General features: G+C 72.3%; 219 protein-coding genes, 3 pseudogenes and 1 riboswitch (1 of these 223 cut by a window edge). Of the genes and pseudogenes, 121 read left to right on the forward strand and 101 right to left on the reverse strand.

The window, feature by feature from the left end:
- Positions 1-165 precede the first annotated feature (165 nt).
- Positions 166-1929 (reverse strand): ABC transporter ATP-binding protein, encoded by a 1764-nt coding sequence (locus ACGFI8_RS15165; RefSeq protein ID WP_392805386.1) that lies wholly within the window; start codon positions 1927-1929, stop codon positions 166-168.
- 104 nt (positions 1930-2033) lie between these two features.
- Here ACGFI8_RS15165 and ACGFI8_RS15170 point away from each other — a divergent pair, with 104 nt between their 5' ends.
- The 4 genes from ACGFI8_RS15170 (at position 2034) to ACGFI8_RS15185 (ending at position 5929) form a co-directional block, all read left to right on the forward strand.
- Entirely contained in the window at positions 2034-2453 is a 420-nt protein-coding gene (locus tag ACGFI8_RS15170; RefSeq protein WP_392804647.1) for a MarR family winged helix-turn-helix transcriptional regulator, read from the forward strand.
- On the forward strand, positions 2450-3739 hold the full coding sequence (locus tag ACGFI8_RS15175) for a right-handed parallel beta-helix repeat-containing protein (protein WP_392804650.1): 1290 nt from the start codon (positions 2450-2452) through the stop codon (positions 3737-3739). The genes ACGFI8_RS15170 and ACGFI8_RS15175 overlap by 4 nt, the downstream gene beginning before the upstream one ends.
- A gap of 71 nt (positions 3740-3810) precedes the next feature.
- The gene (locus tag ACGFI8_RS15180) at positions 3811-4641 is read left to right on the forward strand and encodes a class I SAM-dependent methyltransferase (protein WP_392804652.1); all 831 of its coding nucleotides are present in this window, start codon (positions 3811-3813) and stop codon (positions 4639-4641) included.
- Between the two features lie 10 nt (positions 4642-4651).
- Positions 4652-5929 (forward strand): aldehyde dehydrogenase family protein, encoded by a 1278-nt coding sequence (locus ACGFI8_RS15185; RefSeq protein WP_392804655.1) that lies wholly within the window; start codon positions 4652-4654, stop codon positions 5927-5929.
- A 31-nt stretch (positions 5930-5960) separates the two neighbouring features.
- On the opposite strand, the gene ACGFI8_RS15190 is transcribed toward ACGFI8_RS15185, so the two are convergent.
- The 3 genes from ACGFI8_RS15190 to ACGFI8_RS15200 all read right to left on the reverse strand — a co-directional run bounded on the left by ACGFI8_RS15190 (position 5961) and on the right by ACGFI8_RS15200 (position 8588).
- Positions 5961-7229, reverse strand: coding sequence for an RNA polymerase sigma factor (locus ACGFI8_RS15190; protein WP_392804657.1), 1269 nt, complete (start codon positions 7227-7229; stop codon positions 5961-5963).
- Between the two features lie 39 nt (positions 7230-7268).
- The gene (locus tag ACGFI8_RS15195; RefSeq protein ID WP_392804660.1) at positions 7269-7637 is read right to left on the reverse strand and encodes a YciI family protein; all 369 of its coding nucleotides are present in this window, start codon (positions 7635-7637) and stop codon (positions 7269-7271) included.
- Positions 7638-7733: 96 nt separating this feature from the next.
- Positions 7734-8588, reverse strand: coding sequence for an aldo/keto reductase (locus ACGFI8_RS15200; RefSeq protein ID WP_392804662.1), 855 nt, complete (start codon positions 8586-8588; stop codon positions 7734-7736).
- A gap of 262 nt (positions 8589-8850) precedes the next feature.
- Between ACGFI8_RS15200 and ACGFI8_RS15205 the strand changes: the two genes are divergently transcribed.
- The 7 genes from ACGFI8_RS15205 to ACGFI8_RS15235 all read left to right on the forward strand — a co-directional run bounded on the left by ACGFI8_RS15205 (position 8851) and on the right by ACGFI8_RS15235 (position 14263).
- Complete coding sequence (locus ACGFI8_RS15205) at positions 8851-9054, forward strand: hypothetical protein (protein ID WP_392804664.1); 204 nt, start codon at positions 8851-8853, stop codon at positions 9052-9054.
- 105 nt (positions 9055-9159) lie between these two features.
- The gene (locus tag ACGFI8_RS15210) at positions 9160-9855 is read left to right on the forward strand and encodes a siderophore-interacting protein (protein WP_392804667.1); all 696 of its coding nucleotides are present in this window, start codon (positions 9160-9162) and stop codon (positions 9853-9855) included.
- An 88-nt stretch (positions 9856-9943) separates the two neighbouring features.
- Complete coding sequence (locus tag ACGFI8_RS15215; RefSeq protein ID WP_392804669.1) at positions 9944-10924, forward strand: glycosyltransferase 87 family protein; 981 nt, start codon at positions 9944-9946, stop codon at positions 10922-10924.
- 99 nt (positions 10925-11023) lie between these two features.
- Positions 11024-11788 carry an SDR family NAD(P)-dependent oxidoreductase gene (locus ACGFI8_RS15220; protein ID WP_392804672.1) on the forward strand — a complete coding sequence of 255 codons (765 nt, stop codon included), beginning with the start codon at positions 11024-11026 and terminating at the stop codon, positions 11786-11788.
- Complete coding sequence (locus ACGFI8_RS15225; protein WP_392804674.1) at positions 11785-12729, forward strand: aldo/keto reductase; 945 nt, start codon at positions 11785-11787, stop codon at positions 12727-12729. Before ACGFI8_RS15220 ends, ACGFI8_RS15225 begins: the two co-directional genes overlap by 4 nt.
- The gene (locus tag ACGFI8_RS15230) at positions 12726-13601 is read left to right on the forward strand and encodes an amidohydrolase family protein (protein WP_392804677.1); all 876 of its coding nucleotides are present in this window, start codon (positions 12726-12728) and stop codon (positions 13599-13601) included. The genes ACGFI8_RS15225 and ACGFI8_RS15230 overlap by 4 nt, the downstream gene beginning before the upstream one ends.
- Complete coding sequence (locus ACGFI8_RS15235) at positions 13592-14263, forward strand: FadR/GntR family transcriptional regulator (protein ID WP_392804680.1); 672 nt, start codon at positions 13592-13594, stop codon at positions 14261-14263. The genes ACGFI8_RS15230 and ACGFI8_RS15235 overlap by 10 nt, the downstream gene beginning before the upstream one ends.
- A 133-nt stretch (positions 14264-14396) precedes the next feature.
- Here ACGFI8_RS15235 and ACGFI8_RS15240 read toward each other — a convergent pair whose 3' ends face one another.
- The 3 genes from ACGFI8_RS15240 to ACGFI8_RS15250 all read right to left on the reverse strand — a co-directional run bounded on the left by ACGFI8_RS15240 (position 14397) and on the right by ACGFI8_RS15250 (position 16276).
- Complete coding sequence (locus ACGFI8_RS15240; protein WP_392804681.1) at positions 14397-15200, reverse strand: SDR family oxidoreductase; 804 nt, start codon at positions 15198-15200, stop codon at positions 14397-14399.
- Positions 15201-15327: 127 nt separating this feature from the next.
- On the reverse strand, positions 15328-15978 hold the full coding sequence (locus ACGFI8_RS15245) for a hypothetical protein (RefSeq protein ID WP_392804684.1): 651 nt from the start codon (positions 15976-15978) through the stop codon (positions 15328-15330).
- Positions 15971-16276, reverse strand: a complete 306-nt coding sequence (locus ACGFI8_RS15250; protein WP_392804687.1) for a PadR family transcriptional regulator — start codon at positions 16274-16276, stop codon at positions 15971-15973. The genes ACGFI8_RS15245 and ACGFI8_RS15250 overlap by 8 nt, the downstream gene beginning before the upstream one ends.
- A 97-nt stretch (positions 16277-16373) precedes the next feature.
- Between ACGFI8_RS15250 and ACGFI8_RS15255 the strand changes: the two genes are divergently transcribed.
- The 3 genes from ACGFI8_RS15255 (at position 16374) to ACGFI8_RS15265 (ending at position 18713) form a co-directional block, all read left to right on the forward strand.
- Entirely contained in the window at positions 16374-17396 is a 1023-nt protein-coding gene (locus ACGFI8_RS15255) for an MCP four helix bundle domain-containing protein (RefSeq protein ID WP_392804690.1), read from the forward strand.
- Positions 17363-17554 (forward strand): hypothetical protein, encoded by a 192-nt coding sequence (locus tag ACGFI8_RS15260; RefSeq protein WP_392804693.1) that lies wholly within the window; start codon positions 17363-17365, stop codon positions 17552-17554. The genes ACGFI8_RS15255 and ACGFI8_RS15260 overlap by 34 nt, the downstream gene beginning before the upstream one ends.
- Positions 17555-17642: 88 nt before the next feature.
- Complete coding sequence (locus ACGFI8_RS15265) at positions 17643-18713, forward strand: sugar ABC transporter substrate-binding protein (protein ID WP_392804696.1); 1071 nt, start codon at positions 17643-17645, stop codon at positions 18711-18713.
- Between the two features lie 5 nt (positions 18714-18718).
- Here the strand turns inward: ACGFI8_RS15265 and ACGFI8_RS15270 are convergent, their stop codons facing one another.
- Together ACGFI8_RS15270 and ACGFI8_RS15275 are read right to left on the reverse strand one after the other, a co-directional pair.
- Positions 18719-19303 carry a replication-relaxation family protein gene (locus ACGFI8_RS15270; RefSeq protein WP_392804699.1) on the reverse strand — a complete coding sequence of 195 codons (585 nt, stop codon included), beginning with the start codon at positions 19301-19303 and terminating at the stop codon, positions 18719-18721.
- 230 nt (positions 19304-19533) lie between these two features.
- Positions 19534-20292 (reverse strand): hypothetical protein, encoded by a 759-nt coding sequence (locus ACGFI8_RS15275; protein WP_392804701.1) that lies wholly within the window; start codon positions 20290-20292, stop codon positions 19534-19536.
- A 493-nt stretch (positions 20293-20785) separates the two neighbouring features.
- On the opposite strand from ACGFI8_RS15275, the gene ACGFI8_RS15280 reads away from it, so the two are divergent.
- The 3 genes from ACGFI8_RS15280 to ACGFI8_RS15290 are packed head-to-tail and all read left to right on the forward strand — an operon-like array spanning position 20786 to position 26606.
- Positions 20786-22885: a hypothetical protein gene (locus ACGFI8_RS15280; RefSeq protein ID WP_392804704.1), complete on the forward strand. Its 2100-nt coding sequence runs from the start codon at positions 20786-20788 to the stop codon at positions 22883-22885.
- Entirely contained in the window at positions 22870-23481 is a 612-nt protein-coding gene (locus ACGFI8_RS15285; protein ID WP_392804706.1) for a hypothetical protein, read from the forward strand. The genes ACGFI8_RS15280 and ACGFI8_RS15285 overlap by 16 nt, the downstream gene beginning before the upstream one ends.
- Positions 23478-26606 (forward strand): ATP-binding protein, encoded by a 3129-nt coding sequence (locus ACGFI8_RS15290; RefSeq protein WP_392804709.1) that lies wholly within the window; start codon positions 23478-23480, stop codon positions 26604-26606. The genes ACGFI8_RS15285 and ACGFI8_RS15290 overlap by 4 nt, the downstream gene beginning before the upstream one ends.
- Before the next feature lie 396 nt (positions 26607-27002).
- On the opposite strand, the gene ACGFI8_RS15295 is transcribed toward ACGFI8_RS15290, so the two are convergent.
- Entirely contained in the window at positions 27003-27221 is a 219-nt protein-coding gene (locus ACGFI8_RS15295; protein ID WP_392804711.1) for a type II toxin-antitoxin system HicA family toxin, read from the reverse strand.
- The gene (locus ACGFI8_RS15300; protein ID WP_392804714.1) at positions 27221-27433 is read right to left on the reverse strand and encodes a type II toxin-antitoxin system HicB family antitoxin; all 213 of its coding nucleotides are present in this window, start codon (positions 27431-27433) and stop codon (positions 27221-27223) included. Before ACGFI8_RS15300 ends, ACGFI8_RS15295 begins: the two co-directional genes overlap by 1 nt.
- Positions 27434-27496: 63 nt before the next feature.
- Between ACGFI8_RS15300 and ACGFI8_RS15305 the strand changes: the two are divergent.
- Positions 27497-27652: pseudogene (locus ACGFI8_RS15305) on the forward strand (cellulose-binding protein); the annotation flags it as partial.
- Positions 27653-27800: 148 nt separating this feature from the next.
- Here ACGFI8_RS15305 and ACGFI8_RS15310 read toward each other — a convergent pair.
- The 5 genes from ACGFI8_RS15310 to ACGFI8_RS15330 all read right to left on the reverse strand — a co-directional run bounded on the left by ACGFI8_RS15310 (position 27801) and on the right by ACGFI8_RS15330 (position 29969).
- Positions 27801-28028, reverse strand: a complete 228-nt coding sequence (locus ACGFI8_RS15310) for a DivIVA domain-containing protein (RefSeq protein WP_392804716.1) — start codon at positions 28026-28028, stop codon at positions 27801-27803.
- A gap of 205 nt (positions 28029-28233) precedes the next feature.
- A complete protein-coding gene (gene infA, locus ACGFI8_RS15315; RefSeq protein ID WP_203847703.1) occupies positions 28234-28458 on the reverse strand; it encodes a translation initiation factor IF-1 in 225 nt (74 codons plus the stop codon).
- The gene (locus ACGFI8_RS15320) at positions 28458-29192 is read right to left on the reverse strand and encodes a GNAT family N-acetyltransferase (RefSeq protein WP_392804719.1); all 735 of its coding nucleotides are present in this window, start codon (positions 29190-29192) and stop codon (positions 28458-28460) included. The genes infA and ACGFI8_RS15320 overlap by 1 nt, the downstream gene beginning before the upstream one ends.
- 178 nt (positions 29193-29370) lie before the next feature.
- Entirely contained in the window at positions 29371-29715 is a 345-nt protein-coding gene (locus ACGFI8_RS15325; protein WP_392804721.1) for a type II toxin-antitoxin system PemK/MazF family toxin, read from the reverse strand.
- Positions 29712-29969, reverse strand: coding sequence for a hypothetical protein (locus ACGFI8_RS15330; RefSeq protein ID WP_392804723.1), 258 nt, complete (start codon positions 29967-29969; stop codon positions 29712-29714). Before ACGFI8_RS15330 ends, ACGFI8_RS15325 begins: the two co-directional genes overlap by 4 nt.
- A 322-nt stretch (positions 29970-30291) precedes the next feature.
- Between ACGFI8_RS15330 and ACGFI8_RS15335 the strand changes: the two genes are divergently transcribed.
- Together ACGFI8_RS15335 and ltrA are read left to right on the forward strand one after the other, a co-directional pair.
- The gene (locus ACGFI8_RS15335) at positions 30292-31056 is read left to right on the forward strand and encodes a VanZ family protein (protein ID WP_392804725.1); all 765 of its coding nucleotides are present in this window, start codon (positions 30292-30294) and stop codon (positions 31054-31056) included.
- 822 nt (positions 31057-31878) lie between these two features.
- On the forward strand, positions 31879-33141 hold the full coding sequence (ltrA, locus tag ACGFI8_RS15340) for a group II intron reverse transcriptase/maturase (RefSeq protein ID WP_392804728.1): 1263 nt from the start codon (positions 31879-31881) through the stop codon (positions 33139-33141).
- A 123-nt stretch (positions 33142-33264) separates the two neighbouring features.
- Here the strand turns inward: ltrA and ACGFI8_RS15345 are convergent, their stop codons facing one another.
- The gene (locus ACGFI8_RS15345; RefSeq protein WP_392804731.1) at positions 33265-33543 is read right to left on the reverse strand and encodes a type II toxin-antitoxin system Phd/YefM family antitoxin; all 279 of its coding nucleotides are present in this window, start codon (positions 33541-33543) and stop codon (positions 33265-33267) included.
- Positions 33544-33754: 211 nt separating this feature from the next.
- Between ACGFI8_RS15345 and ACGFI8_RS15350 the strand changes: the two genes are divergently transcribed.
- The gene (locus tag ACGFI8_RS15350; RefSeq protein ID WP_392804734.1) at positions 33755-33958 is read left to right on the forward strand and encodes a hypothetical protein; all 204 of its coding nucleotides are present in this window, start codon (positions 33755-33757) and stop codon (positions 33956-33958) included.
- 395 nt (positions 33959-34353) lie between these two features.
- Here ACGFI8_RS15350 and ACGFI8_RS15355 read toward each other — a convergent pair whose 3' ends face one another.
- The 4 genes from ACGFI8_RS15355 to ACGFI8_RS15370 all read right to left on the reverse strand — a co-directional run bounded on the left by ACGFI8_RS15355 (position 34354) and on the right by ACGFI8_RS15370 (position 36555).
- Positions 34354-34911 (reverse strand): DUF1349 domain-containing protein, encoded by a 558-nt coding sequence (locus tag ACGFI8_RS15355; protein WP_392805389.1) that lies wholly within the window; start codon positions 34909-34911, stop codon positions 34354-34356.
- 129 nt (positions 34912-35040) lie between these two features.
- Positions 35041-35376, reverse strand: a complete 336-nt coding sequence (locus tag ACGFI8_RS15360) for an XRE family transcriptional regulator (protein ID WP_392804737.1) — start codon at positions 35374-35376, stop codon at positions 35041-35043.
- Positions 35373-35750: a type II toxin-antitoxin system RelE/ParE family toxin gene (locus tag ACGFI8_RS15365; RefSeq protein ID WP_392804739.1), complete on the reverse strand. Its 378-nt coding sequence runs from the start codon at positions 35748-35750 to the stop codon at positions 35373-35375. Before ACGFI8_RS15365 ends, ACGFI8_RS15360 begins: the two co-directional genes overlap by 4 nt.
- A gap of 352 nt (positions 35751-36102) precedes the next feature.
- Positions 36103-36555 carry a hypothetical protein gene (locus tag ACGFI8_RS15370; protein WP_392804742.1) on the reverse strand — a complete coding sequence of 151 codons (453 nt, stop codon included), beginning with the start codon at positions 36553-36555 and terminating at the stop codon, positions 36103-36105.
- A gap of 149 nt (positions 36556-36704) precedes the next feature.
- On the opposite strand from ACGFI8_RS15370, the gene ACGFI8_RS15375 reads away from it, so the two are divergent.
- The gene (locus tag ACGFI8_RS15375) at positions 36705-37334 is read left to right on the forward strand and encodes a TetR/AcrR family transcriptional regulator (RefSeq protein WP_392804745.1); all 630 of its coding nucleotides are present in this window, start codon (positions 36705-36707) and stop codon (positions 37332-37334) included.
- A gap of 85 nt (positions 37335-37419) precedes the next feature.
- Here the strand turns inward: ACGFI8_RS15375 and ACGFI8_RS15380 are convergent, their stop codons facing one another.
- Entirely contained in the window at positions 37420-38616 is a 1197-nt protein-coding gene (locus ACGFI8_RS15380) for an NAD(P)/FAD-dependent oxidoreductase (RefSeq protein ID WP_392804747.1), read from the reverse strand.
- A 93-nt stretch (positions 38617-38709) separates the two neighbouring features.
- On the reverse strand, positions 38710-39654 hold the full coding sequence (gene sigJ / locus ACGFI8_RS15385) for an RNA polymerase sigma factor SigJ (protein WP_392804750.1): 945 nt from the start codon (positions 39652-39654) through the stop codon (positions 38710-38712).
- A gap of 148 nt (positions 39655-39802) precedes the next feature.
- On the opposite strand from sigJ, the gene ACGFI8_RS15390 reads away from it, so the two are divergent.
- From ACGFI8_RS15390 to ACGFI8_RS15400, 3 genes are read left to right on the forward strand one after another with little or no spacing between them, the layout of a single operon-like run.
- Positions 39803-40462: a hypothetical protein gene (locus ACGFI8_RS15390; protein WP_392804753.1), complete on the forward strand. Its 660-nt coding sequence runs from the start codon at positions 39803-39805 to the stop codon at positions 40460-40462.
- Positions 40455-41021 (forward strand): hypothetical protein, encoded by a 567-nt coding sequence (locus ACGFI8_RS15395; RefSeq protein WP_392804756.1) that lies wholly within the window; start codon positions 40455-40457, stop codon positions 41019-41021. Before ACGFI8_RS15390 ends, ACGFI8_RS15395 begins: the two co-directional genes overlap by 8 nt.
- 28 nt (positions 41022-41049) lie before the next feature.
- On the forward strand, positions 41050-41523 hold the full coding sequence (locus ACGFI8_RS15400) for a hypothetical protein (protein WP_392804759.1): 474 nt from the start codon (positions 41050-41052) through the stop codon (positions 41521-41523).
- A 15-nt stretch (positions 41524-41538) separates the two neighbouring features.
- Here the strand turns inward: ACGFI8_RS15400 and ACGFI8_RS15405 are convergent, their stop codons facing one another.
- The 3 genes from ACGFI8_RS15405 to ACGFI8_RS15415 form a co-directional block, all read right to left on the reverse strand.
- Complete coding sequence (locus ACGFI8_RS15405) at positions 41539-42342, reverse strand: poly-gamma-glutamate hydrolase family protein (protein ID WP_392804762.1); 804 nt, start codon at positions 42340-42342, stop codon at positions 41539-41541.
- A gap of 177 nt (positions 42343-42519) precedes the next feature.
- On the reverse strand, positions 42520-43557 hold the full coding sequence (locus tag ACGFI8_RS15410) for a hypothetical protein (RefSeq protein WP_392804765.1): 1038 nt from the start codon (positions 43555-43557) through the stop codon (positions 42520-42522).
- Entirely contained in the window at positions 43554-44072 is a 519-nt protein-coding gene (locus ACGFI8_RS15415; protein WP_392804768.1) for a SigE family RNA polymerase sigma factor, read from the reverse strand. Before ACGFI8_RS15415 ends, ACGFI8_RS15410 begins: the two co-directional genes overlap by 4 nt.
- 106 nt (positions 44073-44178) lie before the next feature.
- Here ACGFI8_RS15415 and ACGFI8_RS15420 point away from each other — a divergent pair, with 106 nt between their 5' ends.
- The 4 genes from ACGFI8_RS15420 to ACGFI8_RS15435 all read left to right on the forward strand — a co-directional run bounded on the left by ACGFI8_RS15420 (position 44179) and on the right by ACGFI8_RS15435 (position 46179).
- Positions 44179-44697 carry an RNA polymerase sigma factor gene (locus ACGFI8_RS15420; RefSeq protein WP_392804771.1) on the forward strand — a complete coding sequence of 173 codons (519 nt, stop codon included), beginning with the start codon at positions 44179-44181 and terminating at the stop codon, positions 44695-44697.
- The gene (locus tag ACGFI8_RS15425; RefSeq protein WP_392804774.1) at positions 44694-45149 is read left to right on the forward strand and encodes a hypothetical protein; all 456 of its coding nucleotides are present in this window, start codon (positions 44694-44696) and stop codon (positions 45147-45149) included. The genes ACGFI8_RS15420 and ACGFI8_RS15425 overlap by 4 nt, the downstream gene beginning before the upstream one ends.
- A 136-nt stretch (positions 45150-45285) precedes the next feature.
- On the forward strand, positions 45286-45741 hold the full coding sequence (locus ACGFI8_RS15430; RefSeq protein ID WP_392804776.1) for a pyridoxamine 5'-phosphate oxidase family protein: 456 nt from the start codon (positions 45286-45288) through the stop codon (positions 45739-45741).
- Positions 45742-45867: 126 nt separating this feature from the next.
- Entirely contained in the window at positions 45868-46179 is a 312-nt protein-coding gene (locus ACGFI8_RS15435; RefSeq protein WP_392804777.1) for a hypothetical protein, read from the forward strand.
- 24 nt (positions 46180-46203) lie between these two features.
- Here ACGFI8_RS15435 and ACGFI8_RS15440 read toward each other — a convergent pair whose 3' ends face one another.
- Together ACGFI8_RS15440 and ACGFI8_RS15445 are read right to left on the reverse strand one after the other, a co-directional pair.
- A complete protein-coding gene (locus tag ACGFI8_RS15440; protein ID WP_392804779.1) occupies positions 46204-47178 on the reverse strand; it encodes a zinc-binding alcohol dehydrogenase family protein in 975 nt (324 codons plus the stop codon).
- 91 nt (positions 47179-47269) lie between these two features.
- Positions 47270-47950 carry a GPP34 family phosphoprotein gene (locus tag ACGFI8_RS15445; protein WP_392804781.1) on the reverse strand — a complete coding sequence of 227 codons (681 nt, stop codon included), beginning with the start codon at positions 47948-47950 and terminating at the stop codon, positions 47270-47272.
- A gap of 118 nt (positions 47951-48068) precedes the next feature.
- Here ACGFI8_RS15445 and ACGFI8_RS15450 point away from each other — a divergent pair, with 118 nt between their 5' ends.
- The 5 genes from ACGFI8_RS15450 (at position 48069) to ACGFI8_RS15470 (ending at position 52012) form a co-directional block, all read left to right on the forward strand.
- Complete coding sequence (locus ACGFI8_RS15450; protein ID WP_392804783.1) at positions 48069-48359, forward strand: hypothetical protein; 291 nt, start codon at positions 48069-48071, stop codon at positions 48357-48359.
- On the forward strand, positions 48356-48757 hold the full coding sequence (locus tag ACGFI8_RS15455; RefSeq protein ID WP_392804786.1) for a hypothetical protein: 402 nt from the start codon (positions 48356-48358) through the stop codon (positions 48755-48757). Before ACGFI8_RS15450 ends, ACGFI8_RS15455 begins: the two co-directional genes overlap by 4 nt.
- 523 nt (positions 48758-49280) lie before the next feature.
- Positions 49281-50615, forward strand: a complete 1335-nt coding sequence (locus ACGFI8_RS15460) for a hypothetical protein (protein WP_392804788.1) — start codon at positions 49281-49283, stop codon at positions 50613-50615.
- A gap of 43 nt (positions 50616-50658) precedes the next feature.
- Positions 50659-51453: an alpha/beta fold hydrolase gene (locus ACGFI8_RS15465; RefSeq protein ID WP_392804791.1), complete on the forward strand. Its 795-nt coding sequence runs from the start codon at positions 50659-50661 to the stop codon at positions 51451-51453.
- Complete coding sequence (locus tag ACGFI8_RS15470; RefSeq protein WP_392804793.1) at positions 51446-52012, forward strand: TetR/AcrR family transcriptional regulator; 567 nt, start codon at positions 51446-51448, stop codon at positions 52010-52012. The genes ACGFI8_RS15465 and ACGFI8_RS15470 overlap by 8 nt, the downstream gene beginning before the upstream one ends.
- 68 nt (positions 52013-52080) lie before the next feature.
- On the opposite strand, the gene ACGFI8_RS15475 is transcribed toward ACGFI8_RS15470, so the two are convergent.
- Complete coding sequence (locus tag ACGFI8_RS15475; RefSeq protein ID WP_392804795.1) at positions 52081-52890, reverse strand: helix-turn-helix transcriptional regulator; 810 nt, start codon at positions 52888-52890, stop codon at positions 52081-52083.
- A 197-nt stretch (positions 52891-53087) separates the two neighbouring features.
- Between ACGFI8_RS15475 and ACGFI8_RS15480 the strand changes: the two genes are divergently transcribed.
- Positions 53088-53846, forward strand: a complete 759-nt coding sequence (locus tag ACGFI8_RS15480; protein WP_392804798.1) for a nuclear transport factor 2 family protein — start codon at positions 53088-53090, stop codon at positions 53844-53846.
- 124 nt (positions 53847-53970) lie between these two features.
- Here ACGFI8_RS15480 and ACGFI8_RS15485 read toward each other — a convergent pair whose 3' ends face one another.
- Entirely contained in the window at positions 53971-55710 is a 1740-nt protein-coding gene (locus ACGFI8_RS15485; protein WP_392804801.1) for an IclR family transcriptional regulator C-terminal domain-containing protein, read from the reverse strand.
- 64 nt (positions 55711-55774) lie between these two features.
- Between ACGFI8_RS15485 and ACGFI8_RS15490 the strand changes: the two genes are divergently transcribed.
- Genes ACGFI8_RS15490 through ACGFI8_RS15500 form a run of 3 tightly spaced genes read left to right on the forward strand, consistent with a single transcriptional unit; the run spans position 55775 to position 57563 of the window.
- Positions 55775-56605: a CoA transferase subunit A gene (locus ACGFI8_RS15490; protein ID WP_392804803.1), complete on the forward strand. Its 831-nt coding sequence runs from the start codon at positions 55775-55777 to the stop codon at positions 56603-56605.
- The gene (locus ACGFI8_RS15495; RefSeq protein WP_392804806.1) at positions 56602-57381 is read left to right on the forward strand and encodes a CoA-transferase subunit beta; all 780 of its coding nucleotides are present in this window, start codon (positions 56602-56604) and stop codon (positions 57379-57381) included. The genes ACGFI8_RS15490 and ACGFI8_RS15495 overlap by 4 nt, the downstream gene beginning before the upstream one ends.
- A complete protein-coding gene (locus ACGFI8_RS15500) occupies positions 57378-57563 on the forward strand; it encodes a hypothetical protein (RefSeq protein ID WP_392805422.1) in 186 nt (61 codons plus the stop codon). The genes ACGFI8_RS15495 and ACGFI8_RS15500 overlap by 4 nt, the downstream gene beginning before the upstream one ends.
- Here ACGFI8_RS15500 and ACGFI8_RS15505 read toward each other — a convergent pair.
- On the reverse strand, positions 57532-58302 hold the full coding sequence (locus ACGFI8_RS15505; RefSeq protein ID WP_392804808.1) for a hypothetical protein: 771 nt from the start codon (positions 58300-58302) through the stop codon (positions 57532-57534). The two genes, ACGFI8_RS15500 and ACGFI8_RS15505, sit on opposite strands and share 32 nt — an antisense overlap.
- Before the next feature lie 177 nt (positions 58303-58479).
- Here ACGFI8_RS15505 and ACGFI8_RS15510 point away from each other — a divergent pair, with 177 nt between their 5' ends.
- The 12 genes from ACGFI8_RS15510 (at position 58480) to ACGFI8_RS15565 (ending at position 68367) form a co-directional block, all read left to right on the forward strand.
- The gene (locus ACGFI8_RS15510) at positions 58480-58929 is read left to right on the forward strand and encodes an RrF2 family transcriptional regulator (protein ID WP_392804810.1); all 450 of its coding nucleotides are present in this window, start codon (positions 58480-58482) and stop codon (positions 58927-58929) included.
- A gap of 49 nt (positions 58930-58978) precedes the next feature.
- Complete coding sequence (locus ACGFI8_RS15515; protein WP_392804812.1) at positions 58979-59401, forward strand: cupin domain-containing protein; 423 nt, start codon at positions 58979-58981, stop codon at positions 59399-59401.
- A 34-nt stretch (positions 59402-59435) separates the two neighbouring features.
- Positions 59436-60314: a DsbA family protein gene (locus ACGFI8_RS15520; RefSeq protein WP_392804814.1), complete on the forward strand. Its 879-nt coding sequence runs from the start codon at positions 59436-59438 to the stop codon at positions 60312-60314.
- A 91-nt stretch (positions 60315-60405) separates the two neighbouring features.
- Positions 60406-60480 carry a putative leader peptide gene (locus ACGFI8_RS15525; protein ID WP_350544119.1) on the forward strand — a complete coding sequence of 25 codons (75 nt, stop codon included), beginning with the start codon at positions 60406-60408 and terminating at the stop codon, positions 60478-60480.
- 93 nt (positions 60481-60573) lie between these two features.
- Positions 60574-62115 (forward strand): ABC transporter substrate-binding protein, encoded by a 1542-nt coding sequence (locus ACGFI8_RS15530; protein WP_392804817.1) that lies wholly within the window; start codon positions 60574-60576, stop codon positions 62113-62115.
- Entirely contained in the window at positions 62112-63134 is a 1023-nt protein-coding gene (locus ACGFI8_RS15535; RefSeq protein ID WP_392804820.1) for an ABC transporter permease, read from the forward strand. Before ACGFI8_RS15530 ends, ACGFI8_RS15535 begins: the two co-directional genes overlap by 4 nt.
- Positions 63131-63916: an ABC transporter permease gene (locus ACGFI8_RS15540; RefSeq protein WP_392804822.1), complete on the forward strand. Its 786-nt coding sequence runs from the start codon at positions 63131-63133 to the stop codon at positions 63914-63916. Before ACGFI8_RS15535 ends, ACGFI8_RS15540 begins: the two co-directional genes overlap by 4 nt.
- Complete coding sequence (locus ACGFI8_RS15545; protein ID WP_392804825.1) at positions 63903-64862, forward strand: ABC transporter ATP-binding protein; 960 nt, start codon at positions 63903-63905, stop codon at positions 64860-64862. Before ACGFI8_RS15540 ends, ACGFI8_RS15545 begins: the two co-directional genes overlap by 14 nt.
- A complete protein-coding gene (locus tag ACGFI8_RS15550; RefSeq protein ID WP_392804827.1) occupies positions 64859-65905 on the forward strand; it encodes an ABC transporter ATP-binding protein in 1047 nt (348 codons plus the stop codon). The genes ACGFI8_RS15545 and ACGFI8_RS15550 overlap by 4 nt, the downstream gene beginning before the upstream one ends.
- Complete coding sequence (locus tag ACGFI8_RS15555) at positions 65902-67062, forward strand: LLM class flavin-dependent oxidoreductase (RefSeq protein WP_392804830.1); 1161 nt, start codon at positions 65902-65904, stop codon at positions 67060-67062. Before ACGFI8_RS15550 ends, ACGFI8_RS15555 begins: the two co-directional genes overlap by 4 nt.
- Entirely contained in the window at positions 67059-67868 is an 810-nt protein-coding gene (locus ACGFI8_RS15560; RefSeq protein WP_392804832.1) for an alpha/beta hydrolase, read from the forward strand. The genes ACGFI8_RS15555 and ACGFI8_RS15560 overlap by 4 nt, the downstream gene beginning before the upstream one ends.
- Before the next feature lie 13 nt (positions 67869-67881).
- Positions 67882-68367 (forward strand): flavin reductase family protein, encoded by a 486-nt coding sequence (locus ACGFI8_RS15565; RefSeq protein ID WP_392804835.1) that lies wholly within the window; start codon positions 67882-67884, stop codon positions 68365-68367.
- 188 nt (positions 68368-68555) lie between these two features.
- Here ACGFI8_RS15565 and ACGFI8_RS15570 read toward each other — a convergent pair whose 3' ends face one another.
- Together ACGFI8_RS15570 and ACGFI8_RS15575 are read right to left on the reverse strand one after the other, a co-directional pair.
- Positions 68556-70523, reverse strand: a complete 1968-nt coding sequence (locus tag ACGFI8_RS15570; protein ID WP_392804837.1) for a discoidin domain-containing protein — start codon at positions 70521-70523, stop codon at positions 68556-68558.
- A gap of 599 nt (positions 70524-71122) precedes the next feature.
- Positions 71123-72115: a sigma-70 family RNA polymerase sigma factor gene (locus ACGFI8_RS15575; protein WP_392804840.1), complete on the reverse strand. Its 993-nt coding sequence runs from the start codon at positions 72113-72115 to the stop codon at positions 71123-71125.
- Positions 72116-72164: 49 nt separating this feature from the next.
- On the opposite strand from ACGFI8_RS15575, the gene ACGFI8_RS15580 reads away from it, so the two are divergent.
- On the forward strand, positions 72165-73577 hold the full coding sequence (locus ACGFI8_RS15580; protein ID WP_392804843.1) for a DHA2 family efflux MFS transporter permease subunit: 1413 nt from the start codon (positions 72165-72167) through the stop codon (positions 73575-73577).
- Between the two features lie 9 nt (positions 73578-73586).
- Here the strand turns inward: ACGFI8_RS15580 and ACGFI8_RS15585 are convergent, their stop codons facing one another.
- Complete coding sequence (locus tag ACGFI8_RS15585) at positions 73587-74252, reverse strand: response regulator (protein WP_392804846.1); 666 nt, start codon at positions 74250-74252, stop codon at positions 73587-73589.
- A complete protein-coding gene (locus ACGFI8_RS15590) occupies positions 74240-76231 on the reverse strand; it encodes a sensor histidine kinase (RefSeq protein ID WP_392804849.1) in 1992 nt (663 codons plus the stop codon). Before ACGFI8_RS15590 ends, ACGFI8_RS15585 begins: the two co-directional genes overlap by 13 nt.
- Before the next feature lie 108 nt (positions 76232-76339).
- Between ACGFI8_RS15590 and ACGFI8_RS15595 the strand changes: the two genes are divergently transcribed.
- Positions 76340-76705 carry a hypothetical protein gene (locus tag ACGFI8_RS15595; RefSeq protein ID WP_392804851.1) on the forward strand — a complete coding sequence of 122 codons (366 nt, stop codon included), beginning with the start codon at positions 76340-76342 and terminating at the stop codon, positions 76703-76705.
- 57 nt (positions 76706-76762) lie between these two features.
- Positions 76763-77446 carry a hypothetical protein gene (locus ACGFI8_RS15600; RefSeq protein WP_392804854.1) on the forward strand — a complete coding sequence of 228 codons (684 nt, stop codon included), beginning with the start codon at positions 76763-76765 and terminating at the stop codon, positions 77444-77446.
- Positions 77447-77500: 54 nt separating this feature from the next.
- Here the strand turns inward: ACGFI8_RS15600 and ACGFI8_RS15605 are convergent, their stop codons facing one another.
- Positions 77501-80503: a BTAD domain-containing putative transcriptional regulator gene (locus tag ACGFI8_RS15605; protein WP_392804857.1), complete on the reverse strand. Its 3003-nt coding sequence runs from the start codon at positions 80501-80503 to the stop codon at positions 77501-77503.
- Between the two features lie 93 nt (positions 80504-80596).
- On the opposite strand from ACGFI8_RS15605, the gene ACGFI8_RS15610 reads away from it, so the two are divergent.
- The 4 genes from ACGFI8_RS15610 (at position 80597) to ACGFI8_RS15625 (ending at position 85614) form a co-directional block, all read left to right on the forward strand.
- Positions 80597-81994 carry an NAD(P)/FAD-dependent oxidoreductase gene (locus tag ACGFI8_RS15610; protein WP_392804860.1) on the forward strand — a complete coding sequence of 466 codons (1398 nt, stop codon included), beginning with the start codon at positions 80597-80599 and terminating at the stop codon, positions 81992-81994.
- A 79-nt stretch (positions 81995-82073) separates the two neighbouring features.
- On the forward strand, positions 82074-83243 hold the full coding sequence (locus tag ACGFI8_RS15615; RefSeq protein WP_392804862.1) for an MFS transporter: 1170 nt from the start codon (positions 82074-82076) through the stop codon (positions 83241-83243).
- A 56-nt stretch (positions 83244-83299) separates the two neighbouring features.
- A complete protein-coding gene (locus tag ACGFI8_RS15620; RefSeq protein WP_392804865.1) occupies positions 83300-84439 on the forward strand; it encodes an FAD-dependent monooxygenase in 1140 nt (379 codons plus the stop codon).
- A 92-nt stretch (positions 84440-84531) separates the two neighbouring features.
- On the forward strand, positions 84532-85614 hold the full coding sequence (locus tag ACGFI8_RS15625; protein ID WP_392804868.1) for an epoxide hydrolase family protein: 1083 nt from the start codon (positions 84532-84534) through the stop codon (positions 85612-85614).
- A gap of 3 nt (positions 85615-85617) precedes the next feature.
- Here the strand turns inward: ACGFI8_RS15625 and ACGFI8_RS15630 are convergent, their stop codons facing one another.
- The 4 genes from ACGFI8_RS15630 to ACGFI8_RS15645 all read right to left on the reverse strand — a co-directional run bounded on the left by ACGFI8_RS15630 (position 85618) and on the right by ACGFI8_RS15645 (position 90033).
- Entirely contained in the window at positions 85618-86058 is a 441-nt protein-coding gene (locus tag ACGFI8_RS15630; RefSeq protein WP_392804871.1) for a TIGR03618 family F420-dependent PPOX class oxidoreductase, read from the reverse strand.
- Positions 86059-86100: 42 nt separating this feature from the next.
- Complete coding sequence (locus ACGFI8_RS15635) at positions 86101-86793, reverse strand: alpha/beta fold hydrolase (protein ID WP_392804873.1); 693 nt, start codon at positions 86791-86793, stop codon at positions 86101-86103.
- Positions 86794-86963: 170 nt separating this feature from the next.
- Positions 86964-87194 (reverse strand): hypothetical protein, encoded by a 231-nt coding sequence (locus ACGFI8_RS15640; RefSeq protein WP_392804875.1) that lies wholly within the window; start codon positions 87192-87194, stop codon positions 86964-86966.
- A gap of 85 nt (positions 87195-87279) precedes the next feature.
- Complete coding sequence (locus tag ACGFI8_RS15645) at positions 87280-90033, reverse strand: FtsX-like permease family protein (protein ID WP_392805392.1); 2754 nt, start codon at positions 90031-90033, stop codon at positions 87280-87282.
- Between the two features lie 131 nt (positions 90034-90164).
- Between ACGFI8_RS15645 and ACGFI8_RS15650 the strand changes: the two genes are divergently transcribed.
- Together ACGFI8_RS15650 and ACGFI8_RS15655 are read left to right on the forward strand one after the other, a co-directional pair.
- Entirely contained in the window at positions 90165-90335 is a 171-nt protein-coding gene (locus tag ACGFI8_RS15650; RefSeq protein ID WP_392804876.1) for a hypothetical protein, read from the forward strand.
- 332 nt (positions 90336-90667) lie between these two features.
- A complete protein-coding gene (locus ACGFI8_RS15655) occupies positions 90668-90904 on the forward strand; it encodes a GntR family transcriptional regulator (RefSeq protein WP_392804878.1) in 237 nt (78 codons plus the stop codon).
- A gap of 112 nt (positions 90905-91016) precedes the next feature.
- On the opposite strand, the gene ACGFI8_RS15660 is transcribed toward ACGFI8_RS15655, so the two are convergent.
- The 3 genes from ACGFI8_RS15660 to ACGFI8_RS15670 form a co-directional block, all read right to left on the reverse strand.
- Entirely contained in the window at positions 91017-91724 is a 708-nt protein-coding gene (locus ACGFI8_RS15660) for an HAD family hydrolase (RefSeq protein ID WP_392804880.1), read from the reverse strand.
- A 241-nt stretch (positions 91725-91965) separates the two neighbouring features.
- Positions 91966-93279 (reverse strand): hypothetical protein, encoded by a 1314-nt coding sequence (locus ACGFI8_RS15665; protein WP_392804883.1) that lies wholly within the window; start codon positions 93277-93279, stop codon positions 91966-91968.
- Between the two features lie 35 nt (positions 93280-93314).
- Positions 93315-93725: a DUF2000 family protein gene (locus tag ACGFI8_RS15670; protein ID WP_392804885.1), complete on the reverse strand. Its 411-nt coding sequence runs from the start codon at positions 93723-93725 to the stop codon at positions 93315-93317.
- A 48-nt stretch (positions 93726-93773) separates the two neighbouring features.
- On the opposite strand from ACGFI8_RS15670, the gene ACGFI8_RS15675 reads away from it, so the two are divergent.
- The gene (locus tag ACGFI8_RS15675) at positions 93774-94607 is read left to right on the forward strand and encodes an AraC family transcriptional regulator (protein WP_392804888.1); all 834 of its coding nucleotides are present in this window, start codon (positions 93774-93776) and stop codon (positions 94605-94607) included.
- Here ACGFI8_RS15675 and ACGFI8_RS15680 read toward each other — a convergent pair.
- Positions 94559-94930: a cupin domain-containing protein gene (locus ACGFI8_RS15680; protein ID WP_392804891.1), complete on the reverse strand. Its 372-nt coding sequence runs from the start codon at positions 94928-94930 to the stop codon at positions 94559-94561. The genes ACGFI8_RS15675 and ACGFI8_RS15680 overlap by 49 nt on opposite strands.
- Positions 94931-95003: 73 nt before the next feature.
- On the opposite strand from ACGFI8_RS15680, the gene ACGFI8_RS15685 reads away from it, so the two are divergent.
- A complete protein-coding gene (locus ACGFI8_RS15685) occupies positions 95004-95444 on the forward strand; it encodes a MarR family winged helix-turn-helix transcriptional regulator (RefSeq protein WP_392804893.1) in 441 nt (146 codons plus the stop codon).
- 469 nt (positions 95445-95913) lie between these two features.
- Here ACGFI8_RS15685 and ACGFI8_RS15690 read toward each other — a convergent pair whose 3' ends face one another.
- The gene (locus ACGFI8_RS15690; RefSeq protein WP_392804895.1) at positions 95914-96261 is read right to left on the reverse strand and encodes a PadR family transcriptional regulator; all 348 of its coding nucleotides are present in this window, start codon (positions 96259-96261) and stop codon (positions 95914-95916) included.
- A 268-nt stretch (positions 96262-96529) separates the two neighbouring features.
- Between ACGFI8_RS15690 and ACGFI8_RS15695 the strand changes: the two genes are divergently transcribed.
- Complete coding sequence (locus ACGFI8_RS15695) at positions 96530-97381, forward strand: intradiol ring-cleavage dioxygenase (protein ID WP_392804898.1); 852 nt, start codon at positions 96530-96532, stop codon at positions 97379-97381.
- On the opposite strand, the gene ACGFI8_RS15700 is transcribed toward ACGFI8_RS15695, so the two are convergent.
- Genes ACGFI8_RS15700 through ACGFI8_RS15715 form a run of 4 tightly spaced genes read right to left on the reverse strand, consistent with a single transcriptional unit; the run spans position 97378 to position 100051 of the window.
- The gene (locus tag ACGFI8_RS15700) at positions 97378-98634 is read right to left on the reverse strand and encodes an ArgE/DapE family deacylase (RefSeq protein WP_392804901.1); all 1257 of its coding nucleotides are present in this window, start codon (positions 98632-98634) and stop codon (positions 97378-97380) included. The two genes, ACGFI8_RS15695 and ACGFI8_RS15700, sit on opposite strands and share 4 nt — an antisense overlap.
- Before the next feature lie 56 nt (positions 98635-98690).
- Positions 98691-99125: a hypothetical protein gene (locus tag ACGFI8_RS15705; RefSeq protein ID WP_392804904.1), complete on the reverse strand. Its 435-nt coding sequence runs from the start codon at positions 99123-99125 to the stop codon at positions 98691-98693.
- A complete protein-coding gene (locus ACGFI8_RS15710) occupies positions 99122-99325 on the reverse strand; it encodes a hypothetical protein (protein ID WP_366225157.1) in 204 nt (67 codons plus the stop codon). Before ACGFI8_RS15710 ends, ACGFI8_RS15705 begins: the two co-directional genes overlap by 4 nt.
- A gap of 9 nt (positions 99326-99334) precedes the next feature.
- Complete coding sequence (locus tag ACGFI8_RS15715; RefSeq protein WP_392804906.1) at positions 99335-100051, reverse strand: GGDEF domain-containing protein; 717 nt, start codon at positions 100049-100051, stop codon at positions 99335-99337.
- A 207-nt stretch (positions 100052-100258) separates the two neighbouring features.
- Between ACGFI8_RS15715 and ACGFI8_RS15720 the strand changes: the two genes are divergently transcribed.
- Together ACGFI8_RS15720 and ACGFI8_RS15725 are read left to right on the forward strand one after the other, a co-directional pair.
- On the forward strand, positions 100259-100501 hold the full coding sequence (locus tag ACGFI8_RS15720; RefSeq protein WP_392804909.1) for a DUF397 domain-containing protein: 243 nt from the start codon (positions 100259-100261) through the stop codon (positions 100499-100501).
- A 234-nt stretch (positions 100502-100735) separates the two neighbouring features.
- Positions 100736-101553, forward strand: a pseudogene (locus ACGFI8_RS15725) (helix-turn-helix domain-containing protein).
- 66 nt (positions 101554-101619) lie between these two features.
- Here ACGFI8_RS15725 and ACGFI8_RS15730 read toward each other — a convergent pair.
- The 6 genes from ACGFI8_RS15730 to ACGFI8_RS15755 all read right to left on the reverse strand — a co-directional run bounded on the left by ACGFI8_RS15730 (position 101620) and on the right by ACGFI8_RS15755 (position 109443).
- Entirely contained in the window at positions 101620-104226 is a 2607-nt protein-coding gene (locus ACGFI8_RS15730) for a glycosyl hydrolase (RefSeq protein ID WP_392804912.1), read from the reverse strand.
- A 197-nt stretch (positions 104227-104423) separates the two neighbouring features.
- Positions 104424-105869 (reverse strand): endo-1,4-beta-xylanase, encoded by a 1446-nt coding sequence (locus ACGFI8_RS15735; RefSeq protein ID WP_392804914.1) that lies wholly within the window; start codon positions 105867-105869, stop codon positions 104424-104426.
- Positions 105866-107434, reverse strand: a complete 1569-nt coding sequence (locus ACGFI8_RS15740; protein ID WP_392804917.1) for a cellulose binding domain-containing protein — start codon at positions 107432-107434, stop codon at positions 105866-105868. The genes ACGFI8_RS15735 and ACGFI8_RS15740 overlap by 4 nt, the downstream gene beginning before the upstream one ends.
- 138 nt (positions 107435-107572) lie before the next feature.
- On the reverse strand, positions 107573-108823 hold the full coding sequence (locus tag ACGFI8_RS15745; protein ID WP_392804919.1) for a hypothetical protein: 1251 nt from the start codon (positions 108821-108823) through the stop codon (positions 107573-107575).
- A gap of 73 nt (positions 108824-108896) precedes the next feature.
- Entirely contained in the window at positions 108897-109142 is a 246-nt protein-coding gene (locus ACGFI8_RS15750; protein ID WP_392804922.1) for a hypothetical protein, read from the reverse strand.
- A 148-nt stretch (positions 109143-109290) separates the two neighbouring features.
- A complete protein-coding gene (locus tag ACGFI8_RS15755) occupies positions 109291-109443 on the reverse strand; it encodes a hypothetical protein (RefSeq protein ID WP_392804925.1) in 153 nt (50 codons plus the stop codon).
- Between the two features lie 140 nt (positions 109444-109583).
- Here ACGFI8_RS15755 and ACGFI8_RS15760 point away from each other — a divergent pair, with 140 nt between their 5' ends.
- Positions 109584-110738 (forward strand): MFS transporter, encoded by a 1155-nt coding sequence (locus ACGFI8_RS15760; RefSeq protein ID WP_392804928.1) that lies wholly within the window; start codon positions 109584-109586, stop codon positions 110736-110738.
- Positions 110739-111123: 385 nt separating this feature from the next.
- Positions 111124-112578, forward strand: a complete 1455-nt coding sequence (locus ACGFI8_RS15765; protein WP_392804930.1) for an SDR family NAD(P)-dependent oxidoreductase — start codon at positions 111124-111126, stop codon at positions 112576-112578.
- Positions 112579-112584: 6 nt separating this feature from the next.
- Here the strand turns inward: ACGFI8_RS15765 and ACGFI8_RS15770 are convergent, their stop codons facing one another.
- Positions 112585-113286 (reverse strand): bifunctional nuclease domain-containing protein, encoded by a 702-nt coding sequence (locus ACGFI8_RS15770; RefSeq protein ID WP_392804932.1) that lies wholly within the window; start codon positions 113284-113286, stop codon positions 112585-112587.
- Between the two features lie 96 nt (positions 113287-113382).
- The gene (locus ACGFI8_RS15775) at positions 113383-114051 is read right to left on the reverse strand and encodes a sporulation protein (protein WP_392804935.1); all 669 of its coding nucleotides are present in this window, start codon (positions 114049-114051) and stop codon (positions 113383-113385) included.
- Positions 114052-114089: 38 nt separating this feature from the next.
- Here ACGFI8_RS15775 and ACGFI8_RS15780 point away from each other — a divergent pair, with 38 nt between their 5' ends.
- Positions 114090-114491 (forward strand): MerR family transcriptional regulator, encoded by a 402-nt coding sequence (locus tag ACGFI8_RS15780; protein WP_392804937.1) that lies wholly within the window; start codon positions 114090-114092, stop codon positions 114489-114491.
- Between the two features lie 200 nt (positions 114492-114691).
- Here the strand turns inward: ACGFI8_RS15780 and ACGFI8_RS15785 are convergent, their stop codons facing one another.
- Complete coding sequence (locus ACGFI8_RS15785; protein ID WP_392804940.1) at positions 114692-115333, reverse strand: FMN-dependent NADH-azoreductase; 642 nt, start codon at positions 115331-115333, stop codon at positions 114692-114694.
- A 96-nt stretch (positions 115334-115429) separates the two neighbouring features.
- On the opposite strand from ACGFI8_RS15785, the gene ACGFI8_RS15790 reads away from it, so the two are divergent.
- The gene (locus ACGFI8_RS15790) at positions 115430-115972 is read left to right on the forward strand and encodes a MarR family winged helix-turn-helix transcriptional regulator (RefSeq protein ID WP_392804942.1); all 543 of its coding nucleotides are present in this window, start codon (positions 115430-115432) and stop codon (positions 115970-115972) included.
- Positions 115973-115986: 14 nt separating this feature from the next.
- Here ACGFI8_RS15790 and ACGFI8_RS15795 read toward each other — a convergent pair whose 3' ends face one another.
- Complete coding sequence (locus ACGFI8_RS15795; RefSeq protein WP_392804944.1) at positions 115987-116262, reverse strand: hypothetical protein; 276 nt, start codon at positions 116260-116262, stop codon at positions 115987-115989.
- A 347-nt stretch (positions 116263-116609) separates the two neighbouring features.
- On the opposite strand from ACGFI8_RS15795, the gene ACGFI8_RS15800 reads away from it, so the two are divergent.
- Both ACGFI8_RS15800 and ACGFI8_RS15805 read left to right on the forward strand, forming a co-directional pair.
- Positions 116610-117449 (forward strand): DUF6597 domain-containing transcriptional factor, encoded by an 840-nt coding sequence (locus ACGFI8_RS15800; RefSeq protein ID WP_392804946.1) that lies wholly within the window; start codon positions 116610-116612, stop codon positions 117447-117449.
- Between the two features lie 161 nt (positions 117450-117610).
- A complete protein-coding gene (locus ACGFI8_RS15805; protein ID WP_392804949.1) occupies positions 117611-118336 on the forward strand; it encodes a M23 family metallopeptidase in 726 nt (241 codons plus the stop codon).
- A 73-nt stretch (positions 118337-118409) separates the two neighbouring features.
- Here the strand turns inward: ACGFI8_RS15805 and ACGFI8_RS15810 are convergent, their stop codons facing one another.
- Both ACGFI8_RS15810 and pta read right to left on the reverse strand, forming a co-directional pair.
- Positions 118410-118763: a VOC family protein gene (locus ACGFI8_RS15810; RefSeq protein WP_392804951.1), complete on the reverse strand. Its 354-nt coding sequence runs from the start codon at positions 118761-118763 to the stop codon at positions 118410-118412.
- Positions 118764-118798: 35 nt separating this feature from the next.
- A complete protein-coding gene (gene pta, locus ACGFI8_RS15815) occupies positions 118799-120838 on the reverse strand; it encodes a phosphate acetyltransferase (protein WP_392804954.1) in 2040 nt (679 codons plus the stop codon).
- A gap of 18 nt (positions 120839-120856) precedes the next feature.
- On the opposite strand from pta, the gene ACGFI8_RS15820 reads away from it, so the two are divergent.
- Positions 120857-121963, forward strand: a complete 1107-nt coding sequence (locus tag ACGFI8_RS15820; RefSeq protein WP_392804957.1) for an acetate/propionate family kinase — start codon at positions 120857-120859, stop codon at positions 121961-121963.
- A gap of 144 nt (positions 121964-122107) precedes the next feature.
- Positions 122108-122569, forward strand: a complete 462-nt coding sequence (locus tag ACGFI8_RS15825) for a hypothetical protein (protein ID WP_392804960.1) — start codon at positions 122108-122110, stop codon at positions 122567-122569.
- A 30-nt stretch (positions 122570-122599) separates the two neighbouring features.
- On the opposite strand, the gene ACGFI8_RS15830 is transcribed toward ACGFI8_RS15825, so the two are convergent.
- The 3 genes from ACGFI8_RS15830 to ACGFI8_RS15840 form a co-directional block, all read right to left on the reverse strand.
- Entirely contained in the window at positions 122600-123349 is a 750-nt protein-coding gene (locus ACGFI8_RS15830; RefSeq protein WP_392804962.1) for an SGNH/GDSL hydrolase family protein, read from the reverse strand.
- Positions 123350-123393: 44 nt separating this feature from the next.
- Positions 123394-125931: an aminopeptidase N gene (pepN, locus tag ACGFI8_RS15835; protein ID WP_392805394.1), complete on the reverse strand. Its 2538-nt coding sequence runs from the start codon at positions 125929-125931 to the stop codon at positions 123394-123396.
- Positions 125932-126030: 99 nt separating this feature from the next.
- Complete coding sequence (locus ACGFI8_RS15840) at positions 126031-127419, reverse strand: PLP-dependent aminotransferase family protein (protein ID WP_392804964.1); 1389 nt, start codon at positions 127417-127419, stop codon at positions 126031-126033.
- 153 nt (positions 127420-127572) lie between these two features.
- On the opposite strand from ACGFI8_RS15840, the gene ACGFI8_RS15845 reads away from it, so the two are divergent.
- Genes ACGFI8_RS15845 through ACGFI8_RS15870 form a run of 6 tightly spaced genes read left to right on the forward strand, consistent with a single transcriptional unit; the run spans position 127573 to position 133130 of the window.
- Positions 127573-128409: a nitrilase-related carbon-nitrogen hydrolase gene (locus ACGFI8_RS15845; RefSeq protein ID WP_392804967.1), complete on the forward strand. Its 837-nt coding sequence runs from the start codon at positions 127573-127575 to the stop codon at positions 128407-128409.
- Positions 128410-128411: 2 nt separating this feature from the next.
- Positions 128412-129815, forward strand: a complete 1404-nt coding sequence (hydA, locus tag ACGFI8_RS15850; protein WP_392805397.1) for a dihydropyrimidinase — start codon at positions 128412-128414, stop codon at positions 129813-129815.
- A 19-nt stretch (positions 129816-129834) separates the two neighbouring features.
- The gene (locus ACGFI8_RS15855; protein ID WP_392804969.1) at positions 129835-131319 is read left to right on the forward strand and encodes a CoA-acylating methylmalonate-semialdehyde dehydrogenase; all 1485 of its coding nucleotides are present in this window, start codon (positions 129835-129837) and stop codon (positions 131317-131319) included.
- Positions 131320-131323: 4 nt separating this feature from the next.
- Positions 131324-132319 carry a TIGR03842 family LLM class F420-dependent oxidoreductase gene (locus ACGFI8_RS15860; protein ID WP_392804971.1) on the forward strand — a complete coding sequence of 332 codons (996 nt, stop codon included), beginning with the start codon at positions 131324-131326 and terminating at the stop codon, positions 132317-132319.
- Positions 132316-132759 (forward strand): hypothetical protein, encoded by a 444-nt coding sequence (locus ACGFI8_RS15865; protein WP_392804974.1) that lies wholly within the window; start codon positions 132316-132318, stop codon positions 132757-132759. Before ACGFI8_RS15860 ends, ACGFI8_RS15865 begins: the two co-directional genes overlap by 4 nt.
- Positions 132741-133130 carry a hypothetical protein gene (locus tag ACGFI8_RS15870; protein WP_392804977.1) on the forward strand — a complete coding sequence of 130 codons (390 nt, stop codon included), beginning with the start codon at positions 132741-132743 and terminating at the stop codon, positions 133128-133130. Before ACGFI8_RS15865 ends, ACGFI8_RS15870 begins: the two co-directional genes overlap by 19 nt.
- 73 nt (positions 133131-133203) lie before the next feature.
- On the opposite strand, the gene ACGFI8_RS15875 is transcribed toward ACGFI8_RS15870, so the two are convergent.
- The 10 genes from ACGFI8_RS15875 to ACGFI8_RS15920 all read right to left on the reverse strand — a co-directional run bounded on the left by ACGFI8_RS15875 (position 133204) and on the right by ACGFI8_RS15920 (position 140860).
- Positions 133204-134427, reverse strand: a complete 1224-nt coding sequence (locus ACGFI8_RS15875) for an RNA polymerase sigma factor (RefSeq protein ID WP_392805400.1) — start codon at positions 134425-134427, stop codon at positions 133204-133206.
- Positions 134428-134429: 2 nt separating this feature from the next.
- Positions 134430-134753 carry a YciI family protein gene (locus ACGFI8_RS15880; protein ID WP_392804980.1) on the reverse strand — a complete coding sequence of 108 codons (324 nt, stop codon included), beginning with the start codon at positions 134751-134753 and terminating at the stop codon, positions 134430-134432.
- A gap of 225 nt (positions 134754-134978) precedes the next feature.
- Positions 134979-135479, reverse strand: coding sequence for a YfbM family protein (locus ACGFI8_RS15885; protein ID WP_392805402.1), 501 nt, complete (start codon positions 135477-135479; stop codon positions 134979-134981).
- A 378-nt stretch (positions 135480-135857) separates the two neighbouring features.
- Entirely contained in the window at positions 135858-136568 is a 711-nt protein-coding gene (locus ACGFI8_RS15890) for a hypothetical protein (RefSeq protein WP_392804983.1), read from the reverse strand.
- Positions 136569-136770: 202 nt separating this feature from the next.
- A complete protein-coding gene (locus ACGFI8_RS15895) occupies positions 136771-136947 on the reverse strand; it encodes a hypothetical protein (RefSeq protein ID WP_392804986.1) in 177 nt (58 codons plus the stop codon).
- Positions 136947-137402 carry a transposase gene (locus ACGFI8_RS15900; RefSeq protein ID WP_392804989.1) on the reverse strand — a complete coding sequence of 152 codons (456 nt, stop codon included), beginning with the start codon at positions 137400-137402 and terminating at the stop codon, positions 136947-136949. The genes ACGFI8_RS15895 and ACGFI8_RS15900 overlap by 1 nt, the downstream gene beginning before the upstream one ends.
- A gap of 53 nt (positions 137403-137455) precedes the next feature.
- The gene (locus tag ACGFI8_RS15905) at positions 137456-137770 is read right to left on the reverse strand and encodes an integrase core domain-containing protein (RefSeq protein WP_392804991.1); all 315 of its coding nucleotides are present in this window, start codon (positions 137768-137770) and stop codon (positions 137456-137458) included.
- Positions 137745-138872 carry a hypothetical protein gene (locus ACGFI8_RS15910; protein WP_392804993.1) on the reverse strand — a complete coding sequence of 376 codons (1128 nt, stop codon included), beginning with the start codon at positions 138870-138872 and terminating at the stop codon, positions 137745-137747. The genes ACGFI8_RS15905 and ACGFI8_RS15910 overlap by 26 nt, the downstream gene beginning before the upstream one ends.
- On the reverse strand, positions 138859-139398 hold the full coding sequence (locus ACGFI8_RS15915; protein WP_392804995.1) for a SigE family RNA polymerase sigma factor: 540 nt from the start codon (positions 139396-139398) through the stop codon (positions 138859-138861). The genes ACGFI8_RS15910 and ACGFI8_RS15915 overlap by 14 nt, the downstream gene beginning before the upstream one ends.
- Positions 139399-139984: 586 nt before the next feature.
- Positions 139985-140860: a hypothetical protein gene (locus ACGFI8_RS15920; protein ID WP_392804998.1), complete on the reverse strand. Its 876-nt coding sequence runs from the start codon at positions 140858-140860 to the stop codon at positions 139985-139987.
- A gap of 19 nt (positions 140861-140879) precedes the next feature.
- On the opposite strand from ACGFI8_RS15920, the gene ACGFI8_RS15925 reads away from it, so the two are divergent.
- The 3 genes from ACGFI8_RS15925 (at position 140880) to ACGFI8_RS15935 (ending at position 145580) form a co-directional block, all read left to right on the forward strand.
- Positions 140880-141452 (forward strand): GNAT family N-acetyltransferase, encoded by a 573-nt coding sequence (locus tag ACGFI8_RS15925; protein ID WP_392805001.1) that lies wholly within the window; start codon positions 140880-140882, stop codon positions 141450-141452.
- A 428-nt stretch (positions 141453-141880) separates the two neighbouring features.
- A complete protein-coding gene (locus ACGFI8_RS15930; protein ID WP_392805004.1) occupies positions 141881-144289 on the forward strand; it encodes a family 20 glycosylhydrolase in 2409 nt (802 codons plus the stop codon).
- Positions 144290-144800: 511 nt separating this feature from the next.
- Entirely contained in the window at positions 144801-145580 is a 780-nt protein-coding gene (locus ACGFI8_RS15935; RefSeq protein WP_392805006.1) for a class I SAM-dependent methyltransferase, read from the forward strand.
- A 256-nt stretch (positions 145581-145836) separates the two neighbouring features.
- On the opposite strand, the gene ACGFI8_RS15940 is transcribed toward ACGFI8_RS15935, so the two are convergent.
- The gene (locus ACGFI8_RS15940) at positions 145837-146748 is read right to left on the reverse strand and encodes a hypothetical protein (RefSeq protein ID WP_392805009.1); all 912 of its coding nucleotides are present in this window, start codon (positions 146746-146748) and stop codon (positions 145837-145839) included.
- A gap of 159 nt (positions 146749-146907) precedes the next feature.
- On the opposite strand from ACGFI8_RS15940, the gene ACGFI8_RS15945 reads away from it, so the two are divergent.
- Complete coding sequence (locus ACGFI8_RS15945) at positions 146908-147462, forward strand: DUF4240 domain-containing protein (protein WP_392805012.1); 555 nt, start codon at positions 146908-146910, stop codon at positions 147460-147462.
- Positions 147463-147554: 92 nt separating this feature from the next.
- Here the strand turns inward: ACGFI8_RS15945 and ACGFI8_RS15950 are convergent, their stop codons facing one another.
- From ACGFI8_RS15950 to ACGFI8_RS15970, 5 genes are all read right to left on the reverse strand, one after another.
- The gene (locus tag ACGFI8_RS15950; protein WP_392805014.1) at positions 147555-148973 is read right to left on the reverse strand and encodes a hypothetical protein; all 1419 of its coding nucleotides are present in this window, start codon (positions 148971-148973) and stop codon (positions 147555-147557) included.
- A 183-nt stretch (positions 148974-149156) separates the two neighbouring features.
- Positions 149157-149510, reverse strand: coding sequence for a GntR family transcriptional regulator (locus ACGFI8_RS15955; protein ID WP_392805404.1), 354 nt, complete (start codon positions 149508-149510; stop codon positions 149157-149159).
- Between the two features lie 20 nt (positions 149511-149530).
- Positions 149531-150418, reverse strand: coding sequence for a hypothetical protein (locus tag ACGFI8_RS15960; protein ID WP_392805016.1), 888 nt, complete (start codon positions 150416-150418; stop codon positions 149531-149533).
- Positions 150419-150506: 88 nt separating this feature from the next.
- A complete protein-coding gene (locus ACGFI8_RS15965) occupies positions 150507-151061 on the reverse strand; it encodes a hypothetical protein (protein WP_392805017.1) in 555 nt (184 codons plus the stop codon).
- Positions 151062-151181: 120 nt separating this feature from the next.
- Positions 151182-152525 (reverse strand): aspartate aminotransferase family protein, encoded by a 1344-nt coding sequence (locus ACGFI8_RS15970; RefSeq protein ID WP_392805020.1) that lies wholly within the window; start codon positions 152523-152525, stop codon positions 151182-151184.
- Between the two features lie 78 nt (positions 152526-152603).
- On the opposite strand from ACGFI8_RS15970, the gene ACGFI8_RS15975 reads away from it, so the two are divergent.
- On the forward strand, positions 152604-153218 hold the full coding sequence (locus ACGFI8_RS15975; RefSeq protein ID WP_392805023.1) for a pyridoxamine 5'-phosphate oxidase family protein: 615 nt from the start codon (positions 152604-152606) through the stop codon (positions 153216-153218).
- Here the strand turns inward: ACGFI8_RS15975 and ACGFI8_RS15980 are convergent, their stop codons facing one another.
- The gene (locus ACGFI8_RS15980) at positions 153219-153971 is read right to left on the reverse strand and encodes a hypothetical protein (RefSeq protein ID WP_392805026.1); all 753 of its coding nucleotides are present in this window, start codon (positions 153969-153971) and stop codon (positions 153219-153221) included. It abuts the gene before it with no gap.
- 128 nt (positions 153972-154099) lie between these two features.
- On the opposite strand from ACGFI8_RS15980, the gene ACGFI8_RS15985 reads away from it, so the two are divergent.
- From ACGFI8_RS15985 to ACGFI8_RS15995, 3 genes are read left to right on the forward strand one after another with little or no spacing between them, the layout of a single operon-like run.
- Positions 154100-155389: a sensor histidine kinase gene (locus tag ACGFI8_RS15985; RefSeq protein ID WP_392805027.1), complete on the forward strand. Its 1290-nt coding sequence runs from the start codon at positions 154100-154102 to the stop codon at positions 155387-155389.
- Positions 155341-155982, forward strand: coding sequence for a LuxR C-terminal-related transcriptional regulator (locus ACGFI8_RS15990; protein ID WP_392805030.1), 642 nt, complete (start codon positions 155341-155343; stop codon positions 155980-155982). The genes ACGFI8_RS15985 and ACGFI8_RS15990 overlap by 49 nt, the downstream gene beginning before the upstream one ends.
- A complete protein-coding gene (locus tag ACGFI8_RS15995) occupies positions 155979-156752 on the forward strand; it encodes a putative protein N(5)-glutamine methyltransferase (RefSeq protein WP_392805032.1) in 774 nt (257 codons plus the stop codon). The genes ACGFI8_RS15990 and ACGFI8_RS15995 overlap by 4 nt, the downstream gene beginning before the upstream one ends.
- A gap of 63 nt (positions 156753-156815) precedes the next feature.
- On the opposite strand, the gene ACGFI8_RS16000 is transcribed toward ACGFI8_RS15995, so the two are convergent.
- Entirely contained in the window at positions 156816-157310 is a 495-nt protein-coding gene (locus ACGFI8_RS16000; RefSeq protein WP_392805035.1) for a ferritin-like domain-containing protein, read from the reverse strand.
- A 155-nt stretch (positions 157311-157465) separates the two neighbouring features.
- Here ACGFI8_RS16000 and ACGFI8_RS16005 point away from each other — a divergent pair, with 155 nt between their 5' ends.
- On the forward strand, positions 157466-158923 hold the full coding sequence (locus ACGFI8_RS16005; RefSeq protein WP_392805038.1) for a bifunctional 3-(3-hydroxy-phenyl)propionate/3-hydroxycinnamic acid hydroxylase: 1458 nt from the start codon (positions 157466-157468) through the stop codon (positions 158921-158923).
- Between the two features lie 4 nt (positions 158924-158927).
- Complete coding sequence (locus ACGFI8_RS16010; RefSeq protein WP_392805041.1) at positions 158928-159434, forward strand: RNA 2'-phosphotransferase; 507 nt, start codon at positions 158928-158930, stop codon at positions 159432-159434.
- 5 nt (positions 159435-159439) lie between these two features.
- On the opposite strand, the gene ACGFI8_RS16015 is transcribed toward ACGFI8_RS16010, so the two are convergent.
- On the reverse strand, positions 159440-161158 hold the full coding sequence (locus ACGFI8_RS16015) for a DEAD/DEAH box helicase (RefSeq protein WP_392805044.1): 1719 nt from the start codon (positions 161156-161158) through the stop codon (positions 159440-159442).
- A 108-nt stretch (positions 161159-161266) separates the two neighbouring features.
- Here ACGFI8_RS16015 and ACGFI8_RS16020 point away from each other — a divergent pair, with 108 nt between their 5' ends.
- Positions 161267-161707 (forward strand): hypothetical protein, encoded by a 441-nt coding sequence (locus ACGFI8_RS16020; protein ID WP_392805046.1) that lies wholly within the window; start codon positions 161267-161269, stop codon positions 161705-161707.
- A gap of 112 nt (positions 161708-161819) precedes the next feature.
- Here the strand turns inward: ACGFI8_RS16020 and ACGFI8_RS16025 are convergent, their stop codons facing one another.
- From ACGFI8_RS16025 to ACGFI8_RS16050, 6 genes are all read right to left on the reverse strand, one after another.
- Positions 161820-163001, reverse strand: a complete 1182-nt coding sequence (locus ACGFI8_RS16025; RefSeq protein WP_392805048.1) for an adenylosuccinate synthetase — start codon at positions 162999-163001, stop codon at positions 161820-161822.
- A 75-nt stretch (positions 163002-163076) separates the two neighbouring features.
- Positions 163077-164042, reverse strand: coding sequence for a hypothetical protein (locus ACGFI8_RS16030; protein ID WP_392805051.1), 966 nt, complete (start codon positions 164040-164042; stop codon positions 163077-163079).
- 15 nt (positions 164043-164057) lie between these two features.
- Positions 164058-165011, reverse strand: a complete 954-nt coding sequence (locus ACGFI8_RS16035) for a serine/threonine protein kinase (protein ID WP_392805054.1) — start codon at positions 165009-165011, stop codon at positions 164058-164060.
- Complete coding sequence (locus tag ACGFI8_RS16040; RefSeq protein WP_392805056.1) at positions 165008-165760, reverse strand: NUDIX domain-containing protein; 753 nt, start codon at positions 165758-165760, stop codon at positions 165008-165010. Before ACGFI8_RS16040 ends, ACGFI8_RS16035 begins: the two co-directional genes overlap by 4 nt.
- Positions 165761-166067: 307 nt before the next feature.
- A complete protein-coding gene (locus tag ACGFI8_RS16045) occupies positions 166068-166862 on the reverse strand; it encodes a BTAD domain-containing putative transcriptional regulator (protein WP_392805059.1) in 795 nt (264 codons plus the stop codon).
- Entirely contained in the window at positions 166856-167221 is a 366-nt protein-coding gene (locus ACGFI8_RS16050) for an MmcQ/YjbR family DNA-binding protein (protein ID WP_392805062.1), read from the reverse strand. The genes ACGFI8_RS16045 and ACGFI8_RS16050 overlap by 7 nt, the downstream gene beginning before the upstream one ends.
- Positions 167222-167425: 204 nt before the next feature.
- Here ACGFI8_RS16050 and ACGFI8_RS16055 point away from each other — a divergent pair, with 204 nt between their 5' ends.
- The 6 genes from ACGFI8_RS16055 (at position 167426) to ACGFI8_RS16080 (ending at position 179378) form a co-directional block, all read left to right on the forward strand.
- Complete coding sequence (locus tag ACGFI8_RS16055; protein WP_392805063.1) at positions 167426-168538, forward strand: AAA family ATPase; 1113 nt, start codon at positions 167426-167428, stop codon at positions 168536-168538.
- A 7-nt stretch (positions 168539-168545) separates the two neighbouring features.
- Positions 168546-170825 (forward strand): DUF5682 family protein, encoded by a 2280-nt coding sequence (locus tag ACGFI8_RS16060; RefSeq protein ID WP_392805066.1) that lies wholly within the window; start codon positions 168546-168548, stop codon positions 170823-170825.
- The gene (locus tag ACGFI8_RS16065; RefSeq protein WP_392805068.1) at positions 170822-171961 is read left to right on the forward strand and encodes a VWA domain-containing protein; all 1140 of its coding nucleotides are present in this window, start codon (positions 170822-170824) and stop codon (positions 171959-171961) included. Before ACGFI8_RS16060 ends, ACGFI8_RS16065 begins: the two co-directional genes overlap by 4 nt.
- The gene (locus tag ACGFI8_RS16070) at positions 171958-174228 is read left to right on the forward strand and encodes a hypothetical protein (protein WP_392805069.1); all 2271 of its coding nucleotides are present in this window, start codon (positions 171958-171960) and stop codon (positions 174226-174228) included. The genes ACGFI8_RS16065 and ACGFI8_RS16070 overlap by 4 nt, the downstream gene beginning before the upstream one ends.
- Positions 174229-174438: 210 nt before the next feature.
- Positions 174439-177975: a DNA polymerase III subunit alpha gene (dnaE, locus tag ACGFI8_RS16075; RefSeq protein ID WP_392805072.1), complete on the forward strand. Its 3537-nt coding sequence runs from the start codon at positions 174439-174441 to the stop codon at positions 177973-177975.
- A gap of 35 nt (positions 177976-178010) precedes the next feature.
- The gene (locus ACGFI8_RS16080; RefSeq protein ID WP_392805075.1) at positions 178011-179378 is read left to right on the forward strand and encodes a hypothetical protein; all 1368 of its coding nucleotides are present in this window, start codon (positions 178011-178013) and stop codon (positions 179376-179378) included.
- Positions 179379-179402: 24 nt separating this feature from the next.
- Here ACGFI8_RS16080 and ACGFI8_RS16085 read toward each other — a convergent pair whose 3' ends face one another.
- Positions 179403-179558 (reverse strand): hypothetical protein, encoded by a 156-nt coding sequence (locus ACGFI8_RS16085; RefSeq protein ID WP_392805078.1) that lies wholly within the window; start codon positions 179556-179558, stop codon positions 179403-179405.
- 149 nt (positions 179559-179707) lie between these two features.
- Here ACGFI8_RS16085 and ACGFI8_RS16090 point away from each other — a divergent pair, with 149 nt between their 5' ends.
- Genes ACGFI8_RS16090 through meaB form a run of 3 tightly spaced genes read left to right on the forward strand, consistent with a single transcriptional unit; the run spans position 179708 to position 184556 of the window.
- The gene (locus ACGFI8_RS16090) at positions 179708-181444 is read left to right on the forward strand and encodes a methylmalonyl-CoA mutase subunit beta (RefSeq protein ID WP_392805081.1); all 1737 of its coding nucleotides are present in this window, start codon (positions 179708-179710) and stop codon (positions 181442-181444) included.
- A 56-nt stretch (positions 181445-181500) separates the two neighbouring features.
- A complete protein-coding gene (scpA, locus tag ACGFI8_RS16095) occupies positions 181501-183588 on the forward strand; it encodes a methylmalonyl-CoA mutase (RefSeq protein ID WP_392805407.1) in 2088 nt (695 codons plus the stop codon).
- 17 nt (positions 183589-183605) lie between these two features.
- The gene (gene meaB, locus ACGFI8_RS16100; RefSeq protein WP_392805084.1) at positions 183606-184556 is read left to right on the forward strand and encodes a methylmalonyl Co-A mutase-associated GTPase MeaB; all 951 of its coding nucleotides are present in this window, start codon (positions 183606-183608) and stop codon (positions 184554-184556) included.
- On the opposite strand, the gene ACGFI8_RS16105 is transcribed toward meaB, so the two are convergent.
- Entirely contained in the window at positions 184553-184768 is a 216-nt protein-coding gene (locus ACGFI8_RS16105) for a ferredoxin (protein ID WP_392805087.1), read from the reverse strand. The two genes, meaB and ACGFI8_RS16105, sit on opposite strands and share 4 nt — an antisense overlap.
- 157 nt (positions 184769-184925) lie before the next feature.
- On the opposite strand from ACGFI8_RS16105, the gene ACGFI8_RS16110 reads away from it, so the two are divergent.
- The 5 genes from ACGFI8_RS16110 (at position 184926) to ACGFI8_RS16130 (ending at position 192036) form a co-directional block, all read left to right on the forward strand.
- The gene (locus ACGFI8_RS16110; protein ID WP_392805090.1) at positions 184926-186338 is read left to right on the forward strand and encodes a condensation domain-containing protein; all 1413 of its coding nucleotides are present in this window, start codon (positions 184926-184928) and stop codon (positions 186336-186338) included.
- Positions 186339-186594: 256 nt separating this feature from the next.
- Positions 186595-187305 (forward strand): ABC transporter ATP-binding protein, encoded by a 711-nt coding sequence (locus ACGFI8_RS16115; RefSeq protein WP_392805093.1) that lies wholly within the window; start codon positions 186595-186597, stop codon positions 187303-187305.
- Positions 187306-187310: 5 nt separating this feature from the next.
- Positions 187311-189929 carry an FtsX-like permease family protein gene (locus ACGFI8_RS16120; protein WP_392805410.1) on the forward strand — a complete coding sequence of 873 codons (2619 nt, stop codon included), beginning with the start codon at positions 187311-187313 and terminating at the stop codon, positions 189927-189929.
- A 94-nt stretch (positions 189930-190023) separates the two neighbouring features.
- Positions 190024-191286, forward strand: coding sequence for a sensor histidine kinase (locus ACGFI8_RS16125; protein WP_392805096.1), 1263 nt, complete (start codon positions 190024-190026; stop codon positions 191284-191286).
- Between the two features lie 78 nt (positions 191287-191364).
- The gene (locus ACGFI8_RS16130) at positions 191365-192036 is read left to right on the forward strand and encodes a response regulator (protein ID WP_392805098.1); all 672 of its coding nucleotides are present in this window, start codon (positions 191365-191367) and stop codon (positions 192034-192036) included.
- A gap of 193 nt (positions 192037-192229) precedes the next feature.
- Here ACGFI8_RS16130 and ACGFI8_RS16135 read toward each other — a convergent pair whose 3' ends face one another.
- Both ACGFI8_RS16135 and ACGFI8_RS16140 read right to left on the reverse strand, forming a co-directional pair.
- Positions 192230-192814, reverse strand: a complete 585-nt coding sequence (locus tag ACGFI8_RS16135) for an ATP-dependent Clp protease proteolytic subunit (RefSeq protein WP_392805101.1) — start codon at positions 192812-192814, stop codon at positions 192230-192232.
- A 205-nt stretch (positions 192815-193019) separates the two neighbouring features.
- Positions 193020-193607 carry a TetR/AcrR family transcriptional regulator gene (locus ACGFI8_RS16140; RefSeq protein ID WP_392805104.1) on the reverse strand — a complete coding sequence of 196 codons (588 nt, stop codon included), beginning with the start codon at positions 193605-193607 and terminating at the stop codon, positions 193020-193022.
- A gap of 90 nt (positions 193608-193697) precedes the next feature.
- On the opposite strand from ACGFI8_RS16140, the gene ACGFI8_RS16145 reads away from it, so the two are divergent.
- The 5 genes from ACGFI8_RS16145 (at position 193698) to ACGFI8_RS16165 (ending at position 198585) form a co-directional block, all read left to right on the forward strand.
- Entirely contained in the window at positions 193698-194177 is a 480-nt protein-coding gene (locus ACGFI8_RS16145) for a MarR family winged helix-turn-helix transcriptional regulator (protein WP_392805107.1), read from the forward strand.
- A complete protein-coding gene (locus ACGFI8_RS16150) occupies positions 194174-195751 on the forward strand; it encodes an MDR family MFS transporter (RefSeq protein ID WP_392805110.1) in 1578 nt (525 codons plus the stop codon). Before ACGFI8_RS16145 ends, ACGFI8_RS16150 begins: the two co-directional genes overlap by 4 nt.
- Positions 195752-195897: 146 nt before the next feature.
- Positions 195898-196662, forward strand: coding sequence for a phosphodiesterase (locus ACGFI8_RS16155; protein WP_392805113.1), 765 nt, complete (start codon positions 195898-195900; stop codon positions 196660-196662).
- A gap of 117 nt (positions 196663-196779) precedes the next feature.
- Positions 196780-197226 carry a hypothetical protein gene (locus ACGFI8_RS16160; protein ID WP_392805115.1) on the forward strand — a complete coding sequence of 149 codons (447 nt, stop codon included), beginning with the start codon at positions 196780-196782 and terminating at the stop codon, positions 197224-197226.
- A gap of 234 nt (positions 197227-197460) precedes the next feature.
- Positions 197461-198585, forward strand: a complete 1125-nt coding sequence (locus ACGFI8_RS16165; RefSeq protein ID WP_392805117.1) for a hypothetical protein — start codon at positions 197461-197463, stop codon at positions 198583-198585.
- 223 nt (positions 198586-198808) lie between these two features.
- On the opposite strand, the gene ACGFI8_RS16170 is transcribed toward ACGFI8_RS16165, so the two are convergent.
- Both ACGFI8_RS16170 and ACGFI8_RS16175 read right to left on the reverse strand, forming a co-directional pair.
- Entirely contained in the window at positions 198809-200071 is a 1263-nt protein-coding gene (locus tag ACGFI8_RS16170; protein WP_392805119.1) for a hypothetical protein, read from the reverse strand.
- On the reverse strand, positions 200072-200545 hold the full coding sequence (locus ACGFI8_RS16175) for a hypothetical protein (protein ID WP_392805122.1): 474 nt from the start codon (positions 200543-200545) through the stop codon (positions 200072-200074).
- 86 nt (positions 200546-200631) lie between these two features.
- Between ACGFI8_RS16175 and ACGFI8_RS16180 the strand changes: the two genes are divergently transcribed.
- Complete coding sequence (locus tag ACGFI8_RS16180; RefSeq protein WP_392805124.1) at positions 200632-201369, forward strand: copper resistance protein CopC; 738 nt, start codon at positions 200632-200634, stop codon at positions 201367-201369.
- 50 nt (positions 201370-201419) lie between these two features.
- Here the strand turns inward: ACGFI8_RS16180 and ACGFI8_RS16185 are convergent, their stop codons facing one another.
- Positions 201420-201602 carry a hypothetical protein gene (locus tag ACGFI8_RS16185; RefSeq protein ID WP_392805127.1) on the reverse strand — a complete coding sequence of 61 codons (183 nt, stop codon included), beginning with the start codon at positions 201600-201602 and terminating at the stop codon, positions 201420-201422.
- A gap of 100 nt (positions 201603-201702) precedes the next feature.
- A riboswitch (cobalamin riboswitch) is annotated at positions 201703-201842 on the forward strand.
- A gap of 58 nt (positions 201843-201900) precedes the next feature.
- Between ACGFI8_RS16185 and ACGFI8_RS16190 the strand changes: the two genes are divergently transcribed.
- From ACGFI8_RS16190 to cobM, 6 genes and pseudogenes are all read left to right on the forward strand, one after another.
- Positions 201901-203982: a VWA domain-containing protein gene (locus tag ACGFI8_RS16190; RefSeq protein WP_392805130.1), complete on the forward strand. Its 2082-nt coding sequence runs from the start codon at positions 201901-201903 to the stop codon at positions 203980-203982.
- Between the two features lies 1 nt (position 203983).
- Positions 203984-204586, forward strand: a complete 603-nt coding sequence (gene cobO, locus ACGFI8_RS16195) for a cob(I)yrinic acid a,c-diamide adenosyltransferase (protein ID WP_392805133.1) — start codon at positions 203984-203986, stop codon at positions 204584-204586.
- The gene (locus ACGFI8_RS16200) at positions 204580-205908 is read left to right on the forward strand and encodes a cobyrinate a,c-diamide synthase (RefSeq protein ID WP_392805135.1); all 1329 of its coding nucleotides are present in this window, start codon (positions 204580-204582) and stop codon (positions 205906-205908) included. Before cobO ends, ACGFI8_RS16200 begins: the two co-directional genes overlap by 7 nt.
- Positions 205908-206210 (forward strand): annotated as a pseudogene (locus tag ACGFI8_RS16205) (cobalamin biosynthesis protein); the annotation flags it as partial. The gene ACGFI8_RS16200 and the pseudogene ACGFI8_RS16205, both read left to right, overlap by 1 nt.
- Positions 206211-206294: 84 nt before the next feature.
- Positions 206295-207719: a precorrin-6y C5,15-methyltransferase (decarboxylating) subunit CbiE gene (gene cbiE / locus ACGFI8_RS16210; RefSeq protein ID WP_392805413.1), complete on the forward strand. Its 1425-nt coding sequence runs from the start codon at positions 206295-206297 to the stop codon at positions 207717-207719.
- Entirely contained in the window at positions 207716-208468 is a 753-nt protein-coding gene (gene cobM, locus ACGFI8_RS16215; protein ID WP_392805138.1) for a precorrin-4 C(11)-methyltransferase, read from the forward strand. Before cbiE ends, cobM begins: the two co-directional genes overlap by 4 nt.
- Here the strand turns inward: cobM and ACGFI8_RS16220 are convergent.
- The 3 genes from ACGFI8_RS16220 to ACGFI8_RS16230 all read right to left on the reverse strand — a co-directional run bounded on the left by ACGFI8_RS16220 (position 208465) and on the right by ACGFI8_RS16230 (position 210429).
- Positions 208465-208689 (reverse strand): helix-turn-helix transcriptional regulator, encoded by a 225-nt coding sequence (locus tag ACGFI8_RS16220; RefSeq protein WP_392805141.1) that lies wholly within the window; start codon positions 208687-208689, stop codon positions 208465-208467. The two genes, cobM and ACGFI8_RS16220, sit on opposite strands and share 4 nt — an antisense overlap.
- Positions 208690-208774: 85 nt before the next feature.
- Entirely contained in the window at positions 208775-209575 is an 801-nt protein-coding gene (locus tag ACGFI8_RS16225) for an ABC transporter permease (protein WP_392805144.1), read from the reverse strand.
- Positions 209572-210429, reverse strand: a complete 858-nt coding sequence (locus ACGFI8_RS16230) for an ABC transporter ATP-binding protein (RefSeq protein ID WP_392805147.1) — start codon at positions 210427-210429, stop codon at positions 209572-209574. Before ACGFI8_RS16230 ends, ACGFI8_RS16225 begins: the two co-directional genes overlap by 4 nt.
- A 56-nt stretch (positions 210430-210485) precedes the next feature.
- Between ACGFI8_RS16230 and ACGFI8_RS16235 the strand changes: the two genes are divergently transcribed.
- Positions 210486-211544 (forward strand): hypothetical protein, encoded by a 1059-nt coding sequence (locus ACGFI8_RS16235; RefSeq protein WP_392805149.1) that lies wholly within the window; start codon positions 210486-210488, stop codon positions 211542-211544.
- Between the two features lie 80 nt (positions 211545-211624).
- A complete protein-coding gene (locus ACGFI8_RS16240; protein WP_392805151.1) occupies positions 211625-212818 on the forward strand; it encodes an ROK family protein in 1194 nt (397 codons plus the stop codon).
- 17 nt (positions 212819-212835) lie between these two features.
- On the opposite strand, the gene ACGFI8_RS16245 is transcribed toward ACGFI8_RS16240, so the two are convergent.
- Positions 212836-214308 (reverse strand): catalase, encoded by a 1473-nt coding sequence (locus ACGFI8_RS16245; RefSeq protein ID WP_392805153.1) that lies wholly within the window; start codon positions 214306-214308, stop codon positions 212836-212838.
- A gap of 287 nt (positions 214309-214595) precedes the next feature.
- Between ACGFI8_RS16245 and ACGFI8_RS16250 the strand changes: the two genes are divergently transcribed.
- From ACGFI8_RS16250 to ACGFI8_RS16265, 4 genes are all read left to right on the forward strand, one after another.
- Entirely contained in the window at positions 214596-216008 is a 1413-nt protein-coding gene (locus ACGFI8_RS16250; protein WP_392805155.1) for a ricin-type beta-trefoil lectin domain protein, read from the forward strand.
- 275 nt (positions 216009-216283) lie between these two features.
- Positions 216284-216865 carry a hypothetical protein gene (locus tag ACGFI8_RS16255; RefSeq protein WP_392805158.1) on the forward strand — a complete coding sequence of 194 codons (582 nt, stop codon included), beginning with the start codon at positions 216284-216286 and terminating at the stop codon, positions 216863-216865.
- 166 nt (positions 216866-217031) lie between these two features.
- Positions 217032-219209, forward strand: coding sequence for a ricin-type beta-trefoil lectin domain protein (locus ACGFI8_RS16260; protein WP_392805160.1), 2178 nt, complete (start codon positions 217032-217034; stop codon positions 219207-219209).
- Between the two features lie 135 nt (positions 219210-219344).
- The gene (locus ACGFI8_RS16265) at positions 219345-220091 is read left to right on the forward strand and encodes a cobalt-precorrin-6A reductase (protein ID WP_392805163.1); all 747 of its coding nucleotides are present in this window, start codon (positions 219345-219347) and stop codon (positions 220089-220091) included.
- A gap of 51 nt (positions 220092-220142) precedes the next feature.
- Here the strand turns inward: ACGFI8_RS16265 and ileS are convergent, their stop codons facing one another.
- Positions 220143-222455 carry the 3' portion of an isoleucine--tRNA ligase gene (gene ileS / locus ACGFI8_RS16270; RefSeq protein ID WP_392805165.1) on the reverse strand. The gene runs 819 nt beyond the window's last position, so the window shows 2313 of its 3132 coding nt (coding positions 820-3132); its start codon lies off the right edge, out of view — the gene reads right to left on this strand; it ends in the stop codon at positions 220143-220145.

A 222455-nucleotide genomic window follows, 5' to 3' on the forward strand; every position in this document is an offset into this window, starting at 1 on the left:
CCTCGGCGGCGCGGCGGGGCGGTGGCGGCGATGGGGCGGCCGTCGGGGTCGGTTGGCGGGCGCGCTGGGTCGGTGGTGGGGTGGCCGTCGGGGGCGCGGCGGTGGCGGTGGTGGGGTGGCCGTCGGGGGCGCGGTGGGGGCGGTGGCGGGGACGTGGGGATGGGGTCAGGCGGCCAGGGTGGCGTATGTTCCGGCGGCTGAGAGCAGGGTGGTGTGCGTGCCGCGCTCGACGACGCGGCCGTGGTCGATGACGGCGATCTGGTCGGCGTCGCGGACCGTGGACAGGCGGTGGGCGATGGTGATCGTGGTGCGGCCGCGGGCCAGGTCGTCGAACGCGCGCTGCACGGCGCGCTCGGTCTCGGTATCCAGGGCACTGGTGGCCTCGTCGAGGACCAGGATGCGCGGGTCGCGCAGCAGGGTGCGGGCGATCGCGATGCGTTGCTGCTCGCCGCCGGAGAAGCGGTGGCCGCGCGAGCCGACGACCGTGTCGTAGCCGTCCGGCAGGGATGCGATGAGGTCGTGGATCCGCGCCGCCCGCGCCGCCGCCTCGAGCTCGGCGTCGGTCGCGTCGGGCTTGGCGTAGCGCAGGTTTTCCCGCACCGTCGTGTGCAGCAGGTAGGTCTCCTGGCTCACGACGCCGACGACGGCGGCGAGGTCGGTCAGGCGCAGGTCGCGCAGGTCGACGCCGTCGATGGTGATCCGGCCCGCGGTGGGGTCGTGGAGCCGGGCGATGAGCGAGGCGATCGTGCTCTTGCCCGAGCCGGTCTCGCCGACGAGCGCGAGCGACGTGCCGGCCGGTATGTCGAGCGAGACCCCGGCCACGGCCGCCGAGCCGCTGCCCGGATAGGTGAACGTGACGCCCTCGAAGCGCAGGTGGCCGCGCACGTCGTGCAGCGCGACGGGGTGCTCCGGCTCGGCGACCTCGACGGGCAGGTCGAGGTATTCGAAGATGCGCGCGAACAGCGCGAGCGAGCTGGTCAGCGCGACGCCGACGCCGAGCAGGCCCATGAGCGGCCGGAACAGGCCCGCCTGCAGCGAGGTGAACGCGACCAGGGTGCCGATGCTCAGCGAGCCCGCGGTCATCGGCAGGCCGGCGCTGAGGTAGATGATCGCCGGGATCGCGGCGAAGATGATGCTCATCGACGCCATGCGCCAGCGGCCGGCCAGCTCGGAGCGCAGCTCGAGGTCGATCAGCCGCTCGGAGGAGGCGGTGAAGCGGTCGATCAGCGCGCCGCCCGCGCCCATGGTCTTGCTCAGGCGTACGCCACTGATGGAGAGGCCCTCCTCGATCGTCACGTTGAGGTCGGCCAGCTCGCGCTGGCGCTGGGCGGTGATCTCGCGGCGCATGCTCGCGACCTTGCGGGTCAGGTAGATCGCGGGCGGCAGCACGACGAGGGAGACCAGCGACAGCCGCCAGGACAGCGCCGCCATGGCGACGGCGGTGGCGACCGCGGTGGTCAGATTGGACGCGATGGACGTGGCGGTGTTGGTGACGACCGCCTCCATCCCGCCGATGTCGTTGGTGATGCGCGACTGCACCTCGCCGGTGCGCGTGCGGGTGAAGAAGCCGATCGACTGCCGCTGCAGGTGCGTGAAGACGTCGGTGCGCAGCCGGTGCATGACCAACTGGCCGACCTTGGTCGACAGCCACGTCTGGACCACGCCGAGCGCCGAGGTCACGGCAGCGACGGCGACCATGCCGAGCACCAGCCAGGCGAGCAGCCGGGTGTCGCGGGCGGGCAGCGCGCGGTCGATGACCTCGCGGAGCAGGAACGGCGACGCCATCGACAGCACCGACGACGCCACGATGATGAGCACGACGACCGCCAGCCGGCCGCGGTGCGCGGTGAACAGGCGGCCGATGCGGGTCAGGGAGACCCGCTTGGCCTGCGCCTTCTCGGCGGCGCTGACCTTCCGGGACCCGCGGATGCGGGTGGGGTGATTGGGCTCCAAGGGGAACGCCTCTCTGTCGGAAACATGTTGAGGTTACCTCACTATGAGGGACCAACACCATTCCCTGGTACCGTGTTCCCGTGGAGGACGAGAGCCTCGCGGAGCTCTTCTGGAGCGTGGCGCGCCGGCTGCGGCACCGCTCGCACGAGTCGCTGCAGCCGCTGGGGATCACGCCGGGGCAGGCGCGCGCCCTGAACGTGCTCGCCCGGCACGGCACCATGCGCCCCAGCGAGCTGTCCGAGCACCTGAAGATCGCCCCGCGCTCGACGACCGAGGTGGTCGACGGGCTGGAGGAGCGTGGCCTCGTGGAGCGGCTGCCCGACCCCGCCGACCGCCGGGCCACGCTGGTGGAGCTGACGCCTTCCGGCGGTAGGGTCGCGGAAAGCATCCGTGCCGAGCGCGGCGCCGAGGGCGAGCGCTTCTTCGCCGCCCTGCCGCCGCAGGACCGGGCGGAGCTGGCCCGCATACTCGCCGTACTACGGGTATCAGAACCCCTGTGATCAACGCACGCGAGCACGGCCTGGCCGGTGACGGGATCACCAACGACCAGCCGGCGCTGCAGCGGCTCGTCGATGCCTGCCCGCCCGGCGAGGTGATCTACTGCCCGGCCGGGGTGTACTCGATCTGCGACGTCCCCACGGTCTGGCGCACCGGCGTGTCGCTGATCGGCGACGGCCCGTCTTCGACCCGCTTCGTGCTGTCCAACCCGAGCGCGCCGGGCGCCCCGGTACCACTGGCGTTCTGGACCGCGCTGCAGCACGGCGCCTCGCCGGAGCGCGCGATCGTGGACGTCACCTTCGCCGGGTTCGAGATCGACGGCTCGCAGGTCACGCTGCCGGCGTACGACGTGCTGGCCAAGGGGCTCGGCCTGCAGTACGTGCTGCGCGGCTCCTTCCGCGACCTCTACATCCACGACACGCCCGCGACCGGCTTCGGCTGCGACTTCCTGCAGGACGCGACCGTGGAGCGCGTGGTCGCGGCCGGCTGCGGACGGCTGGACTCCGGCTGGGAGAAGGGCGGCGCCGGCATCGGCATCGGCGTGGGCGGCTGGGGCGCGGTCGAGCGACTGACCGTGAGCGAGTGCGTGACGCTGCACAACGGCACCAACGGCATCTTCGTCGAACTGCAGGACGCCTCGTGGACCCCGCCGCGCGGCATCCGCGTCCTGGGCTGCCACGCCGAGAGCAACAAGTACGGCATCTCCGACTGGGGCGCCGACGGCCTGCTGGTCTCCGGCTGCACGATGATCGGCAACCAGACCGCCGGCTTCGACGTCTCCGGGCAAGGCACCACGCACGTTGCTGGCCGCTATGGCGTGATCACCGGCTGTATCGTCGACGACAACCCCGGCGACGGCGTCAGCATCGGCAACACCCCGGGTGGGTACACCGTCACCGCGACGCGCATCAGCCGCAACGGCGGCCACGGCTACCGCCAGCACAACCTGCCGGGCGCGATCCGGATCCCGGCCGCCGACATGGTCCTCGACGGCAACGACATCTGGGACAACGCGGGCGACGGCATCCGCATCGACGGGGCGTTGATCGACCCGTTTCTCATCAACAACCGCATTCGAGGCAACGGTACGTCCACGAGCCCGTCCGCCGGCATCGCGATCAACGCCAGGGTCATCTCGGCGACGATCCGCAACCAGCGGATCTGGGACCGCCACACCCCGCCGACGCAGCCGGTCCCGCTGGCGGTGACCGCGCACGGCGAACTGGCCGACTCCGTGTTCGTCGACCTGGAGCCGGTCGTCGAACCGGACATGTCCGCCACTTCGTGACGGACGGCGTCGGCGGTGCGGTCCGGTTCGCCGACCGGATATCCGCTTGACCAGCGTGTGACCCTCGTCGGGTGAGCGAATACCTGCGCCTCAACCGCGCCCAGTGGGACGAGCGCGCCCCGGCGCACGCGGCCTCCGCCGGGTACGGGGTCGGACGGTTCGTGGAGGATCCGGCGCACCTCAGCGATGTGATCCGCTTCGACCGCCCACGCCTGGGCGACGTGCGCGGGCTGCGGGCCGTGCACCTGCAGTGCCACATCGGCACGGACACGCTGTCGCTGTACCGCCTCGGTGCCCGCGTCACCGGCCTGGACTTCTCGCCCGCGTCGCTGGCGGAGGCGCGCGCCCTGGCCGGGCGGGCCGGCGCGGACATCGACTACGTCGAGTCTGACGTCTACGCCGCGCCGGACGTGCTCGAGCCGGGCTCGTTCGACCTGGTGTACACCGGCGTCGGCGCACTGTGCTGGCTGCCCGACATCCACCGCTGGGCCGCGGTTGTCGCCGCCCTGCTGCGCCCCGGCGGCCGGTTGTTCATCCGCGAGGGCCACCCGATGCTGTGGAGCGTCGATGAGACCCGCGGCGACGGCGTCCTGGCGGTCCACTTCCCGTACTTCGAGCAAGAGGCCCCGCTCGTGTGGGACGACGGCACCACGTACGTCGAGACGGAGGTCAAGTTCGTCAACAACGTCACGCACCAGTGGAACCACGGCCTCGGCGAGATCGTCACCGCGCTGCTCGGCGAGGGCCTGGAGCTGACCATGCTGCAGGAGCACGACAGCTGCCCGTGGGACCCGCTGCCCGGCTTCACCGTCGGCGACGAGCACGGCGAGTACCGGCTGGCCGCGCGCCCCGAGCGGCTGCCGCTTACATACACTCTTCAGGCACGCAAGCGTTCGCACTGAAGGGGAGCCCGTGGCCGTGGCCGATGAGCAGGACGTGAACGAGGTCGTGGCAGCGGCCGCCCGGGCCGCGCGGGCCGCCACCGGTTCGCTCGCGGCGGCGCCGGCCAAGACCATCGACGAGGCCCTGCGCGGCATGGCCCGCCGCCTCGCCGACGCCCATGGCAGGAGTGGCGGCCCGATCCTCGCCGCCAACGCCGCCGACGTCGCCGCGGCCGAGGCCGGCGGCATGAGCGGCGGCCTGCTCGACCGGCTCCGCCTCGACGAGGCCCGCCTGGCGGCGATGGCCGAGCAGCTGAACATCCTCGCCGACGTCGAGCCCGAGCCGGCCCGGCGCACGGTGCGCGAGCTCGGCGGCGGCCTGGTCCTGCAGGAGTGGCGGCGCCCGGTCGGCGTCATCGGCGCCAACTACGAGGCCCGCCCCAACGTCACCGTCGATGTCGCCTCCCAGCTGGTCAAGTCGCAGAACGGCGGTGTGCTGCGCACCGGCTCCGCCGCCCTCGCCTCCGCGATCGCGCTCATGGACGAGGTCGTCGCGCCCGCCCTCGCCGAGGCCGGCCTCGACCCTGCCGCCGTGCAGCTCATCCGGGCCCGCGGCCGCGGCTCCGCCGAGGCGCTGGTCGCCCAGCCCGGCCTGATCCCGCTCGTCATCCTGCGCGGCAGCGGCGAGAGCACCCGCAGCCTGGCCGAGAAGGCCGCGCTGCAGGGCGTGCGCACGCTCGCCCACGCCGACGGCGGCGGGGTGCTCTACGTCGACGCCGCCGCCGATCTCGACAAGGCGTTCGCGCTCATCACCGCCGGCCTCGACCGCCTCGGCGTGTGCAACCGCCTCAACCTGCTGCTCATCCACCGCGACCGCTACGACGACCTGGTGCCCCGGGTCACCGACGCGGTCGCCCCGAGGGTCGCCGTCTCGCTGCCGCCGCACGACCACCCGCTCGGATACGAGTGGGCCCTCGACTCGGCCCGCGAGGCGACCATCACGATCGCCCCGGCCGGCGGCCCGCTCGACGCCGCCCGCATCGCCAACGACGAGACCTCCGGCCTGGCCGCCGGCATCGTCACCGAGGACGCCGCCGCGGCCCGCGAGTTCCTGTCGGCATACGCCGGCACCGGCGCCTTCTGGAACGCCACGACCCGCCTGCTGGACGGCTTCAAGCTGCTCAACGTCCCGGAGACGGGCATCAACATCGACCGGGTCCCCGGCCCGCGCGGCCCGGTCACGTTCCGCGACCTGTCCCTGCGCCAATACACGGTCGTCCCGGCCGACCGCCTCGCCGACCTCGACTGAGCCACCCGCGCGCCGGACGGCCGGGGCGGCGTCAGCCGGCGGCGCGGCGGGCGAACAGCTCGCGCTCGGTCGCGTTGCGGGTGAGCGCCGCGGCGCGGGCGAACTCGGCCCGCGCCTCCGCGCCGCGGCCCAGCCGCTCCAGCAGCTCGCCGCGGGCCGCCGGCAGGTGCGGGTATCCGGCCAGCTCGCCCCGCGCCACCAGCCCGTCGACGATCTCCAGCCCGGCGGCCGGGCCTTCGGCCATGCCGACGGCCACGGCGCGGTTGAGCTCGACCACGGCCGACGGGGCGACGTGCGACAGCAGGCGGTACAGCGCGGCGATGCGCGCCCAGTCCGTCTCCCCCGGCGTCAGGGCGCGGGCGTGGCAGGCGGCGATCGCGGCCTGCAGCCCGTAGGGCCCGAGCGTGCCCAGCTCCTCGGCGCGGGCCAGGGCGGCCAGCCCGCGGCGGATCAGCAGCCGGTCCCAGCGGCGGCGGTCCTGGTCCAGCAGCAGCACCGGGCGCCCGCCGGCGTCGGTGCGGGCGGCCATCCGTGACGCCTGCAGCTCCATGAGCGCGGTCAGCCCGTGGACCTCGGCCTCGCCGGGCAGCAGCCCGGAGAGGACCCGGCCGAGCCGCACGGCCTCCGCGCACAGTTGCGGCCGCGACCAGTCGTCGCCGGCCGTCGCGGCATAGCCTTCATTGAAGATCAGATATATCGTACCGAGCACAGCCGCCAACCGCGCCGAAACCTCGGACGGCGGGGGCAGTTCGAAGCGCACGCCCTCCTTCGCCAGGGTCTTCTTCGCCCGCAGGATGCGCTGCGAGACGGTCGCCTCGGTGGTGAGGAAGGCGCGCGCGATCTCGTCGGTCCGCAGGCCGCCCAGCATTCGCAGGGTCAGCGCCACCTGCGACTCGGTGGTGAGCGCCGGGTGGCACGCGGTGAAGATGAGCCGCAGCAGGTCGTCGCCGATGTGGTCGTCGAGCGCGTCGACGATCTCCGGCTCGGCCGATGCCTGCTCGGCCAGTTCCACGTCCCGCCCGACGACGGCGAGCTTGCGCCGGTAGTTCTCCTGCCGCCGCAGGTGGTCGATCGCCCGGTGCTTGGCCGTGGCCATCAGCCACGGCCCGGGATCGTCGGGCACGCCCCGGGCCGGCCACTGCTCCAGCGCCGCGACGAGCGCGTCCTGCGCCAGCTCCTCGGCCAGTCCGACGTCACGCACCATCCGCGCGAGCGCGGCGATGATCCGGCCGGACTCGATGCGGTAGACGGCCTCGACCACGCGGTGCACGTCGGGCGGGCGGGGATCGGTGGCCGTCACGACCACGATCCTCGCATCCGCCCCGGCCCCGGCGTGGGCCTACGGCTGCGGGAAGTCCTCGGGGCCCATGACCTTCAACACCCGGCACTCGCCCTCCCAGCCCTCCCAGAGGTCGCGGTGCAGCTTCATGAAGCGCGACGCCCACTCCACCGCCTCCTCCTTGGTGCGGGTCTCGTACAGCGCGTAGCTGATCATCTCCTTGGTCTCCGCGAACGGGCCGTCGGTGACGCTCAGCCCGCCGCCGGTGACGGTGATCCTCGCGCCGGCTCCGCTGGGCGCGAGGCCGGCGTTGTCCAGCAATGCGCCGGCGGCGGTGGCCTCCTCGCCCAGCTTCATGATCGCCGCCATCAGCTCGGCCGGCGGCGGGGTCGCGGGCTGGGTGGCCTCGAGCAGCATCACGTAGCGCATCTTCGTCTCCTCTGTGCGGGGTACTTTCCCGTCCTTCATCCCCTCCTCGAACGGGCAGGACCGGATCCGACACGCGGCCGAAGAGATTTTTCCGCGCTACGCGCTGCGCGTGATGTCCGCGACCTCCGCCGGGGTCAGCTCGATCCCGGCCGCCACGATGTTGTCCTCCAGGTGCCGCACCGAGCCGGTACCCGGGATCGGCAGCATCGCCGGCGAGCGCGCCAGCAGCCAGGCCAGCACGATCTGCCGGGGGGTGGCCTCGTACTTCTTGGCGATCGCCTCGATCGTGGCGTTGTCGTCGAGGTTCTGGATCGGCGCCCACGGCAGGAACACGATCTGCTCCTGCTCGCACAGGTCGACGAGCGACTCGGAGCCGCGGTCGTCGACGTTGTACCGGTTCTGGATCGACACGACCGGGGTGATCCGCTGGGCGACCCGCAGCTGCTCCTCGGTGAAGTTGGAGACGCCGATGTGGCGGATCTTGCCCTGCGCCTTGAGCTCGGCGAGGGCGCCGATCGAGTCCTCGACGGGCACGGCCGGGTCGGGGCGGTGGAACTGGTACAGCGGGATCGAGTCCAGCCGCAGCTTGCGCAGGCTGCCCTCGAGCGCCTCGGTCAGATGCACGGGCCGCCCGTCCGGCTCCCAGCGGTTGGCCCCCGGGCGCACCAGTCCGCCCTTGGTGGCGATGACCAGGTCCTCCGGATAGGGGTGCAGGGCCTCGGCGATCAGCTCCTCGCTGACGTCGGGCCCGTACGAGTCGGCGGTGTCGATGAAGTTCACGCCCAGCTCGACCGCGCGGCGCAGGACCCGGACGGCCTCGTCACGGTCGCGCGGCTCGCCCCAGATCCCCTCGCCGGTGACGCGCATCGCGCCGAAACCGAGCCGGTTGACGGTCATGTCGCCGCCGACGTCGATGGTCCCGGCGTTCCGCGCGCTGCTCTGCTCTGACATGCGTCAGGTCTCCTTCGGGAGTCGAGAATGCTCTCGTCACCGAATCTATCCACGCATCCGGGCGCGCGGCATGGAGATCGATCCGGCGGGCCGGGTGGCGCGCCGGGCGAAGCCGCGCCTCATCCGGAACAATGCCTGCGGTAATCGGCCGGCCCTGTGAGACCCTGCAGGAGTTTGCCTATGGATTACCGCAGATCGGCCTGGGTATGGTGACGCGCGATCGTCCGACCACTGCACCCGCCGAGCACTGGGAGTGAGCAGCATGAATGCGCCTGACCCGACCGGAATCGACCCGAACAGCCCCGAGGCCCGGGACCGCGAGGCGGCGCGCCGCGAGGCGGAGCGGCAGCAGAGCCTGGAGCACCAGCTGGCCCGCGGCGGCCGCGTGGACGAGGGCGCCGTCGACTCGACGGGCCGCAGCATCCGCGACCCGCGCCGGGGCACCCAGCTCGACGAGGACATCTGACGACTGCCCGGACAGACCCCGGATAGGCATGACGCCCGGTGCATTGTGGCAATGCACCGGGCGAAGGTTCCGATATATCGCCGATAGACGGTAGCGTCCCGCGGCATGAGGCTGTGGGAGATGCTGTTCGTCCGCGCGACCGTTGCCGAGGCCGAGACGACCGGGCGGTTCCGCCGCATCCGGCTGCGCGCCGAGGCGCTGCGCGGCGTCGAGTGGCGGCCGGGGCAGCAGGTCCGGGTCGACGTCGGGGCCGCGGGGGCGCTCACGCCGCTGCTGCGCACCTACTCGGTGTGGGACCGCGCCGGCGATGCTGTCGAGCTGCAGGCGCTGCTGCACGGGGACGGGCCCGGGGCACGCTGGATGGCGGCCGTCCAAGCGGGCGACGAGGCGCTCATCAGCCGGCCCAAGGGCGACTTCGTGACCAGGCCGGCCGCGTACCACCTGTTCGTCGGGGAGGAGACCGCCTCCGTCGCGTTCGGGGCGATGCTGCGCGCCCTCCCGGCGCCCGAGCGCGCCGCCAGCCGGGCCGTGGTCGAGATCGCCGGGCCGCAGGACCGGCTGGCGCTGGACGGCGACGTCACCTGGGTGCCGCGCGACGGCGACAGCGCGGCGGACTCGAAGGCGCTCGTGGCCGCGGTACGGCAGATGGAACTGCCGAGCGAACCAGGGCAGGCGTACGTGGCCGGCGAGGCCCGCACCGTGCAGGCCGTGCGCCAGCACCTCGTGCGCGACCGCGGGTGGCCGCGGCGATCCGTGCTGACGAAGCCTTTCTGGACCCCGGGAAAGCGCGGCATGGAGTAGCGTCAACGTCACGGGCGCCGATACGGGGGACACGCGCAAGGCCTGGGCCGGGCTCGCCGCACTGAGCGTCGGCATCGCGGGCTTCGTCATGCTGTCCGCGCACTGGCACGGCTGGTTCGACCTGCACGTGTACCGTGGCGCGATCCGGCACTGGCTCGACGGCGGCGACCTGTACTCCTACCGCCAGCCCGGCCCGATGCGCGACTACGGGTTCACCTACCCGCCGTTCGCCGCGCTGCTGCTCGCCCCGCTCGCGCTGCTGCCGTTTCCGGCGGCCCTGGCGGTGCTCGCCGCCGCGTCGGTGGCCGGCACCGCCGCGCTGCTGTGGGTGCGCTTCCGCCGCGCGCTGCCCGTGCTGACCGGCCTGGTCCTGCTCGCCGCCGTCGAGCCGTGGCGCGACACGCTGAGCTTCGGGCAGATCAACCTGGTGCTGCTCGCGCTCGTCGGGCTCGACCTGCTCGTCCTGCGCAGCGGCGCGCTCGTCGGGGTGGCGGCCGCGGCGAAGCTGACGCCGGCGCTGTTCATCGCCTACCTGATCATCGCCCGCCGCTACCGGGAGGCCGCCGTCGCCGCCGGGGCCGCGCTGGCCGCCACCGGCCTGGCGTGGCTCGTCGCGCCGGGGGCGTCCCGGCGGTACTGGGGCGGCCTGATCTGGCACGTCTCGCGGGTCGGCGAGGTGGGCGAGCCCTCCGACCAGTCCCTCGCCGGCGCCCTGCACCGGCTGCACGCCCCGGAGGCGGTGTGGCCGCTACTCGCGCTCGCCGTCGTGCTGTACTGGACCATCCGCGTCCAGTCGTCCGATGACTGGACCGGCCTGGCGCTCACCGGGGTCGCGATGTGCCTGATCAGCCCGTTCGCCTGGGTGCACCACCTGGTGTGGGAGCTGCCCGCCGTGCTGGTGCTGCTCGACCGGCGCCGCTGGATCGCCGTGGCCGTCCTGGCCGTGCTGGCGCTCCGCCTGGTGTGGCTGGTCCCGGCCCTGAGCCTGTTGACGCTGGTCGGTGTCCTGCTGCTGGCGGCGGTGCCGCGCGAGCCGCACCCGCCCCGCACCGCCGACGAACCCGCGTGACGTCGGACGTCTATCCGCCGCCCCGCTCCTGTCAAGCCCTTGTGCCCGGACGCGCCGGGCTGATAGACAGCAATCCTCCGATGTATTTGGGAGTGCTTCGTGAACGGTGAGTTCGACGGTCTCGCCGCTGTCGTGACCGGCGGCGCCTCCGGGATCGGGCTGGCCACGGCCCGGCACCTCGCCGCCCGCGGCGCCCGGGTGGCCAGCCTGGACCTGCGCGCCGACGACCTGCCCGAGGGCCCCGAGGGCATCGCCGGGTTCGCCGCCGACGTCACCGACGACGCCGCCGTGCGCGCCGGCGTCGCCGCCGCGGCCGAGCATCTCGACGGGATCGACATCCTCGTCAACAATGCCGGGATCGGCGCCATCGGTACCGTCGAAGCCAACCCCGACGACGAGTGGCACCGCGTCTTCGACGTCAACGTCGTCGGCCTGGTCCGGGTCACCCGCGCCGCGCTGCCGCACCTGCGCCGCTCGGCCCATGCCGCGATCGTCAACACCTGCTCGATCGCGGCGCACGCCGGCCTGCCCGACCGGGCCCTCTACAGCGCCACCAAGGGCGCCGTGCAGGCGTTGACGGCGGCGATGGCGGCCGACCACGTGCGGGAGGGCATCCGGGTCTGCTGCGTCAACCCGGGCACCGCCGACACGCCGTGGGTGCGCCGGCTGCTCGACCAGGCCGAGGACCCGGAGGCCGAGCTGGCCGCGCTCAACGCCCGGCAGCCGACCGGGCGGCTGGTCAGCGCCGAGGAGGTCGCGCACGCCATCGCCTACCTGGCCAGCCCCCTGGCCAGCGCGACGACGGGCACCGTGCTGTCCGTCGACGGCGGCATGCACGGCCTGCGGCTGCGGGCGCGGCCGTGAGGCTCGGCAAGCACGGGCTGGGCTGCGCCCAACTCGGCAACCTCTACCGGGAGCGCAGCGACGAGGACGCCCGCGCGATCGTCGACGCCGCCTGGGACGCCGGGATCCGGTATTTCGACACCGCCCCGCACTACGGCATCGGCCTGTCCGAGCGTCGCCTGGGCGCCGCGCTGCGCGACCGGCCACGCTCGCAGTACACCGTCAGCACCAAGGTCGGCCGGCTGCTCGAACCCACCGGTGAGGGCGGCGACGACCTCGCCGACGACCTCGCCGACGGCTTCGCCGTGCCCCGCACCCACCGGCGGGTCTGGGACTTCACCCGCGACGGGGTGCGCCGCTCGATCGAGGACAGCCTGGCCCGGCTCGGCCTCGACCGGGTCGACATCGCGCTGCTGCACGACCCCGAGCACCACCCCGAGGTGGCGCTGCGGCAGGGCTTCCCGGCCCTGGTCGAGCTGCGCGCCGAGGGCGTCGTGCGCGCCATCGGGGCCGGCTCCAAGGACGCGGCCGTGCTCACCCGGGTCGTCGCCGAGTGCACGCCCGACATCGTGATGGTCGCCGGGCGGTTCACGCTGCTCGAACAGCCCGCCGCCGAGCGGCTGCTGCCGGCGTGCGCCGCGGCCGGCGTCGGCGTGCTCGCCGCCGGGGTGTTCAACAGCGGGCTGCTCGCCGAGGACCGGCCGCGGGCAGGGCTGCCGTACGAGTACGGCGCCGCCCCCGCCGACCTCGTGCGCCGGGCCGCCGAGATCGCCGGCGTCTGCGCCGAGCACGGCACCACGCTGCCGGCCGCCGCCATCGCCTTCCCCGCCCGCGACCCGGCCGTCACCACGGTCGTTCTCGGCGCCGACTCGGCCGAGCAGGTGCGCCGCAACGCCGCGCTGTTCGACGCGCCGCCGGCGGACTCCCTGTGGCCGGCGCTGACCGGGCGGGGGCTGCTGTGATCGTCGACGCGCACCACCACCTGTGGCACCTGGGCGGCGGCTACGACTGGCTCGACGCGCCCGAGCTCGCCCCGATCCGCCGTACCTTCGGCCCCGACGACCTGCGGGCGGAGCTCGCCGCCGCCGGCGTGGACCACACCGTGCTCGTCGAGGGCGGGCGCTGCGACGTGGACGAGGCGGCGCTGCTGCTCGGCCACGCCCGCGACACCCCCGAGATCGCCGGCGTCGTGGCCTGGGACGACCCGGCGGCGCCGGTGTTCCCCGCGTATCGGGACCTGCCCGGCGCCGAGCGTCTCGTCGGGCTGCGCGCCCAGGTGCAGGCCGAGGACGCCGGATACCTCGACCGCGACGACGTGCGCGCCGGCCTGCGCCGCATCGGCGCCGCCGGGCTCGTCTTCGACCTCGTCATCCGCGCCGACCAGCTGCCCTCCGCCGCGCGGGTCGCCGCCGCCCTGCCCGACGTCCGGTTCGTCCTGGACCACCTGGGCAAGCCCCGCATCCGCGCCGGCGGCCTCGCACCCTGGCGCGCCGCGATCGCCGGCCTCGCCGCCCGGCCCAACGTCGCGGCGAAGCTGTCCGGCCTCGTCACGGAGGCCGACTGGGAGCATTGGAAACCCCAGGACCTGCGGCCGTACGCCGAGCAGGCCCTCGAACTGTTCGGGCCGGCCCGGCTGATGTTCGGCTCGGACTGGCCGGTCTGCCGCCTGGCCGCGTCCTACGGGCGGGTCCTGGCCGTCGCCGACGAGCTGATCACCCCGCTCACCAGTCCCGCGGAGCGCGCGCAGGTGTTCGGCGGCACCGCCGCCGAGGTGTACCGTCTGGACGTCGGCGCCGCGGGCGTAGCGTCGCCGCGGAGGGACCCATGGCACTGACCGACGAGGCAATCGACAAGATCAAGGGCATGATCACCTCGGGCGAGCTCGGCCCGGGGGACCGGCTGCCCAAGGAGGCCGACCTGGCCGAGCGCCTCGGCCTGTCGCGCAACTCGCTGCGCGAGGCGGTCAAGGCCCTGTCGATGATCCGCGTGCTGGACGTCCGGCAGGGCGACGGCACGTATGTCACCAGCCTCGAGCCCGACCTGCTGCTCGACGCGCTGAGCTTCGTGGTCGACTTCCACCGCGACGACACCGTCCTGCAGTTCCTGGAGGTGCGCCGCATCCTGGAGCCCGCCGCGACGGCACTGGCCGCCGAGCGGATGAGCGACGAGGACGTGGCGAAGATGCAGACGGTGCTCGACGAGCTCGGCGAGGACCCGACGATTGAGGCCCTCGTCGCCAACGACCTGGAGTTCCACCGCCTGATCGCGGCCGGCTCCGGCAACGCGGTGCTGTGCTCGCTCATCGACGGCCTGTCCGGCCCGACCACCCGCGCACGCATCTGGCGCGGCCTGACCCAGGAGGGCGCCGCGGCCCGCACGCGCGAGCAGCATCAGGCGATCGTCGATGCGATCGGCACCCGCCAGCCGGACCTGGCCCGTGCCTGGGCGTCGATCCACGTGGCCGGCGTCGAGGAGTGGCTGCGCCGGGCCCTCTAATTGAGACAGCGTTCCAGTCCAGGGCCCAGAAGCCGCTGCGGCCGGACGAACGTGTCGTCCCAGGTCGCTGGGCACGACGCCGGGGACGGACTCCCGGCGCGCCACCAGCACGGCCGCTCGATGCCGCGCTCCGTTAGCGGCGCAGGTCGTGGCGGCGGTGGGTGGCCCTCTCCACCAAGGTCTGGGGGAGCAGGCGGCGCAGCGGGAAGACGAGCGCGGCGTTGCTGCCGACCGCGTAGAGGGGCTTCGGGCGGGAAGCCTGGATCGCCTTGATGATGGTGGCCGCGACCCGGTCGGCCGATACGCCGGCCTTCTCGTTGCGGTCCAGCGCGGCCAGCATCCGTTCGAAGTCCTCGCGGTGCGGCGAGGTTGCCGAGGTGTACTTCGTGCGGCGCTCGCTGATCCCGGTGCTGATCGACCCGGGCTCGACGGTGGTCAGCCAGACGCCGAACGGCGAGCACTCGTGCCGGGCCCCGTCGCTGAACCCCTTGAGCGCGGCCTTCGTCGCCACGTAGGAGGAGCGGTACGCCAGCGGGAACGAGGCCAGCATCGAGCCGACCATCACGACCCGGCCGTAGCCCCGCGAGCGCATGCCGGGCAGGAGCAGCTGGCTGAGCCGCACCGGGCCGAGCACGTTGACCTGGAACAGCCGTCGCAGCGCGGCGCCGGGCAGCTCCTCGAACGGCCCCGACTGGCTCTCGCCCGCGTTGTTGACCAGCACGTCGACGTTGCCGGCGGCCGCGGCCAAGGCCTCGATGGAGGCGTCGTCGCCGAGGTCCAGCGGCAGGTACTCGACCCCGTCGGCCCGCTGGTCCGGGCCGAGCGCCTCCGGGTGCCGGCTGGTGCCCACGACCCGGTAGCCCCGTGCCGCCAGCGCGGCCGCGGTGGCTTTCCCGATCCCGGACGACGCCCCGGTCACCAGCGCGGTGCGATCCATCGCTGCACCATACCCACGCGGCGCGGGGGCGGGCGTTGTTCTGGGCGGTACGGCGCGGCGGGGATCGACGCCGACGTGCTCGCCCGCACCGCCTGACCTCCGCCGACCGGCGGTGCGCCCGGCTTGGCTAAGGGGTGTAGCCGCGCCTGGCGCTGAGCCCGCCGGCCGTGCTCAGCAGGGCGCCGAGCGCGCCGAACATGGCGGCGAGGAAGAGGCCGGCGCCGATGAGGCTCTGGTTGACGTACGCCCGCATCGACGAGGCCCCGCTGTGCGCAAACCCGTCGATCTTCGCCGGCTGCCGGGCCACGATGTCGAGCCACACGTTGTCGACGACGACGAACGTCGCGACGCTCGCCGCACCGATCACCGCGCCGGCGACGAGCCCGGCGAGCACCTGGCCCTGCCGGCCGGCCCCGCGCCGCGCCGCGATCCGCCCGACCAGGAACAGCGCGGCGAAGATGCCCAGGTAGGACATCAGCACTGCGGGCCCGTCGTCGTCGGTCTTCGACGGAAACACCACGTTCGTCAGCAGGATCTCGGCTGATAGTCCGGCCCAGACGATCCCGGCGATGAGCAGGCCCGACTTCATCGCCTGCCGGTCCGCACGCTGCATCTCCAGCACCTCTCCTACGCGGGCTGCGATCGCGCCGCGGACCAGGTCCGCGGCGAGGTACACCCGGGAAGCCTCCGGTCGGAGGTCCCGGACCAGCTCTTCGAGCTCGTCGCCGTACCGCGCCCGCCACGCGGCCGGGTAGAGGCGGACCAGGCGTTCAAGCATGCGCCGGCCCCAGCCGCCGGAGCCCGACGCGGGCGACCGCGCGCACGTGCTCGAGGTAGGCGCGGGCCACCTCGGCCCCCGCCGCGGTGATCCGGTACGGCCGGCGCCGGTCCTCGGCCGGCAGCGCCTCGACCAGGCCATCGCGCTCGAGCCGGCCGAGCGCCCCGTAGAGCGTTCCCGGCCCGAGCGTGGTGCCGGCGATCTCCTCGATGTCCTTGATCAGCGCATATCCGTGCTTGGGGCCCCCGGCGAGGCTGGCGAGGATGAGCACGCCGGGCTCGGCGAACTTGACCTCCATCGCCACCTCCTATTTCGTCTCACGTTATATCGTGCGACGTAACATAACGCCGGAGGCTTCGAATCCGCAACTCCTCAGGACCGTGCGCACCCAGCCGATGGCTCGCAAGCTCATGCTGCTGGTCCTCGTCGGCTGCGCGGTCGGCGCGGTCGTGCTCGGCGTCGGCGTGTACAGCCTCGAACAGGTCAACAACCGCGCCGCGCAGCTCTACAACTTCAATCTCGTCCCGGCAACGCACCTGGCGAAGCTCGACGAGGCCGCGCTGCGCGTGCGCAGCGACGTCGCCAACCTCGCCCTGTCCAACGGGCCCGTCGCCAGCAAGGCGTTCACCGACGACATCGCCGCGGCCGAGCGGGAGGTCGACGCGCAGGTCGCGGCCTACCGCGCGGCGATCCACGACGTCCGGCAGCGGCAGTTGCTCGACCGGTTCACGATCTGGTGGGGCGCGTACCGCAACATTCGCGACCACCGGCTGCTGCCGCTCATCGCCGCCGGCGACAACGCCGGGTTCCAGCAGGCGTACCTCGGTGACGGCGACACCGTCGGCGGCAACGCGATGGACGCGCTGCAGGCCCTGATGTCGTACGAGGAGACGAACGGCCTGCACGGCGCCGACGAGGCCGCCGCCGCGTATCGGACGGCGCGGGTCGCGATGATCGCCGCCCTGCTGGCCGGGCTCGTCGCCGCGGTGGTGCTCAGCCGGTACCTCACCGAGATGGCCCGCGCGCTCGGCGCCGCCACGGCGAGTACCAGGGAAGCGGTCCGGTCTTTGGGGGACAACTCCGCCACGCTCGCCGCGGCGGCCGAGGAGCTCACCGCGATCAGCCGCCAGATCGACTCCAGCGCGACGGAGGCGAACAACCGGGCCGGCGACGTCGCCCGGACGGCCGGCGCGGTCAGCGAGCACGTCGCCGCGGTTGCCGGCGGCGCGTCCGAGATGGCGAGGCGATCGAGGAGATCTCCCGCAGCACCGCGCACGCGGCGACCGTCACCGCGTCGGCGATCTCGATCGCGGCCACGACGAACGAGACGATCGGCAAGCGGGTCCAGGCCATCCAGGTCGACACCGACGACGCGGTCGCCGCGATGGCCCAGATCGGCGACGTCATCGCGCAGATGAGCCAGTACCAGAACGCGATCGCCGCGGCCGTGGAGCAGCAGGCGGCCACCGCCCGCTCGATGAGCGACAGCGTCGGCGAGGCAGCCGACGGCTCCACCCGCATCGCCGGCACGATCGCTGGCGTGCCGACGCGACCGCCGCGACGAACCAGGGCGTGACCAGCACCGGCGAGGCCGTCGACCGGCTCGCCTCGATGGCCTCCGAGATGCGGGTCCTGGTCTCCCGCTTCAAATACTGAGGGATCCCATGCGCAAGGCTCTGGCCGTACTGTCGACGCTCGCCCTGCTCACCGCCGGCCTCGCCGGCTGCACCGAGACGCTGCGATCCCCGGACAGCGGCGGCCCCTCCGCCCGCGTGGCGCTGCTGCTGCCCGAGCGCAAGGCCAGCCGCTACGAGGCCGGCGACCAGCCGTACTTCGCCCAGAAACTCTCCGAGCTCTGCCCCGGCTGCACGGTGGACTACCGCAACGCCGAGCAGGGCGCCGACACCCAGCTGCAGCAGGCCAAGGACGCCCTCGACCAAGGCGCCAAGGTGCTCGTGCTGGCCCCGGTCGACAGCGTCGCCGCCGGCCGCATCGTGACCGAGGCCAAGAACCGCGGCGTACCCGTCATCTCCTACGACCGCCTCGTGCTCAAGACCCAGGTCGACTACTACATCTCGTTCGACAACGCGAAGGTCGGCGCGCTGCAGGCCGCTGCCCTCCTCACCGCCCTGGGCCCCAAGGCCACCCAGGGCGAGATCCTGTGGATCAACGGCTCCCCGACCGACAACAACGCGACCCTCTTCAAGCAAGGGGCCTACGCCGGCCTCGACGGCAAGGTGCGCATCGCCGCCGAGTCCGACACGGCCGAGTGGAACCCGGACAACGCCAAGGCCTGGACGGCAAGCATCCTGCCCACCCTCAGGGGCCGCACAATCGTCGGCGTGTACGCCGCGAACGACGGCACGGCGGGCGCCGCGATCGCCGCGATGAAGGCCGCGGGCCTGCCGCAGGTCCCGGTGACCGGCCAGGACGCCGAGACGGCCGCGCTGCAACGGATCCTGGTCGGCGACCAGTACATGACGGTGTACAAGGCGATCCGCGCCGAGGCCGAGGCCGCCGCGACCCTGGCGAACGACCTGCTGCGCGGCAACCACCCGCCGGCGAGCACGACGGTCGACAACGGCGCGGCCCAGATCCCGTCGATCCTGCTGGACCCGGTAACGGTTACGAGGGACACCATCGCCACCACGGTCGTGAAGGACGGCTTCGTGACCGCGAGCGCCCTGTGCGCCGGCGCATACGCCGAAGCCTGCCGAACGGCCGGCATCGCGTAGCTGTGTTAGCTGCGCCTTCGGCGCGGCGGGGGGTTCCCACCCCGCACCCCCCATGCCTCGCTTCGCTTCGGCACCGGCCGCGCTTCGCCGGCCGGCTCACCCGCTCGTTCGGCGGGCATCGCTGCACTCCGCACCTTCGCTGGACGGGCCACCACCCCGGCCGCCGTCCGGGCCCGCGTCACGTCCAACGCACCTCGCCCCACGCCGCGGAATCGGCGTCGCGCGCGGGGGTTCGAGTCTGACTCCTTGGTCGGTGAGTTGGACTTCGGCGATGAGGGCTTCGATCGCGGCTTTGCGTTCGAGTGGTGTGCCGCACCTCTGTCACGCCGGGTTGTCGGGTGGTTCGGCGTCTGTCCACGCGGGCGCCGGGCCGCCGGCACCGGCCAGACCTGCCCGGTGGTGCGGGCCAGGTCGGTGTACTCGGCGACTTTGCCGGTCAGCACGTGCAGCGGCTCGGTGCCGGTGTCGAACTCGAGGAAGAACGGCATCGTCGTGCCGTCCTCAGACCAGATCCCGTGGCCGTCCGGTCGGACTTTCGGGGTGTAGGTCATGGCGTGGACGTCGTCCCCGGGTTGGGTGAAGGCGCCCATCTGCTGGCAGCGTGCGGCGGGCCGTCAGCGGTGCAGCGCGGCGGTGGGGTGGGTGCGGGCGTAGCTGGCGATGCTGCCGGACGACTTCAACACGGGTCTTGGGATAGTGGGACGGACGGCCGAAAGCGTGCACGCCGACTTCCGTGGGTCGAAGCCCGGCCATACCTGTCGGCGTACCGCGGACGTCTCGCAGGAAATCGAGACGCCCGCGAGCCCTCCGGATGAACCGATCAACCAAGATCGGGTGCACCCACATCAACATGCTCTTCACCACGCCCGGTCAGGACCAGGCCGTGCACGTCCGCGCCGGGCAGCCATAGCCAGGCGTCGGCCGCGTACTCCTTCTCGACGACGGCGATGCGTCGGCACCATCCGGGCCGGACGGCCGACCGGCCGCTGCGGACCCAGTCGCGGTGGACGCCGTCGGACAGGATGACCGCGAGATCGGCTGTGCCGGCCAGATCGAGGGCCTGCCGCGGCGGCGCCGCGTTGACCAGCCGTCCGGCGCCGACGACCGCCTGCCCGGCGAAGCCGTTGCGGGCCACGTCGGCCGGACCGTCGTCGAGCGCCAGGCGCAGCCGCATCCGGGCGACCGGGTCACGCATCCGGTTGTACCGCCACAACGCGGCTGCAAGCTCCAGGCAGAAGTCCCCGACTACCCGTGACGGTGCCTCGGCGGAGGGGATCAGCGCCAGTTCCGCGTCGCCAGCCGGCTGCCGGATCCAGCGCCGGCGATCCAGGCCGGCCCGCGCCCCGGCCCGGTCCAGCAGATCGATGAGGTCGTGCTGGATCTCCGCCTGCCGGATGTCGTCGTTGCGGGCGTATCCCTGGACGTCGACCGACAGGCAGAGAAACCGTCGCGGCGCACCGGGGGATCCGAGCCGCGGCGGCGGGCCCGACGACCGCCACAACGTGATCAGGTTGAAGACGGTCACCGCAAAGATCGGAAGAATGCCACCGCCCTGGACGATGATGTGCCATAGCTGCATCGGGACTCCTTGACGCGATTGGGCGGGTCCCGGCCGGGTTCCCGAAGTTGACGAGATGCAGTCCAGCAACCGGCAGACCCGTCCGGCCACAGTTCCGGAGCGAACCGGCGGCACACGGCCCGGCCGCCCTCGCACTGAGCTGCGATTCCGCCGGGACAACGCCCAGACGTCCGGTGGATCCACCGGACACGGCCGGACACCCGGAGGCCCGCGCCGGACGGCGCCGGCATGATCGTTTTCATTCGCAGTCGACGATGCTCGGAACATGCGGTCCGAACGGAGGATCGGCCGATGAAGAGCACCGATGGCATTCCGGAAGGGCCGTCAGTAGCCTGACCGAAGTCCGTCGGTGCACACCGCGAGCACCCACGGGTTGGGGGTGAGCACGCTGACGCCCGGAACCGCCGCCGATCCCTCCCGAGTGCGCACGAAAGGCGAATTCGGGGCGGCGCTCAGAGCCCTCAGTCAGGACAAGGGATTGTCGCTGGCTGAGATGGAAAAGCGCACCAGATCATGGACGGGTCCTCGCCTGGCGCTGAAAAGGGCCACACTGAGCGACGCGTTCAACGGTCGGACCCTGCTCGGCGAGCAGGCCCTCCTGAGCCTGCTCGCCCTGTACGAGGAACCGGAGAGCGTGCGGCAGTTGTGGCTCGCCGCGCACCGGCGCATCAAGGCCGGGGAGCGTGGCGCCGCTCGGCGCGCGGCCGGCACCGACCGCTTCGACATGGCGTCCCCGCGCGAGCTCGGCATCCACAGCGCGATCGTGGCGCCCGACGCGACCGATGAGCTGCCGGCGTACGTCGAGCGAGAGTTCGACTTCCGGCTGCGCGCCGCGCTGACCGGCGTGGTCGAGCGCGGGAGCTTCGTGATCCTGGTCGGCGGCTCGTCGACGGGCAAGACCCGCTCGCTCTACGAGGCGATCCACGACGTGGCACCGAACTGGTACCTTGTGCAGCCGACGGAGACCGAGGAACTGCTGGAACTCAAGCATGATCCGCCCGGCCGGACGATCTTCTGGCTCGACGAGCTCCAGCGCTACCTTGGCGGCCATCCGCCGCTGTCGGCGGAATGCGTCCGCGCGCTGACCCGCAAGCCGAACATCGTCGTCGGCACGCTGTGGCCCGATCATTACGACGCGCGGATCATGGGTGGGCAGTCCGAACCGGCCGGCGCCGACGACATCCGCCGCCTGCTACGGAGCGCGATCGTGATCAGCGTTGCGGAGGACTTCACCACGGCGGAGCGCGAGCGCGCCTACGAAAAGGCCGAGGAGGACGCCCGGATCCGGATCGCGCTGGAAACGCGCGACGCGGGCCTGACCCAGGTGTTGGCCGGCGGGCCCGCCCTGGTGCTGCACTGGGAACAGGCGCGCCCCTATGCCAAGGCGATGATCAACGCGGCCGCCGACGCGCACCGCCTCGGCGTCCAGTCACCGCTGAGTGAGGACCTGTTGGTCGAGGCCATGGCCGGGTACCTCACGGGACAACGGCGGGTGAAGCCACCGGGGGAATGGCTGTCCGAGGCCGTTCCCTACGCGATCCAGCCGCTGCATGGAGACGTGTCGGCGTTGTCGGCGTCCGACGGTGGCCGGCCAGGCACCTTCGCGGGGTACACCGTCGCCGACTACCTGGCTCAGCACCTGCGGCGGCACCGCCGGGCCGAACGCATCCCGGACGAGGCCTGGCAGGCGTTCGTCACCCGGACCGACCGCCCGGCGGACCTCCGCCGGATCGCCGACAGTGCCACCGCCCGGCTGCGGTACGTGTACACCGAACAGGCCCTCGAACGGCTCGCCGGCGGGTTCGGCGACGGCACCGCCGCGGTGGAGCTCGCCCGCCTGCTGGCCCGTCAGGACCGGTTCGAGCGGGCGATCGAAGTGCTGCACCGGAGGCTGGCGACCGCCCCGGGGGACGGCGACGCCGCAGACTGTCTCGCAGGCGTCGAGGCACTCCGGCGGCGGGTGGCCCAGCTCCGGCCTGCCGCCGCGGCCGGAGATCCGGCCGCGTGCCGGCGACTTGTCGAGATCCTCGACGACGGTGGTCGCCGCGACGCCCTGCGGGCACGGGCGGATGCCGGCGAGGCCCTCGCCGCCGAGGAACTGGTCGAGGAGCTCGCCAAGCACGGCTGCCTGCGTGAGCTGCGGGAACGAGCCGACGGTGGGCACGCGTACGCGGCCGAGGCGCTCGCCGACCTGCACGTCGCCTGGGGCGACGTGGACGAGTTGCTGGCCCGTGCGCACCAGGGCGACGAAGCCGCGGAGAGGCGCCTGCCGAAGGCCCGCGAGGCATCGGCGCGAGCCGGAGGCGCGGCCTCGGAACTGGCCGCGCTGCGTGCTACCGCCGGCGCGGATCGCGAGGCGGCCTGGCAGTTGTGCGGCCTGCTCTTCGAACTTCGCGACGTGGAAGGCCTGCACACCGAGCTGGATGCGGGCACCTACGGAGCGGCTGACCGGCTCATGGCCCTGCACACCGCCAGCGAGACGATGCCGATGGAGCAGCTGGCCAAGCTGCGCGCCTTCGGACTGACCGCCGACGGCGTACCAATCACCCCACCCGACGACCTCCGGAAGGACCCCACATGGCCGGCGAGCTGACCCGCACGGACTACGCGTTTCTCATCTTGCTGAACATCGAGGGCCGGGAGGTCTCCAACGCCGAGCTCGACAGGGCCTACGGCGTGAGGCTCGTCGGCGAGAGCTACGCGCGGCTCAACGGACTGGGCTACGTGGACACGAGAAAGTCAGGCAGCACGTACCATCACACGCTGTCGTCAAGTGGCTCGAAGCTGCTCGGCAGCCCGATCATGGTCACCGATGACGGGGCCGAGCCCAAGAAGGGTAGGGGCAACGGCCGGGAGCAGCAGCTCTGGGCCGCGCTGTGGGCCTTGCACAACAGTCGGCCGCGCATGGCCGAGCTCAACGGACACCGCGGGCTGGACCAGCGGATCCGGGCGGTCTACGCCGAGCTGGCCACCGAACCGGGGGCGTGGGTCAGCCTGAGCCGGTTGCGCCCCAGGTTCGGCGACGTGTCGAGGTCCGAACTCGACAAGGCACTGGAGCGGCTGCTCGATGCCTCCGACGTCGAGCTCGAGCCCGAGGAGAACCAGAAGACGTTGTCGGTCGAGGAACGACGGGCGGCCGTGCGGATCGGCGGCGAGCATCGGCATCTGTTGTCGATCGGCATGCGATGACCGCACAGAACCTCGCCGCGCTCGCCGCGCTCCGGCTCACCTGGGCACCGGTGCCGGACGACGCCTGGCGTCCGTCCCCGTTCCACGTCGACGGCCTGCACACCGATGTCGTGCGGGAGCTTCAGGGTGGCATCGCCGACGCGGCGGCCTGCACCGACTCCAACCCGATCGGCCTGGCGCTGCTGGGCCGGCGGGGCTCGGGCAAAACCCACCTGCTCGGCGGGGTCCGGCAACGCGTGCAGGACCAGGGGGGATACTTCTTCCTCGTCAGCCTGCTCGACGAACAGACCTTCTGGCCCAGCGTGCTGGCCCACATGCGGGAGAGCCTGGCCCGGCCGGTGGCCGATGGCGGGACCCAGCTGCGGCTGCTGCTGCGCCGCCTGTGCTCGCGCATCGGCGCGCCCCGCACGGCCCGCCGAGCCGTGATGGGCGAGATCGAACTGACCCCGCAGGCGCTGAACGCCTTCCTCGACGGGCTGGCGGAGTTCGATCCGTTCGTGGGCGAGGTGAGCCGGGACACCGCGCGGGCGCTGGTCCTCAGTGCATCCCTCCGATCCGAGCACCACGACGTGTCCGACAGCTACTTCATCTCAGACGACGAGTCGGTCCCTGGGGAACGCCGGGAGTGGGGAATCCGCCGCAAGCCGCACACCGCCGAGGACATCGTCCGCGACCTGTCGCTGTTGCTGGCGCTGACCGGCCCGTCGGTGATCGCGGTGGATCAGATCGACACGCTCGTGGCCCAGGCCTCGCTCAGCGCCGACCTGGCGCTCAACACGGACGAGCAGGCTGGCCAGCGGCAGGCGCTGGCCCTGGAGGAGGTGGCCAGCGGGTTGCTGCGGCTGCGGGAGCGCACGCGTCGCACCCTGGTCGTGGTCGCCTGCCTGCCTGCGACCTGGACGCTCATCAAGACGCGGGCGACCAACACCACCGCCGACCGTTTCCGCCTGTGCTCGTCGCTGAAGGGCATCCTGGACGCCCGCATCGCCCAGGAGATCGTCGCAAGCCGGTTCACCGCCCGCTACCGCGATATCGGCTTCACGCCCGAGTACACCACCTGGCCGGTACAGGACTCGGCCTTCGCGGGGGTCGGCAACTACACGCCGCGCCAGCTGCTCAAGGAGATCGACCGGCACGTCCGGGACTGCCTGAAGACCGGTGTGGTCCGGGAGCTGACGCGCCTGTCCGGAGCGCCGGAAGAGAACGACGAGCCGGGCCCACCCGTCCCGGTCGTACCCGAGATCGCCGACGAGGTCACGGCCAGGATCGACGCCCGGTTCGAAGCGCTCAAACGCGATGCGGACGTCACGTCCCCGCTCGAACCCGACACCGAGGACACGACGTTTCCGGCCCTGCTCACCGCCGGGCTGACCGCGTGGATCCTGGAGCACGGCGTAAGCGCCGAGGTGTTCACGCTGGACCCGCCGCCCAGCGAGAAGCCGGACCTGCACGCCCGGCTGCGCCGGACCCTGAACGAGGCGACCGAGGACCAGGTGCACTGGTGCTTCCGGGCGGTCAGCGACGCCCACCACGCGATCGCCGCGCTCAACCGGCTCCGCCGGGCCCGCACCGCCGCCGGGCTGACCTCCACGGTCGCCAAACGCAAGCTGATCCTCATCCGCAACGGGCACTGGTCCTCCGGGGCCAAGACGCGGCAGGCGATCGAGGAGTTCCACCGCGACGGCGGCCTGACCCTGGGCGTCGACGACATGGACCTGCGGGTGCTCGCCGCGCTGCACGGCCTGCGCGACGAGAACCCGGTGGAGTTGCAGGCGTGGCTGGTCAAACACCGGCCGACGGCGCAGATCACGCTGTTCAAGGAGGCACTGGCGGACGCCGACGACTGGGCCGGGCCGGTCCCGTCGCCGTCGGCAAGGAAGCCCGACACCGACGACGCGACCCACGAGCTCGTGCTCGGCCGCGAGGGCAGGGACGGCGAGCCCGTACGCGTGCCTCTGGAGGCCCTGCGGAAACATGTCGCGATCTTCGCCGGCTCGGGCTCGGGCAAGACGGTGCTCATCCGCCGTCTCATCGAGGAGTGCGCGCTCCAGGGCGTGTCCGCCATCGTCCTGGATCCCAACAACGACCTCGCCCGGCTCGGCGATCCGTGGCCGGAGCCGCCGGAGTGGTGGTGGTCCGGGGACCGGAAACGAGCCGAGGAGTACCTGGCCGGCACCGAGGTCGTGATCTGGACCCCGCGCCGCGAGTCGGGCCGACCGTTGAGCTTCCAGCCACTTCCCGACTTCGGTGAGGTGCGTGACGACCCGGACGAGTTCGCGGAGGCTGTCGAGGCCGCGGTTGCCGCCCTGGCCCCGCGCGCCCAGCTCGGCGGCCGGGCCGCTAAGGCCCATCTGGGCCTCGCTGTCCTGCGCCGTGCGGTGGAGCACTACGCCCGGCACGGCGGCCGGGACGTCCCCGGCCTCATCCACCTTCTGGCCGATCTGCCCGCCGGTGTCAGCGGCCTCGACGGTGCCGACCGGATCGCCGCCGGCCTGGCGCAGACGCTCACCGCCTCCATGGACAACGACTCGCTCTTCGCCGGCAGCGGCGCACCGGCTGATCCCGGCGTGCTCCTCACGCCCGCAGCGGGCAAGCGCGCCCGGATCTCGGTGATCAGCCTGATCGGCCTGCCGGCCGAGGAAGCGCGCCAGGGCTTCGTCAATCAGCTGCAGATGGCACTGTTCGCCTGGATCAAGAAGCATCCCGCCGCCCATCGACCGTTGCTTGGCCTGTTCGTGATGGACGAGGCCCAGACCCTGGCACCGTCGGGCGCGATGACGGCCTGCACCCAGAGCACGCTGGCGCTCGCCTCCCAGGCCCGCAAATACGGGCTCGGCCTGATCTTCGCGACCCAGGCACCGAAAGGGCTGCACAACCGGATCGCAGGCAACGCCACGACCCAGTTCTTCGGCCTGCTCAACGCGCCGGTGCAGATCGACGCGGCCCGGGAGATGGCCCGAATGAAAGGCGGAGACATCCCGGACCTGGGCCTGCTCACGTCGGGCGAGTTCTACGTCGCAGTGGAGGGTGAACCACCGCAACTGGTGCGGACGCCACTCTGCCTCAGCCACCATCCGCGGGCTCCGCTCACCGACGACGAGGTCTTGACCCGGGCCCGGCGGTGACCCTGCCGCAGTGCGGCCGTTCATCGTCGCCACGAGGCGCGACTTCGGCCTTGTGCGCGGATCCTCGGTTGCCCGGGCGAACGCGTCGGGTCGACGGCGTTCCCACTCGCGCGGTTACCCGCCGAGGGGTAACCTCCGGTCTCGCCCTGGCGGGGCCGTTGCCGTTCCCGCCGGGCCGGCATCGTCAACCCCATCCAGAGCGTCGCTGAACGGATCAGATCCAGCAATTGTGTGTCGGGTCGCTGGTGGCGATGCTGTTTCGTGCGGCACGACTTACGGCGACGTGACCCGCCTGTTGGCTCGCAGGTTCGTCATCGCGGTGCCGACGACCATGATCGTGCGGTTCGCATCGTGCAACGTCCGCCTCGCCGACCGCGCGTGCCCGCGTCATCGAAGTTACGGAGCGAGCTGCTCGATCGTCATGCCGACATCGCTGAAGATGCCGCGCAGCGTTCCCTTGGCCACGTCCCTGTTGCCGTGCATTGGTACCGTCGTGCCGCGTCCGTCGGGGTGCCGCATGATGTGGTGGCTGCCGGTGACCCGTGTCCACCTTGAAGCCGTGGCGCTCCAGGCCCGGACCAGCCGAGAGCCGGCGACCGAGGGGAGTGGCGGCATCAGGCTGCCAGGGTGATGGACAACTCGCGCGGAACTCCGAACTCCTCGATCAGGCCGATGAGTGCTTCACGGAGATCCTCCAGCGCCTCTTCCTCGGTGTTCCCTTCGCCATGGGCGCCGACACCCGGGCGCAGCTGAGCGTGCGCGCACCAAACCCCGTCCTCGTCGCGCTCTACGACGACCGGAAGGGTGACGGTGCGAGGCTGTGCCATCGCGCAACCATAACCCGGGCACCATGAGAGCCGCGAGGGTGATGGCTTGCGTTCAGCCAGAACGGGGCGACGGCGAGCATCGCCAACGCGAGCTGGAACGGCGTGCTCGCCGGCGGAGCGACGCTGACGGGGGTGAGTTTCAACGGCACCTGGGACAATGTCACAGGTGCGCTGCCGGTGAACTTCACGATCAACGGCAAGCGCTGCGCGCTCGGCTAGTACGTCGGTGCCGGCGGGACGCCCGCCGGCCCGCCGGTACAGCGCGGACCCCGGAGATGCCCCGGCCGTGAGGCTGGGCATCCTGACACGTAGCACCGATAGCGGCGAAGGTGAGTGCTTCCGTCGCCCTCTCAGCGTCGTCGGGATCTCAGGTCCGGTCGTCGGGGCGGCCCTTGGCGATACGGCGCAGGTAGTGGTCGACCTCCCGGCGGTTGTACCCGCGCAGGGCCACATGGAAGCTGACCGCCTGGGCGTCAGCCTGAGCCCTGGCCCGTCGGCCCGGCTCGTTGGACGCGATGGCGTCATTGGCCGCCTGGACGAACTTGTCGACCTCGGTCCGATCGTAGCCATGGAACTCGGTCGTGAACTGTGTCATACCTGCGAGTGTGCGCCTTTCTGGGCATGATGCACTCGTGCTGCTCGACCGGCGCTGACGACCTGGGTGTGCGGGCCGGCAAACTATGGTCGGCTGTCGTGTGAACTGTCGCGGCTGGTCTGCGGGCAAGATCGGCGCCTTGCCGTTCCCAGAGGACTGACGAGGACGGCGCCGGGAGAGCGGCGCCGTCCTTCGTTTCCGAGAACTAGTTGCGGTACCGGAAGAGGATCCGGCCCCTCGTCAGGTCGTACTGGCTGAGCTCGACCAGCACGCGGTCGAACGGCAGGATCTTGATGTAGTTCTTGCGGATCTTGCCGCTGATGTGGGCCAGGACGATGTGGCCGTTGGGGAGCTCGACGCGGAACTTGGCGTCGCGCAGGCACTCCAGCACGGTGCCCTCGAGCTGGATGCCGTCGGTTGCCTTGGGCATCAGCGGATCACCAGCTCGAGGTTGCTGCCGGTGCGGCGCGCGCCGGCGGCCTCGAAGAGGGCGATAGCCGCGGTGTTGGCCTCGTGCACGTCTGCGGAGACCGTCGCGACGCCGCGGGCATGGGTGGCGGCCAGTATCTCCGCGAGCAGGGCGCGGGCGATGCCGCGGCGTCGGTGGCCGGACCGGACCGCGATGAGGCCGATCCTCGTGTGCCTCGGCAGCAGCGCCAATCGGGCCAGGCCCACGTAGGCGTCGAGCTCGGCGGCGACCGCGTAATGGGTGGGGTCGAGCGGTCGGGACAGTACCGCCGCGGGCATCTGATCCCAACCGATCGTGGCCTCGATCTCGGCGCGGATCGTCCGGTCCAGGTGGCGCAGCGGGTCCAGCTCGGCGGTGCCGATGGGTAAGAGCGTCAGACCCGGCGGTGGTACTGCACCATCGCCGCCGCTCGACATGACGTACTCCCACTCGCGGCGGCGGGTGGTCAGGCCGGCCCGCACCCACCGGGTTCGCAGGTCGAGGTCGGCCTCGTCCACGACGGTGTACAGCGGCCGCGGCAGGGCGGCCAGCATGGCCTCGGCGAGGCGAGTGAAGACATCGTCGTGCCAGGCGTCGATGCTCAGGAAGAGGCGGCCGTCCGGGCGGGGCGAGGCGTCGCCGCGGCCGACCACGAGGTCGTCGTCGAGGGCATGCCACTGCCGCTCGGCGACGCGTGTGATGACGAGTGTGTTCATCGGTGTCACCTTTCGGGAGATCCCAACGGGACGCTCCCGGGCGGCACCTACTGCAGTCGCCCGACCGTGACGGGAATGGGGAGCACCCACATCGCTACAACGTTCACGGTGCTCACCCCCTCAGGCCGGACCACGGTCGCCGGAACGCTACCGCCGCCGCCCGCCGTCCGTCCAGCGATTAAGCATCGATCATTTGCCGTAGCACCGTCTTCACTGCTGATGCCTCGTCGTCGGTGAGCACCCACGCTGGCCGCTGCCCCTGCAGACGCGACCGAGCGATCGTCCGCACCTGTTCGGTGATGACGAACCCGGTCGGACGGTTGGCGGGGTGTATCGCAGTGCGGTGCAGCCAGCCGGAACGTTCCCGCGTCGTCACCGGGAGTACGGTGACGAGGGTTTCCCCGGTCAGCCGGAGGTGGAACACGCTGGAGACCACGAGCACCGGACGGCGCCCGGCCTGCTCGCGGCCCTCGGTCGGGTCGAGGTCGGCCCACCAGACTTGCCACGGCCGGATGACCGTCACGCGGCCTCGTCCCATGGGTCGACTGCCGGTGCGGTGGCTCGGTCGTCCCGGTCGGCCTCGGCGACGTATTCAGCCCAGCCCTCGGGGTCGTTCGCCCGGTATACGTCCACAGCGGCGATGGCCTTCATCTGCCAGTGTTCGGCCAGCAGCCGACGAATTGCCTCGTCTGCCGACGCGCCACCGAGATCTTCGGTGGCGACGCGGGTCAGGTCGTCGCGGGTGGACTCGTCCACCCGAATCATCACGCTACCCATACTCTGATGGTATCCAGTCGAAGACGGAAACGTCTACGTCGCCGTATACATTCCGGTATCGCCGCTCAAGGCGGCTTCCAAGTCATAATCGACATGGCTGCTTAGGTTCTCCACCGGGACTAGCCAGGCAGATGGCCGGCGTCGGCCCTGCAATCAAGATTGCGGGGTTCGTAGCGACTGGCGGGCATGGGCCCGACCCTGAAGAGCCCGACATCTGTGGGAAGTGCTTCCAGATGATCGGCTAGGTCGCCCAACGCCCGCCGACAGACGCTGCGGACCTGGTCGCGGTCGAGGTGCCGGACGACGACGCCGGGGCACTCGTATGGCGGGCGAAAGGAAAACGCATACGCCAACGCAACAGCCCTCCGTCTTCAATGGTGGCGTGAACCGCAACGCATTCCTGTCAGCACCGCCCCGCCACACGCGCAGGATCGTGCTCCTGAGCCTGGCGATCCTCGGCATCGCGTGCGCCGCGTTCGCCGTGCGGCGGCCGCTCATGATGTCCGCTCCGAGGTGCATGGCCGGGCGGTGGCACGGCTGCTTCGATACGGAGAACGGTGTGGTGCTCATGATGCTGGTCGGTCTTCCGTTGGCCGCGCTGGTGGTGTGGGCTTTGGCGAGCCTTCGGCGTGCCGTCGGCGTCACATCGGCGTGGCGGATGTCGCTGGCCGAGGTGGGCATGGTCTACGGGACGGTGCCGTTCGTATGGATGACCATGATGCCGGGCCCGGGGGCCGGCATCGTTCCCGGCCGGGTGAGCCTGATACCGCTGCGGGACCTCCTCACGATGGCGCCGGTCGGTATCGGCGGCAACCTCCTGGTCTTCGCGGCGCTGGGGGTCTTCGCTCCGATGCGGTTCGCGGCGCTGGCGTCCGTGCCGCGGATTCTGGCGCTCGGGGCGGGCTGCTCGGTCCTGGTCGAAACCGCACAGTACGTCCTGCGGCTGGACCGGGTGTCCTCCGTGGACGATGTCCTGGTCAACGCGGCCGGCGCCGTGCTGGCCGCGCTGGCGTCGCGCCGCTGGTGGCGTACTACAACCGAAGCGTCGTCGGACCAGCCTCGCCCCGTGTCAGCGTCGGCAGGCTGAGCCGCACGTCCAGTGCGCACGAGCTGGATGAGAGGTCGGCGGACGAGACGTCGGCCTTCTTCGCGCTTGGCGCGCAGAAGTTGAGAGTCAAGTCGAGCGTACGAGCGCTGTGCCACCGCTGGCGACGACGCCGAGGTGGCGCGGGCCGGCGTGCCGCGGCCGGCCGCGCGTTCACCCTCTGCGGCTCCGTGAGCTGGTGATACCTCTCGGCAGTAGCTCGCCCGAAACCTTGATCCACGTGTGTCACGAACGCGGAGAGGAGTTCGATGTAGGTAGAGCTTCTTGATGCGGTGCTGCGTAAGAGATGAGGGTTCGGCCCCTCGGAGTCGGCCTGCGGGGGCGGGCTCCAAACCACCCACTGCCGCGTTAGCTGAAGACTGTCGTGGTGAGCGATGTGGGAGAAGGCGCACGTGATGCGTCAGGTGGGGATCAGGAAGACGAGTGTCGTAGCCGTTGAGGTGTCGAAAGAGGTTGGTTGGCATCAAAACCGAAGCATGTGGATAGCTTCGGGAAAAGTCTGGAGGATACCCGCTTACTGTCCAGGCGGTGCCCGGCATAGAGGCGACGTGAGCCTGATCTGCGGCTCTTACGCGGAACGTGAGAAGGCGGACCCCGATACCGCCGTCCGGCGACGGGCGCGAGAGGGAGTGTCCCAAGCGGCGGAAACCGCAAGGGATCGAGTACCGAAGCGGGGTGCGCTGGCGGACTGACTCGTAGTAGCGGTGAAGCTCCTGCTTGACACGGTGGGGGTGGAGCGAAGGGGTCAGGTCATCCGTGGTTTGTTCGTTCGATCAACCGGGCCGGTGGTCTGGGAGGAGTCGCGTGAGCGAACTGAAGTCGGCAGGCAAGTCGTTTGAGATCTCCAAGCGGGAAGTCTGGGAGGCGTGGGAGAAGGTTAAGGCGAACAAGGGCGCGCCGGGTGTGGACGGGTGCTCCATTGACGACTTCGAAGCCGACCTGAAGAACAACCTGTACAAGGTCTGGAACCGGATGTCGTCGGGGAGCTACTTTCCGCCGCCGGTGCTCGCGGTGGAGATACCCAAGCCGCATGGGGCAGGGACCAGGATGCTCGGCGTGCCCACCGTCGCCGATCGTGTGGCCCAGACGGTGGTGGCCCGCAGGCTGGAGGCGAAGGTCGATCCGACCTTCCATCCGGACTCGTACGGCTACCGGCCGGGCCGATCGGCGCTGGACGCGGTGGCCGCATGCCGGCAGCGTTGCTGGAGCTACGACTGGGTGATCGATCTGGACATCCAGAAGTTCTTCGACAGCGTGCCTTGGGACCTCATCGTCAAGGCGGTGCGGGCCAACACCGACCAACCGTGGGTCATCCTGTACGTGCAACGGTGGCTGGAGGCCCCGGTACAGATGCCCGACGGGACCTTGCAGCAGCGGGACCGCGGCACCCCGCAGGGTTCTGCGGCCTCGCCCGTGCTGGCGAATCTGTTTCTGCACTATGGGTTCGACGCGTGGATGGCCCGGCGGTTTCCGGGGGTCCCGTTCGAGCGCTATGTCGATGACGCGGTGGTGCACTGCGTCAGCAAGGCTCAGGCCGAGTTTGTGGCCCGGGCGATCGGCGAGCGGATGCAGCAGGTCGGGCTGCGGCTGCACCCCGACAAGACCCGAATCGTGTACTGCCAGGACGGCAACCGGCGTGGCTCGCACGAGCACACGTCGTTTACGTTCCTGGGGTTCACGTTCTGCCAGCGCAAGGCGCGGAACAGGAAGGGGCAGCACTTCAACGCCTTCCTTCCCGCGATCAGCAGGGACGCCTTGAAACGACTGGGCGCGGAAGTACGGTCCTGGCGGCTGCACAACCGCACCGGTCACACCTTCGGCGACCTCGCGCGGCGGATCAACCCGATCGTGCGGGGCTGGATGCAGTACTACGGGGCGTTCCACCGCTCCGCGATGTATCCGCTCCTGGCGCGCATCAACGCCTACCTGGTGCGTTGGATCCGCAACAAGTACAAACGGCTGCGGCCCGTGAAGAAGGCCATCGGGTGCTGGCAAGGGATCACCGCACGGTATCCCCGGATGCTGGCCCACTGGGCCTGGACGCCCTGGGTGCCGCGAGTCTGGTGAACAGGATGACAAGAGCCCGGTGAGCCGAGAGGTTCACGCCGGGATCTGCGGGAGCCGGAGGGTGCGACTCCCTCCGGCCACCCGACCGGTTCCCATGGTGCATCGTCCGCTCCACCGGTGCGCTCACCTGCGCGTCGGTCGTCCGCTCCGACTCCCTGCCAGCTCATGCTCCTCGACCTGGCCCTTACGGTGCCGCTCGATGGCGGCCTCCAGTCGTCGTGCGTTCGCCGGGCTGGCCTGCAAGTATGCCGCCTCGCGCAGTGATTCGTACTCGCGTAGAGAAATGACGACCATCGGGTCGTGGCCGACGCGAGTGATCACAGCTGGTTCGGCGTCTTCCTCGACGCGGTTGAGGGTAGCTGCGAAGTTCTGGCGCGCTTCGCTGAACGTAACGTGACGCATGACATTTCCTCTCCGCATGTACAACCCACTGGTCATCGAGTGCGTCACGTTCGGCAGGGGGCGCGAACGTCACCATGGCTGAGGCGCTCTCACGGATCGGGCCGACCGCCGCGGCGCCCCGAACTTCACGTGGCAGCCCCCGTGCCGAAAACTGAGGGTGGCGAGCGGATTAGCCCTCCGTGCCTGACGACACGCCGATAGTGTCACCGGCATGACCATGAGTATCTCTATCACGCTCGACGACGAGCTCGGCGCAGCGCTGAACGCCGTGGTGGCTGGCGGGAGCCGGTCGGTGGTGGCTGAGGCTATTCGTGAGTACCTCGACCGCAAGGCTGTGGCTACCGCGGCAGCCTGGCATGCGTCCCTCGAGGGCGAGGACGCCGCCGCGTTTGCTGAGTTCAACGCCGCGTGGTAGCCCGGACCGCGCCACTGTCGCGAGGCGACGTTGTCGACAATGCCCTCAGCAGCAGGCGTATCCGGTTGTGGTGCTGATCCCACGACCGAGCCGATGGTGATATGCCTGGCATCCTGCTGCCCTTGCCGGCGAACCTGGCCGGAGGTGGCACCATCGACCTGTCGCGCATCCGTTTCGGGGACCCCGCGGCGTTCGGCCACCGTCACGGTCGCATCTCAGCCACCCTGGCGAGCCAGGTCGACCGAGGCCTTCGCCGTCTGCCTGCGCTTTAGCAGTCCAGCTTTAGCAGCCCACCACACGTTGAGCGCCCGCTGACTGCACCGACGACATCGCCGGGCATTGATTCAAGGGCAACAAGCACGAGCGCGTCTCGCTGATCGGCGTCGTCCTCTGCGTTACTCGAGGCCGTCCCGGGGGATCGGCGGCCCGATCCGGAAGTCCCGGAATGTGGCTTCCAACCCGGCGCGCTCCGGCGAGCAGCACATGACGCCGACGTCCACAGTGGAGGGTAGGTCGAGATGGCTGAGGCGCAGTAACTGCCACGGGCCGTCGGCGCTGCGGTAATGCACTGTCAGCGCCGCACCGAATCGGGTGACGCGCATCGAAACCTCGCCAGGAGACCCTGTGATCGGCGTCATCGATACGTCCGAGAACTCCCGTGTAACGACCGTGCTGATCTGAACGGCGCCCGACGTAACCTCCAGGCCGCTCTTCAACCAGTTGCGCTCGTCGGCCCGGACCATCATGCCGGCCTGGTCGAACCGTGTTGTGTGCGCGGCGGACACGACAACCTCGGCACTGAAGTCACCGGTTGCCGGTCGGTGGAAGAAGTGCCCGTTATCGGTGGTCCAGCCGTAGAACGTCTCGCGCCAGAAGTCGGTCCTCAACTCCGTGACCGCGCGAAGGACGCCGCCCTCCAGTGACCAGTCGCTCGGCTCGTTCAACCAGGCCATGGTCTCAAGCACAGCGAAGAGTGTAACTGCCCCCCCGGCATGCGCGCAGACCCGTACCTCCCCAAGCCGGCCGTCGTGCGGGGTTGACCGGTGGAGGCTACCTGCGACGTGCGGAACGAGTAGGCGATGTCAGGCCACGAGGTAACTGGAGTCGTCGAACTCGGCGGTGACCTTGAGCCTGCCGCCGAGGGCTTCAACGTAGGCGCGCAGAACGGACACGGAAACGGTGTCGAGCTTGCCGCGTTCGACGTCGGAGACGCGCGGACTGGACACGCCCATGGCTTCGGCGACTTCTCGCTGGGTCAGAGACCGATTACGCCGCACCTCGGCGAGCCGGAACGCATGGATCTCGTCGTCAAGCCGACGCTGAGCTGCGGCACGTTCGGCGTCGCTGCGCACGGGGTGCCCGGCGGCGCGGCGGGCCTCCTCCGCGCGGCGCTTGGCCTCATCCCAGGTGACAGTCATTCGTACTCCCTTGTTTCCAGCTCGGCCAGGTGGACGTCGTAGCGGTCGTCTGCCAACGGGATGGCGGTGTCGTACCAGCCGCGCCAGTTGCCGGACTTGTCACCTGCGACCAGCAGGACTGCTCGTCGCACCGGATCGAAGACGAACAGGATTCTGACTTCGCTTGAGCCAGTGGAGCCGGGCCTGAGCTCTTTCATGTTGTGATGGCGAGACCCATGGATCCGGTCGACCAGTGGGCGTCCGACCGTCGGACCGTCAGTGCTGAGTCGGTCGACAGCGTCCTCCACGAGGTCGGCCGTGCCAGGATCGTTCTTGGTCAGGTCGACGAACCATTCAGCGACCTCCTCGACCAACAGGATCTGCCAGGTTGCCACGACCCATGTTAACGCAGAGGTTAAGCTGTCGGCGACCCTATGCGGCGCCGCCACCGAGAGGCCGTTCAGGGTCCGAGCTGCCAGGTCCGGCCCCGCTCCCGCCGCACGACCGCGACGAGCCCGACCGCGCCAAAGGCGATCGTCGTCCTCAGCTTCCCGCAAGCCGCGGCGAGTTGCCCGTCTCGGCCGGATAGCGGGCCTGGGTTTCCGGGTGGGCGGGAGTCTGCAGTGCCACGATCCGGCCGCGGGAGCCGGTGTAGATCTCGTCGGGTTGATCGGTGACACCGTCCGAGCATCGAGGCCCCGCGCATGCCCGCGTGGCCGATGTTCCGAGGCGCCACACGTTTGGCGGTCAGCTCGCCCTTCTCCACAGCAGTGCGACTGCTGCGAGGCCGGGGATGCAAGGAAGGACCTGAAGCCAGCCCAGTAGCGGCGCAAGACCGACCTCACCGGAGGTGTCCTTGACGGTCACGGCCATGAGCGCGAGGCAGGCCGCAATCGCGAATACGCCGGTTGCCAGCCAGGGGGCCCAGCCTTTGCCGACGCGGACCGCCCGGGCGGTGCCGAGCCAGCTGAGGAGTCCCAGTACCCCTACCGCGGACAGGATCACCGTGTACGCGGTGACGGCGGCGTTGATCTCGCCCGGGCCGTAAGCCGGGTAACCCTTCCGGACGTGGTCTGCCAAGACAGTCGTAGTGGCCTGGTCGACGAATGGGGAGAGGGCAGCGATCACCGTGAGCCCGGCACCGACGTACATCGTGGCGAGGGCTACCTGGTTGGCCGGTTTCCTTGCCAGCTCTGTCACGGCATGAGTCCTTCCATGGGGGGCGGGTTGGCACCCTTAGAGACAGTCACTTTCAGATTGCGAGTGACTCTAGATCGCCTCTTACGGAGAGTCAATGCCAAACTGAGAGTCACTATCTGGAGCGTGTGACTTCCTGGTACCCTCGTCGCATGACCGGGCTTCGTGAGCGCTGGCGGCGCAAAGCCATGCGCACCATCCAGGAACGCGCTCTCGACCTGTTCGACGAGCGAGGGTTCGGCGCCGTCACGATCGAGGAGATCGCAGCCGCGGCCGAGGTCTCGCCGTCATCGGTGTACCGCTACTTCGGCACCAAGGAAGGACTCATCGTCGCTGATGAGTTCGACACCATGAGCCAGGAGATGCTCGAACAGATCCTGGATCCCGGGGATCCGGTCGGCAGCCTGCTTCGGGCCGTCCGTGCGTACGAATCCGCACCGGAACCAGCCCTTCACTCCGAGGACGTGGAACGAGACTCGCGGGCCGCGAGAAGCCCGTGGCGCAGGGTTCGGTACTTCTTCACCGAACCATCGGTGCGTATGGCCGCCTACGCGACGCTCGACCGGGCAGGCCAACGGATCGCTCCGCTGATCGCGGCCTCCGGAGAGCTGAGCGAGACGCAGGCGCGCGTGATCGCGAACGCCCTCGTTTTCGGCTACTTCGCCGCACTCGAGCGGTGGTACCTCGACGGGGGCGACCGTCCCATCGCCGACTACGTCGAGGAAGGCATGCGGCCGTTGCGCAGCATATGGTCGCCGTCGGACCCCGCACATCTCGCATGACAACTGTACGCACTACGCGTCACGCCCGTCGACCACGTTCGAAGCGGGCGCCCTCGATGCGAGGGCGCCCGCTTCGTTTCGTGCTCTACGCCAGCGCCTTGACGACCGAGCCCGCCACAGCCTGCTCCCGCGTGACGCGGCGGCGCCGGGTCGGCAGCCCGAACGTCGGGTTGGCGACGCCCCAGGCGGCGCCCTTGCAGACCAGCTCCTTGTAGACGGCGGCGAGCCGTCCGGTCAGGATCGCCCGCACGGCGCGGTCGTCGGCGGTGACGTACTGGATCAAGCCCTCCTTGCGGCCCAGCGAGATGCACTGGTTGAAGTAGCGGATCGGCGCGTTCGGGAGCTTCCCGTCGCTCAGGCGGGCCGCGATCGCGTCGGCGGCCTGCCACGCGGCCAGAGTTCCCGAGGCGCACGACATCCGCAGCGGCTTGTCCCCGGGACCCATCGCCATGGCCGCGTCGCCGACGGCGTACACGTCCGGGTGCGAGACCGAACGCATGGTCCCGTCGACCACGATCTGGCCGGTGCTCGTGACCTCCAGGGTGGTCGCCTTCGCGATCGGGTGTACCGCGAAGCCGGTGGTCCACACGGTGACCGCAGCCGGGATGGCGTTGCCGTCGGCGGTGGCGACGCGGTCGGCCTCGACACCGGTGACGGCCTCGTGCTCGTACACGGTGATACCGAGCTTGCCGAAGACCTTCCGCAGGTGCTCGCGGCCCTGAGGTGAGAGCCAGTCGCCGAGGCCGCCGCGGGCGACGAGGGCGACCTCGAGGTCCGGGCGGGCCTCGGCGATCTCGGTCGCGGCCTCCACGCCGGTGAGGCCGCCGCCGACAACGACCACGGTCTGACCGGCGTCGAGGCGGGCCAGGCGCTCGCGCAGCCGGAGTGCTCCGGGGCGGCTGGCGATCTCATAGGCGTGCTCGGCGGTCCCGGGGACGCCTTGGTCGTTCCAGCCGCTGCCGAGGGCGTAGACGAGCGTGTCGTAGGCCAGTTCCTCGGCGCCGTTCGCGTCGATGACGGCGACGGTCTTGCGGTCGACGTCGATGCCGGTGACCGTCGCGAGCCTCAGTTCGACGCCGGTGCCCGCGAACATCTCGCTGAATGGCCGGGGCTTGAGGTCCTGGCCGGTCGCCAGCTGGTGCATGCGGACGCGTTCGACGAAGTCGGGCTCGGCGTTGACGAGAGTGATGGCGACGTCCTCTCGGCGCAGTCGCTTGGCGATGCGGCCGGCGGCGATGGCTCCGGTGTATCCGGCTCCGAGAACGATGATGCGGTGCTGCATTTCCCTGCTCCTGTCTTGCGCGGGCTTGCCACTCGAACCGGGCGGCCCGCCGTTTCCTGACAGGAACGCGATGTGAAGCACCTCACATGGCGGCTAGAAGGCGTTGAACAGCGGCTCCCCGTGGTCGGTTGACGCCCAGTGCGCGGTCGCGCGTTCGAGCTTGTCGGGGTTGACCTGGTTGCGGAACGCGGCGATGCCCTCGGCGGTGACCTCCAGGCACATGACGCCGACGACCCGGCCGTCCACGACGGCCACGACGGCGGGGTCGCCGTTGGCGGTCCAGGCGTAGACCTCGGGCGAGCCGCCGACCAGGGCACGCTTGGCCTCGCCGGGTTTGAGCAGGCCCCACAGGAACTTCGCGACCGCGACGGCGCCCTCGAACGCCTTGGCGCGGGCCGGGACCTTCCCGCCGCCGTCGCCGATCGAGATGGCGTCCTCGGTGAGCAGGCGCACGAGCGGCTCGGTCTGGCCGCTGGCGGCGGCCGCCAGAAACTCCTTGACGATCCGCCGGGCGGCGGCCTCGTCGATCTCGGTGCGGACCTTACCGTCCGCGACATGCTGCTTGGCGCGGTGGAAGATCTGCTGGCTGGCGGCCTCGGTGATGTCGAGGATCTCGGCGATCTCCCGGTGTGGGTAGTCGAAGGCCTCCCGCAGTACGTACACCGCCCGCTCGTTGGGGGAGAGGCGCTCCATGAGGGTGAGGACCGCGTACGAGACCGATTCGCGCTGCTCGACGGTGTCGGCCGGACCGAGCATCGGGTCGCCGGCGAGCAGCGGCTCGGGAAGCCATTGACCCACATAGGTCTCGCGACGCGCCCGTGCAGAGGTGAGCTGGTTGAGGCAAAGGTTGGTCAGGACTTTCGTCAGCCAGGCCTCGGGAACCTCGATGCGGTCGATGTCGGCGGCCTGCCAGCGCAGGAACGTCTCCTGCACGGCGTCCTCGGCCTCCCCGGCGGAGCCGAGGAGGCGGTAGGCCATGGCCTCCAGGCGCGCCCTGGATGCCTCGAACCGCTCGACGTCGTCCGCGGTCAAGGGCATGGCCCGATGGTAGCCCGCGCGCCGCGATGGAGCCCTTCACGCCCTACGCAGCACTGGCGAAGAACGCGTCCAGCGGTCGGCAGTGAATCGGGACCAGTGCACCTTGCGCGGTACTGTCACCATTGTGGTCATCCACAGGGGTGACTGCATGAACGAGTTCCGGCACCGGCTGGAGGCGGCCGTCCGCGCCACCGATGCCGTGCGGCAGCGACTCCCGGCCGCCGTTGCCGGCATCGACCATCCCCGCGTCCGCGAAGCGAAGTCCTTCCTGAATCAGGCCTGGGGGCTGCTGGTCACCGCGGCTGGGATCGGCCGCAACCCGCTGCGGCGCCCCGACGGCTCGACCAGCGTCCTCGGCCTCGTCGCGCAGGTCCTCGCCATGGGGGCGGTCATGGCGGGCATCGCCGCAATGGTCCAGGCCTGGCACCCGCTGACCTACGGCTGGCAGATCACGGTGGGCATGACCGTCTACGCGGCGTCCGTTCCGCTGTACTGGATCATGATGGGTCTCGACCGGCGGCTCGGCGGTCGGGTCCGTCGGATCGCCGACCCATCGGCCACCCCGGCGACGTTGGCCGGGCTGCGCGACGCCATCGGCCTCGCCCGGCGCGAGCTCGGTGCCGCCGTACTCGCGTACCTGTCGAGCACCGCCCCGGTCCCGCCGGATGCCGCGTACCTGCGTTGGGCCACTGAGCGCGATCGGACCCTGGCGGCGCTCGCGTACGCCGATCTCGCGCTGTGCACCGCCGCCGACGGCATCGGCGAATGGCTCGCCACCAGCGCGGCGGCCGAGGTGGACGATGTCTGAGGAGTTCAGCAACGCACGGCTCGCCCGGGCGTGCCGCCGCCTCGGCGCCGACCTGATCGGTGCGATGGGGCTGCTGCAGCACCAGCAGTGGACCGGCGACCCGACCGGCAACCCTTCGATCGCGGCGCTGTACCGGGCCTACAGCTTCATCGAGGAAGCCGCCCGGCTGGCCGACGGCCCGCCGCCACCGGCGAGCCGGCGCACGTTCCTGACGTCGCTCGGCGGGCTCGTGGTGCTCGTCGCCGTGTTCGTCGGCACGCTACAGCCGGTGGGCGCGGTCGTGGGTCCCGTTCTCGCCGTACCGCTGTCGTTCGCCGCCGGTACCGTCGCCTACACCGTCGTCGGGTCCGCCATCGTCGCGGTAACCGGCCGGCAAGAGCGTGCGCGCCTGCCCGTTCCCGCCCCGCCCCGCTTCGACCTCTGGATCGCGCTGATCGACGACATCATCGTGCTCGGCCGGCCGTCCGGTCCCCGGATCGTCGGCCACCTGGAGGACGCGCGGTGGTGGATCGTCGAGGCGACCCGGGTCTACGCATCGGAACAGACGCGACCGGCCTGACGCCTCGAAGACCATGCGGCGGTACGACATGATCGTCCTGACCGACGTCGACAACGACGCGATCGTGCACGTCTACGACGGTGACGAGCTCGTCGCGCTACCCAAACGGCCGTCGACCTGGGGATCTATCGTTTCGTTCGACGAGCAGTACCGCGCCGATGGCCTGCCCCCTTCGCCGGGGGACCGGCTGACCACCACGTGGCTGGGTCCCGATGCCCTGGTACGGGTACGGGACGCGTTCACCGGCGAGGAACTGTTCGCCGCGGCCGAGTTCACGCAACGCGCCGACGGCGACAGCTGGGTATTCCGCGACACGGTCAGCGGTGCCGAGGCGCGCCACTGCTCACCGGTCGTTCAGCCCGATCAGAGGTCGTCGCTGCCTGCCCGGCTGCGCGCCGCCGTCCGGCCAGTCGGCATCGACGTCTTCCTCGCCGGCGTGGCGCACCTGCGCGCCCTGTTCACCGCATCGGTACAGACCGGCCGGCCCGTGTTCTGGCACTGACCGTCGGCATTCGCGTCACTGCAGGGCTGCGCGCACCGCGTTCACGAACTGCCAGAAGGTTGTCGTGGTGGTGTTCTTGCGCTGCGCCCGGGTGTTGGTGGTGAACATCGCCGTCCGCAGTGGTGTGGTGAGTTCCAGTTGTACGCCGCTGCCGGTGAGCGTGCGGTTGACGATGTTCGCTGGGTCGTCGCCGCCGAGTGCGGGGACGCTGGCCGCGTCGTATGCCTGGATGCCGGCGGTTGCGAGGTTGGTGAGCATCCGATTCTTCAGGGTGGTGTGCAGTCCGCCGACCATGACCGCCGCCGTACTGTCGGTGAGGCCGGCCTGGGCCGGGGTGCAGCCGTGCAGCGACACGGCGCGCCGGGCGCCGGCCGCCAGCGCCACTGCGACGGGGTCGTCGCAGTGGGTCGCCGTGACGTGCAGTGGGCCGTTGTTCGACGCGCGGATGCCCTCGAACATCCAGTAGTCGTAGGTCGGTCCGCCGGCTGGTTGGGCCGATCCGGTGGCCGGGTGGTAGCCGGCGACGGCCACGCAGAGCTCCGAGGCGCCCGGTTCGATGCCGCCGCCGTGCAGGGCGAGGACGACCGTGTCCGGGAACGGGTAGCTGGCCGCATCGCTGTCATCGATCGCCTCGTGCCGGCGGTACCGGCGGGCGTAGTCCACGCCTTCGGCGAGCGTGGGGTCGGCATAGAGGGCAGTGTTGGAGGCATAGGTGTCGGCGGCGTACGCGGCAGTCGGTGCGAGCGCGACGGAGGCGGCCGGCGCGGCGGCCATCGCGCCGATCGCGCCCAGGACCGTGCGGCGACTGAATGTGGTCACTTCTTGGCTCCCCGTAATATCGACGTCTGAGTCGAGAGCCTACGTGGCCGGTGCGGTCCTACGGAAGCCCGTCAACGTCCGGCCACATCGGGGCTGGCACCCCGCGCCAGGTGGATTGGTACCGCAGAGCGCTCGACCAGGACGTAAAGGTCCGGGTGGATCGCGATCATATCGGCGTCACTGTCCGGGCGGGCCCAGGCTGATCCACTCGGCCGCGCCGGGGATGTCGATTTCCGTGGTCGCGGTGATGGTGCCATCGGTGCTCAGGGTGAGCACCTTCCCGGCGTCCGTGGCGAGCAGCTGGGTGTCGCTCACCCACACGGCGTCGTACGCGAAGGGCCGGCTCTGTCCCGTGGAGACGTCGATGAGCTGCCAGTCTCTTCGCAGCTCGTCGGCGTTGGCGATGACGTATCGGCCGCTTGGTGACCAGGAGAACGGGCTGGACGGCATCGCCTTGACCGGCAGGGACCGGGTCGGTGCGCCGGTCGCGGCGTCGAACAGCTGCAGGCGGCTGACCTTCTCGGCGGACTCGCCGCCGCTGCGGTCAGCGATGGCCATGACGATCTCCCGCCCGTCCCGGCTCCAGCTGTACGTGCACTGGCTGCAGTCGTACCGGCTCACGTCGACCCAGTGCTTGCTCACCGTGCCCGTCCGGGCGTCGACGACGGCGAATCCGCTCTCGAAGGGCTCCTTCTGGCTGGCCCGGCCAACCAGCCGGTCGCCCGCCGGAGACCATCGGTAGTCGCCGCCGAGGTTGGTGTCGTTCACGGTGACCGGCTGGGTGTCTCGTACGCCCATCACCTGAATCGGCTCCGGCGTGGCGTCGAGCAGGATCCGGTCGCCGACCGGTGCGGGCAGCACCGCCCTCTTTCCCTCCGTCGAGACGTACTCGCCGGTCGCGCGGTCGAGGACCCGAGTTCCGGTGCCGGTGACGACCCAGCCGCCGGCGAGTCCGGTTGATCCCGGGTCGCGGGCGGTGCCGGAGGCCGCCGGTACTTCAGGCGCCGGCGAGCCGCCCGGCCGGGAGATGACTGCCCAGGGCAGGACGATCGCCGCGACCGCCAGGAGTGCGCCGCCCGCGCCGGTCAGCCGGCGGCCCCGGCGGATGCGCCGCCCGCGGGCGATGGAGGCGCTGACAAGGGCGGCCGAAGGCGCCTTCATCTCGTCGGCCATCTCGTCGATCGTCTCGTGGAGAAGCTGGTCGAAGCGCATCATCGCCGTCCTCCCACGGGGTCGGAGGACCAGTCGAGCTGGGGTACCAGATCGCGGAGCTTGGCCAGGGCCCGCGACGCCTGGCTGGCGACGGTTCCCTGGCGGCACGACAACACCGCCGCCGTCTCTTCGACGCTGAGGTCCTCGAAGTAGCGCAGGATCAACACGGCCCGCTGGCGCGGCGGCAGCGTCTGGAGTGCGTCACGCAGCAGCAACCGCAGGGCGGTGTCGGACTCCATGTACCGGCCGCCGGCGTGATCCGGCGGCTTCGCCACCGTGATCTCGGCTCGGCTGCGCGGGCTGCGCCGTCCCGACACGAAGTCGTTGTAGATCATTCTACGGAGATAGGGCTCCGGTTCGTCGATGCGTCGCCAGCGGGCGAACGCCTTGGCCAGGGCGGTCTGGACCAGGTCCTCCGCAGCGTGCCGATCGCCGGTCAGGGCGTACGCCGTTTTCAGCAGTGTATGGGCGCGCTCCGTGACGAAGGCCGCGAACTCGGCCTCCTGGGATGTCTCCACTGCGGGCACCTCCTTTGCCCCTATCCACGCAGGGGGCGCTCGAAAGTTTGCACGAAAAATGAACCTGCACGGCGCGGGCCGCGACTGAACAGGCGAAGGAGGGCAGATGGCCGATGAGTTGTTGGTGGTTCGCTGCCAGTTGGGCGAACGTGAAGCCTTCGCCGAGTTGATACGGGCGTGGCATCCGGCGATCGAGCGGTACGTCGGGCGGATGCTGACCGGGCCCGACGACGACGTTGTGCAAGAGGTATGGCTGGCGGTCTTCAAGGGGCTGCCGCGGCTGCGGCAGCCGGACCGGTTCGCCCCCTGGCTCTTCGGCATCGCTCGCCGGGCTGTGATGAACCGGCTGCGTGACGTCTATGCACGCCCCGAGCCCGAGTTGGTCGGCGACGTGCCGGGAGCCGACGAGGCGGAAGCGGTGGTCGATCGGGAGACGCTCGGTGGCGTGCTGGCGGCGCTTCCGGCCCGGGAACGGGAGGTACTGCTGCTGTTCTATCTCGAGGATCTGCCGCTGGACGTGTGCGCACAGATTTGCGCCGTGCCGGTCGGCACCATCAAATCGCGGCTCAACCGGGCAAGGAAGTTGTTGCGCCGCGAGCTGGCGCGGAAGGGGTACGAAGCATGACGCCCGAAGACCTGCTCAAGCGGCTCGACGCGCCGTTGTCGCTGCGTAAGAGGGTCGGATACGTGACGCTGGCACTCACCGGGCTCGCCGGCAGCGGCCTGATCGGGCTGCTGTGGGCGACGGAGCCGGGGCTGCCGCCACGGACGAAGGTCGCGTTCGCGGTACTGGTGGCGATCGGGCTGTGCTGGGCGGTTTTCGGCGGCTGGGCCGTGACCCGCAGGACGCCGATGTTCGCCCGGGATCGGGTCGTGGCCGGCTGGCTCGGACTGGGCGCCTGGCTGCTGTTCACCGTCGGTGCGCTGGTCATCACCACCCTGCGGCACAAGCTCGCGCCATCGTTGGTCGTCGTGGTATTGGCGTTGGGCGTCCTGGCCATCGCCAATCTGCGCACCGCCCGCCGGAGGAGGGCGGCTCTGCTACGACGCAAGGAAGAGCTGAGCCGGCTTCCATGAGCCGCGAGCTGCGCTCAACGTTCACCACCTGCGTGAGGCCCGTGTGTCGGTGTCGTGGGGCTCCGCGGCGGTGGCGTACGAAACGGGTTCCTCAGGGTCGGCGGCCAGGTCGAGGCGGCGGTGCGACCATGGGCGTATGACGGCGTGGCAGGACGTCGAACGGGCAGTGCCGGAGCTCGCGCACCGGGTGCGGACGCTGTTCGACGCGCACCGGCACAAGACCATCGCGACCTTGCGAGCCGACGGGTCGCCGCGGATCTCCGGGATCGAGGCGGTCTTCGAGGGCGGCGAACTGGTCTTCGGCTCGATGCCGAACGCGCGCAAGGGCGCGGATCTCCGCCGGGATCCGCGGTTCGCCCTGCACAGCGCCACGGTCGACCCGATCGAGGGCGGCGAGGCGCTGTGGCCGGGCGAGGCGAAGATCTCCGGCCGGGCGATCGCCGCCGGACCGCTCAGCGAGGGGCCGGACGGCGACCTCTTCCGCGCCGACGTCGCCGAGGTCGTGTACACGCACCTCAACGACGAGGCCACGATGCTCGTCGTCGAGTGGTGGACGCCCGCGTACGGGCTGCGAAGGGTCGAGCGCGAGTAACCTCCGGCGTCGCGGGGCGTCGTCCCGGCACCGCGGGACGCGGGTCTCTGGCTGCGGGAACGTGCCGTGCCGATGCTGAGAGCCGGGTCGCGGCACTCGCGGCCCGGACCACGTTGGAGGGCATCCATGACCGCTTCGAGATGGCGCGTCCTTGCCGGGATCGTCGCGTTGCTCGGCGCCGGGCTCGAGCAGCTCGCCCAGTTCGTCGTCGCACCGGCCCACCTGTCCGGCGGCTCCGCGGCCGAGCAGGTCGCCGCCGCGGCCGCGCACGAGGCACGCATGCAGGCGTCGGTCTGGCCCGACCTGCCGATCCTGCTCATCATCCCCGCCGCGCTGTACCTCGGCCACCTCGCCCAGGCGCGGACGTCCCGGCTGCACGCGACCGACCGGGCCGAGGTGATCGTGAAGGCGCGCCGGGCCGGCCTCGGCAACGCCTAGGGCCGCCCGTCCCGGTCGACCAGGTCAGGCGCGGACGACCACCATCTTGCCGCCGGCCTCGCCGGCCTCCATCACCCGATGCGCCTCGCGTACCTCGTCGAAGCCGAACACGCGTGACGGCTTCGCCCTGAGGCGGCCGGCCGCGACGTCCGCCGCGATTTTCTGCAACGGTACGTCCGACAGCGGGAATCCGGGTTTGCCGAATACGAAGCTGCCGAAGAAGGTCAGGTAGACCCCGCTGGCCATCTGCAGCAAGGGGTTGAAGTCGGCGATCGGGTCGAGGCCACCCAGCCAGCCGGCCAGGCAGGCCCGGCCGCCCCGGCGCAGCATGTCCAGCGAGTCGAGGATGGTGCTGTTGCCGACGAGGTCGAGCACCGCGTCGAGCCGTTTGGCCTCGGCGATCCGCATGGAAAGATCCGGCCTCTCCAACTCGGCGCGGTCCGCGCCGAGCTCCTCCAGCATGGCGAAGCGCTCGCGCTTGCGCGTGGTCGCGATCACCCGCACGCCGGCGTTCACCGCGAGGTTGATGGCGGCCTGGCCGAACGAGGACGTACCGCCGCGGATGACCAGCGTCTGCCCGCGGGTGATCTCCAGGTTGCGGAACAGGCAGGTCCAGGCGGTCGCGTAGGTCTCCGGGATCGCGGCGAGCTCGGCCCAGGGCAGATCGGACTCGATGAGCGCGACGTTCGACGCCGGCGCCCGGGTGTACTCGGCATAGCTGCCGTTGATGGTGCGCCCGAGGCCACCCATCAGCGCCGCGACCTTGGCACCGACCGGGAACTCGCCGCCGGGGCAGGCCTTCACCAGCCCGACGCACTCGATGCCGCTCACCTGCGCGGCCTCGGCCCACTCACCCCGGCGCATGTGCATTTCGGCGTGGTTGATGCCGAACGCCTTGATCTCGATGACGACCTGACCGGGCATCGGCTCGGGCTCCGGCAGGTCCTTGTACATCAGGCAGTCGGGTCCACCGAACTTCTCGATGACGATGGCACGCATCACGGCTCCCCGGAGGCAGGGCGACAGGCTCAGCGGCGCTTCCCGCAAACGCCTGGGCCAAACGCCGCACGGGGGGTGAGGCGCAGCCGGGTCAGCGCGGTGCGGTGCCGAGCGCGAGCTGAATGGCACTCACCAGCACGGCGACCACGAGCGCGACCGACGGGCGGATGGAGGACTCCTCCATGCTCACCGAGCCGGTGAAGCCGGCACGGTCGCCGATCTGCTGCAACCGCTGGTGGGCCGTCACGGCGTCGGCGCCGCTCAGGCCGAGCGCGGGCGCCATCCGCACCGCCGCGACGAGCGTCGCCAGCGCCGCCGTCCGCTCGTCGGGCATCTCGTCTCCGATCAGCGCCCGGCTCAGGCGGGCCCGGACCTCGGCCTCCACCGTGGGATCGACGGTGGGGTACCGGTGGACGTGGATGAAGCCCATCGTGGTCTCGTCGACGTCGCAGACCACGCCGCGGTCGCAGAGGTCGGCGAGGACCCGGTCGCGCAGCCCGTGCCGCAGCCGCTGCACCCAGGAGGCGGGCGAATGCGGCGTGTCGGCGGCGACGCGGGCCAGCACCTCGTCGGCGATCGGTTCGCCGATCGGCGACGGCTCGGTGACGACGATTGTCCCGTCGACATAGACGATCCTGCCGGCCAGCGCCAGCTCGACCAGCACGGCGGCGGCCATGCCCAGGTCAAGGCCGATGTGGGAGCCGGTGGCCTTGCCCGACTCGTCATCGTAGGCGAGCAGGAGCAGCTCCTCGGCCAACGCAATGGAACCCATGGCCTGGAACGTTAGCGTGCGCCGGCCAGAACCTGTATCCACATGTCAGCCGCTCCTTCGCTCGGCCGCCACTCGGCCTTCGGGTGGCACATGTTCATACTGATGTAGGCTGTTTGGTATGACGGTCAGGATCACCGTATCGCTGCCGGACGACATTGCCGGTCCGCTGAAGGACCTGCCCGCCGGTCAGGTGTCGGCGTACGTGGCGGAGGCACTGCGGCGCCGGCAGCTCGTCGAGCAGACGCAGGACGCGCTGACCGGGGCCGGGCACCGACGGTTCACGCCCGACCCGTCCGAGGCCGCGGCGCTGCGGGATCAGCTGCGTGTGCCTCGTGAGGTGCGGGACGAGGCGGTGCGCCGCCTGCAGTCCGAGGGCATCCTGCCCGCTGACTGGCAGCCGCGCCGGTGATCGTCGAGGCGGTGCTCGACAGCGGTGCGCTGATGGCGTACGTGCACGGTGTCGACCGGGTCGGTGAGCTGCTGTTCCGGGCGGCCGAGGACAGTTTCGCGGTGGCGATTCCGAGCACCTGTCTCGTGGAGGCCTATCAAGCGCTGCGGTTCGATGACGAGTTCGACGTGTTGCGAGTGCTGCGGCTGCTGCCGGTCGTGCTGGTCGACGAGCCGCGGGCGGATGTGAATGGGCCGGACGATCTGCCGATCATCGGCGGCATGGCGGCGAGGGCGGGACGCATCGGCGCCGGTCATGCGGCGTTGACGGCGGCCAGTCATTCGGCTGCGGTCTACACGTCGCTGCCGCAGCAGATCGAGGCGGTGCTGGGCAAGGCCTGGCCGGTCGTGGAGGTGTAGCCGCATCAGGCGATGCTCTGGCAGGGGTTGCCGTCGATGGTGCACGCGGTCGGGGCGGCGTCCAGCGGGGTCGCGCCGATCACGGCGGCGGCGAACCTCCTGCCGGGAACCCCGGGTCGGATTCAGCGTCCGCGCGGGCGCCGGCTCGGCTCGTACCGGCGCCCGGGCCCGCGTCCGCGCGGCGCGACGCACGCGGCGTGCGTCACCCCCGTCGCCGCGGCGCAGGGCCGCGGGGCGAGAGCCAGCCCCCACCGCCCGGCCACGGCCCGCGCCAGCCTCACCAGGACCCGTCGCACCCGCATGCCGGACAGTCTCGTCCGCGCCAGCTGAGGCGCCGCTGAACCGGGCTGAGGAGCGGCTCAGGAGCGGCGCGCGGCTCGGCTTCTTACGGGTCATGGAACAACTGGCGATGAAAGTCGATGAACACCCGCCGAACGGCGGTTCCCAGGGTTCGGGCGGTATGCAAGCATCCACGGCAGTGGAGGCCGGACGTGCGTGGCGACCTGGGAGCGGACCGGAATTGGTGGAGCGGATCATCGTCCCGTTCGAGGGGCCCGGCGCCGGGACCGGGCCGCTGGCCTGGGGGCAGCAGCAGGTCTGGGCGGCGATGACGGAGATCGACTCGTCGATGAGCATGGGCGGCGCCGTCGCCGTCACCGACGGGCGGACCGTCGAGGACATCGCCGGGGAACTGCGCTTCTTCATGAGCCGGTACGCGGCGATGCGGACGCTGCTGCGCTTTTCCGGCGACGGCACGGTGACGCAGGAGGTGTTCGCGTCCGGAGAGGCCGTGCTGGAGCTCGTCGACACCGCCGGCGACGAGGACCCGGCGGCGGTGGCCGAGGCGCTGGCCGCCGAGTGGCGCGAGCGCAAGTTCGACTACGCCGAGGAGTGGCCGCTGCGGATGGGCGTGGTCCGCCACGACGGGGCCGTCGCCCACGTCGTCGCGCTGATCTGCCACATCGCGGCGGACCTCGGCGGGATCGCGGTGATGCTGCGTGAGCTGGCCGGGCGCGACCCGGCGACGGGGGAGCCGGCCGGGCCGTACGAGGCGCTGCAGCCGCTGGACCTGGCCCGCCTGCAGCGGGAGCCGGCCGTGGCGCGGCAGACCGCGTCGGCGATGCGCTACTGGGAGTCGCACCTGCGCACGATCCCGGCCAGCCTTTTTCCGGGGCCGGTCGAGCGGGGCGAGCCGACGTACTGCCGGGTGCGGTGGCAGTCGCGGGCGATGCACCTCGCCTCCGAGGCGCTGTCGGCCCGGCTCGGCGCCGACCCGGCGTGGGTGCTGCTCGCGGCGTTCGCCACCGGGCTGGAGCAGGTACTGCCGGGCAGCGGGCCGTTCGTCGCGATCGGGATCATCAGCAACCGGTTCCGGCCGGCGCTGCGCGACGTGGTGAGCCCGGTGACCCAGGACGGCCTGTGCGTGCTCGACGTCGCCGGGGTCTCCGCCGCCGACGCGGTGGCCCGGGCCCGGGCGGCGTCGATGAGCGCGTCGAAGTACGCCTACTACGACCCCGAGGCCCGCGCGGAGCTCACCGAGCGCATCGCCCGGGAGCGCGGCGAGCACCTCGACCTGACCTGCCTGTACAACGACCGGCGCACCGCACGGCCCCCGGACGGCGGGTCCGCGCCGGCCGGAGGCGACGAGGTGCGCGCGGCGCTGGCCGAGACCCGGGTGGTGTCCGAGGAGCCGCTGCGGTCGCTGGGCCCCAAGCTCATGGTCACCGTCGAGGACGTGCCGGACGTGGTACGGATGATCGTGGAGGTCGACACCCGGTACCTGTCGCTGCCGGACCTGCGCGAGCTGCTCCACCGGATGGAGACGTTCGTGGTAGAGGCGCTCGTGGCGGAGGCCTGAGTCATGCTTGACACCCGAGGCTAATGGCATTAGCTTTTTGGCTATGACGATGAGCTTTGTGCACGAGAACGGGAACATCGCGTACGACGACAGCCTCGGTGGCGGGCCGCTGGTGCTCTGCCTGCCCGGCCTCGGGGTCACCCGGCGCACCTTCGAGCCCTTCGTGCCCCGTCTGGTCGCGGCCGGCTACCGGGTCGTCACCATGGACCTGCGCGGCGAGGGCGAGACCGACGCCGTCTGGGCCGACTACTCGCCCGAGGCGATCGCCCGCGACGCGATCGCGCTGCTGCGCCACCTCGACGCCGGGCCCGCCGTGCTGTTCACCAACTCCTACACCGGCTCCAGCGCGATCTGGGCCGCGGCCGAGGCGCCCGAGTTGTTCGGTGCGATCGTGCTGTCCGACCCCTTCGCCCGGGTCATGCCGCGGCCGAACCCGTTCATGCGCGCCGCGATCTGGGCGGTGCAGACGTTCCGGCCGCTGTGGGTCGCGTACTGGGCCTCGCTGTACAAGACCGGGAAGCCCGACGCGGGGGAGCGGGCGGCGCTGTCGGCGAACCTCGCCGAGCCGGGCCGGATGGACGCGCTGCGCGCCATGCTCGCCGCCGACGTGTCGGTGTGCGAGGCGCGCTCGGCCGAGGTGCGCACCCCGGCGCTGGTCGTGATGGGCTCGAAGGACCCCGACTTCCCGGACCCGGCCGCCGAGGCGCGGCTGATCGCCGGGCGGATCGGCGGCACGGTCGCGATGATCGAGGGCGCCGGGCACTACCCGCACTCCGAGTGCCCGGCGGAGACCGCCGACGCGGTGCTGGCGTTCCTGGGGCAGCGCGCGCATGCCTAGGGCCGGGCTGAGCCCCACCGCCGTCGTCGACGCCGCGCTGCGGGTCGTGGACGCGGGCGGGCCGGCGGCGCTCACCCTCGCCGCGGTCGCGGCCGAGTGCGGCGTCGCCACCCCGTCGCTGTACAAGCACGTGGCCGGCCTCGCCGAGCTGCGCGGCCGGCTCGCGGCGCGCATCCTCGACGAGTTCACCGCCACCGCCACGGCCGCGGTGCTGGGGCGCAGCGGGGACGACGCGCTGGAGGCGCTCATGCACGCGTACCACGCCTACGCCACCCAGCACCCGGACCGCTACGCGCTCGTCCCGCAGCGGCCGGACCCCGACCCGCTGGTCTCGGCCGCCGCGGGCCGCTTCATCGCCGTCGTCTTCGCCGTGTTCAAGGGCTACGACCTCGCCGACGACCAGGTCGTGCACGCGACCCGGGTCCTGCGCGCCGCGATGCACGGCTTCGCGGTCCTGCAGACCGAGGGCAGCTTCCAGATGGCCCAGGACGTGGCCGAGACCCACCGCGTGCTGGTCGAGACGATGAAAGCGGTCCGCACGGCGGCCGCTGACGCGTGAGGCACCGCAGCGCGGGCGCCGGTGCGGCTTGAGCAAGGCGCCCTCTGTGCGAGGACGCCGCGGGATGCTCAATCGCTCGTCGCGGCACCTCTGATGGACGTACGGAAGTCGATGGGCGTTTGGCCAGTGCGCTGGTGGAAGTACTTGTTGAAGTTGGTTGCGCTGTCGAAGCCGAGACGGGTGGCGACCTGGGCGGCGCTGTGGCTGGTGTGGGCGAGCATGCGCTTGGCTTCAAGGATCACGCGCTGGCCGATGACCTCTTTTGCGCCGACGCCGACCACCGCGACACTGGCCCGGGTCAGGGTGCGGGGAGAGTAGCCGAGCCTGGTGGCGTAGTCCTCGACAGTGCGAGTGATGGTGTACCGCTGCTCCAGGAGATCCCGGAACCGGCGGAAGATCTGAGTGTTGCCGTCGGGCTGTTCTGCCGGCATGACGGACTGGCTCAGCCGCAACAGCAGTGCGGCGAGCAGATGCCGCAGAGCGGCGAGGTGCTTGTGCGGCGGCATTGCGCCGTACGTGACGAACTCGGCGGTCAGGTGCTGGGCCGCTTGGTGCAGCACCTGCTGCTCGGCCATCTCCAGGTCGATCCGGGCAGGGGCGAAAGGATCATCGGCGCCTGTGGCTGAGATGGTGGCGGCGTCGAGGAACTCCTCCTGGAACAAGATGAGGGTGCCCTCGGTGCGGGCCAGGTCGCCCCATTGCAGGACCTGGCGTGGGCGTATCCAGAGCCACTCGCCGGCGACGAGGGTGTAGCCGGTGAAGTCGACGGTCTGCCGTAGCTGTCCGCGGTCGATGTTCACCAAATGGTGGAAGGCGGGGCGGTGCGGACGGGCGAGGCTCGCTGGTGTGGTGCGTGATCGCAGGGTGGCCAGCGTCATGACCTCGATCCCCGCCGGTGTGCCTGGGGGAGCGGCGTAGGCAACGTTCGCAACCGATCGCCGTTCATCGTGTCCGATTCTGACCATCATCTGTCTCCAACTCTCCCTGTTTGTAGGTACTCCCCTGGGTAGGGTCGACGCGTCGATGGGTGAAAAGCACCATAAGGCTCGAAGGCCGACCGGCCAAGGAGGAGATCATGAGCAGCCCGAAGGAGACCGTTCTCGCGGCGGCGAAGGAACTGTTCGGCGACAAGGATCCGTCTGCGGTCGACCGTTGGGTGGCCGCGGACTACAAGCAGCACAGCGCTTTGGCCGCCGACGGTCCGGAAGCGCTGCGTGGCCTGGTGGCAGGGTTGCCGGCGGCGTTCCGGTATGAGGGAGCGCGTGTCATCGCTGACGGCGACCTCGTGGCGTTGCACGGCGTCTACCACGGGTTCGGCCCGGACCCGTTGGTCGCTTTCGACATCTTCCGGGTCGCTGACGGCAAACTGGCCGAGCACTGGGACGCGCTGACGACGGTCGTTACGTCCACCGCATCGGGACGCTCGCAGATCGACGGGCCGACCCAGATCAAGGACGCGGACAAGACCGAGGCGAACCGGACGCTGGTGGCCGAGTTCGCGGAGAAGGTGCTCAGGGACGCCGACTACTCGGTGCTGACCGACTACATCTCCACCGAGACGTACCACCAGCACAACCCGGAGGCCGCCGACGGGCTGGCCGGGTTCGGCGCGGCCGCGGCGGAGTGGGCCGCGGACGGTAAGAACCTCGTCTACAAGACCATCCACAGGGTCATCGCCGAAGGTGACTTCGTCCTGCTGCAGTCTGAGGGCGAATTCGGCGTGCCGTGCGCCTACTACGACCTGTTCCGGATCGAGGACGGTCGGATCGTCGAGCACTGGGACGTCATCGCGCCCGTGCCGGACTCGCTGCCCCATGGCAACGGTCTGTTCTGACCTGGAGCCGAGTCGGTGCAATGAACGGGCTTGCTGCGGCGCTGGAGGCTCCTGGCTTCCCGCGTCGCAGCACCGTGTTTTCACCGCCTGCGGCGACGCCGTCCTGCCACTGATCGCAGACCGATCATCGCAGCCGCAACGGCGTGCGCGCCGAAACCACGTGCAGATCGGCTTCGATGCCGGCCGCGGCTCGGCGGAGTGCCGGCAGGAGCGTGGCGACGGTGTGCTCCGGCCCTCCTCGCCCGGTGTGCGTGGAGAGGTTCACCGCGGCCACTACGGCGCCGGTGACGTCGCGCAGTGGTACGGCGATCGAACGCAGTCCTTGCTCGAGTTCCTCGTCGACGAGCGCGTACCCGTTCGCGGCTGTCTCGCGCAGGATCTGCGCGAGCACGTCCGGGTCGGTGACGGTACGTCGTGTCAGCGGTCGCAGATCGACGCGGCCGAGCCGGGCGGCGCGCTCGCGCTCGTCCAGGCCGGCCAGCAGTACCCGCCCCATCGAGGTGGCGTAGGCGGGAAAGCGGGTACCGATGGTGATGTCCACGCTCATGATCCGGTAGGTGGGGATCCGGGCCACGTAGCGGATGTCGTCGCCGTCCAGGACCGTGGCCGAGGCGGACTCGTGCACGGCCTCGACCAGTCGTTCCAGATGCGGCTGGATGATCTGGGCGAGGTCGAGCCCGGACAGGTGGGTGTACCCGAGTTCGAGGACCCGGGGCAGCGGCCGGAACCGCGGTCCGTCCGCCGCCACGTAGCCGAGTTGCGCCAGGCTGAGCAGCGACCGTCGTGCGGTGGCGCGCGGAAGCGCGGTGGCGGCGGCCACCTCGGACAGGGTGAGCCCGCCGGTCGACGTGCCGAGCGAGGTCAGCACGGCCAGTCCACGAGCCAGCGACTGCAGGAAGCCCGCCCCCAGTTCCTTCTTCGTGGCCAGTATGGCGTCGGTCGGGGCGGCCTGGGCGAACGTCTTGGTGTCTCGCCGCTCGACGGTGTCGGTCAGAGCACGCTGCATACCGTCGGCCTCGTCGCGCAGCCTGGGCAGCACGGCCGCGGAGAGTGACTGCACGCAGTGCCGGCTGGTGTGGCTGACGACGCTCACCGCGCAGACCGCCCGCCCCGACGGGTCTGTCACCGGGACCGCCACAGCGATCAGGCCCGGTTCGATGAGCTGGTCGTCGGCCGACCAGCCGCGAGCGCTGGCCTGCTCGGTGCGGTGGGCGAACTCCGCTTCGACGGCCTCCGGGTCGGTGCTCCCGGCCCGGGCCGGGACGGCGGGGAAGGCGGCGTCGCGGGGGTCTGTGCGGCGCCGCTCGCGCCAGGCGTGCCACTGCTGTTCGGTCCAGTCGCGGGCGAACAGCGCCCCGGGCGCGCACCGCTCGGCGGGCAGCAGGTCGCCGATGCGAAAGGCCAGCGACATGGTCCGTCGCCGGGAGACCCGGGTGACGAAGCGGACGCCGTCGCCGTCGGGCACGGCGAGGGAGACCGACTCGTCGAGATCGTCGGCGAGCCGTTCGGCAAGGGGCCCGAGGGTGTCGGGGATGGCGGAACTGGTCAGGTAGGCGTTGCCCAGTTCCAGCAGGCGAGGGGTGAGCTCCATGTCGCGGCCTGCCGGACGAAGGTAGCCGAGCTGGGCGAGTGTGCCGACGACGCGGTCGACGGTGGACCGCGCGAGGCCGGTCACATGCACAAGGTCGCTGGTACGCATGCGGTGCTGGCCGGGCGAGGACATGGCGCGCAGCACGGACAGGCCGCGCTCCAGCGGCCCCACCACTGCCTCGTCCGGCGCAGGCACCGTGCCGGCCACATCGAGCGGCTGCGGGAGGTCCGGCGGCGGGTCGTTGACACCGGCTACGGGCGGGTGGAAACTCATGGCACAAATTATGAATGAAAGTTCACCAGGCGAACAAGAGGCCGCGGGGCGGCACGGGGGGACCATGGCTGACATCCGCACCCTGCACGACGCCGTGCGGGAGTTCATCCACGACGGGGACACCGTCGCCATGGAGGGCTTCACCCACCTGATCCCGTTCGCCGCCGCGCACGAGATCATCCGCCAGGGCATCACCGACCTGACGCTCATCCGCATGACGCCGGACGTGATCTACGACCAGCTCATCGGTGCCGGGCTGGTGCGCAAGCTCGTCTTCTCGTGGGGTGGCAACCCCGGGGTCGGCTCGCTGCACCGGTTCCGCGACGCCGTGGAGAACGGCTGGCCGCGACCGCTGGAGCTGGATGAGCACAGCCACGCCGGGATGGCCAACCGCTACGTCGCTGGCGCCTCCCGGCTGCCGTTCGCGGTGCTGCGCGGCTACCGGGGCAGCGACCTGGCCACCCGCACCGACACCGTGGCGACCGTCACCTGCCCCTTCACCGGCGAGGAACTGGCGGCGGTGGCCGCGGTCAATCCCGACGTGACCGTCATCCACGCCCAGCAGGCCGACCGGCACGGCAACGTCCGGCTGTGGGGCCTCGTCGGCGTGCAGAAGGAGGCGGCATTGGCGGCCGACCGGATCCTGGTCACCGTCGAGGAGATCGTCGAGGAGTTGGAGCCCCGGCCCGACGCGGTGACGCTGCCCGGCTGGGCCATCACCGCCGTCGCGCACGTGCCCGGCGGCGCGCACCCGTCCTACGCGGCCGGCTACTCGGTCCGCGACAACGACTTCTACCGAGCGTGGGATCCGATCTCGCGCGACCGGGATACCTTCCGCGCCTGGATCCGCGAACACGTCCTGGAGCAGACCGCCGAGAAGGTGGCCGCCCGATGACGTCGCCGACCCCAGCGCCGTGGACCCCCGACGAGCTGATGACCGTCAACGCCGCACGGGCACTGGCCGGCGCCCGGACCTGCTTCGTCGGGATCGGGCTGCCCAGCACCGCCGCGAACCTGGCCCGCCGCACCGGACAGCCCGGCCTCGTGCTCATCTACGAGTCGGGCACCCTCGGCTCCAAGCCCACCCGGCTGCCGCTGTCCATCGGCGACGGTGAGCTGGCCGACACCGCCGACGCGGTGGTCTCCGTCCCCGAGATCTTCAACTACTGGCTGCAGGCCGGCCGCGTCGACGTCGGCTTCCTCGGCGCCGCCCAGGTCGACCGGCACGCCAACATCAACACCACCCTCGTCGACCGTGGGCCCGGCCGGGCACCCGGCCGCCTGCCCGGTGCCGGTGGCGCGCCCGAGATCGCGGCCAACTGCGGTCGGGTCCTCATGGTGCTGCGGCACTCCACCCGCAACCTCGTGGAGAAGCTGGACTTCGTCACGACCGTCGGCCACGGCTCGGGCCCCGGCGACCGGGCCCGGCTCGGGCTGCGCGGGGCCGGACCGGTCGCGGTGATCACCGACCTCGGTGTCCTGCGCCCCGACCCGGCCACCGCCGAACTGGTGCTGACCGACGTGCACCCCGGCGTGAGCGTGGCGCAGGTCCGGGACGCCACCGGCTGGCAGCTCAAGGTCGGCGCCACCGTCGCCACCACCGAGCCGCCCACCGGCGACGAACTCGCCGCGCTGCGCGCCCTGCAGGCCCCCGGAGGGAGCGCCTCGTGACCGACCGCCTCCGCGACGTGTCCATCGTCGACGCCGTGCGAACCCCGATCGGCAAGTACGGCGGCGCGCTCGCCGGCATCCGCCCCGACGACCTGGCCGCCCACGTCGTGCGCGCCCGCGCGAAGCGCGCGCCAGGCCAGGAGCGGCAGGCTATTCGTGTGGCAGCAGGAAGCGCCAGCTGAGCTGGGCCCGGCGGCCGTCGGGCAGCCGGAAGAGCGGCCATTGCGCCTGGTCCGGCCGGGGTACCGCCTTGATCAGGGCCGGCGCTGAGCGGTCGCGCAGGTCCATCCGCGTCACGAACTCGTCCTTGCGGAAGTGTGGCACGGGCACGCCCGCCGGCCAGTTCGAGACCGGCACCGTCGTGGGCTGCGCCGGCTCGAGGAGGGTCGCGACGAGCCGCACCGCGTCCGGGCGCCACGGGGTGCCCGAGCGGTTCGCCCGCTCGCGCAGCTGCGTCAGGTGGTCCAGCAGCGAGTAGGCCGGCGGCGGGTACGCCCTGTCGCGCCGCGTCTCCTCCAGGCCGTCGAACGACAGGCGCAACCGCCGGCCGTTCGTCCGCGCGGTGATCACCGTCGACGGCACGTCCGCGACGATCGGCGCGCCCGGGCGGCGGCGCGCGTTGGCCGGGTCCCGCAGGACCGTCGTGGCGCGGTTGCGCAGCGAGCGCAGGTCGCCCGCGCCGATGCGCAGCCGCTTCGCCGCGTCGGCGATGAGCACCCCGTCGTCGTACGCGACCAGCCGAGGCGCCCGCAGCAGCGTCCAGCAGGCCGGCACGAACCCGCCGGCGAGCTCCCAGGTCAGCATCGGCTGCGGGCGGCGGCCCGCCTCCGGATCCACGGCGGCGATCGCGGCGGCCGCGCCCCCGACCGCGGTCGTGACGCCGACGGCGCCGGCCGCCACCAGCAGGCTCCTGCGGTTCATGGTCTCGAAGCTCCCGTCCGTCCGGGCCTCGCGCCCGGTCATCACCGGCTTCAACGACAAATCGGTCAAAAAGACTCAAAATCCGGCAGCCGTACCGCGGGAGCCAATGGATATAAACCAGAGCACCTTGATATGGTTTTCCGGCCAACCACTCCCGCTGCTGGAGGACGTGCCGCGATGCGCATCTCGGCGAAGGCGGACTACGCGATCCGCGCCCTGGTCGAACTGGCCGCGGACGCGGGCCGCCCGCTGGTGTGCGAGGGGATCGCCGCGGCGCAGCACATCCCCTACCGCTTCCTCAAGTCGATCATGCGGGACCTGCGCCGCGCCGGCCTGGTGCGTAGCCAGCGCGGCTGCGAGGGCGGCTACTGGCTGGGCCGCGCCGCCGCCGACATCACCCTCGCCGACGTGGTCGGCGCCGTCGACGGCGAACTGCTCACCGTGCACGGCGCGAGCCCGGACGATCCGGCCGACGCGACCCGGGCGCCCGCGGTGACGGCGGTGTGGCGGGCCGTCCAGGCGCGCACGGAGGAGATCCTCACCGGCGTGACGCTCGCGGACCTGCTGACCGAGACGCCCCCCGAGCCGGCCGCGACGCTACTCGGCCTGGTGCCCGCGCGTGCCTGACCACGCTTGAGAAGAGCGCCCGCCCGGGCGCCATAAAAAGGAGATCCGCATGACCGACCACTGGCACGCCCCGCTGCGCCACATCAAGGGCGCGGAGCTGAGCGGCGACACCCGGCAGACGTCGGGCATGACGCGCCTGGAGGCGATCTCCGGCAAGACGGTCGGCTCGGACAAGCTGTGGATGGGCCGCACCCACGTCGCCCCGGCCACCAGCTCCGGCGACCACCACCACGGCGAGGCCGAGACCGCCATCTACGTCGTTTCCGGCCACCCGGTCTTCGTCTTCGCCGAGGGCGACGCCGAGGTACGCCTGGAGACCGAGCCCGGCGACTACATCTTCGTCCCGCCGTACGTGCCCCACCGCGAGGAGAACCCGGGCGCCGAGGAGGCCGTGGTCGTCATCGCCCGCAGCAGCCAGGAGGGTGTCGTCGTCAACCTGCCGAGCCTGTGGACGCCGGTCGAGCGCCCGTGAGCGGTCCGGAGCGGAGCGGAGCGGAGGTGTCGGCGTGACGGCTCTGTCCGTCGTCGAGTACACCGACCCCATGTGCCCGTGGGCCTGGGGCTCGGAGCCGACGTTCCGGTACCTGCGCGCCGCCTTGGGCGGTGCCGCCGGTGCGGCCTGGCGCCGCGTGTTCGGCATCCTCTTCGACGACGGCGACGATCCGGCGCCGGACCCGGCGGCGGAGACGGCCTGGTACCACCGGCACATCCAGGAGATCGCCGGGCACACGGGCGCGCCCTGGCCGGCGCGCCTGGAGCGGGTCGCGCTGTCGAGCCGGCCGTCGTCGCTGGCGGCACTGGCGGCGCGGGAGCAGGGGAGCGCCGTCGCCGACCGGGTGCTGCGCCGGCTGCGCGAGACCGTCTTCGTCCTCGGGGAGCCGGCCGACACCGAGGAGCGGGTGCTGTCCGCCGTCCGTGGCGTGCCGGGCCTGGACGTCGCGCGGCTCGCCGCGGAGATGCGCGCGCGGCGGACCGGGCAGGCGCTGGGCCGGGACCGGCGCGAGGCCCGCCGCCCCGACCCCGAGGTGGTCGGGCTCACCGGGCCGGGCCCGCACCCGGGCGCCGCCAAGCCGGCCCGAGGCGGCCGGCGCTACGGGTTTCCCACCATCGTGTTCACCGGACCTCGTGGGCGCGCGATCGTGCCCGGCTGGCGGCCCCTCGCCGGCTATCTGGAGGCCGCGGAGCGGGTCGCGCCGGGGTGCGTGCGCGCGGCGGCGCCGATGGGGGACCTGGCCGCCCACCGCAGCCTCACCGGGCCGGAGGTCCGCCTGTTGCTGGGCGCCGACGCCCCGCCGCCGGGCGCCGTGGAGGTGCGCACCGCGGGCGGACCGGTGTTCCTCGACCCGGACGAGGCCGCCACCCATCCTGCCACACGCGGGCGCTAATTCCTATTAAACCCATCGGGTTCATCTCAATAAATAGGACACATCCCGATGGCTATTGACGAGAGTTCCGGCGCCTCCGCATGATGGGCCCATGACCTCGACCCACCCTGGCGTGGCGCGTCGCTACGTCGATCTCCGGCGCACGGCCAGCGCCCTCTGTCGATAGGTCATTCCCCGGCGCACCTCGACCTTTCCCCGCGCCCGCCCCCGGCGGGTGTGCTCCCGTGCCTCCTCATGCTTTCGAAAGGCATCCGTTCTCATGAATTCCTCTGTCGATCTGAGCCGCCGGTCGTTCCTCGGCCTGGGCGCCGCGCTGGGCGCCGCGACGCTGCTCGCCGCCTGCGGCGACGGGACCACCGGCCCCGGCGCCGCGGGCGGAGCGGGCGGCACCCTCAAGTGGGGCTGGGCCCTGCCCACCAGTTGGGACCCGGTCACCTCGTCGGCCGGCTGGGACGTGCACGTGCTGTCGCTCGTCTACGCCGGGCTCACCAAGCTCGACGAGAAGGGCGCCGCGGTGCCGGCCCTCGCCACCGGCTGGAAGTACAACGCCGACGGCACCGAGGTCACCTTCGCCCTGCGGCCCGGCCTCACGTTCAGCGACGGCACGCCGCTGGACGCCGCCGCGGTCAAGAAGAGCCTCGAGCGCGGCCGCGACCTCCCCAAGTCGCTCGTCGGCCCGCAGCTGGTCAACGTCAAGGAGATCGCGGCACCGGACAGCGGTACCGTCACCATCAGGCTCGGCGTCCCCGACTTCCAGATCCCCAACCTGCTCGCCGGCAAGACCGGCATGATCGTGAGCCCCACGGCGTTCACCACCGCCCCCGACGCGCTGGCCACCAAGCCCGCCGGCGCCGGACCGTTCACGCTCACGTCGTACACCCAGAACGCCAAGGCGGTGCTGACCCGCAACCCCGCATACTGGGACGCGGCCAGCATCAAGCTGCAGGGGTTCGAGGCCTATCCGCTGCCGGAGGCGGCCACCGTCGTCGCCGCCCTGCAGTCCGGGCAGTACGACGTCGCCCAGATCCCCGGCAGCCAGGTCGAGGCGGCGAAGGCGGCCGGCCTGCAGGTCCAGGTCATCCCTTCGCTCGTCGTCGCCACCCTCGACGTCAACATCGGCAAGAAGCCGTTCGACGACCCGAAGGTCGTCGAGGCGCTGCACTACGCCGTGGACCGCGCCGCGCTGCTCAAGACCGCGCAGTTCGGCCACGGCGAGGTCGCCTACCAGCCCTTCCCGAAGGGCTACGCGGGGTACAACCCGGCGCTGGACGGCATCTACGCCTACAACCCGGACAAGGCCAGGCAGCTGCTCGCCGAGTCCTCCTACCAGGGCGCGCCGGTCGACCTGGTCATCACCACCGCCGCCGCGGCCGGCGTGCCCGAGCAGCTGCAGTCCCAGCTGCAGGCCGCCGGGTTCAAGCCGACCATCGAGGTGATCCCGCAGGCCCAGTTCACCCAGCTGGTCTACGTGCAGCACTCCCGGGCGCTGTCCGTCGACCAGTTCGCCGGGCGCGACTCCGCCGTGCAGGCCTTCCAGGTGCTCTTCGGCAAGGAGGGCCTGATGAACCCGGGCCGCGTCCAGCCGCCGGAGCTCACCGACGCCCTGGCGAAGGTGAGCCGCACGCCGCTGGACGACCCGAAGTACCCGACCGCGCTGCAGGAGGCGACGGCGACCGCCGTGCGCACCATGCCCAACGTCTTCCTCTACACCGTCCCGCGCATCCTCGCCCGCCGCACGGGCGTCTCCGCCATCCCCGAGTTCACCGCCGTGCAGCGCTTCGAGGGGGTGACCGTGTCATGACCACGTTGCTGGAGCGGCCGCAGGCGCCGGCGCGGGCGCCCGCGGCGGCGGCGCCGGCGGGCGGCCGGACGCGGCGGCGCCGGGGCTGGATCGGCGCGCTGGCCACACCGGTCGTTGTGTTCCTGTTCTCGTCGCTGCTCACGTTCGGGCTCGGCGCGCTGTCGCCGAGCAACCCGGCCGCGGCCGTGCTCGGCGAGACCGCGACCCCGGCCGACATCGCGCGGATGAACCACGAGTTCGGGCTCGACCGGCCGTTCCTCGTGCAGTACCTCGACTGGCTCGGCGGCGCCCTCACCGGCGACCTCGGCCGCTCGTACTTCACCACGATCCCCGTCGCCGACAGCATCTCCGCCGCGCTGCCCGTGGATCTGGCGCTCGCCGGCCTGGCCGTGCTCCTCGCCGTGCTGCTGGGCGGCGCCGCCGGCATCGGCGCCGCCCTGCGCCGGGGCGGCCGGCTCGACCGGGCCGTCACGCTCGTCGCCTCCGCGCTGGGCACGCTGCCACCGTTCGTCGTCGGCATCGGCCTCGTGGTGATCTTCTCGGTGCTGCTCAAGGCGCTGCCGGCCGGCGGCTACGTGGGCCCGGAGCACGGGTTGCTGCCCTGGCTGCGCTTCGCGATCCTGCCCGCGCTCGCGCTCAGCCTCGACATCGCCGCGTCCATCGCCCGGCAGCTGCGCACCTCCCTCGTCGCGCAGCTCGGCGAGAACTACGTCACCGGCGCCGTCGTGCGCGGCCTCGGGGCCCGGCGGGTGCTGTTCCGCCACGCGCTGCGCAACGCGATCGGCCCGGCCCTCACCGTGCTCGGCATCGGCGTGCCGATGGTCCTCGGCGGCGCCGTCGTCACCGAGAAGATCTTCAACCTGCCGGGCCTGGCCCAGCTGACCCTGCAGGCCTCCGCGCAGCACGACGTGCCGCTCATCCAGGGCACCCTGCTCGTCACCGTCACCGTCGTGCTGATCTGCAACACCCTCGTCAACCTGGCGCTGCTGCGCCTCACCCCGCAGGGGCGGCGGTCATGAGGCGCCTCGCGCTCGCCGCGCTCGCCGTCGTCGCGCTGCTGGCCGTCGCCGGCGGCCTGCTGGCCCCGCACGACCCGCTGGCGCAGGACCCCGACCTGGCCCTGCACGCGCCCACCTGGGCGCACCCGTTCGGCACCGACTACCTCGGCCGCGACGTGTTCAGCCGGCTGCTCGCCGGCACCGGCAGCACGGTCGTCGCCGCCGTGGAGAGCGTCGGCGTCGGGCTGCTGCTCGGCGTCGTGCCCGGCCTGGCCTCGCTGTGGCTCGGCCGGGGCGTCGAGTGGGTGCTGCTGCGCGCGGCGGACGCGCTGATGACCCTGCCGTTCATCGTGTTCGCCGTGGCCGTCACCGGCATCCTCGGCAACGGCCTCACCCAGGCGATGATCGCGATCGGCATGCTGTTCGCGCCGCTGTTCTTCCGGGTCACCCGGGCCGCCGGGCTCGCGCTCACCCGGGCGCAGTACGTCGAGGCCGCCGAGCTCTTCGGCGCCTCCCGCGGCCGGATCCTGCGCACCCACGTCTGGGGCAAGGTCCTGCCGACCGTCGCCGTCACCGCCGCCCAGGCCACCGGCGGCGCGCTGCTGGCCGTGTCGTCGCTGACGTTCCTCGGCATCGGCGTCCAGCCGCCCGCGCCGACCTGGGGCGGCGTCCTCGCCAGCGACCTGGGATTCCTCGCCCAGCAGCCGTGGGCGCCGGTCATCCCGGCCGCGCTCATCGCGCTCACCGTCGCCGCGCTCAACACCCTCGCCGACGACCGGGGGGCGCTCCGTGCTGCGCGTTGACGATCTGCACGTCACCGTCGGCCGGGATCTGGAGGCGGTACGCCAGGTCTCCCTCACCGTCGGCCCGGGCGAGTCGCTCGGCCTCGTCGGCGAGTCCGGCTCCGGCAAGACCCTCACCTGCCGCGCCGTGCTCGGCGTGCTGCCGCCCGGCGTCGCCGTCTCCGGCGGCCGCATCGCGCTCGGCGACACCGAGCTGACCTCGCTGGACCGCCGGGGCTGGGACCGCATCCGCGGCAACCGGATCGCCGCGGTCTTCCAGGACCCGGCCTCGTACCTCAACCCCTCACTGACCGTCGGCCGTCAGCTCGCCGAGCAGCTGCGCCTCAAGCGCGGCCTGCCCCGCGGCGAGACCCGCGCCGCCGCCGTCGAGCTGCTCGAGGCGATGGGCATCCGCCGCGCCCCGGCCGTCTTCGACCAGTACCCGCACGAGCTGTCCGGCGGCATGCTGCAGCGCACCCTCATCGCCATCGCCGTCGCCGGGCGGCCCGATCTGCTCGTCGCCGACGAGGCCACCACCGCGCTCGACCCGGCCGTGCAGGCCGAGGTGCTCGACCTGCTGCGGCAGCTGCGCGAGGAGCGCGGCCTGGCCCTGCTGCTGGTCAGCCACGACCTCGCCGTCGTCGCCGAGGTCTGCGACCGGGTCGCGGTCTTCTACGCCGGTGAGATCGTCGAGCACGGCCCGACCGCCGAGGTCATCGCCAACCCCCGGCACCCGTACACCGAGGCGCTGCTGCGCGTCGCGTCGCTGGGCGACTGGCGCCGCCGCGACCTGGAGGTGATCCCCGGCCGCCCGCCCGAGCTCGGCGCCTTCTCCACCGGCTGCCGCTTCGCCGAGCGCTGCGCGCACTTCACCGAGCGGTGCGGCGCGCCGGTGCCACTGTCCACCGTGGACGGCCGGACGGTGCGCTGCCACCGGGCCGCCGAGCTGGCGCTGGTGGGCGCATGAAGACCCTGCTGGACATCCAGGACCTGACCGTCGAGTACGACCGGCACCGGGTGCTCGACGGGGTGAGCCTGGCCGTGCGTACCGGCGAGATCCTCGGCATCATCGGCGAGACCGGGTCCGGTAAGACCACGCTCGCCCGCGCCGTGGCCGGGCTCGCCCCCGTCCGCGGCGGCCGGGTCGCCTTCGACGGCACCGACCTCACCGCCCTGCGCGGCCGGTCGCTGCGCGCGTGGCGGCGCACCGGGGCGCTGCAGTACGTCTTCCAGGACCCGCTGCGCGCCCTCGACCCGCAGCACACCGTGGCCGCCGCGGTGGGGGAGGGCCTCGCCGTCGCCGGCGGGCGGCGCCCGGCCGAGATCGCCGAGCGGGTCGCCGCCGCGCTGACCCGCGTCGGCCTCGACCCGGCCCTCGCGTCGCGCCGGCCGGGCGAGATCTCCGGCGGCCAGCGCCAGCGCGTCCTGCTCGCCCGCGCCCTGGCCGTCGGCCCGCGGCTGCTGCTGTGCGACGAGCCGGTCTCGGCGCTGGACGCCTCCAACCGCAACCACGTGCTGCGGCTGCTCGCCGGCCTGCGCGACACCGCCGGCGTGACCGTCGTCGTCATCACCCACGACCTGAGCTCCCTCGCGGGCATCGCCGACCGGGTCGCCGTGCTCTACGGCGGCAGCCTCGTCGAGCACGGCCCGATCGAGGACGTGCTCACCGCGCCGCGGCACCCGTACACGGCGCTGCTGGCCGCCTCCTCGCCCAGCGTCCGCCGAGAGCACCCGGTCCCGGCCGCCCGGCTGCGCGGCCCCGGCGACGGCGTGACGCACGCCGGCGGGTGCGCGTACGCGGCCAGGTGCCCCTTCGCCACCGCCGAGTGCGCCACCGCGCCGGAACTGTCGAGTGTGGACGGTGACCGCGCGGTCGCCTGCCACCACGCCGGCACCTGGCGGGCTCGGCTCGGCATCGGCGCCCACATCCACACACCGCAGGACGACACCATCCTGACCGCGGCCGGTAGGGCCGCGCTGTCCCGGTTCGGAAAGGAACCCAACCCATGACCTCGGTCGAGTTCATCGGCATGATCGGCACGCAGCACGCCTCCGAGATCCACGCGCCGGGCGGGCCGGTCGTCGACCCGGCGTACACCCGCCGCTTCGCCCGCGCCCACGAGGACGCCGGCTTCGACCGGATCCTCATCGGATACGGCTCCGGATGGCCCGAGGGCGGCCAGGTCGCCGCCCACGTGGCCGCCCACACCGAGCGGCTCGGCCTGCTCGTCGCGCACCGCCCCGGCTTCGTCGCGCCCACCCTCGCCGCGCGCACGTTCGCGACCCTGGACCAGTTCAGCGGCGGCCGGGTCGCGGTGCACACCATCACCGGCGGCAACGACCACGAGCAGCGGCGCGACGGCGACTACCTGGGCAAGGACGAGCGCTACGGGCGTACCGACGAATACCTGGAGATCCTGCGCCGCGCCTGGTCCTCGCCCGAGCCGTTCGACTACGACGGCACGTACTACCGGTTCGCGGACTTCTCCGCCCACGTCCAGCCGGCGCACCGGATTCCGCTGTACTTCGGCGGGTCCTCCGAGGCCGCGTACCGGGTCGGCGGCAAGCACGCGGACACCTTCGCGCTGTGGGGCGAACCGCTGCGGGAGACCGCCGAGCAGATCGCCTCGGTCCGCGCCGCCGCGGCCGCCGCCGGGCGCACCGACGTGCCCGGCATCAGCGTCTCGTTCCGCCCGATCCTCGGCCCGACCGAGGAGCTCGCGTGGGAGCGCGCGCACGCGATCCTCGACACCATCACGACCGGCCGCGCCAACTGGCCGAAGCGGGCCTGGGGCACCGACGGCCCCCCGCAGAACGCCGGCTCGCAGCGCCTGCTCGCCGCCGCCGCGAAGGGCGATCTGCACGACCGTGCACTGTGGACAGCCACCGCGAAGGCGTCGGGCGCGGCCGGCAACTCGACCGCGCTCGTCGGCACCCCGGAGACCGTCGCGCAGGCCCTCTTGGACTACGTTGACATCGGCGTGACCACCCTGCTGATCCGCGGCTACGACCCGCTCGACGACGCCATCGACTACGGCCGCCATCTGCTCCCGTTGGTACGCCAGGAGCTCGCCCACCGCGCCGCCTCGTCCACGCCGGCCTCGTCCACAGCGTCTTCGTCCACAGCCTCGTCGGGTGCCGAGCCGGTCGCGGCGGGTGCCCGGTGACCGCCTCCGTCAGTTCGTCCGCCGGCACCTCGGTCGGGGCGCCCGTCGTCGCCGGCGCCCGCTGGGACCCGCCGGCCGCGATCGCCGTGCGCGGCACCGTCCTGCTGCTGCCCGGCCGCGGCGAGCACGCCGGGGTGTACGACCGCTTCGGCCGCCGCCTCGCCGCGGACGGCTACGCGGTGCGCTCGGCCACGCCGGAGACGGTCCCCGCCGTGGCCGCGGAAGCGGTCGCCCCGCTCGTGCTGGCCGGCTCCGACACCGGCGCCCTGCACGCCCTGGCCCTCGCCGAGACGGTCCAGGCCGCCGGCGTGATCGCGGCCGGCGTGCCGTGGGCGGCCCCGCGCGCCGGGGGCTCCCCGGATCAGGGCTCCTTGGATCGGGGCTCCCCGGATCGGGGCTTCCTCGATCGGGGCTTCCTCGATCGGGGCTTCCTCGACTGGGGTGACGAGCTGGAGGCCCGCAGCGCCTGCCCGACCCACCGGGCCCGCCTGGAGGCCGACGGCGGCTTCGAGCGCGGCACTCTCGCCGAGCCGGTGCCGCGGGCGCTCGTCGAGGCGGTCGACCCGGCCGCGATCGCCGTACCCGTCCTGCTCGTGCACGGCGAGGCCGACCCGGTCGCGCCGCTGAGCGGCGCGCGGGACCTGGCCGCCCGGCTGGCCCGGGCGGAGCTCGCCACCGTGCGCGACGGCCGGCATGACGCGCTCAACGACATCACCCACCGCACCGTGGCCGCCCACGTCGTGCAATGGCTGGAACGCCTGCGCGCCGACCCGGCGTCCGTCGCCGCGATCCTCACCGTCTCGTAAAAGGGGGTACCCCATGCCCGCCACGACCACGATCGACGCCGACCTGTTCCGCTCCCTGTTGCGCCGGCACGCGGCCGGGGTCGTCGTGATCACCGCCGGCGGCCACCCCCGCCCGGCGGGCTTCACGGCGACGTCGTTCACCTCGGTGTCTCTCGACCCGCCGCTGGTGTCGTTCTGCCTGGACCGCCGCTCGTCGAGCTGGCCGGCCCTGGAGCAGGCGGCGCACGTCGGGGTGCATGTCCTGACCGAGTCCCAGGAGGAGCTGGCGCGGCGCTTCGCCACGAGCGGCATCGACCGCTTCGCGGCGCCGTTGCGCTGGCATCCGGGCCCGCACGGCGTCCCCGTCCTGGAGGGCGCCCTGGCGGTCCTGGTGTGCCGGGTGGCCGAGCGGGTCCACGCGGGCGACCACGCGATCGTGCTGGCCGAGCCGATCCACGGCGAACACTCCGACGGCGCCCCGCTGCTGTACCACAACGGCCGCTACCTCAAGGCCGCCTGACGTCCGCGCTATTCCCGGATGTGTCCGACATTTCCGGTATACGCGGAGCTGGCGGCGGGTGGCGGCCGGACGCCTGGCCGCCACCCGCCTGTTTCGGGGTTGGTGTCGTTCCCGGGCCCGTCGGCGTCGAGCCCGGGCACTGCGCCCCATCCGCGCCCGGCCTTCGGCGGCGGCCGGGCGCGGACGTCTCAGCCGCTGTAGACGCGGAACTCCGAGCACTGGCCGGCCGGCCAGCCGGTGTTCGCCGTGAAGGTCAGCCGCACGTAACGGGCCGTGGCCGCGGCGAAGGTGATCGTCACGGTGTTGCCCGTCGCGGGGTTGAAGGTGTACCCGGCCGACGGCACGATCGTGGTGAACGTCCCGCCGTCGGTGCTCCCGCTCACCGACAGGGTCTGCGTGCGCGTGGCCCAGGACGACTGCGGCGGCAGGGTCAGCACGATGCGGCGCGTGGTCATCGCGGAGCCCAGATCGACCTGCAGCCACTGCGGCCACACGTTGTTGGCGCTCTCCCAGTAGGTGCCGGTGTTGCCGTCGACGGCGTTGGCGCTGCCGTACACCTGCGTGTGGCTGCTCTCGGACGTCGGGCGGCCGGCGGCGAGGTTGGTGGTGTTGTCCGGCGCCGCGGCCGTGGTCGCGGTGACGGCGTTGGAGGCGCCGGAGGCGTTGCCGGCCGCGTCGAAGGCGGCGACCGTGAACGTGTACGCGGTCGAGGCCGTCAGGCCGGTGACGGTGAAGGCCAGGGTCGTGGTGGTACCGATGACCGTGCTCGTGGAGCCCGACAACCGCGAGACGCGGTATCCGGCGACCCCGACGTTGTCCGTGGAGGCATTCCAGGCGAGCGCGACCGTCGTGTCCGTGGTGCCCGTGACGCGCAGGTTGCCGGGCACCGTCGGCGGGGTCTGGTCGGGGCCGGTGGGGAAGGGCACCGTGAACCGGGCCTCGGTCAGCGCGATCTGGCCCTTGAGCATCCGGCCGCCGTCGTTGGTCAGGCGCAGGTAGTAGTCGGACGAGCACGGGGTGCCGTCCTCGTCGAGGGCGCGCATCCCGGAGTTGGTGGGCTGCCAGGCCGCGCTCTCGGCGGTCTTGGCGATCTGGTTGCCCTCGTTGAACTCGTCGAACATCGAGATGTAGACGCTCTGCACGCCGGCGCGGGTGTGGTTGTAGAACTGCCGCCACATCAGCTCGCCGTGGCGGCGGTGGCCGGCCGCGAGGTCGCCGGGGATCACGCACGGCTGGTAGTCGATCCCGCGGGCGTTGAGGTCGGCGAGGTCGGGCAGCACGCGGTTGGTGTAGAACCAGTCGGCGCCGGCGTTGTCGCTGATCCGGCCGACCATCCACGGCGAGATCATGTTGAAGGCGTGGTACACGTCGATGAATCCGGCTCGCGAGTCGTCCGTGCCCAGGCGCCAGTGGGTGGGCACGCCGCCGATCACGTAGCACCCCTGCGCCTTGAACCAGTTGATCACATCGAGGCACGCGGCCGGCGCGAACGGGCGGCCGTCGTCGTTGAACCCGAAGCCCCAGATGCACACGACGGGCTTTCCGTTCTGCCTGGCGTACGCCGGGGAGGCTGTATGGGCGGACATCTTGTTCGTCCAGTCGGTCTTGATCTCGCCCTGCATGTTCAGCCACCAGGTGACGTCGTACATGACGTAGAACTTGCGGCCGTACGCCTCGGCCGCCTGCCGCACCTTCTGGGCCATCGCGTCGCGGGTCGCCCCCTCGCCCCCGTTGGGGTTGAAGCGCTGCAGCGCGGCCGTGTCGCACCCGTTCTGCTGCATCCACCGGAAGTGGGTGTCGACCGTCTGCTGGTCGTACGACGAGAACAGGTTCGCCGGCTGGCCGTTGCCGAGGTTGGCGAAGTTGGTGCGGTACCCCTTGGTGAAGTCGCGCATGTCCGGCCAGCAGGTGATCGAGCAGGCGCCCGGGGCGGGGCTCTGCGACCAGTTCGGGCTGTAGTGCCACCAGCCGTTGATCGGGGCGCCGTCGCCGATGCAGGCGAACCACCCCTGGTAGCCGACGGTGACCTTGCCGACGACGTCCCCGGGCGGGCTGGCGGCGAACGCGGTGCCGGCGCCGGCCGAACCGAGCGGCAGCGCGCCGGCGGCGGCCCCGACGAGCGAGGTGGCGATGACGGAGCGGCGGGAAACTCCCATGTGGACTCCTCGGGTGTCGCCCCGGCCGGCGGTACCGCGCGTCGCGCCGCCGGCAGTGCGGTAGCCGGACCCGATGGCGGTCGGGCCGGCGGCCGGGGCGCGTCGTTTGGGATCCGGTTCGGGGCATGGCGGGGGCAACGGGCCGGGCGGGGCCCGTACACCGGCACTGAGCAGCCCACGCGTGCGAACGCGAGGTTGGCGGCGCTGACCATATGTCGGCTTCTGGCTCGGAATCCTGCCAGCATCGACGCTCCCAGCGCAATACTTCGATGTTTCGATCGCAACTTTACGACGAACTTCTGTCGCATTGGACGTTCCTCCACCTGGGCCGCGGCATATGGCGCGGCTTCGTCGCGGCGCCCCTGTTGTGTGCTCGGCCGGGTGCGCGGTTCGCGATGATCGCGGAGTGTGCTGGTACAGGGGCAGCACTTTTGCTCCGCGATCATGAAAACGGCCGCGCCGCTGGTCCGCCGACCGGTCGCGTTATGTCACGACTCCTGGCGGAGTCATGACATAACGGACTTTTCACCTGTCAGGGTATAAATCCGATAAGTCGTGGCGGGGAGCGCCCGACTTATCGGATCCGCAGGGGGCGGGCGTTACAGACGGCGGGGGAGGCCGAAGTACGGGAGGACCGTGTTGTCGATGAAGCGGGTGAACGCGCTCACCCGATCGTCCGCCATCGTCAGCACCAGCATGCCGTGGGCGTGGGTCGCCGGGTCGCCGTCGTCGCTGATGTAGCAGCCGTACGCGGGCTGCAGGTTGGCGGCCGTCGGGACCAGGCGGTAGCGGCGCCGGCCGGCGCGGAAGCCGATGCGCCGCATGAAGTCGGCGATCGCCTCGTGGCCCTGGTACTGCAGCGGCGCCGGCGGCATCGTCAGCCACGCGTCGTCGGTGAGCAGCGCCACCATCGCGTCCACGTCGCCGGCCTCGATCGCCGAGGCGAAGGCGGACGCGGCCTGGCGCTGGCGCGGGGACGTTGCGGCCGCCGGCGAGCGGTCGAACTGGACCGCCCGGGCGCGCCTGAGCAGGGCGTTCGCCGCGTCCTCGGTCATGTCCAGCAGTTCGGCGGCCTCGGCGGCGCGGTAGCCGAGGACGTCGCGCAGCAGCAGCACGGCGCGCTGGCGCGGGGGCAGGGCCTGCACAGCGGTGACGAAGGCCAGGGACACGGCCTCGCGGCGCTCGTATCGCGCCTCCGGGCCGGGGGTGTCGTCGGGCAGGCCGTCCAGCAGCGCGTCGGGGATCGGCTGCAGCCAGATCGGGTCGACGGTGCGGGTCGGCTCCGGGGGCACGACGCCGGCGGGGAAGGTGGTCACCGTGCGCGGGCGGCGTTCGCCGTCGCGCAGCCAGTTCAGGCAGCGGTTGGTGGCGATCCGGTAGAGCCACGTGCGCAGCGAAGCCCGCTCGGCGAACCCGCCGAGGCTGCGCCACGCCGCCGTGAGCGTCTCCTGCAGCACGTCCTCGGCGTCCTGGACGGAGCCCAGCATGCGGTAGCAGTGGACGTACAGCTCGCGGCGGAAAGGCTCGACGAGCGCGCCGAACGCCGTGTCGTCGCCCGCCTTCGCCCGGGACAGCAGTGTCATCACCTTCATGCTGACACCGACGCGACCAGAAACCGGTCGGGCCGGTGTCTGCCCGGGCATGACCACAAGTACCGCAACCCAGCGCTGGGCGCTCGGGCTGTCCGCGGCGGCGTCGTTCATGGTGATCCTGGACATGCTCGTCGTGGCGACCGCGCTGAGCACCATCCAGCGCGACCTCGGCGCCTCGCTGGAGGACCTCGAGTGGACCGTCAACGCCTACACGCTGAGCTTCGCCTGCCTGATCCTGACCGGCGCCGCGCTCGGCGACCGGCTCGGGCGGCGGGCCGTGTTCGCCGCCGGGCTGGCGCTGTTCAGCCTCGCCTCGGTGGGGTGCGCCCTCGCGCCCTCGGTGGGCACACTCATCGCCGCGCGCACCGTGCAGGGCGCCGGCGCCGCGCTGGTCATGCCGCTCGCGCTGGCGCTGCTCAACGCCGCGTTCCCGCCCGAGCGGCGAGGCTGGGCCCTGGGGGTGTACGGCGGGGTCACCGGCCTGGCCGCGACGGTGGGCCCGGTGATCGGCGGCGCGGTGACCGAGGGCCTGGCCTGGCAGTGGATCTTCTGGATCAACGTGCCGATCGGCCTGCTGGCGATCCCGCTACTGCTGGCCCGCACGCCGGAGAGCCGCGGCGCGCGGGCCCCGCTGGACCTGGCCGGGCTGCCGCTGTCCGGGGTCGCCGCGCTCGGCCTCGTCTGGGCGCTCATCCGGGGCAACGCGGCCGGCTGGACCGCGGCGCAGACGCTGGTCCCGCTGGCCGCCGGGGTGCTCGCCGGCCTCGCCTTCCTCTGGCGGGAGCGGGTGGCCGCGGCGCCGATGCTGCCGCTGCGGCTGTTCCGCTCGCGCTCGTTCACCGGCGGCAACCTGGTCATCTTCTTCGTCAACGCGGCGCTCACCGGCGCGATCTTCTTCACCGCGCAGTGCTTCCAGATCCTGTACCACCACGGCGCCTTCGTCGCCGGCCTGTGGCTGCTGCCGCTCGGCGTGGCCCCGCTGCTGGCCGGACCGCGGGCGGGCGCCCTGGCCGACCGGTTCGGCGAGCGCTCGCTGATCGTCGCCGGCACGCTGTGCCTGGTCGCCGGCATGGCCTGGACCGGCCTGGCCGCGGACGCCGGGGGCTCCTACCTGGCGCTGGTGGTGCCGCTGACGCTGAGCGGCCTGGGTATCGCGCTGAGCGTCCCGGCGGCGACCCGGGCGGTGGTCAGCCGGGTCGCTCCGCCGGAGATGGCGAAGGCCGGCGGCACGTTCAGCACGCTGCGCCAGCTCGGCGGCGCCTTCGGCGTGGCGATCCTCGGCGCGGTGTTCACCGGCGCGGGCGGGTCGTTCGACGCGGGCTTCCGCGCCGCGCTGCTGGTGGCCGCCGCGCTGTCGGTGTGTGCCGCCGTGGCGACCGGCCTGCTGCGCGGCCGGCCGCGCATCGCACCGGCTACCGCGCCGGACGCCCGGCGCGAGCCGGCGCCGGATCCGGCACGTTAGGCTCCGCGCTCAAGAAGGTGCTGTACGGCTGTCTGGCGCCTGATTGAGATACGCGAGGACCGCCAGCACTCGCCGGTGACCCTCGTCCGACGTGGGCAGCCCCAGCTTGTTCATGATCGAGCTGACGTGCGCCTCCACCGTCCGGTCGGTGAGCCAGAGCCGGCGGGCGATGCCGATGTTGGTCAGCCCCTCGGCCATGAGGGCCAGCACGTCATGCTCACGTCCGGTGAGCGAGGCGCGCAGCCGGTCGCTCTGCTGCCCCCCGACGAGCCGGCGCACCACCTCGGGGTCGAGGGCGGAGCCGCCGGCGCCGATCCTGCGTATCGCGTCGAGGAAGTCGTCGACGTCGAGCACCCGGTCCTTGAGGAGATAGCCGAACCCGCCGTGCGCGACGAGCTCGACCGAGTGCCGGCTCTCGATGTGCTGGGAGAGCAGGACGATGCCGCAACGAGGCTGGGCGGTGCGGATCTGCCGGGCTGCGCGCGCACCGTCGTCGGTGCGGTCGGGCGGCATCCGGATGTCGATGATCGTGAGATCGGGCCGGGCCCGCTCGACCGCCTGCAGCAGGGACGGGGCGTCGTGGGCCTTCTCCACGACCTCGTGCCCCGCGTCGACCAGCAGGCGCGCCAGCCCCTCGCGAAAGAGCGCGGAATCCTCACCGATCACGATTCGCACGGCAGCACCGCCTCCACCGTGGTACCCCCGGCGACGGGGCTCACGACTTGCAGCCGGCCGCCGGCCGCGGCGACCCGGTCGGCGAGACCGCCCAGGCCGGATCCGGGGCGGACGACCGCGCCACCGGAGCCGTCGTCGCGCACCCGGACGGTCAGCCGTTTCGCGTCCCGGCACACGGTGACGCCGATCGCCGTCGGCCGCGCGTGCTTGACGGCGTTGGTCGCCGCCTCGGTGACCACGTAGTAGGCGGTCGTCGCCAGGTCGTCGGGGATCGGGTCGGCCGTGCGCAGATCCAGCGTCACCGGGATCGGTATCTGGCTCACCATGGCCCCGAGCGCGCGGTCCAGCCCGTCGTCGAGGCTGCTCGGCCGCAGCCCGTGCGCGATCTGCCGCAGCTCCGCGACCGTGCTGCCCAGCTCGCCCACCGACTGCTCGATCAGGCCGTCGACGTCGACCGTGCCGTCGTCGAGGTGGCGCTGGGCCAGCCGGAGCCTCATGCCGAGCGCGACGAGCCGCTGCTGGGCGCCGTCGTGGAGATCCCGCTCGAGCCGGCGCCGCTCCTGGTACCCCGCGGTCAGCAGCCGGGCCCGGCTCGCCTCCACCTCCGCCAGCGCCGAGGCCAGCTCCGCCCGCAACCGGACCACCTCGACCAGCAGCGAACTGGCCGTCGCCACCTCGCGGAGCAGTTCCCGGCTCGCCCCGCCGTCCGCCACGATGACGCCGATCTCGTTGCCGCCCAGCCGCACCGGGGCCGACCGCCCGGGCCGGACCGGGTCCGGCTCCACCGGGTGCCCCGCCGTGTCGAGCATCGCGGCCGATCCGGGAAGCCGGTACCCGATCCGCAGGCTCGGATCGCGCAGAGCCGTGCGCAGCGCGCTCTCCAGCTGCTCGGGCCGGGCGCTGCCCGCGTCGGTCCGCTGGCGCAGGTCCTCGATCGCGGCGATGGCAGCCTCCCGGGCCGGGTAGAGCCGGTGGTCGACGAAGCGCTGCAGGCGGTTGCGCATCGGCGCGAGCGCGGCGGCGCAGACCGCCGTCGCCGCCGCGGCGGCCGCCGGGGAGCCCCGGCCCGCGCCGAGACCGACCACGAACGACGCCACCGTGTAGAAGGCCAGCAGCATCGCCGTCGCCAGCGCATAAGTCGCCGTCGCGCTCAGCGCTCGATCGACGTCGTACAGGTCGTGCTTGAGCAGCGCGATCGTGGTCGACGCCGGGATCGCGAGGTACGTCGCGACCAGCCCGGCGAGGCCGAGCTCGGGCCGGTCGAACACCAGATAGCTGGCCCAGCACAGCAGCAGCGTGATCGGAAGGAAGCTCGCCCCCAGCACGAACCATTTGAGCTGTGCCCGCTCGACGGCGCCGCCGGTGCGGCGGTACCGGACGATGATCGACGCGAGCGACGCGACGAGCAGGCCGAGGAAGATCGGCAACAGGGCAAAGCCGGCCGCCTCGATGACGCTCAGGACCTCGGGGGGCGCGCGGAACGCCTTCGGCACGCCCGGATACTGCGGCGCCGGGCCCGGGTCGAATGCCGCCACCAGGATGAACAGCACCGGCACCACCAGCAGCCCGATCACGACCCAGCGCCAGCGCGGCCCCGGCACCCGGCCCTCGGGCACGAGCAGGAACAACAGCGCCGGCGGGACGTACAGCAGCATCCAGGCGCCACGAACGAGGTCGACGTAGACGCCCGGCACCGGCAGGCGCGGGTCGGCGGCCACCGCGGCCGGGTACAGGTCGCTGACGACGACCGCGACGAGCGCGGCGCCGGAACAGACGAGCAGCAGGCCGACCACGTTACGCGGGCGGCGGGTGGCGACCGTCAAGCCGAGGAGAACGGACGAAAGCCCCAGCAGCTCGCCGACCACCAGCTCCACGGTGGCCGACCCGTCCCGGGCGATCGCCGCCAGGTAGATCCCGAAACCGGCCAGCGCGAGCACCACCGCGGCGGCGAGGTACGCCACCAGCCGCTTCCCGTACATCGCACCACCGTAGCGGCGGCGGCCGGCCGCACGAATACGTGCCAGTACGGAACTTGTCCTGGTACTGGCACAGATCCGAGCGCGAGCCACAACCCCGACGCTGTGCTCATGAAACGCTCGCTCTCCCTCACCATCGGGCTGGTCCTGTCCGGCCTGCTCGGCCTCGCCGACGTCGTCTCGCTCCCGCTCGGCACCGACGGGCCGCCCCTGGCGGTGCTCGTGCTCGGCGCCGCGCTCGGTCTCGGCACCATCGTCGGCGTCGTGCTCGCGTGGCCGAACCGATCCCGGACCGGCGCCGTCACCGTCATCGTCACCCGGCTGCTCTCCGCGCTGAGCGCCGTGCCCGCGTTCTTCGTCGCCACGACGCCGGCCCCGGCCAAGGGCGCCGCCGCGGCCGGCATCGTCCTCACCCTGCTCTGCGTCGCCCTGGTGGCTCCCGCCCTCCGCGCCCGCCCCGCCGGGGTCCCCTCCTAGATCGCCGAGCCGGCGTCACGCCGCGGGCTCGCTCCCGTCACACCGATTGGAATCGTCATGCTGGACAGTGCAACGGAAACGACCACCACGCACCGCCGGGCGACCGCGCTCGCGGCGGCGCTGTTCATCGCGCCCTGGGGATTCGTCGTCGCCAACGGCGCGTACGCCCTGGCCACCCGCGACGGCGGCAGCGACAGCGACGGGGCCGGCGCCCTGGCGCTGACCGCCGCCCATCCCGGCCTGACCCGGGTCTCCGTCCTCGCGGCGATGCTGGGCAGCCTGCTCATCGTGCCCGCCGTCCTCGGCGTCAAGCGGCTCGTCGGCGATCGCAGCCGCCGGCTCGCCGGCATCGCGGCCGCACTCACCGCGGGCGGGTACATCTGCTACTTCGCCATCGCCTCCAGCACCTTCGTCACGCTCGCCATGGCCCGCCACGGCGGGCCGGCGGCCGACTTCGCCGCGGTGCTCGACGACGCCCAGTCCGACCCGTCGGCGCTGTGGATGTTCCTGCTGTTCGTCCTCGGCAATCTCGTCGGGACGGTGCTGCTCGCCGTGGCGCTGTTCCGCAGCCGTGCCGTGGCCGGCTGGGTCGCCTTCGCACTGGGCGCCTGGTCGCCGCTGCACATCACCGGCCTGATCGTGGGCTCCGAGTGGTTCGAGGTCGCGGGCGCGGTGAGCCAGGCCGTCGCCCTCGCCATGGTGGGCCGCGAGCTGCTGAACACCCAGCAGCGACCGGCGTAGAGCGCGCTCGGCCCGTCCCGCGACACCGGGCGCGCGACCGGCCGCCGCCGGGTGCTACGCGCGCAGGGCGGCCGAGTACGCCGCGGCGAACGCGTCCTCGCCCAGCAGGTCGCGGGTCAGCGCGGCCGTGCGGGCCACATCCGGGTCGCCGGTGACCGTCGTGCCGCGCAGCGCCGCGGCCCGGCCCAGCAGCCGGGCCGCGGCGGGACCGTGGCCGGTCAGCGCCGCGTGCCCGGCGTGGCCCTCGAGCGCGTCGGCGACGCCGGCCGCGAGCGGGGCGGCGCGGGCCGCGGCCAGCGCCTCGTCGTGGCGGCCGCGGGCCTCGTCGAGCAGCGGGCCGCGGCGCGCCTCGTCGAGGAGAGGGTCGGCGGCGCGCGCCTCGGCCAGGCGGGCGAGGGCGGTCAGGATGCTCGATCGGGTGTAGACGGCGCCGAGGTCGCCGGCGTGGGCGTACGACAGGGCCAGGTCGAGGCGGCGGGCGGCCTCGGCGAGGTCGCCGCGGTGGCGGGCCACCTCGCCCAGGCCGAGCTCGGCGGGGGCGGTGCCGGGGCGCCCGGCGCGGCGGCCCAGCTCGGCGGCGCGCCGGTAGTCCGCCTCCGCGCCGGGCAGGTCGCCCTGCCGGACGCGGCAGTCGCCGCGCCGGCACAGCACGTCGGCGGCCTCCTGGGCGGCGCCGAGCTCGTCGAGGGCGGCCAGCGCCCCGGCCCACAGCTCGTGGGCCCGCGGCCACTCGCCGCGCCAGCCGGCCAGGTGGGCGAGCCAGTCGAGGGCCTGCGCGGTGCCCCAGCGCTCGCCCAGCGCCCGGAACCGCGCGAGCACGTCGAGCAGCGCCGCGTCGTCCGGGCGGCCGCCCAGGACGGCCAGCAGCGCGGCGCCGAGCCGCTGCAGGGCGAGGTTCCACGGGTCGCCGCCGAGCACGACCGGCGACGGGCCGTCCGTGACGGTGTCGACGCGGGACATGCCCCACACGGCGGCGCCGAACGGGTGGCGCAGCGGCCGGTCGAGCGCGGCCATCGCGGCGTCGGCACGGCGGCGGTGCCGCGGGCCGGCGAGGGACTCGGCGTGCACGACGCAGCTGACGTACTCCTCCTCCAGGCCGGCCGGCGGCCCGTCCGGCAGGGCGTCGAGCACCCGCGCGGCCAGGGCCGCGACCTCGCCCCGGCGGCCGCCGAGCCACCAGTACGCGGCCAGCGCGGCGATCAGCCGCATGGCGGTGTCGCGGTCGTGCGCGACCGACCAGCGCAGCGCCGCCATGAGGTTCTCGTGCTCGGCGGCGAGCGTGTCGAGCCACTCGAGCTGCTCGGCGCGGCGCAGGAACGGGTCGGCCCGGCGGGCCAGGTCGAGGTGGAAGGCGGCGTGGGCGGCGCGCAGCCGCCGCTCCTCGCTCGCCTCGGCCAGCCGCTCGCGGCAGTAGAGCTGGATCGTCTCCAGCATCCGGTACCGCCCGTCGCGCACCGACAGCAGCGACCGGTCGACCAGGTCGGCCAGCAGGTCCTCGCCCGCGCCGCAGACCGCCTCGACGGCGGGCCGGGTCGCGCCGCCGGCGAACACCGTGAAGCGCCGCGCCAGCGCCCGCTCCTCGGGGCCGAGCAGCTGCCAGCTCCAGTCGACGACGGCGCGCAGGGTGCGGTGCCGGCCGGCGGCGGTGCGGTCGCCACGGGAGAGCACGGCGAAGTGCTCGTACGCGGCGAGCCGCTCGGCCAGCTCGCCGACGCTCAGCTGGCGCAGGCGGGCCGCGGCCAGCTCGATGGCCAGGGGCAGGCCGTCGAGCAGCGCGCAGATGCGGGCCACCGCCGCGGCGAGTTCGTCGTCGACGGCGAACCCGGCCCGCACGGCCGCGGCGCGCTCGGCGAACAGCCGCGCCGCCGGCTCGGGCGCGAGCGGCCCGACCGGCACCAGGACCTCGCCGGTGAGCCCGAGCGGCTCGCGGCTCGTGGCCAGCACCGCCAGGTCCGGGCACTGCCCGAGCAGCGCGCGCACCAGGCCGGCGGTGGCGTCGAGCGCCTGCTCGCAGTTGTCCAGGACGAGCAGCACCTCCCGGCCCGCGAGGGCGCCGGCGAGCGAGCGCACCGGGTCGGCGGCCGGGGCCCGGGGAACTACGGAGCCGCCCTCGCGCAGCCCGAGGGCGCCGGCGACCGCGTGCGGCACGAGGTCGCCGTCCTCGACCCGTGTGAGGTCGGCGAAGCTCACCTCGCGCCCGTCCCGGCCGGCCGCCTCGACCGCGAGCCGGGTCTTGCCCGCCCCGCCCGGGCCGACGAGCGTGACGAGCCGGGCGCCGCGCAGGCCGGCGAGCCGCTCCAGCTCGTCCTCCCGCCCGACGAGCCGGGTCAGCGGCGCGGGCAGCGTCCCCCGCGGCCGATGGGGCGGTTCGGCCCGCAGGATTGCCAAGTGTACCGCCAAAAGCTCCGCCGACGGGTCCGCGCCCAGCTCCGCGGCGAGCAGCCGGCGCGCCTCGTCGAACTCGGCGAGCGCCTCCGCGGTGCGCCCGGCCGCGTGCAGGGCCCGCATGAGCTGGCCGCGCAGCCGCTCCCGGAACGGGTGCTCGGCGGCCAGCCGGCGCAGCGGCCCGACGGGGGTGCCCTCGGGCAGCGCGAGCTCGGCCTCGACGAGGTCCTCGGCCGCCGCGAGCCGGGCCTCCTCCAGGCGCACCGCCTGGGTCGCCGCGTCCGGCAGGTCCGCCAGGGCGGGTCCGCGCCACAGGTCCAGCGCCTCGCGCAGTACACCCGCGGCGGTCCCGAAATCGCCCCCGGCGAGCAGCTGCCGGCCGTCCCGCGCGAGCCGCTCGAACCGGTGGGCGTCGACGTCCTGCGGGTCCACGGCGATGCGGTAGCCGCCGCCGGTGAACTCGACCGGCCCGCCCGGCAGCGCCCGCCGCAGCCGCGACACCTGCGCCTGCAGCGCGTTGGCGCTCTCGCCGCCGAGCCGCTCCGGCGCCACCACCCGCCCGGCCTCCAGCAGCAGCCGGGTCAGCAGCGCCCGCGGCTTGGGCCCGCCGACGGCGACCGGCGCGCCCGCGTCGTCACGGACCTCCAGCGGCCCCAGGATGCCGAAACGCATCCTGACATTGTCCCTCCACCGCCCAGGCCAGACCGCTTCGAGCCCGGCCGGTCCAGGCAGTAGGTAAATATTTGCACAGTTAACATGAGCTTCATGGCACCGTCAGCAGCGCAGCTCTTCGCCCGGATCGGCACGGCGACGCCGCCCAGGCCGCCGCGGATCCTCATGCACCGCGCGGTCGTGCTCGGCGGCAGCGTGGCCGGGCTGATGGCGGCCCGGGTGCTCGCCGACCACGCCGAGGAGGTGCTGATCGTCGAGCGCGACCCGACCGAGGGCGACGGGCCGCGCCCGGGCGTGCCGCAGGGCACCCAGGTGCACGCGCTGCTGCCGGCCGGGCAGACCCAGCTGGAGCGCTGGTTCCCGGGGTTCACCGCCGGGGCCCTCGACGCCGGCGCGCCCGACTTCGGCGACGTCCAGGGCAAGGTGTACATCAACGACGAGCTGCGCCAGGTGCCCGACCCGCCGGGCGCGCGGCCGGCCCTCATCACCACCCGGCCGTTCCTGGAGTCCCAGGTGCGCCGCCGGGTGCTGCGCCGCGCCAACGTCCGAATGGTGTACGGCCGCGCCGAGGGCCTGCTGTTCGCCGAGGACGGCGTGCGCGGCGCCGTGTACGTGCCCGACGGCGCCGACGAGCCGGTCGAGGTCGAGGCCGGCCTGGTCGTCGACGCGATGGGCCGCTCGAGCCGGCTCAACGACTGGCTGGAGCGGCACGGCTGGCCACCCGCCCCGATGCGGCGCATGCCGATCAAGCTCAACTACGCCTCCGCGCTGTTCGAGCGCGACGAGTCGGTCAGCGACGCCTGGGCCGTCATCTCGCAGACCACGCCCGGCAATGGCCGGGTGCCGCGCATCGGCGGCGTGCTGTCGGTGGAGGGCGACCGCTGGCTGATGCTGGTCGCCGGCTACGACGAGGACCGCCCGAGCCGCGACGCCGCCGAATACGCGCAGCGCTGCCGCCGGCACTTCCCGTCGATGTTCGGCGACATCGCCGAGCGCGGCCGGATGATCGGCAGCGTCATCACGTACCACCAGGCCGACAGCCGCCGCCGCGACTTCCACGCCGTGGACCGCCTGCCGGCCGGCCTGATCGCCGCCGGGGACGCGGTGGCGTCGTTCAATCCGGTGTACGGCCAGGGCATGACCTCGGCGATGCTGCACGCCTCGTGCCTGTCGGCCTGGCTGCAGGGCGGCCCCGACGTGACCAGCGAGCCGGCCCGCCCGTACTTCGACCGGGTCCGCGTCATCGTGGACGCCGCGTGGCAGGTCTCCACGTTCGCGGACCTCGGCCTGCCGCACATCACCGAGGGCCACCCGCGCGGCTACCGGGTCATCCGCTGGGCGAGCGACCTGCTGCTGCGAGCCTCGATGACCGACGAGCCGACGTGCCGCCGGCTCAACAGCGTGACCGCGATGGAGACCCACCCGGCCGCGCTGGCCAAGCCGGGCGTGGTCCTGCGCGCCCTGCGCCTGCGCCTGCTCGGCCGGATCTGACGCCGCGCCGGGCGGGTGGCGGCGGGCCGCCTGAAAAATCCCTTCACACGTCGCCCGGACCGCCGCGGTACGGTGCGGTGTGCCCCTGGAGCTTCGCCGCGCACGGTTCGCCGGATGCCTGCTGTTCCTGCTCTTCGGCGCCGCCCTCGGGGCCTGGACCGCGCGGGTGCCCGCGGTGAAGCACGGCCTCGGGCTCGACGACTTCCGGCTCGGCGTCGCGCTGCTCGGGCTGGCCGCCGGGGCGATCGTGGGGCAGATGGTCGCCGGTCGGCTCGTCGACCGGTTCGGCAGCGTGCGGGTCGCGGCGCCGACCGCGCTCGCCGAGGGGGCGCTGCTGCTCCCGGCCGCCTACGCGCCGTCGCTCGCCCTGCTCACCGCCGCGCTGCTCGTCTTCGGCGTCAACCACGGCGTGCTCAACGTGGCCATGAACGCCAACGCGCTCGGGGTGCAGCGCGCGTACGGCCGGCCGATCATCTCGTCCTTCCACGCCGTCTACAGCATCGGCGGCTTCGCTGGCGCCGCGCTCGGCGGCCTGTGCGCGCACTTCGGGCTCGGCGTGCGCGGCACCTTCCTGCTCGTGTGCGCGATCACCACCGCGATGGCGGCGTGGTCGCTGCGCTGGCTCGCGCCCGAGCCGGCCGCCGGCGACGCGGACGGCGGCGCGCGGGCGGGGCGGCTCGACGGGGTGCTGGTGCTCGGCGCCCTGGCGTTCTGTGCCCTCGTCGGCGAGGGCGCCGCCGCGGACTGGAGCGCGGTGTACCTGCGCGACAACCTGGACGGCTCGTCCGGCTTCGCCGCGGCCGGGTACGCCGCGTTCGCGATCGCGATGACCGCCGGCCGGCTCGTCGGCGACCGGCTCACCACGCTGCTCGGCCCGGCCCGGCTGGTCCGCGCGGGCGGCGTGCTCGCCGCCGCCGGGCTCGGCGCGGCGCTGCTGCTCGACCAGCGCTACGCCGGGGTCGCCGGCTTCGCCTGCCTAGGCGCCGGGCTGTCGTGCGTGGCGCCGCAGGTGTTCTCGGCCGCGACCGCGCGCAACCCGGCCCAGCCGGCCCGGGCGCTGGCCGTCGCGGTGAGCATGGGCTACGCCGGCTTCCTCGCCGGCCCGGTCCTCATCGGCGCGGCCACCCAGGCCGTGCCGTTGCCGGTCGCCCTCGGCATCCCCGCCGCGCTCGCGCTGCTGGTCGCCGCGAGCGCGGCCGCCGTGCGGGCGCCGGCCGCTGTCACCGGCACCGGCAGCACGCCGCGCTGACAGGCCTGTCAGCGGACCGGTCGTGGATTGTCAGCGCCGCCCGCGACCGTGGCCGCATGAAGCACACCACGGTCCTCATCTCCGGCGCGAGCATCGCCGGCCCCGCGCTCGCCTTCTGGCTGGCCCGCTACGGCTGCACCGTCACCGTCGTCGAGCGCGCCCCCGCGCTGCGCCCCGGCGGCCAGGCTGTCGACTTCAAGGGGGAGACCCACCGCACGGTGCTGTCGCGCATGGGCATCCTCGACGACGTCCGCGCGCTGCAGACCGGCGGCCACGACCAGACCATCGTCGATGCCGCCGGGCGCGCCCTGGCCGTCATCCCCGGCGAGTTCAGCGGCGGCGAGGTCGAGATCCGCCGCGGCGACCTCTCCCGGCTGCTGTACGACCGGACCGCGAACGACTGCGAGTACCTGTTCGGCGACTCCGTCACCTCGCTCACCGATACCCCCGGCGGCGTGCACGTCACCTTCGCCGCCGCCGCGCCGCGCACCTTCGACCTGGCCATCGGCGCCGACGGGATCCACTCCAACGTCCGCCGCCTCGCGTTCGGCCCGGAGCGCGACTACGTGAGGTTCCTGGGCCACTACTACGCCCTGGTCGAGCTCGGCGTGGACGGCGACCCGGTGATGTACAACGAGCCGGGCCGCATGGCCGCCCTCGGCGGCCCGAAGGCCCCCGCGCTCTTCGTGTTCGCCTCGCCGGAGCTGCGGTACGACCGCTACGACCCGGAGTCGCAGAAGGACGTGCTGCGCGCGGCGTACCGCGGCGGGAGTTGGCGAATCCCGGAGCTCATGGCCCGGCTCGCCGACGCGACCGACGTCTACCTGGACTCGATCAGCCGCGCCGAGGTCCCCGCGTACTCCAAGGGCCGCGTAGCCCTGCTCGGCGACTCGGCCTACGGCAACACCCTCGGCGGCTTCGGCACGGGCCTGGCCGTCGTCGGCGCGTACGTCCTGGCCGGCGAGCTGCGCACCGCGGGCGGCGACCACCGCGCCGCGTTCGCCGCCTACGAGTCCGCCTTCCGCGGCTACGCGAGGGTCGCCCGCCAGGGCAACGCCGGCCCGTTCCTGGCCCCGGGCAGCCGCCCGCGCATGGCGATGCGCAACTGGATGTTCCGCTCCCCGTGGATGCTGCGCCTGCTGCTCAAGGCCACGGACAGGTTCGCGACCGGCATCGACCTGAGGGACTACCGCTGAGCGTTCTCACCAATGATCGTGATATCGTTTGGGCAATAAACGTTAGTATCACTAACATTTAGGCGTCGAATGAAACCTCTGGAGTCAAGACCATGATCAAGCCGTTCCGCATCGACATCCCCCAGGCCGATCTCGACGACCTGACCGACCGGCTCTCCCGCACCCGCTGGCCCAACGAGGTCGCCGACGCCGGTTGGGACTACGGCTTCCCGCTGGCGCGGCTCAAGGAACTGGCCGAATACTGGCGCACCGGCTACGACTGGCGCGAGCACGAGGCCAAGCTCAACGAGCTTCCGCACTTCACCACCGAGATCGACGGCCAGAACATCCACTTCGTCCACGTCCGGTCCTCGAAACCGGACGCGCTCGCGCTGATCCTCACCCACGGCTGGCCCGGCTCGTTCCTGGAGTTCCTCGACGTGATCGAGCCGCTGTCGCGCGACTTCCACCTGGTGATTCCGTCCATCCCCGGTTACGGCTTCTCCGGGCCGACCCACGAGCGCGGCTGGGATGTCGTCCGGGTCGCACGGGCCTGGGCTGAGCTGATGCGCCGTCTCGGGTACGAGCGCTACGGCGCGCAGGGCGGCGACTTCGGCTCGGGCATCTCAACGGCACTCGGCGCGGTGGCACCCGAGCACGTCGTCGGGGTGCACGTCAACTACCTGCCGACCCGGCCGGTCCCGGACGCCGGCATCGAACTGTCCGAGACGGACGAAGCCCGGCTGGACAAGGTCAGGCAACTGATGGCGAATCGTCCGCCGTACCAAGCTCTGCAGGCCACCACCCCGCAGACGATCGGCTACGCGCTGACCGACTCGCCGGTCGGCCAGCTGGCCTGGATCGCCGAGCGCTTCGCACAGTGGACGGACCCTCGCTCGCAGATCAGTGACGAGCGCATGCTCACCGACATCTCGCTGTACTGGCTGACCGCCACCGCGGCGTCCTCGGCGCGGCTGCACCGCGAGACTCCGCGACGGATCGAGCCGTGCCCGGTACCGGTCGGCGTGGCGGTGTTCGCGCACGACATCACGCAGTCGGTGCGACCGCTGGCCGAGCGGCTGTACGACATCAGGCACTGGTCGGAGTTCGACCGCGGCGGCCACTTCGCCGCGATGGAAGTGCCGGACCTGCTCGCCGAGGACGTCCGGGACTTCTTCCTTACCCAGATCAAGTAGCGGCTAGTTCGTCGTGAAGCGGTCCGGACGGACGAGGATGGCGGTCCGGCCCTCGGCGGCCATGACCCGGTCGTACTCCTCCAGGTCGGGGTGCTCGCCCCCGGCGGCGTGGTAGATGTCGCGCAGCAGCAGCCGCAGCGCCTCAGGCTCGGTGTCGCCGGGGGCGATCACCTCAGCGGCGCCGCTCACCGAGATCCACTCCCAGCCGGCACGGAACACGAGCGTCGCCCGCGGGTGGTGGCGCAGGTTCGCCAGCCGGGCGCTGCCGCCCTGGGAGCCGATCCCGACCACGGGCGTGCCGTCCGCCGGGTGCGGCAGGATGCCGGCATTGACCACGGACGTGGAGGGCTCGCCGTCCGGACGCACGGTGACGACGACGGCGAGCCAGTGTTCCCGCTGCGCCAGCTCGGCGACGCGCCGCAGCCCGTCCTCGGTGGAAAGCATGTGCCGAGCATATGCGCTCGGCGGGACGCGCGAGGGCGGTCGTCAGGGCTCACCCGCCCGCTCCAGCCACTCGGCGACGAGCGCCTCGAACAGGGCCGGCTGCTCGAACTGCAGGTTGTGCCCGGCCACGTCGAACACCGCATACGTCGCGCGCGGATAGTGCGGCAGCAGCGCGAACTGGTCCAGGTAGCCGACCGAGGAGTCCTGCCGGCCGGTCAGGATGAGCGCCGGGCGCTCGAACGGCGGCCCGTCCTCGGGGTCGGACGACAGCACCCAGCGGCGCCGGATCCGCGCCATCGCCCCGGCGTCGGCGGCGTCGAGGCCGGGCTGGACCTCGGCCCGGTATCGCCGCAGCGTCTCCCGGGAGCGCACGACCGCCATCTCCAGGAAGCCGGGGTCCGCGCCGGCCAGGAAGTCCGGGTCCGGCTCCGTGCGGAGCACCTCGTGCGGAGGCACGGTGCGCTCGGCGTGCTCGACCTTCGTGCCGATCGGGCAGATCAGCGCCAGGCCCCGCACCCGGTCGCGATGCACACGGGCCAGCGCCCGGGCGAGATAGCCGCCGTAGGACTCGCCGATCAGCAGGAACGGCCTGTCGCCGATGCGCTCCCCGACGAACCGGTCCAGCTCCGCCAGGACGTCGTCCGACGACGCGATCGCCGGCGGCGCGGGGCTACACCCCATCGCCGGTAGGTCCGGATAGAGCCGGTGGTAGCCCGGCTCAAGGCAGCCCAGCATCAGCCGATGGTCCGGGTCCAGCCGTGGATGGCGAGGACCGGGATTCCGCTGCCGCGCTCGACGACGTTCATGGGGGCATCGTGCCAGCGGGGTACGACAAAATCCGCGTCAGAGCCCGGGGTGTACTGTGTGATCACGCAGCGTGGCGAACGCCCGCTCGGACTGGCTCTTCACGGTTCTCGGCGAGCCAGCCGAGGGATGGCCAGCCGCTTCTCGTTCCCGGAGGCGGCGCGCAGGGCGAGCGCGCGCTCGTTCTCGCTGCCGAGCACCGTGGCCACCTGCGCGGTCAGCTTCCCGAAGACCCCGTCGCCGACGCCGAACCCCAGCCCGACCACGGCGACCCAGAAGAGGATGACGAACACCGGCCGGCGCAGCGCCACATGCGTGAGAACTCGAAACATGCGTCGATGTTCGCGGCGCCGGCCGGCCCGCACATCGCCGTCAGGAGCGGGGAAACCCCGACGCCCCCTACCTCCTGAGAGTGAGTCACTCCTCGGCCAGCAGCCGGGTGGTCGGCAGGTTGCGCAGCCGGCGCACGGGCACGACCGCGGCGACGGCGGCGACCAGCAGGCCGGTCAGCGCCGCGCCGGTGGCGACCGCGTAGCCGACCGACGGCAGCCCGGCGCCCAGCGACGCCGCCACCGCGAGCCCCACGCCCGCGCCGAGCGGCCCGCCGGCCGCGCCGAGGACGGCGGCCTCGTAGCCGGCCAGCCGCACCAGCCGGCCGTCGTCCCAGCCGACGGCGCCGAGCAGCGCGAACTCGGCGGCCCGCTCGCGGATGTTGACGTAGAGCACGTCGCCGACGGTCACCGCGCCGAGCAGGATCGTGATCGCCGTGGCGACGTAGTCGGTCGCCCGGACCTGCACCGTGATCGCGTCGCCGAGCAGCGTCCCGGTCACGCTGCCCCGGAAGCCGGCGGTGACGACGGCGAGCAGCGTCAGCGCCGCGACGCCGAGGGCCAGGCTCAGCGCGCCGAGCGCGGTCCGGCCGGGCGCCCGCAGCGCGTTGGTCCACGCCAGGCCGCCGATCCCGCGCGGCACCCGGCGCGCGCGGACCCGGGCGAAGGAGGGGCGGACCGCGGTGACGGGCGCGGCGCGCGTCGCACGCAGGGCCGGCACCACCGCGGCGAGGAGCGCGAGCGCGAGCGCGGCGGGGGCGGCCAGCATGAGGTACCACGGCACGATCCGCACCGACAGCGGCACCGCGGCCACGGCGGCCAGCGCGGTGCCGGCCACGCCGGCGGCCAGCCCGACGAGCGCCGACTCCCCCAGCACGAGGCCGAACAGCCGGCGCCGGGGCCAGCCCAGGCACGCCAGCACGGCCAGCTCCGAGGCGCGGGTGCGCACCGCCGCGCCCGTCGCGTTGGCCACCGCCAGCACGCACGTGACGAGGACCAGCCCGGCCAGCAGCAGGCTCTTGCGGTCGATCGCGGCGACGACGACGGTGGCCACGCCGGGCTGCAGCCACGGATCGCGCACCGTCAGGGCGGGGCGGCCGTGCGCGCCGGCGGCAAGCTCGGCCGGGACCGCGGCGGCCGAGCCACCGGCGGCGATGTCGACGTGCAGGCCGGTCTGCTGGTTGATGAGCTCGGCGGCGGCGCGCAGCCGCTCCCGGGACAGCTCGTCGGGGCCGAGCGCGCCGGCCAGCCGGACCCGGATCGTGCCGATCGGCGCCGCGGCGCTCAGGCCGGCGCCGTAGGCCGGGCGCCACAGCGCCGCCATCGCGTCCAATGTGGTCAGCAGCTGCGGGCGGGCGGCGACCGGGCCGGCGAAGTTCGCCGAGGGCCGCAGCGGGTCGCCGCCGCCGGCCGGCGCGAGCGCGGGGTCGCTGTAGAGGTCGGCCGGCATCGCGGCGAGCGGCGGGCCGACGGCGACCTTCGCCGGGTCGTAGACGCCGACGGCCCGCAGCTGGGTCGGGCCGTACTGCTCGCCCGGGGCGGGGACGTAGGGGTGGGCGGCGACGGGCCGCAGCGACGTGTCCGACAGCTCCAGCGGCAGCGGGTTGAACGGCTGGTCGTCGTTCGCGGACAGGCCCGTCCAGCCGGGGTCCGGCGCGAACGGCGTGGGCCGGCGGGCACCGGCCGTCCAGAAGATCCGGATCGGGTCCTCCAGCCGCTGCCCGATCGTCGTCGGCCGCTCGCCGCCGACGATCGACGTCGCCGGGGGCGTGGTGTCGGCCGGGTGCGCCAGCTGTTGCAGCACCTGTGGATAGGCGTCGGCGCCGCGGACCGTCACGGTGCCGACCGGCGTGCCGGGGTCGGCCTCGTAGCCGTCGACGAGGTTGTCGAACGAGACGCCGGCCGCCACGCCGTTGCCCGCGGTGGGGCCGAGGCGGTCGATCCGGACCGTCGCCTGCTGCTCGACGAGCGGCCGCGACGCGGCCAGCACCGGCATGACCGTGCCCGCCGGCGCCGGCGATCCGAGATAGGAGCCCGAGACGAGCGCCGTGTCGAGCCCGTCGAGCCGCGCCTCCTGCTCCGGATCGATCGCCGCTATCAGCATCGGTACGGATACGAGCACGTCGATCAGCGCATGGTCGCTCGCGTTGCCGGTGGACGCGGGGTCGCGCGACCAGCACTTCACGGCCTGCCGGGCGTCGGGCCTCAGCGGGTCCACGGTGCCGACGTCGTGCGTGAGGTCGGCGCAGACGCCGGTGCGCCGGCCGTCCGGCCCGATCTCCAGCAGCGACGACGCCCGGGGCTGGTTGTCGCCCTCGAAGACCTCCCGGCCCGTGATGCGGTCGCCCGGCACGAACTCCAGGCGATCGTCGGTCACGTAGAGGTAGGAGGAGCCGTCGGTGAGGCGGCTGGCCCCGGCGTCCCACGTCCAGGTCGGGCGGGCCCGCAGCACCTGGCTCCGCGCGTCCGGGGAGAGGTACGGGCCGACGTCGACGGAGACCGCGACGGTCCGCATGACGTAACCGACGGTCGCGACCGGGGCGGCCACGCTGACGCCGGGCAGCGCCTGGATGCGCCGCCACTGCCCCAGCGTGATGCCGCCGCCGGCGCTCAGCACCGAGTCGAACGAGACCCGGCCCGTCGCGTCCGTCGCCGGGTCGGCCCGCACCAGCAGGTCGTAGACCGGCCGGAAGTTCCGGCCGACCGTGCCCTGGGCGCGTACCTGCGAGCCGCGCGAGGCCGACGCCAGCAGGGCGAAGCTCGCCACCGCGATCGCCACCGCCAGCAGGGTGGCGGCGAAACGGCCCCGCCGGAAGCGCACCTGGGCCCAGACCATCGACATCACGCGCGGCACCTCTGCGGCTCTCGGACGGGCGGGAAGCGTTTCGTTAGCGGCTCGTTAGCGCCGCGCGGCACCGTATCGGCGACCGCCCGGTGCGGAGGCCGTGCGCCGCTGAAGAAGAAGGAGGAACCATGCGCAGGTTCAACGCCATCGCGGACCGGCTGCTCGGCAGGCTGCTGCCGAAGGCCGCGGCCGACGCCCGCAGCTGCTGGTACCCGCCGCCGTACCGCCCCAACTACATGTGCTGCAGCTACCCGGAGGCCGGCGGCATCGTCTACTGCGGCGACCCCTGCTGCGTCTGACGGTTCGCCGGGGCCCGGCGCTCGTGCGCCGGGCCCCACCCCCAGCCTCACGACAGCCTCGCCGTCATCACGCCCAGCACCCGATCCAGGGTGGCATAGCCCCGTCCGCTTTGGGTCCGTAGGCCGTGCATGCCGCACGGTCGCACCAGTTGGGGTGGTGTTCCTCGGCCATGTGTCCTCCTGCGAGCTGCGGTGATGGAGGGGCATGGCGGTCGGGTTCCCTCCGCCCATCGACCGCCACACCCGATGCCCGACCGTAGTCAACTGTTACATGGTAGTCCATAGTCTTCCATGACGGATCGCGGAAGACCGCGATCTTTTACCTTCGAAGAATGATTGATCCCGAGGGGCCTGATCCGCTGTACATGCAGCTGGCGGCGGTTCTCCGTGAGCGGATCGAGAAGGGCGTGTACCCGCCCAACCGGCCAGTCCCGAGCATCACGTCGCTTCAGCAGGAGTTCGGCCTGGCGCGAGGGACCATCATCCACGCCATCGAGGTCCTGCGGGAAGAAGGCGCCGTCCGCACGGTCCAGGGTCGAGGCACCTTCGTCGCGCCGAACGAGGGGTAGCCGGAGCTGTGCATGCAGGGTGACGACGTCAGGTCAAACCTGATCATGGAGTCACGCGGAAATGCCGTCTCAGGCTAGCAATCGTGGCTGTCTGTCGTGAGCTTGCCGCAGGTCAAGCGGCGAGACGGGCGATGATCGTGTCAGTGTCCGTAAGGTCGGTCCAGACGTCGTCCGCGCCGGCGTCTCGGAGTTGCTCGGCCGACTCCTTGCCGGACGCGACGGCGATCGCTTGTGCGCCGCCCCGTCGGCCGGTGTTGATGTCGTGGCTGCTGTCCCCGATAACGGTGGTGTTGTCCCGGTTGCAGGTGATGCCGTACTTGGCTGTTGCGCGCTGCTGCGCGATCGCGACGAGGCTGGGACGGTAGTTGTCGTCGTCGCCGTAGGCGCTGACGTCGAGATCGATGTACCGGTCGAGGTTGAAGATCTCCAGCTTGATTCGGGAAACCGCCCGCAGGTTGCCCGTCAAGACGGCCTGCACAACCTTCGGCACTGCTGCGAGCGCGGCAAGTGCTTGTTCGGCTCCGGGCAGCTTCCGCCCACGGTGGGACAGGTCGGCTCGATGCCGGTCGTATTCGACGGCGAGTTGCTGCGTGTAGCGCGACAGGTATGGCTCATCTTGGTCGATGCCGTGCAGGCGCAGGGTCGCGATCAGGATCGACGGTTCGGTCTGCCCGGTGACATCCGCTTTTTGCTGAAGGGGAAGGCCGGTCGCGGCCTCGAATGCGTTGGCGTACAACTCGCTGCCCACGCCGCCGGTCTCGATCAGAGTGTGGTCGATGTCCCAGAGCACCAACCGGCGGATGGGTTCATTGAGGATCATGTCTTGAGTCTGCCACTTTGGGCGTAGCCTGCGGCTAATACTGGTGCCTGCCACAGGCTCGGGGGAGATGCGATGGAGATCGACGAGTGGCTCGGACGACGAATCGCATTGCACCGGGCGCGGCGGGGGCTCACCCAGGACGAACTGGCTGGGGCCAACCCGATCCAGCACCGGTAGCCCTCCGGCTCGGCTCGCGGCAGGCCGATGCGCAACCACCCACCGCCTTGGGGAAGTACCGGCTTCACCCCAAGGACGAATGGGCCGGATGCGCGAAGGACACCGCGAGCGCCTCCATGTTCCACAGGATTCGTTCGGCGTCGCGTGGCGCCAGCAGCGCCGTGTCGGTGTGTGCGGTGCAGCGCACGGCGCCGGGCACCTCGGGGAGGTCCTCGACGTCGAGGATGAACGGCTCGAACGCGGGGTGGTCCTGCCGCCGTACCCAAGATAGCCGCGACGCCGGCAGCGCCGCCTCGATGTCCTCGGCGGTGGGGGAGTCCATCGGTACCGGGCCGCGCCGGTCGTTGAGGAAGCAGCCGATCTCCAGCGGCTCCCCGCGCTCGGCCGCCACCCGGTCCACCAACGCCCACAGGTCGCGCTGGTCGAAGTAACCGTACTTGAACGCGCCCAGCGCCGCCCGCCGCGCCCGGTCGACGAGCTCGTCGAAGCCGGTCTCGCAGTCGACCAGGCACAACCCCGCCTGTACCGCGGTGCACACCACCCCGTCCAGCCCGGCGCGGAACCGGTTGCTCACCAGTGGCCGTACCACGACCGGGTTGAGCCCGAACGTCTCGTGCACCGCTGCGGCGAACACCGCCAGCAGCGTCACTGCCGGGTCGACGTCCAGCCGGGCCGTGATCGCGCGCAGCGCCAGGGGCAGCGCGGCCGAGTCGAACCGTACCCGCCAGTACCGCGGCGAGCGTGGCACCACCGGCGTGGCGAAGCGCTGGGGCGGCATCGCCCGCAGCACCGACTCGAAGTGGCGCATCGCCGAGGCGTTCTGGCGCCGGCCGGCCGGCGAGGCCTGCCACTCGGCCTGCTCCAGCGGTGCCTTCCCGGCGACCGGCTCGCAGGGGCGCTCGGCGACCTCGCGCAGCATCGTCCGCGCGCCCGCGGCGTCCATGGCGAAGTGCGAGATGAGTGCCACGAGATGGGCCGGGGCGCCGTCGTGGGAGACCACCGCGGCCCGGATCGGCCATTCGGTGGCGAAGTTCAAGGGCCGGGCACGGTACTCCTCCGCGACCGCCTCCGGATCGACGTCCTCGTAGACCTCGAGCTCCAGCTCGCCCTCGGCGAACACCTCCTGCTCGGGCGTCCCGCCGTCGCCGGGGATGTGCAGGAGGGTGCGCAGCGTGACGTACCGCTGCAGATGGAACCGCAGCTCGTCGACGACGTCGTCGATCGTGGTGCCCGCCGGCACCGGCTGCACGCCGCCGATCGGCATCCAGTGCCCGAGGGACCGCACGGCGTGCCAGTTCTCGATCTGGCCCCAGGCGAGGGGGCCGCGGCCGGCCCCCTCGCCCTTGAACGGGACGACGACGCGGGAAGGGGCGGCCATGTGGCTCCTCGATTCGGGCGGGCATCCGCCGGAATCTAACCATGCAGGCGAGCGCCCTTGAGGATCTTGTCGACGGCGTTCTTCGGCCCGTGCAGGGCCATGCCGGCCAGTCGCAGGTCAGTGCGGGGCACGGCGCGCACGGCCGCCCGGTTGTCCTCGTCGTTGCCGGTCTTGAACAGCTCGTCCGTGAAAACTGCACAGGCGACGCCGCGCTCGACGGCCCGCCGGTGCGCGGCGGCGAGGGTCTGCGCGTCGCCTTCGAACACGAGCACCGGCTGGCCGAACATCGGCAGGTACCGCGTGCCGTCCGCGTCCGCGTAGTCCTCGCCGAGCAACTCCGGCTGGGTGCCGGCGACGCCGCTGACGACGAACGCGGTCACGTTGAGCCGCTGCCAGACGGCCAGGTCGCCGCGCAGCAGCACGGCGATCTTGGTGGGGAACGTCATGCACCGACCCTGCCGGACGCCGCGGCCCCTGGCTTGTACGTTGTGAACATGGCGTCCGAGCTGGTCACGGCGTGGCGCCCGCGCGTGCCGGGTGTCGCCGAGGTCTTCCACGCGCACTTCGTCGACCACGCGTACCCGCCGCATGTGCACGACGCGTGGACGCTGCTCATCGTCGACGACGGCGCGATCCGCTTCGACCTGGACCGCCACCACCGGGGCGCGGCCGGCGCCGCCAGCGTGACGATCCTGCCGCCGGACGTGCCGCACGACGGCCGCGCCGCGACCCACCACGGCTTCCGCAAGCGCGTGGTGTACCTCGACGCGGCCGTCCTGCCCCCGTCCCTGGCCGGCGCGGCCGTCGACCAGCCCGGCTTCGACGACCCCCTCCTGCGCCTGCGCATCCACCAGCTGCACCGCGCCCTCGGCGGTCCACGCCACCTGGGCGACGAGCTGGAGGCGGAGAGCAGGCTGGCGCTGATCCGGGGCCGCCTGCGCGAGCATCTGGACCGGCATTTCGTGGATCCGGCGGTACCGCGGTCGCGGCGCCTGGCCGACGGGCTGCGCGAACTGCTGGACGCGCACACCGCGACCGGCATCACGCTGAGGGAGGCGGGCGCCCGGCTGGGCAGTCATCCCGGGCATCTGGTCCGGGCCTTCACGGCGACGTTCGGGTTGCCGCCGCACCGGTACCTCATGAGCCGGCGCATCGAGCACGCCCGCCGGCTGCTACTGGCGGGCCGGCGACCGGCCGACGTGGCCGCCGAGGTGGGGTTTCACGATCAGGCGCACCTGCACCGCCACTTCAAGCGGCACGTGGGGGTGACGCCGGGCGTCTATGCCGCCCAGGGTGGCGTGCCGAAGAGGGTGCCGTCCATGTGGTAGGCCGTCACCCCCGCCCGCAGCGCGACGTAGACCTCGGCCGGCTCGCCCAGCGGGTTGCCGATCTCGATCTTCTCGCCGGCCGGCACGACGGCCGCGTCGCCCGGCCCGAGCACCTCGCCGCCCGGCGCGAGGTGGATGCCGCCGGAGAGCACCATGAAGACCTCGTCGCGGTCGATCGTGTGCGGCATCGACTGGGTGCCGGCCGGCACCGTGAGCCGCCACGTGCAGATCTCCTGCGAGCCGTGGCTCGGCCCGGCGTACACCGTGAACTTCGTGTTCCCGAGCTCGAATCGCGGCGCGTCGGCCGCGCGGACGATACTCATTCTCCTGTCCCTTCCGTCGTTTGGTGTGCCTTGAAACTAAACCAGGTTTCGCACTTTGTAAACGGGGTTTCGCATGTCCGATCTCACCGATGACGAGCTGCGCGCGCTGCCACTGGGCCGCCTCCTGCTCCAGGCGCACCGCCGCGCCCAGGCCGCGTCACTGGCGAAACTGCAGGCGAGCGGGCACGCTGAGATCCGGCTGGGCCACGTACCGGTGATCACGAACCTCGACCCGGAGGGCACGCGCATCACCGACCTGGCCGCGCGGGCCGGGATGACGCGGCAGATGATGGGCCGGCTGGTGAAGGAGCTCGAGGCGATCGGCTACGTGCGCCTGCGCCCGCACGAGACCGACCTGCGCGCGGTGGTGGTGACGCTGACCGAGCTGGGGGAGCGGTTCCGCGCGGAGGCCCCGGTCGCGATGGCCGCCGTGGATCGAGACTTCGCGCAACTGCTGGGCCCGTCCGAACTGGCCAACCTACGCGAGATGCTGCTCCGCATCAGCAAGTCTTGAGTCCGGTAAGTCCGGCGCTGACGCGACAGACTTACCGGACATTTCACGATTTTTCATGATCGCGGAGCGAATGTGCTGCTCCTTGTGCATTTCCACTCCGCGATCATGACGAACCGAGTGTTCGGCGGTTCGGGTCGCTCGTGGCGCGTGCCGCCCGCGCGGCGCGCCGGCGGTCGCGCCTGCCCCCCGCTCGCCCGAAGCGCGGAAGCGGGCCGATGGTGCGCTGCGCCGCGCTGACCGGGGCTGCCCGCGCGCTGGGCCGGCCGTGCGCTGGCCCGCCGGTAGTGCTGGCCGCGCGTGTGTTGGGCCGCCCGTGCGTCGGGCCGGCCGTGCGCTGGCCCGCCCGTAGTGCTGGCCGCCCGTGTGTTGGGCCGCCCGTAGTGATGGTCGCGCGTGTGTTGGGCCGCCCGGCGGGCGGAGGCGTCGGTGTTGAGTCCGCGGTTCGGGCGGCCGTGTGGCGCGCGGACCGTTATGCGGCGGCGTCGTTCGTCGTCAGGTGGAGGCGCCGCAGCCGGCGGTCGGCCGCCGCCGCATTGCGGTGCAGCCGGTCCGTCTCGGTGCTCAGCAGCTCGCGCCCCACCTCCGTCAGCCGATAGTAACGGCGCAGCCGGGACGCGACGACCTCCTCGCGGTCGACCTCGATCAGGCCGTCGGCGCGCAGCCGGTCCAGGATGCCGTACAGGGTGCCCGCCTGCAGGCGCACCCGGCCCTCCGAGATGCGGCGCACGTCGTCCAGGACGCTGTAGCCGTGCTGCGGCTCGGCCGCCAGGGCGGTCAGGACCAGGAACGTCGGTTCGCGTAACGGTAAGCCAGTCATACCCATCACTATACAAAGATGGCCGATATATACAATCAATCGATCGGTCGGGCGATCGCGGGATCACCGCGATGTTCGGAGGCGGCCGTCGATGAAATAGTAAACTGTCTTAACAGCAACGGGTCAATGCTTCAACACCCTTGACTACCATACGCAGCTGAATCGCTACGATGGGCTCTCGCGGTGAATCGCCAGGACCTTCACGGCACATTGACAGCAATCGCCCCTAGCGTCCGGTACCTCGGTGACGGATGCGAAGGAGCAGGACATGCCGGCGGACGATCACGAGGGGCAGCGCGTCAGCCGCCGTACCCTGGTGCGCGGGATCTCCGCGCTGAGCTTCGGCGGGCTGCTGGCCGCGTGCTCCGGCGGCGACCGGGCGGCCCCGACCGGCGGCGCCACCCCGGCGGCGTCGACGACGACCGACCTCACCGGCCTCTTCGCCGGCGCCAACACGTGCACCATGAGCCCGAACGTGACCCAGGGCCCGTACTACTTCGACGCCGACAAGATCCGTAGCGACATCCGCGAAGATCGTCAGGGCACGCGGCTCCGGGTCGTGCTCAAGGTCCAGGAGTCGGCGTCGTGCCGGCCGCTGCACAACGCGGTCGTCGAGATCTGGCACTGCGACGCCGCCGGCCTGTACTCCGGCGCCGAGTCCATGTCCGCGGGCGGCAACGGCGGTCCCGCGGGCGGCAACGGCGGCCCGATGCCCGGCGGCGCCCCGCCGAGCGGCATGCCCGGCGGCGCACCGGGGAACGGCGGTGGAGACCAGCCCGCCATGGACCTCAAGCCGGCCGACGACAAGCGCTATCTCCGCGGCGCCCAGGTCAGCAACGCCGACGGCATCGTCGAGTTCACCACGATCTGGCCCGGCTGGTACCGCGGCCGCACCGTCCACATCCACGTCATGCTCCACGTGAATGACAAGCGCGTGCTCATCAGCCAGCTGATGTTCGACGAGTCGCTCAACGCAAAGGTCTTCACCGCCGAGCCGTACGCCAAGCACACCGGCCGCGACACGACCAACGACAACGACACCATCTACCAGCCCTCGATGCTGATGAAGGTCACCGAGGACGACGACGGCTACCTCGGCGTCATCGCCCTGTCCGCCTAGTCCGGCAGGGCCAGGCGGACGAGGGTCTCGGCGCAGGCGTGGACCTGGGTCAGGGAGACCCGTTCGTCGGGGCAGTGGCCGTAGCCGACGCCGGGGCCGTACTGGACGGCCGGGATGCCGGCGGCGGTCAGCAGGCGCAGGTCGGAGCCGTACGGGGCGCCGACCACCGCGGGCTCCTCGCCGCCGTGGGCCTCGACGTGCGTCGTGAGCAGGCGTTGGACCAGGTCGGTGCCCTCGGGGCAGCGGCCCGACGCGAACTGGCCGCCCCACCACTCGACCGTCACCGGGTGCTCCTTCAGCCACGCGTCGGCGGCGCACGCCTCGGCGACCGTGGCCTCGAACTGCTCGCGCGCCCGGTCCACCGGCTCGTCCAGGGCCACGCCGAAGCGGCCCTCGGCGACGAGCAGGTCGGGGACCGTGGAGGCCCAGTCGCCGGCGCGGACGGTTCCGATCTCCAGGGGGTACGCGATGTCCCAGCGGCGCATCATGGGGTCCACGGTGCGGTTGCGGGACGCCTCCAGGGCGCGGAGCACCGGGAAGATCAGCTGGAACTTCTCGACCGCGCTGACGCCGCTCGTGCGGGCGCAGGCGTGGGCGGCCAGGCCGGGCACGCGCAGGCGGAAGGTCAGCGCGCCGCCGTTGGCGGCCAGCACGTCCAGGGCGGTGGGCTCGGTGATGACGCAGGCGTCGGCGCGCCAGCCGCGCCGCAGCGTGGCGTAGGTGCCGAGGCCACCGTCCTCCTCGCCGACCACGGCGGCCAGCAGGACGTCGCCGGCCGGGCGGGCGCCGCTGCGGTGCAGGGCCAGGAGGGCTGAGAGGGCCGAGACGAAGCCGCCCTTCATGTCGCAGGCGCCGCGGCCGTGGGCGTGGCCGTCGCGGACCTCGCCCGACCAGGGGTCGGCCGACCAGGTCGAGGGCTCGCCCGGGGGTACCACGTCGAGGTGGCCGTTGAACATGAGCGACGGCGCCGCGGGGTCGGCGCCGGGGAGGCGGGCGACCAGGCCCCACGCCTCGTCGCGGGCGACCTCCATGCCGGGGAAGTCGGGGCGGGCCGCGAGCTCCGCGACCGGGATCGGCCACAGGTCGAGCTCGACGCCCTCGGCGCGCAGCAGGCCGGCGACGTGGTGGACGATCTCGCTCTCCGCGGCGGTGCCGCCCACACTGGGAATCCGGATCAGGTCGCTCAGCGTGCCGGTCGCCTCGTCGCGGGCGTGCCGCAGCGCGTCGAGGGCGGGCTGTACATCACGGTTCACGAGGGCAATGTAAGTCGCTGACGCTCGTGACGTACAACATCAAAAACGGTGGGCGTTCACCGACCGCTACGTCGTGACCGGCGGGGAGGCGGGATCCGCGTCGGATCATGAGCGGCTGGTGGCCCGGGCAGCGTAGAGACCTGCGCGGCGGCGGCCTGCGCGGCGCTGCCGGAGGTTCGCGGGTCGATCTGCTCGCGCGGCGGCGGCAGGCGCCGGTGCCCGCCGAGCGGCGGGTTGGCCACCCAGCGGATGATCGGGCCCTGGCCGGGGGCGGGCAGCCAGCCCAGGAACCGGCTCCACAGCTGCTCGGCGCCGAACTGGCGCAAGTCCTCGGCGGCGTCGGCGACGCGCAGCGCCATGAGGGTGCGCAGCTCGGCCGGGTTGTCACCGTACTCGGCGACGAGCTGCTCCCGCTTCGCACCGCACGGCCACGGCTCGGCACATCCCGTGCACCGCCACGTCGGCCGGGCCGGGATGTGCGCCTCGGTCACCCAAGGCTCCCCGGCCGGGCGACCTCGAGGCGTCGCAGGGCGTACACGAGTACCGAGTTGCGCGCCGTCACGTACTGGTCGCACGGCCAGGGGCGGCCGCAGTCGCGGCACTGCTCGGCGCGCTTGAGCTTCGCGGCCAGCCACGAACGGGGCCGCGGCTGGTGGCGGCGGCGCTGGCGGACCAGGTCTGGGAGCTCCATAGCGGTTCCTTAGTTCGCCGTCGTCGGACGGGGGAAGATGTCCTTCTCCGCCGGCAGCCGGGGCTTGCCGAGGCGGAGCGTGGTGTGCACGACGTGCTGGTGGGCGCCCACGTGCGGGTGCCCGGCCAGGACCGGGCGGCGGCGGCCGCCCTTCGAGCGGTACATGGCCGCGTCGGCGCGGTGGACAGCGTCGGCGAGGTGTGCGTCAGGCTCGACGGGGACGAGCCCGACGGACACGCTGACGGTGACGATCTGGCCGGCCAGCCGCATCGGCGCGGCGAGCGTCTGCGCGAGGCGGTCGGCCTGCTCCTGGGCGCCGTCGTGGCGGCCGGCGAGGAGCCCGGCGAACTCGTCGCCCCCCAGCCGCGCCACGAGGCCCGATCCGGCGTACTCGGCGAGGCGGCGGGCGGTCGTCACGAGGACCTCGTCGCCGGCCGAGTGGCCGAACATGTCGTTGATCTGTTTGAACCCGTCGACGTCGAGCACGACGGCGACCAGCGGGTGCCTCGCGCGGTCCGAGACCAGTTGGGCGCCGCGCTTGTAGAAGGCCCGCCGGTTCGGCAGCCCGGTGAGCGGGTCGTGGTCGGCGGCGTGCCGCTCGACCTCGAGCTCCGCGGTGAGTCGTTCGGCGAGCCGCTCCGCGCGACGCGCGCGTAGGTAAAGAGGAAGGACCGCACACGCCCCGGCCGCCGCGGCCGCACCGGCCAGGAAGGCGAGGGGGTCCATGCGCGCGTCCCTTCCAGAGATCGCAGCTGGGGAAGCCGCCCGATCATTTGGGAGCGAACGTCCGGTTTTGATCACAAACTGTGAGCGAGCCCTGACGTCCGCACATGCGCTAGCATGCGCTTTATCGGCTGCAGACGCAAGAGCCGATGCACGTGCAGATGCCGCTTGCTTGGTGAACTTTCAACCAAGGTCCTCAGAAAGATGTCTATGGAACAGACGTACAACGGGATGCCGGCCGGCCACCTGACCGGTGTGACCTGGCAGAAGAGCCGCCGCAGCAACCCGAGCGGCAACTGTGTCGAGCTGGCGCGCCTGTCCGACGGGAGTGGCTTCGCCATGCGCAACTCGCGCGACCCCGAGGGGCCGGCGCTCATCTACACGTTCGAGGAGATCGCGGCCTTTGTCGGCGGAGCCCGTGACGGGGACTTTGACAATCTGTTGACTGAGTAATCGGACTGAGAGAAGGAGCAGGCCCGCACCCCGCCCGCAGACGCGAGCCGACTCCCGCTTACTGTCCGGTCATGGCATGCTTACTCCGGCCCGAACGCCCAGTCTGGCTCGGACAGCTTCGCGGAGCCGAACCAGACCGGCGCCGCGGCTGTTCGTTCACGACAGTCCGGAGGCAGCACGGTGACGACCGGTCTAACTGAAGGAGGAGCGTCCGGAGGCCCCACGGTCCTCCGGATGCTGCTGGGCGCCCACCTGCGGCGCCTGCGTGAGGCACAGGGCGTCACCCGCGAAGACGCCGGCTGGGAGATCCGCTCCTCGGAGTCGAAGATCAGCCGGATGGAGCTCGGCCGCGTCGGCTTCAAGGAGCGCGACGTCGCCGACCTGCTGACCCTCTACGGGGTCGACGACTCGGAGGAGCGCACCCGCCTGCTCGCGCTGGCCCGTGACGCCAACAACCCCGGGTGGTGGCACCGCTTCGGCGACGTGCTGCCCAACTGGTTCCAGTCCTACCTCGGCCTCGAGGCCGCCGCGGCCCTCATCCGCACCTACGAGGTGCAGTTCGTCCCCGGCCTGCTGCAGACCCGCGAGTATGCGCGCTCCGTCGTCCTGCTCGGCCACGGCCGGGCCAAGGAGGACGAGATCGAGCGCCGGGTCGAGCTGCGCATGCAGCGCCAGCAGGTCCTGACCCGCTCCGACGCGCCCCGCCTGTGGGTGGTGGTCGACGAGGCCGCGCTGCGCCGCCCGATCGGCGGCCTGGACATCATGCGCGGCCAGGTCGAGGCGCTGCTGGAGATCAACAGCAGCCTGCCCAACGTGCGCCTGCAGGTGATCCCGTTCAACGCCGGCGGCCACGCCGCGGCCGGCGGCGCGTTCACGATCCTGCGCTTCCCCGACGAGTGTACATCGAGCAGCTCACCTCCGCGCTGTACCTCGACAAGCGCGACGACGTCGACCTCTACGCGGAGGCGATGGAGCGCCTGTGCGTGGAGGCAAGGCCGCCGACGGAGACCTCGAAGGTCCTCGAGGACATCCGCAAGGACCTCGACGCGTAGGACCGCGGCGACCCGCCGCTGCGGGTCGCCGCGGCCTGGAACCCGAGTTTCCCCGGCCGGACAGGATCAGCCGAACAGGATCAGCTGCCACAGGTCGAAGGACTGCACACCGCGGCCGTGTGTCGCGGCGTAGAGGCGCAGCCCGTGCAGCCCGGTGCGCAGCTGCATCGTCGTGGTCGTGGGCAGGTTGCGCCCGAGGACCTTCCAGCCGGTGCGGCCCGGGGCCCGGTAGAACACGGCGAGGTCGGTGCCGACGACGAGGCCGCCGCCCCACAGCACCTTCACCGCGTTGGCCGGGATGTCGGGCAGGTCGGCCGAGATGTCGGTCCAGTGGGCGCCGCCGTCGCGGGACTCGAAGACATGCCCGACGCCGGCGCCGGGGCCCTCGGTCCACTTGCGGGAGTACCCGTTCATCGCCACGAACACGTGGCTGGCGTCGGCCGGGTCGACGTCGAAGCCGGAGACGTACCGGTTGGGGAGGATCCCGTCGACGGGCAGGCTGAGCTGGTGCCAGCCGGTGCCGTCGGCCCGGCCGACCGCGATGCCACGGGCGAAGCCATGGTTGTTGCAGGGGCCGCACCAGCCGACGTAGACCGTGCCGCCGGAGATCGCCACGCCGGTGGCGACGTGCCCGGCGCCGAGGTCGAACACGTTGACCCAGTCCGCGCCGGACCCGATGGCGAAGCCCTTGTGCTGCACCCACACGTGGGTGCCGCCGGCGACCCAGGTGTTGACGTCCTTGGCGTCGGCGGCGATCGGCGCGATGAACCGGGCGCCGGCCGAGCCGAGGGCGTTGTCCGGCGGGGCGATGTCACGGCTGGAGACCTTGCTCGGGTCGGTGATCCAGGATCCGTCGTTGACCGCGCAGTTGTTGGTCACCGACAGGGCCAGGTACACGTACTCGGCGGCGATGTTGCAGCCGTTGTCCGGGTCGACGATGGTGTCGCCGCCGTCGCCGCCGAAGTTCGACCCCATCACCCGGTCGCCCGGGCGCAGGATCGACTGACCGTTGTCCTGCAGGCCGCCGGTGATCGCCACGCCGGCGTTGCGGCCGTTGCGGTCCGTGCCGACGCCGACGGAGTAGTACTGCAGCACGTCCAAGCTGCCGTCGTTGAGCGACACCCAGTCGGTGCCGTGACCGGAGGCGTCGGCCCGGCCGTCGACCGGCCGGCGGTACGCGCCGCCGTCGTCGCCGACGACCAGGTACGGCTTGCCGCCGTTGCTACCGATCGCGGCCGCGTGCTGGTCGGGGTGGATGGTCTGGTGGCAGTCGCCGGTCTGCTTCGACGGGTCGATGCTCCAGCAGTCGAAGGAGAAGTTCCAGTACGGCCCCGGCGTCGTCCACGTCACGCCGGCGTCCTTGGACTCGAAGACCTCCTCCAGCCCGAGGTACAGGTGCCGCGAGTTCTTCGGGTCGACCTGGAGGAACTGGTTGTACCAGGCCTGGATGCCCGGCATGTAGCCCGGGAAGGTGTTCGCCGAGCCCGACGCGGCCAGCTTCTGGTAGTCGGCGACGCGCTTCCACGGCCCGAACGGCGAGCCGTTGGCGGAGACGAACACGCCGTAGAGGTTGCTGTCGCCGTTCGTGGCCAGCATTTCCGGCGACTGCTCGATCGCGTAGTACTTCGAGCCGTCCGCGGACGCGGCGAAGGTGACCGCGCCGACGTTGTCCGGGTCGCTGGCGATGTCGCCGGCCAGCGTGATCTTCTGCCAGGCGCCGTTGACCCTGGTGTAGAAGCCGTTGTAGTCGTCGCCGCTGCGCCAGCCGATGGCCAGGACCACCTTCGACGGGTCGCGCGGGTCGACGGCGACGTCGTTGGCGATGTTCTTGTACGGCGCGTCCTCGTCGCGGGCGTCGGGGCCGCCGGGCAGGAACGTCGGGTTGGGCGCGAACTCGAGCTTCCAGGGCCCGGAGAGGTTGGTGGTCGAGTGCGTCCACACGCCGCGGCTGGTCGCCGCCCACACCTTGTCGCCGCCGAAGCGCAGCGCCCGGATCGTGGTGTTCTCCAGCTCGGTGCCGCCGACCCGGTCCGACGGGCGGAACTCGCCGTGGCGAGGGTCGGCCAGCACGTAGACGCCGGTGCCGACGAAGCTGGTGGCGCTGGTGTTCGCCTCGCCGGTGGCGTACCAGAGCCGGCCGCGGCCGTCGAGGCGCAGGTCGCCGGTGGCCACGGCGGGCAGCCGGTCCGAGATCGGCCGCCAGTCGCCGCCGCCCTTCGACGAGCGCCACACGCCACCGTTGGCCGAGCCGGCGTAGACGTAGCCGCGGTCGTCGGCGGCCATGCCGACGACGCGGCCGGTCACCTTGCCGGCGCCGCCGGAGGAGTTGGAGTTGATGTCGCGGTACCGCGGGTCGTCCGAGTCGTACGGCAGGGCGGTCTCGTCGGTCCAGCGCCCGCCGGTGTGCGGCAGGGCCTGCAGCTGGGCCCAGGCGGCCGAGTAGGCGCCCGGCGAGACGATGCCCGGCGCGCTGCGGGCCTCGTTCCACTGGTCGGCCTGCTCCATGATGTCGCTGGTGCCCTCCTCGTCGTCCTCGCCCGGCGCCAGGCTGCTGGCGTGGACGGTGCCGTGCCGGTGGGCGGTGGCGGCGCGGTCGCCGGCGCGCGCGGGGCGGGGCGAGCCCGGCGCGGCGGAGGCGGGGAGCCCGCCGAGGACGAGCAGTGTCGCGGACATTCCCGCGACGATGAGGACACGTCGGTGCTTTGTGGGCGACAATGCCCGCTCCCTCCGTGAGGAGCGCCGGCCGGACGGACGGCGCAGTCACGCCGATCGTTCTCCGGAAGGAGCGGGCCTACAAGATGTAGGTCAATGTCGTGGGGTGCCGGATAGGTGGGTCCGGGGCCCGGCTCGGGCCCCGGACCGTCGTGGATCTACGAGCAGCGCGCCGTCGGGATGGCGTTGGTGCCGCTCCAGTTGGCCAGGAACCCGAACGTGGCCGGTGGCGTGCCGTTCCACGTCTCGTTCTTCACGGTCACCGACGCGCCCGACTGGGTGTAGGTGCCGCCCCACAGTTGGGTGATGGTCTGGCCGTTGGCGAACGACCAGGTCACGGTCCAGCTCGTCCGGCCGGCCGGCGCGGTCACGTTGACCTCGCCCTGGAAGCCGGTGTCCCACTGGTTGACGATCTTGTACGTCGCGGTGCACCCGCCCGCGGGCGGCGGGCTGGACGACGCGCTCGCCGACGCGCTCGCGGATCGGCTGGCCGACGGGCTGGCCGACGGGCTGGCCGACGCGCTTGCGGATCGGCTGGCCGACGGGCTCACCGACGGGCTGGGCGAATCCACCACCCCGCCGAGGCCGGTGACGATCGCGTTGTACGCCGTGGGCTTTTTTTGCAGGTTCTCGTCCCACGGCAGGGCCGCGCCCTGGCCGGAGAACGTGTTCGGCACCCACGAGTACTTGTCGGTGTAGTCCCAGATCGTGATGCCCACGCAGCGGGTCACCGCCGCGCACGCCTTGACGACGTTGTTGTAGTACGTCGCCTGGGTCGCGTCCTTGGTCGCGTCCCGCGGCAGGACCATCCGTACGTCCAGCTCGGTGATCGCGACGTCGAGGCCGAGGTCGGCGAAGCGCTGCAGGTTCTGCTGCATCTGCGACGGGAAGCCGTACTGGATCGCCAGGTGGCCCTGGAAGCCCACCCCGTCGATCGGCACGCCCTGCGACTGCAGCGACTTCACCAGGTTGAACATGGCGTCGCTCTTCGCGCCCAGGCCGTCGGTGTTGTAGTCGTTGATGTACAGCTTGGCGTCCGGGTCGGCGGCGCGTGCGGTGCGCAGCGCGTCGGCGATGTACGCGCTGCCCATCGCGTTGTAGAACGGCGACGTGCGGAAGGTCCCGTCGTCGTTGAACGGCTCGTTGACCACGTCCCAGGCGAACACCTTGCCGCGGTAGTGCGTGGCGACCTGGGTGATGTGGTTCTCCATCGCCGCCTGCACCTCAGTGGTGGGCAGCGAGCCGACCCAGCCGGGCAGCTGGCTGTGCCAGACGAGCGTGTGGCCGCGCACCTTCATGTTGTGCTGCTGGGCGAAGGTGACGATGGCGTCGCCGCGGGTGTAGCTGAACGAGTTGCGGTTCGGCTCGGTCGCGTCCCATTTCATCGAGTTGCCCGGCGTGGTCTGGCCGAACTCGCCGCCGCCGAGGATGGCGGTGTACGCGGTGTCGGACAGCTCGCCGTTGTCCGTGGCGGAGCCGAAGTACTTGCCCTTGGCCGCGGCGAGGGCGTTCAGGGTGGGCGTGGCGGCCTCCGCCCGTACCATGGCGGCGGTTGAGACGGCGGCGACGAGCAGCACCGCCGCGCCGATCAGCGCGCGTCTCATGACGACACCGTCGCCAGGCGGTCCTTGACGCCCTGGCCGAACGCGGTCGGGGTGCCGTTGTAGTCGCTGATGAGCGACGGACCGGTGCTGCAGTTCCAGGTGTTCCAGGTCCAGCCGAGGTATCCGACCCCGCGCCCGTCGGCCCAGTTCATGAGCGTGTCGACGAAGCCGTGCGCGCAGTCGTTCTCGCCGATCTCGGTCAGCGACAGCGGGACCTGCTGGGCGACCGGGGCGAGCTGGCTGTCGTAGCAGGACGTGTTCGAGCAGGTGTTGAAGTTGTAGATGTGCGCGAACGCCGCGATGTTGTTCTGCGAGTCGGTCGGCTTGTACTGCAGCCACTGCGTGAGGTCGTTCGCGTACGCCAGGCCGCCGATCATGATGACGTTCGTGGCGCCGGTCGCGCGCACGGCGTTGACCAGCGACTGGAAGCCCGCCACCTGGTAGGAGATGCCGGAGCAGGTGCCGCCGTCGCGCCAGCACGCCCAGCCGGTGGCCGCGCTGCCGGTGGCCCGCTCCGGGTACGGCTCGTTGAACAGGTCGAAGATCACCGCGTCGTTGCCCTTGAAGGCGTTCGCGACGCCGGTCCAGAACGACGGGGCGTACTGCGCGTCCGGCATCGGCTTCTGGCAGGTGGCCTTGACGTCGGAGCAGCCGGCGGACGGGCCGGTGTACTGCCCGTAGTTCCAGTGCATCTCCACGATCGGCGTGATGCCGCTGCTGATGAGCAGGTTCACGTACGACTTCACGGCGTTCTGGTAGTTGGTCCCGCCGTACGCGGCCTGCACGTTGCTGGTGCCGAGCCAGCACTCCTCGTTGAGCGGCACGCGGACGGTGCGCACCTTCCAGGTCCGCATCGCGTTGATCGAGGCCTGGTCCATCGGCCCGTCCCAGATGCCGTTGCCCTGGATGCAGGCGAACTCGCCGCCGGAGCGGTTGACGCCCAGCAGCCGGTAGGTGGCGCCGGTGCTCGTGACCAGCTTGTTGCCGCTGACCTTGAGCTTCGGCGCAGAGCCGGGTGGCGGACTCGACGGCGAGGTCGACGGTGAGGTCGAGGGCGAGGCCGACGGGGAGGTCGACTTCGACGGCGACACCGAGGGCGAGGGCGACGCCGAGCGCGACGGGCTGGCCGACGGCGACGTGGTGGTGCCGTTGCAGGTGACGCCGTTGAGCGTGAACGTCGTGGGCTTCGGGTTGCTACCGGTCCAGTTGCCGTTGAACCCGATGTCGGTGCTCGCGCCGGTGCCGAGCGAGCCGTTGTACGACATGCTGGCGGCGGTCACGTTGGCGCCGCTCTGCGACCAGGTGGCCGACCAGCCCTGGGTGACCTGCTGGCCGCCCGGGAAGGTGAAGCCGAGGTTCCACGACGAGAGCGCGTCGCCGAGGTTCTTGATCGTGACGTTGGCGGTGAACCCGCCCTGGCCGGGGCTGTTGGTCCACTCGTTGGCGATGGTGTAGGTGACCTGACAACCCGCGGCGGCCTGTGCCGTGGTCGGCAACACGACCGCCCCTACCGCTGCGAGCAGCAGGCCGCCGGCCACCGTGAGGGTGGTTGTGCGGTACCGCATGGGGCTCCTTCGATATGGCGGAAGCTTGGAAGCGCTCCCATCCTTCGCTGAGCCCCAGTTCCGTCAAGCGCTTCGAATCGATTGCCCCGGTTGTCCTCGGCGGACCCGCGAAACTTCCACGGCCGCCCGAGCTCGTGGCTACCCTTTCCGCCTGATCCGGTACTCCAGCGTCAGGAACGGCAGGCCGAAGACCGCGAACGCGTGGTCGGCCCGCAGCTCGCCGTTGTCGACGTAGACGTCGAGTTCCTCGGCGAAGCCGTGCACCGCGAGCGTCGACAGGTCGCGGCTGTCGGCGTCGATGTAGCTGAGGTAGTGGCCGGTCTGCCCGTCGCCGCCGCGGCTGGTCAGCCGCAGCCCGCCGCCGGCGCGGGGGAGCGGGGCGAGGGTGGCGGTGAAGTTGGCCTGGGGCAGCGGGAAGCCGACGCTGACGTACCCCTGGCCCTCGTGCCGGTACGTCGTGTAGATGCCGACGTAGATCGGTTCTCCGGTGTGGGCGAAGCTGCGGATCCACCCGCGGACGGACACGGCGCCGTCGGGGTCGCTGATGGTGTCGATGCGGCTGTGCATGCCGCGCAGTGCCTCGCGCTGGTTCATGGGGACGTTGGCCTGGCCCAGGGGGCGGGCCACGAGGGTGCGGTACAGCAGGTAGCCCGGCCGCACCCAGGCGCGCCAGCGCGGGACGATGTCGAGCGTGAAGCGGGTGGTGTGCTCGTAGAACTCGCGGACGAGGGGGTCGACGCCCGCCGGGTCGAACCGGGGTCCCGCGAGGGCGTCGAGGTCGGCGACGATGCCGACGTCCTCGGCCGCCTCCCGGTAGACGCCGCCGGTGACCGCGGCGAGGTCGCGGACGTAGCCGGTGCCGACGTAGCCGGTGCGGGCCTCCAGCGGTACCACGAAGGGCAGCTTCTCGGCGGGCACGCGTTCGGCGAGCAGGGCCACCTGCGGGTCGCGGAACAGCAGTTGCGACACGATCCGGAAGGTGACCATGCTCGCCGCGGCGACCTGGGCGGGCGGGTGATGGCGCATTGCGGCGCCGACGGCGAGCCCGACGGCGGGCCCGAGCGCGACCTTCTGCGGCCGCACGCCCATGGCTCCGGCCAGGGCCCCGCTGGCGATCCCGACCGCGAGGGGGCTGGCGCCGGCCTTGCCGGCCACCCACCCGGCGGGCGCGGCGAGCGCCCCGCTGGCGGCGATCCGGGCCCATACGGCGGGGATCTCGTTGGGCCGCTGCATCGCCCGGGCGGCGGCGTCGACGGCGGCCATCGCGCCGGCGCCGAGCAGCGCGCCCTTGACGGCACCGCGCGGCCCGCGGTGCGCGGCGAGGGCCGCCCCGGCGGCGGCCCCCATGACGGCGGCGAACCCGATTCCCTGTGCGCGCTTGGCATCCACGCGTCTGTTGTACACGCCGCCACCCGCGCAGCCGCGGCGCCACCACGCGCAGGACGCGCGGGCCGGGAGGCGGTCACAGGTCGGCCGGGAGGATCGCGATGAGCTGAGTGGGCGGCTCGAGCGCCTCGACGATCGTGTCGCCCTCGAGCCAGAGGCCCCCGGCGCGGCACACGAGCGCGGCGGCGGCCTCCACGGGACAGGGCAGCAGCGCCCCGCAGGCGCCGCAGCGGCCGGGGTCGTCAGGGTCCCGCTCGAGGTGGCGGGTCTGCAGCTCAGCGGCGGTTTTCACCAGCACGCTGTCGGGATCGAGGTGCAACATGCCGACGATCGTGCCTGCGCGCGCCCGCCCGCCCGCGGCATGAAACGGGTGATCCGGCGTTTTCACCCACGGACCACCGCGATCTGTCTCGACCTAGTTTCCTAGGATACGAAGCGGGCCGTGACGTGTGACAAGCGTCGCAACGGGCTCAGCGGCTCGGCCGGCCCGTGCCGGGGCACTGGTCGGCGCCGGGAGGCGCGCCGTCGGGCTGGTGCGGTGGCGTGGGGGAGCCGGCGTTGACGTGGACGCGGGCGTCGCAGACGGGGCAGCGGCTCATGGCCTGGGCCGAGGTGGACGACACGGCGGGTTCCCCTTCCACGAAAAACGGTACCGGGACGTGGGGAGTCATGCCCGCTGTCCGGCCCGTTGGAACATGTCAGCCGCCTGGCGAGCTCCACGGCCGGAGTCGGGCTGCCGGGCACGGATGGCATGATCGCGGCCATGTCGATCTCCGCCGTGCTGCGCGCCGCGCAGGTCGCCCGTGTTCTCGCCGCCAGCACCGTCGGGCGGCTGCCGCTCGGGGCCGCGCCGGTCGCTCTGCTGCTGTATGCGCGGGAGAGCCTCTCCATCGGCGCTGCGGGCCTGCTCGTGGGCGTGTACACGGCCGGCCTCGCCGTCGGCGGGCCGGTCCTCGCGCGCATCGCCGACCGGTTCCGCCAGCCGCCGGTCATGCTCGCCGGCGCCGCCGTGTCCACCGCCGGGTTCGGGATCCTGGCGCAGGGTGTACCGCTGTGGGCGGCGCTGCTCGCGGTGCTGCTGGCGGGCCTCGGCGCGCCGCCGTTCGAGGCGGGCCTGCGGGTGCTGTGGCGGGACCTGCTGGCCGAGGAGCAGGTGCCGACCGCGTACACGCTGGACATCGCCGTGCAGGAGCTCATCTTCATCTGCGGACCGCTGGTGGCCGGCGCGGCGGTGGCGCTCGGCGGCGGGGTCGCCGGCGTGTACACCACGGCCGCGTTCCAGCTGGCCGGCACGATCTGGTTCGTGACGACGCCCGTCGTGCGCGGCTGGCGCGGCGCGCACGCGGAGCGTCACTGGGCCGGCGCGCTGCGCTCGGGCCCGCTGCGACTGCTGCTGACCGCCGTGGTGCTGATCGGCGCCGGGGTCGGCAGCCTGCCGGTGGCGTTCATCGACTACGCGGAGACGGTCGGTCACCGCTCGTGGTCGAGCTGGCTGCTGGCGGCCCAGGCGTGCGGCGCGCTCATCGGCGGCCTGGTCAACACCCGGCTGCGGGTCGACGGCCGGCGGCTGCCGCTGCTGGCGGCGCTGCTCGGCCTGGGATATCTGCCGCTGTTGCTGACGCCCTCCTCGGTGGTACCGATGGTGCCGCTCACGGTCCTGTGCGGGCTGTGCCTGCCGCCGCTGCTGGCGGCCGCCTTCCTGACGGTGGACCGGATCGCCCCGGCGGGCACGGCCGCGGAGGCGTTCGCCTGGGTGGCCACGGCGTTCTCGGTCGGCGCCGCGGCGGGCGCGGCGATCGACGGCGCGATCCTGGACGCGGCCGGCTCGACGCGCTGGGGCTTCGTCCTGTCGCCGGTGGTGATCCTGCTCGCAGTGCCGTGGCTGCGCCCGGTGGCCCGAAGCGCCCCGGCGTCGTGACCTGACCCACACCGCGCGTGGCCGCGGACCCGGCGGGGAGGGCCGCCAGGCCGGCCGTTCTTGGCGCCGCGGACCCGGCAGGGAGACGCGCCGGCGTCGACCGTTGTCTCGCGGGAGGAACGGTCCGCAGGTGACACGGACCCGAGCCGGGAAAGGCCGGTCGTCACGGACGGTGGATTGCTGCCCCGACTTATGCGGATATGCCGGATTTGTTGGTTTGGGCGATGTTTACTGAGGCGGTCACGAGAATGACCGCGGTGCCACCGAGGTTCGGTGTAACGGGGGACGGTGGCGGCCGCGGAGCGGCGGGTCCGGGCGGCAAGGGCGCCCTCCGGACCCGTTTTCCGTTTGGTGCGGGCCCGGGGACGTTGCGTACAGTTCCTGCGTGACCCCGCACGACCCCCAGATCCCGGGCATCGACCCCGAGCGGCTGGCGATCTGCCTGGCCGTCTTCGACGAGTTGCAGGCGCTGCCGCCAGACCACCCCGACGTGCTGCTGGTGCGGCGGGCGACCTCGCACCTGTACAAGAGCGTCAAGCGGCAGCGGCGCAGTGACCGGCGCGCCGCCGTGACCGAGGCCGACCGGCTGGTCACCGCGGCCACCGCGACCGGCGCGCCGGGGCGCATCGACGACGAGACGCAGGGGATTGCGCTGGTGTCGCCGACGATGGGGGCGAGCGCCGGCCGGCTGCTGCGGGCCCGGTCGTGCTACACGTGCAAGACCCGGTACGTCGACGTCGACGCGTTCTACCACCAGCTCTGCCCGCCGTGCGCCAAGCTCAACCGCGAGCGGCGCGACCAGAGTACCGACCTGACCGGGCGGCGGGCGCTGCTGACCGGCGGCCGGGCGAAGATCGGCATGTACATCGCGCTGCGGCTGCTGCGCGACGGGGCGCACACCACGATCACCACGCGGTTTCCGAACGACGCCGTGCGGCGCTTCGCCGCGATGGCCGACAGCGGCGACTGGCTGCACCGGCTGCGCATCGTCGGCATCGACCTGCGCGACCCGGCGCAGGTCGCGGCGCTGGCCGATGACGTGGCCGCGCAGGGGCCGCTGGACATCCTGATCAACAACGCGGCGCAGACGGTGAAGCGGACGCCCGGCTCGTACTCGCACCTGGTGGCGGCCGAGTCCGCCCCGCTGGTGCTGGAGGGGCCGATGCCGGAGGTGGTGACGTTCCACAAGGCCGACCCGCACGCGGAGCTGACGCTGGAGGCCGGGCCCGGCGCGGCGCCCACGCTGATCCCGCCGGACGCGCTCACCGCGCTCGCGCTCACCAGCCGCAACACCACGCCGGAGCGCATCGCCGCGCTGACCGCGATCGACGCCGGCGGGCTGGTGCCCGACCTGGCCGACACCAACAGTTGGGTGCAGACCGTCGAGGAGGTCGACCCGCTGGAGCTGCTCGAGGTGCAGCTGTGCAACGTGACCGCGCCGTTCATCCTGGTGAGCCGGCTGCGTCCGGCGCTGGCGGCGTCGACGGCCCGGCGTAAGTACGTGGTGAACGTGTCGGCGATGGAGGGGCAGTTCAGCCGGCGGTACAAGGGGCCCGGGCACCCGCACACCAACATGGCCAAGGCCGCGCTGAACATGCTCACGCGCACCAGCGCGGAGGAGATGCTCTCCGACGGCATCCTGATGACCGCGGTGGACACCGGCTGGATCACCGACGAGCGGCCGCACCCGACGAAGATGCGGCTGCACGACGAGGGCTTCCACGCCCCGCTGGACCTCGCCGACGGGGCCGCGCGGGTGTACGACCCGATCGTGCGCGGCGAGCGCGGCGAGGACCTGTACGGCTGTTTCCTGAAGGACTTCGAGCCGTCGAACTGGTGAGCGGCGTCAGCGCAGCTGGTACTGCAGCGTGAACTTGCCGACCTGGACCTCGTCGCCGTCGTTGAGCGAGGCGCTCTTGACCCGCTCGCCGTTGACGTAGGTGCCGTTGAGGCTGCCCATGTCGAGCATCGAGTAGCCGAAGCCGCCGCTGTTGCGGTGGAACTCGACGTGCTTGCGGGACACGGTGTTGTCGTCGAGCACGATCTGGTTGGCCGAGTCGCGGCCGCAGCGCACGACGTCGCCGTCGAGCGCGAACTCCGCGCCGGCCTCGGCGCCCTTGCGGATCAGCAGGGTCGCGCGGCCCGACGGCAGCTTCTCCATGTGCGCGGTCAGGTCCAGCGGCTGCGTCGGCCCGTCGGGCGCGGCGACCGACGCGGAGTTGAGCAGCTCCTCGGTCGTCACGATCGGCACGCCCCAGTGGCGGGCCAGGGCGATCGCCTCCAGCGGCGCGGCCGGCACGCGGATGCCGTGGCCGAGCACCAGCTGGAACGGCCCGTGCGCGGCGACCACCTCGACCGCGCGCAGCGGCGCCTGGAGTGCGGTCAGCGCGCGCTGGAACAGCTCGGCGCTGATCGGCTCGTCCATGCTGCGGGGGCCGCCCTCGATGGGCAGCTGCAGGTGCCGGCCCGTGGATTCGTCCTTGAGCAGGACCACGGGACGGCTCTGCCAGGTCTGCGCACGCACACCTACCACGACGAGCTCTCGCATGCCCCGCCTCCCGAGTCCGTAGCCAACGAGTGCCAACCTCGTTCGCATAACGGTACCGTGTCAGCCGATCGGCTCCCTTGCCCGGTCGGTTGAGGTCTATCGTCGGATCTGTCCGATCTGCCACATCAGTCGGTCGATCTGTGCCGCCCAGTCGACCTGTTCGCGCCGCTCATGGCGGGTGCGCAGGCGGCCGTCGAGCACCAGTTCCACCTCGTCGGCGCCGGTCGTGAAGCCGACAACGACCTCGGTGGCCACGTCCTGGTACTGGGGCGCGACCCAGAATTCGAACACCTGCGAGACATCGGCGGACTTGAACCGGAACCCGAGCGCCCGGAACGCCTCGAGCGCGGCCGCTTCGGCGGGCAGGGGATGCACCGCGACGGGGTCGAGGTCGCCGGGGTCGACCGCGAACGCGACCTCCAGGTCGGTGCGCACGCCCACGGCCAGGCCGGGCACGCGCTCGCCGTACACGTGCGTGACGGGGGTGTTCAGGGGGACCACGAGCCGCAGCGGTACCTCGTGCGAGGCGCCCGCCGGGAGCCGGAACCCGCCGGCGACCTCCTGCTGCGTCAGCTCCGCCGTGCGCGAGCCGGCCCTCGTCACCAGGGTCAGCAGGATCCGCTCGATCTCGACGCCGCGCTCGCCGCCGGTGAGACGCACCGCGCCGGCGAGTGCCTCCCCGGGGCGTGTCACAGGATTGTCTAGTACCGTGTCGACGGCCGGCCCGCCCACACCCATGGCGCGGCGCAGGCTCCTGAAGACCATGGCGGGCACACTAGCACGCGGCACTGTAGGGTTGGGTTGTGTCAAGACTGCTGCGGATCGGGGAGCTCGCCAATCTTGCTGGCGTGTCGACCCGCACCGTCGACTTCTACACCGGGCTCGGCCTCATCGAGTCGACTGAGCGCACGGCCGGCAACTTCCGGCTGTATGACGCCTCGTGCATCGAGCGCATCGCCGCGATCAAGGTGCTCGAGGCCAACGGTGTGAGCCTGGCCGACATGGCCGACGCCCTCGAGCGCGGCGCCGGCGACCTGACCGGCCAGCTCAGCCAGGTGCAGGGCGACCTCGAGACGCTGCGGGAGGCGGCCGGCCACGCCGGGCCGGCCGCCCACCAGTTGCTGCTCGCGCTGACGGCGCGGCTGCAGTCGCTCATCCACACCGCGATCGAGCTGACCAACAACCTGCCCCCGCTGGGCGGCTGACCGCCGGCGCCGGGCGGGTGCACGGGATATGACTCATCCGAAATTTCGGTTATGTCCGAAACCGCGTTTTGTGCGGCCGAAGCGGAGGCCGTGCGGCGCAGACGCGGTCGTCGGGCGCGGCCGCTGATCACGTGTAAAAAATGGCTACGATCACAGCCATTTTTTACACAGTCCCCAGCGTTCGCGGCCGTTCGTGGTTGTCAGGCGCGGACCAGTTCCGCGACGCGGCGGCCGTGCACGGCGGCGTTCTCGTGGCCGGTCTTGAGCAGTTCCGCGGCGAGGCCGCGCAGCGGTGCCATCGCCGGATTCACGTCCGCCAGTGTGAGCTCGGCCTCGGCGACGTGCAGGTCGAGGCCCAGGACCTCGCCGAAGATCCGGCGCAGGAACGGGCTCGCGTGGTCCCAGCCCTCCTTCGGCGCGCCCGGGCCGTAGCCGCCGCCGCGGCTCAGCGCCAGCACCGCCGGCCGGCCGGCGATCGGCCGGTCGCCGCCGGCGCCGAAGCGCTGCTCCAGCAAGAGCAGGTCGATCCAGGCCTTGACGTGGGCGGGGACGCCCCAGTTGTACAGCGGTACCGCGAACACGTACGCGTCGGCGTCGAGCAGTTCGGCGGCGAGCCGCTCGACCAGCGCCACGGTCTCCGGCGCCGCCGGCGCGGACGGGTCGACCGCGCGCCGGGCCGCCTTCGCCCACAGGTCGGCGGGCAGCGGCTCGAGGCCCAGGTCACGCCGGGTCACGACCGCGTCGTGGTGCTCGGCGAGCCAGGCCTGCTCGGCGGTGTCGGCGAGCGCGCGGCTCACCGATCCGGCCGTGCGGATGCTCGCGTCGAGTCGGAAGAGATGCATGGTGCCGATACCTCCACGGTGTCCAGTGGCAACGCAGAAAGTCTGCTTCACAGAACATCTGGTGGCAAGCGTGAGTGAGCTGCTTATCATTACTCCATGACGCAGGCGCCGGAAAGCCCGGCTGACACCCATGTCGACCTCCAGTCCGACCTCGGCTGGGCGCTCGGCGTGCTGCTGCGCGGCTACGCGAAGGGCGCCCAGTCGGTCATCGCCGACGTCCCCGGCGGCCCCCGCGGCTACCAGGTGCTCACCTCCGCCGTCGACGGCACGGCCTGCACCCAGCTCGCCCTGGCCAACAAGCTGGGCATCGACCGCACCGTCATGACGTATCTCCTCGACGACCTCGAGAAGGCCGGCGTCATCGAACGCCAGCCCGATCCCGCCGACCGCCGCGCTCGCCGCATCGTCGCCACCGAGGCCGGCCGCGCGACCCTCTGCGACCTGCAGCGCAAGCTCCGCCACGTGGAGGACCGGGTGCTGGGCGCCCTGCCCGAGGACGAGCGCGCCCAGTTCCGCGCCATGCTGCGCCGGGTCGCGGTCAGCCTCGACGAGCGCGACCCCCTCGACAACGCGTGCAGCGTGATCGAGGCCGTGGGCGTCGAGCCCGCCACCCGCACCCGCCGCCGCAAGACCGCCTGATCCCGCCGCCCGAGCTACGAGGCCGGAGTCCAGTGCGGATCGCGGCCGCTGAGGCCGAGCGCGCGCTCCAGCAGCGGGGAGTCGGGCGGGACGGGGACCTCCGGGCCGTACACGCCCATCGAGCGGCCCTGGTCGGCGGAGCGGGCGATCTCGGCGTACAACAGGCGCAGGACGTCGTCGCTCCACCCGACCGGCACCCCGAGCGCGCGGGCCAGGTCCCAGCCGTGCAGGACGAACTCGCCGAGCACCATCCCGCCGACCAGGTCCGCCGGCAGCTCGACCGTGGCCATCCGCGTCTCGCCCGCCCACGCCTCCGGCACGCCACGCCTCGGCGAGCCGCTCCAGCTGCTCCCGCACCGAGGCGCATGCGGCGCCCGGCGGCACCGACTCCTTGCGCGCCGCGCCCTCCAGCGGCGGCCCCCATTCCAGCAGGTGCCCGGTCAGCGCCCGCACGTCCCACCCCGAACAGGGCGTGACCGCCCCGAGATCCTCCGCCCCGATCCGGTCCACAACGCCGAGCGTGCCGAGCGCCGCCTCCTGCAGCAACATGTGCTTTTCCATGCGGGGGAAGATCCCGCATCGGTACCGCCCGAGTCTTGGACAAACGCGACGCCCCCGGGCTGGCATGATGGGCTCGATGCGCGACAGCCGCGAACTGGCCGGAGCGTGGTCCCGCTTCCAGAGCCACGGCTTCGCACCGGCCGCCGACGATCTGGCCGGGCTCGTCGCGCGATACTGGTGGGCCCGCTGGGACCTGCGCGGCGAGCCCGGCTATCGGCAGCTGATCGTGCCGCAGCCCAGCGTGCAGCTCACGTTCCCGACCGACGGCCCGCCGATGGTCCGCGGCGTCTCGCGGGGCCGCGTCCGGCGCACCCTGTCGGGCCTGGGCGCCGTGTTCGGCGTCACGTTCCGGCCCGGCGTGTTCCGCCGCTTCCTCGACACCCCCGTAGACGCGCTCACCGACCGCGCCCTGCCGGCGGCGACGGTCTTCGGCCCGGACCTCCCACCCCTGGACCCGGCGCCGCCGACCCGGACGGCCGAGGCCCGGAACCCGGCGCCGGGCGGTGGCGACGCGACGGAGCGGGCGGTGGCGGTCATGGTCGCGGACTTCGAGCGTTTCCTACGGGCCCGGATGCCGCCGGGCGACCCGGTCGGCGACGAGGTCGCGGGCTGGGTCGCGGACATCGCCGCGACGCCCGCCCTGCGGCGGGTCGACCAGCTCGCGGAGCGCTACGGCACCGGCGCGCGGCGGCTGCAGCGCCTGTTCGCCGAGCACGTCGGCGTGAGCCCGAAATGGGTGATCCGCCGCTACCGCCTGCACGAGGTCACCGAGCGCATGGCGGCCCGCGCGCCCGGCGCGACGATCGACTGGGCCGGGCTGGCCGCCGAGCTCGGGTACGCCGACCAGGCCCACCTCGTCCGCGACTTCACGAACATGTTCGGCGAGCCCCCGACCAGCTACGCCGCCCGCTACTGACACGGACGGCGGCCGCAAGCCGGCGACCTGAACGAAAAACGCGGGATGAGCAGGAAAACGCGGAGCGCGGGTGTCGATCGGTCAGGATGTGTGGCACGACCGGATGGCGCGGGCTTGCGCGGCTTGGGGGCGCGGCGGCGCGGCGCGTAGGGTGGCGGGCGATGTCTGCGCTGCGTATGAGTCTTGCCGGGGTCGCGCTGCTGGCCGTCCTCGGCGCGGGTGGCTGCGGCGGCGACCCCGCACCCGCCGGCGGTCAGGCGCCCGTCGCCCACGAGTCGCAGGGGCGGCAGGTCGGCGGCGGCGACCCAGCGGCATCCGGCAGCGGGGTCGGGGCGAACAACACCAGCGCCGCGCCCGCCGGCGACACGACCAAGCGCGTCTTTCCCCTACAGGGCAAGGGCTCCTACTCGCACGACCACCACGACTACCCGGCCACCGACATCATCGCCAACTGCGGCCTCAACGCGCTGTCGCCGGTCGACGGCACGGTGCTCGAGGTGACGCGGGCCGACACGTGGACCGCGAAGGTCAACGACGGGGCCACCCGCGGCGGGCTGTCGGTGTCGATCCTCGGGGCCGACGGCGCGCGGTACTACATGTCGCACTTCTCCTCGATCAACGACGGTATCGAGGCGGGCGCGACGGTGGCGGCCGGGCAGCCGGTGGCCAAGGTCGGCAGGACCGGGGACGCGAGCGCCTGCCACATTCACTTCGGGCTCTCCCCGGCGTGCCAGAAGACGGGCGACTGGTGGACGCGGCGCGGGGTCATCTGGCCGTGGTCCTACCTGGACGCCTGGAAGGCCGGCAAGGAGAAGTCCCCGGTCGCCGAGCTCGACGCCTGGCAGCAGCAGCACGGCTGCCCCGAGAAGGCCACGGTCGACCGGTGACCGGCACCCGCGGGACCGGCCGGCGCCACGGGCCGGGCGTAAGGCGCGCGCTGCCGAGGCCGGGGCGGCCGGGTCAATCGTGCTCAAGGCAGAAGGGGTGGCCGGCGGGGTCGCTGTAGACGCGAAAGCCGGCCTCCGTCGTCGCCAGCAGCTGCGCGCCCATCCGCAGGGCCTTCGCCTCGGCCGCGTCGATGTCGTCGACCCAGATGTCCAGGTGCAGCTGCTGCGGATAATTCGGGTCCGGCCACTGTGGCGGAATGTGGTTGGGCGCCAGCTGGAAGCTGACGACCCGGCCGGACTCGTCGCCGACGTCGATCCAGTCGCTCTCGACCTTCGTGATCTGCAGGCCGAGCAGCTCCGCGTAGAAGCGCGCCAGGGTGTGCGGGTCCGGCGTGTCCAGCACGACGGTGGAGAGTCTCGCAATCATGCCTCCATCGTGCCCCTGGGGTACGACAAGAAACGCTAGGAACCTTGCGCCTGGATCGCGGTGATGGCGACGGTGTTCACGATGTCCTTCACCGTCGCGCCGCGCGACAGGTCGTTCACCGGCTTGCGCAGGCCCTGCATGACCGGGCCGACCGCGACCGCGCCCGCCGAGCGCTGCACCGCCTTGTACGTGTTGTTACCGGTGTTCAGGTCCGGGAACACGAACACCGTTGCCTGGCCGGCGACCGGGCTGCCGGGCAGCTTGGTGGCGGCCACGGCCGGGTCGATCGCCGCGTCGTACTGGATCGGGCCCTCCACCGGCAAGTCGGGGCGGCGCTCGCGCACGATCGCGGTGGCCTCGGCGACCTTGGTGACGTCGGCGCCGGCGCCGGAGGTGCCGGTGGAGTACGACAGCATCGCCACGCGCGGCGTGACGCCGAAGCGGGCGGCGGTGTCGGCCGATGACAGCGCGATGTCGGCCAGCTGTGCGGCGTCGGGGTCGGGGTTGACGGCGCAGTCGCCGTAGACGAGGACCCGGTCGGGCAGCAGCATGAAGAAGACGCTGGAGGCGACGCTGAGGCCCGGGACGGTCTTGATGATCTCGAAGGCGGGGCGGATGGTGGCGGCCGTGGTGTGGGTGGCGCCGGAGACCATGCCGTCGGCGTGGCCCAGCTGCACCATGAGCGTGCCGAAGTACGACACGTCGCGCACCACGTCGCGGGCCAGGTCGAGCGTGACGCCCCTGTGGGCGCGCAGGTCCCGGTAGACGTGGGCGAACTCCTCGCGCAGCGGGCTGGTGACCGGGTCGATCAGCCGCGCGGCGCCGACGTCCAGGCCCAGGTCGCGGGCCCGGGCCCGGATCACGGCCGGGTCGCCGAGCAGGGTCAGGCCGGCCACGCCCCGGCGCAGCAGGATGTCCGCGGCGCGGAGGATTCTTTCCTCGGTACCCTCGGGCAGCACCAGATGCCGCTTGTCCGCCCGGGCGCGGTCGATGAGGTCGTACTCGAACATCAGCGGCGTCACCCGCGCCGAGGCGGTCAGCTCCAGCACGTCGGCCAGGCCCGCCGTGTCCACATTGGACTCGAAGGCGCCGAGGGCGGCCTCGACCTTGCGCGGGTTGGCCGCGCTGAGCCGGTGCTCCACCCGGGTCGAGGCGGCGATCGTGTCGTAGCTGGCCCTCGGCACCGACAGCACCGCCAGGCCCGGGTTGAGCCGCTCGAAGAGCTCCAGCGCCGCCGGGTCGGGCGCGATGCCCAGCGTCAGCACGATCCCGGCCAGCGGCACCAGGCCCGACGCGTGCGCGGCGCCCGCCGCGACCAGCAGGTCGGCGCGGTCGCCGGGGGTGATGAGCAGGCAGTTCGGGGTCAGGTGCGTCAGCAGCGCGGGCACCTGGGCGGCGCCGACGACGTAGTCGAGCACGTCGCGGCCCAGCGCCGCGTCCTTGTCGCCGCGGCCGGCGGTGACCACGCTCGCCCCGAGCTGGGCGGCGACCTCGCCGACCGTGGGCGCGCCGATGGTGGGCACGTCGGGGATCACGTAGCAGGCGACCGGCAGCGCGGGTGGGGGTAGGACCGCCGGGGTCTTGTTGAGGACCACGGCCGCGACCGTCGCGTCCAGGTCGGCCAGCGCATGATAGGCCTGCCGGGCCTCGGAGTCCAGCGTGGCCGCGTCCGCGCCGGAGCCGTTGACGACCGACACGACCACGGCGCCGAACTCGTTGGCGAGCCGGACGTTGAACGCCAGGTCGTCGTCGATGTCGGTGCCGATGACGACGACGGCGTCGTGCTGCTGCGCCACGGGCCGGAACCGCTCGACGATCTGCCCCACGAGCTCCTCGGACCGCCCGGCGGCGAGCATCGCCGACGCCTCCGCGAAGGTCACGCCGAACAGACGATCATCCCCGATGTCGTACCGCAGGCGCAGCAGATTCAGCAGAACGTCGTCCGACGCCGGGGCGACGGGCCGGAAAACGCCGATGCGGGGGACCTTGCGGGACAACAGCTCGGCGAGTCCGAGGGCCACGGCCGACTTGCCGGAGTCCGGTCCGTGCTCGACGAGGTACACGATGCGGGCCACCGCAGTAGTCTGCCTGGCATGATCCTGGTGCTCAACAGCGGCTCGTCCTCGGTGAAGTTCCGTGTCGTGGATCTCGACGACCCCACCGCCGGCGAGCGCGGCCTGGTCGAGAAGATCGGCGAGCCGGGCGGCGTGCCGGACCACGCCGCCGCCATGGAGCAGGTGCTCGACGGGCTCGGCGCCATCCCGATCGAGGCGGTCGGGCACCGCATCGTGCACGGCGGGTCGCGCTTCGAGCGCCCCGCTCTCGTCGACGACGCCGTGCTCGCCGCGCTGCGCGAGCTCATCCCTCTCGCCCCGCTGCACAACCCGGGCGGCATCATCGGCATCGAGGCGGCCCGGGAGAAGCTGCCGTCGGTGCCGCACGTGGCCGTGTTCGACACCGCGTTCCACGCGACCCTGCCCCCGGCCGCCGCCACGTACGCGATCGACCGCGACCTCGCCCGGCGGTACGACATCCGCAGATTCGGTTTCCACGGCACCTCGTGCGCCTATGTCGCCGGCCGCACCGCGACCCTGCTGGGGCGGCCGCTGGAGGAGCTGAACCTCATCGTGCTGCACCTGGGCAACGGCGCCAGCGCCACCGCCGTGCGCGGCGGGCGCAGCGTCGACACGTCGATGGGCCTCACGCCGCTGGAGGGCCTGGTCATGGGCACCCGCTCCGGCGACATCGACCCGGCCGCCGGCTCCTACCTCAACCGGGTCGCCGGGATGGACTTCGCCGCCGTCGACGACGTGCTGCTGCGCCACGCCGGCCTGCTCGGCCTGGCCGGGGTCAACGACATGCGCACCGTGCTGGAGCGCCGCGCCGCCGGCGACGAGGACGCGGCGCTGGCGTTCGACGTGTACTGCCACCGCATCCGCAAGTACGTCGGGGCCTACCACGCCGTCCTGGGCCGCCTCGACGCGGTCGTGTTCACCGCCGGCGTCGGCGAGCACGCGCCCGCCGTCCGGGCGGCGTCGCTGGCCGGCCTGCAGGCGTGGGGCATCGAGGTCGACGAGGCCCGCAACGCGGCCAACGAGCGCATCGTCAGCCCGGACGGGGCGCGGGTCGCGGTCTGCGTGGTGCCCACCGACGAGGAGCACTCGATCGCCGAGCAGACCGCCGCTCTGATCCGCGGCTGACGGCGCGCGGGTCAGGCGGGGCCGGCGAGGCAGGCGCGCGCGGCCCGGCGGAACGCGGCCACCAGCTCGCCGGAGGACGGCCCCGCGCCCGGCACCCACCGCACCGCGGCCGAGGAGGCGGCCCTCGCCCTGGCCGAGCGCGACGTGGCAGCGTCGGTCGTGCGCCTCCCGCCGTCCGTGCACGGCCCCGGCGACCGGCACGGGTTCGTACCCACCCTCATCGGCGTCGCGCGGGACAAGGGCGTGTCGGCGTACGTCGGCGACGGCGCCAACCGCTGGCCGGCCGTGCACCGCCTCGACGCGGCGCGGCTGTTCCGGCTCGCGCTGGAGCAGGCACCGTCGGGCGTACGGCTGCACGGGGTCGACGACGAGGGCGTGCCGTTCCGGGACATCGCCGCCGCCATCGGCCGCCACCTCGGCGTGCCGGTCGCGAGCGTCCCCGCCGGCGAGGCGGCCGCGCACTTCGGCTGGATCGGCGCGTTCGCGGCGCTGGACGGCCCGGCATTGAGCGAGCTGACCCGCAAGCGGCTGGGCTGGCAGCCCGAGCAGCCGGGTCTCCTGGCCGACCTCGACGCGGACATGTACTTCGGCGCCGAGCACGAATAGGTCCATGGAAACCCCGCGCGAACGGCCAAACTACGCGGGGGCGGCGGTCCAGTCCGGGTACTTGGCCGTGCGTGCGTCGCCCGATGACCGGCCGCGGAGGCGGCGGTTGACCCACGGCAGGACGTGCTCGCGGTAGTAGCGGGCCTCGGCCAGCAGGCGGCGGGCCGGAGCCGGCGCGGCGTCGGCGCGGTGGTCGGTGGCGGGCAGGCCCAGGGCGCCCAGCACGAGCCCGGCGACCCGCCGGTGGCCGGTGCCGTTGAGGTGCAGCCGGTCGGCGGACCAGTACGGGGCGCGGCGGATCTCGGCGTCGCCGAAGACGTTGACGAACAGGATGTCGTGCCGCGCCGTCAGGTCCTTGACCGCCTCGGTGAGCAGCTCGCCGCGGCGGCGCAGGACCCGGCCGAACGGCAGGTGGTCCGACGGGTCCGCGCCGCTGAGCACCATCAGCCGCACGCCCGCGGCGCCGCAGCGCAGCACCGCCCGCTCGGTCAGCTCCAGCAGGTGGTTCAGGTCGGCGCCGCGGCGCATCATGTCGTTGCCGCCGCCGTTGAGCGAGATCAGGGTCGGGGCCGGCGACATGGCCAGGGCCACGTCGAGCTGCTCGGTCACGATCGGCTCGAGCAGCCGGCCGCGGATGGCGAGGTTCGCGTACCGTACCGCGCCGCCGTTCGCCGCGGTCAGGCCCGCCGCCACCAGGTCGGCCCAGCCGCGTGGCGAGCCGTCCGGACGCTCGTCACCCATCCCCTCGGTGAAACTGTCACCGATCGCCACGTATCGCATGCTCTGCCCTCTCGTCCCCGTCGTCGGTGCCGGCCCGCGCCCTGTCAGGCTCCCTTATCGGCCGCCCGGGCGGCCAGGGCCCGCGCCTGGTTGTCGCGGCCGTCACGCACCAGCCGGCGCAGCGGCTCCGGATGGCCCGGCTCCGCCAGCCACGCGTCGGCGGCGGCGACCGCGGCCGGGTCGACGAGCAGCGAGGCGTACCCGTACACGGCGAACTCGGTGGCGCGGCCGAGATCCTGCCCCGCCCACACGGAGTCCGCCGCGTCGAGATATTCCCAGTGGTACTTCGAGGTCAGCGCCACCTGCGACGGATGGTGGAACCCGAACAGCAGCGCGCGCTGCAGCCCGGCCGGCAGGGACTCCCCGGTCAGCCGGCGCCACGTCAGCGCCTTCGACGCCTCGGTGGGCACCAGCGCCCGGGCGGTCGCGGCGGCGCGCTCCCCGCCGGCGGTGCGGTCGCGGTCCAGCTCCGCCTCGACGTCGGCGGGGCCGGCCGCGCCCTCGGCCACGAGCGCCTGCAGGATCGTCCAGCGCAGGTCCACGTCCACGGCCAGGCCCCGCGGGACGCCGCGGCCGGCGAGCCAGCCGCGCAGCACCGCGAGTTCGTCGGGCCCGCGGGCCACCGACACGAACGCGCGGGCCCATGCCAGCACCTCGCCGGTCGGCCCGTCGAGCGCGGCGAGCGCGGTCGCGGCCAGCTCGCGGCGCCCGGCCGGGGCCCAGGCCGGGTCGGCGTAGTGGTCCAGGGCGATCTGGGCCTGGCCCGCCTTGGCCGGGGCGGGGGAGGTCGGCACCAGCGCGCCGGTGAGCAGGTTGACGTCGGTCTCGGCGGGCATCGCCCGGCAGACCAGCCGCACGTAGTCGCGCGCCGGCAGCTCGGCGTCGCGGGTCATGTCCCAGGCGGCCGCCCAGCACAGCCCGCGCGCCAGCGACGAATCCAGGCTGGACAGTCCATCGAGGACGAACGCGGCGGAGCGGTCGTCGAGGCGGATCTTGGCGTAGGTCAGGTCGTCGTCGTTGACCAGCAGCAGGGCGGCGGCCGGGGCGCCGGTGAGCTCGGGCACCGGCGTGTGTGCGCCCGTCACGGTCAGCTCGACCCGCTCGCGGCGGCGGCCGTCGGCGCCGTAGAGGCCGACGGCGAGGCGGTGGGTGCGCAGCGTCGGGTGCGCCGGCGGCGCCGTCTGTTCGATGGCCACCCCGGCGTAGGTGCCGTCGGGGGCGAGCGAGACGACCGGGCGCAGGGTGTTGACCTCGCTGGTGCGCAGCCACTGCGCCGCGAAGTCGCCCAGCGGCCGGCCGGAGCTGTCCTCCAGCGCCCGCAGCAGGTCGTCGAACGAGGCGTTGCCGAACGCGTGCCGCTCGAAGTACAGCCGCAGTCCCGCCAGGAACGCCTCCAGCCCCACGAGGGCGACGAGGAGCTTGATGACGGAGGCGCCCTTGGCGTACGTGATGCCGTCGAAGTTCGCCTCCGCCGCGGCGACGTCGGGCGCCGGCGCGTACACCGGGTGCGTCGAGGAGAGCTGGTCCTGCCGGTACGCCCGGTTCTTGCGGATCGTCAGGAATGTCGTCCAGGCGTCGGTGAACCGCGTGTTCGAGGCGTTGCACCAGTGCGACGCCCACTCCGCGAACGCCTCCTTCAGCCAGATGTCGTCCCACCAGCGCATGGTGACGAGGTTGCCGAACCACATGTGCGCCAGCTCGTGCTGCATGTGGTTGGCGCGCTTCTCGTACTCGAAGCCGGTGGCTGAGGAAGGACCGCCGCGGAAGATGAAGTACTCCTCGCCGAGCGTCACGCAGCCGTAGTTCTCCATCGCCGCGCCGTTGCACTCGATCACGAACACCTGGTCGTACTTCGGCAGCGGGTACCGCACCCCGAACTGCCGATGGAAGAACTCGAACCCCTGAACGGTCACCTCGAACAGGTCGTCCGCGTCGAGGTGCTCGCGCATCGAGGCGCGGATGAACAGGCCGAGGTCGATCCCGTCGTACTCCCGGCGCACCTCGTGATAGGGCCCGGCGCAGATCGCGGTGACGTAGGTGCTCATCCGCGGCGACCGCGGGAAATGCCGGGTCAGCCCGTCCCGGCCGTGCTCGGGCAGGTTGGACACGACGCTCCAGTGCGCCGGCGCGGCGACGTGGAACGTGAACTCGGCCTTGAGGTCGGGCTGGTCGAAGCACGCGAACACGCGCTGCGCGTCGGCGATCTCGAACTGGCTGTACAGGTAGGTCTCGCCGTCGGCCGGGTCGACGCTGCGGTGCAGCCCCTGCCCGATCGTGGTGTACGCGAAGTCGGCGTCGACGAACAGCGTGTTGTGCTCCGCGAGCCCGGTGAGCGTCAGCCCCTGCTCGGGGGCCCAGTCGGCGATCGCCGGCACGGGTTCCCCGTTGAGCCGGGCGGCGTGGATCCGCACCGCGGCGAGCTCGGCAAACGTGTCCGCCCCGGGCTCCCGGCACGCGAACTCGATCCGCGTCGTGGAACGAAAGGTGTCACCGTCGCCGGTCAGGTCGAGCGTGATGTCGTAGTGCTGCACGTCGATGAGGTGGGAGCGCCGCTCCGCCTCACCCCGGCCCAGGTTCCGCACCCCGGTCACGCTGTCGCCTCCGCTTCGCTCCGGCCGCAGCGTGAGCTGAACCTGCGCCCATGGTGAGCGGCCTCTCCGCTTCGCTACGAACCGCTCACACTAGCGCCAGCCGCGGGGGTGACTGGCGGTCCGCGGGCCGCTGCCGCGCAGGGCGCCGCCGGCGGCCTCGGCGAAGATGTCGGCCAGCGCGTCGAAGTCGTCGCGGATCAGGCCCGCGGTGATGCGGACATGGTCGGTGTCCAGGTGGCTCACCTCGAACGGGGCGCCCGGGGCCACCGCGATGCCGTGCGCGGCCAGGGTCAGCATCGCGACCTGCTGGTTGGCCACCGACATCCAGATGTTGATGCCGTCGGCGCCCGTGGCCGTCACGCCCCGGGCGTCCAGGGCGTCCAGCAGCAGGGTCCGGCGGCGGGCGTACTCGTCGCGGGCGCCGGCGATCTGGCGTACCGTCGCCGGGTCCGTCAGGAGGTCGACCAGGACGGCCTGCAGCAGGCGGCTCGACCAGCCGGGGCCGAGCAGGCGGCGGTCGGCGACCGCCGTGATCACCGCGTCCGGGCCGCCGATCGCGGCCAGGCGCAGGTCGGGGCCGTGGCTCTTGGAGAAGCTGACCACGTGGACCGTCCGGTCGGGCAGGCGGCGGCCCAGGCTGACCGGCGGGGCGGTGGCGATGCCGCCGGCGTGGTCGTCCTCGATCACCGTGACGCCGGGGTGCTTGGCCAGGATGCGGGCCAGCTTGTCGGCGCGGGCCTGGGTCATGCTCGCGCCGGTCGGGTTGTGGGCGCGGGGCTGCAGGAAGAGCGCGACGGGCTCGTAGCCGTGCAGCGCCGACGCGAGCGCCTCCGGGCGGATGCCGTGCTCGTCGATCGGCACCCCGACGACCGTGGCGCCGACCGTCTCCAGCAGGTCGAGCGTCGGCGGGAACGCGGGGTCCTCGACGAGCACGTGGTCGCCGAAGCGCACCACGACCCCGGTGACCCGGTCCAGGGCGTCCATCGCGCCGTCCACGACCGTCAGCCGCTGCGGCGGGTACGGCCAGCGCTCCCGCAGCACCTCCTCGAGCTGCGGCAGCACGGCCCCGTCGAGGTAGGAGGTGGTGAGGCGGGCGTCGCCGATGCGCTTGAGCGCCTCGGTGAGGCTCGGCAGCAGGTCGTAGTCCGGCACGCCGGTGGAGTAGTCGCGCAGCAGGCCCGCCTGCAGCTCGCTCACCCGGCCGCCGAGCTGCGCGTACCGCAGCCGCTGCCGCGGCACCGACGGGCCGGCGACGAACGTGCCCGAGCGGCCGCGGGTCTGGATGGCACCGGCCCGGGCCAGGCTGCGCCACGCCTCGCTCACCGTCGTCGGGCTGATGCCCAGCTCACGGGCCACATCGCGGACGGTGGGCAGGCGGGTGCCGGCCGGCAGCGTCCCGGCCGTCACCAGGCGGCTGACGGCGGCGGCGATGCCCCGGGCACTGCGGTCGTCGACCGCCCCGGCGATAAGGGCGAGCAAATTACATCTCCGAAACATTCTGTAACGCTTGGACCATTGTCCGCCTAGATTTGTGTCGTTAGTGTCCTACGGCATCCGACCCGAAGACAAGGTGGGTCCGCCGCCGGACAACCCCGCAACCGGCCACTGTGGACCGATCAGAGAGGGGCAGCCATGACGGTCATCCGCGCCGCCATCGTCCAGACCAACTGGACGGGCGACAAGGAGTCGATGATCAAGGCGCACGAGGACTACGCCCGACAGGCCGCCGCCCAGGGTGCCCGGGTGATCTGCTTCCAGGAGCTGTTCTACGGCCCGTACTTCTGCCAGGTGCAGGACTCCGCCTACTACGAGTACGCCGAATCGATCCCCGGCCCCACCACCGAGCGCTTCCAGGCCCTGGCCGCCGAGCTGGGCATGGTCATGATCCTGCCGATGTACGAGCAGGAGCAGCCCGGCGTGCTGTACAACACCGCCGCCGTCGTCGACGCGGACGGCAAATACCTGGGCAAATACCGCAAGAACCACATCCCCCAGGTGAAGGGCTTCTGGGAGAAGTTCTACTTCCGCCCCGGCAACCTCGGCTATCCCGTCTTCGACACCGCCGTGGGCAAGGTCGGCGTCTACATCTGCTACGACCGGCACTTCCCGGAGGGCTGGCGCGCGCTCGGGCTCAACGGCGCGCAGATCGTGTTCAACCCGTCGGCGACCAGCCGCGGCCTGTCGGCGTACCTTTGGCAGCTGGAGCAGCCGGCCAGCGCCGTGGCCAACGAGTACTTCATCGGCGCGATCAACCGCACCGGCATCGAGCCGCTGGGGGACAACGACTTCTACGGCACCAGCTACTTCGTCGACCCGGAGGGCAAGTTCGTCGGCGAGGTCGGCGACGCGCACAGCCCCGAGCTGATCGTCCGCGACCTGGACATGGACCTGCTGGCCGCGGTCCGCGACCGGTGGCAGTTCTACCGCGACCGCCGTCCGGACGCGTACGGGGACCTGGTGCAGCCGTGACCATGAAGCTGATCAAGGGCGGGACCGTCGTCGGCCCGCAGGGGGCGATCCCGGGCGACGTGCTCGTCATCGGCGAGAAGATCTCCGCGATCTTCATGCCGGGCGACGGGCCGGCCGAGGGCGACTTCGAGGTCATCGACGCGACCGGGAAGTACGTCATCCCCGGCGGCGTGGACGCGCACACCCACATGGAGCTGCCGTTCGGCGGTACCTTCGCCAGCGACACGTTCGACACCGGCACGAGGGCCGCCGCGTTCGGCGGCACCACCACCATCATCGACTTCGCCGTCCAGCGCACCGGGGAGGTGGTCCACGACGGCCTCGCCGCCTGGCACGCCAAGGCGGCCGGCGAGTGCCACGTCGACTACGCGTTCCACCAGATCCTCGGCGGCGTCGACGACGCGTCGCTCAAGGCGATGGACCAGCTCGTCGCCGACGAGGGCGTGACCAGCTTCAAGCTCTTCATGGCGTACCCCGGCGTCTTCTACAGCGACGACGGCCAGATCCTGCGCGCGATGCAGAAGGCCCGGGACAACGGCGCCATGATCATGATGCACGCGGAGAACGGCCCGGCCATCGACGTGCTCGTCAAGCAAGCCTTGGAGCGCGGCGAGACCGACCCGATCCACCACGGCCTCACCCGCCCCGAGGCCCTCGAAGCCGAGGCGACCAGCCGCGCGATCTGGCTGGCCAGCGTCGCCGCCGACTGTCCGCTGTACATCGTGCACCTGTCCGCCTCCAAGGCCCTCGAGCAGGTCGCGGCCGCCCGCGACCTCGGCCGCAACGTGTTCGCCGAGACCTGCCCGCAGTACCTGTACCTCACGCTCGAGGACCAGCTCGGCGCGCCCGGGTTCGAGGGCGCCAAGTGGGTGTGCTCGACCCCGCTGCGCAGCAAGCACGAGAGCCACCGCGCCGACCTGTGGCGGGGCCTGCGCAGCAACGACCTGTCGGTGGTCTCGACCGACCACTGCCCCTTCTGCTTCAAGGACCAGAAGGAGCTGGGCATCGGCGACTTCTCCAAGATCCCCAACGGCATCGGCAGCGTCGAGCACCGCGTCGACCTGCTCTACCAGGGCGTCGTGGACGGCAAGCTCTCGCTGGCCCGCTGGGTGGAGACGATCGCGACCACCCCGGCCCGGATGTTCGGGCTGTACCCGCGCAAGGGCGTCATCGCGCCCGGCTCGGACGCCGACATCGTGCTGTACGACCCCTCGGCGCGCACCCGCATCAGCGTCGAGACGCACCACATGAACATGGACCACTCGGCCTGGGAGGGCTACGAGATCGCCGGCAAGGTCGACACGGTCATCTCCCGCGGGACCGTGATCGTCTCCGGCGACACCTACCACGGCCGCAAGGGCCACGGGCAGTTCCTGCGCCGGGGACTGTCCGACTACCTGCTGTAGAGAAACCTGGGGAAATTCAATGCGTGAGATCAAGCACTGGCTCGACGGTCGGGCCGTGTCCGGCACCAGCGGCAGGCAGCTGCCGGTGTGGGACCCGGCAACCGGCGAGCAGCAGGCGTACGTCGTCGCGGCCACCACCGCGGAGACCGACGCGGCGGTCGCGAGCGCGCTCGCCGCCTTCCCGGCCTGGCGGGCGGCGTCGCTGTCCCGCCGCGCCGAGGTGATGTTCCGCTTCCGCGAGCTCGTCGACGCCAACCGCAAGGAGATCGCGTCGCTGGTCAGCGTCGAGCACGGCAAGACCGTCGCCGACGCCGGCGGCGAGCTGGCCCGCGGGCTGGAGAACATCGAGTTCGCCACCGGCGCGCCGCACCTGCTCAAGGGCGGCTACAGCGAGCAGGCCTCCACCGGCGTCGACGTGTACTCCATCCGCCAGCCGCTGGGCGTCGTCGCCGGCATCACGCCGTTCAACTTCCCGGCGATGGTGCCCATGTGGATGTTCTGCAACGCGCTCGTGTGCGGCAACACGTTCGTGCTCAAGCCCAGCGAGAAGGACCCGTCGGTCTCGCTGCTGCTGGCCGACCTGCTGCGCCAGGCCGGGCTGCCCGACGGCGCGTTCAACGTCGTGCAGGGCGACCGGGAGGCCGTCGAGCGGCTCATCGCCCACCCCGACGTGCAGGCGCTGAGCTTCGTCGGGTCCACGCCGATCGCCCGGGCCGTCTACGAGACCGGCACCCGCGCCGGCAAGCGGGTCCAGGCGCTCGGCGGCGCCAAGAACCACATGGTGGTACTCCCGGACGCCGACGTCGACGCGGCCGCCGACGCCGCCGTCTCGGCCGGCTACGGCTCGGCGGGGGAGCGGTGCATGGCCGTCTCCGTGGTGGTCGCGGTGGGCTCGGTCGCCGACCCGCTCGTCGCCGCGATCAGCGACCGGATCGGCCGGATCGCGGTCGGCCCGGCCACCGACCCGGCCGCGGAGATGGGCCCGCTCATCACCCGCGAGCACCGCGACCGGGTGGCCGGCTACCTCGCCGACCCCGGCACCGCCGAGGTCGTCGTCGACGGGCGCGAGGCACCCGTCAGCAGCGGCCCAGGGTTCTTCCTCGGCGCGTCGCTCGTGGACAAGGTCAGCACCGATTCCCCGCTGTACCAGGACGAGATCTTCGGCCCGGTGCTGTCGGTCGTGCGGGTGGACAGCTACGACGAGGCCGTGCGGCTGATCAACGACAACGAGTACGGCAACGGCACCGCCATCTTCACCCGCGACGGCGGCGCCGCCCGGCAGTTCCAGTACGACGTGATCTGCGGCATGGTCGGCGTCAACGTGCCGGTGCCCGTTCCGGTCGCCTACTACAGCTTCGGCGGCTGGAAGTCCTCGCTCTTCGGCGACCTGCACATGTACGGCCCCGAGGGCATCCAGTTCTACACGCGCAGCAAGGTCGTCACCTCGCGCTGGCCCGACCCGGCCACCTCCGAGGTCGACCTGGGCTTCCCGAAGGTGCGGTGACGTCATGGACATAGGGGTGGTGCTCCAGTGTGACCCGCCCGCGATGGGCTTGGTCGAGCTGGCCAAGCAGGCCGAGGCGGCCGGGTTCAGTCACGTGTGGACGTTCGACTCCCACGTGCTGTGGCAGGAGCCGTTCGTCATCTACAGCAAGATCCTCGCCGACACCGAGCGGGTGATCGTCGGGCCGATGGTGACCAACCCGGGCACCCGCGACTGGACGGTCACCGCGTCGCTGTTCGCCACCCTCAACGAGATGTACGGCAACCGCACCGTCTGCGGCATCGGGCGCGGCGACTCGGCGGTGCGCGTGCTGGGCTCCCGCCCGACCACGCTCGCCGAGCTGCGCGAGTGCGTGCAGGTGATCCGCGAGCTGGGCAACGGCCGGTCGGTGCACCTGCGCGACCGCGACCTTCGGTTCGCGTGGGCGCCCGAGAGCCGGCTCGAGGTGTGGGTGGCCGCCTACGGGCCCAAGGCGCTCGCGCTGACCGGCGAGGTCGGCGACGGGTACATCCTGCAGCTGGCCGACCCGGACATCGCCGCCTGGATGATCAAGGCGGTGCGGGACGCGGCCGAGCGGGCCGGCCGCGACCCGGCGGCGATCAAGTTCTGCGTCGCGGCGCCCGCGTACGTCGGCGACAACCTGGCCCACCAGCGCGACCAGACCCGCTGGTTCGGCGGCATGGTCGGCAACCACGTCGCCGACATCGTGGCCCGCTACGGCGCCGACGGCACTGTGCCGACGGTGCTGACCGACTACATCAAGGGCCGCAAGGGCTACGACTACGCCCAGCACGGCCGGGCCGGCAACGTCCACACCGACTTCGTCCCCGACGAGGTCGTGGACCGCTTCTGCATCCTCGGCCCGATCGAGCACCACCTCAAACGCCTCGCCGAGCTCAAGGAGCTCGGCGTGGACCAGTTCGCCCTGTACCTGCAGCACGACGCGAAGGAGTCCACGCTCGCCGCCTACGGCGAGCATGTCGTCCCGGCCGTCGCATGAGACGAGTCCTCGGTGTCCTCGCGGGGGTCGCCGCCTTTGTCGCTCTCTGGGAGGGCTACAAGGCGGTCGGCAACCCCGAGGGCACCGCCGTCTTCGGGGTGCGGATCCTGCCCCGCGCCGACGATCTGTCCATGCCGCATTTGTACACCGTGCTGCAGCGCCTGGCCCGGCCCGAGCTCGCCGGCGGGCGCCCGATCTGGCGCGTGGTCCTCGACGCGTGCCTGTTCACCCTCGGCGTCACCGCGGCCGGCTTCGCCGCCGGCGTCGTCATCGGCTTCCTGCTCGCCGCGCTCATGCAGCGCTTCCGGGTCGTCGAGCGGGGGCTGCTGCCGTACGTGGTGCTGTCCCAGACCGTGCCGCTGGTCGCGCTCGCGCCGCTGGTGGCCGGGTGGAGCGGCGCGCTGTCGCTGGGACCGTACGCGTGGCAGGACTGGACCTGACCGCCACCATCAAGGGCTGGGCGTACTGCCGCGACAAGCCGGAGGAGTGCCGCGACCTGGTCGTGGCCAAGGGCTCCAAGCTCGGCAAGACCCACCAGCTGTGGCAGATGAACGAGGTCAACAAGCTCGTGTGGCCGGCCACCAAGGGCATCGGCCTGGTCGACGAGGCGGACTGGAACCGCACGGTCGACATCTCGATGAACACCAGGAACCAGACCGGGGACACGGTACTGAAGAAGAAGCCCGAGGGTCTGGCGTACACCAACGACTACATGCAGAAGGCCCTCGACGCCGCGAAGGCCGCGGGCATCGACACCACCGGCAGCTCCTTCGCCCCGCAGACGGTCACCCTGACCGCCGGCGGCGCCTGATCCACCGCACGACCGGGCGGCCGTCCACGAGGGCGGCCGCCCGCGGCATGCCGATGTCACTGCGCACGGGGCACTACCCCAGCTGGTCGCGGCGGCGTGTCAGGTAGGCGATCTCGGCGGTGTTGCCCGCCAGCTCGATGGCTTTGTCGTAGGCCGCGCGCGTGTCCTGGCCGCGGCCCAGCCGGCGCAGCAGATCGGCGCGGGTCGCATGGTAGGCGTGATAGCCGGCCAGCTTGTCGGCAAGACGGTCGACGGCCGCCAGTGCCACCTCCGGGCCGTCGACCTCGGCGACCGCGATGGCCCGGTTGAGGGCGATGATCGGCGAGGGGTCGAGGCGGACGAGCTGGTCGTAGAGGGCGACGACCCGCGACCAGTCGGTGTCGCTTACGTCGCGGGCGGAGGTGTGCACGGCGTTGATCGCTGCCAGGATCTGGTAGCGACCCGGAGCCGCCCCGGCGGCCGGGCGCTCGCGCACCAGCCGATGGCCCTCGGCGACCAGCGCCGCGTCCCAGGCCCCGCGGTCCTGCTCGGCGAGGGTGACCAGTTCGCCGCTCGCCGAGACCCGGGCGGTGCGGCGGGCCTCGGTGAGCAGCATCAGCGCCAGCAGCCCGGCCACCTCACCATCCTCCGGCATCAGCGCACGGATCAGGCGCGTGAGGCGGATCGCCTCGGCGGTCAGGTCATGACGAACTGGGTCGGTGTCCGGACCGGTCGCCAGGTAGCCCTCGTTGAAGACGAGGAAGAGGACGGCCAGCACGCCGGAGACGCGTGCCGGGAGATCCTCCGCGGACGGCACCCGGTACGGGATCCGAGCCGCCTTGATCTTGGCCTTCGCGCGGGTGATCCGCTGCTGCATGGCGGTCTCCTGCACGAGGAAGGCACGGGCGATCTGGGGCACGGTCAGACCGGCGACCATGCGCAGCGTCAGCGCCACGCGGGTCTGCATCGCGAGCGCCGGGTGACAGCACGTGAAGATCAGCCGGAGCCGCTCGTCGTCGATGGCGCCCAGAGGCTCGGGCGGGTCGTCGTACACCAGCTGAGCCTGCTTGTGCTTGTCGTCGCGCTTGTTCTCCCTCCGGATCCAGTCGATGGCCTTGCGGGTGGCGGTGGTGGTCAGCCAGGCACCGGGGTTGGGGGGTACGCCGTCGGCCGGCCACCGCTCGACGGCGGTTGCGAACGCCTCGGCCGATGCCTCCTCGGCGATGTCGAGGTCACCGAAACGCCTGGTCAGGGCGGCGACCACCCGCGCCCATTCATCGCGGTGGGCGTGGGTGATCGCTTCCTGGACGTCGACCACATTCACAGGATCGGCCGCACCTCGACCTTCCGGTTGCAGGCCTTCGACCCCTCGGCGGCGAGCTTGAGCGCCACGTCGAGGTCGGGCGCCTCCATGATCCAGAAGCCGATGATGTACTCCTTCGACTCCAGGAAGGGCCCGTCGGTGAACAGCGGCTCCTCACCGCGGTTGTCGATGACGGTGGCCGAGGCGGGCGCCGCGAGGCCACCGGCGAACACCCGGTGACCCTCCGCCTGGAGCCGGTCGTTGAACGCGTCGATGGCCGCCATCTCGTCCGGGGTGGCAAGGCCGGCCGTGTCGTCGATCACGGAAACCAGGTACTGCATCTCGGATCATCTCCTGTGGTTCGGAGCGCCCATCGTGGGCTGCCGCTCACCCCTGCTACGAACACCGCTGCCCCGATCCGACACTTCTTTCAAGAACTTCCTGGTATGCGTCAGGCGGGCAGCGGGTCCGCGGTGCCGTGCGGGACCGCCGGGCGGCAGCGCCACAGCCGCCCCGCGGTGAGCCGCAGCCCGCGCCAGAATGCCTCAGCCGACGCCTGCGGGCGATCAGGTGATGGCGAGCAGCACTGCCTGCCTGCCGGCCGCGGCGGTCTGGTAGAAACGGCGAAGTTCGGTGAAATGCGGGGCAAGGTAGCTGTCAAACTCGTCGGCGCCATCCATCCAGATCGTTGGATAGATGTCCGCGGCCGTCATCGCCTGCGGGTCAAAACGGGCGCGGAGCGACTCGATGCTCAGCCCATCCAGCGCGGCGGCAATCGTGCGGACGGCTTCGGGGCGCAGCAGCCGGGCCGGCCCGTAGCCACCATCCGCGCCGATCTCCTCGCCGCCGAGGATTGCCGCTCCGGCCGGGTCCGCACCGGTTTCCCAGGCGGTGCCGGTCAGCAGGTAATGGATGCCGTGCCAGGACTTGTCCAGATCCAGTTCAGGTTCGGGCATCTCGGCCTGATCGTCATCGAGGTCGCCGTAGAGCAGGTCGTCGACCTTCGCCGGGTCCTCCAGTACCGCCTGCAGCTCATCGGCGGATAGCCGCCGCCCGACCAATACCATGCCCACAGGTGCGGTCCTTCCGTCAATCGCACAGCGCACCGTGTCGTCAGGCGGCCGTGGTCGCACAGTCTGCGTGATCCGCGCACGGCGCGGCAACCGGCGACGTTCAGGAACTGGCGGATGTGATCCGGCCGAGCCAGTGCGCGGCCTCATCGTCGGTCAACGGCCCGTGTACGGCGACGTGTGGGGTCATGAGCGGGTATACCCGCAACGCCGCCAGCCTCCCCAGTTCACCAGCCGGCACCGCATCCTGCACACTGACCACGACAGCCCTTGTCTTTGTCATGGTCTCCTTCAGCAAGAACCATGATCAGACAAGGGCTGCTCTCGTGAGCAATCAGGGTCACATCGACGGACCGGCAGGTTAAACAAAAAGCTTTAGAAGTTGTTCCAGTACTGGTAAACGATGTGTGTTGTCGAGTGCCACTGCGTGTCGAACCAGACGTCGTACTGCGGAATACCGAAGTTGACCGAGAACAGCGGCACCTTGCCCTGCGGCACCTTTTGCACATACATGGTCTCGAGCGTGGTGAGGCCCCCGGCCTTCGGGCTGGACCAGGAGTCTCCGGTGGTTGTGGCACCCGCCGCTGTCACCTTGAATCCGGAACAGACCGTTGGGGTGACCGCGGCTGAAAACACACCGATGTTCAGTCCGATCGTGAGCGGGCTGGTGCAGGAGACGTTGGAGGTAAAGCTCCCGGTGCCGTCGTAGACCGCGCTGAGTGCGCCGATGTTCGAGTACGCTGACTGGTTCATCGCCGCCGGGTAGTCGCGACTGCCCTTGGTGAAGGTCCACTTCGACTGAAGCACGATTCCGTAGTAGTCGGCCGTGCTGTCGGTGTCAGCGAACTTCAGCTTGTAGACGCAGAACTTCACGGTTCCTTGCGGGTTGGGATAGGGAAAGATCCCGATGGTCGGGTAGCCGCCAAACCACGAAGTGGCGGTGGGGGTGCAGGAACTCTTCGCGATGCTGGCCGAAACGCTGCTGCTCCACGCGTGTGCGGGCGTCGCGAATCCGGTGACGGCAAGCAGTACGAAAGCGGCTGTGGCTGTGACTCGAGCCGACCACTGGCGCCAGCGGCGGTTCAAGCCCGTTGGGTGTTGCGTTGCAGGTCCCCGTGTGTCATACACGTCTGACTCTCCCATCGACGAACATATCGCGGTAGAAACGCAGGACCGGCACAGCGTAGCGGCGCTCGTCGAGCAGTGCGAGCGCGAGCATCGCGTTACTTACGCATCGAGGCTGGCGATCGTGACGCGCCTGGCCAGCGGCGCTAAGTGGTCCTCGCCGTTAATCCTTCGGGGGTCCTTTTCGGGGGTTGAGGTCGGTGAGGTAGAGGCCGAGGGCGTCTTGGGCGGTACCGATCGGCAGGCCGTTGGGTAGGACGGAGTCTTGGTAGCCGTCGCGGCTGGCGAGGTAGATCGCGAAGCCCCAGAGGTGGGCTGAGTGTTGATAGCGCAGTCGCATCAGCGGGATGCGGTCGCCGTCGGGTAGGTCGGCGTCGACATAGGCGAACCCGGCCAGTATTGCGGCTCTTCGAAATTAACGGGGGTCGAGATGCCCGCGGCTTTGCGGGTGGTGGCGGTTCGGGTTCGTAGTCGCTGGTTAACGGGGTTACGGAAGCCGTAGGCGTCGCGGGCGACGGTCTTGATGACCCGGTTGGTGCCTTCGGAGCCGGCGTTGGTGATCCCGGTGTGCAGGAACGCCAGGATTTCCGGCACGTACATCGCGGACTCGTCGCCGGCGACGGCGCTCACCCCGTCGCCCCGCAGCACCGTCGCCGGGTCCGGCGGCAGCGCCGGCTGCGCGCCGCCCGCCAGCGCCAGCGCCACGGCGATCAGGAGGGTGGCCGCCCACCAGCGCCGGCCGGGCCGCCGTGTCGCACCACGGGGTCGCGCATCAAGATCGATCACCATGGCCATTCGCCGAGCTTCCCACGGGCGGCTGCGGGTGCCGAAAACCATGTCCGGGCAGGTCAAGCGGCGTGTTCGTACTCGTGGAGGAGACCGCCGAGCCGATCGTGTCGGCGGATGTTGAGGTGTGTGATTGTGCTGGGGTCGGTGATCGGTGCGAGTAGCGGATGCAGGGGGCGGGCGTTGTTGATGCCGCGGTGGGGTCGGTGCGCGTTGTAGTGCCGCTCGTACTGGCGCAGGGCGTGCAGTAAATGTGGCTGGTTCCAGATCAACGTGCGGTCCAGCAGCTCTCGTCGGCAGGTCTGGATCCACCGTTCCATGACCGCGTTCATCCGGGGCACCCGCCCTGACCTACCTCGGTCGGCCCAGCAGACCATCGAGGACGCTGTCGAGCGCGGCGGACGGTGGGGCGCCGTCGAAGCCGAACGTCACCACCGCGCAGGCATCGCGGGTGACCCGCACCTCGCGGGTCTCCCCGACCACGTCGCGCAGCATCAGCACGTCCACCGTCTTCGGCGGGGACGAACAGTTCAGGTACGGGATCTCGCCCTCGGCCGTCTTCGCCGCCGCCTCCACCGCCGTTGCGGTGTCGCGGGCGACGCCGCGGTCGGTGACCTGGCGGGTGCGGTCCCAGTTGCCGTCGGGGCCGCGCACGTATCGGCATGCGGTGACGACCGCGAGAGGCACCGGCAGATAGCGGTGGTCCTGCCCGTAGGTGTAGATCCAGACGTCGGAGGCCGGGTCCGGGCTGTACCTGCCGTCGGCTGGTCCGCTGGTGAGCCGCTGGACGCAGCCGGCCGGGGGCACGTCGGCCGGTCTGGCCACCGCGAGCTCCTGCGCTGTGAACCGGGCGTCGAACGCCTCCACCGCGTCGCCGCCCTGATAGCGGGTGATCGCGCCGCGCCGGACGAACCCGCAGGCGTTGGCGAGTTCGACGGTCGCCTTCGCGCCGTCGCCGTACTCAAGGGTGAGGTACCCGCCGCCGTCGCCGATTTGGCCGCAGGGGTCGATGTCGGGTTCGGCCGGGAGCCCGTTCAGCACGGCGACCAGGCCAGCGACATCGCGGGTGAGGACGAGCCGCCGCGGCGGGCCTGGGCGCCCACGAGGCAGCTCGGGCACCGGGTTGTAACGGCACAAGACGGCACGGACCGCGCCGGACGGCGCCAGGTTGCCGGGCGCGGTGGACGGCAGGCCCGAGTTCCCCGCGGACGCGAACTGTGGCGGCATCGCCGGGCAGTCGCCGGCGACCGGCCGTTGCGGACCGGCTGTCCCGTTCGTGTCTGGACGGGCGGTGGCGATCGCGACTGCCCCGCCGAGCAGGACGACGGCGACGCACGCTGCGGCCAGGGCGCTGGCGCGCAGCTGCCGGCGACGCACTCGGCGGCCGACCGCGGGCAGCCGATCGGGCGGCGCCGCGAGTTCGGGCACCAGCCTGTCGAGGAGCCGGCCGATCTCGCGGCCGCCGTCAGGATGCGTCATGATGCTCAACTCCTTCGTCGGTGAGCAGCGATCGCACGGTGGCGTCCGCGCGCAGCGTCTGCAGAGCCCGGAAGGCCAGGGTCTTCACGGTGCCGGCTGAGCAGCCCAGCAGCTCGGCCGTCTCGGCGACCGTGCGGTCCTCGACGTAGCGCAGGACGACCACCGCCCGCTGGCGAACGGTCAGGCGCGCCAGCGCGCGGCGCAGCCCGTCGCGGCCGGCCGAGTCGGCGGCGACGTCTTCGGCGCCGGCCCGGTCAGGCGGCGCCGCGCTCGGCAGTTCCCCGCGCCAGTGCCGCCGCCACCAGCTCATGTACGTGTTGTAGAGCACCCGCCGGACGTACCCCTCGGGATTGCCGCCCTCGGCGATCCTGTTCCAGTGCTGCCAACTGCGGGCAAGCGCGGTCTGCAACAGGTCCTCGGCGCGCCCGGCGTCGCCGGTCAGCAGCCACGCCGCGCGCAGCAGCGCATGGGAGCGCGCGGCCACGAACTCGGCAAAGCCTTCGGGTGGTGCGGGTGCTCGGGTCATCCGGGTCCTCCTGCCGGTACAACCGGGTGGAAGCCGCCCGCGGTTGACAGGACATGGTGGATGACAGGCAGAGCGCATAACTATCGGCGGACCGCGATGACGATCACGTCAGCTGTAAACCGACCTATCTACCTATCCTGTACCTCATGGTTGTCGACCCACCGACAACGGTCAGCGCCGTATTTCAGCCCCCGTTAGGCGGCCGCATCTGCGGCCAGAAAGGGGGCTATCCGTGTCTCGTACAGGCAAGGATGGTCCGCATCATCCACGAACCGGGCTGAGACTTCTTGTCGGTGTTGGCGGTCCGCCCCGCTCTGGTGCCGCTCGGCATGCTCCATGCGTCATCTCTGATCTGCCGACCTTCTCTGCCGTGGCCGCGCGCCAACGAGGCCGGGTGCGCGGATCTGCCGCGACCCGCGCGCTACGAAGCGTCACGACGAGTCGAGGTCGCCCAGCTTACGGACATGCCGATGACACGGTGTTTTACATTTTTACATGACGGTGACGAGTGACAGCGTGGCCACCTCTGGATGCTGTCGGGCACGGTGCACTCCCGGTTCAAGCGCCACGTGCGCCAGTGCTTTCGCTACCAGACCACGTACAGGTCGACGCTGCCCCGGGCAACGCAGCCGTAGTAGTACCTGATCTCGTGGTCGAACTTCTCGATGATGCTATCGGCGAGTTCGGGGTAGGCGGCGAGGACGCGTTCGATCTTGTCCCACATGATGGCCAGGTCCCCGGCGGTGCGGTACCCGTTGATGCCGTAGCAGGGAACATCCGAACCGAAGGCATACTCGCTGTCCCCCTCGTGGTACGCACTGTGGTGCGCGACCTGGATCGGCGCCTCCGCGATCTTCTCCCAGGCAGCGGTCCTTTCATCCCAGTCGCCGCTGTCGCTGAGCACGCCCGTCAGATCGATCCGTTGTGGGGTGTCGGCCGCAAAGAGGAAGTGGCCGAACCAGTCCGGATCCGGGTACTTGCCGAGGTCGTACCAGCCGAGCCGGCGCCGCTGCCCGGCGGTGAACGTCAGGCGGGGCCAGGTAAAGCGCGCGCGAAGTTCCTCGTCGGTCAGGGTCGAGTAGCTCGCCGCCGCGCTCCAGTCCGGCGCAGTGTCCGAGTCCGGATCAAGGGCCTCGAACAGGAGTCCGTCGACCCACTTCTCGTCATCGGGGTGTTCGAGCAGCCGGGCCAGCAAGGTCGCCGGAATCTCTTTGTACATCGGGTACATTCCCATCGCGCTACGGTAAGGGCAGCCGTAACAGAGACTCGGCGGGCCTTCCGCGGCATGGCTAAGGTTTGACTGCGAACGGGGCGGGGCCGCCGCGTTCCAGTCGGCGTTCATAATCACCGATACGTCCTTGGCGAGCACGTCTGCCGCGATCCGGGCGGTCGCCCAACACGCGAGAAACCCCGGTTGTGCGTGATCGGCATAGCGTGTGCGGTTGCGCGGCCACCACCTCATGAGAGGCAACATGGCACCCATGTCCCTAACTACCCCCACGCTGCAGACCGCTCGCCTGCGACTGCGTCCGTTCAACGACGCCGACGCGAACGCCCTCTTCGCGCTGCACAGCAGCGCCTACGTGCTGCGCTACTGGGACGCGCCGCCCTGGAGCGAGCGGGTACGCGCCGAGCGGTTCATCCTGGCTTGCCGGCAGATGGCAGAGGAAGGCACCGGGACACGGCTGGCCATGGACCGTGTTTCCGACGGGGCGTTCATCGGCTGGTGCAGTCTGACCCGGTGGAACCCGGACTACCGCAGCGCGTCGATGGGCTACTGCCTCGACGATGCAGCATGGGGCCACGGCTACGCGACTGAGGCTGCGCACGCCTTGCTGAAGTGGGCATTCGACACCTTGGACCTGAATCGAGTCCAGGCCGAGACCGATACGCGCAACGCGGCGTCTGCTCGCGTCCTGGAGAAGCTCGGATTCGTGCGTGAAGGGACGTTGCGCGAAGACTGCGTCGTGAACGGCGAGGTCTCGGACTCGTGGGTGTACGGGCTGATCAGGCGGGAGTGGCGGCCGTCGTCCAAGGCGGGTCCCGCCCGCTGAGTCCTCCTCGCTCGCGAGACGGCGCCGCCTCCGGCTGCTTCGTTCCGCTCGACGCAGTGCACTCTCATGCCGCGAGGCGGCTCGTTGGCTCGCGTGACGGTGGGAACACGGCCGCCGTCTGACGCGGCGCCACGCCGCGTGGCAGCTATCGGTCATCTTCCCGCCGCGCGGTTGCCCATGCATGCTCGGACTCGTCTCGACCGATCTCCCGTTCCGACGTCGGCGTGCTGGGCGGCGCGCTGATCTACCTGAGCCGGTTCGCGGTCGAGGCGCGGCAGCGCCAGCAGGCGCAGGGGTGCGCCCAGACGACCTACCCGCCGGTTCGCCGGCCGTGCGCCGGACCCGGTGACTCCCTTGACACTTTCCCGCGCGGGACATAGCGTGCCGTCAAACTAGCAGGAAACTTAACAGTTTCGCTGGAGGATGCCGTGCACCGTTCCCCGCGCAACCTGCTGCTCGCCTCCGCCGTGGCGGTCGCGACCGCTGCCACCGGCGCCGCCTGGCTGCTGACGGCCTCCCCGGCCAGCGCCGCGGTGAGCCTCTCCGACGTCGTGCCCGTGCCGGTGTCGGTGCAGCCCTCGGCCGGCGTGACCTACACGCTGCCGTCGAACGCCGCGATCCAGGCTGCGTCCGGCGCCACCGACGTCGGCGACTACCTGGCCGGCGTCCTGCGCCCGTCGACTGGCTACGCGCTGCCGGTCTCCACCACCACCGGCACGCCGACGAGCGGCATCGGGCTGCTGCTGTCCGGCGCCGACGCGAGCGTGGGCGCCGAGGGCTACCAGCTCGACGTGACGGCCTCGGTGGTCACGATCCGGGCCCAGACGGTGGCCGGGCTGTTCCACGGCGTGCAGACGCTGCGGCAGCTGCTGCCGGCGACGGTCGAGGCGAAGACCGTCCAGAGCGGACCGTGGACGATCACCGGCGGCCGGATCGTCGACTACCCACGCTACGGGTACCGCGGCGCGATGCTCGACGTGTCCCGGCACTTCTTCGCCCCCGATGTGGTGAAGCGGTACATCGACGAGATCGCGCAGTACAAGATCAATGTCTTGCACCTGCACCTCTCCGACGACCAGGGCTGGCGCATCGTGATCGACGCCTGGCCGCAGCTGGCGACCGTGGGCGGCAGCACCCAGGTGGGCGGCGGCGCGGGCGGCTACTACACCAAGGCACAGTACTCCGACCTGGTCTCCTACGCGGCGTCGCGGCAGATCACCATCGCGCCCGAGATCGACATGCCCGGCCACGTCAACGCCGCGCTCGCCTCCTACGCGCAGCTCAACTGCAACAACACGGCCCCGCCGCTCTACACCGGCACGAACGTCGGCTTCAGCTCGCTGTGCGTCAGCAAGGAGGTCACGTACACGTTCGTGCAGCAGGTGCTCAACGAACTCGCCGCCATCACCCCCGGGCCGTATCTGCACATCGGCGGCGACGAGGCGTCGAGCACGCCGGCGGCTGACTACACCACGTTCATGAACCGCGTGCAGCCCTTCGTCGGCGCGGCCGGCAAGACCGTCATCGGCTGGCACCAGATCGGGAAGGCCAACCACACGACGAACCGTGTCGCGCAGTACTGGGGAACGTCCACATCGGACGCGGACCTGAGCGCCGCGGTGAGCAAGGGCGACAAGATCCTGCTGTCGCCGGCGAACAAGGCGTACCTCGACATGAAGTACACCAACTCGACCCCGCTCGGCCAGACGTGGGCCGGCCTGATCGAGGTGCAGACCGCCTACAACTGGGACCCGGGCGCCTACCTCTCCGGCGTGGCGGCCAGCGCGATCCTCGGCGTCGAGGCTCCACTGTGGACCGAGACGATCACCAAGCTGGCCGACATCGAGTTCATGGCGTTCCCGCGGCTGCCGGCGCTGGCCGAGCTGGCGTGGTCGCCGCAGTCGGCACGTAACTGGGACACGTTCAAGGTGCGGCTCGGCGCGCAGGGTCCGCGGTGGACGGTGCAGGGGATCAACTACTACAGCTCGCCGCAGGTCCCGTGGGGCACGCAGCAGACGACGCGCAGCGCGTACACCCAGATCCGGGCCGAGAGCTACAGCGCCCAGTCCGGGACGCAGACCGAGACCACCACCGACACCGGCGGCGGCCAGAACGTCGGCTACATCACGCCCGGCGACATGCTCGCCTACGACCTCGACTTCGGCGCGGCGTCGCCGGCCTCGGTCACGACCCGACTGGCCTCCGGCGCGTCCAGCGGCACCATCCAGTACCGCCTGGACTCCACCACCGGCCCGATCATCGCCAGCGTCCCGGTCACCTCCACCGGCGGCTGGCAGACCTGGACCAGCACCACCACCAACCTGACCGGCGCGGCCACCGGCGTGCACCGGCTGTACCTCACCTTTACTGGCACCGCAGGCGTCGACTTCGTCAACCTCAACTGGCTTCAGTTCAACGCCGGCGCCGGACTGCCCAATGCGTACAGCGTGCGGCGGGCGGAGAGCTTCAGCAGCCAGTCCGGCACCCAGACCGAGACCACCACCGACACCGGCGGCGGCCAGAACGTCGGCTACATCACGCCCGGCGACTGGCTCGGCTACACCAACATGGACTTCGGCACCCCGACCGCGGCGTCGGTGACCACGCGGCTGGCGTCCGGCGCGTCCAGCGGCACCATCCAGTACCGCCTGGACTCCACCACCGGCCCGATCATCGCCAGCGTCCCGGTCACCTCCACCGGCGGCTGGCAGACCTGGATTAGCACCACCACCAACCTTTCCGGCTCGGCCACCGGCGTCCACACGGTGTTCCTCACCTTCACCGGCACGGCAGGCGTCGACTTCGTCAACCTCAACTGGTTCCAGTTCAACCGGTAGCGCCTGTTTCGCGCTGTGCGGCCGGCTTGCGGGGCGACCAGGATGTCGCGCTGGATGGCCTGGTCCACGCGGTGGCGGAACGCGTCGTAGGGTGCGTCGTCGAGCACCTCGAGGCCGGCGGCGGCGAGCACGCCGCCGGCCTCCTCGCGCCGCGCCACGATCAAGGGCCTGGTTGAGCGTGGTACCGCGGCCGCACACGCCGGCGTGACGAGGAGTCCCGTGGCAAGCAGCCGATCGGGCCCGCAGACCTTCAGCCGCAAGGTCGTCTACGGCTGTGGTGTGGCTATCGATTCGATGGGTCCTGAGGGGAGAGCACGTTCGGTCGCGGTACCCGTCGCAGGTCCGGCCGTCCGGGCGGCAGTGCGGGGGCGACGACGTGGAACACCCGCTCGGCCGCGGCCCGGTCAGGGCGCTCGTCACCAGAGGCGCCAGTGTGCTCAGCGCGGTCAGCGGCCAGATGCAGATCTCATCGCAGCGGTAGAGGTGCTTGCGGCACAGATAGGGTGGCCGTATGGAACTGGACGCGCGGCTACTTCAGGCCTCGTCGTTCGGCGCAGCGGCGGTCGCATATGCCGAGCATCGCCCGGACTACGCGCCGGCCGCGGTGCGCTGGGCGCTGGAGCCCGTGCCCGGCCCGCGAGTGCTCGACCTCGGCGCCGGAACCGGCAAGCTCACCGCCACGCTGGTCGCGCTGGGCGCCGACGTCATCGCGGTCGAGCCCGACCCGGCGATGCTGACCGAGCTGCGCCGCGCGCTGCCGGCTGTCCGTGCCCTGCCGGGTAGTGCCGAGGCGATACCGCTGCCGGACGCGTCCGTCGATGCCGTACTGGCCGGAAACGCCCTGCACTGGTTCGACATGGCCGTCGCAGGGCCCGAGATAGCCAGGGTCCTCACACCCGGCGGCATCCTGGCCGGCCTGTGGAACGTCATGGACGACCGAGTCGACTGGGTTGCCGGACTCGAGCGGGTCAGCGGAAGCGCGGCCATTGGCCCACGTGACACGCTCAGCAGCTGGCGCGCCGCGACGGCAGGCTTGCACCTTCCCGACATTGGCCTGGTCGCCCAGTTCGGCTCGCCGGAGCAGGCCGAGTTCCCGCACGGGCAGCGCCGCACCGCCGACTCCCTCGTCGCGACAATCGCGACGCGCGCGGGGGTGCTGGTCATGCCAGAACAGGAACGAGAGGTCGCGCTCGGCCGGATCCGTGCTTTCCTCGCGAGCAGACCGGAGACCACCAGCGGCGAGTTCACCCTCCCGATGCTGACCGGCGTACTGCGCGTCCGGCAGCTGTGAAAGCCATCGACCGCCCGGCATTCAAGTAACGCGAGTCACGGCTCGTCGACCAGCGTCCACGCACCGGCGCTGACCTGGCGGCTCCAATGGCCGCTACGTGTTTCGTACGCCGTTCGGCTGGCCGATCTGGAGGCTGGCGCTCGCTCGTGTCGAAGACGGGATGTCTTGGGCTGATGCACAACCTCGACATCCTCGGCTGGTGGCGCAAACGCGATCACAGGTCAGATCCGTCTAGAACCGGTTCCACGCCTTCTCGTCACGGCGCGTCGGCACAGTCAGCCCGGGTTCTGCCGCGGGCTGTCCATTCGTCCGGGCCGAGAGGTGAGGGAATTCGATCGCCCGTGGCTTCCAACTCCTGGGCCGCCCACTGTGGAACCTGTGCCGGCCAGTCGCGACCCCAGGAGATGAGCGTCAGCCTTATCCGTGCATCGGAACCCATCACAGCCAGCGCGCGTAGGCATCGCCGAGCGTCGGACAAGTCCCCATCCGCGTACACGAACTGTCCGACCAGGCTTTCCAGCAGCCGTGCGGCGTCACCGTACCTGAGCTGACCCAGCATATCCACGAGGTGTCCGGGACGGGGCGGTCTGGCGTCCGACATGAGCACGTCGCACAACACGGGACCGACGTCTACGAGCGCGGCCGCACCGGCCAGCTGCACGATCACGTCGAGCTCCTCCCAGCGCGCCTCGGCCGCGAGCCTGCGCACCAGGACAGGTGCCGCAGCGGCAAACTCCGGCACCCGTTCGAGCACCAGACGCGCGGTCTCCGCGTCCACGGGACCCCGCGGCGCCTCGCCGAGGACACGCGCGGCCAGGCGGTCCACCCATCCCGAGTCGGCCACCGACCGGTCAAAGGGTCGCGGGCCGCGGACTTCACACGGCGGCTCGCCCCAGTTGTCGACGTCCCACGGGACGTCCCGCCACGGCGACACGATCCTGCCGGCCGCGATCAGGGCACGCGACTCGCGATCGTTGCGGTACGCCAGCGGAATCACCGTCGGCGGAAGCGCCTCGCCCGTCGATCGAGATCGCGGGGATTCCGGCCGGGTGCAGTCTCTAGGACCCGGGCCACTGGCCATCCACGCAGCCAGCGGTAGCTCGGCAACAGCGGCGGAAACGCTGATCGTAACCAGCACATCGTCCAGATCCCACTCGCTGTCGGTCACAAGCCCCAACGTACGTCGTCCGATGACACGAGCGTCTACGGTCCGGACAGACGTTTCGGGGCGCTCGAGGCGAGCGGGCGATGTGATGCCAGTACGAGGCGCCAAACGGGGCAGTCGTAACCGCACCGGCGGGCCGCCGGGCATGGCAGGATCGCGGGCATGGCGATCATGGATCGAGACGAGTTCTGGACGATCGTCGACCGCGCACGCGAGGGCGTAGACGACACCCGGACCGCCGAAGGCGCCGGGGAAGTGGCCGAGCGCATCGGTGACCGCCTCACCGAGCTCGGCCGGGAGGCGGCCGTCGCGTTTGACCTCCGGTATGACGCGCTCGACGCGGAGTCATACGACTGGAACCTCTGGGGTGCTGCCTACCTCATGAAAGGAGGCTGCTCCGACGACGCCTTCGACTACTTCCGCGGCTGGCTCGTCGCGCAGGGCCGCAGCACCTGGGAGCGGGCACTGCGGGACCCGGACACGCTCGCCGAACTCGGCATCGATTCCGACGACGACTTCCTCGAGTGCGAGGACATGATCGGCGTCGGCGGAGCGGCGTTCGACGAGGACGAGGACTTCTACGCCGCCGTCGACGCGGCGCGCGCCGAGCTCCCCGCAGACACGTTCAACGGGCCGCTACTCGGCGACGACTTCGATCACGACGATGACCGTGAGGTGCGCGCCCGCTACCCCCGCCTGGCCGAGATTTACCGCTAGTCCCAGAATCTCCGGACGCCACGCGATCGGCCTTGCGCCGGCCGCACGACGGGCAAGCTGGTGCTCACCCCCGTGACGGCCGGCGCATTGCGCTATTTACCCCAGGTGTTGGTCGACCACAGGACGGCGCGGTCGATGTTGCGGTAGAGGACGAGGTTTCCGTCGTCCTGGAGGGTCAGGGTCCCGGCGCCCTTGCCGTAGGTGTTGGAGGCCCAGGCGACGCCGCCCTCGGACTTGTAGGCCACGAGGTTGCCGTCGGGCTGGTTGACGAACCAGGAGTCCGCGCGCATGCCGAACGCCCACAGCGCCTGGGTGCCGTTCTTGTAGAGCACCAGGTTGCCGTCGAAGTCCTGCAGCACGAGGCTGTACACCCCGTTCGGCGACGTGATCCTCCGGCCGAGCACCAGTGCCTGCCCCGTGTTGAGCTGGTGCGCGCCGGCCGCCGGCTGCGGCGGCGCGGGGGCGTGGCAGCACGTGTTGGATGCCCACAGGGCCGCGTGGTCGCTGTCGCGGTACTCGACGACGTTGCCGTCGTTCTGCACCACCAGCGTCACCGGCCCGCCGGGAGCGGCGCGGCCGAGGAGCCCGGTCTCGGTGCCGTCTCGGCGGTGCTCCCGCAGGCCGTTGCCGCCCTCGTTGGCCAGCCAGATGCCCGTGTTCGGCCCGGTCGCCCAGAGGGCTCGCCGGCCGTACTCGTACAGCACCAGGTTGCCGTCCAGGTCCTGCAGGACGAGCGTGAACCGTCCGTCCGGCGAGGTGATGCGATCGTCGCCGGCGCGGCCCCGGACCAGCCGCTCGCCGGTCTTGAGCCGATCCGGCACGGTTGGCCCGCACCCGGCCGGCTGCTGCCAGCGGCCGGTGGCGAACGGCACGCCCCACACCTGAACCTCGACCTCGGCCGAGCCTGCGGCCACCATCGGCAGCACGTAGCTCTGCCCCGGCTGCAGGACGTAGCCGTTCTGGTAGGTGTTCACCACGTGGCTGTAGATGATGACCCACGCCCGCGCCCCGTTGACCGGCTCGCTGACATGCGCGTCGAGCTCCCCGTCACATCGCGACTCGAACCTCACGGTCGGCATGATCGACGGCCCGCAGCGCCCGGTGAGCGCCACGTTCCCCGTCGCGTACACGAACGTTTGGGGCACGCCGTACTGCGCGGTGACGTTGAGCTGGGCGGTGGTGAACCCGAAGTCGGGCAGCCGCAGCGTGCCGACCAGCGCCCCGTCCTGCCGGGCCGGGATGCCGGTGCCCCCGCCCATCCCTTCGAGGGTGCCGGCCTGGGAGGTGCCGATCCGTGGGGAGGTGTCCGCGTAGTACAGGGCGCCGGGTTTGTCCTGGTTGCTGCGCACACTCCACTGGATGACCCAGTTGCTGCTAATCGCGTCACACGACACCGTGCCGGTGACGGTGAGCGCGGGCGCCTCCGCGGCCTGGGCGGCCGCGAGCACGCCGGTGCCGCAGGCGATCGCGGCACCGAGTATTCCCGCGAGTGCGGGCCTGAACAGATACACGGCGGTGAGGCTAGCGACCGCACGGTCGTTCCGCTGCCCCGTATGGAGGTACTCCTCGACGCGCGGGTGAACGGCTCCGAGGACTGGTCAAGGGCCTCGTCGTGTCCGGTCATGCGCCAAACGGTCAGCACAGACCGTCGTTGCTGGTGTCGCGCCGCCAGCCGTTCGTCGGCTGAAGCGAACTCAGCGGCCGAGCACCCGAGCGATCGCCGACACGATCTGATCATCTTCCGCGCCGAGGAGGCGCGCCTCACGCACGAACGCGGTCGCGCGGTCGCGCAACGCCTCGGTCGGATCCGGCTCGAAGGGAGGTGCCGCTGCCACGCGCGTTCCGCCACCCCGCCGGGAGACCACGATCCCGGCCAGCTCAAGTTCACGGTACGTCCGGGCGACCGTGCCGACGGCAAGCCCCAGGTCGGCCGCGAGCTGACGTAAGGGTGGGAGGCGGTCGCCCGGGGCCAGCACACCGAAGCGGACCAGCTCGATCAGTTGGCGGCGCAGTTGCTCGTACGGTGGCGTGGGATCGTCGGTGACCACCGTCAACGCCGGACGATCGGTCACGGCGTCCGCACCCGCGGGTCGGCTCGGTCCAGCGAGGTGAATACCGTGGCTACGCACCAGCTCGCCATGGCAAGCGATGCAGGAACCAGTGCAAGCAGCCCCCAGCCCGTAACCGTCCACCACGTCGGCGCGCAGGAGATGCCGAACAGGCCACCGGCCGCGGTCAGGCTGACACCGGCGAGAGGGATGGCGATAAGGATGCCAACGCCACCAGTGACGGTGCGGGCCGCGCGCCTGCGCAGCGCGTCATCGCCGGCCAGGTCGCTGGTACTACCGGATCGCGGTCGCCGGACGATGGTGCGCACGGCGACGTACGCCATCAGCAGGCCAACCAGCACGATAACCGCCAGCTGACCGGTGTAGAACAGGCCCGGCCACGGGCCGTGGCTCTCGAACATGTCGGACGTGCATTGCCGGCCGAGCGAGCGTCCGGGGCGTCCCATGTCATCGGGGCTGCCGGCCGCCGTCGTCAAGGTGAGCAGCACCAACAGCACTCCCCCCGCGGCGGCGACCGCCCGGCTGAGCTGACGCGGCAGGTAGTCGTGGATGTGACGGACTTCAACAGCCGCGGTCCGCGTCGGCCCGCGCGGTGGCCGGACCGTCAGTTCCCCGGCAAGTACGCCGAGGAGCGTGCACAGTCCGAACAGTGGTGCGGCCAGCAACAGCCCTGTGCCGAGTTCACCGGATCGGGCGGCGATGATGCCGACGATCAAGCCGATCGTCACGCCCGCCCATCGCAGCACGGCCGTGCGCCGGGCGACGGCCCTGGGGATGTCGACCACTTCGACAGCCGGTCGACGCGAGGCCCGCAGTACCAGCATCGTGACCAGCGCGGCGCATGCCATCAGGCCGAACAACAGCACCCCGAACGACAGCACGGGCACCCCATCCTTCTTGTATCAAGCGAGTGATACAAGAAGGATGGGCTACCACCGACGATTGTGTCAAACGCTTGGTACATTCATGCTCGGCTTATGGCACAAGCATCGTGCCGGGTGGTAGGTGGCGTTCCAAGGCGGAGCGCAGCGCGGCGCGGCCGGGACGCAGCAGCCAGATATCGACGACGAACGTGTCGCGGCCGTTGCGGCTCTGTCGCGGTGGCATGAAAGATCCCCCAGTGTGGACGTGCACACCTTCCGGTCCGGTGGGTGTCACCTCCAGCATCGGTGTGCCGAAGCGGCGCACGAGACGCACGGACTCAAGCGCCGGCCAGCGCACCAGGATCGGAGACGAGCCGCCGCTGGCCAACTCCAGCCCCGCACTGGAGACACGCAGCCAGTCCCGGCACCGCGACCAGCGAGTCAGGGCAAACGCTCCGGCGTAGACGAACGGTCCCGTAAGGAGCTGGACGAGCAGTAACCAGTCCTGCAGGGGCCGGGGCGCCGTGGCCAGCGTGTTCATCAGGAGCAACAACACCAACCAAATCGGCACGGTCATCGCCAGCACAACCGAAAATGTGCGCCAGAAGCCTGGCCGGAACGTCAATGCGTCCGCGGCGGGCGGGGCGAAGCGTTGGGGGCCCGGCATGTCGTCATCGTACGGACCTAGCGCCCCTACTCCAGTGGGGCGCTGCCGCGCTCGTCGCGTGCCTGAGGTGCCGGCGAGCGGCGAGCGGCGAGCGGCGAGCGCGGCGGCGCAAGGCCGGGTCTATGCGGTGGCGTAGGCGTCGGCGGCGTCCAGGGCGTCGTCGATGGCGTCGATGCCCTGCAGCAGCTCGTCCTCCGTGATGACCAGCGGGGGCACGACGTGGACGCGGTTGAAGTGGGTGAACGGCCACACGCCGCGGGCCTTGCAGCCGGCGATCACCTCGGCCATCGGGCGCGCGGCCTCGCCGGCGGCGTTGTACGGCACGAGCATCTCGCGCGTGCCGCGGTCGCGGACCAGCTCGATCGCCCAGAACAGGCCCAGGCCGCGCACGTCGCCGACGGACGGGTGGCGCTCGCGCAGCTTCTCCAGGCGCGGGCGGACCACGCGCTCGCCCAGGTCGCGGACGCGCTCGGGGATGCCCTCGTCGCGCATGACCTCGATCGTGGCCACGGCGGCGGCGCAGGCCAGGGGGTGGCCGGAGTACGTCAGGCCGCCGGGGAACGGGCGATCGGCGAACGTCTCGTAGACGCGCGGGCCGAGGATGACGCCGCCCAGGGGTACGTAACCGGAGTTGACGCCCTTGGCGAACGTGATGAGGTCGGGCACCACGCCCCAGCGGTCGACCGCGAACCACTCGCCGCAGCGGCCGAACCCGCTCATCACCTCGTCGGCGATGAGCAGCGCGCCGTGGCGGTCGCACAGGTCGCGCACGCCGGCCAGGTAGCCGGGCGGGGGGACCAGGATGCCGTTGGTGCCGACGACCGACTCCAGGATGACGGCCGCGACGGTGTGCGGGCCCTCGAGCGTGAACACCTCCTCGAGGTGGGCCAGCGCGCGCTCGGTCTCCTGCTCCTCGCTGTCGGCGTGGAAGGGGGAGCGGTACGGATACGGGCCGAAGAACCGCACGACGCCCGGCATCGCCGGCTCGTTCGGCCAGCGGCGCGGGTCGCCGGTGAGTGTGATCGAGCCGGTGGTGGCGCCGTGGTACGAGCGGTACGCGGCCAGGATCTTGTGCCGGCCGGTGGTGCCGCGGGCCATCCGCACCGCGTGCTCGTTCGCCTCTGTGCCGCCGTTGGTGAAGAACACGTGCCGCAGGTCGCCGGGCGCGACCTCGGCGATGAGCCGGGCGGCCTCGCTGCGCGCCGCGTTGCCGAACGTCGGCGCGATCGTGCACAGCTTGGCGGCCTGCTCCTGGATGGCGGCCACGACCCGGGGGTGCTGGTGGCCGAGGTTGAGGTTGACCAGCTGGGAGGCGAAGTCGAGGTACCGCCGGCCAGTCTCGTCCCAGAAGGTCGCGCCCTCGCCGCCGTCCACGACGACCGGGTCGAGGGTCCGCTGGGCCGACCAGGAGTGGAAGACGTGCGCGCGGTCGTCGAGGTACGCGTCGGTGCGTTGTCCCGTCATGAGCAGAAGCTAATGGCACACGTCCGGCCGTACAATAGCTGTTCTGTTACAGGTTGTTACCGGACGTATTCTGAGCACATGCAGATCACCTCGGTGACAGAACTGGAGGAGCTGCTCGGGTCGCCGAAGCCCCGGGCCGTGACCAAGGAACGCGACCGCCTCTGCCGGACCGACCGCGACTGGCTCGCCCTGTCGCCCTTCGTCCTCGTCGGCACGTCCGACGGGGAGGGCAACTGCGACGTATCGCCCAAGGGTGACCCGCCGGGGTTCACCTACGTCATCGACGACCGCACGATCGCCCTGCCGGAGCGCCCCGGGAACAAGCGTGCCGACGGCTTCCACAACATCCTGGCCAACCCGCACGTCGGGCTGATCTTCCTGGTCCCGGGCCGCCGCGAGACCCTGCGGATCAACGGCCGTGCGCGGCTGTTCGCCGACGCGCCGTGGTTCGACGAGCTCGTCGTCGAGGGCCACCGCCCGGTCCTGGCCGTCGTGGTCGACATCGACACGATCTTCTTCCACTGCCAGAAGGCGTTCATGCGCTCGAAGCTGTGGAAGCCCGAGACGTGGACGCCGGACGCCCTGCCGTCGCACGCGGCGCTGGTCAAGAGCGTCCAGAACACCCCGGAGACGCTGCAAGAGCTCGAGGAGTACTACGCCGAATCCAACTACCGCCGGCAGCTGTACGCCTGATCAGAGGTACTGCTCGGGCGTGGCCTCCTCGGCCGTGCCCTGGGGCGGCGTGATGTGCATGGTCGCCCCGTCGGTGACCCGCAGCACGGCCGCGGTCGTGACCTCGCCCAGCTTCATCGGCACGGTGATCGTGGCGAGCCGCCCCTGGGCGTCCAGCTCGACCGTCGCGACCAGCGGCCCGCTGCCGGGCGCGATCCGCCGCTGGTACAGCTCGGTCACGTGCGCGGCCGCGGGATCGGTGAGACGGAGTGCGTCAAGGTCGACCCGCACGGTGTAGGACGCGGGCCCGGTGACGGTGGCGTCGGTGCCCGCGGCGACCCATTGCAGCAGCGCCGCGGGTAGCCCGAGGGCATACCCGAGCTGCTTGACCGTGGCCGGCGCGCCCGGGACGGTGCCGGTGTACTTCAGCAGGTCGAGGTGGCGGTACCGGCCCGACTGCGGCTCGATCTCGAGCCAGACGTCCGTGCCGATGACGAGGGACACGGTGCCGGCCTGGTCGAACCGCATCGCGCCGGTGCCGCCCTCATAGATCGCGTCGTAGCCGCCCAGCGCGGCCGGCGGCGAGAACTTGAACGCGAACCCGGCCGCGGCCGCCGCGGCCATCTGCCCCCGCGGGTCGGGCCGCATCGGCGCGGCCGAGGCCGGCGCCCCGGAGGCGCTCGGGCCCGGGGCCGGCGTCGCGTCCGACTGGCAGCCGGCGCTCACGAGCAGGACGATCGCCACCGCCGCAGCGCGAAGAGTCTTGAACCGCACGACGGGAGTTATACCAGCCAGCCGAGGCACCGGCGTCGATGCCCCACTGCTCGCCGGGGCGCCCGTAGGGGTCGAACCGGGGGGTTAGGCCTACTGTCCCGGGCCGCGCCGGCGGACAGAATGGCTGCATGAAGGCGTGGCCGTTCGCCCGCAGGGGCCTGATCAGCGTCGGCCGGGTGGCGCTGCTCGGGATCGCGGCTGTCCCGATCCACCTCGTGCTCGTCGCGCTCACCGTGGCGTCGTTCGTGACCACCCTGGCCGGCGTCGGGCTGGTGCTGGCGCCGCTGGTGCAGCTGCTGGTGCGCGCCTACGCCAACCTGCGGCGGCGGCTCGCGCGGGAGTGGTGCGGGGCCGAGATCCCGGAGCCGTACCTGCCGCGGCCGGACGGGGCGTGGATCGGGACTCCGAAGCGGTGGATGTGGCTCGTGCGCGACCCGGCGACGTGGCGCGACCTGCTGTGGCTGCTGGGCGGGGTCCCGGTCGGGGTGGTGCTCGGGGTCACCGCGCTGGTTTCGCTGCTGTACGGCCTGCAGGGCATCATCCTGATCCCGGTCATCATCGACGCGGCGACCGGCTGGTACGGCTACGGCGTCATCTGGCCGCTCGACGACGCGGCGGACTACCTGCTCGTGCCGCCGCAGGGGGTGCTGATCACGGTGGGGGCGCTGTACGCCGCGCCCTGGCTGCTGTGGGCGCTCTCGCGGTACGACTTCAGCCTCCTCGGGCCGACCCGCGGCACGACGCTCGCGCTGCGGGTCGACCGGCTCACCGAGACGCGCACCCAGGTGGTCGACGCGCAGGCCGCGGAGCTGCGCCGGATCGAACGCGACCTGCACGACGGTGCGCAGGCCCGGATCGTCGCGCTCGGGATGAGCCTCGGCATGGCCGAGGACCTCGTCACCCGCGACCCCGAAGCGGCGCAGGCGCTCATCGCCGAGGCGCGCGAGGCCAGCGGCAAGGCCCTGGCGGAGCTGCGGCTGCTGGTGCGCGGCATCCACCCGCCGGTGCTCGCCGAGCGCGGGCTGGTCGGCGGGCTGCGCGCGCTCGCGCTGACCCTGCCGGTGCCCGTCGCGGTCGAGGGCGAGCTGCCCGGCCGGCCGCCGGCGCCGGTCGAGTCCGCCGCGTACTTCGCCGCGGTCGAGGCCCTGGCCAACGTCGTCAAGCACAGCGGTGCCTCGGCGGCCTGGGTATCGTTGTCGTACTTCGGGGGCGCCCTCTATCTGACCGTCGGCGACGACGGTGCGGGCGGTGCGGCGCCCCGGCCCGGATCGGGGCTGGCCGGCGTCGAGCGGCGGCTGGCGGCGTTCGACGGCAGCCTGCTCGTCGACAGCCCCGCCGGGGGCCCGACCGTGCTGACCATGGAGCTGCCGTGCGCGTTGTCATCGCCGAAGATCTCGCCCTCCTCCGCGACGGGCTGATCCGGCTGCTCGGCGCCTACGGGTTCCAGGTCGTCGCGGCCGTCGACAACGGCACGGACTTGCGCGCCGCGCTGCTGGAGCACCGGCCCGACGTCGCCGTCGTCGACGTGCGCCTGCCGCCGACCTTCACCGATGAGGGGCTGCGCGCCGCGATCGCCGCCCGCGCCGAGGCGCCCGGCCTGCCGGTGCTGGTGCTCTCGCAGCACGTGGAGCAGCTGTACGCCCGGGAGCTGCTCTCCGACCGCCGCGGCGGCGTCGGCTACCTGCTCAAGGACCGGGTGTCCACGGTCGCGGAGTTCGTGGACGCCGTACGCCGCGTCGCGGCCGGCGGCACCGCCATGGACCCGGAGGTGGTGTCGCAGCTGCTGGCCCGCAACGCCGGCGCCCCGACGCGGGCCCTGACGCCGCGCGAGCGCGAGGTCCTCGGCCTGATGGCGGAGGGCCGCTCCAACGCGGCGATCGCCGGTCGGCTCTTCGTCACGGAGAAGGCCGTCGGCAAGCACATCAACAACATCTTCACCAAGCTGCAGCTGCCCCCGTCCGAGGACGACAACCGCCGCGTCCTCGCAGTCCTGGCGTACCTCAACGCATGATCCCCATCCACGCCGCGCTCGTCACCCGGCTGCGCGCCGCCGGGTGCGTCTTCGCCGAGGAGGAGGCCGACCGCCTGCTCGCCGCCGCCACCGACGCCGCCGCCCTGGAGTCGATGGTGGCGCGCCGGGTCGCCGGCGTTCCGCTGGAGCACGTGCTCGGTCATGCGGATTTCGCGGGTGTACGCCTGGTGGTCACCGACGGCGTCTTCGTGCCCCGCCACCGCACGGAGCTGCTGACCGCGACCGCCCGCACGCTGGTCCGCGACGGCGCGACGGTCCTCGACCTCTGCTGCGGCACCGGCGCCCTCGGCCTGGTCGTCGCGCGCGGCTTCGCGGGCGTGCGCCTGCTCGCCGCCGACATCGACCCCGCGGCCGTGGCCTGCGCCCGGCGCAACCTGGCCGGCCTCACCGCGGAGGTCTTCGAGGGCGACCTGTTCGCTCCACTCCCGCCCGGCCTGCGCGGCCGGGTCGACGTGCTGCTCGCCAACGTTCCGTACGTGCCGACCGCCGAGATCGCCTTCCTGCCCGAGGAGTTTCGCGTCCACGAGGCCCGCGCCGCGCTGGACGGCGGCGCCGACGGCCTCGACGTGCTGCGCCGCGTGGCCGCGCAGGCTCCCGGGTGGCTGGCCCCGGGCGGCGCCCTGCTCACCGAGGCCGGCACCGCCCAGCTGGACGCCGCGCACGCGCTCCTGCGGGCGGCCGGCCTGCACCCGGTGACGGTGACGGACGAGGAGACCGAGACCAACGTCGTGGTCGGCCGGCTACGGTAGCGCCGCGACGTGTGAGGGGACCGGGCCGCCGCGGTGCGATCCACGGCGGCCGGACCCGGCGCGTCAGACGTTCATCACCACCCGCTGGCCGAGCTCGTGGCTGATCCGCTCGAACGTGCCCGCGTTCTCCTGCTTCTGCACCAGGTTGGTGCGCAGGATCTGGGCGCACTGCATCTCGCCCATGAGCAGCGCCTTGTCGATGAGGTTCTGGTAGCCGGCGATGCCGAAGTGGGCCAGCTTGGTCTCGGCGTCGACGGTGTAGATCTCCATCGCCTCCATGGAGGGCCGCATCTCGGTGAACGCCTGGAACTCGGCGCGCATCCCGTCGAGCGTCATGCACGGCACCTCGGAGGGCTCAGCCTCCATCATCGCGAAGCACGTCTCGATGTTCTGGATCTTCTGTTGGCCCTGCTGCTGCTGGGCCTTCAGGATCTGGGCGAGGGGGCTCTGCTCGGTCCGCCCGAGGATCTCGCCCACCATCTGGTTGCTCTTGCGCTCGGCGTCGTACATGCCCGACAGCTCGTAGAGGAACAGGTCGGCCGGGTTGTCGAGTGCCATCTGCTTCTCCTGCCTGCGTTGGGGTTTGGTGGTGCCGGACGCGCTCTACCCGCCGTACCGGAACTCTCACGCGCCCGGCGCAGGTCGTGCATGGCCCGGAGGGTGGTTCGCTTCGGTGCGCGGCCGGGTGGGTGTGATGGCGTAGATTCGTGCGGGTGGATCGCGTCGTGGTCGTCGGGGCGGGCCCCGTGGGCGTCGCGGCCGCGATCCTTCTCGCGCAGCGCGGCATCCCGTGCCTGGTCCTGGACCGCTACGCCGAGCCTTACCCGCTGCCCCGCGCCGTCCACGTCGACGACGAGGTGATGCGCATCCTGCAGGAGATCGGCGTGGCCGAGGACTTCCTGCGCGTGAGCCGGCCCGGGCTGGGGCTGCGGCTGCTCGACGGGCGGCACCGGGTGATGGCCGAGTTCCGCCGGGACGCCGCGCGCGGCCCGCACGGCTACCCGCAGGCGAACATGTTCGACCAGCCCGATCTCGAGCGCCTGCTGCGCGCCCGGATGGCGCGGCTCGACCTGGTCGAGTTCGTCGGCGGCGCCGAGGTGTTCGCCGTCTCCTCCTCGATCGTTCGGTACCGCATGATCTCCGACGGCACCGAACACGCCGCGCCGGCCTCGGCCGTGCTCGGGTGCGACGGCGCGAACAGCACCGTCCGCGACCTCATCGGCGCGCGCCGTGTCGACCTGCGCTTCGCGGAGCGCTGGCTCGTCGTCGACGGCGTGTGCGAGGCCGACCTGGACGCCTGGGGCGGCGTGCACCAGGTGTGCGACCCGCGCCGCGCCGCGACCTTCATGCAGCTTGGCCCGCGGCGGTACCGCTGGGAGTTCCGCCTCTTCGACGGCGAGCCAGAGGTGGACGTCGGCGCGCTGCTGGCGCCGTGGTCGGATGGGGTTGCGGTGCGGATCGTGCGCCGGGCGGAGTACACCTTCCGCGCCGAGGTCGCCGACCGCTGGCGGTCCGGGCGGGTGTTTCTCCTGGGTGACGCCGCGCACCAGACCCCGCCGTTCATCGGCCAGGGCCTGGGCGCGGGACTGCGGGACGCGTACAACCTGGCATGGAAGCTGGCCGAAGACCTGACCACCCCCGGCGGCGCCGGGGACCTGCTCGACTCCTACGAACGCGAGCGCGCCCCGCACGTGCGCGCCCAGATCCGCCTCGCGATCGTGGCCGGCTGGGCGATGACCGGCGGCCAGGACCGCGCCGCCGCCGTGCGCCGGGTCATACTCGGGGCGATCTGGCGCCTGCCCGGCCTCAAGGCCCTGGCGCTGCGCTCGACCAGCCCCCCGCTGCGCGGCGTCGGCCGCGGCCGGCGGGCGGGCACCCTGGCCCCGCAGCCCTCGGTGACGTGGCAGGGCCGCACCGTCCGGCTGGACGAGGTGCTCGGCCCCGGCTGGGCGGTGCTGCACACGGGCGATCCCCCGCCCGGCCACGACGGCCGCCGCCTGGTCGCCGTCACCCCGGCCCTCGACCCGACGGGCGAACTCCGCCGCTGGATGCGCGGCCGTACCGTGGTCCTACGCCCCGACCGGGTAGTGCAAAATGCGGTGGGCCGGGTGGCGTCGCGGGCGCACAATCGAGGCCGATATGGAACACGGTCAGTTAGTCAAGATCAGTAAGCGGATGTCCAAGGCGCTCCGCCATGATCCGGCGCGCGCCGGGATCGTGCTCGACGACGCCGGGTGGGTGACGGTGCCGGAGTTTCTCGCGGCCATGGGCATCGACCGCGAGACGCTCGACGCCGTCGTCGCGGGCAATGACAAGCAGCGGTTCGCCATCGCCGTCGGGGACGACGGGGTGGAGCGGATCCGGGCCAACCAGGGGCACTCGGTGCCCGTCGAGCTCGGGCTCGCCGAGGCCGAGCCGCCGGAACTGCTGTTTCACGGCACCAGCGCCGGCGCCCTCGCCTCGATCCAGGCCACCGGGCTGAACAAGGGCGGGCGTCACCACGTACACCTGTCACCCGACACGGACACGGCTCGCCGCGTCGGGGCCCGGCGCGGCGGCGCGATCGTCATCCTCACCGTGCTCGCCGGGCAGATGGCCCGCGCCGGGCACACGTTCCACCGGTCCGACAACGGCGTATGGCTCACCGACGCCGTCCCGCCCGAGTTCATCCGGACCGCCTGACCAGGCTAGACCGGGCGGGGTCGCTCCCGGCGGACCACCGGGCGGCGGCCCTTCAGGGTGGTGCGCCGCAGCGTGTCGATGACCTCGTCGACGGCGCCGTCGGGGACCTCGACCAGGGAGAAGCGGTCGGTGATCTCGATCGCGCCGATGTCCCGGCCGCTCAGGCTCGACTCGCCGGTGATCGCGCCGACGAGGTCCTGAGGCCGGATGCCGGCGCTGCGGCCGGCGCCCACGAACAGCCGGGTCATGCCGCCCGTGGGGGCGCGCCGGCCGCCGGCGTCGCGGCCGCGGCCCCGCCCGTCCGTGTCGCGCACGCTCACCCGCCGGCCGGGGCGCTCCTCGCGGTCGCGGGGCTGCCGCAGCGGTACCTCCGGAATCTCCTCCTGATCGCCGTCGCCGACGCCCGTCGACTCGTGCGCCAGCTTGATGGCGGCGAGCGCGATCTCCATCGGGTCGAACTCCTCGGAGAGGGAGTCCACGACCACCCGGAACCGCTCCAGGTCGATGTCGGCGATGAGGCTCTCCTGCAGCGCGGCGCGGGTCAGTTCGAGGCGCCGGGCGCGCAGGTCGGCGATCGACGGTACTTTCTCGATCGCGATGCGCTGCTTGGTGACCCGCTCGATGGTCTTGAGCATCCGGTGCTCGCGCGGCTCGGCGAGGGTGATCGCCACGCCCTCCCGGCCGGCGCGGCCGACGCGGCCGATGCGGTGCACGTACGACTCGGGCGCCGACGGGACGTCGTAGTTCACCACGTGCGTCAGGTGCTCGACGTCGAGCCCGCGGGCCGCGACGTCGGTGGCGATGAGCAGGTCGGCGGTGCCGTTGCGCAGCCGCGCCATCACCCGGTCGCGCTGCTCCTGGCCCATGCCGCCGTGCAGGGCCTCCGCGCGATACCCGCGCCCGTTGAGCGTCTCGGTCAGCGAGTCGACCTCGTCGCGGGTGCGGCAGAACACGATCGCGGCGCCGGGCGCCTCGACGTCGAGCACGCGGCCGAGCGCGGCGGGCTTGTGCGCCCGCGGTACCACGTAGGCGACCTGGCGCACCAGCGGCGCCTCGCCCGCGGGCGTCGGCTCGCGCCCGATCTGGATGCGCACCGGGTCGCTGAGGTGACTCCGCGCGAGCCCGTCGATGCGCGGCGGCATCGTCGCCGAGAACAGCACCGTCTGCCGGTCCTCGGGCGTCTCCTGCAGGATCGCCTCGATGTCCTCGGCGAAGCCCATGTCGAGCATCTCGTCCGCCTCGTCGAGCACGACGACGCGCAGGTCGTTCAGGCGCAGCGTGCCGCGGCCGAGGTGGTCCAGCGCGCGGCCCGGCGTGGCGACCACGACGTCGACGCCGAACTCGAGCGAGCGCAGCTGCCGCCCGATGGGCTGGCCGCCGTAGATGGGCAGGACGCGGACGCCCAGGTCCCGGCCGTACCGATGAATGGCCTCCGAGACCTGCACCGCGAGCTCGCGGGTCGGCACCAGGACCAGCGCCGACGGGTTGTCGCCGCCGGGGTGCGGCAGGCGCTGTAGCAGCGGCAGCGCGAAGGCGGCCGTCTTGCCGGTGCCCGTCGCGGCCTGCCCGAGCAGGTCGCGGCCGGCCAGCATCGGCGGGATGGCCTCGCGCTGGATCGGGGTGGGCTCCTCGTACCCGAGGCCGTTGAGCGCCTTCAGTAGCTCGTCCCGCAGCCCGAGGTCGGCGAAGCTGGTGACGTCGTCATCCTGGGTGATCTCGGTCACGGGGTGCTCCTAACTCGGCATTGCGGCCCCTCTAGCATCCCAAACGCTCGGGTGCGCCCTAGTGGCGCGGTCGCCGTCTGTGATTTGTGACCGGTTAGTGTTTGACAGGTGGCGTACGACTCGCGGCCCGACACTTCGGGTGAGGACTGGCGCGAGCGGCGGGCGCGGGCGGTCGCGCACCACTTCGCGGAGCTCGAACGCCGCCGTGAGGCCGAGGCCGCCCAGGCCATGAGCCTCATCGCCGATTTCGTGTCCGCCGCGCGCGAGTCCGGCCCGCCGGCGGTGCCGCTGCGCGCCCGCTCCTACACCGGCCGCACCTACCGGACGTCACTGCGCGGTTGGTACCTCGATCACGCCCGCACGATCGCGATCTCCGAGGCCGGGGAGTACTACTCGCTGCTCGTCCCGCCGTCGGCCCGCTCGTGGCTGACCGGCGCGGACCCGGCCCCGCGACCGCCGCGCCTGATCGTCGGCGAGGGCGCCCGCGACGGCGAGTCGATGCCGCTCGCCACGCTGCTGCAGCGCCTCCTGACCGCCGCGCCGAGTTGATGTGTAAGAAGTGGCTGCGATAGTAGCCATTTCCTACACATCAACTAGCTCGCCGCTGGGCAGGGTGAGCTTCAGGCGTGCGGTGACCGGTGAGGCGGCGAACGGTGCGATGTCAGGCCGTCAGCCAGCCGGACGGCTTCTTGTCCTCCGACGTCGGGCCCCACGACTCGAGCACGACGGCGGCGCCGAGCTCGCCCTCGACGGTGCGTACCCAGTCGGTCACCGGCGCGTACCGCGGCTCGACGCAGGCCAGGGCGCGGGTCATCGCCTCCTGCCGGGCGAGGTCGCCGGGCTCGCCGGCGCGTAGCGGGTCGGAGCGGTAGGAGCGGCAGATCCGCCGGACCGGCAGGTCGAGGTGGGTGAGCGCCAGGCCGTCGACCCCGCCGCAGACCTGCAGCGCGTACCGGTGCAGCGGCGCGTCGAAGTGCCCGACCCGGAACGGGCCCTGCCAGTCGTTGGCCGGGTTGTTCGGGTCGATGATGCCCAGCCCCGGGTCCTCGGTCGGCAGCGGGCCGGCGCCGTGGCGGGTGGTCACGGTCCGCAGCACGCCGAGCCGGAACGCGGGCGCGCCGTCCAGCAGCTCCTCGGCGTTGGCGAAGGTGGTGGTGCTCCACGTCGTGTACGGGTGGAAGCCGTGCCACTCGTCCAGCAGTACACCCTGGGCCCCCTCGAACACGCAGGGCCCCTCGGCGCGGAAGCCGTCTACCAGCGGCGCCGTCGCCGCGAACCCCTCGTAGGCGGGCAGGCACGCCTCCACCGGCGGCCCGCCGGCCCCCAGCCGCTCGCGCAGCAGGGCGAGCTTGCGGCGCAGGACCGCGGGCTCCGCGCAGTCGCCGGCGCGCGGCGCGTCGCCGGGGTGCGCGAGCGCGTACGCCATCGTCTCGCCGACGCCCATGCCGCACGAGCCGTGCCGGTCCGCGCCGCGCGTGAGCTCCTTGGCCCGGTTGGCCGCGCGGTGGTACGGCGTGGAGATGAGCGCCGCGCGGTCGACGCTCAGCCGCCGCCAGACGTCGCGCGCACCCAGCGCGGTGAGGTGCTCGGCCTCGGTGACCAGCGCGAGCGGGTCGACGACCATGAACCGTGACAGGTGGGTGCGCACGCCGGGGCGTAGCGAGCCGGCGCCGAACTGGGCGAACGTGTGCTTGCGGCCGTCGGCGAGCACGACGGTGTGCGCCGCCTGGGCGCCGCCGTTGAACCGCACGACGGTGTGTACCTCGCGGGTCGCGCACAGGTGGTCGACCACGGTCCCCTTGCCGCAGTCGCCGAACCCGAGATCGACGACGATGATGTGCATGCCGCATGCTCCTGGCGATGGGTTGCCGTCGCGGTGGGTGCCGCCCCCTCGACGGCACCCACGGTAATGTGACGATTACAGGCGTTCGACCGTTACGGGGCCGGTCAGATCCGTCGGGGTGGAGCCGGTGGCGACCGGTGCGCGGCCGCCGCCGATGCGGGCCAGGGCCTTGCCGACCGAGTCCACCGCGCCCGAGCCGACCTCATCCAGGTCCGCCAGGCCCTCGTCGAGGTCGATGCTGTCCTCGCCGAGCCCGACGGTCAGGGCGATCGTCTCGCACACCGCGTCGAGGTCGTCGAGCGCGATGACGTTCTGGCCGAGCAGGTCGCGCCAGAAGTCGAGGATCGCCGCGTTGCCCGCGTACGAGGAGCCGGCCGGCAGGATGTAGTACGTGTCGTAGGTGCGGCGCACCTCGTCGACGATGGCGCGCAGGGAGATCGGCTCACCCAGCCGGTCGCCGATGACCTTCCCGACCTCGGCCGGCTTGACCCGCGGGTACGCTTGCTCGTCGCCGATGATGAACAGGTACCCGCGCCGGCCCCGCTTCTCGTAGCAGTCGATGCCGGTGTGGCGGGCCATGAAGTACATCGCGAGCTCGTAGGACTCGGTCATCTGCCCGCCACCGCCGCCCTCGAGCACGAACCGGCCCAGGTCCTCGTCGAGCCGGTTGTCCGACTCGAACTGGCCGACCTGCAGCGGCGCACGGTCGCACGTGGCGTCGCCGATCGCGCCGAACAGGATCTGCGGGTCCTTGACGTACCCCTTGCGCAGCAACAGGCCGAGCAGCTGCGGCAGCTTCTGCTGCAGCACGCGCGGTACCGAGCCCATCGAGCCGGTCACGTCGAAGAGCACGGCGATGGCCACGGAGTCCGGGTGCTCGGCGGAGTCGCGGCTCTCCCGGGCGGTGACGCACTTCGGGTCGAGGGCCTTGTGCACGGTACGGGCGCCGGAGTCGCTGTAGGCGAAGGCGCTCGTGCCGGTGGCGCGCCGGTAACGGTCGGCGGCGTCGTAGACGTCGGTCGACCAGGTTCCACTGCCCATCGGGGTTCTCCCTCGTCAGAGTGTGAACGGTCGGAACTTGCGGGGGCCGTACAGCCGGTGCAGCAGCTCGTCGAGCTCGGCGAGCAGCTGCCACGCGTCGTCGGGGCGCTGCCGTGGCGAGGCGAGCAGGCAGCCGTCGGCGAAGCGGCGCAGCGCCTTCGGTGCGCGCTCGCCCATCAGGTCGGCCATCAGCCGGGCGGCCATGGCCAGGTCGGTGTACGGGCCGGGGGTGCCGCGGTCGAGGACCTCGGCGGGGTAGTGGTCGCGGTGGCGGGGGACGATGGCGGCGATGCGCTCGCCCGGGGCGCTCGCGCTGTAGCACCAGTCGACGAGCACCACGCCGTGCTCGTCGGGCTCGATGAGGACGTGCTCCGGCAGTACCGCGCCGTGCACGACGCCCACGCGGTGCGCGAGGCCGAGCGCGACGAGCAGCCGGCGCCACATCCACGCCGCGTCCCTCGGGTCGAGGCCGTGCGGCCGCCGCTCCGCCACCTCGGCGAGGCTGTGCAGCCGGCTCGCGGACACCGCGATGACGTTGCCCCGCCGCGGCCTGCCGGATGTTTCGGATTTATGGCGAAAAGTGTCGACCAGTCGTGGTACGTACGGCAGATACCTCGGGTCGCCGTGCTCCGCCAGGCGGCGCAGCGCGGTGGCCTCCCGCGCCATCAGGTCGTTGCACGCCGGGTCGCGGACCAGCTTGAGGTGGCCCTCCGGCACGCGATAGAGGTTGGCCAGGTCGCCGCGGTGGTCGAGCGTCGCCGTGGAGTACACGCCGCGCTCGCTGCGGATCGTGCCGCGGTTGCGCCACAGCTCCGACAGGCGCGCGAACGCCTTGGTGCCCCGCGGCCCGGCGGCGTCCGGGTGGACCAGCCGGGCCAGGCTGCGGTACCGCCGGTGCGCGTCGGTGCCGCCGAAGAGCTCCTCCGCGGTGGCCGTCTCGACCAGGGCGATGGCCTCGTCGGTGTTCATCGCACGGTCTCCTCCCGGCTCGGCATGAGCAGCGCGGGGTGCAGCAGTTGGGCATCGCCGGCACGGTAGAGCTTGGCCCGCGGCCCGCCCCGCGCGCCGCCGCGCTCGGTTGTGGCCCCGGTGCTCTCCACGAACCCCGGCACGGACAGGACCTTGCGGTGGAAGTTGCCGGCGTGCAGCGGTTCGCCCCAGACCGTCTCGTACACGGCCCGCAGCTCGGCGATCGTGAACTCCTCGCCGACGAACTTCGTGGCCAGCGGGGTGTACTCGAGCTTCGAGCGGGCCCGCTCGAGCCCGTCGGCGAGGACCGTGGTGTGGTCGAAGGCCAGCGCGGCCGGCCGGTCGTCCATCGGCACCCAGGCGGCCTCGCGCGCGTCGGTGCCCGACACCGGGTCGGGCAGGTGCGGCGCGAAGGCCAGGTATGCGACCGAAAACACGCGCATGCGCGGGTCCCGGTCCGGCGCGCCGTACGTCCCCAGCTGCTCCAGGTGCAGCCGCCGGTTGGCGGTGGCGACGCCCGTCTCCTCGGCCAGTTCCCTCGCCGCGGCGGTGGGCAGGTCCTCCCACTCGCCGACGAACCCGCCGGGCAGCGCCCACATGTCCTTCATGGGCGGGCAGGCGCGGCGGACGAGCAGGACGTGCAGCGCCCCGCCGCGAATCGTGAACGCGACGACGTCGACGGTGACGGCGACCGGCGGGTAGGCGCGGGGGTCGTAGTTGGCGAGGAAGTCGGCGTCGTCGTTGGTCACGGCCCGGAGTCCTTCTCAGGAAGAGTCCTTCTCGCCCCGAGTCTTTCTCGGTTCGAGTATTTCTCGGTCTGAGAACAACATAGGACGCGCCCCGCCGTCGGCGCAACGCTCTTTCGGTGTCGGCGATATGTCGGGCGCTGGCGCGCCCGACATATCGGATTTATACCCTGTCAGGTCATAAATCCGATTTAGCACGACCGTCAGTTGGCTGGCAGCGCGATATCTCCGTGAACATGCGCTCGGCGGCCGCGGTGCGCGGGGTCCTCCATGGTCACGTGTAAAAGATGGCTGCTATCGCAGCCATTTCTTACACGTGATCATGGCCGGACTGCCGGCACGGCACCGGTGGATCACGGCGAACCGGCGCGCTGCCGTGGTACCGCAGACCCTCCACGATCCCGTCCAGCTCCGCGGGCGACAGGTGCCTGCGCTCGGCCATGGCGGCGTCCAGCGTGGCGTCGGCGGGGGCGCCGAGCTGGTACAGCACCGTGCGCAGCCAGCCCAGCCGCAGCGCCCCGCCCGGGCCGGGGCCGCGGCCGAGGCCGACGCGGTCGGGTTGCAGCTCGCGCAGGCGGCCGAGCAGCGCGGACTTGCCGGCGCCGGCCGGGCCGACCACGTGTACGACACCGGGGCCCTTGGCGAGCGCACCCAGCTCGGCCTGCCGCCCGGCGAACCCGCCCGCCCCGGCCATGGGCGGCGCCGAGAGGTCTTTGACCACGGCGAGCCGGGCGGGCGGGGCGTCCCCCGTGGGCTCCGGCCGCGCGGCCTTGCGGCGGTCGCCGCGGCGGCGATCGAACGCCGGCGGCCCGGTCTCCAGCCCCGATAGCAGCCGGTCGCGCAGCGCGGTCGTCTCCGGGGACGGGCCGACGCCGAGCTCGTCGGTGAGGGCGCGGTGGCACCTGTCGTACCAGCGGATGACCTCCCCGGCCCGGCCCTGCGCCGCCGCGGCGCGCATGGCGGCGCGGTAGGCGCGCTCGGCGTACGGCTCGAGGTCGATCGCCTCGCGGGCGAGCCGCCTCGCGCGGGCCGGGTCCTCGCCCGCGACGCGCTGACCCGCCCGCCCGGCCGTCCGGCCGTCCGGCCCGGTCGGCCGGGTCAGCACAGGGGCAGCTCGGCTCTCGCCACGATCAGCCTCGGCGCCGTCATCCGCCACGCCTCCAGGATCAGGTCGGCGAGCTCGTCCTCGTGCGCCTTGCGCAGCCGCACCTGCAGCCATCCGATCCGCCCGCAGGCGCCGGCCTTCTTGTACGCCCTCGGGTCGTCCTCGACCAGCGCGGCCTGGTCCTCTCTGGACGCCTTGACGAGCATGGTCCAATCGTCCGCGCACAGGTACGCGAACCCCTTGTCCCGCACCCGGAAGCCGATGTGGTTGCCGTGCTGGCGCTGATCGACCTCGGGCAGCATGAGAACCATCCGGAGCGCCTCTTCGACGCTCACCCCGCGTACGGTCCGCAATCCCATGACTCTGGTGTAACAGGACGGTACGACACTTTTCCTGGGATCCGATTTTCCCCATTTGGCGACTTTTTCGATCACCCCCGGCCCGATCGGCATCGCCGCAGGTCGGAGCGGTCGCCGCCGAAAATTGTCGGTGGGGGTCGTTAAGGTGTCGCCCGTCGGTACCCCCCGGCACCAGATCATCCGGGACCTGCGGGAGGTCGTGCAGTGAGCGAAACAATCGAGGCCGCAACCCGGGACGCCGCGGTGCAGCGGCCGCCGGCCGAGGTCCGCCACGCCGACGAGCTGCGCCGCCTGGCCGAGACCGACACCGGCGAGCGGCCGCCTGGCTGGGTGCTGAGCCTCACCGCGGCGCGCCGGTTCATCGTCGGCGACCCCGTCGCCGGGATCACCCGCAAGTTCGTCGGCGACCCGTCGCTCATCGACCGGGCGCTGGTCTCGCTCGCCACCAGCCGCGGGCTGATGCTCGTCGGCGAGCCGGGCACCGCCAAGTCGCTGCTGTCCGAGCTGCTCGCCGCGGCCGTCAGCGGGGTGTCGACGCTGACCATCCAGGGCGGCGCGGCCACGACCGAGGACCAGATCAAGTACTCCTGGAATTACGCCCTCCTCGTCGCGGAGGGGCCGTCGAACCGGTCCCTGGTGCGGGCGCCGCTGCTGCGGGGCATGGCCGAGGGGCGGGTGGTGCGCTTCGAGGAGATCACCCGCTGCCCGCTGGAGGTCCAGGACAGCCTGCTGTCGCCGCTGTCCGACCGGGTCCTCGCGATCCCCGAGCTGACCGGGGCCGACGCCATGGTGTTCGCCCGCGACGGGTTCAACGTCATCGCCACCGCCAACACCCGCGACCGCGGCGTCAACGAGATGAGCGCCGCGCTCAAACGGCGGTTCAACTTCGAGACCGTCTTCCCCATCTCTGACCTCGAGACCGAGCTCGCGCTCGTCGAGGCCGAGGCGGGGGCGCTGCTGCGCCGCTCCGGGGTGAGCGCCGCCCCGCGCCGGGACGTCATGGAGGTGCTGGTCACCACGTTCCGGGAGCTGCGCGCCGGCCAGACCGCCCGTGGCGACGCCATGGACCGGCTGTCGTCGGTGATGAGCACCGCCGAGGCGGTGTCGGTCGCGCACGCGGTCGGCCTGCGGGGCTGGTTTCTGCGCGGCGAGCCCGGCACCGCCGCCGACCTCGTCGCGTGCCTGGCCGGCACCGCCGCCAAGGACAGCCCGGAGGACCTCGCCAAGCTGCGCCGCTACCTGGAACAGCAGGTCACCTGGCGTCACGGCGGGCAGTGGAAGGCCCTGCACGACGCCCGTCACGAGCTGCCAGGCTGAGGTCACCATGTCGGCGACGTTCATCGGGGTAAGGCACCACAGTCCGGCGTGCGCCCGCCTGGTCGGCGACACGATCACCGGCCTGCGGCCCGCGTACGTGCTCGTCGAGGGCCCCGCGGACATGAACGGCCGCATCGACGAGCTGCTGCTCGGCCACGAGCTGCCGGTCGCCGTGTTCAGCAGCTACCGCGACGAGGAGCGCCACCACGGGTCGTGGGCGCCGTTCTGCGAGTACTCCCCGGAGTGGGTGGCGCTGCGGACCGGCCGCGAGGTGGGGGCCGAGGTCCGGTTCATCGACCTGCCCGCCTGGCACAGGGCGCTCGCCGGCCGGGAGAACCGGTACGCCGACGCCGAGGAGCGCTACGCCGAGGCCGTCGACCGGCTGTGCACCGTGTTCGCGGTCGACAACGTCGACGCGCTCTGGGACCACCTGTTCGAGGTCGAGCCCGCCGACCCGGCCGGCGAAGGGATCGAGGCCCGGCTCGGGGCGTACTTCGACCTGCTGCGCGGCGAGTCGGCGGCGAGCGAGGGGGACGTGGCCCGTGAGGAGTACATGGCCCGATGGGTGCGGGCGGCGCTGCGCGAGGCCGGCGAGCGGCCCGTCGTCGTGATCACCGGCGGCTTCCACCGCCCGGCCCTGGTCCGGCTCACCGCCGCCGAGGGAGCCGGGGACGAGCCGTGGCCGGTCGCGCCGGGCCTGCCGCCGGGTGCGACCGGCGGGAGCTATCTGGTGCCGTATTCGTTCCGGCGGCTCGACGCCTTCGACGGGTACCAGTCGGGGATGCCGTCGCCGGGGTACTACCAGCGGCTGTGGGAGGCGGGGGCGGCCGACGCCGCCGACGACCTCGTCGCCGCCGTCGTCGGGCGGCTGCGCGAGCGCAAGCAGCGGGCCTCGACCGCCGACCTGATCGCGGCACGAGCCTCCGCCGCCGGGCTGGCGGCCGTCCGCGGCCACCGCCACCCGGCGCGGACCGACGTCCTCGACGGGCTCGCCGCCGCGCTCGTGCACGACGCGCTCGACGAGCCGCTGCCGTGGGCGACCCGCGGGCGGCTGCGGGCCGGCACGCACCCGGTTGTCGTCGAGATGGTCGCGGCGCTCAGCGGCGATCGGGTCGGGCGGCTGCACCCGGACACGCCGCTGCCGCCGCTGGTGCACGAGGTCGCGGCGGCGCTGGAGCGCGAGGGGCTGGCCGGCGGCGGGGCCGTGGCCGTCGCGCTCACCGACCCGGACGGGCTGCGCCGCAGCCGGCTGCTGCACCGCCTGCGGGTCCTGGGCATCCCCGGGTTCACCCGGCATCGCGGGCCGGCGACCGGCATCGACCCGGTGCTCGACGAGGACTGGACGGTCGAGGAGCACGAGCACCGGCTGCCGACGCTGATCGAGGCCGGGTCGTACGGCGCGACGCCCGAGCAGGCCGCCGCCGCGGCGATCGCCGAGCGCGCCGGGCGGGCCGCCGGAAACGTCGGCGCGCTGGCCGGTGCGCTGTTCGACGCGGCGCTGTGCGGCACGACCCGGCTCTCCGACCGCGTGCTGCGTGACGTCACCCTCGGCGTCGCCGCCACGCACGACCTCGGGGCGCTCGGTCGGCTGCTCGGCGTCCTGCTCGCGCTCTGGCGGCACGACCGGCTGCTCGGCACGGCCGGCAGCGCCTCCCTCGGCCGCGTCATCGCCGCCGCGTACGACCGGCTCCTCTGGCTCGCCGAGGGCGTCCGCGGCGGCACCGCCGACGCCGACCCGGCCCGCATCGCCGCGATCGTCGCCGTCCGTGACACGCTCGTGCACGCCGGGCCCGCGCTCGGGCTCGACCGCGCCGCCGCGCTCGGCGTCATGGGTCGCGTCGGCGCCGACCCGGGCGCCCCGCCCGACCTGCGCGGCGCCGCGTTCGGGTTCGGGTGGGCGCTCGGCGAGCGGGCCGACCCCCTGCGGGCGGTCCGCGGCGCGGGCGGGCCCGTGGCGCTCGGCGACTGGCTGGCCGGGCTGTTCGCCCTCGCCCGCGAGGAGGTGCTGCACGCCGCCGGCGTCCTCGACCTGCTCGACGAGCTCGTCACCGGCATGGGCGACGAGGACTTCCTGATCGCGCTGCCGGCGCTGCGGCAGGCATTCGCGTACTTCCCGCCGCGCGAGCGGGAGACCATCGCCGGGCACGTGCTGGCCCGGCGCGGCCGGCCCGGCTCGGGCCGCGCGCTGCTGCGCCGGCCGGCCGTGGACCCGCAGCTTCAGGCCCGCGCCGCCGCGCTGGAGTCCCGCGTCGACGCCGCCCTGGCGCGGGAGGGACTGCTGCGATGACCCCCGACTTCCCACTCGACCGGATGGATCCGGGGCTGCAGCGATGGCGGCTCGTGCTCGGCGAGCCCGCCGGCTTCGCGCTCGACGGCGAAGGCGCCGCCCGGGACGCCGCGCTCGAGTGGCTGTACGGCCGCGACGAGGAGCTGCGGCGCCGGGGAGTGCGCCGCGCGGGCCGGCACGGCGGCGACGGGCCGTCCCTGGTGACGACCGTCGACTGGCTCGACGAGATCACCCGCCTGTTTCCGAAGGAGACCATCGAGCGGCTCGAGCGCGACGCGGTCGAGCGGTACGAGATCCAGGACGTCGTCACCGATCCCGCCGTGCTCGCGCGGATCGAGCCGAACGAGACGCTGCTGCGGGCCGTGCTGCGCACGAAACACCTGATGCATCCTGGCGTACTGCACCAGGCTCGCCGCATCGTCGACGCGGTCGTGCGGCAGCTCATGCAGCGGCTGGCCACCGAAGTCCGGCGCGCCTTCGCCGGGGCCCGCGCCCGCACCCCGAGCCGGTTCAAGCTCGCACGGGACTTCGACGTGCGGCGCACCCTGCGGACCAACCTCGGGCATTACCGCCCCGAGGAGCGCAAGTTGTACGTCGAGAAGGCCCACTTCTTCTCCCGCACCCGCCGCCACGTTGAGCGCTGGCAGCTGATCCTGCTGGTCGACCAGTCCGGCTCGATGGCGGGCTCGGTCATCCACTCCGCAGTCACCGCCGCGTGCCTGTGGGGCCTGCCGGGCCTGCGGACCCACCTGGTCGCCTTCGACACCGGCCTCGTCGACCTGACCGCCGACGTCGACGACCCGGTGGAGCTGCTGATGAAGGTCCAGCTCGGCGGCGGCACCGACATCGCCGGCGCGGTCGCGTACGGCGCCCAGCTGATCGAGCAGCCCCGCCGCTCGATCGTCGTCGTCATCAGCGACTTCTACGAGGGCGGCGACCCGGCGCACCTGGTGCGGCTGGTGCGCGACCTCGTCGAGCAGGGCACGAAGGTCCTGTGCCTGGCAGCGCTGGACGAGCAGGCCGACCCGGCGTACGACCCCGGCACCGCCCAGCGCCTCGCCGACGTCGGCGCCGCGGTCGGCGCGATGACCCCGGGCGAGCTGGCCGCCTTCGTCGCCGAGCAGGTGGGGCGATGAGGGCCGATCTGCTCGCCCTGACCCCGGACGCGCTGGCCGCGCTGACCAACCGCGGCCTGGTGAAGCGCGCGACCCGCGAGGTCGAGGCGGCCCCGCCGTCGGTCACGCTCGACGCCGACGGCACGCTGCGCGGCGCGTACGCGGACGGCCCGGCCCCGGCGCTGCCGACCGGCGGGCTGGACCGGGCGACCTGCACGTGCGGCGCGATCGGCGCGTGCCGCCACGTCATCGGCCTGGTACTCGCGTACCAGCGTCTTGCCGCGACGACGGCCGGTCTTGCTGCGACGACGGCCGGGCTTGTCGCCACGACCGGTCTTGTCGAGGTGTCCGCAGGTTTTGTCGAGGCGACGACCGAGCATTGCGCCGCAGCGACGGGCGAGGGCTCTGGCGGGGCGTCGGCCGACCGTTCGGCGGGCGCGGTGGTCGACTGGTCGCCAGGGGATTTCACCGACGAGCAGCTCGCCGCCCGGATCGGGGCCCGGATGCTCGCCGCGGCGCGACGGGCGTGGCGGACCGGGTACCACGCGCGGGTACGCCGGGCCACCGCGACCGACCCCGCGCCGCGCGTCGACCTGGGCTCGGCGGCGGTACGGTTCCTGGTCCCGCACGACCTGGGGTTCGTGCACACCGATGCGGTCGCCGGCGTGCGGGACGACGTGATCGCCCTCGCCGTCTGGGCGTTCCGCGTGGCGGATGCCCAGGCGCCGGGAGACCTCGACGTCCGGGTCGACGTCGCAGGGGAGGCCCCCGCGCGCCCGGGCCCGGCGGCCGGGCAGCGGGACGCGAGCCTCGGGGCAGCGCTGCGGCTGGCGGACGAGGTGCTGCTCGGCGGCGCCGTACATGCCGGGGGAGGGCTCGGGGCCGCCGTCGCGGACGTGCGGCGGCGCCTCGATCGGGACAACCTGCGGTGGCCGCTGCTGGCGGTGGGGGAGCTGGCGGAGCAGCTCGAGGCGTACCGGGACCGGGGCAGCGCATACGTGCCCGAGCGGCTCGCGGCCCTCGTGGGCGAGCTGCACGCGCGAGCGCGGGCGGTGCGCGGCCCCGACGTCACCGCCCCCGCACGGAAGCTCGGAACCGACGAGACGGCCGAGACACCCGCGCGGACGCCTGGGACCCGGGAGGAGGCCGAGGGACACGCGCGGGCGTCCGGGACCGCGGAGGTGGCCGAGGCGGGTATGCGGCCGCGGGCAGGCGGCGGGCTTGGTGGCGGGCTTGGTGGCGGGGCCCGGGCGCGGGTGCTCGGGACCGAGGAGGCGGCCGAGGCGCCGATGCGGCGGGCGCGCCTCGACGGGCTCGGGTGCCGCGTGGTGGCGGCCGGGGGCGAGGCGACCGGGGATGAGCGGCGGGTCGTGGAGCTGTATTTCGCGCATGCCGACACCGCCACGGTGCTGGTGCTGCGGCGGGACTGGGCCGGCGCCGAGGGCGGGGCGGAGCTCGGGCGGAGGCGGATCGGCGGGGCGAGCGTGGCGCAGCTGGCCGGCGGCAGCGTGGTGACGGAGTCCGCGGTGCGCAGCGCGAGCCGGGCCGTCCGCCTGGCGACGGGGCGGATCGCGAAGACGACCGTCACCCCGTCGCGCGGGGCGTGGGCGGGGCTGCCGGCCGGCGTGCTGGTGCGCGACCTGCGTTCGCTCGCGGAGGAGCTCGACCGCCTGCCGCCGCGGGTCGTGCGGCCGCGCGTGGAGGCGGAGCTGGTGCGGGTGGTGGAGATCGCTGAGGTGCGGCTGGTCGCGTACTCGCCGGGGGATCAGCGCCTCGACGCCGTCGTCGCCGATGCGGCGGGTGGGGTCGCCACCGTCACCGCGATCCACACCGTCGCCGCGCCCGGGCGCCTCGATGCGATCGCCGCGGCGATGCATGCCGGGCCGGGGTTCGTCAGCGGGGTGGTGCGGCGGACCGGCGGCGGGATCGTGATCGAGCCCCTTGGGGTCGTCGTCGGCGACACGGTGGTCGTGCCCGATCTGGCGGCGGCGGTCGGCGGCGGGCTCGGGACGCGGTGGGACGGCGACGGTGATCCGCTGCGGGCGGCGGTCGACCGGGCCGTTAGGGTGCTGGCCGACGTGCCGCACCGGGGGCTGCGCCACCTGCCGCCAAGCTTCGGTGACCGGCTGCGCGATACCCGTGACGAGCTGTTGCGGGCCGGGCTGCACCGGGCCGGGGCGGCGGTCGGCGCGTTCCGGGACGCGCTCGGGCCCGATCCCGGCGAGGTTGCGGTCGCGGCATGGGTCGACGCGCACCTGCGGCTCACGATCACCGCCGAGCTCTTCTGAGCCTCGGTCACGGGCGCGGCGCTGCGCGAACCGGCGACGGACGGTCACCGTTGCGGTGCGTTGCGCGAGACCGCGGTGTCCGAAATGCCGCGTCTGGACCGGACGCGCGAGGGATCCGGCGCACACGGCAGTGTCGGTCGGTGTGTCGCGCCGGATCCGTGACTAGGCTAATCCGCCGGACCCGTCAGACCGAGCCCCAGGGGGTTGAGCATGGCCGACTCGTTCGTGCATCTCCACGTGCACACCGAGTACTCCATGCTCGACGGGGCGGCCCGCCTCAAGGAGATGTTCGCCGAGGCCAACCGGCTCGGCATGCCCGCCGTGGCGATCACCGACCACGGCAACATGCACGGCGCGTACGACTTCTACAAGCAGGCCAAGGCGGCGGGCGTCACCCCGATCCTCGGCGTCGAGGCGTACGTGGCGCCCGAGTCGCGGCTGACCAAGCAGCGCATCCGCTGGGGGCGGCCGGACCAGAAGGACGACGACGTCTCCGGTTCGGGCGGCTACACGCACAAGACGATCTGGGCGCGCAACAGGACCGGCCTGCACAACCTGTTCCGGCTGAACTCGCGGGCGTCGATCGAGGGGCACTTCGTGAAGTGGCCCCGGATGGACGCCGAGATCATCGCCGAGCACGCCGAGGGGCTGATGGCCACGACCGGCTGCCCGTCGGGCGAGGTGCAGACCCGGCTGCGGCTGGACCAGTTCGACGAGGCGCTGAAGGCGGCCGCGAAGTACCAGGAGATCTTCGGCAAGGAGAACTACTTCCTGGAGGTCATGGACCACGGCCTGGACATCGAGCGGCGGGTCCGCGAGGGGCTGACCGAGATCTCCAAGCGGCTCGGCATCCCGCCGGTGGTCACCAACGACTCGCACTACACGCACCAGGCCCAGGCCGAGGCGCACGACGTGCTGCTGTGCGTGCAGACCGCGGCCAACATCAACGACCCCAACCGGTTCCGGTTCGGCGGGTCGGGCTACTACCTCAAGTCGGCCGACGAGATGCGCGCCGTCGACTCGTCCGAGCTGTGGCAGCAGGGCTGCCGCAACACGCTGCTGGTGGCCGAGAAGGTCGACATCGAGGGCATGTTCAAGGAGCGCAACCTGATGCCGCGCTTCCCGGTGCCGGAGGGAGAGACCGAGGAGTCGTTCTTCCGGGCCGAGGTGGCCAAGGGCATGGCGCGCCGGTTCCCGGACGGGATCGACGAGGAACACCAGCGGCAGGCCGACTACGAGGCCGACATGATCGTGAAGATGGGCTTCCCGGCCTACTTCCTCGTGGTCTCGGACTTCATCCTGTGGGCCAAGAACGAGGGTATCGCCGTCGGGCCCGGTCGTGGCTCCGCCGCCGGCAGCCTGGTCGCCTACGCGATGGGCATCACCGACCTCGACCCGTTGCCGCACGGGCTGATCTTCGAGCGGTTCCTCAATCCCGACCGCATCTCGATGCCCGACATCGACATCGACTTCGACGAGCGCCGGCGCGGTGACGTGATCCGGTACGTGACCGAGAAGTGGGGCGAGGACCGGGTCGCCCAGATCGCCACCTTCGGTACCATCAAGGCGAAGGCCGCCATCAAGGACTCCGCGCGGGTGCTGGGCTATCCGTTCGCGGTCGGTGACAAGATCACCAAGGCGATGCCGCCGGCGGTCATGGGCAAGGACATCCCGCTGTCGGGCATCTTCGACCCGAACCACGCGCGGTACTCCGAGGCCGTCGAGTTCCGGGCGCTGTACGACAGCGACCCCGACGTCAAGAAGGTCGTCGACACCGCGAAGGGCCTGGAGGGGCTGATCCGCCAGACCGGCGTGCACGCCGCCGGCGTGATCATGTCCGCGGAGCCGCTGATCGAGCACGTGCCGCTCATGCGCCGCGACGCCGACGGGGCGATCATCACGCAGTTCGACTACCCGACCTGCGAGACGCTCGGCCTGTTGAAGATGGACTTCCTCGGCCTGCGAAACCTGACGATCATCGACGACGCCGTCAAGAACATCAAGCGCCGCGGCATCGACCTCGACCTGCTGTCGCTGCCGCTGGACGACAAGCCGGCCTACGAGCTGCTCGCCCGCGGCGACACGCTCGGGGTGTTCCAGCTCGACGGCGGGCCCATGCGCTCGCTGCTGCGGCTGATGAAGCCCGACAACTTCGAGGACATCTCCGCCGTGCTGGCGCTGTACCGGCCCGGCCCGATGGGCGCGAACTCGCACACCAACTACGCGCTGCGCAAGAACGGGCAGCAGGAGATGATCCCGATCCACCCGGAGCTGGAGGAGCCGCTCAAGGAGATCCTCGGCCCGACGTACGGCCTGATCGTCTACCAGGAGCAGGTCCAGCGCGCCGCGCAGAAGCTGGCCGGGTACACGCTCGGCCAGGCCGACCTGCTGCGCCGCGCCATGGGCAAGAAGAAGAAAGAGGTTCTGGAGAAGGAGTTCGTGCCGTTCCGCGACGGCATGCGCGGCAACGGCTACAGCGACGAGGCGATCCAGAAGCTGTGGGACGTGCTCGTCCCGTTCGCCGACTATGCCTTCAACAAGGCGCACACGGCCGGCTACGGGCTGGTGTCGTACTGGACGGCGTACCTGAAGGCCAACTTCCCGGCCGAATACATGGCGGCCCTGCTGACCAGCGTCGGCGACGACAAGGACAAGATGGCCATGTACCTGGCGGAGTGCCGGCGCATGGGCATCGACGTGCTGCCGCCCGACGTCAACGAGTCCGCCGGCCCCTTCACCCCGGTCGGCAAGGACATCCGCTTCGGCCTCGCCGCCGTGCGCAACGTCGGCCACAACGTCGTCGACGCGATCGCGCGGTGCCGGCAGACGCAGACCGGGCCGTACAAGGACTTCCACGACTTCCTGTCGAAGGTCGACGCCGTCGCCTGCAACAAGAAGACGATCGAGTCGCTGATCAAGGCCGGCGCGTTCGACTCGATGGGGCACCCGCGCCGCGGACTGCTGGCCATCCACGCCGACGCGATCGACAACTACGCCGACATCAAGAAGAACGAGGCCATCGGGCAGTTCGACCTGTTCGGCGACGCGTTCGGCGCGGACGACTCCGGCGATGGCGGCGCGGCGATGACGGTCGCGATCCCGCAGATCGAGTGGGACAAGCGCGAGCTGCTCACGTTCGAGCGGGAGATGCTCGGCCTGTACGTGTCCGACCACCCGCTGTTCGGCCTCGAGCCGGTGCTGGCCAAGGCCGCCGACACCGCCATCAGCAGCCTGTCGGAGGAGGGCGCGGTTGCCGACGGCGCCGTCGTCACCCTCGCCGGCATGCTCACCGGCGTCCAGCGGCGCATCACCAAGCAGGGCAAGCCGTGGGCGTCGGCGACCCTGGAGGACCTCGGCGGCGCGGTCGAGGCGCTGTTCTTCCCCAACACCTACGAGCTCGTCGGGCAGTACATCGCCGAGGACGCGATCGTGGTGGTGAAGGGCCGCATCGACCGGCGCGACGAGACGCCGCGGCTCATGGCGATGGACCTGTCGATGCCGGACGTGTCCGCCGCCGAGGAGAACCGCCCGGTCGTGCTGTCGCTGCCGGCCACCCGGTGCACCCCGCCGCTGGTCGACCGGCTCAAGGAAATCCTGGTCAACCACCCGGGCAAGGCCGAGGTACACGTGAAGCTCAGCCACGGCTCGCGGACCACGCTGCTGCGCCTGGGCCCCTACCACGTCAACCCGACCACCGCGCTGAAGGGCGACCTGAAGGCGCTGCTAGGCCCGAACAGCTTCTCGTGACACCGGCGGAGGCGATCAGGAGGTAGTGTCGGCGGGTGCACACGCACGCCCTCGCCGACGACCTGCGCCCGCGTCGGTCGCTCTGGCTATCGCGGCGTGCGCGGTGGTCGGCCGCCGCGGTCGCCGCGCTGACCGCCGTGCTGGTGGTCTTCTCGGTGGTGTACCGCGTGAACCAGCGCCCCTACGGCTTCGAGCGCCTCGACCGGATCGGCGACGTCGCCCTGCCCGCCGGCACCGAGGGCGCGCGCGCCTACCTCGACGGCGGCCGCGCCTACCTCGGTCACTCGACCGGCGGCGGCCGGTACGAGCTGCGTGCCGTCGACGCCGACAAGCCCTCCATCGCCGTGTGGCGCAACAGCACGCTCACCGACGTCGACACCTTCCGCGCCGCCCGCGGCATGGTGCAGGTGACCGGCCTGCCGGACACGGGTGGTAACCGGCGGGTGACGCTGCTCAACGCCAACAACGGCGTCCCGTTCGCGACCTTCGACGTGAGCGCCGGCGACCGCTGGGTGCTCATCGGCAAGTACTTCGTCCGGTACTCCGCGGCCGACCACCGCCTGCTCGTGACCGACGTCGGCACCGGGCGCCAGACGGCGGCGTTCGACCAGCCGGACGGCGCCGGCAGTTGGTGGCTGACCGACAACTGGAGCGGCCAGCAGGTGCCGACCTCGATCGGCGGCGAGCCGCTCGACGAGGCGCTGACCGTCGACCCGCACATCGTGCGGGCCACCCCCGACCGCGGCCTGGAGGTCGTCGGCCTGGCGGGCGGCCGCGCCATCGGCTCCGGCTTCGGCCTGGCCGACCCCGGCGACCTGGTGTACCCGTACGAGGATCAGATCTTCGTCGCGGGCCGCGCCGCCGGGTTGCAGCTGCGCGCCTACGACCGCACGCACCTGAGCCGGCCGCAGTGGACCTGGACGTCACCCGACGCGCAGGCCCGGCCGCTGTTCGTGAGCGCCTGCGGCGAGCGGCGGGTCTGCGTCGGCGAGGAGCACCACCTGACGGAGCTCAACGTCGACACCGGCGAGGTGACGTTCCGCGTGGCGGCCGAGCGACCCTCGATGGCCGTGCCGGTCGGCGACCGCGTCATGCTGCGCACCGCGACCCAGGCCATCGGGGTCACGGAGACCCTGCTCGACGCCGACGGCCGGACGGTGCGCAGCTGGCCGGGCAAGCGCGCCGCCCGCCTGGACGAGGGCAGCTACCTGCTCCTGCCGGCCGTCCCACCACCCGGGGAGTACCCCTGGACCGGCGTCGACGCGTCCCGCGGCACGGCCCGCGAGCTCGGCACGATCGACGCGCGCCCGGACGCCTGCACGTGGAGCCACACCTACCTGGCCTGCGCGACGCCCGGCGAGTTCGTCTTCTACCGCATCCGCGCGCCCTGGTACTCCCTCTGACCTCCAGGCGTGCCCGTGGTGCCGTCAGTGCGGGAAGGCCCGCGGCGTAACGCCGTCGGCCCGCAGCGTGAACGCGAGCGGCAGACCGGCGTACACGTCGAATCCTCCGCCGGCCCCGGCGATCAGCACGTTGCGCTTCCCGCGCAGCGCCGCGAACAGCGGCGGAACCCCGAGCTCCATGCGCGCAAGCGTGCCACCGCCGCACCAGCCACCGCTGCTCCCATGACGACCGCGTCCCTGCGCCGGGGCCGGCCCGGTGAGATATTCGACTGGTGGAGGTTGTCACAAGCGTGGTCGTTCGTCCGACACACGCACTTAACATCCCTTTCATGGGCGAGCCCGTGCAAGATCTAGAGCAGTGGCGGCGGCTCGCGCTGGGCGTGCTGCGCAAGTCCGGGCTGGCCGGCGAGGACACCCCGCCGGAGGCGGTCGTCGATCTGCTGTCGACCGAGACCTACGACGGGCTGCGTATCGCCCCGCTGTACAGCGCCGAGGACCCTGCCCAGACACCTGCCCCGCCGGCCGGGCTGCCGGGGCAGGTGCCGTTCGTGCGCGGCGGCAGCGGCGCGCCGCGGCCGTGGGACGTGCGGCAGCGCCACGCCGACCCGGACGCGAAGGCGACCCGCGCGGCGGTCCTCGACGACCTCGAGAACGGGGCGACCTCGCTGTGGCTGGCCGGGATCGCGCCCGGCGACTTGGCCGAGGTGCTCGACGGGGTGTACCTGGACCTGGCCGCGGTGGTGCTGGACAACGGCGCGGAAACGGTGGAGGCGGCGCGCGCCTTCCTGGCGCTGCCCGGCGACGACAAGTCGGGCAACCTGGGCGCCGACCCGCTGGGCTGGTCGGCGCGGACCGGGGCGGCCGCCGATATGTCCGTCCTGGCGGCCCTGTCGAAGATCTCGCCCGTTCCGGTGGCCACCGTCGACGCCACGGTGTATCACGACGCCGGCGCCGGCGACGCCGAGGAGCTCGGCTATGCCACCGCGACCGGCGTGGCGTACCTGCGCGAGCTGGTCGCCGCCGGGCTCAGCGCCGGCATGGCACTCAAGCAGCTGGAGTTCCGCTTCGCGGCGACCGCCGACCAGTTCGCCACCATCGCGAAGCTGCGCGCCGCCCGGCGCATCTGGTCGCGGGTCGCGCAGGTCTGCGAGGTGCCGCACCTGGGCGCCCAGCGCCAGCACGCGGTGACCGGCGACCCGATGATGACGGCCCGCGACCCGTGGGTGAACCTGCTGCGCACCACCGTCGCGTGCTTCGCCGCCGGGGTGGGCGGCGCCGACGCGGTCACCGTGCAGCCGTTCGACGCGCGGCTCGGCCTGCCCGACGGGTTCTCCCGGCGGATCGCGCGCAACACCCAGTCGCTGCTCATCGAGGAGTCCGGGGTCGCCCGGGTGCTCGACCCGGCCGGCGGTTCCTGGTACACCGAATCGCTCACCGACGCCCTCGCGCACGCCGCCTGGGACGTGTTCACCGAGGTCGAGCGGGCCGGCGGGATGGCCGCGGCGCTGCGCGGCGGGATGGTCGCCGACCGGATCGGGGCGACCCGGCAGCGGCGCGCGGAGGACGTCGCACACCGGCGGCGGCCGATCACCGGCGTGTCGGAGTTTCCGGACCTCGCCGAGCGCCGCCCGGTCCGCGCCCCGGCGCCGCCGCCGCCGTCCGGCGGCCTACCCCGGATCTGGTACTCCGAGAGCTTCGAACGGCTGCGCGACGCCGCCGACGCCGCCGCGGAACCCCCGTCGGTGCGTCTGGTGGCGCTGGGCTCGCCGGCCGCGCACTCCGCCCGCGTGTCCTTCGCGAGCAACCTGTTCGCGGCCGGCGGCGTGCGCCTCTTCGCCGGCCCAGCCGACGGCCCGTCGCCGGTGGCCTGCATCTGCGGCTCCGACCGCTCGTACGCCGAGGAGGCCGCCGACACCGCGCGGCGCCTGAAGGACGAGGGCGTGCGGACGGTGTGGCTGGCCGGGAAGCCCGCCGGGTACGACGGCGTCGACGCCTACCTCTACACCGGCTGCGACGCGCTCGCCGTGCTCCAGCAGACGCACCGAGACCTGGGAGTGGCGCCGTGATCCCCGACTTCTCCGAGGTGGCCCTCGGCACCCCGCGGGTGGAGGCCGCCGTTTCGATGGGCGGCTCGGACGGCGCCGCCGAGGTCTGGCACACGCCCGAGGGCATCGACGTCAAGGGCTTCTACGGCCCCGATGACCTCGCCGGCGTGGACTTCCTGCACGGATTTCCGGGGATCCCGCCGTACGTCCGCGGCCCCTACCCGACGATGTACACCACGCAGCCGTGGACGATCCGGCAGTACGCCGGCTTCTCCACCGCCGAGGAGTCCAACGCGTTTTACCGCCGCAACCTGGCCGGCGGGCAGAAGGGCCTGTCGGTCGCGTTCGACCTGGCCACGCACCGCGGCTACGACTCCGACCACCCGCGCGTGGCCGGCGACGTGGGCATGGCCGGCGTCGCGATCGACTCGATCCTGGACATGCGCCGGCTGTTCGAGGGCATCCCGCTGGACCGCATGAGCGTGTCGATGACGATGAACGGCGCGGTCCTGCCGGTGCTGGCGCTGTACATCGTGGCCGCCGAGGAGCAGGGGGTGGCGCCGGAGCAGCTGTCCGGCACCATCCAGAACGACATCCTCAAGGAGTTCATGGTCCGCAACACCTACATCTACCCGCCCGGGCCCTCGATGCGGATCATCGGCGACATCTTCGGGTACACCTCGAAGCACATGCCGAAGTTCAACTCCATCTCGATCTCCGGGTACCACATCCAGGAGGCCGGGGCGACCGCCGACCTGGAGCTGGCGTACACGCTCGCCGACGGCGTGGAGTATCTGCGCGCCGGGCGCGACGCCGGCCTCGACGTCGACGCGTTCGCGCCGCGGCTGTCGTTCTTCTGGGCCATCGGCATGAACTTCTTCATGGAGGTCGCGAAGCTGCGCGCCGGCCGGCTGCTGTGGTCGCGGCTGGTCCGCGATTTCGGGGCGAAGAACCCCAAGTCGCTGAGCCTGCGCACGCACTGCCAGACGTCCGGCTGGTCGCTGACCGCCCAGGACGTGTTCAACAACGTGGTACGCACCTGCGTCGAGGCCATGGCGGCGACGCAGGGACACACCCAGTCGCTGCACACCAACGCGCTGGACGAGGCCCTCGCTCTGCCGACCGACTTCTCGGCCCGCATCGCGCGCAACACGCAGCTGCTGCTGCAGCAGGAGTCCGGCACCACGCGGGTGATCGACCCGTGGGGCGGCAGCGCGTACGTCGAGCGGCTCACCCACGACCTCGCCCAGCGGGCGTGGGCGCACATCGAGGAGGTCGAGCGGGCCGGCGGCATGGCCCGCGCGATCGGCGAGGGCATCCCGAAGCTGCGCATCGAGGAGGCGGCGGCGCGCACCCAGGCCCGCATCGACTCGGGCCGGCAGCCGGTCATCGGCGTCAACAAGTACCGCCCCGACGCCGACGAGCCGATCGAGGTCCTCAAGGTCGACAACTCCGCGGTCCGCGCCGCACAGATCGCCCGGCTCCAGCGGCTGCGGGCCGAGCGCGACCAGGCCGCCTGCGACGCCGCGCTCGAGGCCCTCACCGCGGGCGCGGCCGGCGACGGCAACCTGCTGGAGCTGTCGGTGGCCGCGGCCCGCGCGCACGCCACCGTCGGGGAGATCTCCGACGCGCTGGAGAAGGTGTTCGGGCGGCACACCGCGCAGATCCGTACCATCTCGGGCGTGTACCGCGACGAGGCTGCCGGCAACGAGCTTGTGGAGCGGGTGCGCGCCGCGACCGACGCGTTCGCCGAGGCCGAGGGGCGCCGCCCGCGGATCCTGGTGGCGAAGATGGGCCAGGACGGCCACGACCGCGGCCAGAAGGTGATCGCGACCGCCTTCGCCGACCTCGGCTTCGACGTCGACGTGGGCCCGCTGTTCTCCACGCCGGGCGAGGTGGCCCGCCAGGCGGTCGAGGCCGACGTGCACATCGTCGGGGTCAACTCGCTCGCCGCCGGGCACCTGACCCTGGTGCCGGCCCTGCGGGCGGAGCTGGCCGAGCTCGGCCGCGACGACATCCTCGTCGTGGTCGGCGGCGTCATCCCGCCGCAGGACCACGAGGAGCTGCGCGCGGCCGGCGCCGCCGCGATCTTCGGCCCCGGCACCGTCATCGCCGCCGCCGCCCTCGACCTGCTGGAGGTGCTGCGATCCCGGTTGCAGCACTGAGCGACCTCGTCGAGGGCGTGCTGGGCGGCTCACGCGCCTGGATCGCCCGCGCGATCACGCTCGTCGAGTCCACCCGCGCCGACCACCGCGAGCGCGCCCAGGAACTCCTGGGCGCACTCGCCCCGCACGCCGGCCGGGCCCGGCGCGTGGGCGTGACCGGCGTGCCGGGCGTGGGCAAGTCCACGTTCATCGACGCGCTCGGCACGCTGCTCACCGGCGAGGGGCACCGCGTCGCCGTGCTCGCCGTCGACCCGTCCTCGACCCGCACCGGGGGCAGCATCCTCGGCGACAAGACGCGCATGACCCGCCTGGCCGCCGACCCGGCCGCGTTCGTGCGCCCGTCGCCGACGTCCGGCACGCTGGGCGGCGTCGCCCGGGCGACCCGCGAGGCGATGGTCGTGGTCGAGGCGGCCGGCTACGACGTGGTGCTCGTGGAGACCGTTGGCGTCGGCCAGTCCGAGACCGCGGTCGCCGACATGGTCGACACGTTCCTGCTGCTGGCCCTGGCGCGCACCGGCGACCAGCTGCAGGGCATCAAGAAGGGCGTGCTGGAGCTCGCCGACGTCATCGCCGTCAACAAGGCCGACGGCCCGCACGAGGCCGACGCCCGCTCCGCCGCCCGCGAGCTCGCCGGTGCCCTGCGCCTGCTGCGCACCGGCCGCGAGACCTGGCAGCCCCCGGTCGTCACGTGCAGCGGCCTCACCGGCGCCGGCCTGCCCGACCTGTGGGCGCAGCTGACCCGACACCACGACACCCTCGAGGCCTCCAGCGCCCTGCGGACCAGGCGTGAGCGCCAGCAGCTCGGCTGGATCTGGTCGATGACCCGCGACGCGCTGCTCGACGGCCTGCGCACCAGCTCCGCGGTCCGCGACCTGGCGCCGCGCGTCGAGCGGCAGGTGCTCGACGGCACGCTGACCCCGGTGCAGGCGGCGGAGGCCCTGCTGGCCGCCTACCGCGGCGCGTCCTAGACCTCGACCGTCTCCCCGGTCTCGAGGTCGACCACCGAGATCGCCTCCATCGGGCACGATGCGACGGCGTCGAGCACGGCCTCGTCGGGCTCGACGTCCGGCGTGACGGGGTGCGAGCGCCCGTAGGCGTCGTCGAGCTCGAACCGCCCGGGTGCGATGCCGACGCAGCTGCCCGAGCCGACGCACGTGTGGTTCACGGTGATCCGCCACATGCCGTACAACCTATCGGGCCGCGGTGTGCGGAGGACATTGCGGCAAGATCCGTACTGATCGGGATAGATTCTTGCATGGATCATTGAAAGTTTTGTACTGCGGTCGTAACCTGAGGGTCGCTCGACGTCAGGTGATGATCCAGAGGATCGGTGAGCCGTGGACAGACAACCGAGCACCATCGCGTTTCGCACCGACCGCGCCGGCCGCGCCTCCGAGGGGCCGCTGATCTGGGCACAGCTGGCGATCTGGGACGTGTTCCGCTGGCTGCCGCCGGACGACACCACCCTCAACCTGCTCGTGAGCTGCCCGGTCCCGCCCGGCCGCGACCTGCCCGCCGTGCTCGGCGCGCTGCGGCTGCTGGTGGAGCGGCACGACTCCCTGCACACGCTGTACCTCGACACACCCGACAGCCCGATCCAGCGCGTCGTCGACGCCGGTGAGATCCCGCTCCAGGTCCACGAGCTCGACGACCTCGGTGACGTCGGCCTGGAGGAGGCCGCGGCCGACCTCGGCGAGGCGCTGCGCCGCCCGTGGTTCGACATCGGCGCCGACCTGCCGCTGCGTGCCGCGGTGCTGGTGCGCTCCGGCGAGCCGCTGCTGGTGCTGCTCGCCGCGAGCCACATGGCCGTCGACGGCTGGAGCTTCAACATCGTCCGCGGCGACCTGGCGAACCTGCTCGCCGATCCGCCCGTCGTGGTCGAGCCCGGCCAGCAGCCGCTCGAGCGGGGCGAGTACGAGCGCTCCGAGATCGGCAGGCGCCGCGAGGCGAAGGCGCTCGCGTTCTGGGCACGCCACCTGGAGAGCCTGCCGGCGAGCATGTTCGAGCGGGTCGGGGACGGCCCGCCCAACCTCGACTGGGGCCTCATCCAGTCCCCGGCGCTCGCCCTGGCCGCCAACTCCCTGGCCGCCCGCCACGGCGTGCCCCCCGCGACGGTACTGCTGGGCGCCACGACCATGCAGCTGGCCGCGTACACCGGCGAGGACGACGCCGCCCTGCGCATGATCGTGTCGACCCGCTTCCGCCGGGCCAGCCGCGGCCTGGTCGGCGCCTTCAACGAGAACGCGCTCTTCCGCCTCGACTGCGCCCCGGCGCGGCTGGACGCCGAGACGGTCGAGGAGTTCCTGCGGCGCTCGGCCAACGCGGCGCTCGCGGCGTACGCCCACTGCGAGTACGACCCGCGAGCCCTCGACGCGCTGTTCGCCGATCTCGCCGAGCGGCGGGGCATCGTGCCGGACGGCTACTGTTTCTTCAACGACACGCGGTACTCCCTGCTCGACGCCGAGCCGCCGGCCCCCGTGCCGCAGGAGGAGCTTGCCGAGCGGGTGGCCGACCTGCTCCCGGCCACGAAGCTGCGCTCGCCGGTCATCGACCGCCTGCCGAAGCACGCGAACTTCTTCATGTTCCTGATGGACCTGGGGGAGACGGCCGAGCTGATGCTGTGCGTGGAGCACGGCTTCTTCGGCCGGCGCGGCCCGCTGGGCTTCCTGTCGGACCTCGAGCGCCTGATCGTCCGCTCCGCGATCGACGAGACGGCGACGACGGCCGCCCTCCACGCCTCGGTCCGCTGACCGCGCGAACGACGTGACGAGCCGCCGGGCCGGGGCGTAGTGCCTCGGCCCGGCGGCTTGCCGGTGCGTCAGATGGTGCGGGTATAGCGCGCTATACCCGGGAAAGTGCAACCTGCCGGGTGGATGAATCGATTGCCCCTGAAAAGAATGGATCAGGCCGAATACATCGGCCTGGCCCGTGCTGCGGGAGGGTGGGGCAATGGCGGCAAGGTCGACTGAGGTCGATACCCGTTCGGGGACCGGCCACGCGGTCAGGATGGAGTCCGTGAGCAGGGTCTACGGCGGCGGGTCGGGGATGGTGCGGGCGCTCGACAACGTCAGCATCACGCTGAACCGCCGGACCTTCACCGCCGTGATGGGCCCGTCCGGATCCGGCAAGAGCACGTTCCTGCACTGTGCGGCGGGTCTGGACACGCCCACCTCCGGCCGGGTCTGGCTCGGGGACAAGGAGCTCAGCCGCCTGGGGGAGACCGCGCTGACGAAGCTGCGCCGCCAGCGCGTGGGTTTCGTGTTTCAGGCGTACAACCTTCTGCCGTCGTTGAGCGTGCTGGACAACATCACACTGCCGCTGCGGCTGGCCGGATCCCGGCCCGATCAGGCGTGGCTGAGCGAGGTCGTCGGCCGGGTCGGCCTCGCCGGCCGGCTGGACCATCTGCCGTCGCAGCTCTCCGGCGGTCAGCAGCAGCGGGTCGCCATCGCCCGTGCCCTGGTCACCCGCCCGGAGGTCGTGCTGGCGGACGAGCCGACCGGAGCGCTGGACAGCCGGACGGGCCGCCAGGTGCTGGAGTTGCTGCGCGACCTTGTGGACAGCATGGGTCAGACCGTTTTGATGGTCACGCACGACCCGGTCTCCGCCTCGTATGCGCACCAGGTGGTGTTCCTCGCCGACGGCCGGCTCGCCGGTTCGCTGGAGTCGCCCACCCCGAAGACCGTGGCCGAGCGCATGACGCGCCTGGGTGAGTGGTGAGCTCCATGCTGTGGCTGGCCTGGAAGACGATCCGGGCGCGCAAGGGCGGTTTCCTGGGCGCGTTCATCGCGGTGTTCTGCGCCGCGACCTTGATCACGGCGTGCGGCGTGCTGATGGAGTCCGGCGTGCGTGCGGGTGTGCCGACCGAGCGCTATGCCGCCGCGGCGGTCGTCGTCGCCGGGAAGCAGAGCGTGCGCGCCGAGGGCGGAGACGTCCTGGAGGTGGAGCCGGTCAGCGAGCAGCCGCTCGTCCCCGAGGCCGTCCTGGCCAAGGTGGCCGCGGTGCCGGGGGTCCGCCAGGCCGTGGGAGCGGTGTCGTTCCCGGCCAACGTCGTCGGCGAGCAGGGGCCGCTCACCGGGCCGGGTGGGTATCCGTCGCTCGGCCACGGCTGGGGCTCGGCCGTGCTCGCCCCGATGCGCCTGCAGGCCGGGGCGGCGCCGACGGGGCCGTCGGACGTCGTCCTCGACCTGGACCTGGCCAACCGAGCCGGGGTGACCGTCGGGGGCTCGGTGCGGATCGCGGCCGGTGGCAAGCCCGCGCCGTACCGGGTGTCCGGGATCGCGACCACGGCGGAGGGCGCCGGGTTCCACCGGCAGTCCGCATTGTTCTTCAGCGATGCCACGGCGCGCGAGCTGTCCCGGCACCCGGGCAGTTTCGACGCGATCGGGGTGCTCGTGCAGCCCGGCGTCGACGTCGGTTCCCTGGGCCTCGTGGGCCGGGTCCGCAAGCGGCTCGGCGGTGACGACACCGGCTTCGTCCAACGGCTGGAGACCGCACTGCAGGGCACCGACTCCACCGTGCTGACCGGCGCCGACCGCAGCTCCGCCGAGTTCATGGACGTCAACCAGACCAAGACCCGGTTGCTGGCGATCTCCGGCTCGTTCGGTGGCATCGCCGCACTGATCGCGATCTTCGTGGTGGCAGCCACCCTGGGGCTCTCGATCCAGCAGCGGTACCGCGAATTCGCGCTGATGAAGGCCATCGCCGCCACCCCACGCCAGATCCGCGCAATGGTCGCCGGGGAGGTGCTGCTGCTGTCGGTGTCGGCGGGGCTGCTCGGCGGTGTCGCCGGCATCGGTGTCGCCTTCGAACTGCGTGACGCGTTCGCGTGGGCAAAGGTGATCCCCGCCGACTTCGACCTCGCGCTGAGCCCGCTGCCGTCGTTGGTGGCGGTGCTTGTCACCGCGGGCACCGCGCGGCTGTCGGCGGCGGTGGTGGCCCGGAGGCCGTCGAGGATCAGGCCGATGGCCGCGCTGGGCGAGGCGGCCGTCGCTCCCCGGGGGCTCGGTCCGATCCGTGTCGTGGCCGGTGTGGTGCTGGTGATCGGCGGTCTGGTCGCGGCCGCCGTGCCGCTGTTCCTCGCGGGCACCGCGGAAAGCACCGCGCTGACGGGCATCTCGGCTCTGGCGCAGGTCGTCGGCCTGGCGCTGCTCGGTCCGAAGGTGGTCGACACCGGCGTGGCCCTGCTGGCCGGTCCGCTGCGGATGCTGTCGCGGATCGGCGGCTACCTCGCCGTGGCGAACACCGCCGCCAACTCCCGCCGGATCGCTGCGGCGGTCACCCCGCTGATGCTCGCCATCGGGTTCGCGCTCACGTTCTTCTTCACCCAGACCACCCTGGCCGCGGCGTCCCAGCGTCAGGCCGACCGGGCGATGACCGCCGACTTCGTGGTGTCCGGGCAGTTCGGCGGCGTTCCCGCCGGCTTCACGACGGACTCGCGGCAGGTCTCCGGGGTCGCCGAGATCACGCCGGTGGTCCGCAGCCAGGCGATCCTGGAGTTCACGGGGCCGAGCCCGCGCGTGCAGACGGTCGGCGCGATCGGGGCCGACCCGGCAACGGCGACCAGGACCCTCGACCCGAAGGTCGCCGAGGGCTCGTTCGGCGCGCTCACCGGCCAGACGGTGGCACTGTCCGCCGGCGAAGCCGCGTTCCTCGGTGTGCACGTCGGCGACACGGTGAAGCTGTACCTCGGCGACGGCACGCCGGTCAGTCTGCGGCTCGTCGCCACCTACACCAACAACCTCGGACTCGGCGACGTCTTCCTGCCGCACGAACTGGCGATCGCCCACACGACCGACCGTGCGGACAGCCAGATCCTGGTCAAGGCCGCCCCGGGCGCAGACTCCGACGCCGTGCGTGCGGCCCTGGCCGGCGTCGCGCAGCGCTATCCCGGCGTGGTCGTGCAGGATCGGGCCGCCTTCACCGCCGGCGCGCAGGGGCAGCAGGAGACGGCGTTCCTGGTCAACCTGATCGCCCTCGGCGTCATCATGCTCTACATCGCGATCGCGGTGACGAACACCCTGGTGATGACCACCGCCGAGCGTATCCGCGAGTTCGCGTTGCTGCGGCTGGTCGGGTCCACCCGGCGGCAGGTGTCGCGCATGATGCGATACGAGGTCTTCATCATGCTCGCGATCGCCATCGTGGTCGGCTCGTTGATCCCGATCGTCCCGCTGGCCCTGCTGTCGCTGGCGCTCAGCGGCGTACCCCTGCCGTCCGGGCCACCGCTGGTGTACCTGGCCGTCATCGGCGGCGCGGTCGCCCTCGCCTATCTCGCGGTGGCGCTGCCCACCAGGTCGGCGCTCAACGCGCGGCCCGCCGACGCGATCAGCGTGCGAAGCTGATCGGCTGCCGCGAGCGGTCGCTCATGACACGACACCCACGTCGCCCTGTCCGGGACGCTTTACCGGCGAACGGCCGAGCGGCACAATGACGGCGATGACCGTCGGCAGGCTGGGAAGCCGCTGCATCGCACTCCTGCGGCCCGTCGCAACGGCCGTGCGGCGGCTCGTCGCGGGCGGTCGCACCGCCGTGCTGGCACTGCTGGGCTCCGTTGCGGTCGTCGCGTTCCTGGCGCTGTGCATCGTCGGCCTGTGGCGCTGCATTCCGGCCGCCGCCCGGCTCCTGCGCCGACTGGCCGACAGCGAGCGGCGTCGGCTGGCCCGCGATTATCAGCCCGCCATCGTCGGGCGTTACGACGACGTGACGGGTTCGGTGTCCCAGCGGATCCTTATCGTCCTGCACGATCCGGCGACCCGGCGGGACCTGTTGTGGATGCTCATCCACGGCCCGTTCGGCCTGATCAGCGCGGTCCTTGCGATCGGGCTGCCCGCCGGCGTGCTCAACGCGCTGCTGCTGCCGATGTACTGGTGGGCCGTGCCCGGCGGGGTTCCGTCGTCCGTGGGGTATGTCGTCGACTCGTGGGGAAAGGCGTTGCTCAGCCCGGTCGTGGCCGTGGCGTATGGCGCCGTGGTCCTTGTCGTCCTGCCCGGACTGGCGCGGGCCGAATACCGGATCGCCGCCACGCTGCTCAGCCCGCGGGCCGACCAGGTCCTGTCGCTGCGCGTGGCCGAGCTGGCGGCGACCCGGGCGGCGGCCCTGGAGGCGCACGGCGCGGAGCTGCGGCGCATCGAGCGGGACCTCCACGACGGTACCCAGAACCGGTTGACCGCGGTGGCCATGCACCTCGGCATCCTGGAGCGGGCGCTGCTCCGCGCCGACGTCGCGGGGCTCGAGCCGTCCGTCATCTCGTTGGTCCTGCGGGCCCAGGACGCCACCAGCGACGCGCTGACCGGGCTGCGTGAGGTCATCCGGAGCATCTACCCGCCGGTGCTGGGTGAACGCGGCCTGGATGGCGCCATCGCCGCTCTGGCCGCCGGCTCTGCCGTTCCCTGCAGCCTCCGGATGGGGGTCGTGCCGCGGATGCCCGCGGCGGTGGAGACCGCCGCCTACTTCGCCGTCGCCGAGTCGTTGACGAACGTCGCGCGACACAGCCAGGCGACGGAGGCCACGGTGCGGGTGGAGACGGACGGTCGGCGCCTGATGGTCGAGATCAGCGACGACGGTGTGGGCGCCGCGACGGAACGCCCGGGCGGCGGGCTGGCCGGCATCCGGCGCCGGGTGGCCGCCTTCGACGGGGCGGTGACACTGTCCAGCCCACCGGGCGGTCCGACCGTGCTGCGGCTGGAGCTGCCCGCCTAAATGGCTGGTGTTGGACGGGCGCACATCAGCGGTTCCACGACTGGCCGCTGCCAAGCGATGCCTGACAGTATGTTCGCCGTGCGAGTCGTGATCGTGGAGGATGACGTCCTGCTCCGGGAGGGGCTCGTCCTGCTCCTGCGCTCCGAGGGCTTCACCGTGACGGCCGCGGCGCAGACACCGGACGAGTTCCACGCGGCCCTCGCCGAGGAGCTGCCTGACATCGCCGTGGTCGACGTGCGGCTGCCGCCGACCTTCCGCGACGAAGGACTGCGGGCCGCGGTCGAGGCCCGTCAGCGACACCCCGGACTGCCTGTGCTCGTACTGTCCGCGCACGTCGAACACAGCTACGCTGCCGAGTTGCTCTCCGACGGCGCCGGCCGGGTCGGCTACCTGCTCAAGGAGCGCGTCGGCAAGGTGCAGAAGTTCATCGACGCCATGCACCGGGTCATCGACGGCGGCACGGCCATCGACCCCGAGGTGATCGCCCAGCTGTTCGCGCGCCAGCGGACGGGCCAGTCACTCGGCCGGCTGAGCAAGCGGGAGCTCGAGGTGCTCGCCTTGATGGCGGAGGGCTACGACAACACCACGATAGCGTCGATGCTGTTCGTGACGGAGACGTCGGTCAGCAAGCACATCCGGAACATCTTCGCCAAACTCGGCCTGCAACAGAGCGACAGCGGCCATCGCCGCGTGCTGGCCGTCCTCGCCTACCTGCAGGAATCCGCCCACGACGGCCTCCCCGGTGCCTAACGGTCCGGGTCATCCCGGCCCGAACGTGTGGACGCACGCGCAATTCCGCACGAATTCGTCAACTCGTCCGGTCGGCGGCCGATGGGCCGGGCAGTATGTCCAGAACACCATGGATCATGGCCGTCCTCTGCGCCCTGACGATCCTGCTGACCCCGGCCGCCGCAACCACGTGCACATGTCCATATATTGAATCTCAGCGCCTGACGATGGATGAGACCAGGCCGTACTCCACGGCGTCCTCTGCCGTCAGCATGCGGCCGGACTGCAGGTCGTCCTCCACGCGGGAGCGCGGCTGGCCGGTGGCGGCGCAGATGCGCAGGACCAGGTCCTCCAGGTCGCGCAGGTAGCGGCCGGCCTCCGCGACCACCTGGTCGGCGGTGCCGCCCGGCGAGGTCACCTTCGGCTCGGCCAGGCGGAACCGGGCGTGCGCGAACGCGGTGCGCTGGGCCGCGGCGCAGAACACGCCGAGGGCGGCCGCGCTCACCTCGCCGACCGCGGTCGCGTGGACGGGCGCACGCAGGGCTTCGATCGCATCGACCAGCGTCCAGACCGCGGCCAGGCTGCCCTGCTCGGCGCTCATGTGCACGCTGATCGGGTCGGCGCCGGAGGCGTCAAGGGCGAGCAGCGTCGCCGCGGCGCGCGAGGCCATCTCGGGCTCGATCGGACCGCGCAGGAACACCATGCGCCGGCCGAACAGCTGCTCGTCGAGCCAGGGGGCGTGCGGCGCCGGGGGCGGCGGCTGCTCCTCGTCGGGGCGCCGGTCGTAGCGTGAGCGCATGAGCCGAACATAGGCGAGAATCCGCACCTCGGCCGCCCGCCGGGAGCGCATTCCGCTGCTGGCTGAACCGCCGCCGAGTCCTGCACGTCGACCGCGACCGTGCCGTCCTGCCGGCCGTCGCGAAGAACCGCTGAATCGCGTGAAGATTCGAGCTTAGCGAACGCGATCATGAGGAGTCGCGTTTCGCGGCCGGGGTTCCGTGCGTTCAGCGGAACGCGGCGCCCATCTCGGCCAGGGCCTCGCGCATGACGTCGGCGAGGTGGGTGCCCGGCGGGCGGTCCAGCCAGTCCTGCACCGCCACGCGCATCGCGACCAGGAAGGCCGCGGCCATCAGGCGGGCTCGCACCGGGCACTGCGCGGACCACGGTGCCCGGGAGGTGATCTCCGCGGTCAGCTCGTCCTCCATCGAGGCGTACGTCGAGACCTGCTGGGCCGCCAGCGCCGGGTGCCGGCGCACCAGCCGGACCTGCGTCACCCAGCGCGGATCGCGCGCGCCCAGGCGCTGCTGCACCTCCAGCGCGGCGCCCGTCAGCGCGGCCCACGGCGGCTCGGCGGCCGGGCGCTCCCGGACGGCGTCGACCAGCAGGCGCATGCGCAGCTGGTCGCCGTACAGCAGCGCCTCTTCCTTGCTCGTGAAGTAGTTCGAGAACGTCCGGCGCGACACCTCGGCCGCGTCGGCGATCGCCTCCACGGTGACCTTGTCCAGGCCGTGCTCGATCGACAACGCCACGGCGGCCTCATGCAGGGCCTGCCGGGTGGCGATCTTCTTGCGTTCTCGCAGGCCGGCCCCCACGCCTCGATGTTACCTAATTCTCATTGCGCAAACTTGCGCAGTAGGCAACTTTTTTGGATGCTTGTATCAGGCAAGTATTCGGGAGGAACGGTGGATCACGTCGACGCGGTTGAGGCGCTGCGTGACGAGGTGCGCGAGCTCATGAAGGTCGTGCGCCTGGTGAAGCAGCAGCACCAGCACGAGAGCGGGGCGCTCGCGCCCGGCGTCGCCGGCATGCTCGCCGTCATCGAGCGGCTCGCCGGCGGCTGTCACCTCAAGGAGCTCGCCGCCGTCTGCGCGCTCGACCAGTCGACCACCAGCCGGGCGGTCAGCGCGTTCGTCCAGGACGGCCTGGTACGCCGGGTCGCCGACCCGCACGACGGCCGGGCCAGCTTCCTGGAGCTCACCGATGCCGGGCGCGACGCCCTGCGGCGCTCCAACGACTGGTACACGACCCTGCTCGCCACTGCCCTGAGCGACTGGAGCCGCGCCGACGTCGAGCTCCTCGGCGCACTGCTGCGCCGCTTCCGCGGCTCCCTCAATGCGCAGTCCGCTGCGACCAACCGCAAAACCCTGGAGGCAACACGATGAGTCAGACGCAGACCGAGGAGCCGATGTCGCATCGGCAAGTCCTGGAGGCGCTGAGCGGCCTGCTGCTCGCCCTCTTCGTCGCGATGGTGAGCTCCACGATCGTCTCGACCGCGCTGCCGAAGATCATCGGCGCGCTCAACGGCACGCAGACGCAGTACACCTGGGTCGTCACCGCCACCCTGCTCGCGGCGACCGCGACGACCCCGATCTGGGGCAAGCTCGCCGACCTGTACAGCAAGAAGATCCTCGTCCAGGTCTCGATCGTGATCTTCGTGCTGGGCTCGATGATCAGCGGCCTGGCGCAGAACACCGGCGAGCTCATCGCCGCCCGCGCCTTCCAGGGCATCGGCGTCGGCGGGCTGCAGGCGCTGGTCCAGGTCGTGATCGCGGCGATGATCCCGCCCCGGGAGCGCGGCCGGTACAACGGCTACCTCGGCGGCGTGATGGCCGTGGCCACCGTCGGCGGGCCGCTGCTCGGCGGCGTCATCGTCGACACCTCGTGGCTGGGCTGGCGCTGGTGCTTCTTCGTGGGCGTCCCGGTGGCCGTCATCGCCCTCGTGGTGCTGCAGAAGACCCTGCACCTGGCCACGATCAAGCGGGACAACGTCAAGATCGACTACCTGGGCGCGACCCTCATCGCCGCCGGCGTCAGCGTGCTGCTGATCTGGGTGTCGTTCGTCGACGGCTCGTTCGCGTGGCTGTCCTGGCAGACCGCGGTCATGGTGGCCGCCGGGCTGGTGCTGCTCGCGCTGGCCGTGTGGGTCGAGTCCCGCGCCGCCGAGCCGGTCGTGCCGCTTGGCATCGTCGCCCAGCGGACCACCGCCCTGTCGATCCTGGCGAGCCTCGCGGTCGGCATGGCGATGTTCGGCGGCGCCGTCTTCCTCGGCCAGTACTTCCAGATCGGCCGCGGCTACACGCCCACCGAGGCCGGCCTGCTCACCATCCCGCTCATGGCGGGTGTGCTGATCTCCTCGATCGTGGTCGGGCGGCTCATCACCCAGACCGGGCGGATCAAGCCGTACATCGTCGCCGGCACCATCGTCCTCGTCGCCGGCTTCGCGGCCCTGGCCACGATCGACCACGAGACCTCGCTGGTCTTCGTCAGCGGCGCCATGCTGCTGGTCGGCGTCGGCGTGGGCATGTCCATGCAGAACCTGGTGCTGGCGGTGCAGAACACCGTGCCGCTCAAGGACATCGGCGCGGCCAGCTCGACGGTGGCGTTCTTCCGCTCACTCGGCGGCACGATCGGCGTCTCGGTCCTCGGCGCGGTCCTGGCCCGCCGAGTCACGAGCAACATCACCGAGTCGCTCGCCGCTGCCGGCGTGCAGGCTCCGGCCGGCGGCAGCAAGACCAGCAACCTCAACCTCAACGCGCTGCCCGAGGCGATGCAGCACATCGTCCGCGCCGCGTACGGCGACGCCACCGGCCACATCTTCCTCGTCTCCGCGTGCATCGCGGTGGTGGGCGTGATCGCGGCGCTGTTCATGCGCCCGGCGATGCTGCGCAGCACGCTCGACCTCTCGGCCGCCAAGCCGGCCGAGGCGACCGACGAGACCGTTGGCGCTTCCCGCTAAATGCTGATAAGTCCGATATGTCCGGTGCGAAGCGCCGGACATATCGCCTGATAACGAACGTATCGCGCCAGCCCTGGACCCGGGCGGGGCGGCTCACCCCCTGGAGCCGCCCCGCCCGCTCGCATCCGCGGCGCAGAATGACGGACATGCCGCTCATCGCGCACCTCAGCGATCCTCACATCACCACCGGCGCGCTGGCCGCGCAGCCGGCCGCCGGGCTGTACCGGGCCCTGACCCGCGTGCTCGCGCTGGAGCCGCAGCCCGACTGTGTCGTCGTCACCGGGGACCTCGTCGACCGCGGCCGCAGCGGGGAGTACGAGGTGCTCACGGAGCTGATCGGGCACTATCCCATTCCGGTGCACCTCGTCGCCGGCAACCACGACGGCAAGGACGCCCTCCAGCAGGCGTTCGGGCTGGCCGCGACCTCCTACGTCGCGGAGTACCCGGAGTTCACGATCGTCGTCCTCGACTCCCTGCGGCCCGAGCTCGGCGACGCCGGCCTGCTCGGCGACGAGCAGCTCGCCTGGCTCGACGACGTGCTCGGCCGCCGCTCACAGGTGCCGGCGTTCGTCTGCCTGCACCACCCGCCGATCCGGGTCGGCATCCCCGGCATGGACGCCATCCGGCTCGTCGACGGGCCCGCGCTCGCCGAGGTCGTGCGCCGGCACCCGCACGTCGTCCGGGTGCTTGCCGGGCACCTGCACCGCGTGGTCACCGCCGGGTTCGCGGGCACGGTGCTCAGCGTCGCGCCCAGCACGTACCGGGCCGTGGACCTCGGCCTGCGCGAGGGCCGCCCGGTGAGCTTCGTGGCCGAGCCGACCGGGTTTCTGTTGCACCGCCTCGAGGGCGCCGAGTGCGTGACGCACCTGGTCCAGGTCAGTCACACGGGAGCGCCGGTCACCGCCTATTGAGGCCGATCCGCCGATGTCCGGGTGGCACGTTTCCGGGATTTGGTGCTGTACCGCGCCCCGTACCTTGAATGCAGTACCACCCCCCAACGCTGACATGCACCCGAGAGGAACACCCCCATGAGCGAGTACGGCGAGATCGAGACCGGCCAGGAGCACGGCTCCCTGGAGGAGGCGCACGCGGGCTTCGGCGCCGAGCAGGACCACCAGTCGCAGTACGGCATCCTCGAGCAGGACCACCACAGCTACGAGCATGAAGAGTTCGAGCACCTCAAGCACATCGAGTACACCGACGCGGCCGGCAACCACTACGAGATCACCGAGTACACGCACTACGAGCACACGGAGATCGAGGACGACCACACCTTCGCCGCATACGGCCAGGAGAGCATCGGCGAGGCGGGCTTCGGCGCGGCCGAGGACGGCTCGATGGGCTTCGGCGAGGCGCACGCGGGCTTCGGCGCCGCGTCGGCGGCCTCGGGCCTGCAGAGCATCACCTCCCGCTTCGAGAACTTCCTCGGCTCGGGGTTCCTCAACGACAACGAGATCAACGACGCCAGCGCGTGATCATCTCCTCTCGGGGCGGTGAGACAGCGCTCACGACGCCGGTCGGCGGCCAGCCCGCTGACCGGCGTCGTGGTGCGTCCGGGCCCTTTGTCAAGCCCTTTCTGAGCCGGAATTCGGCGGCGCGCCGCCCGGAAACCCCGCACACTGCATCGCCATGAGGGATGCGGAGCGGCCGCTCATCAGGGGCACAGGTTCAGCTCGTGCCGCTGCCGGAGCGAAGCGGAGGTTGACGGCATGAGCCTCGACGACTGGCATTACCTGCCCACCCGGACCCGGGCCGGCGCGCTGCAGCGTGGCCTCGGCCGGGGCGCCGTGCGGGCGGGGCGGGACCCGGCCGCCCCGGAGCTGGTGTACGCCTGCATCCGCCGCGACCACCGTTGGCTGCCGCTGGACGACCGCGGCGTCTACCTGGCGCGGCTGGTCCGGGACCTGCAGCTGCCGACCGGCCCGATCGTCGCCCGGCTCTTCACCGCCACCGATGAGACCGGGGAGTTTTCCCACGTTCTGCGGGTCGCGGAGGCGCTGGGCCGCGCCGGGTCCGAGGGGGTCGTCGAGAGTCTGCGGCGGTACGTCCACATCGGCCCCTACTGGCGCGAAGCGCTCGCCGCGATCGCGCACGCCTGGCCGGCCAACTGGTGGGACGACCTGCTCCCCGCCGCGGCCGACCGCCTGGCCTGCGCGCAACACCCCCCGCACCTGCCCCCGGGCGCGCCCTGGAGCGACTGGGCCGCCCGCGACGAGCGCGTCCGCACCGCGCTCTCCGCCGGCCCGGAGGCCGTGCGCGGCCTCGGCGAGCTCCTCGAGGAGGCCGACGGCATCGACGACGCGGCCAGGGAGTGCCTCGCGGGGCCGGCGGCCGAGGCCCTGCCCGCCGCGCGGCGGGTGGCCGCCGATCCCGGCTCCGGCCCGTACTGGCAGAGCCTGTGCGTCCTGGCCGAGCACGGCGACGAGTCCGACGGCCCGGCGCTGCTGGCCGGCCTCGACTGGCTCGACCGGCGGCCGGACGACTTGTGCGGGTACGACCGGCTCGTCGACGGCCTGGCCCGGGTCGGCGGCGACGCCGCGCGGCAGGCGCTGCCGCGGATCCGGTCGCTGTGGTTCAGCCCCCACTCGTACGAGCGGGCCACCTACCTGCGCGCCCGCATGACGCTGGAACCGGACGCGTGCGCGGGCGCCCTGACCGAGGGCCTGTGGGACTGCGAGGCCGACGTGCGCCTGCTCGCGGTGCGGCACGTCCCGCTGGACGAGAAGCTCGAGCGGCGCATGGCGTATCTGCGCGACGACCCGATCGAGACCCCGGAGGTCCGCGCCGCCGCGGCCGAGCGCCTCGCGCTGGAGGCCGCCGTCGGCAGACCGTGACCACCGCGCGCTCCTGTCGCGCGGGCGACACATCGGCGCAAGCGCGCGCCAAGTGTCCGCCAAGTCCCGTCGCCGATGCTGTCTTCAGCACCGCTTGAAGGGATCGCGAGATCCTCGCACCACCTACCTCGAGAACACGGTCTCGATACACATATATGAGCCAGGCGGGCGGCACTCCTCCCTCGTGCCGCCCGCCTTCTCGCGTTCCCGCCGGGTGACGGGCTCAGCCTGCGAACAGCAGGAACAGGCCAGCCACCGTGTACACCACCATGAGGCCCAGCAGCGGCAGCTGTCCCGTGACCGCCTGCGCGCGCGGGAACAGCCGCAGGGCACGGTCGTGGGCGAGCACCGTGCCGACCAGGTGGCCGAGCACGATCACCGTCACCTGCAGGTTGGCGACGCCGGTCGGGGTGATGATCCCGCCGTACACCTGGAAGTCCTCGGCGCCGAACAGCAGCGCGACCGTGCGCTGGCCCTCCAGGACGAACAGCGACCAGTAGTGCGCGACCACGTAGCCGATCGCGATCGGCACGATCGAGTGGGCGAGCTCGCCCGGCGTGCGGTCCGCCGAGGTGCGGCCCCGGCGCCCGGCGGCCCGGGTGGCGGTCCGGTACGCCGCGGCCACCGCTCCGATGACCGCCAGCAGGCCCAGCGTGCCGGTGACCGGGGCGGGCAGGCCGTTCTCCTGGGTGAAGCGCAGCCAGAACAGGGCGCCGGACATGGCGTCGTAGAACGTCGCGCCCAGCAGGACCACGACGACGGCGACCAGGCCGGGCGCGGCGTTCAGGCCGGCGATGCCGTCGAGCGGGTTGCGCCACACGAGCGCGCCGTCGGGGCGGCGCCCGACGATCGCGAGCCGGCCGACGAGGTCGCCGAGCGCCTCGAACGCATCGCCGCGGTCGAACCAGGCGGTGCCGTAGACGAGGCCGCCGGCCAGCATCGCCGCCGCGTAGACGGCCAGCCACGTGCCGAACACCGGGAGCGTGGCGCGGTCGGGCGCGACGAGCTCGAGCCAGGCGAAGGCGAACAGCCCCGCGGCGGCCGGCCAGTACCCGAGCCCGGCGGGCAGCGGGCGGCCGCCGTCGCGCCGGATCAGGCCCACGATCGTGCGCAGCGGGTTGAGCCTGCGCCAGACCGGGCCCAGCAGCAGCGACAGCGGGACGAGCCCGATCCAGAAGAGGACGTACACCAGGCCGGCGGCGGGGTTGTCCTCGTCGTCGGGCTTCGTGAACTGCACCAGCAGTACCGCGGCGAGGAGAACGCCCGCGATGCGCAGGGGCCAGGCGAGGGCCCCGGCCGCCCTCGACAGCCAGGCGGGCACGGGGCGGCCCGCGCCGGGGTCGAGGCGCGGCTCCCGCCAGGCGACGCCCAGCACCACGAACGACACCACGAGCGCGAGCGCGGCGCCGATCGCCAGCTGAGCCACGGTCAGCGGCAGGTCCTGCCGCCCGCCCACGCCGTGGGCGAGCACGTCCGCCGGGCCCACTCAGCGCACCACGAGCTGGAACAGCACCAGGTGCGACTTGTGCGTCTCGATCTCGAACAGGCCGGTGCGGTCGGCGGTGAGCGTGATCGTGCCAGGCTGCCCGGCGGGGAGGGCGATCTCGACGTCGTAGCCGTGGACGTGCAGCTGGTCGGCCTCGTCGCTGGTCACCGTGATGCGCACGACGTCGCCCCGGGCGACCTCGACGCGCCCGGCCGGCGGGTTGGCCCGGCGCTTGGCGATGGTGTACACGAGGTCCTTGTTCACGGCCTGCGGCGGCGGCACCGGCGAGCCGGTGGCGGCCGGTGGCGACGGCGCGTCGGATCCCGGGCCCGCGGCGGTGGTGGACGTCTGCGCCGCCGGGGCCGCGGTGGTCGGGGCGGCGGCGGGGGAGGGGTCGTCGCCGCAGGCGGCGGCGAACGCGAGCAGCGCGGCGAGCGCGAGGCCGGCGCGGGCGGTCGGTCGGGCGTTCGGCAACGGTCGGTCTCCCGTCGGCGGCGGGTTTGTCAGGGCTGTGAATTTAGCGGCTTGTCGCGCGCTGCGGAACCCGCCATCATGTGTCGATGCGTTTGCCGGTGCGCGGATTGGCCGTCCTGGCGGTCGTCGCCGCCCTGCTGCTGCCGGCGTCCCCGGCCGCGGCGCACGGCCAGCTCGCCATGTCCGACCCGGTCGCCGACAGCACGGTCGGCCAGCCCAGGGCCGATCTGACGCTGTACTTCACGGAGATGCCCGCCTCGTACGCCTGGTTCACGGTCACCACCCCGTCCGGCCGGCGCGTCGAGGGCGCGTGGCGCACGGGCCAGCCGAAGCGCCTCGACAAGCCGGTCACGGAGTACTTCCTGGTCGACGGCAAGTTCGAGCCGCGCGTGTTCAACACCGGCTACCCGGCGGTCATCGACGTCTCGCACTGGCCGGAGCAGGGCGGGTACACGGTGGCGTACCAGTCCGTGGCCTCGGACGGCGAGCCGGTCAAGGGCACGCTGAAGTTCACGTACTCGGGCCAGGTCACGCAGCCCCCGCCCGGCTGGACCGCCCCGACCTCGGGCCCGTCGGAGGAGTTGGCCCGCGCGCAGTCCGGCGCGACCGCGACGCCCTCCTCGACGCCCGGCCTGCTCTCGGACGTCGGCACGGCGCCGCCCCCGGCGCCACGCGCGGCTCCGCGGACCCCGTTCGTGCTCACCGACTGGCTGATCCCGGGCGCGATCATCGTGGGCGTCGCCTTCATGATCGTGGCCGCGGCCCGTCGCTCTCCGGTGGCGGCGCCGAAGAAGAAGCGCCGTAGGGTGCCTGTTCGCGGCTGAAATGCGGAAAATCCGATAAGTCGGGCACTTCGTGCCGCGACTTATCGGATTTATCGGTTATGCCCGTCCTGCCGCCACAGCCACATCGCGCGGGTGCCGGGCGGCGCCGCCGACGTCTCCGGCGCCATCGGCGGCAGCCGCGGCGGAGCCTGGGTGACCAGGGCGATCGTCGCGACCGTCGCGAGCAGCACGCACAGCGCGGCCTGGGCGGCCGAGTCCAACCAGCGCCGCATGCCCGCCCCATCGGCAGGCCGCCGCCCATCGTGAGGGTCACACCGCTTCACGTTGACGGCCCCGGGGCCGGTGGGACACGATGGCCGGGAGCGGTATGCGGAGGAACCCGGTGCGAATCCGGGACGGTCCCGCCACTGTGACCGGGGAGTCGTCCCTCAATGCACGGGCCACGGCCGAGCCATGCCAGATCATGGGCCGGAAGGTCGAGGTGCGGCGGCGATCCGGGAGTCAGGAGACTCCGGCCGCTGTTGCTCCAGCCACCTCGCGGGCGCGGACCCGCCGAAGGGATGTGTGCCCGTGACGCCGCCGTATCCGTTCTCGGCCGTCGTCGGCCTGGCCGACCTGCGCCTGGCGCTGCTGCTCACCGCCGTGTCGCCGGCGATCGGCGGGGTGCTCGTGCGCGGTGAGAAGGGCACCGCCAAGTCCACGATCGTGCGCGCCCTCGCCGCGCTGCTGCCCGAGGTCGAGGTCGTCTCCGGCTGCCGGTTCGCCTGCGACCCTGCCGCGCCCGACCCCGGCTGTCCCGACGGCCCGCACACGCCCGGCGCCGGCTTCGGGCGCCGCCGCTCCGCCCTCGTCGAGCTGCCCGTCGGCGCCACCGAGGACCGGGTCGTCGGCACCCTCGACCTGCAGCGCGCGCTCGGCGACGGGGTCAAGGCCTACGAGCCCGGACTGCTGGCCGCCGCGCACCGGGGCGTGCTGTACGTCGACGAGGTCAACCTCCTGCCCGACCACCTCGTCGACCTGCTCCTCGACGCCGCCGCGATGGGCCGTGCGCACGTGGAGCGCGACGGGGTCTCGGTCAAACACGCCGCCCGGTTCCTGCTCGTCGGCACGATGAACCCGGAGGAGGGCGAGCCCCGCCCGCAGTTGGTCGACCGGTTCGGCCTCGTCGTCGGCGTCGCCGCGCCGCAGGAGGCCGCGCCGCGCGCCGAGGTGGTGCGCCGTCGCCTCGCCTACGAGGCCGACCCCGCCGCGTTCGCCGCCCGCTACGTCGAGGCGGACGCCGCGCTCGCCGAGCACATCGCCGCAGCCCGGGCCCGCCTCGGCGCGGTCGCGCTGCCCGACCGGGAGCTGGACCGGATCGCGCGGATCTGCCTGGCGTACCGCGTGGACGGCCTCCGCGCCGACATCGTCGTCGCGCGGACGGCGGTGGCCCTGGCGGCGTGGCACGGCCGGACCGTGGTGACGAGGGACGACGTGCGCGACGCCGCGCGGCTGGCGCTGCCGCACCGCCGGCGCCGGGACCCGCTCGATCCGCCGGGCGCGGACCGTGACCGCCTCGAGGAGGTCCTGGACCAGGAGGCCGGTCCGGACGACGACGATGACCCGCCGGGCGGCGGCTCGCCTGACGACGACGGCGGCCCGAGGCCCCCGGACGGCGCCCCGGAAGGCTCGCCGGGCGACTCCGCGGAGGCTCCGGCAGGCGTTCCCGACGGCGCCGAGGGCCGGTCGGACGGCGCCGATGCCGGCGCTCGGCCGAGTACCGACGCCGCGCGTTGGCCCGACCCGCCTGGGACGAATCGCCCGGATGCTGATGTTTCGGATAAATCTGATTCGCCCCGCGAATCGGATTTATCCGACTTATCGGGTATGTCGCAAGAGGGGGGCGTCGGGGCGCCCGGTGCGCTGGCGTTCGCGGGCCTGCCGTACAAACCCAGGCTCCTCAGCATCGCCGGGCGCGCCAATCGGCAGGCGGGCGCGCACGCCGGACGCCGATCGCCCGCGCTCTCGCGCCACGGGCGGGTCGTGCGCTCCCGCGCCCCGCTCGGCGGCAAGCTCACCAGCATCCACGTGCCCGACACCGTGCGCGCCGCCGCGCTGCGCGGCGCCGCCCGGGCCGAGGCCCGCGACGTGCGCGAGGCGGTCAAGGTCGGCCGCGAGGCCAACCTCGTGCTGTTCGTCGTCGACGCGTCGGGCTCCATGGCGGCGCGCCAGCGGATGAGCGTGGTGAAGACCGCGATCCTGTCGCTGCTGCGCGACGCCTACCAGCGGCGGGACAAGGTCGGGATGATCGCGTTCCGGGGGCACGATGCCGCGCTCGTCCTGGAGCCCACCGCCAGCCACGAGGTCGGCGTGCTGCGCCTCGCCGAGCTGCGCACCGGGGGCCGCACGCCGCTGGCCGCCGGGCTGCGTCAGGCCGCCCGCACGCTGCACGGCGAGCGCCGCCGCGACGCCCGGCGCCGGCCGTTGCTCGTCGTCGTCACCGACGGCCGCTCGACCAGCGGGCCCGACCCGCTGAGTGTCGTACCGCTGCTGGCCGGGGTCCCCGCCGTCGTCGTCGACTGCGAGTCCGGCCCGATCCGCCTCGGCCTCGCGCGCCGCCTCGCCGCCGCGCTCGAGGCGTCCTGCATTCCGCTGACGAGCCTGGGAGCCTGAGTTGCCGCAGGGAAAAGTCGATAACGTACCCGACGACGGGCTCACCACCCGCCAGCGCCGCCGCCAGCACGTGCTCGCCGTGCACACCGGCCAGGGCAAGGGCAAGTCGACCGCCGCGTTCGGCATGGCGCTGCGCGCGTGGAGCGCCGGCTGGCCGATCGCCGTGTTCCAGTTCGTGAAGAGTCCGAAGTGGAAGGTCGGCGAGGAGACCGCGCTGCGCGCGCTCGGCGAGACCGGCAAGGGCGGCGCCGTCGTGTGGCACAAGATGGGCGAGGGCTGGTCGTGGATCCAGCGCCCCGGCACCGAGCGCGACCACGCCGCCGAGGCCGCCGAGGGCTGGGCCCAGATCAAGCGCGACCTGGCCGCCGAGGCGTACCGGTTCTACGTGCTCGACGAGTTCACGTACCCGATCAAGTGGGGCTGGGTCGACATCGCCGACGTCGTCGAGACGCTGCGCGAGCGCCCCGGCAACCAGCACGTCGTCGTCACCGGCCGCGACGCCCACCCCGACCTGATCGACCTCGCCGACCTCGTCACCGACATGACGAAGGTCAAACACCCGATGGACGCCGGGCGAAAAGGCCAGCAGGGCATCGAGTGGTAGCCCGGATCGTCATCGCGGCGCCCGCCTCCGGCCACGGCAAGACCACCGTCGCGACCGGGCTGCTCGCCGCGTTCGCCGCGCGCGGGGTCGCCGTCGCGCCGTTCAAGGTCGGCCCCGACTACATCGACCCCGGCTACCATGCCCTCGCCGCCGGCCGCCCCGGCCGCAACCTCGACCCGGTGCTCGTTGGCGAGGAGCTCATCGCCCCGCTGTTCGCCCACGGCGCCGCGGGCGCCGGCCTGGCCGTCATCGAGGGCGTCATGGGCCTGTACGACGGGCGCACCGGCGCCGGCGAGCTCGGCTCCACCGCGCACGTGGCCCGGCTGCTCGACGCGCCCGTCGTCCTCGTCGTCGACGCGACCGCGCAGGCGCGCTCCGTCGCGGCGCTCGTGCACGGGTTCCGGTCGTTCGGGCCCGGCGTCCGCATCGCGGGCGTCATCCTCAACCGCGTCGGCTCCGACCGGCACGAGCAGATCCTGCGCGACGCCTGCGCCGAGGTCGGCACCCCCGTCCTCGGCGTGCTGCGCCGCCACGACGCCGTCGCCGCGCCGTCGCGGCACCTCGGGCTCGTCCCCGTCGTCGAGCGCTCCGCCGAGGCCGCGGCGTCCGTCGCCGCCCTCGCCGAGCTCATCGCCGCGAGCGTCGACCTCGACGCCGTGCACGCCGTCGCCCGCTCCGCGCCCGAGCTGACCACCACGCCGTGGACGCCGTCCGTCGCCCCGCCCGCGCCCGGCGCGCCCGTCGTCGCCGTGGCCGGGGGCCCCGCGTTCTCCTTCGGGTACGCCGAGACCGTCGAGCTGCTCACCGCGGCCGGCGCCCAGGTGTCCACAGTGGACCCGCTGCGCGACGAGAGCCTCCCGCCCGGCACGCGCGCGCTCGTTGTGGGCGGTGGCTTCCCCGAGGTGTACGCCGAACAGCTCTCCGCCAACGCCCCCCTCCGCGACGCGGTGGCCGCCCTGGCCGGGTCGGGCGGCGCGATCGCCGCCGAGTGCGCCGGGCTGCTCTGGTTGTGCCGCAGCCTGGACGGCCGCCCGATGTGCGGCATCCTGGACGCGGACGCCGCCATGACGCCACGCCTGACCCTCGGGTACCGCGACGCTGTTGCCGTCGCCGACAGCGTCCTCGCCCCGGCCGGCACCCGGGTCACCGGCCACGAGTTCCACCGCACGCAGATCACCCCGGCCGCCGGCGCGACCCCCGCGTGGGCCTGGCGCGAGGCCCGCGACGGCTTCGTCACCGGCGGCGTGCACGCGTCCTACCTGCACCTGCACTGGGCCGGTTCGCCGCGGCTCGCCTATCGTCTGGTGGCGTCGTGCGTTTAGTGGTCGGCATCGGCGCCCGCCCCGGTACGACCCCGGCCGAGGTCCTGTCGCTGCTCACGGAGTCGTTGTCCACATTGGACGACGTGGTCGCCGTGTCCACAGTGGACTCCCGTGCCGATCTGGCCGCCTCGGTGGCGGCGGTGCCGGGGTGGGAGGTGGTAACCTTTGCGGCAGAGGAGCTCGCTGCCGTGCCGGTCTCATCGCCATCGGCACGGGTGGCGTCGGCCCTTGGCACTCCCAGTGTCGCGGAAGCGTCAGCGCTTCTGGCGGCGGCCCGAAGGGACTCGGGTGGAGCGCCCGCCGGCGCGGCGGTCCTCATCGTCGGGAAGCGGTCATCGCCATCTGCGACCATCGCCATCGCAGCAGCCGCCCCCGAAGTCACCGTCGTGGGAATCGGCGCTGACGCCTACGCCGGCCTGACCGAAGCGGGCCGGAACGCCATCGAGACCGCGGACGTCGTTTTCGGCGGCGCGCGCCAATTGGCCCTGCTCCCGCCTCATCGCGAGCGGCCAGACCGCGGCGCGCTCTCGAACAGCGGCGCCCTGTCGGACCGTGTCGCGCTCTCGTCCCGCGGCGCCCTGTCGGACGGTGGCGCGCTGTCGGACAGTGTCGTGCTCCTGGGCGACGACGTGCTGCCTGTTCACGGCGTGCAGCCGAGCGACGGCGCGCTCTCGGACGGTGGCGTGCTGTCGGACCGTGGCCCGCTGTCGGACGGCGGTGTGTCGCCGGGGCGTGGGGTCGACTCGCAGCAGGTGTGCGGCGTTGATTGGCAGGAGCGCATTGCCTGGCCGTCGCCCCTCGTGCCGGCGTTGCCGCGGTTGCTTGCGGAGCAGTATGGGCGGCGGGTGTGCGTGCTCGCCAGCGGCGATCCTATGCACTACGGGATCGGGACCACGATCGTGCGCATCCTCGGGGCCGCGCACGTCCATGTCGTGCCGCACCCCTCGTCGGTGTCGCTCGCCTGTGCGCGGCTCGGATGGGCGGTCGAGGACGTCGACGTCGTCAGCGCCGTCGGGCGGTCCGTGGACGTGCTGCGACGATATCTGCACGACCGGCGGCGGGTGCTCGTGCTCGGCGTCGACGGGGGCACGCCGCGGGAGGTCTGGCGGATCCTCGAGGAGACCGGGTTCGAGGGTAGCGACGTCACGATCCTCGAGTCGCTCGGCGCCGGCGACGAGCGGATTCACCGCGACCCGGACGCGGCGCGGGCGCTGCACATCGTCGCCGTCGAGTGTCGGGGTGCGGGTGGGGCGCCGGTCGTGCCGGGGCTGGCCGACGCGCGGTACGACAGTGACGGGCAGCTTACCAAGCGCGAGATCCGGGCCGTCACGCTCGCCGCGCTCGGGCCGCGGCCCGGGGAGCTGCTCTGGGACGTCGGGGCCGGGTCGGGCAGCATCGCCATCGAGTGGCTGCGGGCGCACCGGGCCTGCCGCGCCGTCGCCGTCGAGCGGGACGAGGTCAGGGCGGGGCGGGTCGCGGGCAACGCGCGGCGGCTCGGGGTGCCTGGGCTGTCGCTCGTCGTCGGGGCGGCGCCCGAGGCGCTCGACGGGCTCGAGGCGCCCGACGCCGTGTTCATCGGGGGCGGGTTCACCGTGCCTGGCGTGTTCGAGCGGTGCTGGGGCGCGCTGCGGCCAGGCGGCCGGCTCGTCGTCAACGCGGTCACCGTCGAGTCGGAGCGGCTCGTCGCCGAGCTGCACGCGGCGCACGGCGGGGAGCTGACCCGCATCGCCGTCAACCGGGCCGCGCCCGTCGGCGGGTTTCTGGGCTGGAGACCGATGATGCCGGTCACGCAGTGGGTGGTGGAGAAATGACCGTGTACTTCATCGGCGCCGGGCCGGGCGCCGCCGACCTCATCACCGTGCGCGGGCGCGACCGCATCGCGTCGGCGCCGGTGTGCCTCTACGCGGGCAGCCTCGTGCCGGTCGAGCTGCTGCGGTACTGCCCGCCGGGGGCCCGGCTGGTCGACACCGCCGACCTCGACCTCGACCAGATCCTCGCCGAGCTGCTCGACGCGCACGCCAAGGGGCTCGACGTGGCCCGGCTGCACTCCGGGGACCCGTCGGTGTTCAGCGCCATGGCCGAGCAGCTGCGGCGGCTCGACGCGGCGGGGGTGCCGTACGAGATCGTGCCCGGCGTGCCGGCCTTCGCCGCCGCGGCCGCCTCGCTCAAGCGGGAGCTGACCGTGCCCGGCGTCGCGCAGACGGTCATCCTGACCCGCACCGCGGCGCGGGCCACGCCGATGCCGCCGGGGGAGGAGCTGGCCACGCTCGCCGCGAGCCGGGCGACGCTGGTGCTGCACCTGGCGGTACAGCGGATCGGGGAGCTCGCCGCGGAGCTGACGCCGTGGTACGGCGCCGACTGCCCGGCCGCCGTCGTCGCCTACGCCAGCCGCGCCGACGAGCTGATCCTGCGCGGCACCCTGGCCGACATCGCCGAGCAGGTGCGCGAGGCCGGCATCAGGCGTACCGCGGTCATCGTCGTCGGCGCGGTGCTGACCGCCGAGGAGTTCCCCGACAGCCACCTGTACTCGACGACCCGCCCCCGCCCGGGCCGGGGTTAGGTGCCGAGGCGGGGGAACGGGCGGGTGGAGAAGACGACCTCGACCGGGACCTCGAAGTATTCGGCGATGCGCAGCGCCAGGTGCAGGCTTGGGCTGTACTCGCCGCGCTCCAGGTATCCGATCGTCTGGTAGTGCACGCCGAGCGCGTCGGCGAGATCCCGCCGGGACACCTTCCGCTCGGCGCGCAGCATCGCGATCCGGTTGTGGATGACCTCGCTCATGCCGGAACCTCCGCTGCGCTCCGGCGGCGGCATGAGCTGAACCTGCGCCGATGATGAGCGGCCCCTCCGCTTCGCTCCGGACCGCTCATGCCCGCCGCGCCATGCGACGCAACACTACCGGGGCTATCACGAAGCCCAGTAGTGCCCATCCGCCGAGCACCGCGACCGTCTCCGCGTGTCGCCACGAGCCGCCGAGCTCGGCGAGCGCCAGGTGATCCGGCAGCAGGGCGGAGCGCATGCCCAGGCCCAGCCAGTACACCGGGAAGACCTGCGCCACGGCCTGCACCCAGCCCGGCAGGGCGGTGATCGGGTGGAAGATGCCCGAGATCCCCAGCAGGCCCATGACCGGCAGCGTCAGCAGGCCGATGCCGCGCACCCCGGCCGACAGGGCGCCGACGATCGCGCCGAACGGCAGCAGCGCGACCAGCCCCAGCGCGACGACCCACAGCAGCGTCGCCCAGGACGTCGCGCGGCCGACCGCGAGGCCGTCGAAGACCAGGGCGGCCGGGACCAGCATGAGCACCAGGCAGGCGACCGTCACGCCGGCGCGGCTCAGGACCTTGCCGACGAGGTACCCGCGCATGCCGTCCGGCACCGCCTTCATCCGCAGCAGGGTGCCGTCCTCGCGCTCCGTGGTCAGCGCCATCGACAGGCCCAGCAGCCCGGTGTACACGATGCTGAACCCCAGGATCCCGGGCACCGCCTGCGCGCCGAGCGAGAAGTCCGTGCCCGGCACCGTCCGGCCGCGCAGCATGTACATCACGACCAGCGCGATGACCCACAGCCAGACCTCGCCCCACAGGTCCCAGGCACTGGTCACCTTCTGCCGGAACTCGATCCACCCGCGCCGCATCCCGGCCTCGAGCGCGCCGAAAGCGTTGCTCATGACTGCACCATCCTCAGGTAGGCGTCCTCGAGCGTCGCCCGGCGCACCTCCAGGTCCGCGATGGCGTCGCCGTACTGCGCGAACAACTCCCGCACGTACGCCGTGGCGTCCGCGCCCTCCGCCGAGTGCACGAAGAACTCGCCGCCCCGGCTGTACGTGATCTCCGAGCGCCGCGGCACGCCGCGGGCCAGCTCCGCCGGGCTGCCCTCGGCGACCACCCGCCCGCCGGCCAGGATGACGATGCGGTCCGCGAGCTTCTCCGCCTCGGCCAGGTCGTGCGTCGTCAGCAGGATCGACGTGCCGTCGAGGTCGGCGAGCCGGTGCACCAGCTCGTGGAACTCCTGGCGGGCCTGCGGGTCGAAGCCCGTCGTCGGCTCGTCCAGGAACAGCAGCTCCGGCCGCCCGACGAGCCCGATCGCCACGTCCAGCCGGCGCCGCTGGCCGCCCGAGAGCGTGTCGAGCCGCTGCCCGGCCTGGTCGGCGAGCCCGACGAGGGCGAGCAGCTCGTCGCTGCCCAGGATCCCGCCGCGGTACCGCGTGTAGAAGCGCCCCAGGTTGTCCAGCAGCTCGCCCGCGCGCCACCGTCCGTGATCCCGCCACGACTGCAGCACGATCCCGAGGCGCGCCCGCCAGGCCTCGTCCCCGCCGATCGGGTCGACGCCGAGGACGCGCACCTCCCCGCCGGTGCGCCGCCGGAACCCCTCCAGGATCTCCAGCGTCGTGGTCTTCCCGGCCCCGTTCGGCCCGAGCAGCGCGAGCACCTCGCCCCGCCCGAGCCGCAGATCGACGCCGTGCAGCACCTCGGCGTCCCCGTACCGCATCCGCAGTTGCTCGACCTCGATGACTGCATCCATGCGACGGAAGATAGCACTTGTACTACATTCAGCCGCAATCCATTTAGACTGCAAGCATGCGGTGGGCGGTGATCCTGACGGTCGTCGCCCTGTGCGTCGGGGTGCCCGGCGCGCCGGCCGCCGCCCGGGCCGGGGGCGCCCAGGAGGTCTGCCGGATCACCGACCCGGCCGTCGTCGAGGCGTCCGGGCTGGCCGCGCTGCCCGGCGGCGGATACGTGGTGGAGAACGACTCCAACCCCGAGCCGCGCCGGATGCGCCTGTTCTACCTCGGCCCGGACTGCTCCGTGACGCGCAGCGTGGGATACCCGACGACGGCCCGCGACCCCGAGGACCTCGCCGTCGACCGCCGGGGCGTGGTCTGGATCGCCGACATCGGCGACAACAGCCCGCTGACCGGCGGCTCCGGCAAGCGCCGCGACACGATCGCGCTGTGGACCCTGCAGCCTGGGGCGAAGAGCATGAAGATCCATCGGCTGCGGTACCCCGACGGCGTGCCCCGCGACGCCGAGGCGCTGCTCATCGACGGCGCCGGCCGGCCCGTGATCGTCACCAAGGACCCGGGCGGCGAGGTGTACCGGCTGGACACCCCGCTGCCGACGGACAACGCCGAAGGCGCGCCGCTCACGCTCGTGGGCCACTTCAAGCCCTCGCACGTCGGCACCGAAAACCCGTTCGGCTTCATCGGCAGCGCCCTCATCACCGGCGGGGCGGTGTCGCCCGATGGGACGAGGGCGGTCGTGCGCACCTACGCCGACGCCTACGAGTTCGACGTCACCGACGGCGACGTGGCGCGGGCGATCACGACCGGCACGCCGACGGTCACGCCGCTGCCCGGCGAGCCGCAGGGCGAGGCCATCGCCTACACGCCGGACGGCAACAGCTTCCTGACCGTGTCGGACCAGCAGGGGCCGGTGAGCATCCTGCGATACCCGGTCGACAGAAAGCCGTCGCCGAGCGTGAGGCCGGCGGCCAGCGCGTCTGTCCCGGCGCCGGCCTCGCCGGTCGCGGGCCCGGTGCGCGACCGGCGGGCCCGCGGTGCGCTGCTGACCGGGGCGTTCGTGGTGGTGGCGCTCGGCCTGGTGGCCGCCGTCGCCCGGAGGGTGCGTCGCCGGTGACCCCCCTCGGTGTCGACGCGCATTCGTTCGCGTGACACGATCGCTACCGAGGGATCAAGGGGGAGGGCAGGACTGCGGTGGTGCGCATCGAGGTCGAGCGGGCGACGACGCGCGACATGCGCCGGCGCAACCGTTCGACGCTGCTGTCGGAGCTGTTCTTCCGGGGGCCGCTGAGCCGGCACGACCTGAGCCGCATCACCGGGCTGAGCGCCGCGACCGCGAGCAGTGTCACCGCCGAGCTGCTGCACGAGGGCCTGATCATCGAGGCCGGCCAGATCGAGTCCGACGGCGGCCGCCCGCGGGTGCTGCTGCGGGTCAACCCCGACTTCGGCCGGCTCGTCGGCGCCGACGTGGGGGAGACCGGCGTCAAGGTCGAGCTGTTCGACCTCGCGATGACCCGGCTGGCCACGGTCGACGAGCCGCTGCCGTCCTCGCGCCCCGACCCGTCCGCGGTCGCCGGGCAGCTCGAGGCCGGCATCCGCGAGGTGCTCACCGGCATCGACGCCGGCGCGCTCATCGGCATCGGCATCGGCGTGCCGGGCACGGTGGAGCAGGCCGACCCCGCCCGGGTGTATGCGCCGACGCTCGGCTGGCGCGGCGTCTCCTTCCACGACCTGCTGCGCGAGCGCGGCATCACCGCCCCGCTGTTCGTCGAGAACGGCGCGAAGACCCAGGGCCAGGCTGAGATGTGGTTCGGCGCCGGGCGCGGCGCCGGAAACGCCGTCATCGTGCTGGTCGGCTCCGGCGTGGGCGCCGCAGTGATCACCAACGGCACCGTGTACCGCGGCGCGAGCAGCAGCGCCGGCGAGTGGGGCCACACCACGGTCGTGTACGGCGGCCGCCAGTGCCGCTGCGGCGCGCGCGGCTGCCTCGAGGCCTATGTCGGCGCCGAGGGGATTCTCGACCGGTACCGCACCCTCGACCCGACCCGGCCCGCCACGGACGGCGAGATCGCCGACGTGACCGCGCTCATCGCCGCCGACACCCCGGCCGCGGCCGAGACGCTGGCCGAGACCGCCGGCATCCTGGGCGCCGGCATCGGCAACCTCGTCAACCTGTTCAACCCCGAGCGTGTGGTACTCGGCGGCTGGGCCGGCCTGGCCCTGGGCGCGAGGCTGCTGCCGCAGATCCGGGCGGCGGCGCAGGAGCAGGCGCTGGAGCACCCGTTCGGCCAGGTGTCGATCGAGCTGTGCGAGCTGGGCCCGGACGCGGTCGCGTTCGGCGCCGCGACGCTGCCGATGGCCGAACTCCTGCGCCGCGCCTCCCGCCCCTGACCGCCGCCCGGTCCCGGCTATCGCGCAGCGGCCGCCAGGCCCACCTCGTGGGCGACCCGGGCGGCGAGGTCGGGATCGACCCGGGCCCAGTAGTCGCGGACCGCGCGCTCCTGGATGCTGCGCTCCACGCCCTGGCGCAGATGCCAGGCGATGTTGCCGGCCAGGTGTTCCCGGTCCGTGGGCGTCATCACGTCCCGGTAGAGCGTGCCGGGCTGGACGAAGTCGTCGTCGTCGCGGTGCGCCGCGTAGGCCGTGCGCATGATCTCGGCCGACTCCACGAACCAGCTCGGGTCGCGGTAGCGGTAGGGATCGGCCCGCGGACCCCCGTAGCTGTTCGGCGCGTACACCGGCTGGTCGCCGTTGTGCCGGTACCGCATCGGCCCGTCCTTGTTGTAGTTGCGCACGTCGTTGCGCGGCTGGTTGACCGGGAGCTGGCCGTAGTTGGGCCCGGTGCGGTAGCGGTTGGAGTCGCCGTAGGCGAACATCCGGCCGAGCACCATCCGGTCCGGACTCGGCCCGATGCCGGGCACCATGTTCGACACCTCGAAGCCGGCCTGCACGATCTCGGCGAAGAAGTTCTCGGGATTGCGGTTGAGCACCAACCGGCCGATCGGGATCGTCGGGTAGTCCTCGTGCGGCCAGACCTTGGTGATGTCGAACGGGTTGAAGCGGTAGCCGGCCGCCTCCTCGTACGGCATGATCTGCATCTCGAGCCGCCACGACGGATACTCCCGGCGGCCGATCGCCTCCCACAGGTCGCGTCGGTGACAGTCCAGATCCTCGGCGCGCATGGCCCGCGCCTCGGCGTCGGTCATGTTCTGGATGCCCTGCTCGGTCTTGAAGTGGTACTTGACCCAGAACCGCTCGCCCCCGGCGTTCTGCCACATGTACGTGTCGCTGCTGTAGCCGTTCATGTGGCGCCAGTTGCGCGGGGTGCCCCGGTCGCTCATCAGGACCGTCACCTGGTGCGCCGACTCCGGCGAGAGCGTCCAGAAGTCCCACTGCGCGTTGTTGCTGCGCAGCCCGTTGTTCGGCATGCGCTCCTGCGAGTGGATGAAGTCCGGGAACTTCATCGGGTCGCGGACGAAGAAGACCGGCGTGTTGTTGCCGACCATGTCGTAGTTGCCCTCTTCCGTATAGAACTTGAGGGCGAAGCCGCGCACGTCCCGATCGCTGTCGGGGTAGCCCTCCTCGCCCGCCACCGACGACAGGCGGGCCAGGACCGGCGTGCGTTTGCCGACCTTGTTGAGGAAGGCGGCCTTGGTCCATTGCGTGACGTCGGCGGTGACCTCGAAATAGCCGAAGGCGCCGCCGCCCTTGACGTGGTAGACGCGATCGGGGACGCGTTCGCGGACGAAATGGGCGAGCTTCTCGACCAGGTAGGCGTCCTGCAGCAGGTTGGGCCCGGCCGGGCCGACGGTGAGCGAGTGCTCGTCGCTCGCGACGGGGATTCCGGTGTCAGTGGTGGTTTGCGGTGTTTGGTCGGTCATGCGCGCGCGGCTACCCGGACCTCGGTGCCTCACACCGGCCCGCGATGAGGATCTGCCCCAGGGCGGACGCCGACCGCGAACGGTAGCGACCCGATCCACGGGGCGTTCGGATGATCAATCAGGTTCAAGAGCGACTGAACGGCAGACTTTTTTCGCCTCTTTTTTCGGCTCTTTTATTGACGCGTGATGAATCCTGGTCATAGCCTGCCCTCAATCTAGAAGGGCACTTAACAGATAGTCGCCCAGTCGGTGCCCTACCGGCCCACCCCCATCCGAAAGGCCTCCCCATGGGCAGATCCCGCCTGATCCGCCGCGGTGCGCTCGTCGCCGCCGTCCTCGCCGTCGTCGGCGTGGTCGGTGTGGTGGCGATGAGCCCCGCGTCCGCCGCCAGCACCGGAACCATCACCGGCATCGGCGGCAAGTGCGTCGACGTCGCGGGGGCCGCGACGGCGAACGGCACGAAGATCCAGCTGTACACCTGCAACGGCACCGCCGCGCAGCAGTGGACCGTCGGCGACGACGGCACGATCCGGGCGCTCGGCAAGTGTCTCGACGTCGCCTCGGCCGGCACGGCCAACGGCACGAAGGTCCAGCTCTGGGACTGCAACGGCACCGCCGCGCAGCAGTGGACCTACACCGCCGGGCACGACCTGGTGAACCCGAACGCCAGCAAGTGCCTCGACGCGACCGGGCAGAGCTCCGCCGACGGTACCGCGCTGCAGATCTGGACCTGCGGCGGCACCGCCAACCAGAAGTGGACGATCAACGGCGGCGGCACGCCCCCGACGACGAACCCGCCCACGACGAACCCGCCGACGAGCAACCCGGCGATGGGCGCGGCGCCGTACGCGTACCTCGGCTGGGGCAACCTGCCCGACCCGCGCACCATCATGAGCGCCACCGGTGTCAAGTGGTTCACGATGGCCTTCATCCTGTCCAACGGCGCCTGCGACCCGCTGTGGGACGGCAACCGGCCGCTGACCGGCGGGCAGGACCAGACCACCATCAACAACATCCGCGGCGCGGGCGGCGACGTCGCCGTGTCGTTCGGCGGCGCCAGCGGGCCGTGGCTGGAGCAGACGTGCAGCAGCGCGAGCGCGCTCGCCGCGGCGTACCAGAAGGTCATCAACGCCTACGGGCTCAAGGCGATCGACATCGACATCGAGGGCAGCGTGTACAACAACGCCACGCTGCAGCAGCGCACCATCGACGCGCTGAAGACGGTCAAGGCCAGCAACCCGAACGTGGCCGTCTACGTCACGTTCCCGAGCGACCGCACCGGGCCGGACTCGTCGATGATCAACCGGGCGGCGGCCAGCGGCCTCACCGTCGACGCGTGGACCATCATGCCGTTCGACTTCGGCGCGGCGGGCCAGAACATGGGCAACCTGACGATCCAGGCGGCCGAGGGCCTGAAGAACGTCATCAAGAACGGCTATCACTACACCGACGACCAGGCGTACCGGCACGCCGGCATCTCCTCGATGAACGGCATCACCGACGCCGGCGAGACGGTCACCGTGGCCGACTTCCGCACCATGCTGGCCTACGCGCAGCAGCACCACATCGCCCGGTTCACGTTCTGGTCGGCCAACCGCGACCGGCCGTGCAACGGCGGCGGCACCGGCGCCGACACCTGCAGCGGTGTCTCGCAGGCGGCATGGGACTACACGCGGGTGATCGCCCAGTACCAGGGCTGAGGCCCGGACGAACGGGTGCCCCGGTAAGCGGACGGCCGGGGCACCGGCACCAAAGGAGGGCGGGCCGGCCGGACACCCGAAGCACGCTTCCCGGCCGGCCCGTCCGCCTGTGTCAACTGCGCGACAACCGTTGCCGTGCAAGGAAGTGAGGTAGGACACGATCGATGTCGGTTGGCATACATCCGGGATTCAACGGCGTCCGGGCGCGCATACGTTGCTCAGCGTCCAACGCCGACATCGCGTGCTGTACGCGGTACCACATAGAAAGTATCCCGATGAAGCGTCTGCTGCCCGTGTTCTCCGTCGCCTGCGCCGCCCTGCTGCTCACCGCGGCGTGCGGTGACGACAAGAAGTCCGACGCCCCCGCCGCCGCGGACTCCGCCGCGCCGGCAGCCTCCACCGCCGCGTCCGGCGCGCCCTCGGGCAGTGCCGCGCCGTCGGGGTCGGCCAAGGCCGGCGCCTCCGGCGCGGCGGGCAAGCTCAGCTTCGCCGCCGTCGGCAAGCTCACCGGCGAGCTGTTCACGAAGGACCCGGACTGCCCGCTCGGCCAGTGGGACGCCAACTCCACGGGCGTGGCGATGAAGTACCGCTCGGCCGTGGCCAGCTTCAAGCAGTTCGACTGCTACGCGAAGAAGGGCGACGCGATGCCGCACCGCGGGCAGCAGGCCATCTTCGTGGAGTTCAAGGCCGCCAACGCGGCGAAGGCGTACGCGCAGGACCAGGCCTCGATGTACCCGACCCTCATCGTCGGCACCACCGTCGTCGTGGGCGGCACCGGCCTGAAGGAGACCGACATGAAGGCGTGGCTCGAGTCCGTCAACGAGACCGCGGGCGGCGCGGGCCAGATCCTGTCCTAGGCGGAACCTTAAATTTGCAGGCCAGCACCTTAATTTGAGTCTTGTATTGACTCTGGTCCGGGGCGGGAATAGCCTCCGGTGGATCTGTTAGGCAACCTTGCAGATCGCCCGCCCCGGACCCACCCGACCCGGGTCCGCGCGGGCGCCCGCCCAGAAGGGACCCCCAGTGACCCCCTCCACCAGGACCAGGCGACGGCCCCGCCTGAGGATCGGTCTCGCCGCCACGGCGACCGTCCTGGCCGCCGTCGGCATCGGCATGTTCGCCATGAGCAGCGCGTCGGCGGCCACCGTCGGCCAGATCACCGGCTACGGCGGCAAGTGCGTCGACGTCGCCGCCGCCAACAGCGCCAACGGCACGCAGGTGCAGCTGTACACCTGCAACGGCACCGCCGCCCAGCAGTGGACCGTCGGCGACGACGGCACGATCCGCGCGCTGGGCAAGTGCCTCGACATCGCCGCGGCCAGCAGCGCCAACGGCACCAAGGTGCAGATCTACGACTGCAACGGCACCGCCGCGCAGAAGTGGGCGTACCAGGGCGACAAGACGCTCCGCGCCCTGGGCAAGTGTCTCGACGCGACCGGCCCCAGCTCCGCCGACGGCACGCCGCTGCAGATCTGGGACTGCGCCGCCAGCGCCAACCAGCAGTGGAACCTCCCGGGAGGCACCACGCCACCGCCCACCAGCACGCCGCCGAACACCGGCAACCCGGACCTCGGCCCCAACGTGTCGATCTTCGACCCGTCGATGTCGGCGTCGACCATCCAGAGCAAGCTCAACTCGGTCTTCAGTGGACAGGAGACCAACCAGTTCGGCTCGCAGCGCTACGCGCTGCTGTTCCGGCCGGGCACGTACAACGTCGACGCGAACGTCGGCTTCTACACCCAGGTCGCGGGCCTCGGCCTCTCCCCGGACCAGGTCACCATCAACGGTGCCGTGCACGCCGAGGCGGACTGGTTCGGCGGCAACGCGACGCAGAACTTCTGGCGCTCCGCCGAGAACCTCTCGGTCACCCCGACCGGGGGCAGCGACCGCTGGGCCGTGTCCCAGGCCGCCCCGTACCGCCGCATGCACGTGCGCGGCAACCTGATCCTCGACGACGGCGGCTGGTCCAGCGGCGGCTGGATCTCCGACTCGGTCATCGACGGGCAGATCCGCTCCGGCTCGCAGCAGCAGTGGATCACCCGCAACTCCAACATGGGCAGCTGGACCGGCTCGAACTGGAACATGGTCTTCGTCGGCGACACGAACGCGCCGAGCGGCAACTTCCCCAGCCCGCCGTACACCCGTGTCACGCAGACCCCGGTCGTGCGTGAGAAGCCGTTCCTCTACGTCGACGGCGCCGGCGCCTACCAGGTGTTCGTGCCCGCCCTGCGCACCAACTCCGTCGGCAACTCGTGGCAGAGCGGCAACTCCGGCAGCTCGATCCCGATCAGCCAGTTCTACATCGTCAAGGCCGGCGCCACCGCGGCGAGCATCAACGCGGCCCTGGCCGCCGGGCAGAACCTGCTCTTCACCCCCGGCGTCTACCACGTCAACGACACGATCCGCATCACCCGCGCCAACACCGTGGTCCTCGGCCTGGGCCTGGCGACGATCGTGCCGGACAACGGCGTGACCGCGATGAGCGTCGCCGATGTCGACGGCGTGAAGGTCGCCGGCATCCTCTTCGACGCCGGCACCACCAACTCCGCGGTGCTCATGGAGGTCGGCCCGAGCGGCTCGACCGCCGACCACTCGGCCAACCCGACCTCGCTGCACGACGTGTTCTTCCGCATCGGCGGCGCCGCGGTCGGCAAGGCCACGGTGAGCCTGCGGATCAACAGCAACAACGTGATCGGCGACCACGCCTGGATCTGGCGCGCCGACCACGGCAACGGCGGCACCGTCGGCTGGAACACCAACACCGCCGCCAACGGCCTCGTGGTCAACGGCAACAACGTCACGTTCTACGGCCTGTTCGTCGAGCACTACCAGCAGTACCAGGTCATCTGGAACGGCAACGGCGGCCGCACGTACTTCTTCCAGAACGAGATCCCGTACGACGTGCCGAACCAGTCCAGCTGGTCCAGCGGCGGCGGGGCGCAGGGCTGGGCGGCGTACCAGGTCGCCGCGAACGTCACCTCGCACGAGGCGTGGGGGCTGGGCAGCTACTGCTACTTCAGCACCAACCCGAGCGTCGTGCTGGGCCACTCGTTCGAGGTGCCCCAGAACGCGAACGTCAAGTTCCACGACATGGTGACGGTGTCTCTCGGCGGCACCGGCACGATCGCGCACATCATCAACAACACGGGCGGCCCGTCGAACTCCTCGACCAACGTGGCCAACCTGGTCAACTACCCGTAAGTCGGCACGGCCCGACAGCGGCGGCCCCGGTCTTCCGGGGCCGCCGTTCGCTACAGCCCCGGCGTCGACGGCTCGGCGCCCTCGATCGGGCACTCCGGCCGGACGCGGACTGAGGCGCCGGTCTAGGCTGCCCCGGTGGCCACCGTGCTCGTGCTCGGCGGCACCGGGGAGGCGCGGCGGCTGGCCTCGGTCCTGCTGCCCGCCCACCGCGTGATCTCCTCCCTCGCCGGCCGCGTCGCCGACCCGGCGTTGCCGGCGGGGGAGGTTCGCGTCGGCGGCTTCGGCGGGGCCGAGGGGCTCGCCGGCTACCTGCGCGCCGAGCGCGTCGATGCCGTCGTCGACGCCACGCACCCGTTCGCGGCGCGCATGTCGGACAACGCGGCCCGGGCGTGCGCGGAGGCCGGGGTGCCGCTGGTCGTGCTGCGCCGGCCCGGCTTCGAGCCGAAGCCCGGCGACGACTGGCGCCGCGTGCCGTCGCTGGAGGCGGCGGCGGCGGAGCTGCTGCCCGCCCTGGCCGAGCGGGTGTTCCTGACCACGGGCCGGCAGGGGCTGTCGCGCTTCGCGCATCTGGGGTCGCTGTGGTTCCTGGTCCGGTGCGTGGACCCGCCGGTGCCGCCGGTGCCGCCGCGCCTGGAGGTGGTCCTCGACCGCGGGCCGTTCACCGTCGAGGGCGAGATCGGGCTCATGCGGCGCCACGGCATCGGTGTGCTGGTGACCAAGGACAGCGGCGGCGCGATGACCGCGGCGAAGCTGGAGGCCGCGCGGGCGCTGGGGATCCCGGTCGTGATCGTGGACCGGCCGCCGGTGACGCCGGGGGTACCGGTGCTGCCGTCGGTGGAGGAGGTCACCGCGCGGTTGCCCGCCCTGCTGGCGGCGCATTGAGCAGCACGGCGACGCACCTGTCCATCATCGGTGCGCCGCCGCGCCTCTTGGTCAGGCCTTGCGCAGCCAGTACGTCAGCCCGGCGGCCTCGTGCGCCACGGCGCCCGGCCAGGCCGGCATGGCCGGCTCGCCCTGCGTGAAGACGGTCGCCAGGACCTCCTGAGCGATCGCGCCGGCGTGCTCGGCCACGGCCTGCGCGGTCTCCGGGTCCGCGGCGCGGTACCGCAGCTCGATCCGGTCGGCGACCTCCAGGCCGGTGGCCTTACGGGCCTCCTGCACCTGGCGGATCACCTCGCGGGCGATGCCGGCCCGGCGCAGCTCCGGCGTGATGTGCAGGTCCAACGCCACGGTCAGGCCGGCGTCGCCCGACACCGCCCAGCCCTCGCGGGGCGTCTCGGTGAGGAACACGTCGTCGGGCTCCAGCGTCACCGTCTCCGCGCCGACCCGCAGCGTCGCCCGGCCGGACTCGCGCAGCGCGGCGGCGAGCGCGCCGGCGTCCGCGGCCGCGACCGCCGCGGCGATCTCCTGCACCCGTTTGCCGAAGCGCCGGCCCAGGGTACGGAAGTTCGCCTTCGCGGACGTGTCGACCAGCGAACCGTGCAGCGGCTCCACGGCCTGCACGTTCAGCTCGTCGGCGAGCAGCTCCAGCAGTTCGGCCCCGAGGCCGCTGAGGCCGCCGGGGCCGTCCAGCGCGTGCGCGGACACCAGCACCCGCGCCAGCGGCTGGCGGGTCTTCACCGCGGCGTCGGCGCGCGCCGCCCGGCCCATCTCCACCAGGCGCCGCACCAGCGCCATCCGCTCCGACAGCGTGCGATCGATCAGCGCGGGGTCGGCGACGGGGTATTCGGCCAGGTGTACCGACGGCGGCGCCTCGGGCGTCGTGGACACCACGAGGTCCTGCCAGACGCGCTCGGTCACGAACGGGGTGAGCGGCGCCATCAGCAGGGTCACCGCGGTGATCGCCTCGTGCAGGGTGGCCAGCGCGGCCGGGTCGCCGCGCCAGAACCGGCGCCGGGCCCGCCGCACGTACCAGTTCGACAGGTCGTCGACGAAGGCGGCGAGCAGCCGCCCGGCACGCTGGGTGTCGAACCCGGCCATCGCCGCGTCGACCTCGCCGATGAGGACGTTGAGGTCGGACAGCAGCCAGCGGTCCAGGACCGGACGGTCCTGCACCGGGACGCCGTCCGCCGGCGTCCATCCGGCGGTACGCGCGTACAGGCTCTGGAACGCCACGGTGTTCCAGTACGTCAGCAGGATCTTGCGCACGACCTCCTGGATCGCGGTGTGCCCGACCCGCCGCGCCGACCAGGGCGAGCCGACCGCCGCCATGAACCAGCGCACCGCGTCGGCGCCGTGCCGCTCCAGCAGCGCCATCGGCTCCAGGACGTTGCCGAGGTGCTTGGACATCTTGCGGCCGTCCTCGGCCAGGATGTGGCCGAGGCAGACCACGCTGCGGTACGCCGAGCGGTCGAACACCAGCGTGCCGACGGCCATCAGCGTGTAGAACCAGCCGCGGGTCTGGTCGATGGCCTCCGAGATGAAGTCGGCCGGGTAGCGCGCGGCGAACAGCCCCGCGTCGCGGTGCGGGTAGCCGTACTGCGCGAACGGCATCGCCCCCGAGTCGTACCAGGCGTCGATGACCTCCGGCACCCGCCGCGCCGTCGCGCCGCATCGGCAGGCGACGGTGACCTCGTCGATGTACGGCCGGTGCGGGTCCAGCCCGCTCAGGTCCCGCCCGGCCAGCTCGCCGAGCTCCGCGAGGGAGCCGACACAGGTCAGGTGCCCCTCCGGGCAGCGCCAGATCGGCAGCGGCGTGCCCCAGTAGCGGCTGCGCGACAGCGCCCAGTCGACGTTGTTGGCCAGCCAGTCGCCGTAGCGGCCGTGCTTGACCGACTCGGGATGCCAGGCGGTGGCCTCGTTCTCGCGCACCAGGGCGTCCTTGACCTGCGTGGTCCGGATGTACCAGGACGGCTGCGCGTAGTACAGCAGCGGCGTGTGGCAGCGCCAGCAGTGCGGGTACGAGTGCTCGTACGCCTGGTGCCGCAGCAGCAGGCCGCGCGCGGCGAGGTCGGCGACGAGCGTGGCGTCGGCGTCCTTGAAGAACGCGCCGCCGACCAGCGCCAGGCCCGGCTCGAACCGGCCGTCGGGCCGGACCGGGTTGACCATCGGCAGGTCGTACGCCCGGCAGGTGGCGAAGTCGTCGGCGCCGAACGCGGGCGCCTGGTGCACCAGGCCGGTGCCGTCCTCGGTGGTCACGTAGCCGCCGAGGACCACGAAGTGCGCGCCGGGCATCTCGACGAGGGCGAACGGCCGCTCGTACGCCCAGCGCTCCATCTCCTTGCCGGTGAACGACTCGCCGGTGGG

Origin of the sequence: Dactylosporangium sp. NPDC048998 (assembly GCF_043197855.1) — a bacterium.
Classification (GTDB): Bacteria; Actinomycetota; Actinomycetes; order Mycobacteriales; family Micromonosporaceae; genus Dactylosporangium.

Bases quoted from the DNA above. Each gene is read 5' to 3' on its own strand.
- ACGFI8_RS15195 (WP_392804660.1), bottom strand. From the start codon at position 7,637: ATGCGCTACGTGATGCTGCTCGAGGCCACCCAGCCCGCGACCCCGCCG.
- ACGFI8_RS15200 (WP_392804662.1), bottom strand. From the start codon at position 8,588: ATGTCAGAGCAGAGCAGCGCGCGGAACGCCGGGACCATCGACGTCGGC.
- ACGFI8_RS15205 (WP_392804664.1), top strand. From the start codon at position 8,851: ATGAATGCGCCTGACCCGACCGGAATCGACCCGAACAGCCCCGAGGCC.
- ACGFI8_RS15210 (WP_392804667.1), top strand. From the start codon at position 9,160: ATGAGGCTGTGGGAGATGCTGTTCGTCCGCGCGACCGTTGCCGAGGCC.
- ACGFI8_RS15215 (WP_392804669.1), top strand. From the start codon at position 9,944: ATGCTGTCCGCGCACTGGCACGGCTGGTTCGACCTGCACGTGTACCGT.
- ACGFI8_RS15235 (WP_392804680.1), top strand. From the start codon at position 13,592: ATGGCACTGACCGACGAGGCAATCGACAAGATCAAGGGCATGATCACC.
- ACGFI8_RS15240 (WP_392804681.1), bottom strand. From the start codon at position 15,200: ATGGATCGCACCGCGCTGGTGACCGGGGCGTCGTCCGGGATCGGGAAA.
- ACGFI8_RS15245 (WP_392804684.1), bottom strand. From the start codon at position 15,978: ATGCTTGAACGCCTGGTCCGCCTCTACCCGGCCGCGTGGCGGGCGCGG.
- ACGFI8_RS15250 (WP_392804687.1), bottom strand. From the start codon at position 16,276: ATGGAGGTCAAGTTCGCCGAGCCCGGCGTGCTCATCCTCGCCAGCCTC.
- ACGFI8_RS15255 (WP_392804690.1), top strand. From the start codon at position 16,374: ATGGCTCGCAAGCTCATGCTGCTGGTCCTCGTCGGCTGCGCGGTCGGC.
- ACGFI8_RS15260 (WP_392804693.1), top strand. From the start codon at position 17,363: ATGGCCCAGATCGGCGACGTCATCGCGCAGATGAGCCAGTACCAGAAC.
- ACGFI8_RS15265 (WP_392804696.1), top strand. From the start codon at position 17,643: ATGCGCAAGGCTCTGGCCGTACTGTCGACGCTCGCCCTGCTCACCGCC.
- ACGFI8_RS15270 (WP_392804699.1), bottom strand. From the start codon at position 19,303: ATGGGCGCCTTCACCCAACCCGGGGACGACGTCCACGCCATGACCTAC.
- ACGFI8_RS15275 (WP_392804701.1), bottom strand. From the start codon at position 20,292: ATGCAGCTATGGCACATCATCGTCCAGGGCGGTGGCATTCTTCCGATC.
- ACGFI8_RS15280 (WP_392804704.1), top strand. From the start codon at position 20,786: ATGGAAAAGCGCACCAGATCATGGACGGGTCCTCGCCTGGCGCTGAAA.
- ACGFI8_RS15285 (WP_392804706.1), top strand. From the start codon at position 22,870: ATGGCCGGCGAGCTGACCCGCACGGACTACGCGTTTCTCATCTTGCTG.
- ACGFI8_RS15290 (WP_392804709.1), top strand. From the start codon at position 23,478: ATGACCGCACAGAACCTCGCCGCGCTCGCCGCGCTCCGGCTCACCTGG.
- ACGFI8_RS15295 (WP_392804711.1), bottom strand. From the start codon at position 27,221: ATGCCGCCACTCCCCTCGGTCGCCGGCTCTCGGCTGGTCCGGGCCTGG.
- ACGFI8_RS15300 (WP_392804714.1), bottom strand. From the start codon at position 27,433: ATGGCACAGCCTCGCACCGTCACCCTTCCGGTCGTCGTAGAGCGCGAC.
- ACGFI8_RS15310 (WP_392804716.1), bottom strand. From the start codon at position 28,028: ATGACACAGTTCACGACCGAGTTCCATGGCTACGATCGGACCGAGGTC.
- infA (WP_203847703.1), bottom strand. From the start codon at position 28,458: ATGCCCAAGGCAACCGACGGCATCCAGCTCGAGGGCACCGTGCTGGAG.
- ACGFI8_RS15320 (WP_392804719.1), bottom strand. From the start codon at position 29,192: ATGAACACACTCGTCATCACACGCGTCGCCGAGCGGCAGTGGCATGCC.
- ACGFI8_RS15330 (WP_392804723.1), bottom strand. From the start codon at position 29,969: ATGGGTAGCGTGATGATTCGGGTGGACGAGTCCACCCGCGACGACCTG.
- ACGFI8_RS15335 (WP_392804725.1), top strand. From the start codon at position 30,292: ATGGCGGGCGAAAGGAAAACGCATACGCCAACGCAACAGCCCTCCGTC.
- ACGFI8_RS15345 (WP_392804731.1), bottom strand. From the start codon at position 33,543: ATGCGTCACGTTACGTTCAGCGAAGCGCGCCAGAACTTCGCAGCTACC.
- ACGFI8_RS15350 (WP_392804734.1), top strand. From the start codon at position 33,755: ATGACCATGAGTATCTCTATCACGCTCGACGACGAGCTCGGCGCAGCG.
- ACGFI8_RS15355 (WP_392805389.1), bottom strand. From the start codon at position 34,911: ATGGCCTGGTTGAACGAGCCGAGCGACTGGTCACTGGAGGGCGGCGTC.
- ACGFI8_RS15360 (WP_392804737.1), bottom strand. From the start codon at position 35,376: ATGACTGTCACCTGGGATGAGGCCAAGCGCCGCGCGGAGGAGGCCCGC.
- ACGFI8_RS15375 (WP_392804745.1), top strand. From the start codon at position 36,705: ATGACCGGGCTTCGTGAGCGCTGGCGGCGCAAAGCCATGCGCACCATC.
- ACGFI8_RS15380 (WP_392804747.1), bottom strand. From the start codon at position 38,616: ATGCAGCACCGCATCATCGTTCTCGGAGCCGGATACACCGGAGCCATC.
- sigJ (WP_392804750.1), bottom strand. From the start codon at position 39,654: ATGCCCTTGACCGCGGACGACGTCGAGCGGTTCGAGGCATCCAGGGCG.
- ACGFI8_RS15390 (WP_392804753.1), top strand. From the start codon at position 39,803: ATGAACGAGTTCCGGCACCGGCTGGAGGCGGCCGTCCGCGCCACCGAT.
- ACGFI8_RS15395 (WP_392804756.1), top strand. From the start codon at position 40,455: ATGTCTGAGGAGTTCAGCAACGCACGGCTCGCCCGGGCGTGCCGCCGC.
- ACGFI8_RS15400 (WP_392804759.1), top strand. From the start codon at position 41,050: ATGATCGTCCTGACCGACGTCGACAACGACGCGATCGTGCACGTCTAC.
- ACGFI8_RS15410 (WP_392804765.1), bottom strand. From the start codon at position 43,557: ATGATGCGCTTCGACCAGCTTCTCCACGAGACGATCGACGAGATGGCC.
- ACGFI8_RS15420 (WP_392804771.1), top strand. From the start codon at position 44,179: ATGGCCGATGAGTTGTTGGTGGTTCGCTGCCAGTTGGGCGAACGTGAA.
- ACGFI8_RS15425 (WP_392804774.1), top strand. From the start codon at position 44,694: ATGACGCCCGAAGACCTGCTCAAGCGGCTCGACGCGCCGTTGTCGCTG.
- ACGFI8_RS15430 (WP_392804776.1), top strand. From the start codon at position 45,286: ATGACGGCGTGGCAGGACGTCGAACGGGCAGTGCCGGAGCTCGCGCAC.
- ACGFI8_RS15435 (WP_392804777.1), top strand. From the start codon at position 45,868: ATGACCGCTTCGAGATGGCGCGTCCTTGCCGGGATCGTCGCGTTGCTC.
- ACGFI8_RS15440 (WP_392804779.1), bottom strand. From the start codon at position 47,178: ATGCGTGCCATCGTCATCGAGAAGTTCGGTGGACCCGACTGCCTGATG.
- ACGFI8_RS15445 (WP_392804781.1), bottom strand. From the start codon at position 47,950: ATGGGTTCCATTGCGTTGGCCGAGGAGCTGCTCCTGCTCGCCTACGAT.
- ACGFI8_RS15450 (WP_392804783.1), top strand. From the start codon at position 48,069: ATGACGGTCAGGATCACCGTATCGCTGCCGGACGACATTGCCGGTCCG.
- ACGFI8_RS15465 (WP_392804791.1), top strand. From the start codon at position 50,659: ATGACGATGAGCTTTGTGCACGAGAACGGGAACATCGCGTACGACGAC.
- ACGFI8_RS15470 (WP_392804793.1), top strand. From the start codon at position 51,446: ATGCCTAGGGCCGGGCTGAGCCCCACCGCCGTCGTCGACGCCGCGCTG.
- ACGFI8_RS15475 (WP_392804795.1), bottom strand. From the start codon at position 52,890: ATGACGCTGGCCACCCTGCGATCACGCACCACACCAGCGAGCCTCGCC.
- ACGFI8_RS15480 (WP_392804798.1), top strand. From the start codon at position 53,088: ATGAGCAGCCCGAAGGAGACCGTTCTCGCGGCGGCGAAGGAACTGTTC.
- ACGFI8_RS15485 (WP_392804801.1), bottom strand. From the start codon at position 55,710: ATGAGTTTCCACCCGCCCGTAGCCGGTGTCAACGACCCGCCGCCGGAC.
- ACGFI8_RS15490 (WP_392804803.1), top strand. From the start codon at position 55,775: ATGGCTGACATCCGCACCCTGCACGACGCCGTGCGGGAGTTCATCCAC.
- ACGFI8_RS15495 (WP_392804806.1), top strand. From the start codon at position 56,602: ATGACGTCGCCGACCCCAGCGCCGTGGACCCCCGACGAGCTGATGACC.
- ACGFI8_RS15505 (WP_392804808.1), bottom strand. From the start codon at position 58,302: ATGAACCGCAGGAGCCTGCTGGTGGCGGCCGGCGCCGTCGGCGTCACG.
- ACGFI8_RS15510 (WP_392804810.1), top strand. From the start codon at position 58,480: ATGCGCATCTCGGCGAAGGCGGACTACGCGATCCGCGCCCTGGTCGAA.
- ACGFI8_RS15515 (WP_392804812.1), top strand. From the start codon at position 58,979: ATGACCGACCACTGGCACGCCCCGCTGCGCCACATCAAGGGCGCGGAG.
- ACGFI8_RS15530 (WP_392804817.1), top strand. From the start codon at position 60,574: ATGAATTCCTCTGTCGATCTGAGCCGCCGGTCGTTCCTCGGCCTGGGC.
- ACGFI8_RS15535 (WP_392804820.1), top strand. From the start codon at position 62,112: ATGACCACGTTGCTGGAGCGGCCGCAGGCGCCGGCGCGGGCGCCCGCG.
- ACGFI8_RS15540 (WP_392804822.1), top strand. From the start codon at position 63,131: ATGAGGCGCCTCGCGCTCGCCGCGCTCGCCGTCGTCGCGCTGCTGGCC.
- ACGFI8_RS15550 (WP_392804827.1), top strand. From the start codon at position 64,859: ATGAAGACCCTGCTGGACATCCAGGACCTGACCGTCGAGTACGACCGG.
- ACGFI8_RS15555 (WP_392804830.1), top strand. From the start codon at position 65,902: ATGACCTCGGTCGAGTTCATCGGCATGATCGGCACGCAGCACGCCTCC.
- ACGFI8_RS15565 (WP_392804835.1), top strand. From the start codon at position 67,882: ATGCCCGCCACGACCACGATCGACGCCGACCTGTTCCGCTCCCTGTTG.
- ACGFI8_RS15570 (WP_392804837.1), bottom strand. From the start codon at position 70,523: ATGGGAGTTTCCCGCCGCTCCGTCATCGCCACCTCGCTCGTCGGGGCC.
- ACGFI8_RS15575 (WP_392804840.1), bottom strand. From the start codon at position 72,115: ATGAAGGTGATGACACTGCTGTCCCGGGCGAAGGCGGGCGACGACACG.
- ACGFI8_RS15580 (WP_392804843.1), top strand. From the start codon at position 72,165: ATGACCACAAGTACCGCAACCCAGCGCTGGGCGCTCGGGCTGTCCGCG.
- ACGFI8_RS15590 (WP_392804849.1), bottom strand. From the start codon at position 76,231: ATGTACGGGAAGCGGCTGGTGGCGTACCTCGCCGCCGCGGTGGTGCTC.
- ACGFI8_RS15595 (WP_392804851.1), top strand. From the start codon at position 76,340: ATGAAACGCTCGCTCTCCCTCACCATCGGGCTGGTCCTGTCCGGCCTG.
- ACGFI8_RS15600 (WP_392804854.1), top strand. From the start codon at position 76,763: ATGCTGGACAGTGCAACGGAAACGACCACCACGCACCGCCGGGCGACC.
- ACGFI8_RS15605 (WP_392804857.1), bottom strand. From the start codon at position 80,503: ATGCGTTTCGGCATCCTGGGGCCGCTGGAGGTCCGTGACGACGCGGGC.
- ACGFI8_RS15610 (WP_392804860.1), top strand. From the start codon at position 80,597: ATGGCACCGTCAGCAGCGCAGCTCTTCGCCCGGATCGGCACGGCGACG.
- ACGFI8_RS15620 (WP_392804865.1), top strand. From the start codon at position 83,300: ATGAAGCACACCACGGTCCTCATCTCCGGCGCGAGCATCGCCGGCCCC.
- ACGFI8_RS15625 (WP_392804868.1), top strand. From the start codon at position 84,532: ATGATCAAGCCGTTCCGCATCGACATCCCCCAGGCCGATCTCGACGAC.
- ACGFI8_RS15630 (WP_392804871.1), bottom strand. From the start codon at position 86,058: ATGCTTTCCACCGAGGACGGGCTGCGGCGCGTCGCCGAGCTGGCGCAG.
- ACGFI8_RS15635 (WP_392804873.1), bottom strand. From the start codon at position 86,793: ATGCTGGGCTGCCTTGAGCCGGGCTACCACCGGCTCTATCCGGACCTA.
- ACGFI8_RS15640 (WP_392804875.1), bottom strand. From the start codon at position 87,194: ATGTTTCGAGTTCTCACGCATGTGGCGCTGCGCCGGCCGGTGTTCGTC.
- ACGFI8_RS15645 (WP_392805392.1), bottom strand. From the start codon at position 90,033: ATGTCGATGGTCTGGGCCCAGGTGCGCTTCCGGCGGGGCCGTTTCGCC.
- ACGFI8_RS15650 (WP_392804876.1), top strand. From the start codon at position 90,165: ATGCGCAGGTTCAACGCCATCGCGGACCGGCTGCTCGGCAGGCTGCTG.
- ACGFI8_RS15655 (WP_392804878.1), top strand. From the start codon at position 90,668: ATGATTGATCCCGAGGGGCCTGATCCGCTGTACATGCAGCTGGCGGCG.
- ACGFI8_RS15660 (WP_392804880.1), bottom strand. From the start codon at position 91,724: ATGATCCTCAATGAACCCATCCGCCGGTTGGTGCTCTGGGACATCGAC.
- ACGFI8_RS15665 (WP_392804883.1), bottom strand. From the start codon at position 93,279: ATGGCCGCCCCTTCCCGCGTCGTCGTCCCGTTCAAGGGCGAGGGGGCC.
- ACGFI8_RS15670 (WP_392804885.1), bottom strand. From the start codon at position 93,725: ATGACGTTCCCCACCAAGATCGCCGTGCTGCTGCGCGGCGACCTGGCC.
- ACGFI8_RS15675 (WP_392804888.1), top strand. From the start codon at position 93,774: ATGGCGTCCGAGCTGGTCACGGCGTGGCGCCCGCGCGTGCCGGGTGTC.
- ACGFI8_RS15680 (WP_392804891.1), bottom strand. From the start codon at position 94,930: ATGAGTATCGTCCGCGCGGCCGACGCGCCGCGATTCGAGCTCGGGAAC.
- ACGFI8_RS15685 (WP_392804893.1), top strand. From the start codon at position 95,004: ATGTCCGATCTCACCGATGACGAGCTGCGCGCGCTGCCACTGGGCCGC.
- ACGFI8_RS15690 (WP_392804895.1), bottom strand. From the start codon at position 96,261: ATGACTGGCTTACCGTTACGCGAACCGACGTTCCTGGTCCTGACCGCC.
- ACGFI8_RS15695 (WP_392804898.1), top strand. From the start codon at position 96,530: ATGCCGGCGGACGATCACGAGGGGCAGCGCGTCAGCCGCCGTACCCTG.
- ACGFI8_RS15710 (WP_366225157.1), bottom strand. From the start codon at position 99,325: ATGGAGCTCCCAGACCTGGTCCGCCAGCGCCGCCGCCACCAGCCGCGG.
- ACGFI8_RS15715 (WP_392804906.1), bottom strand. From the start codon at position 100,051: ATGGACCCCCTCGCCTTCCTGGCCGGTGCGGCCGCGGCGGCCGGGGCG.
- ACGFI8_RS15720 (WP_392804909.1), top strand. From the start codon at position 100,259: ATGGAACAGACGTACAACGGGATGCCGGCCGGCCACCTGACCGGTGTG.
- ACGFI8_RS15730 (WP_392804912.1), bottom strand. From the start codon at position 104,226: ATGTCCGCGACACTGCTCGTCCTCGGCGGGCTCCCCGCCTCCGCCGCG.
- ACGFI8_RS15735 (WP_392804914.1), bottom strand. From the start codon at position 105,869: ATGAGACGCGCGCTGATCGGCGCGGCGGTGCTGCTCGTCGCCGCCGTC.
- ACGFI8_RS15740 (WP_392804917.1), bottom strand. From the start codon at position 107,434: ATGCGGTACCGCACAACCACCCTCACGGTGGCCGGCGGCCTGCTGCTC.
- ACGFI8_RS15750 (WP_392804922.1), bottom strand. From the start codon at position 109,142: ATGTTGCACCTCGATCCCGACAGCGTGCTGGTGAAAACCGCCGCTGAG.
- ACGFI8_RS15760 (WP_392804928.1), top strand. From the start codon at position 109,584: ATGTCGATCTCCGCCGTGCTGCGCGCCGCGCAGGTCGCCCGTGTTCTC.
- ACGFI8_RS15770 (WP_392804932.1), bottom strand. From the start codon at position 113,286: ATGCGAGAGCTCGTCGTGGTAGGTGTGCGTGCGCAGACCTGGCAGAGC.
- ACGFI8_RS15775 (WP_392804935.1), bottom strand. From the start codon at position 114,051: ATGGTCTTCAGGAGCCTGCGCCGCGCCATGGGTGTGGGCGGGCCGGCC.
- ACGFI8_RS15785 (WP_392804940.1), bottom strand. From the start codon at position 115,333: ATGCATCTCTTCCGACTCGACGCGAGCATCCGCACGGCCGGATCGGTG.
- ACGFI8_RS15790 (WP_392804942.1), top strand. From the start codon at position 115,430: ATGACGCAGGCGCCGGAAAGCCCGGCTGACACCCATGTCGACCTCCAG.
- ACGFI8_RS15795 (WP_392804944.1), bottom strand. From the start codon at position 116,262: ATGGCCACGGTCGAGCTGCCGGCGGACCTGGTCGGCGGGATGGTGCTC.
- ACGFI8_RS15800 (WP_392804946.1), top strand. From the start codon at position 116,610: ATGCGCGACAGCCGCGAACTGGCCGGAGCGTGGTCCCGCTTCCAGAGC.
- ACGFI8_RS15805 (WP_392804949.1), top strand. From the start codon at position 117,611: ATGTCTGCGCTGCGTATGAGTCTTGCCGGGGTCGCGCTGCTGGCCGTC.
- ACGFI8_RS15810 (WP_392804951.1), bottom strand. From the start codon at position 118,763: ATGATTGCGAGACTCTCCACCGTCGTGCTGGACACGCCGGACCCGCAC.
- ACGFI8_RS15820 (WP_392804957.1), top strand. From the start codon at position 120,857: ATGATCCTGGTGCTCAACAGCGGCTCGTCCTCGGTGAAGTTCCGTGTC.
- ACGFI8_RS15830 (WP_392804962.1), bottom strand. From the start codon at position 123,349: ATGCGATACGTGGCGATCGGTGACAGTTTCACCGAGGGGATGGGTGAC.
- ACGFI8_RS15845 (WP_392804967.1), top strand. From the start codon at position 127,573: ATGACGGTCATCCGCGCCGCCATCGTCCAGACCAACTGGACGGGCGAC.
- hydA (WP_392805397.1), top strand. From the start codon at position 128,412: ATGAAGCTGATCAAGGGCGGGACCGTCGTCGGCCCGCAGGGGGCGATC.
- ACGFI8_RS15855 (WP_392804969.1), top strand. From the start codon at position 129,835: ATGCGTGAGATCAAGCACTGGCTCGACGGTCGGGCCGTGTCCGGCACC.
- ACGFI8_RS15860 (WP_392804971.1), top strand. From the start codon at position 131,324: ATGGACATAGGGGTGGTGCTCCAGTGTGACCCGCCCGCGATGGGCTTG.
- ACGFI8_RS15865 (WP_392804974.1), top strand. From the start codon at position 132,316: ATGAGACGAGTCCTCGGTGTCCTCGCGGGGGTCGCCGCCTTTGTCGCT.
- ACGFI8_RS15880 (WP_392804980.1), bottom strand. From the start codon at position 134,753: ATGCAGTACCTGGTTTCCGTGATCGACGACACGGCCGGCCTTGCCACC.
- ACGFI8_RS15885 (WP_392805402.1), bottom strand. From the start codon at position 135,479: ATGGTATTGGTCGGGCGGCGGCTATCCGCCGATGAGCTGCAGGCGGTA.
- ACGFI8_RS15895 (WP_392804986.1), bottom strand. From the start codon at position 136,947: ATGCGACTGCGCTATCAACACTCAGCCCACCTCTGGGGCTTCGCGATC.
- ACGFI8_RS15900 (WP_392804989.1), bottom strand. From the start codon at position 137,402: ATGGCCATGGTGATCGATCTTGATGCGCGACCCCGTGGTGCGACACGG.
- ACGFI8_RS15905 (WP_392804991.1), bottom strand. From the start codon at position 137,770: ATGGTCTGCTGGGCCGACCGAGGTAGGTCAGGGCGGGTGCCCCGGATG.
- ACGFI8_RS15910 (WP_392804993.1), bottom strand. From the start codon at position 138,872: ATGACGCATCCTGACGGCGGCCGCGAGATCGGCCGGCTCCTCGACAGG.
- ACGFI8_RS15915 (WP_392804995.1), bottom strand. From the start codon at position 139,398: ATGACCCGAGCACCCGCACCACCCGAAGGCTTTGCCGAGTTCGTGGCC.
- ACGFI8_RS15920 (WP_392804998.1), bottom strand. From the start codon at position 140,860: ATGAGGTGGTGGCCGCGCAACCGCACACGCTATGCCGATCACGCACAA.
- ACGFI8_RS15925 (WP_392805001.1), top strand. From the start codon at position 140,880: ATGTCCCTAACTACCCCCACGCTGCAGACCGCTCGCCTGCGACTGCGT.
- ACGFI8_RS15935 (WP_392805006.1), top strand. From the start codon at position 144,801: ATGGAACTGGACGCGCGGCTACTTCAGGCCTCGTCGTTCGGCGCAGCG.
- ACGFI8_RS15945 (WP_392805012.1), top strand. From the start codon at position 146,908: ATGGCGATCATGGATCGAGACGAGTTCTGGACGATCGTCGACCGCGCA.
- ACGFI8_RS15965 (WP_392805017.1), bottom strand. From the start codon at position 151,061: ATGCCGGGCCCCCAACGCTTCGCCCCGCCCGCCGCGGACGCATTGACG.
- ACGFI8_RS15970 (WP_392805020.1), bottom strand. From the start codon at position 152,525: ATGACGGGACAACGCACCGACGCGTACCTCGACGACCGCGCGCACGTC.
- ACGFI8_RS15975 (WP_392805023.1), top strand. From the start codon at position 152,604: ATGCAGATCACCTCGGTGACAGAACTGGAGGAGCTGCTCGGGTCGCCG.
- ACGFI8_RS15985 (WP_392805027.1), top strand. From the start codon at position 154,100: ATGAAGGCGTGGCCGTTCGCCCGCAGGGGCCTGATCAGCGTCGGCCGG.
- ACGFI8_RS15995 (WP_392805032.1), top strand. From the start codon at position 155,979: ATGATCCCCATCCACGCCGCGCTCGTCACCCGGCTGCGCGCCGCCGGG.
- ACGFI8_RS16000 (WP_392805035.1), bottom strand. From the start codon at position 157,310: ATGGCACTCGACAACCCGGCCGACCTGTTCCTCTACGAGCTGTCGGGC.
- ACGFI8_RS16010 (WP_392805041.1), top strand. From the start codon at position 158,928: ATGTCCAAGGCGCTCCGCCATGATCCGGCGCGCGCCGGGATCGTGCTC.
- ACGFI8_RS16025 (WP_392805048.1), bottom strand. From the start codon at position 163,001: ATGCACATCATCGTCGTCGATCTCGGGTTCGGCGACTGCGGCAAGGGG.
- ACGFI8_RS16030 (WP_392805051.1), bottom strand. From the start codon at position 164,042: ATGGGCAGTGGAACCTGGTCGACCGACGTCTACGACGCCGCCGACCGT.
- ACGFI8_RS16035 (WP_392805054.1), bottom strand. From the start codon at position 165,011: ATGAACACCGACGAGGCCATCGCCCTGGTCGAGACGGCCACCGCGGAG.
- ACGFI8_RS16050 (WP_392805062.1), bottom strand. From the start codon at position 167,221: ATGGGATTGCGGACCGTACGCGGGGTGAGCGTCGAAGAGGCGCTCCGG.
- ACGFI8_RS16060 (WP_392805066.1), top strand. From the start codon at position 168,546: ATGTCGGCGACGTTCATCGGGGTAAGGCACCACAGTCCGGCGTGCGCC.
- ACGFI8_RS16065 (WP_392805068.1), top strand. From the start codon at position 170,822: ATGACCCCCGACTTCCCACTCGACCGGATGGATCCGGGGCTGCAGCGA.
- ACGFI8_RS16070 (WP_392805069.1), top strand. From the start codon at position 171,958: ATGAGGGCCGATCTGCTCGCCCTGACCCCGGACGCGCTGGCCGCGCTG.
- dnaE (WP_392805072.1), top strand. From the start codon at position 174,439: ATGGCCGACTCGTTCGTGCATCTCCACGTGCACACCGAGTACTCCATG.
- ACGFI8_RS16085 (WP_392805078.1), bottom strand. From the start codon at position 179,558: ATGGAGCTCGGGGTTCCGCCGCTGTTCGCGGCGCTGCGCGGGAAGCGC.
- ACGFI8_RS16090 (WP_392805081.1), top strand. From the start codon at position 179,708: ATGGGCGAGCCCGTGCAAGATCTAGAGCAGTGGCGGCGGCTCGCGCTG.
- scpA (WP_392805407.1), top strand. From the start codon at position 181,501: ATGGGCGGCTCGGACGGCGCCGCCGAGGTCTGGCACACGCCCGAGGGC.
- ACGFI8_RS16105 (WP_392805087.1), bottom strand. From the start codon at position 184,768: ATGTGGCGGATCACCGTGAACCACACGTGCGTCGGCTCGGGCAGCTGC.
- ACGFI8_RS16115 (WP_392805093.1), top strand. From the start codon at position 186,595: ATGGAGTCCGTGAGCAGGGTCTACGGCGGCGGGTCGGGGATGGTGCGG.
- ACGFI8_RS16120 (WP_392805410.1), top strand. From the start codon at position 187,311: ATGCTGTGGCTGGCCTGGAAGACGATCCGGGCGCGCAAGGGCGGTTTC.
- ACGFI8_RS16125 (WP_392805096.1), top strand. From the start codon at position 190,024: ATGACCGTCGGCAGGCTGGGAAGCCGCTGCATCGCACTCCTGCGGCCC.
- ACGFI8_RS16135 (WP_392805101.1), bottom strand. From the start codon at position 192,814: ATGCGCTCACGCTACGACCGGCGCCCCGACGAGGAGCAGCCGCCGCCC.
- ACGFI8_RS16150 (WP_392805110.1), top strand. From the start codon at position 194,174: ATGAGTCAGACGCAGACCGAGGAGCCGATGTCGCATCGGCAAGTCCTG.
- ACGFI8_RS16155 (WP_392805113.1), top strand. From the start codon at position 195,898: ATGCCGCTCATCGCGCACCTCAGCGATCCTCACATCACCACCGGCGCG.
- ACGFI8_RS16160 (WP_392805115.1), top strand. From the start codon at position 196,780: ATGAGCGAGTACGGCGAGATCGAGACCGGCCAGGAGCACGGCTCCCTG.
- ACGFI8_RS16165 (WP_392805117.1), top strand. From the start codon at position 197,461: ATGAGCCTCGACGACTGGCATTACCTGCCCACCCGGACCCGGGCCGGC.
- ACGFI8_RS16180 (WP_392805124.1), top strand. From the start codon at position 200,632: ATGCGTTTGCCGGTGCGCGGATTGGCCGTCCTGGCGGTCGTCGCCGCC.
- ACGFI8_RS16185 (WP_392805127.1), bottom strand. From the start codon at position 201,602: ATGCGGCGCTGGTTGGACTCGGCCGCCCAGGCCGCGCTGTGCGTGCTG.
- cobM (WP_392805138.1), top strand. From the start codon at position 207,716: ATGACCGTGTACTTCATCGGCGCCGGGCCGGGCGCCGCCGACCTCATC.
- ACGFI8_RS16220 (WP_392805141.1), bottom strand. From the start codon at position 208,689: ATGAGCGAGGTCATCCACAACCGGATCGCGATGCTGCGCGCCGAGCGG.
- ACGFI8_RS16225 (WP_392805144.1), bottom strand. From the start codon at position 209,575: ATGAGCAACGCTTTCGGCGCGCTCGAGGCCGGGATGCGGCGCGGGTGG.
- ACGFI8_RS16230 (WP_392805147.1), bottom strand. From the start codon at position 210,429: ATGGATGCAGTCATCGAGGTCGAGCAACTGCGGATGCGGTACGGGGAC.
- ACGFI8_RS16235 (WP_392805149.1), top strand. From the start codon at position 210,486: ATGCGGTGGGCGGTGATCCTGACGGTCGTCGCCCTGTGCGTCGGGGTG.
- ACGFI8_RS16245 (WP_392805153.1), bottom strand. From the start codon at position 214,308: ATGACCGACCAAACACCGCAAACCACCACTGACACCGGAATCCCCGTC.
- ACGFI8_RS16250 (WP_392805155.1), top strand. From the start codon at position 214,596: ATGGGCAGATCCCGCCTGATCCGCCGCGGTGCGCTCGTCGCCGCCGTC.
- ACGFI8_RS16255 (WP_392805158.1), top strand. From the start codon at position 216,284: ATGAAGCGTCTGCTGCCCGTGTTCTCCGTCGCCTGCGCCGCCCTGCTG.